This window comes from Legionella drozanskii LLAP-1 (assembly GCF_001467585.1).
Classification (GTDB): domain Bacteria; phylum Pseudomonadota; class Gammaproteobacteria; order Legionellales; family Legionellaceae; genus Tatlockia; species Tatlockia drozanskii.
The window spans coordinates 16,669-247,354 of the sequence record NZ_LNXY01000031.1; the positions used below are offsets into that span (position 1 = coordinate 16,669).

Genomic DNA, 230,686 nt, shown 5'->3' on the forward strand with positions numbered 1-230,686 from the left:
ATATACTCTTTCTATTGGTTTCAATGGGTCTACAAAATTGGGTTTCATATTGACAGGACGATATTTAACCTTTTCATCTAAAAAAACAGCTATGTGTTTTAACCAATGCTGATCATCGCGTTTAGGGTAATCTTCACGACTGTGTGCTCCTCTACTTTCCTTACGTGTTAATGCTGCTGTAGCAGTCATTAAAGCGACGTCCATCAAATTGTCTAATTCCAAGGCCTGGATTCGTGCAGTATTAAAAATTTTACTCGTGTCCGTTAAAGCAGCATGTTTAAGACGCTCACGTAATTCTTTCAATTGTTTGAGCCCCTCTATCATGTGTTCTTCGATGCGAAATACGCCAAAGTTATTTTGCATTACTTTTTGCATTGCTTGTCGGATGAGTCTGTAATCTTCTCCCTTTTTAGAATTATTCCAGTGATCTACTCGTGAACATGCTGTTTCAATGTCACTTTCAGTGATGGAGTGTAGAGGTAAACCTTCTTTAATTGCTTTTTCAGCATGCAATCCCGAAGCTTTACCAAATACAACCAAATCTAACAAAGAATTACTGCCTAAGCGATTGGCACCATGAACAGAAACACAAGCACATTCGCCTATTGCATAAAGTCCTTCTACGATTTGATCTTTATCAGTAGATCCAATAGTAATCACTTGGCCATGCACATTTGTTGGAATTCCACCCATCATATAATGACATGTAGGAGTTACTGGAATGGGGTCAATAATCGGATCAGTGTGTGCGAAAGTGATAGCTAACTCTCGTATTCCAGGCAATCGTGAATTGATAACATCAGCGCTTAAATGATCGAGTTTAAGTTTTACATAATCAACACCTGCTGGATTAAAACCATTACCTGCGCGAAGTTCTAAAGCAATTGCCCGAGAAACAACATCACGCGAAGCAAGATCTTTGGCGTGTGGCGCATAGCGCTCCATAAACCGTTCACCGTTTTTATTGATAAGATAGCCACCTTCACCCCGAACAGCTTCAGTAATTAAGATGCCAACACCGGGCAAACCTGTCGGATGAAATTGCCACATTTCAATATCTTGCAAAGGAAGCCCAGCCCGTAATGACATTCCTAATCCGTCACCAGTATTAATCAATGCATTTGTTGAAGTTTCAAAAATCCGGCCTGCTCCGCCTGTTGCAAGAATAGTAGCTTTGGCATTAAAAAATGCTTTTTCACCTGTCTCAATGCAAAGGGCAATGACACCTGCAATTTTATTTTGAGAATTTTTTACAAGATCAATAGCAAACCATTCATTGAAAAAATGCGTTTTGGCTTTGATATTATTCTGAAATAAAGTATGTAGTAATGCATGTCCGGTGCGATCTGCAACTGCGCAAGTACGATGAGCAACTCCTTTTCCATAATCTATCGTCTGACCACCGAAAGCACGTTGATAAATCTTTCCATTATCAAGGCGTGAGAATGGCATGCCCATATGTTCTAAATCATACATCGCACCAGGTGCCATTTTACACATATATTCAATGCTGTCTTGATCCCCTAAGTAATCCGATCCTTTAACGGTATCAAACATATGCCAACGCCAATCATCAGTATGAACATTACCTAATGCGGCAGCAATTCCACCTTGCGCAGAAACAGTATGCGAACGTGTGGGATACACTTTCGAAATTACGGCAACCTTTAATCCTGAATGAGCAAGTTGTAATGAAGCGGTCATCCCTGCACCACCAGCGCCTACAATCACCGCATCGAATGTATAATTTACCAAGTTCATTTTTAATACTCCATTAAACTATTTTCCACAAAATTTCGACGCCCCAAAAAAAATAAATAATCAAGGTGAAAATGACTAATACCTGGATGATTAATCGCATGGCAATAGGATTGATGTAATCGGTGATGACCGTCCAAATGCCAACCCAGGCATGCAAAAATAAGCTTAACAATGCTGTTAGTGAAAACACTTGCATCCAGGTGACAGAGAAAAAATATCGTAAAGTAATATAATCAAGCTTTGGGTGGAGAAGAAAAAATCCTAATAAGACTAAAAAATAAATTGCGATTATGAGAGAGGAAAAACGTTGCGCTAACCAATCTCGCAAACCATTCCCAGTCAAACTCATACTAACTATTAATTTGTTTACCATAACCAACTCCCTAATAATATTGCCATAAGGACGGTAATGATTAAGGATATTCCTCCACTTATGCGTGCACTTCTGAGACTTTCTCCTATCCCAATATCCATCAATAGATGGCGTATCCCAGCAATGAGGTGATAAAATAACGCTACTAAAAAAAGCCACAATATCAATTTAGCAGGTAGATTTGTTAATAGGGTCTTTACACGTTCAAATCCTCCTGTTGAACCTGTAGCAATATCTAGCATCCATAATAGAAAAGGAATCAATAAAAAGACAAAAATGCCTGATAATCGATGTAATAGAGAAATAATAGCAGTGAATGGATATCGAATAGTGAATAAATTTAAATTACGAAATTGCTGCTTAATCATTTTTAATTCCTTTTGTTGAATCAGAAAAATTAAGACTTTTTTTTCGTCATTATTCGACGAATATCTGCTATAGCTGCAGAAGGATTTAAATGTTTGGGGCATACCACAGTACAATTCATAATCGTGCGGCAGCGAAAAACACTAAATGGATCTTGTAAATCAGCTAAACGTTTATCCGTTGCTTTATCGCGGCTATCTTGAAGAAAACGATCAGCCCATAACAAACCTGCAGGACCAATAAATTTTTCCGGATTCCACCAAGATGAAGGGCAAAAACTAGTACAACAAGCACATAAAATGCATTCGTATAACCCATCTAATTTGGCACGTTCTTCAGGTGTTTGTAGTCGTTCTGTAATAGGTGGCTGGGTGTCATTTTGTAAATAGGGCTGGACGCGTTCGTACTGCTCAAAAAATAATGTGAAATCTACCACTAAATCGCGAATAACGGGCATATTAACCAACGGCCTTATCACTATGGGAGGAGTCAAAGACGAAAGTGAAGTGATGCATGCTAAGCGATTCAATCCATTAATGTTCATGCCATCAGAACCGCATACACCTTCTCGGCAAGATGCACGAAATACCAGGGTCTCATCTTGCTGGTTTATTAGCTGAAGTGCATCCAGCACCATCATGTCAGAACCTGGCGGAATTTCCAGCTCATAATCCTTCATATAAGGAGCCGAATCGGCCTCTGGATTGTAGCGGGAAATTGAAAATCGCATTAAAGACCTCCTGTCTTTTAAGATACGAATACAACCATATATACTCAGTATCGCAAAAATAACAGTAGCAATATTGGGGAATAATTAAATATGATATCAATATCTCACTTTATCCTATTATCAATAAAAACATAACTCCCCAGCTACCCTTCGATGATAAGGTCAATCCCATTTTTTTTTGAGTTGATAAATCTAACTTCTTAATAAGTTGATAGAAATAGTAGTATCGTGTCATTTTGTTAAAGAGAATCATTTGGCCCAATTCAAACATGACAGTTTCAATTTTTTTAATTGAGCACACATTTATTATTTGGCTACAAAATCGAAATAATACACAAATCATTGCAATACAAGATGAGTACTAAGGACGGAACTTAATGATAAAGAGTAATACAATGGATAGTAAGCTTAATATGCCAGTTGATCCCGTTTCAAATGTCCTGAAATGGGTTCTCTTAATCACAGCAATACTATGTTTCCTTGTCATAATTTGGGGAACGGTGAAAACCTATCAATTAGCACCACCCTTACCGCATCAATTCGTCTCGGCTTCAGGAACAATTCTCATGACTGAAGAAGATATTGCTGCAGGAAAAGCAGGGTTTCAACGTGCGGATCTTATGGATTATGGCAGTATCTATGGAATGGGATCCTATTTTGGAGAAGATTATACCGCTCAATATCTTGTAGAATTAGGGCGTAAAACCGAAGAAAATATTGCGAATCTAAAATTTAAAAACTCTTTTGCGAATTTATCAGAAGGTGATCAATACATCACTCGAAAAGAAATGCAGCAGGCCCTGCAACAGGTCGATCTCAGCCATGATACTTCGATAATACCCGAAGTAATTGCAACAGCGATAACCCAACTTCAGGAAGAAATAGCAAATAGGGTTCTTCATCACGATCCAATTAAGGGCTGGACAAAAGCGTACAGCTTAAACCAGAAAAGTGCTATTCAGGTAGCTGATTTCCTGATTTACTCCTCATTAACCACTATTGCACATCGACCTGGAAAAGATTTTTCCTATACTAATAACTGGCCATATGAACCAACCATGGGTAATGTCCCTACTCCGGCAACCTTTTATTGGACATGGGTATCCTTTTGTTTCGTTTTTTTTGGTTTTGGCGTGATTATCTATATTTATCATCGTTATCTAAACGAACCAGATAATGCACCTATGACGCCCATTTTGCTAACCTTTAAAGAACTAACAATCAGCCAGAAAAAGGTAGGTAAATATTTTTTAATCGTTGCAATCATTTTATTAGTTCAAATTGCAGTAGGTGTCTTACTCGCACATTACTATACTGAGCGCACTGGATTTTATGGATTTAAAATCAACTCATTCTTGCCTTTTAATTTCTTACGCGACGTTCATACACAAACACCAATAGTTTGGATAACCCTTTCCTGGATTAGTTCTGCTGTTTTTCTAGCCCCTATCATTAGCGGCAAAGAGGCTAAAAGGCAGGGATTTTTTGTTGATTTATTGTTTTGGGTAACCCTGTTTATTGTAGCAGGCGCCATAATCGGCGATTACCTTGGCATTATGGGGGTTATTGATACAGCATGGTTTTGGATTGGGAATCAAGGATTATCCTATCTTCAACTTGGAAGACTTTGGCAGATAGGGTTTTGTGTGGGTCTTTTTTTGTGGAGTTTTATCGTTTTTCGAGGCATGTGGCCTACTTGGAACAGGGTAAAAACTGCAACTTTTGAGTTTTGGACAGGAAAAATTAAACTGGAACATTTGTTTTGGGCCAGCACCGTTAACATCGCCGTTTTGTATTGTTTCGGAATGATTCCATTAACGGGAATTGAAAAATCATTCACAATTACTGATTTTTGGCGCTGGTGGGTAGTACATCTTTGGGTTGAGCAATCCTTTGAATTCTTTGCAGCTTGTGCCACTGCCTATCTATTAATGGGCGTTGGATTAGTATCAAGGCCTTTGGCAGAAAGAACTATTTTTTTCGAAGCGATTCTAATTTTTCTAGGTGGCGTCATCGGGACAGGACATCATTGGTATTGGACAGGAGGTCCTGATATGTGGGTTCCACTAGGTTCAATGTTTTCATTTATTGAAGTACTACCCCTGGCTCTTCTAATCATCAATGCAATCCAGGAACAACAGAAAATTAAAAAAGATACGCATTTTCAACACCATTTGGCTTATCTATATATCTTAGGGGCTGCTTTTTGGAATTTCGTTGGTGCAGGTGTATTTGGTGGTGGCACATTAAATGCGCCCTTAGTGAATTATTATGAACACGGAACTTTTTTAACATTGAATCATGCACATACAGCTTTATTTGGAGCATTTGGATTACTTGCATTAGGAATGATCTATTTTTGCCTGCGTTATGCAGCAGGAGATAAAGCCCAGTGGAGCGATCGATTAGGCACCTGGGCGTTTTGGTTATATAACCTAGGGGTGATTTTGTGGATTTTCCTGAATTTCTTCCCTATAGGCTGGCCACAATTACAAGCAGTTTATGAACGTGGGCTAACCTTTGCACGTAGTCTTGAGTTTTACAATACAACTCTATTATGGCAGTGGTTGCGTATACCTGGGGATATTGCATTTGCCATAGCTGCTTTGCTAATGGCATATGATTTTGTAATGAAGTTCAAACTCTTTTTTGTAAAAAATACCGAAAATCAGCAAAGAAGTTAACAGTCAATCGCCAGAAATGGCAATTTGGCTGTTTCAACAAAAGTCTTACAGAAAAGGATCACTAGAATAAATATCATCTTTTATCTTCTTTGTCAGCTGATCTTTTAACCCAAGCTCTTCGATAATTTGTTGAATCATTAACGTTTTGATATAAGCCATTGATAATTGCAAAAGATGTAGGGACATTACAGATAATGTTTGGGCCTTTTCATGGTTAGATGAAAATTTCCCCAGCGCGGCCATAGAATAGAATAAATTAACCGTTGGTTGTTCTATTTTATTAAACCCCTAACTTAGATTGAGCATTGATTGCTTTGGTTTTCTTATTATACAAAATATCATTATAAAATATGGACTTGAATTTTATACATGGTATTTTAGTCGTTGGGATTTAAAATTCAGCTTATTCAATGAGAGCATAGAGGCTATTGACAATTCGCTTAACTTCTTAGATTCAGCAGCTTGTCCGCGGTGTCCCTTTCTTTCTTGATAAAACAAAACATCCTCTTATGTCCAAAATCCACAGATACCGTGGTATATCGACGCAGGATGAGTCGTCAACGACCTAACCTTAGCCAAAATCTGAACGAGTTAGTTATGCCAAAAAAATATCCAAACACAGCAAAAAATCAACGTGTTAATGCTCAAAACCAACCTTATACTAGGGTATGGCAAGCCATCGATGAAAAAAAATTTATTCAGGGCCTAAAACTTCTGCAAACTATTCCCAAGGATAATCAGGCAAAATGGTTTCCTGCACAAGCAAGATGTTTGTTTGGACTTAAACGATATGATGAGGCAATCAGGATCTATCAAGACATGCGCGGTTGGAGAACAAATCGCACCTCACTCCTCGGTATTGCCCGTTGCTATCAAGAACAGGGATTGCATGAGCTTGCGCTAAAAACAATGAAGCAAATACCAAATTGGAAAACAGATAAGGATCTTCTAGTTAACCTTGCTTGTCTTCTTGAGGCCGCAAAAAAATATAAGAAAGCTATTCAATTTTTCAAACGAATTCCTAATTGGGAATATGATAAACGGGCGCGTCTAGGTCTTGGTTATTGTTATGAAGGAATTGGCGATTTTGAGCAAGCAAGAGTACAGTTTGAAAACGCTCCGAATTTAGCAAATGACAAAGAATCTTTATTATGTCTTGGATACTGTCATCAAAAGATGGGAAACTATGAGCTAGCTATCTCTACTTTCAAACGGATCAGAAACTGGCGGCATGATAAACAAGCTTTATTAGGTATTGCTTTTTGTAATCAACACATGGGGAGTTATGAGGAGGCTGTTGATACGTTAAATGAAATTGGAGCAACTGATGTTGATGCTGCAATAGCCCTTGCTCGTCGCTTGGAAGATGAGAGAAATTATAATAAGGCCTTAGAAACACTTCTGAATGTCCCAAGTAATGAGAGAACTAACGCATTTTACATCAGTCTTGCCCGTTGCTATGAAGAAATGGGAAATTATCCAGAGGCATTGGCGGCTTATGAGCAAATACCTAATTTAGACTATGAATCAGATGCCTTGCTAGGCCTTGCTATTTGTCATGAATTAATGGGGAATTTTTCTAAGGCACTGACATTTTTTGATAAGCTTTTAAATTTAAAACGCGATCAGAATACCTTGTTAGGCCTTGCCCGTTGTTATGAAAAAATGGGCGATTATGCTCAGGCACTTGGTATTTATGATGAACTCCTAAGTTGGCGATCCAATAAGACGACCTTATTAAGCCTCGCCCGCTGTTACGAAGCAATGGGGCTTTTTGATGAAGCACTCAATAGTTATAAAAAAATCAACCATTGGAATCTTGATAAACAGGTCTTATTAGGACTTGCTATTTGTCATGAATTAATGGGGGATTATGATGAAGCTCATAAATATTACCAACACATTAACAATTTTGAGAACGATAATGAAGTGAGCTTAAGTCGCGCTCATTGTTACCAAGCAATGGGCAACTACGATAAGGCATTGGAGATTATCGATACAATTCCAGCCTCAGAACGAACTAAACCCGTTTACATCTTTTATGCTCGCTGCCTTGCGGACATGTTGAATTTTCCTTCTGCACTGCAGGCCTATAAGCAAATTTTAAACTGGGAAAATGATAGACAGGTCTTGCAACACCTTGCAATTTGCAAAGCCGACATGGGACATTTTGATAAGGCAATTACTATTTTTCATAAAATTCCACACTGGCAAATTGATAAGACGATTTTAATAAGCCTTGCTCATGCTTTTGTAAAAATGGGGGATTATAATCAAGCCCTAGCCACTTATCAGCAAATTGCTTACTGGGAAACTGATAAAAAGGCCTTATTAAGTATTGGCCGTTGCTATGAAAAAATGGGTGAGTACACCAAGGCGCTTGAGACTTACCAGAGCATTCCTAACTGGGAAAATGATAAACAAGCCTTATTAAGCATTGCTGTTTGTAATGGGCCCTATCATGACAATGTAAACGAGGCGTTGTGGACGCTCGAAACGTTTCTTAATCTTGACCATTCTTTTGCAGAGGAACAACCGAGCTCACTAATCAGTGAGGAGGCCGATTTGTTGAGCCTAAAACAACAGGTACAAAGAAACCCTCGCTTAGCGGATGTTGTTGTTGAGAGAAGTGAGCTAGAGGTAAAGGGATCGCGTATTGACGGCTTAGATTTGGCCTCAGCAAATCCAGATTTTCATCCAATAGGGCAACAACCAACTACCGAAGTAGAAACACCAAAGCACCCTTCATCTGTCGACTCACAAATACCCATTAATCCACCAGCTAGTAGGGCCTTATCACCAACAATGCATGACCACAAATCAAGTGCTTTGAATGCGATAAAAACCGACTGTAAGCCTAGTCTCTCTCAAGCGACGGAACAAAAAACCAAACCGAAATCGACTGTTAGTGGGTCTAAGCAAGGGTTTTTCCAACCAGCAGCAGAGAGTTTATCTGACTTTAATCACCCTAATGAAACGGACTCACCTGAGTCCAAAGTCCCGTCCTCGAAACGACTTTCAAAAAAAAGACGTACCGCCCTTCGGGCACACTCGAAAGCGTCTGAGGTCATGGATATTCCCTATGATTGTTATGATTCAGGTCAAGCGGAGACTATTCCAAAATGCACTTTGTTTTAGGCCTATTTTTTATTCTTTGGGAATTCTGCTGATTTTGATCCAACTTTGATTATATTTTTCAACAGGCTGGAGGGTTTTGTTAACCGCACTGCTATTTATGCAAGCCCAACAAACAATTAATGCACATTGATAAAAAATAGGGTTGATTTACCTAAGGAACGGTTTAACTACTTGGTTAAGCTAAATTAAGCTTTGAACTTTCTTCACTGGAAGGATTTTGCTCACTTGTTAAAATGCTTTCGAGCAACTTTCCAGTGCGGTTGCTGAAAAAACCTTTGTCAATTTGAGGATAGTTTTCTTTTACTTCCTTAATCGCATTTGGGACGTCCATGAATTTTGTAAGACGTAATAATTCTTGCAAACCTGCAATTTTTTCCTCTTTTCTTTCTTTATGTATACATATATAAAAACTGCTTATTTCTGCATTAAGCTCGTCTATGCGTGCCTGTACTAAACCCACTTTTTCGGGACACAGTCTTGATGAGATGACATCATAAGAATAATGAGTACTTTTAGCATCCATTAGGCCGTGTACTTTTCTTCCATCATATTCTGGTACTGCGTTTAACTCCGCAAAGTCATTTTGATATTGTTCAACTTGATTTTCATTAAGATAATCATTGGCTACTAATGATTTAAACAGGGGATCTAAAGTTTCTTGCTCGATGTAAAAAATGCCGCGATACAACCGCATAATATTTTTTAACATTTCAAAGAAGTATGTTGCTTGGTGAGCAGGTACACCATGCATGCCTGAATCGGGAGAATAACTAACGGGTAATTGATAATGGCCCTGCAAAGAGTGAACCGCTCTTTCTATTCTGCTACGCAGGACGTAATTAACCTGATACATAGAAAATCTAAACAAAATACTATCAGGATAGCTCGCAGTGTAATGAGTAAGCGGCGCTAAGCCGTATACTTCATAAGCGCCAATCACTGATTTTTTCTTTTCAAATTGCAACTCAATTTTGGATTTCATTTTTTTTCTATCAACAAGTAATTACGGACAGCATTATATCAAAAATAATTACAGAGCCTATATAAATACCAAGTTATGGTCATTGCGAGTACAATTATATTTAAATTAAGTCAAAATCAGAAAATAATAGCAGTTCTCAATCGATACATTTATTGTCTGTGAATCATTCTCTTGAGGCAGTTAGGGTCATGGGGCCTCGTCTTTTTGCGATCACATAAAGCCCCTTAGGCCCCGCTTTTAGGTAGGCTCTTGGGGCTTTGATGAATCTGTTGGACGAAAGATAAATAAAAAAGGCCTTTATATCAAGGCCTATCGGATGCTTTTGGATGTCTCGGGAAGTCAATATGGTGGAGGCGGCGGGAATTGAATTCAATTCCTGTGGTGTTGATTTTATTGATGAAATTATTGGTATATTTTAAATATACCAACAAAAGTACCAACAGATGTTTTTGAATCATCTTTGACGTTAAGAACCTAGATCTTCGAAATCTTGGCGCAGCATAACAACCCCGCAAATCCTTTTGAGATGATTAAGAGCCTTGTACTCTATGCTGTTCTTGATATTACACTCTCATAATAATTGCCAATTTAGAACGTCATTTGTTACTGACAAAGTAAACCAATTTTTAAATACTACCTGCTTTCTCTATAACAAGTATTCTTGCAGCCCCTTGTGGATGAGCTACGTGCTCACATCCTTCTTTCAAATAACATATATCTCCAGCCTTTAATTCTTTTTGATTTTCTACACCACCCTCAAGGTAGTGCATAATTACGTGCCCTTCCAGAACAACAAAAACTTCATCTCCATCATTTTTATGCCAGATGTATGGTTGATCTGTCCAATGAAGTCTAATAGTCGCACCGCCAGATATTTGAGCAATATCCAGTGCTTGCCAAGCAAAATCGCCAGTAAATAATGATGATTTGATTATTTGCATAATGCCCCAAGTATTCCGATAAAAATTTTTAGTATAATACCGAAATTCAAAAATTTCTCCAGGTTATTCGATTATGCAGCAGCCAGAATAAATAACCCATTTTGTTCTAATTGTCTGATTGAAAGATAATCACTTTCAACTTGCTCTCTTGATTCATGACTTAGAATTAATAAACCTGGCATGGAAAAGAGGTCGACAGTTTTCTTAAGGTAAGTCCCAGGTCGGACGTTAAGTTTAAGTGTTACAAAACTATTTAATTTTTTAATATATTCCATATTTTGATGCTCATCTGATATATAGCTTTCAAAATGAGAGATTAAAAAGACTATCCTGGTATGTTTTATGAGTTTAAATCCAATTTTATTTTCCGATATTTTAGATTTGTTTAATATCGAGTCTAGTGTTACGTCCAGATGACTATTTCCAGTAGCTAATCTACATGCAGGAATAGCAACACCTCCATGAGGGCGAATTCCTGTTTCAATTAATTGTGGTCCTTTATCTGTAAGCATAATTTCTGAATGGGCCGGACCGTATTTAATTCCTAAACCATCAAGTACTTTGTATGCATATTCAGCAAGTGTATGCTGTATATTTCCTGTTTCAGGTAAAAAATCTAAATAGTCATAAACAAATTTTGAATTATTAGCATTGGTTTTTTTATAACAACAAATATTCGTTATTATATGATTACCTGCAATACTTGTAGAATCTACTACATATTCTGTGCCGGTTAAGTATTCCTGAGCTATTAAATCGTCATTTTTAAAATTAAGCTGATTAACTTTGCCTAAATTCTGTTTGACGGCGTCAATTAACTCATCTTCATTAAAGCAAACAAGTACGCTATCAGTTCCTGCACTTTTTAATGGTTTAATGACAACACCGCAGTCAAACAAATTATTACTATTAACCCAAGCTAAGAATTCACCAGGCAAGTTACTTTTAATTGCCCTGGGAACATCTACATGAAGTTGACTTAATTGTTGCGCCATTTCATATTTATTTCTTCTACAGCTGCTTAAGGCTGTCCCATTTGAATACTCGGTGCAAAATCTTTCAGATATCTTATCCGCTAATTCTACCCCAGACTCAGCACCGGCTAGAACCATCGTTAGATCTTTTTCTTTTAAGAACTCATTTAATTCGCAAAAAAATTCTGAATTTTCAGAATAAGTAAAAATATATTTAAAATCAGAAGGTTTAAAAGAGTCCCTATATACTTCAATAATTGGATAATGTGACAAAATGGCAACGGGAATAATGTCTCGTTTTATTAGTGCTTCAGCATATAAAGCTCCTGAAGAAAAAGGGTCAACAATTAATGCATATTTATTCATATCGATCTCACTTTTACGTAAATTAAATTATTACTAAACCGCAACAGAATAGTTTGGTGTTTGTTGTTTTAGATTTTTATTTGTATAGAAATATAATATAGTCTCTACTATTAACATTCCTGCGCTCACCCCAATTCCAATTACCATTAAATCAAAAGAAGGTTTGGAAACAAAAAAAGCTAGGCCAAGCGGTGCAAGAGCTTTTATAATTGCAGTCATCGCAGTTATGCGACCAGTCCATTCGAGTATTTCGTCGGTGTTTGATACGGCGTCATAAATAAATTCACGTTGCTTTATACGAAAACAGCTGACCAAAAATCCAAGAAATAATGTAGCTGTGCTTATTAGGTATATATCCGTTATTGCAAAAAATAAAATATCGACCAATAAAATACCGAGGAAAGCTAATATCCATATCTTTGAAAAGGTTCCTTTTTCTAACATAATAAAAGTGGCTAAGAATCCACCAAACTCTGCCGCAGCATCAATAAATCCATATTGTGATGCTGACCACATTTTTTCATGTTGAGCAATTAAAGGTACCAAAAAATTAAAAGCAGAAATTTGTGTCATTAGTAATGTTAGACCGATAAATGCAAGTCTTAAAACTGGTAAATTAGTTTTTTGAGTCATTTTCTGATAAAAGGCATTTTTTTTATTTTGGCTTGTACTGATGCTTTGCTTGTTTACATCTGACTGCATTCTGAAAAACATTGCACCGATTAAATAAGTAACAATGCAAAAAAGCAAAACAGCAACCATATTCCCTAGCCCCAATATTAGCCCAAGCAAGGCAGCGCCAAGAAAAGACGAGCTAAGAGTAGCTATTTGTAGAATGCGAGAGGCTTTGTTCGAGCTTATTCTTTTTTCGAGTACTTCCTGAGCCATCATTGCTTCAAGAGTTATTGTGCTCAAAAAGTTAATCATTGTTGCTACCATACCTGCGAGATAAAGAAGCCAAATGGTTTCGTGCCATAATAACGGTAAGAATATAATAGAGAAACTAACCCCGATGACTCTTATCCACATAAAAGAACGACTAGGTGTTTTTTCTAGCATCCGTCTGAAACCAATGCTCGATTTTTGTAATGCAAAAGTTACGATAGTAATCAAACAAAGAAAAAGACCTAATGTTTTTGCTGAGCCATCTAACGTTAAAACTCTCCAGATAATAGCTAGTCCAAATAATATGTCACCTGAGAGAGTAAGCGAGAGGGCGATCATAAGTTTTAAATAACGTATCATAGTAATAATCCTAATTTTAAATATTTAGAGATAAAAAATCTGATCTTTAACGCGAACAGCTGGGATTGAGTTTTTTAGTAAGGAAACAATCTTGAAGCGTCCATCATGCCAAGGACATTGAATCATTTGTGATTCTCGACATACCTTCCCTAGACTTAATGGACCACCTCGGTGAGGGCATTTATCAGGTATTGCGAAGCGTTTATTATTTGATTTTACGATAAAATAATTTTCATCGTTTTTACAGAACCTATCTTTTATGATGCGTTTTTTATTAATCATTTTTATGCTCCAGTTGAAATTGCAATTGGCTGAACTACATATTGAGTATTTTCTGATTGCGAGACCGTGGAGTGTAACCGACCTTTAGGTATCACAATTTTAGTGCTAGCTTTTAATGTAATGGGGCTTATGCTATTAGGATAGAAAATTAACTCCCCCCTGGTTACTTGAAACAATTCATCTTCTGTATGTAAGTGAGCGGTAGTGGTTTCAAGTTCGGTCTCATTAAATGTTAACTTTTCCTTAAGAGGAGCGTAATTGCCAGGAAAATAGTTTTCATCTAATTGATCGCTGAACTGAATTTGCTGGATTAAATCGGTATCTGCCATGCTTTGCAGTAATCTGAATGCTTCAAATCCAAATAAAATATCCTCAATTACTTCTTCTCCATATTTATCGATACTTGTAGCTATTATTTTTTCAAGAACCATACGTCTATGATGTTTGTCTATATGGACATGTTCGTCAAAATATTTTGTATTAATATCAGGTAAAATGTTTTTTAAAATTCCACTAACTTGCTTGTTAAAATGGGGAATACTTGCTTCGGTGTAATATAACGTCCCTATATATTTGAACCAATCAGATTTATTTTTGCATATACAATGAAAGTAATTAACTAACATAAGTGATGTAGTTAGATAATCATTATAGTAATGATGTATAGCAGGGCTTAAATTAGCTGAAAGCATAGTAGCTTCAAATAGGGTAGAGTGTTTTGTTTCATGAATTCCATAACCATACTCATCTATGAATACTTTCATTAATTCTGATTGTTCAGGCCCGAAGGAACCTGGTAATGCTCTTGCCATTGCTGAAGCTTCACTAAGGAAATCAGGAGCCATTTGAATAAGCAGCATTTTGGCGGCTCGTATGGGATTTTTGGAATTAGATATAACAGAGCAAAGCTCACTAGCCTCTTTTTCTTGGCCATGAATAGTATTAGTTAGGTAATCTAATAATTTTGGTTTAGTCCAATTACCTATTATTTCAATTTCATTTTTTAAAAAATTGAATACTAACATTTCAAGTTTAGGTAACATTGCTTTGCCAATAGCTACATAATATGGATCATAGAAGTTAGCGAAGTCTCTTTTGGCTTCGTTCAAGTTGTTATTGCCCAAAAATAAAAGATCTTGCTCGTAAATATTAAGCAACAGCTTATTGATGATAAGGTTTTTATTAGTATTTACTTCAGATAGTGTAATTGCAGAATCATAGTTAATGTTTAATGCATCATTGGTTCTCAATGGTCGTATATATGGATTTGGAGGGGTTAGAAATGGTGCATCACTAAAACAGGGGTTGAGCAGATATATATTTAACCACTCCTTAAAGTTTTGCTGAATGAGGTTGCCAGGCATATAAGATCCTTATTATTATTTTAACAGACGACAAATTCCATAAAATGAAAAATACCATACAGTAAAAATATGTCAACAAATTTAGTGATTATTAATTCTGAATATAGAAATATTTTACAAATAGTTGAGTTATCCGCGAAGACCAGGCTATAATCTACAAATATTGTATAAAGTAGATGACTAATATAAATACATCTTTTTGGATTAGAGAAAGTAAAAAATGATTAGAAGAAAAGTGAAAAAAATTGATTTTACAGTTCTTGGTGAAAATATTACTCGTCTAATGAACGCCTGTGGCATAGATGCAACTGAGCTTTCTCAACAAACAGGCTTACCATGCAGCACTATTAGTAGGTTGCGATCTAACTCCTGCGAGTTTAGTCCTAATATATCTTCTCTATTACCAATAGCTGAATATTTTTGTATCAATTTAAGTCAATTAATCGGGGAAGAGCCTATTAAGCAAGATATGTATGCCACCTTCAAACCGATTAAAGTTCGAAAATTACCAATTCCAATTTTGCAATCAGAAACTATTCTTACTTACTTAGATAGTATGGAGTTAGGTGATAATCCATTGCTAAACATTGATTTTCCATTAAGTGAAAGAGCATTTGCTTATTTACTACGTGGTAATTCAATGGAACCGCAATTCCCAGACAAAACGCTATTGATTATAGATCCTTATATTGAAGAAGAAAATTTAGACCATGTATTGGTACTTCCAGCAGGAAAAAAAATACCTCTATTTAGGCAAATTTTAATTGATGGTGAAGAAACATATATTAGAACTTTAAATCCGGCTTTTAACGAGTTCGTAAAACTGGATGATAACACCCATAAAATATTAGGTGTTATGGTGCAAGCACGAATGAATTTTAAAGAAGTTAGCATGACCTCTTTGCAAAATGACATGGATAAGAAACTTAAAGTTTCAGAGAAAAGTTGAGTGTAATATGAATTCCAATGCTGTACCTATAAAACCAATTGTTTTGCTTAGCATGCTTTACATGTCCTTATTTTTTGCATCAGTAACAGTGGGGTATAAGATTGTAGCTTTTGGCAATCAACTTTATTGTGCGTCGGTTTTAATATTCCCATTATTATTCCCTTTCAGTGATGCTCTAACAGAAATTTACGGCGTACAGATTGCTAAAAGCATGGTTTGGTATACGGTAATTTGTGAAGCCGTCTTTGTCGGATTAACGAATGTTGCCATTAGACTCCCATCACCCCCAAATTGGCATCATCAAGCAAAATATGATTTCTTTATTGGTGGGTATACTCATATACTTTTGGCCAATGCCACTGCGTTAATAGTAAGCTTTTATTTAAATATTCTATTAGTAAATAAATGGCGGATACTATTAAAGGGCAAGCATTATTACATGCGTAGCCTTGGGGCCACTGCTGTGGGAGAGGTTACATACACGATTATTACTAACGCTATAACCTATTATGGTGTTTTGCGTTGGCAAGAGACCGCAAATATTATTATTTCTGATTACCTTGTTAAGTTAGTTTATTCTGCAATTATAGCGTACCCTGCTGCGCTATTGGTGGTTTATCTCAAGGTTAAATATAAAATAGATAATACCCAGGTGGTGTTTAATCCTTTTATGAAAAATAAAATAGTTAAAATAGCGGACTATAGATAATTTTCTAAATGACTCTTCCCACCAATAGATTGATTTGCCATTTTATTATTTTTTTAACATTTATATCACCCCATGTAGAAATGAATTTTTCTTCCAGTTGAGAAAGTATATTTGCATGGGTGTTTTTTTCGTATTCTAATAATCCAGGCCACGTTGCAATGTATCCATATAATTCTTTTAAATTCCATTCTACGGATAGTTCAAAATTAGGTGTTGGGACCCGTTTAAATGGAAATGGTATTGTTTCATAGTGGTCATAGACATATTGTCGCTGTATTGATCTATTTTCTGGGCTGCTAATCAAACTATAAATTTGATTTATTAAAGCATCTATTTTGGAATCAATTGTGCATTGGTTGTAGCACCATGCAGCAATAATACCGTTAGGCTTCACTATTCGATTAACTTCACTATAAAATTGATCTAAAGAAAACCAATGAAGTGCTTGGCCAATAGTTACCATATCAACCGTATGAGACCGTATTGGCAAATATTCTGCTGCTGCTTGTACATATATCAAATTAGTTTTTTTCTGAGTCGTTTTTAATAAATCATAAGATAAATCAGTAGCAATAACATATTCAAAATGTTGTGTTAAATCACAAGCTACTTGTCCACTGCCAGTACCACAATCTATTACTAATTTTGTTTGAGAGATTAGAGTCGTGAGATAATCATATAAATTTAAGGGATAGCGAGGCCGATTATCCGTATACTCTTGAGCATTATGTAAAAATTTATTCATGATTAGTTAGATCATGCTTTTTTATAACCTTCAAACGTAGTGAAGATAACCATGATTGCTCCTGCCCCGCCAGGTATCCCAATTTGTAGGCGTCGTGCGAGGTCAATTTCTCTATAATATCCAGGTCATTAAAATCTTTTAATGTTTTAATAATTATGTTACCAGTCTTTTTGTCTCTTAATTGGATCGATTTATTACCATCTATATTTTTAGATCGGATAAGCTCAAGTGATTTTTTTACTTTTTCTTCCGCAAGAATAGCCTCGTATTTGTCACTTGTTGCCAAATAGACGATTGTTCTAATGTCAGTAGAACAAAATCCCAAAAGAAAATTGTTATCTGAAGCAACTTCTTCAGCATAAAAATTTAAGTTTTGCCCTTTACCTGTAACTTTAACCTCAACGCGATGTTTATTAGTAATAGTGCAGGGAGTAATGGCCTTTAGCTCATAAGCATATTGATTTTTAAATTGCCTGAAGGTAGCCTTAATATTTTCTAATAAAGACTTGGCATGTGAGGTTAAAGCTTTATACATTATGTGCCTAAACGTAAATTGATAGGATTATAGCCCTCATCGGAGATGTGAGCAAATAAGAGCTTGTCATATATTAACCATGTTTGTAATAATTTTTAGGCAATGAAGAAACTAACTTAAATCAGTGACATCTCCAATTTGTATTTTCGTTGCATCCAATCGGGCAAGGAAGCTTCTAAAAGCTTAAAAAAATCACGGCTATGGTTGTGATATACCAAATGGCACAGCTCATGAATAATAACGTATTCGATGCATTCTTTAGGAGTTTTAATTAGTTGTACATTTAAAGACAAAGTACCTGCTTTTGACAGGCTCCCCCAGCGCTTTTCCAGCGAGAGTATTTTACAAGCAGGTTTGGGATGCTCTTTATTCTTGAATTTCTCCCAACACTCATTAAAGATATTATGCAAATGGATGTGAGCTTTTTCTCGATACCATTTATTTAATAATAGCTTTATTTGTTCTGGGTCGGTATTTTTCGTATCTATTAGAAAATATCCATTCTTTAAGCAAACTAGATTATTTTCGGCCTTTGAAATTTTCAGGCGGTATCTCTTGCCTAAGTACAAATGCGTTTCACCCCCAACATATTTTCGTGAAGGTGTCCGAGGATCGAACTGATCAAAATAATGAATCTGGCGTTTGATCCAGCGAGCACGTTTTTGTACTCGTATTTCAATTTCATCAATATGTGTGCCAATAGGCGCTTTAACGAAAATAGACTTGTCAGGGTGTACCGCTATTTCAAGCGATTTTCGTGAAGAAAAACTGACTTGAAAAGGAATAATACTCTCTCCATATGTGATGCTATGAGTCCTTTCGAGCATTAATCACGCCTCCTATGCCTTGCAATTTGCATCGCTTTTTCAATTATTTCATCCATATGTTCTAAGCTTAATGACACCCCACATTCCTCTTTAACTTTATCATAGAGAAAATCATCAATATCATTTTCGGTTTTTCTTTGCGCATCGGTATCATCCCAAAAATCAACCTTCCAATGTACATCAATAATTTTCTGAACAGCTAGGGAGGTTGCAGCAGAAACAGAATCAATTAACTGCTCTTCTAAATTATGCTGCATGAAATAGGGTTTAATTAAACCAAAATAAGCACAGGCTTCATCATTTGTTCGGATGCTCTCAGGCACGTCATCATGCTGCCGTGTAGCCACCTTATCACGTAGATCAACCACACGGTTAAGATAGTCTAAATCTGAGATTCGCTTCGCTCTAAAGTCCTCTATAGCGGCTTGAATTAGCTTTGAGAATTTCTCATAGAAAGCAGGATCTTGATCCATATTTTCTGTGATTGTGCGTTTAGTAGCATGGGCAATAGTATCTGCTTTAGATGCCGTGGTCTGCGTTTGATAAACACCTTGATTCTCTTTAACCATGTTAAATGTTTTTTCATCAAAAATGTTCACAGGCTCATTAAGCTGCGTGACTTCATTCGCTTGAATATGAGTATCAAGTAGTTTTTTAATCTTGGGGGCATAATCCCGATAATCAATCGCCTCAGCGTAACGTAATTTCACTGCAGCTTTTAGATTTTGGAAGCGCCTTAAGTCGGATTTATAGTTTTGTAATTTTTTCTCGTCTGTTCCCATAATGAACTGTTCAGATGAAAGAGCAATTCCTAGTGTCTTGCTGTAGGCTGATAGGCATTCATAAAACTCATCTCGCAGTTCCTCGTTCGCTAATAATGCCTCATAGGCTTCTTCATCTTTGGAATTTTTAACCGATTTGAATAAATCCCACAACTCAGAATATCGCTGGGGTAATTTAGCGACTTCCACATTAATTGATGTTAGTGTACCCGCTAGATCTTCCTCATCATAACCTTCAAATGCTTCATACATAGTTAGTGCTTTATCAAGCTCACCTAAAACACTTGCATAGTCGATAATATAACCAAAGTCTTTGCCTTCGTATAAACGGTTAACACGCGCTATTGTTTGTAATAGGGTATGCTCCGTCAATGTTCGGCAAAGATAGAGCACTGTATTACGTGGAGCATCAAAACCTGTAAGCAATTTATCAACAACAATTAAAATTTCCGGTTCATCACCATGTTTGAATTGATTGATAATTTGCTTGGTATATTCTTCTTCCGAACCAAAACGCTTCATCATTTTGATCCAGAATTTACCGACTTCATCCGAAGGACCAGCATCTACTTCGTCATGCCCTTCGCGTGTATCTGGACCGGAAATAATAACTTCTGAACTTACTATCCCAATTGTGTTTAGAAACTCATGGTATTTAAGGGCAACTTCTTTTCGAGGAGCGACTAACTGTGCTTTAAAGCCAGTGCCTTGCCAATTTTCTCTATAATGTTCGCTAATATCGAAAGCTTGCATATAGACCACTTGATCGGTTTTATTTAGCATTTCAGCACGCGCATATTTTTTCTTTAGATCCGCTTTTTGCTCTTTATTGAGATCGGCTGTGTGTCGATCAAACCACAAATCGATAGCTGCTTTATTTTGCTCCATTTCCACAAGTCTACCTTCATATAGCAAAGGTAACACGGCTTCATCAGCAACTGCTTGCTTAATAGAATAATGAGGCTCTATAAGTCCACCAAATTTAGCAAAATTGTTTTTTTCTTTTTTGAGTAACGGTGTTCCAGTAAAGCCCAAATAACAAGCATTGGGTAACATTTGACGCATACGCGCAGCAAGAGAACCAAAGTTAGTACGATGGCTTTCATCTACCAGTACATAGATATCAGGAGATTCATCGACATATTTTTCAGCAGTCCAACCTTTGTCAAACTTATGAATTAGAGTAGTGATGATGCCTACTTTATTTTTTAGATGCCTCACCAAATTACGCCCAGAAGTCGCTCGCTCTTTGCTAAGCCCACAGGCGGTGAACGTATTCCCTAATTGCTTATCAAGATCATCACGATCTGTTACCAAAATAATTCTAGGGTTAATTAGCTCTGAATCTAAAACCATAGCACGAGCAAGCATAACCATTGTTAATGATTTTCCTGAGCCTTGTGTGTGCCAAATGACACCCCCTTGACGTGTTCCATGCGTTTCTATTCTTTTGATACGAGCAAGTGTTGAACGAATCACAAAAAATTGTTGATAGCGCGCGATCTTTTTTATACCACCATCAAAAATAGTAAATTGATATACTAAATTAAGCAGACGCTCAGGACTGCATAAACTAAAAATAGATTGATCTTGTTCTGTTGCAAGCCGTTCACCTTCTTGCTCAAGTGTATCAAAATATTTGCGAGCAATTGAAAATTCACCTGAATAAAGAAGATCTTTGTTTGTTTCACTTAGAGGAGTATTGATACTTAGATCAACTTCATTTTTATGTTCCTCTAGCTCTTTCCAAACACTCCAAAACTTTTTAGGCGTTCCGGCAGTAGCGTAAAGTGCTGCATTTTTATTAACTGCTAAAACCAGTTGAATATATGTAAACATCCGTGGAATATAATCATCTCCCTGATTACGAATACTCTGAGAAATTGCTTGATCAACTTCAATTTTTGGCGATTTACATTCAATGATGCAAAGAGGAATACCATTCACAAAAAGAACAATATCAGGCCGTGTTGTATCAGTACTACGAGAGCGTTCAACGGAGAACTCAGCAGCAACATGAAAAACATTATTTTTTGGATTTTTCCAATCAATATAATTCAGTGTGAAACTTTTAGAATCACCCTCAATCGTTTGATCCATTGCTGTGCCTAGAGTGATTAGATCATAAACAGCTTCGTTGGTTTTTTGTAGACCATCATATTTCACGTTTTTAAGCTTTTGAATAGCTGTTTGAATATTTTCTTCACTGAATAGATAGATATTATCTTTATATTGAATACGATTAATCTCTTTTAGTTGCTGGCGAAGAATATTTTCCAGTAATACATTAGATATTCGACCACTTCGTTCAACAAGGATCTGCTCCGGTTTCAGATATTGATAGCCTAAATTAATTAATTGTTGAAGTGCGGGTATTTGGGAAATATATTTTTCATTAAAGCGAAAGCTTTCATCCTTAGTGTCGCAATTTTCAATTTTCATATCATCTTTCATGATGTATATCCTGATATTCTTGGTAAAAATTGCGCAATAGTTTCTTCTGCCGTAGCAGGGTATCCATCCCTATCAAGCTCTTTTGCTTCTTTAATAATTTTTTTTGCTTTATTCAATGTATCCTGTTTCCACTGGGGTGCTAAATAACAAACCTCCAAGCCTTCCATAAAACTAAAAAAATAATTTTTAAGTTGTGGATTACCAAACAAACCTATTAAGGAAAATTTATGCTGTACTATGCGCTGCTCCAAATCGAACGACTCGAAAGGATAATTATTTCGGGCATTCCAATACTTTACTAAACGTATTAATGGTTTTATTAGGCTTTGATTTGACTGATTTGTTGAGGAAAGTACTTGATTAAATCCAGTTGGGTCAGTTTGCATCCAATTTTGATAATTATTGACTTTTCCTGGAATTTGAAGACCTCCTAAATAACTTTCAATAGCAGGGACTAATTCAAAACGTATGTGGTTCATCGTCAATACCATGGTTGGATTAGATTGTGTTATTTCCGAACGACTATAATGATATTCAGCAAATGATCGAAGCTTGTTCAGGTAAGTTTGCGGTTGGTATTGTGTGTCTGAAAAAACTATCATGTAGTCTACATCAGAAAGGATATCCATAACTCTTGGCAATATAGTGCCTCGACTATAAGACCCAAAAACAAATTGTTTTTTAATGTCTCCTGAAAAATAGGTGCTTAATCGAGTCTGTATGGCAATGAGTGAACGTTCAATACTGAGTTTTTCCGAATCTTTAAGTATTGCCTCATTAGCTAATTGTGTAAGGTAGCTGTTAATAGTCACTTGCCCTCCTTATCAGCCTTATATTGACTAAAACCAGCCTCAATATCGGATCTTGCTAACTCATAGTCTTTTCGATTAGGACTTGGTGAGGATAGATTTAAATCATCACGATGTTTCGCCAACTCTATAAGCCTATTTTTCGTTTCATCATTGTAACCAACTTCGATTAATTCAATCTCTCGAAAGAGACGAGTTTGATTTCTTAACGCCAGATATTGGCCCGCAATCGCTTTATGGTTTTCAGCATGCTCTGAGGGTTTAAGAAAGGTCAGAACAGTGGTTAAAGCAGTTGCCAAAATTGCTAAAACACCAGCAGTTTCTGGCATGTTATTAAATGCAGTTCCACTAGCGATAGCAGCTAAAATAGCTGCTGGGAGTCCTATAGCTAGATGATAGCGCTTCCAACGATCAGCAGTGTTATAATGTCCTTTTGCGCTGTGCTCGCTATCTTCTTCAATGCGCAAAGCTTCTTTTTCTAACTGAACAGTTAAATTATTCAATTAAGCGACCTCCTCTTGTAGCTTCAGAACTTGCCATGCACCTGTTAATAATTTTTGCATCAAACCACGTTTTTGATGAATATATTTATCAGTCAGTAACTTAAGTATAGAAATTTCTTTTTGTGCTTCGCTTAGAATTCGGACAATTTTTCTTTGTTCAGATAATTGTGGGTATGCAATTTCTAATTTTTCGATATCTCGTCGCTGGATATTAGGCAGACCTGATCCAACACGTAAGCTCATAATTTGTTTTTCATGTGCTTTTAAAAAATAAAAGAGAAATTCAGGGTCTATTTCATGACTAATTTCAAGAAGCGCATAACAATGCCCCCCGCACCAGAACTTCTCCTTGCAGTAATTCACAAATCCACATGAATTTCCTCCTTCACTAATGGTGACAGTACCTTCTGGTGTGTTCCATGTATCTGTATAACCTGATGGTGTAATACCCCCATTCCATGCGGGAAATAAATCTGTTTTAGTAAGTAATATGCGATTTAATTGTTGACCTTTTTTGAGTTTAGATAGATTTGATAATTTTCTTGAGCTCAAGAGGTTATTGGATGGTTTAATTATTAAATTATTCATCAACCATTCAAACTGGCGCTCCTTAACTGTAATTAAGGCTTTAGTTTTGTTTATGGTTTTGTCCCATACATTTAAAGTATCCACAATAATGTGTTGTATCTTTAACGGAGGAATAACAATTGGCATTTCTTTCAAATCGACTAGATGAAGGTGTTTTACTGCTATTCCTGAAGTTATGGACCAAAAATACCGTTTAGAAAATGGCGAATTAAGATACTGATTTAAAAAAGAAGGCATTAATATATCTTTTTTTATTTTTAATAGGGCTAAGCTTTCAAAGATGCTAAAAACAAACTCTAACTTTGGTATTACAACAGCATCACCTAATGAACCACTTTTAGACAATAACACATCGCCTTCCTCTGGCTTACATCTCCTAGTGAGATCATTATGCTCTTTTTCAGAAATAAATTTATGGTTAGAAAAGCATAAAGCCCCATTTTTAATGTTTCTTGCTGACAAAAAGACGATACCATTATCTTGATAAATCGGAGTTTTATGCGTTCCATCAGTAATTTTATGACAAACATCTTTTAATTTCGCTGAAGACCAAGGCTTATTCATCATAACCCTCTTCTTTTCTTATAGTTTGAATTCTAAGTTGTTTTTCTAATGCCCTAACGCTTTCTTCAGGATTAGGTAAATTTTCAGGCATAGTTCCACCTAACTCTTCAATCGTTTGTCGTACTTTCTGTCCAACAACAAAATGAGCATTATTTGCATGATGCTTGCCTTGTATATTTTCTCGTCGTAGTTTTTCTTCAGCTTGCGTGGCACGAAATAGGTTTGCAGCCAATTCTGTACTACCCATGTGGTCCAAAATTTGCTGACTTTTCTTCAAGCCTTTTTTACGATGAATGCCTTTAGCATCAAGACCACCGTATAGTCCTTGGTATCCATGGTTTTGGAATATAGCGAAGTCAATACTTGTTTCAACACCAGCCTCGGATGCAGCAGCAACTAGTTGTTTATTATGTTCTTTTAACTCATGCCGTAATAATACTCGTTTTTTTGCTTCATCCAGTTCTTGAAAACTTGTGTTATCAGCCAGCTCCTGGCGACGTGTTTGAATTGCAAAATAGGTTTGCCCATTAGCAACAATTTCTTTCGATGGATCAGCATTTTGAATAATTAAGTAGCACGCATATCTTGAGAAATGATAGTTTTGTGTGCTTCGTTTCGCACCAGAGCCTATTTCAACCATTTCGAGGATCTCCTCGAAATGGTCTTCAGGATCTTTTCCACTGTTTTTACAAGCGTTTTTCGCCCGCTCAATTACAGGCAAGAAATGTCTGTATTCAGAATATTGTAATGCTTTTGCCAAATCTCGTGCAGACCAAAACTCATCCCCATCTTGCTCTTGTCTAATTTTTTCAAAAATTGAATGATGCTGATTAATTAGCTGACTCATTGTCTCTTTCTCCCTTCCATTATTTATGTTCACCCATATGTTCCAAAATGGAACTTGTGCATTTTTTGGCAAATTTTTTCGAGAGGTATTTCACGAAAAGAGGTTTATGCATAAACAATATCCTTTAATAAAATAGCCATTTGGCTACGCACCTCTGCAAGCTCTTTTTCAAGCGTATCTATTTCCAGCTGTACAGCGTGAATATCAATTTCGGTTTCTTCTTCAAATGTATCCACATAGCGGGGGATATTGAGATTAAAATCGTTTTCTTTCATCTCATCAAAACTGGCAAGATGAGCATATTTTTCTATGGCTTGGCGTTGCTGATAAACATTAACAATTTTATCGAGATGTTCATTTAACAAGGTATTTTGATTTTTCCCTGCCTGATAGTCATTGCTAGCATCTATAAATAAAACATCTTTGCGGTTTTCGTTCGCCCCACCTTTTTCACGCGAGCGATCAAATAATAAAATTGCTACTGGAATACTAGTTGTTGGAAATAGATTGTTAGGTAATCCAATGACTGCATCGAGTAAGTTATCTTCTATCAATTTTTGGCGAATTCGACCTTCTGCAGCGCCTCGGAAAAGAACACCATGAGGGACAACAACCGCGACACGTCCTTCTTTTTCAATAGCCGCTTCAACCATATGACTAATAAAGGCAAAATCAGCTTTTGACTTAGGTGGCATGCCTCGCCAAAATCTGTTATAAATGTCGCTTTCAACATCATCAGAACCCCATTTATCAAGAGAAAATGGGGGATTGGCGACCACATTATCAAACTTCATCAATCGGTCATTCTCTACCAATGCGGGCGACGTTAGGGTATTACACCATTCGATGCGAGCAGAGTCCGCACCATGAAGAAACATATTCATGCGAGCTAATGCCCACGTGCTTCCGTTAACCTCCATTCCATACAATGAGAAATTCCGATCACCGACTTGTTTCGCTGCTTCGATAAGTAGGCCTGCTGAACCGCAAGCGGGATCACAGATACGAGCACCGGATTTGGGGGCGCATAATCGTGCGACAAGCTCTGAAACTTTAAAGGGAGTATAGAATTCACCAGCCTTTTTCCCCGCATCTGAAGCAAAGCGTTCAATTAAATAAATGTAGGTATTACCAATCACATCCTCTGAAACACGACTCGGGCGCATATCAAGTTCGGCTTTATTAAAATCTTCCAGCAATGTTTTTAGGCGTCTATTCCTATCTTTCGTTTTGCCTAGGCTAGATTCGCTATTAAAATTAATATTCCGAAACACGCCCTCTAATTTAGTTTTATTCGTTGTTTCAATTGCATCTAAAGCAATATTGATTAATTCTCCAATATTAGGTTCTGAACGCTTATCATAGAGGTCATAAAAACTGCTCCCTTCAGGTAATACAAAACGCTCACGATCCAATTTTCTACGAATGCGCGTGTCATCATCACCATATTGTTTACGATATTCTTCATAATGGTCATTCCAAACATCTGAAATATATTTCACAAATAGCATAACAAGGATGTAGTCTTTGTATTGTGCTGGATCAACTACGCCACGGAACGTATCACAAGCAGCCCAAGCCGCGTTGTTGATATCTTTTTGGTGAATTTGAGTTGTCATGTATTAATCCTTAGTATCAATAATCATTGAATTGTTGTTGCAAGTTCTAACAGAACTTTATTCATTATTTGGCGCTTTTTATCGCATAATTTACTCATTAAGTACTGTTCTTGAGAAGATAACTTCTCTAACGTCACAATACGCTGTTGAATCTCAATGGATGGTAATACGACCTCCAAATCCTCAAGAACAGATTTCCCCGTCATTCTCATTGCTGCACTATTTGATTTACTCTGAATGAATATTTGAGAAGATCGCTGATTAATAAACCAACACAAATAAGCGGGAAGTACCGAGTCTTTTTCTATACGAATACGTAGCAAAGGAGCAGCAACAACAGAAGGGCCGATGTTTTCATCAATTAAAGCAGCAGTATTTATTTGGCCCCTAGAGCGAAATACCAAATCATTTAGTTCTGCTCTGTGGTGCTCTTTAAAATCAGTTAATTTAACCAGGATCAGATTTTGATGATCGACAAAATTATCTTCAGTTAGATTTTTCATTTGAATAACAGCTATGTTACCTTTTTGATCAGGTTCTAGTCGGGAACGAAATGAATAGCCCATCTGAACAGAAGCAATATTTTTTAATTTTATTTTCATTTTTTGTGCTGTAAAGGGATTACTGTAGTAATGAATATTAGGTGGGTTATCATCGTCTGTCAATATAAAATTGCAAAAAACTTATTACTACAAAATTTACTTATTTTTAGCTCTTCTTTTATTACTCGCACTTATAGCAGCACGCCCTTTTTCTGTGCGAGGTCCAGTAGACATACCACCGTGCAATTTACATCGCCCATTTTTGGGCTCATTATTAATTGATACAGGGGGAGCTTGACATCGGGTACCTTTTCGCGTCGTAGCATTACAGACTACACGATTTGCTCTTGATTTTTGGGGTATCTCAGAAAGTAAAGACTTCTTGCCGCAAATGTAACCAACTAATAATGGCATTATTGTCTCCTTAATAAATGAAATTTTCTTATCATTATAAATAACCCATACCCCATGACGCACGCGCGCGTTAATAATATGAAGTAATTATTACCATGCTACCTACATTACATCTTATAGAGTGATGTAATGTAGGTAGCAATCCTGGCGTGCTACATATGCTATTTGTAGCTGAAATGTAGAGAATGTAGCCATCATGGAGCAGCAGGTGGTAATTCTTGTAATTCCCATGAAATATACCCATCACTTTCTTTGTAATAGCCACTTTTAATTAATCCCTTCAACGCTCTGGAAATACAGGCTTTTCTTTGATCTCGCTTTTCATTGTCTGAACTTTGAACATCGTACTTGATAACTAATTCAATCAATTCTCTTTTGGGAATACTACTTTGAACCGTTGAGAGTTTTTGAATCGCATCAGCAATCATTTTCCGCCATCTTCCTTGTGGTTCTGATCTACCCTGATTAGCTGGGTCATATCGGATCACGACACAACTAGTTATTGGATCCCCATCATCATCTTCTCCAAGCTCAATTTGTAATATGTTAAAATCGAGAGAACCGTTTGTCTCTCCATCTTTAAGTTTAGTAATACTCATCTTAAACCCATAGTCCGCAGACTTAAGCTCCATTTCAGCATCAACAGCAGCTCGAATACCTGACCATCCACGTGCGCCTTTGCTCTCATTCTTGCCCATATGATGAACAATCATAACTACTGCACCTGTTAATTGATGCAGTAATTTACAATTCCCAATAACTTTACCCATATCAGCACTTGAGTTTTCATCTGCTCCTGCAGCTACACACGCTAGTGTATCTACAATAATCAAGCTGGCCTCACCAATTGCCTCGCTGACCTGCACAACATCATCGTCATTAAGGAAGTTAGGTGCTGCAGGGATAATGCCCAATGGAACCTCATCCAGATCAATATCATGGTGAACGGCATAGGCTAATAATCGCTTTCGAACTCCCGCTCCGGCCTCTGCAGCAATGTATACAACCCGGCCCTGTGATGCTTTAAAAGCTTGCCATTCAATTCCTTGTGCAATTGCAAAAGCAATATCCAATACAAAAAATGATTTACCAGATCCGGAGGGACCATAAACCATAACTAATTCTGCTTTGGGAAGAATATTCTTTATGAGCCATGGAGAATGATTTAAGCCTGCGTACTCTGATACTGGAATAATGGGAAATTTTTCGGTGCAGTTCGTTTTTATGTCATTTTTCAGAGATGGTTGTGATTCAAGTGTGGCGCGCTCTATTCTTTTGGCAGGATTTATCCAGCCATTTTGCTGAGCCGTTGCAAATATGGTCTTATAACTCGTTCGCTCACCACTAAAAGTATCCCAACGTGCCAGATCTTCCTTACCTTTGAACTTAGGGCTAGTTGTGCTCCATTCACTCCAAAGTTTAAACCCTACAATCCCCAAAGGCTTAAGTCCTTGACCAACAGAAATCCATGTATGGTAATCATCAGGTGAAATACAATGTAAAGCGGCTCGTAATTCATCAATTAACTTTGAATTTATATTTGTATTATTTGTTTCGAGAGTATCTGGTTTATTACCAATTGCTTTTTTATGCAATGGATTTAAAATTTGTTCAATAACACCTGCAAGATCTTGAACATTATCTATTATAGGATAAAAAGCGTTATCGCCGGTTACTGTAAAAAATCGGCCTGAGCAATACGCCTCGATACCACTTTTATTACTCCCCAGTGGATTGAAACGCCGTCCATAACCAATGGCATGTATTCCATTTTTGCTGGGGCTGGTTTCAATATATCCTGGTAATGATGTTATAAGAGACTGTAATTCAGGCTTATTATGAATGTCATCAAAATCTATACCTTGCCAATAACCACCATGATTATCTGAGCCAAGCGCAAACCCTAAACCAGTGTATTTACCTTGCAAAAATATAGCATGAGCCTCTTCAAACGATACTAACCGTCCTATATCTTCAGGGCTATCAAGTTTACCACCACGTCGTTGACCATTGGCATAATAAGGCACTTTTTTTGGTTTGGAGTTGCCTTGAGATTCTGATTTCCATAATAACCAACGTCGGCAATCTTTATTGATCATATAAGGAGGTAATTTCATAGTTTGCCTCCTGCCTGATTCACTTTGGTATTTTTTGTTTTTTGAATATTCAATTGATGCAGGGTATAATAAAGCTGTCTTGTGTAGCCTGTTTTGTCGATAGATGGAATGGGCTTTTTCATTTCTAGCCCTCACTTGATTTGCGAAAATCAGCAATACGAGTGGCAACCCATTCTTGCACTTCTGACTCAACCCAAGCTACTGACATTGGGCCAAGATGTATACAATCAGGAAAAAGACCTTCTTGCATCAATGCATAAATTCTTGATCGGGATAGGGATGTTTGCCGCTCAACTTCTTTTCGACGAATCAGGATTTTTGGTGCGTCCGGGTGTGGCATTGGTATTCCTTAGGTATTTTAGGGAATACGTATTTAATAACTTCTTTTAGCCAACAAACACCAATGTACTAAGTAGAATAAGGATCCTGGCCAGCAAAATAACCATTCTACTTGGTAACGATTCCACTATTTTTATTTTTTCTCCATTCTCTACACCAACTCTCTATTGTATTTGGATTAGTTAATACGGGAAATTTTTCTAGCATATCCAATGCAAACGCTATCTGAGTATCATACAGGGTTATTGTTTCTTGCCATTTGTCCCAATATTCTTTTACCGAACTTTTAGCTGCCTGTTTTTTCTCTGAATCCTTATTGCGTTTTGTTTCACCACCTTTCCTTCCATTTTGAATTCTTTTATTTTTTTGATGAACATTGAGTTCATTCACCACCTCAGTAGCATTAAATTGAAATGCTGCAACTGTATTTTGAGTAATAATTTCTTGGTATTGAGGAAATTGATTCGAAGCAAATTTCGTTTTTAGATTGGCATTTTCCGCCTCTAAATATTGAACTGTTTCATTTAATATTTCTGCAGTAGCCGTTGCTTCTGCTGCATAATTGATTAACTTCTCATATGGAATATTTAATGAGAGCAAAGATTCTTTATGTAATTTAATTTTTTCTGCCTGATATTTTTCATAATATTCCATCTCATCTGAAAAAGTGCTCATTCTGTCTCTCTCATTGTACTGTTAATTGAAGTTCGTTTTAATTCATTCAGATAATCCGCCCATTTCTGCATCATCTCCCTTCGCTCTGGTAAATGTGTAGTACGGTTATAAGCACGTCCATTAGGATCACGGACAGCATGTGCAAGTTGGTGTTCAATATAATCTGGTCTGATATGCAAGATTTCATCAATAAGCGTTCTGGCCATTGCACGAAATCCATGCGCACTAATTTCACTCTTGGCAAATCCCATACGACGCAAAGCGAAATTCAGGGTATTTTCACTCATTGGGCGAATGCTGGTCTGTTCACTGGAAAATAAATATTTCCCTCGCCCAGTAAGCGGATGGAGTTCTTTTAATATAGCTATAGCTTGTTTCGACAAAGGCACTAAGTGTGCAACACGCATTTTCATCCGTTCAGCTTTGATATTCCATTCCGCTGCATCCAGATCAATTTCAGCCCATTCAGCGGCTCTTAACTCTCCCGGACGGACAAATACTAACGGCGCAAGCTGTAAAGCGCATTTTGTTATAAAGCTCCCGTGGTATTCATCAATTGCTCGTAAGAGCTCACCGATAGCCTTAGGATCGGTCATCGTTGCAAAGTGTGTTGTTTTTGCAGGTTGAAGTGCACCCTTTAAATCAGGTACAGGATCGCGTTCGGCTCGACCAGTTGCTATGGCATATCGAAATACTTGGCTACAATTTAACAAGGCTCGGCGAGCTGTTTCCTTTACGCCACGCTCTTCAATACGCCGTGCAGCAATTAATAGTTGCTGCGCGGTAATCGATACAATAGGACTGCTTCCAAGCCAAGGAAAAATATCTCGCTCAAGACGGCGAATGATTTTATCTGCATGGGTAGGAACCCAAATAGGGGATTGATTGGCAAACCATTCCCGAGCCACAACTTCAAAGCTATCCATATCCTGACTGGTCTGTGATTGTTTTAAGGCTTTGCGATGCTCACTCGGATCGACTTTCGTCTTCTTTAACAAGGCACGGGCTTCTTCTCGTAAATCTCGTGCTTCCGCTAAACTTACTTCTGGGAAAACCCCCAATGCGAGCGTTTTCTGCTTTCCATCAAAGCGATAGGAATAGCGCCAATATTTTTTCCCGTTTGGTTGGATCAGTAAAAATAATCCTTGGCCATCAGAAAGCTTTAACGGTTTATCCAACTCTCGCTTTTTCTTAACATCTAGAACAGATAATTTCATTTTGTTGGTATCACATAGTGTTGGTATCGAAAATACCAACGATAGTACCAACACATAGCGCAGGACATCAGGGAATTATTGGGAATAGCTAGGAAGCCAAACCTCGTAAAACCTAGTGTTTACAAGGCTTAAAAGGACTTTTCAGGAACATCTAAGATTAGTAAGTGGTGGAGGCGGCGGGAATCGAACCCGCGTCCGCAAATCCTCTGCCGTCAGCTCTACATGCGTAGCCTTGTCTATTAAGTTAACCGTATCCCCTCCGACAGGCAGGATGGTTTACGGCGATTCCCTTGATTTAACAACTTGATGCGGGACGTATCAAGATGCGAGCTTATCTCTTATGACCGTTGATTCGATACCGATAAGCGGGCTCGGTCAACGGGGCGCTGGTTTTAAAGCAGCGCACGGTGCGGTGAAAAAACTATCAGAGCTTACGCAGCGATAGAGCCTTCACCTGCAAAGTTTTCTTCGTTTGCATTTATGTTTAGTGAGTCTGATTTACGAGAGTTCTCATTCTCGGCATGCACTTCAGGTTTCGCAACCCACGTCGAAACCAGGTCGCCCCCTTTGTCGTACACTTTAATTATAACACATCTTTATGCTGAACTATACCGACAAAATTTCTGGTTTTTGGTATTTGCGTGGATTAGGTCTCTGAATTTTTATCGCTCTTATCCCTCCGACAAAAATCGGAGGGATAAAAAAATGTCCTATTTAATCCCGTTATGCCTCAATAAAGCATCTACTTTCGCTGGGCGGCCTCTGAACTGCAAATAAGCATTTGCTGCTTTCTTTGAGCCGCCTATTTCTAAAATTGAATGTAAGAAATCACGCCCGGTTTGAGCGTTAAAAATTCCTTCTTCTTCAAACCGAGAAAAAGCATCACTAGAAAGCACTTCTGCCCATTTATAGCTGTAGTAACCCGCCGCATAGCCTCCCGCAAAAATATGAGAAAAGCTATGTTGGAAACGATTATATGGGGCGATAGGAACAACCGTAGTTTGTTTTCTTACTTCATTGAGTATCTTTGTCACTAAACCTGAACTTTGCGGCTTAAACTCTTGATGGATACGGAAATCAAATAGAGAAAACTCCAGTTGGCGCATCATTGCCATGGCAGATTGGAAATTTTTAGCAGCAAGCAATTTTTTAAATAGCTCGTCAGGTAATACCTCTCCACTATCTATATGTTGAGTGAGTAATTGGAGCGCATCTTGTTCCCAGCACCAATTTTCGAAAAATTGACTGGGTAACTCAACAGCATCCCACTCGACGCCATTGATCCCAGAGGCATTCAGATAATCGACCTTTGTCAACACATGATGTAAGCAGTGGCCAAGTTCATGAAATAAAGTTAACACCTCATCATGTGACAAAGCAGCCATTTTTTTGGCTGACGGCTTTGCAAAATTGCATGTTAAGGTTGCGATAGGCAATTGAGTATCACCATTAGCTAAAATTCGTCGACCTTGCAAAGAATCCATCCATGCCCCGCCGCGTTTGTGTTGCCGAGCAAACAAATCAGCGTAAATATAGCCGCGTAATTGTCTATTCTCGTCCAAAATACGATAACATTTTACATCGGGATGCCAGGTATCAACGTCTTTGGTTTCTTCCATATTCATACCGTAGAGTTTATTCACTATGGTAAATAACCCTTCCATGACTTTATTGAGAGAAAAATAAGGACGTAATTCTTCCTGCGAGATAGCGTATTCTTTTTGGCTTTTTTTCTCAGAAACAAAGGCTAAATCCCAGGGAGCTAATTCATCTAGATCATATTCTTTAGTAGCGAATTCCTGCAAAGATTTAAATTCCGTTTCTGCTTGATGGTGCCCGCGTTTAGATAAATCTTGTAAAAAACCTACAACTTGTGATGTTGATTCCGCCATTTTAGTCGCTAAGGATAATTCTGCATAATTAGCAAAGCCAAGCAATTCCGCTTTTTCTTGTCGAAGAGTTAACATTTCATCGATTAAGCTTGTATTGTCATATTTTCCTGCGCTGGGCCCTTGATCGGAGGCACGAGTGACATAGGCCTGATACATTTCCTCACGCAAAGCCCTATCTTCTGCATAAGAGATCACAGCGAGATAGCAAGGAAATTCGAGATTTAGCATCCAACCTGGCAACTCTTTTTCTGCAGCTAACTCGCGTGCCGTGTGAATAGCATGCTCGGGTAAACTAGCTATTCGTTTTTCGTCGGTGATGTGCAAACTAAAGGCCTGGCTTGCGTCCAAAACATTATTGTCAAATTGATTCGCCAACTGAGATAAATGAGTTTGAATTTCCTCAAAACGGTGTTTCTTCTCAGACGATAAGGCAACGCCAGACAATTCAAAATCACGAACGCTGTCTTCAATGATCTTTCGCTGGGTTTCATTCAAAACTGTTTTATCTAAGGATTTAATCGCATTGTAGAGCTCTTGATTATGACCAATTGCAGAGTCATAAGCCGATAACTTCGGCAGACAAGCCTGATAACAATCGCGTAATTTTTTTGTATTAACTACCGCATGCAAATGCGATAATGGGGACCAAAAACGCTCAAGTGCATCATCCATCTCTTCTAATGGTCGCATGAGATTGTTCCAAGTAAACTGCTCATTCTCTCTAAGAATTACTGCTATTTGAGCTAAGTTATCTTGTAAAAGTTTAGCGAGATGCTCGACAAAATGATCCGTATCTATAGAAGTAAACTGCGGTAGGCTAACTGCTGACATAATTCCTCTCAGTCATAACAAATTCTTTAAGAATATCATTGAATTGATATCTACTCTATTATAGCGGTGTATTTGAATACATAAGATCGGAAAGTGGACCTGGCTCGCTCGAGACGTGTAAAATTTTTCGTCGTTGCTTCTCATCCATACTAGACATATTAGCTTGAAAAAAAGCCGAGCTACTTTCAAATAATGACTTACCAGGCGTTTCAATTTTTTCTACATTGTTTCTGGGAACGTGACTATCTATCCAACGGTTAGCAAGAAAGGTAGCGAAAGTTATGGTAACAACCAAGATTGCACCAATAAGCGGAATAATTGGCATACTAGCTAGAGCTGGCATAGCGAAACACATTGCTAAAAACAAAGCGCTTGTGCTAATAACGCCCAACATTACTCTTTGTTGCTCACAAGTAAACTGCTCCTCCAACTGTCGTTGATATTCTTCTATTTCATCAATTTCTTCTTTTGAAGCCCCAGAGCTGCGTAATTTTTTTGCAACATTATTATATTGTTCACGGATTTCGTTGATGCGGCGAAGCTCAATAAGAGCTCGGATAGTCGCCATTATTACGTCAAAGAAAAAGATGGAGATAGTGATATACATACCAACCGGCGCTAGACTGCCAGTCAATACAAAGCAAGCCAAGATACCACAAATGAACCAAGCCGTATCGTTACCTAAGAAAAACCAGCGTCGTTGCAACTGGGCTTCGACACGAATCAACCAATATAGGTCCTTTTCTTTTGCCCCCATCCCTGCCCATTCAGTAAGAAAAAGATGCTTTAGCAACATAAAAAGATTAAGTGCTAATCTAGGAACATAAAATAGCCAGGCCACGTAATTTAAGGTCGGTCCAAGAATGAGGTCTATACCATTTATCGAATCAGTCAGATGATTCCAATCTAAGATAAAAGGAAGTAAGGTGATAAAGACTCGTCGTATGCGGATAGTAAATAATCGGTGCCAGTTATATTGTCGCGTGGTGTCTCTCACATATTGAGAAAAAGACCCCATAGGATCATTTTCCAATTTCTCAGTATTGGGAAAATCATAACCGCGTAGCCTCAATAACTCTCGGTAATATTTTTGCTCTTTCTGCAAGCGTAATACTTCGTAGGGCACATCCAAATAATAATGATAAATATGTGCCAAAAGCTCTGCCATTGTTAAAGCAGCGACTAATTGATCGGTAAGTACATTGAGTTCGTCTTCAGTGACTTCTTGTTGCTTGGATTTATCCGCAAAGCTATGCATCAGATGTACGCAGTGCACATTGTATTCGAGAGTCAATAATTGATGAATACGTACCAGTGGCTGAAAAAGTTCAACACCTTTCTCTTCCAATTTATCTCGAAACACCCAAGTTTTTGTCCCTTCTTCACATGGTTCGAGAGTATCACCTATAAGAGACTGTAATCGCTGCGAAACTGCTGACATACAACCTTAGATTAGTTGAAGCTGGTAAATCATCCCAAAAAATAGTCAAGAAGTAAATTTTTCAAGACGGATTTTATCCAAAAAAAAATATTTGAACATTATTGCTACAATAAATAGAGAGCTAACTTGCTGATTAATAGCTTCTGAGCGACAATAGTGCCCCTGATGACAGCAGAAGAGAACGATGAGCCTTTCCAATGATTTAGCCAACGCTATCCGCTTTTTAAGTATTGATGCCGTTGAGCAAGCACAGTCTGGACATCCGGGCATGCCCCTGGGCATGGCGGATATTGCGACCGTACTTTGGAAAAAATTTTTAAAGTACAGCCCCAAAAATCCCAACTGGTTTGACCGGGATCGCTTTGTGGTGTCCAATGGTCATGGCTCGATGCTACTTTATTCTTTATTGCATTTAACGGGTTATAACCTAAGCATCGATGAGCTAAAGCATTTTCGTCAACTTCACTCAAAAACGCCTGGTCATCCAGAATATTCAGACACTCCTGGAGTTGAAACGACCACAGGACCTTTGGGGCAAGGTTTAGCTAATGCAGTAGGTATGGCGATTGCCGAAAAGCAATTAGCCACTCTTTTTAATCGTCCTAACTCAAAACTCATTAACCATTTTACTTATGTCTTCGTTGGAGATGGTTGCCTCATGGAAGGCCTTTCTCATGAAGTTAGTTCTTTAGCAGGCACACTAGGTCTCGGAAAACTCATTGTTTTTTACGACGATAACGGGATTTCCATTGATGGTAAGGTGGAATCTTGGTTCACCGATGATACCGCTTTACGTTTCAAAGCTTATAATTGGCAAGTGATTGGTCCCATTGATGGCCATGATCCACAAGCGATTGAAAAAGCCATTGTGCAAGCTCAGCAAGAAACAGCTAAGCCTAGTATGATTATCTGCAAAACGGTGATTGGTTTTGGCTCACCCGTCGCAGGCAGTGAAAAAGCACATGGAGCGCCACTTGGTGCAGAGGGTGTCGCAAAGGTACGGGAAACCTTTAATTGGCCATATGAGCCTTTTGTCATTCCTGAGACCATTTATGCCGAATGGAATCATATTGAGCAGGGACAACATGATGAAAATCAGTGGTTAGCTCTCTGTAATAATTACCAACAACAGTATCAAAGCGATTATCATGAGTTTTTACGCCGTATCAATCATGACTTACCTGATAACTGGAACAATTTTTCAGAGCATTTTATCGAACAATGTCGGCACAATGACAAAGCCTTAGCGACTCGCAAAAGCTCGCAGCTTTGTCTTCAACAATTTGCTCATCTGCTGCCCGAAATGTTAGGCGGCTCAGCTGATTTAACAGGCTCGAACAATACGGATTGGTCTGGCACGAAAGCAATAAAATCAACTGATTTTTCTGGTAATTATCTTTTCTATGGTGTGCGTGAATTTGGTATGGCAGCCATCATGAATGGTTTAGCCCTCCACGGTGGTTTTATCCCTTATGGTGGAACTTTCCTAGTATTCGCAGATTACGCCAGAAATGCCATCCGCTTGAGTGCGCTCATGAAGCAGCGGGTTATCTATGTCTTCACCCATGATTCAATCGGTTTGGGCGAAGATGGCCCGACTCATCAACCGATAGAACATGCTGCGATGTTGCGCATGACCCCGAATATGCAAGTATGGCGACCAGCTGACTTATTTGAAACAGCGATTGCCTGGCAACAAGCACTCGAACATCATACAGGACCTTCTTCCCTGTTATTATCAAGGCAAAATTTACCGGAGCTCACTCACGCCCCGGATAGTGCAAAAAATATTAAAAAAGGAGGATATATTCTCAGTGATTGTCAAGGACAACCAGAGGCTATACTCCTAGCAACCGGTTCAGAGGTTCAATTAGCCCTTGCTGCGGCAACTCAATTGCAAGCAGCCGGGAAAAGGATTCGCGTCGTTTCAATGCCTTGTTGTGAGCGTTTCCTAGCTCAAGATAATGCCTATCAAGAGCAGGTTTTACCAAAGGCCATACGCAAACGGGTCGCTGTTGAAGCGGCCACTACCGCTTATTGGTATCGTTTTGTAGGCTTAGACGGAGCAGTGATTGGTATTGATCGCTTTGGTGTTTCTGCACCAGCTGCTCAAGCATATAATTATTTAGGCATCACTGTTGAAAATATAGTCATGACCTTAGAGCACATCTTGAATTGCTAAAGAGCCTCTTAAACGTAATTTTAAAAACTGACTCAAGAAGAGTCCCTGTAATTTCGGAGAAGTAGTATGACGATACGAGTCGCAATAAATGGTTACGGTCGCATTGGCCGCTGTGTCTTACGATCCATTTTTGAATACAAGCGCCAAAATCTATTCAACGTGGTTGCCATCAATGATGTATCGGGTATAGAAACCACTGCGCATTTAACTCGCTATGATTCAACGCATGGTCGATTTGGCAGTGAAGTACGCGTTGAGGGAAACAATTTAATTATTGATGGACACCCGATTCGGGTCACTTCCGAGCGCGACCCTTCCTTACTTCCTTGGAGTAGCTTGGATGTGGATATCGTTTTTGAGTGCACTGGACATTTCACTCATCGTGAAGGAGCAATGAAGCATATTCAGGCCGGAGCTAAAAAAGTTTTAATCTCCGCCCCCGGTAAAAATGCTGATGCAACTATAGTGTATGGAGTTAACCATCAAATACTGCAAGCAACTGATGTTATTGTATCCAATGCTTCCTGTACAACCAATTGCTTAGCTCCAGTGGTAAAACCGCTTAACGACGCATTGGGAATTTCTTCCGGCTTATTAAACACCGTGCATGCCTACACTAAAGATCAAATGTTATTAGATGCTAGTCATATCGATCTTCGTCGCGCACGCTCAGCAACACAATCCATTATTCCAACTAAAACAGGTGCTGCACAAGCGGTTGGTTTAGTACTCCCAGAATTGGCTGGCAAGCTCGATGGCTTTGCTATGCGAGTTCCCACACTGAATGTTTCTGTTATTGATCTCACGTTTATTGCTCTACGTGAAACCACGGCAGCCGAAGTTAATGACATCATGCGTAAAGCAAAATCTGAAGTTCTCCATATCAACGAAGAACCCTTAGTCTCTTGTGATTTCAATCACTATCCTGCTTCAGCTGTTTTTGATACTGCCCTGACGAAAGTGCTCGGCAATTTAGTGAAAGTAGTGGCTTGGTATGACAATGAGTGGGGTTTCTCTAATCGTATGTTAGATACCGCAAACTGTATGATGAATCGTTAAGGACAGTATAAATGAATCTAGTTCAAATGAGCGAGCTCAGTCTTCGTGGTAAACGAATATTGATTCGTGAAGATTTAAATGTTCCGATAAAAGATGGCATTATCACGAGCGATCAACGCCTACAAGCCGCTTTACCCACGTTACAAGCAGCTCTTGATGAAGGAGCGGCTGTAATGGTGTTATCGCATTTGGGCAGACCAGAAGAAGGTAAATTTGAAAAACGTTTTTCTTTAAAACCAATTGCTGACTACTTGGAAGCTAATCTTGAATACCCTGTTCGCTTTGAAACCAATTATTTAAATGGCATCGAGGTCAATCCCGGTGAATTAGTAATTTGTGAAAATGTAAGATTCAATCCGGGTGAGAAAGCAAATGATGACGACCTGGCAAAAAAACTTGCAAACCTATGCGATATCTTTGTGATGGATGCTTTTGGCACTGCCCATCGCGCCCAAGCTTCTACCTATGGCGTAGCAAAATATGCGACGGTAGCTGCAGCAGGTCCACTGCTTGTTCGCGAATTAGAGGCCTTACAACATGTACTTAAAGAACCTGCAAAACCGATTGTGGCTATTGTTGGTGGTGCCAAAGTATCATCCAAATTAACTTTACTGAAGCAACTAGTAGGGCGAGTTGATTATCTAATCCCCGGCGGTGGGATTGCCAACACTTTTCTTCGCGCTCAAGGCTATGAAATTGGCGTATCGCTTTGTGAAGAAAATTTACTGGATGATGCTCGGGAGATCTTGGCTTTAGCTAAAGAAAGTGGTTGCCAAATCCCGCTACCTTCCGATGTCGTTGTGGGTAAAACTTTTTCAGACAGCTGCCCGGCGTTTAATAAAACACTTAGTAATGTAGCCAGTGACGACATGATCATGGACATAGGCCCAGAAACAGTGAGTCGCTATGTCGACATCGTTAACCAAGCCAATACAATTATTTGGAATGGCCCCGTCGGTGTTTTTGAATTCCCGCAATTTGCTTATGGCACGAGAGCATTAGCGATAGCGATTGCTGATAGTGACGCCTTTTCTATTGCTGGCGGTGGAGATACACTTGCTGCGGTCGATCAATATGATCTAACCCATCAAATTTCTTATATATCCACAGGAGGTGGTGCTTTTCTTGAATTTCTAGAAGGTAAAACCTTACCTGCCGTAGCGATTTTAGAAGAGCGTGCCAATGCGTCGCCGCACTAAATAATTGCAACACTATTACTTTAGCGGATTTCAACCGTTACTGCCGCAACTTGTCGTGCGACTACTACAGCTAAAAGTATTTGGGCAGGGTAGGAAGACTCCGGGTGCGGCAGTGCCTTGGCTGAAGGTTTGAGTTCCTTGAGAGCAGGTAGAGAGAACGCCACCACCGGAGCATCGGCAGGTTATATTGCTAGCTAATATACACTGCCCATTTAGCGTTATAAGAGATACGGCAAGAGGCGAGCTGGAGGATGTACAATTATCACATCCGGCTAGCTGCATTCCGCTGGCTGAGAGGATAACAAGTAATGTAAGTTTTTGCGCCATTGTTGATTTATTTAACCAAATCATCCTTGTACTCCTTTCCTGAAATCGTTTGTTTTTATAAAAAAATGCTGTGTTTATATCTAAATTATTATCGGTGTATAGCGTGGTTAATTTTATTCCACAGTCGCATCAGAAATCCCTGGGTTTTCTAAACTTAAGATTCCAGTATTAAAATCATAAGCAAAAAGTTCGGCGTAGCGTCCCCAGTCAATCATCGTGCGTAACACACGCTCAGCTTCTTTTTCGCTTAAATAGTCTTCAAGTTTAGATAAAAATCGTTCTTCAGAAACACGATGACCCACTTTCTCATCTAAGACGCGGCGAATATAACGTGCCAAAGGCACTTTTTCTAAAAGTCGTCCTGCGAATAATTGCTTACGTGCTTGTAAATCGGCCTCTGAAAATTGTTTTCCTAATTCACTGAGTTGAATATCGCCATCGGATACTTTAGCAAATCCTAAAATCTCCAAGGTTTCTAAAATGGGAAATAAATCATCAATATTCATCATCAATTCATCAGCTAACTCTGGAAGATCAATCTGTTCCTTGAATGACTTCATAGTCTCAATCAATCCAGATAACTCTGAAGGCTCCACATCTGGTAAACGATAACCCAACCCAATTTGGCGCTCACGTTGCGCACCTTTTGCTTTTTCCTTAGGGCCTGTGGTCATCAAGGTATAGATTTTATCAACTAACGCACGAAACTCAGGCGCTTCTGAATCACGAGGTTGCTCCAGTGCAACTTGTAATTCTGCGCGAATATAGCCAGGATCACTGCCAAAAATAATGATTCGATCAGCTAGAGTTGCTGCTTCCTCAATATTATGAGTAACTAATAAGATCCCATTGGTGTTGGTTTTCTTTTCTTGCCATAATTTCAACATATCTGATTTTAAGTTTTCAGCCGTTAATACATCGAGAGCAGAAAAAGGTTCATCCATTAGCAACACGTCTGGATTAATAACTAAAGCTCGAGCAAAGCCAACCCGTTGACGCATTCCGCCGGATAATTCTTTGGGGAAAGCTGATTCAAATCCATCAAGACCGATAGTATCAATTGCTTCAATTGCACGGTGTCGCCTTTCTTCGCGTCCGACACCTTGGGCTTCTAAACCTAGCTCCACATTTTCGAGCACAGTTAACCATGGCATCAGCGCGAAAGATTGAAAAACCATCGCTATACCGGGCACCGGACCTGTCACGGGCTGACCACGATAAGTCACTTTTCCTGCTGAGGGCGGAACTAGACCTGCAATAATACGCAAAAGGGTGGATTTGCCCGAGCCAGATTTACCAAGTAAGGCAACAATTTCACCTTCTTGTAGACGAAAATTAACATCTTCGAGCACTAACAAATCTTGAGCAGATGCTTTTTTAAAGGATTTACGACAATTTTCAATAGCAATAATAGTTTCTGACATAGCATCCTCAATTGAAATGGAATCGCTCTTCCGCCAATCGATAAAGCGGACGCCAAATTAAATGATTAAATGCCAGGACATAAGTACACATCATCGCAGTACCTAAGGCTATTTTTGGGAAATCACCTGCTATCGTACTTGCATGAATATACTCCCCCAAGCCTGTCGCTTCCAAGGTGGTGTTTCCCCAACTAACCCACTCTGCCACAATACTGGCATTCCATGCTCCGCCGGCAGCAGTAATGGCTCCAGTAATATAAAATGGGAAGATTCCTGGCAATGCCAAGCGCTTCCACCATTGCCATCCTTTGACACCGAAATTATCCGCTGCCAAATAAAGGTCGCGTGGGATTGTTGAAGCACCGGCAATCACATTAAATAAAATATACCACTGAGTCCCCAAAATCATTAGTGGAGTGACCCAGATTTCGACACTCAGATGAAATTGTACAATAGCAATTACAAACAAAGGATAGAACAAATTGGCGGGAAAAGCGGCAACAAATTGAATAATTGGTTGAATTTTCTGTGCCAATCGTGGTCTTAACCCAATCCAAACGCCGACAGGAATCCAAATCAAAGAACTAAAAATAATTAATACAATAACTCGTGTACCCGTAGCTGCACCAAGAAGAAAGACATGCAAAACTTCTTTCAACTTAAGTTCAGTTAAAATAAAATTCATAAGCAGCCAACCACCGCCAAAAATTGCAAGGAGTACCACGGTATTCCATGTCCAATCGAGATGTTTTTGTCGGCGTAAATCGATTTCTTTTGCGACTTTAATACTCCGACGAGATAACCAACGCGCATTCACAAAATTATCTTTTACAACGGCTGCCATTTTACCAAAATGTTTGGTTAATCGACTCCCGCGAATTAAATCAATTAACCAGGATTGATATTCTTCCTCATCCGGTGAGGGTTCCATTTTAAATTTTTCTGACCAGGCAATGAGGGGTCTAAACAAAATCTGATCGTAGAGAAAAATAACGATAACCATGGACAAGATGGCATAGCCCACTGCATGCAGATCACGCTGCTCTATGGCTAGAGCAATATAAGAACCTACCCCAGGTAGGAGAATGTCCTGGTGAGAAACGGAGATAGCCTCGGATAATACGACGAAAAACCAACTAGCTGACATCGACATCATCAAATTCCACAGCAAACTCGACATCGAAAAGGGAACTTCAACCTTCCAAAATCGTTGCCAAGCAGATAATTGGAACATCGCCGACGCCTCTTTTAAATCTTCAGGCAAGGTTTTTAAAGCTTGATAAAATCCAAAAGTAATATTCCATACCTGAGCAGTAAAAATAGCAAAAATAGAAGCACATTCAGGCCCCAATAAACTGCCAGGGAATAAGCGAATGAATCCAGTTACGGTAATCGATAAAAAACTCAGAACGGGAACCGACTGTAAAACGTCAATCGCTGGAATAATCACTTGTTCAGCTCGCCGATTCTTCGCAGCCAACGCGCCTACAGCAAAGGTGAACAGCAATGATAAACCCAGAGCAATAAACATTCTTAACACGGTGCGCAATGCGTAAAAAGGCAGTTTGCTCGGATCTAAAGAAATGACTAAGGGCTCTCCTAATTGATAAGGACTCGCCATTTGTTTTCCCGCCCAACCGAGAAAAAACAGAACAAAAAAAATCAGTATCAGTAATAAAATATCCAAACGATTGATATAACGACTTACATTTTCACGGTTGGCAAAGTAAAAACGACTGTTGCGCACAATGCCCCCTATTTTTTACCTGGTTACGCCGATGGAATATTTGACTGGCCTTTGCTTAAACAAGTATTAGACCCCTTGACTTTGCTAAAGCTCAAGATCGCATAAAATAACATAAATTATGAGGGCTGTCGCCGAGGAATCAGAGTTTTCCTAGCGTCAATTCGGTTTTATTTGAACAAGATAGGCCTCCAAATCCTTTTCAGCCTGCGAGGGAATAAAATTAATCAGCAAAATTGAACTTTTTTTGACCACGCGTGTCTAATGATATGAGCATAAATTATAATGCTCTGCTCCGCGCTCCCCTCTTTACGCGGAGTAGTGTCATTACTAATTAAAGTAGGACACAATCACTTCCCCGGTTTAGGCCGGGGTTTTTTTCACCTTGAAAACGACTACAATTAGAATATATTTCGCTATGATGACTTTGAGGATAAATTCCATGAGGAAAATCAATATTTGTGCTGCTTTCATGCTATTTGCTTTATCCTTATCAGCTAAAGCACTACCTCCTGATAATACTCAACTTGCAGTTTGGGCTAATGAAGCCATTATTGCTACCTATACTTTTGATTATAAAAACTTCCTCGAAAACCAAAAAGGAATTGCTAAATATTTTACTGCAGGTGGATGGACTGCTTATAGTACGGCAATGACTAGTTCTAAACTTCCTGAAGCAGTGCAAACCAACTCTTATTATGTGAGCGCCGTAGCCACTTTACCCCCGGAAATTAAGACCCTCGCCCCTAATCAATGGCAAGCCAAAATGCCGATATTAGTGGTTTATAAAAATCCTCAATATCAACAAAAACAAAATTTGGACGTTACTATCCATTTCACACAAGCTCCTGCTGGACAAGGAGTTCGCGGTTTTGCGATTCTGAGTTTACAATCCAAGGTCAGTACGCCTCCTTGTCAGTGTTCTGATAAAACTAATGAGACTAATACCACTAGCACAGCAACACCAAGGTGATGAATTTTTACAATAAACGGCTAATCACCACCACCAGATGCAAAATAACTAATGCAATCAATAAAGCAACAATTAGATTTAATTTCCGGGGGAGGGTGATATCCAGAGCCGCTTGATTGGGATCATTCGGATTATAAAAAACATCAATTTCGGCATCCTTTTCGTAAGCAACTGCAGCTTTGTAGGCGACTCTTCGAGCATATTTACTATTAGGATTATTATGAGCGGTATCTAGAAAAAGGTATTCGCCCTGGAAATCCTGATCAAAGACCTGATAAGTATATTGAATTCTTGGCCATAAGCGCGGACCCGCGCGAGTCCATTCAAAGGTAGTGATACGACCTTTAGTTATTAACCAAGAACGAGCTTGGGCAAGCGCTGTTCTATCACGCCAAAAATGCCTTAGCATGAACAATAAAAATAACAGCCATGCTAAATCAAGCAGACTTTGCCCAGATAATAGTCGACTTAACACCAAGGGATCCTTTTGCCAGTTAATATCTTATCCTAATGCAAATAGCCCTCGTTTCCAATTCCTGTTGAAAACAAGGGCTATCACTGAATTCTGCGCGGTCAAAGATTACCAGCAAGCTCTATGTCTGGGTATCCAGTAGCCATTTTGCCAGTAGCCTCCGACCCGTCCACAATTATAATAAACAGGGCTCGGTCCTATATAGACTCCACCGCCACGATAGAAACCGCCATAACCCCAACCTGGGCCCCAACCAACGCCTGGCCCCCAACCCATACCACCACCTCTCCAGCCTCCCCAATGCCCCCCACCCCAATGGGCATCACTAGGAGCAGAGGCGAATAAACACAAACCCAAAAGCATGGCACCGAGTAGTTTATGGCCTTTAACATTAACGTTCATAAGAATCTCCCCTTTAGACCATTTGCCCCTTTTATAATTATAGACTTTGGGCAAATTTTATTCAGAGATAGTTGGTCGATTTTTCAGGGAAATACGGGAATGTATTGGGTGGCAACTGTCATGGCTCCCGCGGTCAAGCGGGGATTCGCAAACCGACTATTAAACTTCCACAACAGCTCAATTTCAGCTTATTTCTCTTTTGATTCCCAGAATGCGATATGTGCTCCTGTGGGGTCAACAACAACGATAAAACGACCCATGTCACCGACTGGAGTCACGGGCATTTTTATTGTCGCACCAAGACTTTTTGCTTTTTCTAAGGTTTGTTCAATATCATCAACTAAGATATATCCCATCCAATGAGGAGGAATTTGGTCCTTTTGCTCGGTAGGAATTTGCCAAATACCACCGAATTCATGTTCTCCGGCATTAATCATGGTATAAGTCATGTCCCCTGCCTCGTGTTCAATAAATTTCCATCCGAGTAATTTACCATAAAAATCTTTGGCAGCTTTAATATTCGTTGTAGCTAACTCATTCCAACAGAACTCTCCTTGCTTTGGTCTATTCATTACTTTAATTCCCATGATATTTATACTTATCCAGAAAGAAATTAACTCCTTTCCCCTACGCCTCTTAAAGGCTACAACAATTCAAAATGAGAAAATAGATTAACTAAGCTAAAGTTTAGATAAAGATGTGACAGCACTCTTGTCGTAATGACTCATCTCGGTATAATCATCAGCACCAACGCGCGAAATGAGGGAATCGCAATGATCGCAAAAACACCACTCTATGCCAGTCATTTGGCAATTGGTGGAAAAATGGTAGATTTTCATGGCTGGGAAATGCCTTTACACTATGGTTCACAATTGGATGAACACCACAGTGTTCGTCAGCATGCGGGAATGTTTGACGTCTCGCATATGACCGTCGTCGATGTGCTTGGAGCCGGCGGCAGACAATTTTTACGCAAATTACTTAGCAACGATGTTGACCTGCTTGAGCATACAGGACGTGCACTATACAGCTGCCTGTGTAATGAGCATGGAGGCATCATCGATGATTTGATTGCTTATCAACGCGCCTCAGATAATTACCGTCTTGTTTTAAACTCTGCAACTCGTACTCGTGACCTGGCTTGGATTCGCAGTAAAAGCGAAGGTTTTGCTGTTGGATTACAGGAAAGAAATGAACTTGCCATGTTAGCAGTTCAAGGCCCCGAAGCAGTCGCAAAAACTATGAGTGTTCTTACACCGGCTCAAATCGATGCCGTATCAACTCTCACGAACTTTGAGTGTGTCGATGTTGAAAACTGGTTTTTTGCCCGCACAGGTTATACAGGTGAAGATGGTTTAGAAATCATTTTACCTACAGAAGCAATTACTCAATTATGGTCCTCTCTATTAGCAGCTGGCGTTAAACCTTGTGGTTTAGCAGCGCGCGATACTCTTCGCCTTGAAGCCGGAATGTTGTTGTATGGACAAGATATGGATGAGTCGACCACTCCTTTGGAATCAGCTCTTGAATGGACCGTAAAATGGCAGCCCGAAGAACGAGATTTTATCGGCATGGGAGCTCTTTTATCGCAAAAACAACAAGGTGTTCGGCGCAAATTAGTCGGTTTAATTTTGCAAGATAAAGGCATCATGCGTAGTGGCCAGCGCGTTATCGTTGAAGGCCATGCCGATGGCCTTATCACTAGTGGAACTTATTCGCCAACGTTGGGTAAATCAATTGCTTTAGCGCGAGTACCTACGAAAATCGGTGAGCAAGTTATGGTTGAGATTCGCGGAAAACTCATTCCCGCTCAAGTCGGTAAACCAAGATTTGTTAAACGAGGACAAATATTATAACGATCAAATAAATTTGAAATTTAGCAACTTAATAAAAAGCCCTGATTATAATTATAAGAAGAGGACAAGAATAATGGCAGATTTAAAATTTACTCGAACCCACGAATGGTTGGAAAGCAGCGCTGATGGGATAATGACAATTGGTATCACTGAGCATGCTCAACAATTATTAGGGGATATGGTGTTTGTCGAGTTACCTGAAGAAGGTGATGAAGTAAAGATTGGACAGGAATTAGGCGTTGTTGAGTCTGTTAAAGCTGCTTCTGATTTTTATGCACCCATTAGTGGAGTCGTTGTCGCTGTCAATCAAAATGTGAACGAAGATCCTGCCCTTGTTAATAGCGATCCTTATGGAGCAGGTTGGTTAGTTAAAATAAAAGCGCACAACCTCGCTGAATTAAACGATTTATTAAATGCAGATCAATATCAAAACGAGATAGCTGAGGAACATTAATATGCCTTATATTCCACATACTGCCGAAGACATAGAAACTATGCTGGCTCAAATCGGAGTCAGCAAAACCCAAGATTTATTTGATGAAATTCCATCTTCACTACTCTATGGTGAACTTAAAAATATCCCTACCGGGTTGAGTGAAATGGCGATGCTTAAGGAAGCTCAACATCTCGCGAATAAAAATCAAAATGGACTTTGCTTTATGGGTGCTGGTAGCTATGAGCACCATATTCCGGCCGCGGTGTGGGATATTGCCTCTCGTGGGGAATTTTTAACAGCCTATACACCTTATCAAGCAGAAGCAAGTCAGGGCACTTTGCAGCTACTTTATGAATTTCAGACCATGATTGCTGAATTGACCGGCATGGATGTAGCGAATGCTTCGATGTACGATGGAGCAACGGCCTTGGCGGAAGCTGTCCTGATGGCTGTACGCGTCAATAAAAGGAGCAAAACCAATCGTGTTTTAGTGGCAGGTACTATTCACCCCCTTTACCGTGAAACCTTGGAAACCATTGTTCGCAATCAGCATATTGAGGTTATTACCTTAGCTTTTGACGAAAAGCAGGGGATTACAGCCGTCTCCGCGTTGGATAAATACCAAGGCGAAGATATTACTGCTTTAGTTATTGCGCAACCTAATTTCTTTGGCTGTTTAGAGTCGGTTAATGAACTTACTGATTGGGCACGTGCGAATCAAACAATTAGTATCGCTTGCGTTAACCCTATATCATTAGCGCTTTTAACACCACCAGGACAATGGGGTGAGCAGGGGGTTGATATCGTGTGTGGCGAGGGACAACCCCTGGGCTCACCCATGGCCTCTGGCGGACCGTATTTTGGTTTCTTTAGTACGCGCATGGAGCATGTGCGACAAATGCCGGGACGTTTGATTGGACGTACTTTAGATAAAGACGGTAAAACGGGCTACAGCCTCACTCTGCAGGCTCGAGAACAACACATTCGACGCGGTAAAGCCACTTCCAATATTTGCACTAACCAGGGTTTATTGGTCACGGCGGCAACTATTCACATGAGTTTATTAGGCGCTGAAGGGATGCTACAAGTTGCCCGTCAATGCCATCGTAATACTCAGGCCCTTGTATCTGCGCTAACACAAATTGATGGTGTAGAGGCTGTTTTTTCAGCACCTACTTTCCATGAGTCACTTCTACGTCTTGCTCAACCGGTTGATGAAGTACTCAGGCGCTTACGTGATGAAGGACTCATCGGTGGATACGCCATCGAATCACATTATCCACAATTAGCAAATACCTTACTCGTTTGTGCCACTGAAATGCGTACGGATGAGGACATTGCTCATTATGCCAATGCATTGAAGCGAATTTTAGCGAAGCGAGGTAGCTGATGTTTATAATACAGTTAACTTATAAAGCACCGATTAACGAAGTAGATAAGTATTTACAAGCTCATCGTGAGTTTCTCGAATACTATTACAAGCAGGGGCTACTCATCGTTTCAGGACCAATGAAGCCTCGAACTGGTGGAATTATCATTGCAGCAACCAACGATAAATCTAAGCTGGAAGAAATTTTTAAGCAGGATCCTTATTACCTCGCTGAGATTGCAGATTATCAAATTATCGAATTTACACCCGTTAAACACTGTAAAGAACTCAAAGATCTGATTCAAAGAACGGAGGGGGAATTATGCTAATCTTTGAACGCTCCAAACCTACCCGTCAAGCGACCGCACAGGCTCCGGATAATACAGCAGGGAAATTAGCAATTCCTGAGCAGTTTTTACGCTCCAAACCACCGCGATTGCCGGCTTGCTCTGAATTACAAGTGGTCCGTCATTATACAAAGCTTTCGCAAAAGAATTTTGCTATTGATACCAATTTTTACCCTTTAGGCTCCTGCACAATGAAATACAATCCGCGTGGAGTGCATAAAGCAGCCTCTATTGCCGATTTTATTAACCGTCATCCTTTGGCTCCAGAAGAGGCAAGCCAAGGCTTTTTGCAAATTATTCATGATCTGCAAACTAATTTGGCTGAAATTACTGGCATGCAAGCAGTGTCATTAACACCTATGGCGGGTTCTCAGGGTGAATTTGCCGGCGTCGCTATGATTAAGGCTTATCATCAATCACGTGGCGATAGCCTGCGTGATGAAATACTGATTCCTGATGCCGCTCATGGTACTAATCCCGCCTCCGCAGTGATGTGTGGTTTTAAAGTGGTTGAAATTGCCACAGCCAATGATGGTGACATTGATTTAGAAGAACTACGTCGCAAAGTCGGTCCTAAAACAGCAGGAATTATGCTCACCAACCCATCCACACTTGGGTTGTTTATGCGTCAAATTAAAGAAATAGCGCAGATCGTGCATCAGGCTGGCGGACTTCTTTATTATGACGGCGCCAATTTAAATGCTATTTTGGGTAAGGTAAGACCAGGCGATATGGGTTTTGATGTCATGCATTTAAATTTACATAAAACCTTTGCAACGCCTCATGGTGGCGGAGGACCTGGAGCAGGGCCAGTAGCCGTTGGAAAACGTTTACTGCCTTACATCCCACTGCCTAATGTTATCAAAGAAAATAACGCCTATCGTTGGGCTACTAGCAGTGATTTTCCTCAAAGCATTGGCCGTCTATCTTGCTTTATGGGTAATGCTGGTATTTTACTTCGCGCTTATTTTTATATTCGTGTTTTAGGTAAAGAAGGGCTACTGCGTGTTTCTGAGTTTGCCACACTTAATGCGAATTATTTACTGACTAAACTTGAGAAAGCAGGCTTTAATCCCGCTTATCCTGGACGGCGTGCAAGCCATGAGTTTATTCTTTCTCTGAACCAAGAGAAAAAAAAGCATGGCATTAATGCGATGGATTTAGCAAAACGATTGCTGGATTATGGCTTTCATGCACCAACCACCTACTTCCCATTGCTGGTTCCCGAATGTTTACTTATCGAACCGACGGAAACAGAAAGCAAAGAAGAATTGGATGGTTTTATTAGCGCTATGCAAGCCATCCTTCATGAGGCGGAAACCAATCCGAATCTTTTGCGGGAAGCGCCGCATACTTTGCCAGTGAAGCGTTTAGATGATGTAAGAGCGGCAAGGGAATTAGATTTAAATTATTTTAGTCATCAAGATTAATCAGACTCAGCCCTACTCCCTCAGTTTACTCTGCCCTTTAGTCGAAAAAGACTACTAGGTCAGGGTTCTACGGGATCGCTGGGGCTGTTTGCGTTATACTTAGATTACCTCTTTCTATGATCTGATTAAATTGAAAAAACAAATCTTACCTGCAATATTCGCCAGACAGGCAATTTATGATACGCAAGGCTCTGTATGCGCTTATGAACTTCTCTACCGAGCAGGTGATCTCAATCGTGCGAATATTGATGCCACAGATGAGCAAGCTGGAGACAGTGCAACTGCCCACGTACTTTCCAATCTTTTCAGACACCTCGATCTCAATATGATCATCGGACATCATCCCGCCTTCATTAACTTTACTCGTAATCATTTGCTACAAGAGATTCCGGCTTTGCTTCCCACAGATCGAATTGTGATTGAGTTATTAGAAAATATTCCTATCGATGAGCTGTTATTGGAAAATATAAAAACATTTTCTAAACAGGGTTATAAAATCGCACTCGATGATTTTATTTTTAGCGAGGATTTAATCCCATTGATTAATCTTGCTGATATCATAAAAATTGAGGTGTTAGGCTTAGCGAAGCAAGAAATTAACAAACAGCTAACCTTACTTAGCGCATCTGGATTTAAAGGTAAATTATTAGCTGAAAAAATTGAAAATCGCGAACAATTAATTGTATGCCGCGATTTAGGCTTTGATTTTTTTCAAGGCTTCTTTTTAAATCACCCCAATCTAGTCCAAAACCAGACGCTCTCAAAAGATAAAATCCTTCTACTCGAATTATTCGCTGAGCTTTATAACTCCGAAACCCAGATTGCCCGAGTTGAGGAAATAATTTTGCAAATACCCAAGTTGGGTGAGCGCATCCTAAAACTATCCAACTCCGCTTCAATGTATCAAGGTAAAATGATTGACTCTCTAATCGAGGCTATCCAACGCTTAGGACTTTCAGAAATCCGAAATTGGATGAGCCTACTTTTAATAGCGGAGCTCAACGATGTGAAGGATGATTTACTCGAAAGAACACTCATTAGAGCCAAAATGTGTCAAGTCCTTACCGGTCATTTTGATGTAAGTAATTCTCATCAAGCATTTACGGTAGGTATGTTTTCTACTTTAGATGCTGTACTAAATGAGCCTATGCCTTTTTTATTATCTAAAATCCAATTAGACGATGAAATTAACGCTGCTTTATTAACTCGTCGAGGTACTCTTGGTTATTTAATAGACATGACCCAAGCTTATGAGCAAGCCAATTTTAATAAACTAGAGTACTCGAAATTTAGTGCGCAAGATTACACGGATGCTTACTTACAAGGGATTTCTTATGCTAACAATACCATGGCCTTAATTCGTTAAGATTAAGCAGGATAACTGATTGTTTTTAAAAATAAATAGAAAAATACTTTGCTATGGAAAGAAAATAAGTTATAACAGACATACCTGTATCAAGGATAGATAGGTATAGGTTCAAGTTCAAATTCTAGCCGGGTTAAACCATTCATTTTCAGTGCCGCAACGGAGTCGCTATTACCCATCTTCAGATAGGAGGGGTATGTGCAAATGCGAGCAGATCTGCAGAAAATCTTGCGTCTGGCCTGCGATAGTATTGAGTAACTGAACCAAAAAATGGTAATGGATTCAATCCTACAATCTGTGGCTCAAGTCTGACCGTTTACAGAAATTTTATTTTATGGATCTTTGGCTATTACCCAATAAGCTGTCAGTCTAAGCTGACAAAATTATTTTTTTCATGGAGTGAAAAAATGAACAGTAAAGTATTTTCACAACGATTCAATCGTGAGTTGTCATTGTTAGGGTTCCCAGAAGAATTGTCTGATAAGATTAAGGCAGTTTCCAAAGTATTTGGCGTTACTCGTCATTTAGCAAACGCTATGATCTTTGGCCATATGCTGCCCTCTCCAGAACAACTAGACAAGATAGCAAAAGTGTTGGAAGTCTGTCCCCAATGGCTGAGTGGCGCGACAGATAGGAAAAAAGCTTACCCCGGCCAAGAAACCGCTGATAGCGTATAAGTTGACTGCTAATTAGGATATACTTACACTAATTGAGCCACTCGCAATACAATAAAGAAAGTATTGCGAGTCTAATATTGTGCAAGGATTATTTTTACCATGGAATGCTTAAGTTATTGCATTGCCAACGCGATTGATTTGTCACGCCTAGATACCTACTTCAAAACCAGCTTACCTGGTTATAGTTCTATCCGATCTCGAGACGTCTTAAAATTAAACCGCTCTGATAAAAATAACACCTTAATTTTTGTTTTCAAAAATGGCACGGTGGTTTCCTGGGGTGTTAAACGTTATCAAGTTAAACACTATCTTGATATCATTAAACAATTTGCGGATAAACCCATCTCCTTTTTAGTACGTGATGAATTCAGTTATAAGCTTGGAGATAAAACCGCCATAGAGCCTCATGGTTTCTTTGATGTAGACTGTTTAGTTATGGACGATGAGGATAGTGAGGACTTGAAGCTGAGTTTTTCTTACGGATTTTCGCAATCTGTAAAGTTACAGTACTTTGAAACTATTATTGATGCCCTCATCGATAAATATAACCCAATGATTCAAAGCCTTTCTCATAAAGGCCATATGCCTATTAGTCGTAATCAAATTCGTCAAGTTATCGGTGAAATTCTTGGTTCTAAAAGCGAAATGAACTTGATTTCTAATTTTCTTTATCATCCAAAATATTTTTGGCAACACCCTAGCTTGGAAGAATACTACACGATGCTTGAGCGTTATTTACACATTCAACGACGGGTAAATGCCATTAATCATCGCTTAGATACTCTCAATGAAATCTTCGATATGTTTAATGGTTACCTTGAAACTCGTCATTCTCATAGCTTGGAAATCATTATCATTGCGTTGATTACAGTCGAAATTGTTTTTGACGTTCTTAACTTTATTTTTTAGCCCTATAACATGAATAACCTCAAATCTTGGTTGTCTAATCATTCTTCTTTTAAAACGGAAGTTTTAGCAGGGATTACGTCTTTTCTAACGATGGCCTACATCGCGTTTGTCAATCCAAGCATTTTACATGAAGCAGGGATGGATCAAGGGGCAGTTTTTACGGCAACTTGTTTAGTCACTGCGTTTGGCTGTGCTTTAACAGGATTTTTAGCTAATACGCCTATTGGGATAGCGCCTGGAATGGCTCTCAATATTTATTTTGCGTATTCTGTCGTTCTTACCATGGGCATTGATTGGCAACATGCTCTCGCGATGGTATTTATTTCAGGCTTATTATTTTTTCTTATTAGCCTTACAAGATTGCGACGCTTATTGATCGAAGCGATTCCTCATAATTTGCAAATCGCTATCTTAATTGGAATCAGCTTACTTATTGCAATGATTGCTTTGCAATCTAATCAATTGATTGTCAGTGATAATCACACCATGATCCGCTTAGGCGATCTTAGTCGACCGCAGAGTGGCTTGTTTTTTTTGGGGTTCCTAATGATCTTAGTACTTGATTATTACCTTGTTCCTGCTGCGATTATTTTAGGGATCCTGAGCGTCAGTGTATTAAGTTTATTATTAGGTTTGACAACTTGGCAGGGTTTGGTGGCCTTACCACCCTCCATGGCACCGAGCTTTTTAAAGCTCGACTTTTCTGGTCTTGCTAGTATTCCCTCACTTAAAGCAATTTTTACCTTCTTCTTAATTGCTGTTTTTGATGCGACAGGGACGCTTGTTGGGCTTCTTAATCAATCTGTCTTTAGAGATAACCCCCATTATCAACAACGTCTAAGTAGAAGTTTAACCGCTGATGCAGCCGCATCTACCTTAGCCGGTCTTTTGGGCTCAGCAAGTACTTCTCCTTACATTGAATCAGCCGCAGGAATTCAAGCAGGAGGGCGTACTGGCTTAACCGCTTACGTCATTGCAATAGGCTTTGTGTTGATGTTATTTCTCTTTCCTCTTGCGCAAATGATTCCCAGTTATGCAGTTGGTCCCGCTTTGCTCTATGTCGCTTGTTGCATGATGAAACATTTAGGGGAGTTAAAATTAGAAGACATCAGCGAGACGGCACCTTGCATGGTCACTATTATGTTAATTCCTTTTACCTCATCCATTGCTGATGGAATTGGGGCTGGAATTCTACTTTACAGTTTACTCAAATTATTCACGCGTCAAACCATTAATCCGCTATTAATGACCTTAAGTTTCATCTTTGTTGTATTTTTCCTTATTCGCTAGATTGTGTTTTTTTTGTACTTTATGCCCTTATTGGTTGCTTCTTGTTTAATAAAATGGTTTACTATAAGCTAAAATAGAGATAATTCGTTTTTTCTTGGCTAAAATATGTGCCCTCCAAACCCAGAAATTGCTAGCTTTTTTTTCCTTGGTACAGGTCAACATAGAGTGACCAATAAGAATGTTATAAAAACCTTTTATGAGGCAACTGAGGACTATTATGCAAACACTGATTCCGACGAACTCAGTAAAACTCATGTTTGCCTTTTCGATGGAGTAGGCTCTAATCCAAATGGGATGAGCTCTGATCTTAAATATTCGCAGCAGGATAGAGAAGAGCATCCTATCCCAGGAAGCTATATTTTCAATCCTGAAAACAACAAAAAAATACCAATAGAAACAACGATATTACCCCAAAACATTAAAGAATTAATGAGGCGTCTTAATGGCACGGTGGCTGGCGAAGGGATAGATGAAATACTATTTGAAGCCATTTTGCGTTTGGAACAGTTAAGAAAAGAGAATAAATTCCCCAAGGAAATCAATCTTCATGGCTTTAGTCGCGGGGCAGACACCTGTGTCAGACTCGCAAATCTTTTAGATGCCCTTTATCCCCAAGCTCCCGAGCTCAAAGTTAATCTTTTCCTCATCGACCATGTGTCCGGTCCAAGACATAGTGAAGATCCTCAAGCTTATACAATCCCCGCTAATGTTCAACATTTTGAATCAGTGACTATGCTGCATGAATACAGGCCCTATTTTAATCCCCAGGATAAATCCAGATATGTTTTTGCCAGTCCAGGTACCACTCAAACAACCTTTAAGGTTTACCCAGGTGGACATGGTAAGGGAATGAACCTCGGTATTAATGACGCATCCAATCAAGTAGCCCAACTTCTGCATGATGATCTGTTCCGTTTTGCTAAAAAGACTGGCAGTCTTCCTGACGATGAACAAGATCCTCCAGACATCAATAAAGAAGTTCAATTTCATGTGTATGAAACTAAGCCAACTCACGCCCTTGAGGACGCAGAGCGCTTTACACTTTATAATGAAATCCTAGAAAATTGGCCGCATTATTCAGCAGGAGTTCGCCTTAATAACCGTGACATCTTGCAGCAGTACGAACTTAATCCTCAGCATCATTTATTTGTTAACCAAGAACATGCTGAGTTATTCGAAGCTCTGTATCCTAGAACTTATAATTGGTTTTACAAAAATTCTGGAAACTCCCCCGGGCTGCATAAAAAAGAAATCGAAGAGCTTGAAAAAGAACTAGCTCAACTAAAAGAGTTGGAAAATACCTCTAAAACAGGTGCTCTTTTTTATAAGCGATTTTGTGGATATTACAAAATAAAAGATAATTCTTTCGGTCCCTCTCGCTTCTCGCCTGCTTATGACGATCATAGATCGGGAACACCGTTAGTTACAGACGAATTATCTTATTTAAAGCATGCAATAACTTCTATTATTAACTATGAAACCCATCATCGAAAATACCATTCGTTTGAGAACAATGTAACCTTAAAACTATTAAATAATTCTCTTAAAAAGGCAGAATTTCTTCCTCGAGATCAAGCCTGCAATATCATAAAAAACTCGATAAATAGTTCACTTAACTACTTAAAAAGCGAGGATCATAAAAAATATTTATATCAGCAACTTTTTAAATTAAAATTAGAGATTGGTCCTAGAAAATTTGAATTCGATAATCTTATTAAAAGATATTCTGAGCATATTAGTAATCAGCAAAAAATACATCTTGATAAAGCGAGTCAAGATCTAGCGCTGATAGAAAAAACGGAGTTACCTTATTTACAAAAATTTGCAGAGTCAAAAATAATAATAATCAATGCTATTCTCCATTTACAAAAACAAAATGAGAAAGAAGATGAAGAACCTTCTCCACAGGTGAAAGAATTAATTAGCGAGCTCAATCAACTAACCACTTCAAGTTTTGCTGCGCCCAGCCTAGCTTCTGAGACTGCCAATTTGTTTGTAGCGTACAGCAAACGTAATCTGTTTTGGGAGATGGCTTACCAGATTTTATCGAAGATTATTCCAATCGAATCACCTTTTGTGTCACGAAAAAAATCTCTCATTTCAAAAGAAATTTCAGATCGCTTGGAAAATTTAGATTCGCAAGGTGAAGGTAATAATTTAAATAAAATATACGAAATTTTAGCGCTTGGCGAAAGACTATTGCATAAGCATCAACAAAATTACTTTAATAAAAATCATTATTTGAACAAAGGAGATTTTGATAAGATACTTATGGTTGCTAAAAAAAGAGTGATTGAACAAATGACTGGCTTTGGCCTTGCAAACAATACTGATATTATTGAGTCTGGCGCGGATTTTGATGAGAATGATAACAAGCCTAATCCTCTTAGCTTTTCATGACCAATTTCCACGCAACCCATTCATGATGTTCATTACCGTAAAATAAAAAACTATTTATAATTTTTTCCTGAAAATCATACTTTAGGACAAACGAATTTATTCTGCTAATTATTACTATAATAATGAAAGTATGTAAGGAATTTTGGAGTACATTATGAATGGTAAAGATAATCAGAATGATAGCGTTAGTATTATCGCAATTATTGTTATTGTTATTTTAGCTGCTATTGGCCTCTACTTTTTTTTCTCTTCTCATCGTCCCCCTACGGCTTTGACAACAGATAATAGTTTACCCCTAGAAGCTCCTGCTCCAGTATCTGGAAATACAGGCAACTAGTATTAAGAGCAAAAAAATCTAAAAAAAGAGGCTAACAAAACTTTTCTAGACACTAACTGCATAAAATGTGAGATACTAATTTTTATTTTAAATAATTTTAAACAAGATTATGCTCATTTTTAATAGCCAACTAAATCAAACCCAGTTACGTGAAGTGCAGGAACTAACTGCTTCATGCCGAGAAACTGATGGCAGTTCTCCTCCTTTATATCCTCATATTCTTGAACAAAAAAGAGCCAATGATTCTAATCTACTTTTTTTTGAAGAGGACAAGCTTTTAGGCTTTTTAAGTGTTTACTTCTTCTATGCAAACGCTTGTGAGGTAACTGTTATCATAGCGCCTTCTCATCGTCGGCAGGGCATAGCCAAACGCTTACTTCAAACAGTCATGCCTTTATTGTTAGCCAAACAAATGGATACGCTGCTTTTTGCTACGCCCACAGCGGTTAATGAGCGCTGGCTTTCGCAGCTTGGATTTAGCTACCATAACAGCGAATATCAAATGCAGCGCCATAGCTACGAACCCATTTTAATAACAAAACAAAGACTGCAAATTCGCAAAGCTAGCGAAAAAGATATTTTCGATCTCTGCACCATCGATGAACTTTGTTTCCCTGAAGAACAAGACGATATGCTCACACGATTTAACAGTTTACTCGAGGAAAACAATTACACCATTCTGCTCGCTTTCTATCAAGGAAGAGCCATTGGAAAAGCACATATTCGTTGGCAAACTGACAGTGCTATTCTATCGGATATTGCTATTCTCCCGCATAGTCAAGGTCAAGGTTTGGGGAGTGAGTTATTATCTTTTTGTATCAATCATGCCTTATCATTAGGCACGACTAAATTGATATTAGATGTGGAAACTTCTAACCACAATGCCCTTAACCTTTACATGCGCCATGATTTTAAAACAATCAATGCAACCGACTACTGGGCTATTTCTACCGATAAGTTACATGCTCTTTTGGAAGCACAATAATTTAAAGTCGAATTTGATCGTCAATTCAATGAGTTAGAATGTAACTCTTGGATGTTGTACAATCTATTCTATCTACCCGGTAATCAGGTTATCATTAGCGGTTTGGTTAAGAGCGTTGCCAATTCATTCTGGTGAATTGTTATTATCTTTGCCTGCATTTAAACAAGATAACACGCTAATTTCAAACAAAATACCTCAATACAGTGAATTCGGCTTGACAGCTTTTCTACTGCACATTTAGTATTGCGTTTTACTGCGGAAGGAAAGCGCTACGGGGATAAGGAATGAAGAAACGGGTTGTAATAACTGGGATGGAGATAGTCTCTTCCATCGGCAATGGGCTTGAGACTTTCTGGCAGGCCGCGATAAAAGGGCAGTGCGGTATTAAACGGGTTGAAAGCTATGACCCAACACCCTATCCTACTCAAATTGGTGGCGAAATTACTAATTTATCGCTCGCCCACCTACCTGAGTTTGATAAAAGCAAACGCTACCCCCGTGTTGCGCAGTATGCACTTTTCTGCGCCCACCATGCGATTGAACGCTCAGGTTTGACTGCTGAAGAATTAGCAAAAACCGGAACCTATATCGGCACAAGCCTAGGCGGCACGCCTGAACTTGAATCTGCCTATGAATCCTTTTTTAAAGAAAGTTGGAAAAAAATTCCTGCCTTAAGTGTGATTCGTGGGATGCCTAATTCGGTCGCCAATCATATTGCAATCGCTTTTGGTTTAGGTGGACCCAATTCAACCACTTCAAATGCCTGCGTATCCTCTGCTGAGGCCATTGGGAATGCCTATCAGCAGATCGCTTACGGCAAACTCACCACCGCTTTATGCGGTGGCACAGAATCACTGCTATGGGAAACTCTCATGGCCGCTTGGTGTAAGCTTCGCGTAATGTCGACTCAAAATGAAAACCCGACTTTGTCATGTCGACCTTTTGATAAAAATCGAGACGGTATGGTCATGGCTGATGGAGCTGGCATTCTAATTCTTGAGGAATTACAACAAGCTAAAGCAAGAGGGGCTAAGATTTATGCCGAAATCATTGGATTCGGTGCTAGCTGTGATTCATACCATGTAACCGCACCTACTGTACAAGGCCAAGTACGCGCTATTCATTCCGCTTTAGATGATGCTAAGCTCGCTGTCAGTGATGTTCAATATATCAACGCTCATGGTACAGGCACCCAGTTAAATGATGTCACTGAAACGGAAACAATAAAAGCAATTTTCGGCCAACGTGCTTATGAGATCCCAATTACCGCGCAAAAGGCAATGACTGGTCATGCTATTGGTGCAGCAGGAGCCATGGAAATTATTGCAACCACATTATGCTTGCAACATGATATTTTACTCCCGACAATTAACCTGCATGACCCTGATCCAGCTTGCGACTTAGATTACGTGGCAAATTACGCTCGACCCAAGCAAATCGATATCGCTTTATCTAATCATTTTGCCTTTGGTGGTGCAAATGCCGCTATATTGTTACGTCGGCTTTGATTTCCGATGTAGGTTGGACGTTGGCCAACCTACATTTTACCCCTCTCATTCGTCGCTCACAGCTATTTAATTCCTATATAAATCAAAGGGTTAAGTGGTTGACTCTATGGAAATTCAAGAAAAATCTAAGTTTTATCATTCCATTCAAAATAATGTAAAATTTCTGCATAATCTTCTAAACATAGTTCGCAACTGAAGCTACATCGCGCTATAATCGCCCTATTTTGCATGATTTTATAAGGTCAATAATGAATGCTTCGTTGTATGAGATAGCCAATTTAGTGCAAGGGCTGGTTGTTGGTAACGAGAAGATTATAGTTTCGTCACTATCACCTATTGATAACATAGTGGCTGGAGCTCTTGTTTTTGCCGACGGACCAGAAAATCTGCGGTTAGCAGAACATTCTCAAGCTGCAGCGATTTTAGTGTGCAGCAGCGCAAAAAGTGAAATTAAACCGGTTATCCAGGTTTCCAATCCATTTAAGTCATTTATTCAACTCCTTAGTTATTTTTATCCGAGTAGAAAACCTACTCCTGGCATTCATCCCACAGCGTCTGTTGCTGACGATGTAACCTTCGGTAAAAATGTTTTCGTCGGCCCTTACACTATTATCGAACCTGGTGTAAGCATTGGAGACAACTGTATTATCAAAGGTCATGCAAGTATTGGTGCAGATGTTTCTATCGGCTCAGATACTGTTTTACATCCTCATGTGACAATTTATGACCGCTGCCAAATTGGGAAACGAGTTTGCATTCACGCTTCCTCAGTGATTGGCTCAGATGGTTTTGGTTATACTTTTATTGATGGTCAACACATGAAAGTTCCCCACGTAGGACATGTGGTAATCGAGGATGATGTAGAAATTGGTGCTAATACAACGATTGATAGAGCAACCTTAGGCGCAACAATTATTGGCGCCGGGACCAAGATCGACAATTTAGTGCAAATTGCTCATTCAGTGAAATTAGGTAAACATAATATTCTCTGCGCTTTTACAGGTGTAGCAGGGAGCACCACGAGTGGTGATAATGTGATTTTTGCCGCGAATGTGGGCGTGAGTGATCACGTACGAATTGACGATGGCGTTATTTTAGGCGCACGCGCTGGAGTGCCCCCAAAAAAGCATCTTAAACAAGGCAATATCTATTTAGGCAGTCCAGCTCGTCCTAAAGATAAAGCAATTGAACACGAATTGTCCGTCACGCGAATACCTATTATGCGTAAAAATTTAAAAGCATTAAGTGAAAAAGTAGATGACTTGAATCGACGGCTAGCGCAATACGAGGCCCAAAAATAATGTCTGGCCCTTTAATTCTGATTGATGGATCCTCTTATTTTTTTCGGGCTTTTCATGCATTGCCCCCTCTTACCAACTCCAAAGGCCTGCCAACCGGAGCAGTCTACGGAGTAGCTAATATGGTAAGAAAAATAATGAAGGATTTTCAACCAGAAGAAATTGCCGTCATTTTTGATAGCAAAGGCAAGACATTTAGAGACGAATGGTATCCCGAATATAAAGCCCATCGTCCTCCAATGCCTAACGATCTTCATTGTCAATTTCAACCGCTAATGGAGTTATTGGCCGCAATGGGCTTACCCTTGCTTATCGTTGACGGTGTAGAAGCGGATGATGTTATTGGTACACTTGCTCATTTAGCAACTGAAAAAGGACAGGCAGTACTCGTTTCGACCAGTGATAAAGACATGGCTCAATTAGTCAACGAGCATGTCACCCTCATTAACACCATGACGAATAAAACCCTCGACATCGCTGGTGTTATTGAGAAATTTGGCGTTCATCCTAAGCAAATCATTGATTACCTAGCTTTGATTGGCGATAGCGTCGATAATGTTCCGGGGGTCACTAAATGCGGACCTAAAACAGCAGCAAAATGGCTGCAAGAATATCAAAACCTAGACAACTTGATGGCCAATGCTCAGGCAATTAGCGGTAAAATCGGCGAATATTTCCGCGCTAGTCTTGCGCATCTCCCTTTATCAAAAAAATTAGTGACGATTAAAATCGATGTCGAACTCCCCTTAACTTTAGCGGATCTAAAACATAAAGCGCCTGATCGCGAAAAACTAATTGCGCTGCTGCGTGAATTAGAGTTTAAAACCTGGTTAAAGGAACAGTTAGAGCAGCAGTCGACACAAGAGGCAGGCTCCGCTGAAGAAACAACCCCCATTGAAGAAAACCATTTTGTCGTTATTAATACCGACGCTCAACTCGATGAGTTGTTAAAACAATTAGCGTCTTGCCAAAGCTTCTCCATCAATGTAGAAACGACGAATTCTAACGTCATGGAAGCTGAAATTGTTGGTATTGCTTTTGCTATTGCAGAAGGAGACTCAGTTTATATTCCTTTGGCTCACAAAGATAATAGTCAACAATTACCCCGAGACATCGTATTAAAGGCCTTAAAACCTATTCTTGAAAATGAGGAAATAGGGAAAATAGGCCAAAATTTAAAATACGATTACAACGCATTTAAGCACTACGGTATTCATGCTCAAGGCCTAGTTTTCGATCCCATGCTGGAATCTTACGTTTTAAACTCCAACGCTAGCCAACATGATCTAGACTCGCTCTCGTTAAAATACCTCGGCCATAAACCGATTAGCCCGGAGACCATTGTCGGCAAAGGGGCAAAACAATTATGCTTTGATGAAGTACCTGTCATTAAAGCAGCAGCCTATGCGACGGAATTCGCCGACATTTCTTTAAAACTACACCACAAACTCTACTCCATGCTCGATGACAAGCTGAAATCAGTGCTCAATACCATTGAAATACCTTTACTCACTGTTTTGGCTGACATGGAATATGAAGGGGTTCTCATCGATAAGTTAACCCTCGCAAAGCATGGTGAACGACTAAAAGAACGCATGATTGCACTTGAAGCAGAAGCGCTGAGTCTTGCGGGGAAACCTTTTAATCTTAACTCCCCCAAACAACTTCAGGAAATTTTATTTGAAGTGTTAAAAATCCCTGTCTTAACCAAGACACCGACGGGGCAGCCTTCGACAGCAGAATCAGTATTACAGGAGCTCGCTTACGATTTTCGCCTACCTGCGGTGATCCTTGAGTATCGCAGCCTTAGTAAGCTAATCTCAACTTATATCGATGCCTTACCAAAATGCATCAATCCGCAAACCAATCGCGTGCATACTTCTTATAATCAGGCGGTTGCTGCAACCGGACGTTTATCTTCGAGTGAGCCTAATCTACAAAACATTCCCATTCGCAGCGAAGAAGGACGGCTTATTCGTAAAGCATTTATTGCTCCTCCCAATCATCTGTTATTAGCTGCTGATTATTCGCAAATTGAATTGCGTATCATGGCGCATTTGTCCCAAGACGAAAATTTACTAACAGCGTTTACTAATAATTGGGATATTCATGCCGCAACCGCCAGTGAAATTTTTCAAGTTCCTCTGACAGAGGTTACTACCGAACAGCGGCGTCGTGCTAAAGCAGTGAATTTTGGTTTGATTTATGGAATGTCTTCCTTTGGATTAGCAAAACGACTTGGCATTGAACGCCAAGATGCGCAATACTATATGGACTGCTACTTCCAACGTTACCCTGGTGTTCTTGAATACATGGAGCGGACACGTCAACAAGCTCATCAACAAGGTTATGTGGAAACACTTTTTGGTCGACGCCTTTATTTACCAGAGATCAATACACAAAATATGATGCGTCAAAAAGCAGCCGAGCGAGCTGCCATCAATGCACCTATGCAAGGAACTGCCGCAGACATTATTAAAAAAGCAATGCTCGCTTTAGCCGACTGGCAATCCACTCTGGAAATGCCACAGGCAAAAATGATTATGCAGGTTCATGATGAGTTGATTTTTGAAATTCCTGAAACTGCTATTTCTAGCGTAAAGGAAACTATTCGAGAATTAATGGAAAACGCGGCACAATTATCTGTACCTTTGTCAGTATCAGTTGGAGTAGGAAAGGATTGGGATGAAGCTCATTAGGAGATAATTTATGCGATTTACTATTGCAATTTTTACCATCACATTAAGTTTTTCTTGCGGCGCAGTAGAAATACCCGCAACAGCAACTAATAAAAATAATGCAGTAGAAACCTTGCGCTTAGATTGGCGCGACACCACTGCATCTCCCACAACCGACTTCTTCGCCTATGCCAATGGCAGCTGGCAAAAAAACAATCCAATTCCGCCCGAATATGCAAGCTGGGGTAGTTTCAATATCTTGCAAGAAAAAGTACAAAATATAATTCATCAAATGCTCATCACCGCAGCGAATGACAAAAAGGCAGCGCCAGGTAGTATTGAACAAAAGGTTGGCGATTTTTACTACAGCGGTATGGATGAAGAGTCCATAAATAAACTCGGAATTAACCCCCTAGTGCCTGAGTTTGAACGCATTGCTGCGATCAAAAACTTAGCTGATTTACAGCAAGTCATCACTCATTTACAACTTATTGGCGTAGATGCTCTCTTTAATTTTGGCTCAATGCAAGATTTTAAAAATAGCCAGGAAATGATTGGCGCTGCTCAACAAGGGGGTCTCGGTTTACCTGATCGCGATTATTACCTCAAAGAGGATAAAAAATTTCAACAAATTCGCGCAACTTACGTTGAGCATATGACCAAAATGTTTGAGCTACTCGGTGACGCGCCAGATAAAGCGGCGGCAGAAGCGGCTACGGTTATGAAGATTGAAACCATTTTAGCAAAAGCTTCCATGTCGCAAACGGAACAGCGAAATCCACACGCTATTTATCATATGATGGATTTGCAACAACTCGAAAAAGTCACCCCTAATTTTATCTGGCCTCAATACTTAAGCGAGCTTGGTCAACCGTCAATTACACATATCAATTTATCGACTCCTGAGTTCTTCAAAGTGATGAATGAACAGCTCCTAGCCCTTCCGCTGGCTGATTGGAAAACCTATTTACGTTGGCATTTAATTGACGCATTTGCTTCTTATTTGTCAAAACCTTTTGTCGACCAAAATTTCAAAATGGTTTCCTCCTTAAGCGGCACCAAAAAATTATTGCCGCGTTGGAAACGGGTCGTTAATACTGAAAATGGAGCTCTAGGCTTTGCTATCGGTAAATTGTACGTGGAAAAATATTTTCCGCCTGAATCAAAACAAGCAGCACGGGAGATCTTGGGTGATATTCGGCAAGCCTTAAAGCAAGATCTAAAAACGCTTAGCTGGATGACCCCGGAAACAAGACAAGCTGCCTTGAAAAAGTTAGATCTGATGGAAGAGAGAGTGGGTTATCCGGATAAATGGTGGGATTATTCGACCTTGAAAGTTGACCGCGGCCCTTACGTGCAGAATGTGATCCGAGCCAACCAATTCTTGAATCGCCGCGATCTCAACAAAATTGGTAAACCCGTTGATCGTAGCGAATGGGCGATGCCTCCACAAACGATCAATGCATATTACGATCCCTCAATGAATAACCTCAATATTCCAGCAGGAATCTTACAACCACCCTTCTTCGATCCTAACGCGCCTGCAGCCATCAACTATGGTTCAATCGGTTTTGTGATGGGTCATGAAATGACGCATGGATTTGATGATCAAGGGGCTCAATTCGATGGCTATGGAAATTTAAAGAATTGGTGGACTGAGGCTGATTTGAAAAAATTCCAAGCGGCAACAAATTGCATCGTGGAGCAATTCTCTAAATATAAAGTGGATGGCGATTTAGCTGTGCAAGGAAAATTAGTCGTCGGTGAAGCAACAGCTGATTTAGGCGGCCTCACCTTGGCTTATCATGCTTTTCAACATTCTAAGTTTTATAAAAACGCAGAAACAATCAATGGAATCACGCCGGCTCAACAGTTTTTCTTAGGAACCGCCCATGTCTGGGCCTCCAATATGCGTCCTGAGCAAGCACGTAATTTGGTAACAACCGATCCCCATCCACCCATGATATATCGCGTGAATGGAACACTCTCCAATATGCCACAATTTCAAATGGCCTTTTCCATTCCAGCGAATAGTGCGATGGTAAATGCCAAGCGCTGTGTTATCTGGTAATTAATAGGTTGGGCCAAGGCTCAACCTACCTACTTTGTAAAAATTTAACCTTATGACAATGCCGAAAAGTGGAGGCCAAAACACCCACCCATCTGCCTGCCCTTGAATCGCCGCATCAACTCAAGTGATTGACACAAAAACAACACTAATTGTATAATATTTATCCAGCCTCATGGAAAGCTAGGAAATATTATGACTAATTTTAGCGAAAACAATTCTGAAAACGAAAATGTTTTAGCGATTAATCCCACTAAACTGTCTGAAAGTGAGAGAGAACTTTTAGGCGACTTCTTAGATGGCGATGATGACCCTGAAGTTTTTTTTAAGGATAAAAATTATCCTTTCGACGAATCCGTCATCAAACTTTCTAAAGAAATTTCCTGGCGTTTAAGTAAAGATAAAGAGAGCCAATGCTTTGAAGTGATTGGCAAACGCGTGGGTAACGGAAATTATGGATTTATCGACAAAGTAAAAGGAAAATTATTTTTTAAAGACGCTGAATTGGTTTATATGCCCGTACATCAAAAGCCTAATAAAGCCAGAATCAGAAAAGAAATACCGCGTAAAAAGCATGTGAGTGAAAATCAGTGGCGAAGAGATGTTAACAAAGAATATAGGCGCACTAAACAAGCCGGCCATCTCTTTATTAGAAAACCAGTCTTTTTCCAAGATGATGGTAATCTACGCGCCTATCTATTCATGCGCAAAATGCCAGGACAAACTTTAGAGCAGGTATTAAAAGGCGATCTTGATGAAAAAACACGCTTAGCCATTTGTCTTTCCATTTTGCAGGCATATACGCAACAGGTTAAAGCTAGAAATTTAGTCCATAATGATATTTCTCCTAGAAATATCATGGTTGATCTTAGCGACCCACATAATCCCCGGTGCTTTTTTATTGATTTCGCTTTTGCTAAAAAACAAACCACTAATGATGCAATGAAGTTCCCCATAAAAGGAACAGCTTTATATATAGCACCCGAACGTTTTGAAGGAAAAGGTTCAAGTACTAAAAGTGATGTTTTTTCTTTAGGTCACATCCTTGCTCAGGTTATGGGTGAAAAACCCCCATCTTTCAACACAGCTGAGCCATTCTATCAACGTGCTATGAAAGGTGAATTTGATAGTGAGTTAATCCATTTAAATAATCAGCAAGTAAAAAAACAAATACAGGCCATGTTAAATCCTAATCCAGGAGAAAGAGCGCTCATTAATGAAGTCTCTGCAACAATTTCTACTGCACTGAAAGAGGATGGGCTTGATCTCCAAGTCGCTGCATTGACAAAATAATATGGCAATTATCATACAATTAACTTCGCAAGCATTTCGAGGACTAATTTCTGCCTTGTAATCAAAATTTGCCTGGGTCGAGTAGCGTGAAGAATTTTTTGACTTCAGTTTTCTATCAGTAAATCTGACTGAGATGATATTTTAGCAGCCAGTTACTTACTAAAGACAAGTGTTATAGACTTGTCAATTCAATCTGAGACTCAACTTCTTTACTCACTACACGTTCTTCCAACCAACTATTAATCGCTTGCTTGGTCTCGCCTATCACTTGAATTAATTGATAATATAATTTCTCAAGTAACTTGCTATGACCTGCCTTACAATATCGCTCAAGGTATTGGCAGGCATACTGTAACTTGGTTGTACAACAATAGACTGCGCCACTTTTTAATTTATGCGCTAAACTTTCAATCTTTATCCAATCACCTTGAATATAAGCCTGACGAATACCGAGCTCTTCATGGGGCAAGTCATCAGAGACTAAGGTCAATAAAAGATCGCTAAATACCGTTAAATTTCCTAAAGTGGCGATACCTTTCTCGATATCGAGAAGAGAGAAGTTATTCAATGCAAAAAGCTCCTCTTCCGTATTAGGTAAGTCGATTCCTAATGACAAAATGGTCTTGCCGCCTCCATTTTCCCTGGATTGAAACGATTCTAACAAAGTCCTCAAGTTAATCGCTTTCATAGGCTTGGTGAATAGACCATTCATGCCTACTTGTAAAGACTCAGCTTCTGCAATTTGTCCGGCATGGCCCGTTAGACCATAGATCAACAACTGTGAAGTCGAACCCATTTGTTTTTCCCAGTCGCGGATTTGTCGCGTCATTTCATTACCTGAGATTCCAGGCAAGCCGACATCGGTGATAATTAAATCAAAGGGTTCTGTTTTGGCTAATGATAAGCCTTTTTCTCCTGAAGAGGCCGATAAATAACGGCAACCCGCTTTCATCACCATTCGTTCAAGAACTTTTAAGGCCACAATGCTGTCTTCCACCAGCAGTAGATAAGGAGAATGCGAGGGCGTAATCACAGCAGGAGACGAAACAATTTTCTCTTTTTCATCGATTTCAGGTGCTACACCCGGAACTAAAGGAATGGCAAAATAAAAAGTAGTTCCTTTACCTTCTTCACTGCTGATACCAATTTTACCCCCTAATAGCTCAACATATTTTTCGACAATGTGAAGGCCCACGCCATGTCCATGATGATTATTTTTATAGGAAGGTGAAATGCGATAAAAGCGTTCGAATACTTTTTCCTGCGCTTCTTTGGGGATTCCTTTTCCCGTATCAATTACCTTAAACATTAACGATTTTTGTTGATCGTCAGAGCTTATTAAATCGACAATAAGTTGAATCATACCTTGGTCGGTAAATTTAATCGCATTGCCTAATAAATTGAGCAAAACACGGCTTAATTTGAAACGATCAGTGCGGATATATTCAGGAATATTAGAATCAATTTTTAATTGGAAACTAATATCTTTTTGCATCATTGCAGGTTGTTCTAACTGATTGAGATCCTCCAAACAATCTCTCAGATAAAATGACTCTAAATAAAGGTCGTCTTCATTCATATCATCAGCAGAAACCACATCAAGAACGCCATTTAAAAGCTTTAACAGCTGCTCGCCGCTTTCATTGACCCAGCTTGCATATTGCCTTTCTTCTTCGCTTCTGGCTGTTTCCTCAAGCATTTTGGTCATACCAATAATGCCGGTTAAAGGAGTACGAATATCATGACTCATGTTAGCCAAAAATTCAGTTTTGGCTTGACTCGCTTTTTCAGCAGCTTCTTTAGCTATTTTTAAATCGGCCTGAGTTCTTTTTAATTCAGTAATATCTGAAGAATTTCCCAAGATACCAATGATATTTCCTTCATCATCGATGAGAGGCATTTTAATCACAGTAAAGTACATTTTTTTACCGTTAAGAGTAACGGTTTCTTCAAAAAGAACAGGTTTTTTTCCCTTTATCACTCGTTGATCGTTTTTTCTTAATTCCTCGGCATGTTCTGGCCAAAGATCAAGATCTGTTTTTCCCACGAAATCATTCATGGAATTAAGCCCCAGTGTTTTGAGAAGAATTTTATTACAACCTAGGTATTCTTCATCTTTATTTTTCCAATAAAAATTACCGGGTACACAAGCCGAAATCTTTTTTATTTGATCAAAAATAGTGACATTCTGCAAAGCCAATCGTTTCGTATCCGTATTATCTTTTCCTAGTAGAATGATCTGATTCGATTGACGTTTAAATTTCCAAGTAAAATAGCGTTTTGTGTTATTTTTATATAACATGCCCTCAAACTCACCATGCTCATTTTGCAAAATAAGTTCATACTGATAAAAAGGAAAGGGAATTTTGTGACCTAGCTGGAAGTAAATTGAGGCAAAAGGCTGGCCAAGCATTTCCTTGTCTTTCCACCCCAGCAAGGATGTGCTCGCTTCATTAAACTCAAGAATACGATAGTTTGCATCCAAAACAATAATACAATCCTCGGACAATAGCAAAAAGGCTTGCAATTGCGGATGCAAAGAAGATTTTGGTGTTGATTCTTTTCCCATGATTAATCACCCCCAACTATTGGTAGCGTTCGGTCCCATCCACACTGCCATTAAGCTGCACTTTTTTTGTCATCCTCCAGCTTGACTGGAGGATCCAGGCGATCTGGCTAAGTCCTTGATCTTCTGGTCAGGCCAGAAGATGACGAGAATTAGTCGCTAAAAATCCCCTTTGCTCTAGAAAACTAAAATAATTATCTAGAAGTTGCTTATTAATGAATGGAAACTCCATACCATTTGCTTGAAAAGCATAATGCGTATTCTGATTATTTGCACTAGATATTCGATCGAGTTTTTCCATCCAAACATTATCGCTTCGATTAATATATAAAGTGAGTAACGAATAAAGTGTACTCTCAGGGCTCATTTCAGTAAGTAATTTCGCTTGCCATTCATGAGGAGAAATGAGCTGCAAATTATAGCCCCGCTGATTAAGGTAACTTATTAAATTCTTCCAAGATAACTTATTTGTATTCACTAAATTAAACAAGCTGTACGGTATTTTTGTATTTAATGATGTTTTAACAATCATTTGACTCACATAATCCACCGGAAGAATATCGAGTTCAATATCCCATGAGGGTGCATAACCCAATTGACAACAGCCTTTAATTAATCGCAGTAAATGATTTTGCTCAGCGGCAATTAATCCTGAAATAGAGTCACCTAAAATCCATGCCGGTCGATAGATTTTGATTGGTATTTGTTGTTGATGAGCTTTCGCTAGTATTTGCTCCGCAACCCATTTGGTTTGACTGTAACCATCTTCTGGAGGGGGGTTAGGATGGGAATAAATAAAATCCTCAATAATCGTATTAAAATTATCAACATGATTTCCAGCAGCGGATAAAGTTGAAACATAGTGGATTGGGATTTGCTTCTTAATGGTTGCTAATTTCAATATTTCTTTAACGCTTAGCACATTGGCAGCACGCAACATTTCATAGCTATAGAGATGATGAACAGCGGCACCATTATGATAAATCAGGTCGATTTTTTCCGATAACGTCATAAATTCTTCAATAGATAAACCCAGATAGGGTTTTCCCAAATCGCCAACTAGTAACTGAATACGCTCCCTGTCCTCAAAATGCAGATCGTAGAGCTCGATTGACTTTTGTAATTTATTTTTGGCATCGTCTAGATTAGTTCCTCTTACTAAACAGTAAATCGTCGTTGACGTTAACTGATAAAGTTGGTTTAAGAGGCTTGCGCCTAGAAAACCATTTGCACCCGTTAATAATACTGCTCGAGGCTGAACATTTATCGTGTCCAACTCAGCCAAAAACCTTCGTTCGGTTTCTCTTCTCGAAGTAAAGACAGAAGAAGTACTTGGCTGGGTTGTTCGTAATGAACGCGTCAAATTTAGCTCAATATCAAATTTCCAATGAGCCATGAATGAGGAAGGTTTTATTTCTTCGTTGGTTTCAATCAGTTGGGCTAAATGAAAAATGGTCGGTTTTTCCAAAAATTGTTGCAAAGATAAATCATAGAGTAACTGCTCTTTCACTTTTAAAACCAACTGGGAGACCATAAGCGAATGCCCGCCGAGATCAAAAAACGAATCATGAATACCAATTTGGTCGAGCTCAAATAACTCACTCCATATTTTTTCTATCTCTTTCTCTGCCTGAGTTTGTGGTGCTACATATTCGCTATTCAGCGTATTAGTTGAAGAATCGGGAGCTGGTAATTTTTCAAAGTCGACTTTTCCATTTAAAGTGAGAGGGATTTTATCTATCCCTATAAAAAAACAAGGTATCATGTATTTAGGTAGTTGGCTTGCCATGTACTGTTTGATATTAACCATTGGGATTTCATGCTTCAGCACAAGATAGGCAACAATTGATTTTTGTCGCTTCTCATTTTCATATACCCTCACAGCACATTGATCAACTGCTTCATGATGCAATAATACGGTGCAAACAGCCTCTAGTTCGACGCGAAAACCACGTATTTTTACCTGATTATCTTGGCGACTTAGGTATTCAATATTGCCATCAGGCATCCAACGAACGATATCTCCCGTTTTATAAAGCAAAGTTTCATCGCTGGGATCAAATAAATTGGGAATAAAGCGAGCCGTTGTAATTTCAGGGCGATTTAGATAGCCCAAGGCCACACCTGCTCCTCCCGTATATAATTCGCCGGGAGCGCCAATGGGTGTGGGACGTAAATATTTATCCAGAATATAAACTGTTGTATTGGCAATTGGCTTTCCGATCGGGATGGACTGATAACCTTCTTTCGCTTTAATCAGGTAGGTTGTGGTAAAGGTTGTATTTTCTGTGGGTCCATAGCCATTTAAGATATGCCGCGGCGCCCCTTTTTCGCTACGAATCACCCTCATCACTTGTTCCGCATTTAAAATATCGCCACCGATTAACAAATAGGATAGGCTTGCGAACATCGATGGCTTAACCGACGCGTATTGATTAAATAAAGCCGAAGTCAGCCATAGTACTGTAATTTTTTTCTTAATAAGAAATTGACTAAATTGCGCCACATTAAACAAGGTTGCGTGAGGTACTGCAACCAGCGTTGCCCCATTTAATAAAGCACCCCAAATTTCAAAGGTTGCTGCATCAAAACTAATACTTGCGGCCTGGGCGATGCGATCATTTTCTGTAATTTTAATATAGTTTGTTGAATTGACTAAGCGAACTATTCCTCGATGAGGGATCATCACTCCTTTGGGTTTCCCCGTGGTTCCCGACGTGTAGATAATATAAGCGAGACTATTAGAATCAAAAGGGGCAAGATTAAAATTTTCTGAGTTTTCAGAAGAGGCGCTCTTGATAAAATTCTCAAAAATAATCAAAGGTACTTTTTGATTATCGCAGCAAATTTGCATTTTAGCTTTTAGCGATTTCGAAGCGATCGCTACCGTCGCGCTACTATCACTTAAGATGAATTGAATATGGGATGAGGGATAATTAGTATCGATGGGAACATAAGCTGCGCCGATTTTTAAAATCGCTAATAAACCAACGATCAGATGAATTTCCTGATTGGTACAAATCGCTACATGATTGGCTGATTTTATTCCATTTTTTTGTAAAAGACGGGCAAATTGATTGCTTTGTTCGTTGAGTGCTTGATAAGACAGTACTTGCCCTTCATACGATAAAGCAATTTGCTCCGGTGTTTTCTGCACTTGCTCGACAAAAAGTTGCACCACATTTTTATAAGAAGTAGAAATTTGCGTTTTGTTCCAGGTCATTAATAATTGGCTAGTCTCTTTTGCTGATAGCAGGGGAAGTTGTGAAATCAGCATTGTCGGATGTTCGAGCATACTGGCAATTAAGATAGGCAAATGTTGAATGCTATTGCGCAGAATTGTGTTTAAATCCTCATTTTTTTCACGACTAAACCATTGAATTTTGTAGGTATTAGAAATAGTCACCACTACTGAGGAATTGATATGTTGAATACGTTTTAAAAATCCTTTTTCATGGCCAATCATTACGGTAATAGGATAGAACGACTGCAAACTTGGCGATAACTCCGGATAGCGAACAAAAATATCGCGTGAAAAACTTAAATGTTTATCAAATTTTAATAGTCGATCAAAAAATTCTTTTAAGGTTTCTTCAACCGTAAGATCTTCATTGAGTTGAAAAGAAAAAGGAATAATCTGGGCAAATAAAGGTTTGATCGCTTCAGGTAATTGTTGCAAAAGAGGATGAGAAAAACCGACACCGAATTTTTCTTTATTTCCCAAACGATAAAGGTAAATATATAAAGCGGCAAACAAAATATTGCAGGGATTATTGGGGTATTCATTCGTAGGAAATGAAAATAGTGTTGACGCATTAAGCGTAGCAATATGTTTCAGAGGATAATTTTTTTCTGAGCTTATCGATAGCGTTTGAAAAGGCAATGTTGCTGGGATAAACGATTTCTCTTGCCGCACCCAAAAAATCTCATGAATGGCATAAACTTCGCAAAAATATTTATATTCAAGCCGCAACTTCTCCGAGACATGGGGCAGAACTGATCCTTTCTTTAAATGAAAACGCTCAGCAAGTTCTATAAAATTCACTGTTTCATTGTGGAAGGAAAGGAGCTGCTCTAATTGCACAACCCGAGTTTTGGTTGCGATTTGCCAATACTGCGGTGTTATCTCCAAAAGAGTACCCGGTGCATGATAAGTTTCCTCATCCAAAATATGCAATTGAAGAATGAGAAAAAAATCCTTGCCGATGTTAAATTTTGGCAATCCGAAGCGATTGCGATGATGATGCCCCAAATTCAGTGCGCGACACATTCTGTCAATTGTTTCCGCTGAATCATTCCAACTGATCCAGCCTCCATTCGCCGGTTTCTGGCAATAGTCAAAATAACTCCGATGTTCTAGGTTTTGTGGAATCGATCGAAGCTGTTGATAACTAATTTCATAAACTAATTCTTTGAAGGTATTTATCGCTTCTTGATAACATTTTACGCTTAAACTTAAGCCCGTTTCATCAGCTTCTATTTCAATAGGCGCCTGTATTAAAATATCGCCGGCATCAATTTCTTCAACCATTTGATGCCAGGTCACACCATAGACTCGTTCCTTATGCAAAATAGCCCAAGAAGGCGCATGTAAACCGGCATACCTGGGCAAGGGGCCATTATGATAATTGATAGCCATGCATTTGGCTTGCTCTAGTATGGAACGCGGTAAGACCGACCCATTGATGATGCTAAATAAATAATCAAACGCAGTCACTGATAAAATCGGTACCGCATCGCTAAGTTTAAAAAAGTAGGGTATTTTTTTTTGAATAGAAAATTCTTCAGCGGCTGGAAGAGGAGAGATAATACCCAGGATCGAATGATTATAAGATAGAAGAATTTCTGCACACTCTAACAACAGACGATCTTCACCTATCAAATAGCAAGTAAGTAGTTTCTTTTCCAAAGAAAAATCCTAAAGTTTCTGCCTATTGCCGACTATATTACCTTATAAGATAAATAATACACAGAGTGATCTAGAGCCTGTGGATAAAAATTGAAATAAGCATTTTTTCCATGAAAAATACCTTTTTAGCCTTGTGCCATAGCCGTCAGGCTAAAATGATTTTCCCTCTCCCCAGCCCTCAAGTTGAGCTTCTTGCGCGGGCACGGGAGTGGATAGACAATTCGATTTACACCCACTAATTATCTACAAACAACGCAACATAATCAGAATGTGCCGTGTCTGGTAATTCCATAGCATTACCAGGCAAGGGGTAGATTTTCACGCTCAGTTGATTGGCCTCACTCTTATATATCGGCTCACCCAAAATGATCGAGTAGCTCGCTGATTGCCCTGATTGATTAATTGTATTTAAACGAACGACTTCTAGTAGGGCTTTGGGTGGTTCTTTTTTATATAAACCTTGATTCCATTGGTTTAAAAAAGTTTTCAATTCGAGTTGCCCACTAAAGCGTGCGGGTCGATCAGCGAAATAAATAACCTGAGGATTCACCTTGTTTAAAATAAGAATAAATTCTCGCTTTTCTCTATTGGATATTTCGATGGTTCCTTCTTTCGCCAATACGACAAAAAGAAAGTGTAAATTCTTAGGAGTTCCTGGAGGACTTTTATTATCCATTTTTGGACTAGCATTGATTGCAGACCATGCATTGACTGTAAAAAATGCTAAAACGAGCAGCAATAAACTTGCAAGGTATTTTTTCATGCTTTCACTGTTATAAGGGCTTTCAGAGTTAAATTGTAGCGCAAAATGATTTCGCCCATATTTGCTATAATTTTACCCATATGGACTTTTAATTTGCAAACAGCCACAAAGGACTTGCTCTATGAAACTCATCGGAATACTTATTATTCTTTTCTTTCCTTTTACTTTACAAGCTTCCTGTGCCTGTACTTGCAATCTCATGGATCAGCGTTTATGCGAACCGGACTATGATCTGGATAATCCTTGCCCTAGTATCTGCCCTTCACATGCACCCACTATGCCGCCACCAAGAACGGCTTGCCCAACCCAGAAAGTTTATATTCCTGAGAAAGGAGCTTATGTATGGATTACACTATGTAATGATTGATTTAGGCTCTTCTTTAAACAATAAGTAACTGACTATCATGGCAATCAGAAGACCAGCCATTACATTTAGAAAACGACCGACAACTACTTCTAACGCAGCATCAGGCAGTCCGGCTAAAAGCATTATCGCCAGCGCACTGCCTGCATGATTGCCGGTAGCCGAAAATTTGGTTTCATTACCAATCAAAAACCCACAGAGAAAAAATCCGCAAGTTAAAACTAGACCAATAACAATCATATTAGTTGGAAACAAAATTGCGACAGCACCCCCTAAAACAGCGGCAAAACATTGACCTAGAAACCGCGCTAGTGCTTTTTCTTTAGTGCCTTTTGTTGTGTCCTCCATAACAACAAACAGAGTAATTGTTACCCATACACCTTGCGGATAACGAAAAATTATCCAAGAGAGAAAGGTGAGAGAAGCAGCGAGGCTTATAATCGCTGCATTGATTAAATCAGGCTTGGAAAAACCAATTTCCTTAAACGATCGAATAATTTTCTTCGTCGCCTCAGGGTCAATTAGATGGAAATCACTGGGTACAAAATTCGATAGACTCCAACCCACAACAGCTACCACAATAATCCCTACACAGACCTCGAGAGTACGATAAATTGCGACCGCTTGCATATCACCCAATAAAAAAGAGGCGATAACAATAACAGCGCTAAAACCCGCAACGACGGATAAATAGTTATAAGGCCTGGTTTGCAAACCAATATAGGTCGTAGCGAAAGAAAAGATTAAGATAGTAAAGAAGAGTTCAAAGGGTGCATAGCCGATATGCTCAGCGAGGATAAAGCCAACGAATGCGCCGAGTAAAGTACCTCCCAATCTTAGCGCTGACTTGATGAAAGTTGCCGAAAGATTGGGGCGAGTAATCGAAGAAACGGTCACTACCGACCAAAATCCTTCATGCAAATGAAAATATTGCAAAAGCAAGAAGCAAATTAAGCCACTCAAACCCATTTGCAAACCAACGATTGACGCTTTGCTCATTCTTTCAGTCATGCTATTAATTTCGCTATGCTATACTCCAAACATCTGTCCCAAAAAGGTCATAGGATATGACAAACTCCTCATTCCGTATAGAAACAGATAGCTTGGGTGAAGTACAAGTACCTAACGACAAATTATGGGGAGCACAAACGCAACGCTCACTCTTTCATTTTAGTATCGGTGACGATCTTATTCCTAAAGAAATGATCACAGCTTATGCCATATTAAAAAAAGCTGCCGCAGTTGCCAACCATAAAGACGGACGATTATCCCATGAAAAATGCCAATTGATCGCGAAGGTCTGCGATGAAATTCTTTCTGAACAGCATCACGATATGTTCCCCTTGCATGTTTGGATGACAGGTAGTGGCACTCAATTTAATATGAATATGAATGAGGTCATTTCCAATCGCTGTGCTCAATTAAAAGGTTTTCCTTTAGGCAGCAAAAAACCGGTCCATCCTAATGACGATGTCAACATGTCTCAATCATCGAATGACTCCTTTCCTTCAGCTATGTACATGGCTGCGGCAATCGCTGTAGTCGGTCAATTAATTCCTGCATTAAACGATTTACGCAATTCTTTAAATAAAAAATCGAAAGCTTGGATGGATGTAGTGAAAATCGGTCGCACTCATCTGCAAGACGCGACGCCTCTCACTGTTGGGCAAGAATTTTCTGGATATGTTGGAATGTTAGATGATAATCTAAGCCGCCTTCAATATGCCTTAAACGGTGTTTATTGTTTAGCCTTAGGTGGTACTGCGGTGGGAACTGGGATTAATGCAGCACCCGGTTTTGCTAAAGCGGTCGCTGAAGAAATTGCTAAACTAACGCAGCTCCCTTTTATTTCTGCCCCCAATAAATTTACTGTCCAAGGCGCGCATGATGCTCTGGTTGAGCTATCGGGGACACTAAAAACCTTAGCTGTATCACTTTATAAAATAGCCAATGATATTCGTTTGTTGTCTTGCGGACCCCGCGCAGGTTTTTATGAACTTCTTATTCCATCCAATGAGCCCGGTTCTTCTGTTATGCCTGGCAAAGTCAATCCGACACAGTGCGAAGCCATGACCATGGCAGCTGTGCAAGTCATGGCTAACGATGTGGCGGTAACTTTTGGTGGCGCAGGGGGTTATTTAGAAATGAATGTTTACAAGCCCTTAATGATTTTTAATATCACTAAATCAATTCGCATCCTTACAGACAGCATGAAAAATTTCCGTGAATTTTTGGTCGAAGGAATGCAGCTAAATGAAAAGAAAATTGCCCATTATGTTGAACGCTCATTAATGCTAGTCACCGCTTTATCTCCTATTATTGGCTATGATAAAGCATCACAAATCGCTCATTACGCTCTAGATCATGATCTTTCGCTTAAGGAAGCCGCGTTAAAACTTAAATTCATCAGCAGCGAAGATTTTGACAAAGCGATGGATCCTAAAAAAATGACTCATCCCTTAGAATAATTTCTCATCAAGCTCTCGAAAAAAAGACGAGCCCAATTCTTTTTTTATTCCTATTAAATCGGAATTAATTCGCGAATGATATTGGGCAAACAATCCCATTAATTTTTCGCAAATCATTTGATAGGAACCCTGCTCTGAAAGCGAGGGAGACAAGCCAATTTGATAGTATTGCTCTAATGAATCAGCATGCATTTTATCAAGTACACCGAAATGAATACGCTTGACTCCCAGTTGCTGTAAAAGTGCTGAACAGGATTCTTCTTGTCGATATTTTAAATCACTCAAACAAGGCGATAAAGTCACCACAAAAATTGCCGAGGGCGATGGTTCGCTTGCATAAAGTTTCTTAAATTCAAGATAAGCATTCTTTTCTGCATGTTTCCAAAACGGGACATTTCTACTACTGGTCGCAAACGCTTTTTTATCGCCATCCACGATACAACAGGCCACAATTCCTGTGTCTGAGTTCAGCCAGTTTTTCCGTAAAAACTCTAGCGTTTCGCCTAGAATGACATCACATTCACCCAAACTTAATAAATTAGACATTGAGAAGAAAAAATAAGTTACTATCTGTCTATTGTAATAGTAAACCGGCGATATTTTAAAGCCGCCACAAGGTCTAGGAATAGGCGTATCCTGGCTCTAATTGGTCCTGAAAGTAGAATAAGCAGTTCTTTCTGACGCGATAGTTTCAAATAGCTCTTGCAATCTTTTATGGCCTGCCACGCATTGATCAAAAATGGATACTCCAGAAAGTTCCCCCATCAAATCCTCTAAAGACTTTTTAAATTTTAATTGCTCATCTTTTGCTAAGGGTTCAATAACAAAAATTTTTCTTAATGAAATTCCGTTGTTATCAGCAATCTTAAATGCAAGTTGTTGCATTTTTCTATAGGTTTCGAGACATCTATCTCCAACGAAGGTATTACAAATTCCGTCTTGGTGTTCGATGTATTTCACTAATACCAGATCTTCATCAGCAAGAACATGCTTAATCGTGCTCTTTACTTGGGATAATTGAGTTCCTTGCAATTGCAAAGGCCGGTTGAAATGATCAGAAAGCTTATTCTTTGAGGCTTTGATATCACGTTCGGGATCGATATCTATCCATTTTAAAGTAGATATAATCACTGCTGCAGGACAGTGTAAATATTCTTCTGGAATAAGACCTTCTTCATCGATAATTTCTAATGAAGCTCCGAGTTCAATAAGACGTGTCGCTAAATCATACCGCCCAAGGATGATCGCGTAATGTAAAGCAGTTTTTCCTGTCATATCTTGATAATTTAAATCAAGGCGATGTTTATAAAGCTCAATGAATTTAAGTGCGACAGAATGACTAGGAGGCAATAAACAGAGTAAAATTAATAGCGATTTTCTTCCAAATTCCTCTCCATCACAGAGATTAGGATTAATACGCTTAGGAATTAAATCCATTAATTTCTCAAACGATGAATATAATTCATTGGCCAAAATAAGATGTAAAAAAGGATTATCTTTTCTCCATAGCGCATTAGGACTAAATAGATTCTCTTTCATGAAAGACAATAATTTTTTATCAGGAAGAGAGAGAAACGCTAAAGAGCTGAATTTGGGATTAGTGTAATAATAAGTCATACTTTATCTTTAGTGAGCAAATACCCTATGATATCGTCCTCACATTAAGAAAAGATTAAGTACAGCTCACAACATCCTTATCTTGTTTCTAAATCGGCTGGCCTTATTCCGATTAAACCAATCAGTTCTCGCATCGCAATAAAAAACAGGGGGTAATCAACACTACCACTCGCATGGAGTTGTTCTAACAGCCTATTCCAGCGCCCTAACATTCGCTCATTATGCTTCATCCATTTTTGGATGAGGGTAGGAACATCATCGGCTTTGTTTTTATCTGATTTCAATATTGATTCAGAAAGTGCTCGCTGGGCAAAATCTAATTCATCACGAATTGCTAGGCGCGATAAATTGTTCCAATGCCCTTCGCGAGAATCGCGTGCGATCTGGTCTCGGAACCAAAGCAAATTAAATTGTTCGCCAATTAAGAAATATACTTCTGCTGTTCTGATCAAATCAAAACGATTTTGCGTTGCCACTTCGATAATGTTTAGACCTGAATAAATAGCTCGATAAGTAGCAATGCGCTTCGCGGTTTCTGTAGGCAGTCCGGCCACTGTAAACTGCTGAGTAAGCGTTTCATAATATTGTTTGGTTGCGCCCCCCATTAAAGAAGGCGTTACTTTTTCAATGATTTTTATTTGCTTAGAAAAATAGTTCACCAGCGTACTCAAATCTTCCTTGAGATGATTAGTGTTTAGAAACCATCGCGTAGCTAAGTTAAGGAAATTGCGGATATTGTAGAGCATGTTATATTGCTCGTTCATTTGAATTTTAAAGTCTAGCGATAGAACGAGTTTTTGTACTTCGCGTGTTTCAAAAATAAAGGTAGTAATCATATAAGCACGAACGATTTCACTCACTGTCGCACTATTTTCCATTTGTAGCCGATAAATGAAGGTAATCCCCATTTCATTGACCACTTGATTACTTAATTGAGTGGCAATGATTTCTCGATGCAAACGATGCTCTTTCATTGCTGATTTATACTTTGACACAATAGAAGCGGGAAATGCCGTTTCAACCAATTGCTTAAAAATAGGCTCTTCGGGTAAAGATGAATTTAAGATTTCATTTTTAATATAAATTTTACTATAGGCTACTAAAACAGCTAGCTCAGGTCGAGTTAATCCTTCATCGATCGATTTTCGCTCTATCAGTTTTTTATCGTCAGGTAAAAATTCTAATTTTCGATCTAAAAGCCCCTGACTTTCTAATTCTTTAATGTACTGAATATATAAAGTACTATTGATTTTTGCTCGCTGGGCTGAATAACTAATTAACAAGGCTTGTTCATAATTATGATGCAATACCAGTTCAGCCACTTCATCGGCTACTTTCGCTAATAAGGTATTACGACTTTTTTCTGATAATTTTCCAGCCGCAACTTGGTGGTCTAATAAAATCTTTAAATTAACTTCGTGATCTGAAGTATCAACCCCTGCTGAATTGTCAATAAAATCAGTATTGATCAGCCCCCCGGTTAGTGCATACTCCACACGCCCCAACTGAGTAAAGCCCAAATTTCCGCCTTCAGCGACTACTTTGCATCGCAGCTCTTCACCGTTAACGCGACAGTAATCATTGCTGTGATCACCCACATCAATATTAGTTTCTGTGTTGGCTTTTACGTAAGTTCCTATACCACCATTAAATAAGAGTTGCACTGGCGCTTTAAGGATGGCACAGATGAGCTCATTGGGGTTGAGTGTGTTTGCGGTGACACCCAATAGTTTTTTTATTGCTGCACTCAGCGTAATCGATTTCAAACTACGGCTGAAAACGCCACCGCCTTGGGAAATTAATTTCGGATTGTAATCTTCCCAGCTTGAGTGGGCTAAGTTAAAAAGTCGGACACGCTCCTTGTAAGAAGTGGCAGGATTGGGGCTAGGATCAATAAAAATATGACGATGATCAAAAGCAGCCACTAATTGAATATGCTTAGAATACATCATCGCATTGCCAAACACATCGCCACTCATATCACCAATACCGACAACGGTGATATTAGCGCTGGTTGCATCAATATTTAATTCGTGGAAATGTCGTTTTACAGATTCCCAAGCCCCTCTCGCGGTAATGCCAATCTTTTTATGATCGTAGCCAGTGACGCCTCCTGAAGCAAACGCATCGCCAAGCCAGAAATGATAACTTTTGGAAATTTCATTGGCGATATCAGAAAATGCAGCCGTCCCCTTATCCGCTGCAACAACCAAATAAGGATCAAAATCATCATAGCAAATAACGTTCTTAGGATGCTGGAAATTTTTTCCTTTAATATTGTCCGTTAGATCTAATAAACCTGAAATAAATAACTTATAACAACGAATCACTTCTGCTTGAAGGACTTCGCGAGTGGGATTTATAAGTTGTTTTTTTAATATAAATCCACCTTTCGCACCGGAGGGAACGATAATCGCATTTTTCACCGTCTGTGCTTTCATTAATCCCAACACTTCTGTGCGAAAATCTTCTAAACGTTCCGACCACCGAAGACCACCGCGAGCAACTTTCGCGCTACGCAGATGAATCCCTTCAAATTGAGGCGAATAAACAAAAATTGCATATAAAGGGACAGGTAATGGAACCCCTGGTATCTCTTTCGAATAAAATTTTAAAGATAAATATTCTTTTGGTTTTTTATTGGTCGTTGACTGAAAATAATTGGTGCGCAATGTGGCGTTAACCAGAGCCAGAAATTGGCGTATGATCAAGTCTTCATCGAGGCTTGAAACCGATTCAAGCATTTGTAAAACCTGTTGTTTCATTTTATCGTTTTGGTTTTTCGATTTTTGATTGGGATCATGCATTTTTTTGAATAGTTCAACCAAAACCTTAGTAATATCTGCGTTATGAATGAGCGTTTTTTCAATATAAGCCTGCGTATAACGAAAATGAATTTGCTGAAGATATCTCGCATAGGCTCGCAAAACCATCACCTCATGCCAAGCGAGAGACGCACCTAAAACCAGCTTATTGAATCCATCATTTTCTGCGAAACCGAAATAAACCTGTATGAGCGCTTCCTTGAATAAGGTAGAGATCTTGTCAATTTCAAGTGTATCTTTTCCATAACAAACTGAAAAATCGAGAATCCAGATGGAGTGTTTGCCGCTTAAAGTTAATTCATGCGTTCCTTCACTGTAGGTACATAAACCCAAGTTTTCGAGCATGGGCAAGATGACTGAAAGCGGTTTTGGCTGCTCCCATAAAAATAAACGAACACTCAAGGGATAGGTTTGTCTAGTGGTGTAATAGAAATCGATTTCAATGGGGTTTTTTGCCGATAATTTTTCTATGTAAGGAAGATCATTGATGGCAGTCTCAATAGGATAGTCATCGATATAGCAATGCGGAAAGATATTTGCATAATTCTTAATAAGAGCAGAGGATTTTTTACCTTTATATAACTCAATAATTTTTTTTTGAAGCGTTTCTTTCCATGTCATCGCCATAATTTTCTGTCCTTTGGGTCGATTTAACTTCGTTTAAATCTTTAAGCTATTTGAATGCTTACTTAATCCCTACTCTCTTCTCTTTATCTGTTTGATCCTATACATTTATTTTAATGATGTAAACTGGAGCCTATTTATGATTATCTCATCTCCCTCTGATTATCGCAAAGCTGCAGAACGTAAATTACCTCGCTTCTTGTTCGATTATATCGATGGTGGCTCTTATAATGAACATACTTTACAGGCAAATACTACAGACCTGGAAAGAATTATCCTTCGGCAGCGCGTTCTAAAATCAATAGAACATTTGAGTCTAAAGACGGAATTATTTGGTCAGAAATTAGCAATGCCAATTATTTTAGGTCCTGTCGGGATAACAGGAATGTATGCTCGCCGCGGAGAAGTACAAGTCGCTAAAGCGGCTGCAAAACAGGGCATACCCTTTACGCTATCTACGCTATCGATTTGTCCGATAGAAGAAGTGGCCTCGCAAAGTCCGCAACCTATTTGGTTTCAACTTTATGTTCTCAAAGATCGTGGGTTTTTAAAAAATATGCTTGAGAGAGCCCAAGCAGCAGGCGCTCAAGCGCTGGTTTTCACCGCAGACATGCCTGTGCCGGGTGCTCGTTATCGTGATGCTCATTCTGGAATGTCAGGGCGTTTCTCAACAGGAAAACGATTTTTACAGGCACTAACAAAACCTTCTTGGGCTTATGATGTGGGTATTATGGGACGTCCGCATACGATGGGTAATGTTTCAAGATACTTCGGTCGGGCGATGACCTTGGTAAAATATATTGATTGGTTGACTAATAACTTCGACCCCACAATTAGCTGGAAGGATCTTGAATGGATACGTGATGTTTGGAAAGGACCAATGATTATCAAAGGAATTCTTGATCCCCAAGATGCAAAAGATGCCGTTCAATTTGGTGCCTCTGCCATCGTTGTCTCTAATCACGGCGGGCGACAATTGGACGGGGTGATGTCAACAACTAAAGCACTGCCTCTCATCGCCGATGCTGTAGGCAATGTTATCCCTCTTCTTGTTGATTCAGGCATACGTTCCGGGCTTGATGTCATAAGAATGCTGGCTCTTGGGGCGAAAGGCGTGCTGCTCGGGCGCTCGGTAGCCTATGCTTTGGCTACCGCAGGCCAAGCCGGTGTTGAAAATCTCTTAGATATTTTCGCTAAAGAAATGCAAATTACCATGACCTTAACGGGAGTCACTTCTATCGCCGAAATTAATCAAGATATTCTTGCTTAATGCAAATTAGTTTATTAGAGTTTTAACTCTTTTTTTGTCGTGCGAAAGGGATTGACGGCTAAACCACCTCTTCGCGAATAACGTCCGAAAACAGTCAATTCTTCAGGTTGACAAAAACGCATAACATCCATGAAGATTCTTTCGATACAATGCTCGGCAAATTCATTGTGATTTCGAAAGGAAACAAGATAACGTAATAATCCAGCATGATTTATTTTTTTCCCTGAATAAATAATCTGCACGCTAGCCCAATCAGGTTGATTTGTAACTAGGCAATTTGATTTGAGTAAATTTGAATAGAGCTTCTCATTAACCTGCGTTTTCTCCACCGTTAACAATGAAGGGGTAACGGTATAAATAGAGCAATCCACATCCAATTCGTCAAGGCATTTACCTTCAAAATAAAGAGTTTCTTCTCTACGAAATGGATTAATTTGAACAGCAACCCTAGCACCTATTTTTTCCTCTATATCGTATATTATTTGTCGCTGAACGGCCTGTAAACTAGAGAATTTGGTGTTGTTAAAAGAATTAAAATAAAGTTTCAATGACTTAGACTCAATAAGAAAGGGAGAATGACAGGAATAAATAATTTCAGCTAGAGCGAAAATAGGTTTTCCTTTTTCGTTTAACCATGAAACTTCATAATGATTCCAACTGTCATAGCCAAAGAAAGGCGGAGTAGATGAAATACTAAGCTCATCTCGCTGTGTTTTTCTTGAAATTGGAAATAATTTATTAGGATTATAATAAGGTTCATAGAACGTTTTTTTTCCCAATGAAGAATCGTTAACCTCTTTTATTTCAGCCATAATATCACCCTAATTCAATCAAATATCTGGCACTATACGATAAGAAAAAATCCATAAATACCGTATTAATACCCTATTGTTTTTCAATGATTACTAAGGTTTTTTTTTAGAATATCGTTTAACTTTATAATTAATTCAGTCTTATTCTGGCAATGCAATTTCGTTTTAAGATTTTCGATGTAATGCTCTACCGTTCGATAAGATAAATTAATTTGTTTGGCTATCTCTTTAGCCGTTTGCCCCCGAACTAAAAGTTGCGCGCACTGCCATTGTCGAGGAGTCAGATTTAAATTATTTGAAAAATACGCACTCTCCTCACCGCCTAATAAACCAATTCTAATCAGCGTAGAGAGAGTTTCGGCCAGTGGATTTTCTCCTAATACAATTGAACAACCGAATAAACCTATCAGTTTATTTTCTGCATTAAACCAAGGACATTTAAGGGAAAGAGTCCGCAAAATCCCATCCTGTTCAGCACAAATTTCTTCGTCAAAAATTTTGCGCTTAGCGAATTCCATGACTTCTTTATCATTAACGCGAATAGCGTCGCTGGTTTTTGCTAAACGCAGCCCAAAATACTTTTGGCCAATTGCCTGCGTTGGAGAATCAAATCCACAGAAGTCTGCATTGCGTTCATTCAATTGATAAATGACCCCTTCCGTATTTTCAAAATAAACACTACAGCGCCATTGCAATACTTCGCCAACGGTATGCCGGGTATCGAAATCAAACGATTCCTTTCTATAAGGGTTTGAACTGCTCAATTTGATACCCTGATTAAATCGGTAAATAGATAACTCTTTACTAACATCCAATTTTACTGCGCTCATTGTTTAATTAGTCAGCTATGATTTCTGGATAGTATTTTATCATATTAGCTCCACAGTGCTGAGAGCCCGCAAGATCTGCAAAATTGTATTATAATTAAGCAAAGGATTTCTAAGAAACCAGTCAAAGAAGATCATTCCAGGAGATTAACTATGAATAATTTTATTAATGAAGTCATTGAATGCCAAAAAGATCAGGAGGATTCAGCGATTGTTCAGGAACAATTTTCGATTCCAACGGATATCGTTTTAGATGGCATTGATATGATTGCAACAGTGCAAGCACCCGCCTAAGGTTAGATCATTTAATTAAAAAATGGATAACTATTTAGTTGAACCTAATCCTAATCAAACTGGTGCAGTAATCCTGCATCAGCTCTTTCGGGAGAAGCTCAAGAATAGTTTTATTGTTTTAATTCAAGAATGTGCCCGTGTTTTTCATCAATCTTTTCAACAGCAACTCGATTTTATAAATAATTTAATTGTCGCAAAAAAATTTTCATCACATATTTACTCTAACTATTATTCCTTATTGGCATTTATGGTCAAAAACGAGCGGCAAAGTTGCAAGAAATTATGTGAAGATTTATGTGCGCTCTTATCGAGAGAAGAGCTTTATGTGTCAGGGATTAATATTATTAATTTTCAAAATAGAGAATGGGAAATAAACTTTCTGAATGACATTTTAAACCAAGGGAATCAAGGGGTTTACAATTGTATTAGCGATGGTAATTTTGAGTTAAATAAATCTCATCTTTCTCAAGCATTAGAGCAGATCAAATTATCATCTAATGATATGTATTATGAAATTATGGACCATCTGAATTTAATAGAGTTGGTGGAGGGAGTTTTCCATATTTATTCGGGATCTAGTGTGAAATATTTAGGTGCATTACCCGTTGCACTACCACCTCAATCCATTAATCCAATTTATTACTATTTTGATGTTATTATCCATGAAGGATCTCATCAACATCTCAATATTTTAATGGGTTTGGATCCCATTGTCTTAAATAAAGCAGATCAAACATTTATTTCACCTGCGCGAAAAGTCCCACGGCCAATGAAGGGTATTTTTCATGCTCATTTTGTATTTTATCGGCTGATACTCATGTACAAAATGGCTTATAATTATTTTGATACTAGAGACAACAAAACTGAGCAAGAAAACAATCATCTTGATGACAGGCGAATTAAAGAATTACCCTGGGATTTCAATCTTCGCCTTTCTGCCTATCAACATAAATTTAAAGAAGGTGAAATTATTATTCGAGAGCATGCGCAGCTTACTGAAGCGGGATGGGAATTGTTTAATAACATGTCAAGAAATTTTAAAACTCAATTGGAATGAAATTTAAAATGAATATAAATCAACAAGAAAGAGCAATCATTCAGACCCTTCGTCAATTTTCTCCCCAACCTAGTTCCTTATTAGATGTAGGATGTGGTGAAGGAGCTGTCATCAAATACTGTCAAAAAAACTTAAAAATCGAGGTAATGGGAATTGATCAACATGAAGAAACCGTTGAGCAATTAATAACTAATGGAGTTAAGGCCAAGGTGGGTGATGCCAGGGTACTTCCTTTCTCGGATGAGCAATTTGAATGGGTTATTATTGCAAATGTATTACATCATATTCCCAATGCCAATAAAGCATTAAATGAATGTCTCAGAGTCGCCCAATTTGGCGTGATAGCGAGTGAGCTCTGGTATGACAGAAGCATTAAATTGCAGCAATACGGCCATGAAATAGATACCTGGTGTAAAACACTCCATCAAGCGCTGGGTTTCTATCATCGAAGATACCTTAATTCCGGAGAAATTATTGCTTTAATCCACAAAATAAATGTCGCATCCATCGACGTTCATTATGGCTTAAATTTAATTGAAACAACTATCGATTATTGGCTAAACGACCAACAAGATTATCTTGAACAACTGCCGAAAAATCATGTTTTGCTCTGGGAGTTAGAAAATTTAAAAGCAAAACTTAAAAATAAGCCTTTATGTGAGCCCGGTTGGTTGCAAGTTATCCTAAAAAAAGCAACTTAGCCCCACCCTGTTTGCTTATCCATTGGTTTTTTTTTATAAAAATAGCTTAATAACAATAATTGCATCAAAGTAATTACCCAGGCGAAAAAAATTGGCGATTCTTCAGGAATTGAAGCAACAATATAGACCGTAATAAAATTAGAAATAATATTTAAAGTTGCAAATAAGGAGGCAGCAACAAGTGCATTTTCTTTGATATTTTCATAGGAATAGGCCGTTAAATTAGGATACAAAATGGCTAAGCCAAAAGTAACAATAGCAAAAGGCACTACAATACCCGAGACAGAATATGGCGTTAAGTAACTACAAATTAAAAATAAAGCCATTCCAATCGAACTGATTATTAAACCAATTTTTACTACAAAATTTATATTGTATTTTTTTATCAAACCACTGTTACAAAACGCCCCTAAGCTGAACATAAATCCAATAAATGCTGCAAGCCAACCAAAAAAAGTTGCCGAAATTGCCAGATGATTTTGTAATAAAAAAGGACTTGCCACATTGTAGCTAACAATAATATTGACTATCAAAATTGAATAAACAGTTTGAGAAAAAAAATGTTTGTCCCTCAAGTATTCTTTAAGATGACTAATATAGGATTTTTGCAGCTCTGCGCCGCTTTTATTTTTGATTTTAGGGAAAAATAAAAAAGTTGCTATCATTAGTCCAAAAGAAATGACCAATAAAATAAGAAAATTACCTTTCCAACCATAAATATCTTGGACATATCCGCCAATAAACGGAGCGACAATTGGCACTAATGCCAAGGCAGACAATAAAAAAGAAAAGACTCTTATCGACGCTTTTTTCTCATATTGTTCCCTGATAATGACCATAATTATAAACACCGACCCTAAAGAGCAACCTACACCTTGAAGAACCCTTAAAATCAAAAAAATTGATATATTATCAATGAGAAAAATTAAGGCCGTAGCTAGGATAAAAATGAGATTATTGATCAGTAATAATTGTCGATAACTGATTTTTTTAATGAAATATCCCGAAAAAATAATTGCTAATCCCATACCTAACATAAAATAGGAATAGGTTAATTGAATGTGAGAATTATTAGTATGCATTGCAATTTTCATTGCCGGCATCGAGGCAAGGTACAAATAAATTGATAATTGTGTTAATAACGCATTCATTACAAACGTCAAAAAAACAATCCAATTAGATGGAGTCTTAAAGCGAGTCCGCATTATTTTCCTCTGCATGAGACAGATGAGATAGGTATTTGTGATAATCATCAATAAAATCATCGCTATTTTGATATTTCAATATAGCCATGTTTAGCGCAGGGATGAGATTCTGATCGGCAGGACTGACAGCGACCCCTAAACCAAGTCCATAAATCATCGGCTTACCTTGCGCTTCTAAAGCGCCGGATGAATGTTCTTGCCAATAGATTGCACTGGGATTATCAATTAAACCCACAGCAACCTTACCGTCATTCAAGGCTTGTATTAGGGCATCATCTCGATTAAAGACAACAAATTGGGAGTCATCAAGCCCCATCGCTTTAAGTTGTTCAGCAAAAACTTTATCCGCTAAACCAATTTTTTTATTGGCTAATGATTGCAAGGTGAATGGTTTTTCTTCAGGCTGTTTTACTGCAAGGAAACGGGTTTTACTGACTAAATAAGGCGCTGAGAAATTAAATCTTGCTGCACGCTCTGGTGTGATAATAATTGAACTAATTGCGAAATCTATTTTATTTGAGTCGATGGAATCAAGTAGCTCATTAAAGGGCATAGGATTAAATTGGCATTCATAACCCATGGTTTTACAAACATGCTCCATTAATGAGATATCGAATCCAAAGAATTGGTTATTCGCACCCAAGATAACGAAAGGAGGATCATAAAATGAAACGCCCACTTTCAAAACCTTAGCTTGAACCTGAAGAGATAATCCCACACACAAAAAAAGAAACGCAAGACGATAGATTCTCATTATTATTCCATTAAAGTTATTGTACATAGAATTTATTTTCGCTCTTGTACTTTTACTATATAGGGGAACTCGTTTCGCAGCTAGTGTTACAGATAATGACTCCCATTCTGGAGTAGAGAATTGGTTGGGCTTAAGCCTCAATCTACTTTAATCATAGATGCAAAAACTAAAATCGTGCTAGAATCCATCGCCTCTTTAGTGTTCTTAATTCTTCTTTTTAATTTATCGACTTAGGATTTTTATTGATGACATTCGTTATTGGCCAACGTTGGATAAGTAATGCCGAATCACAACTCGGCTTAGGTATTATTACAAGTGTCAATGGTCGGCATATTTGCCTTAGTTTCCCTGCCGCCGCTGAAGAACGAATCTATGCAGCAGTTAATGCTCCATTAAGTCGTATTATTTATCGAGAAGGCGATATTATTTTTACTCACGATCAACAACAAATTAAAGTGACTAAAGTAACAGAAGATCAAGGGATTATTGTCTATAGCGGCATTGACGAAGCTGAAAATGAAATAGAAATTGATGAGATCGATTTAGATTGTTTTATAAAATTAACCACACCGGAGCAACGGCTTTTTAGCGGTCAATTCGATAAGTTAAGTTCATTCAAATTGCGAGTGGATACCCTAGCTCATTTAAGCCGCCTGCAACAATCGAAAGCACGAGGCCTATTAGGCTCACGCACTAATCATCTACCACACCAAGTGTATATTGCTCATGAAGTTGCCCAACGCTATGCACCGCGTGTGTTACTTGCCGATGAAGTGGGGCTGGGTAAAACAATCGAAGCAGGCATGATTCTTCATTATCAACAGCAAATTGGCCGCGCGACTCGCGTACTCATTGTGGTTCCTAATACCCTCATTCATCAATGGTTAGTCGAAATGATGCGCCGTTTCAATTTAACGTTTGCCATCTTAGATCAAAGTCGTTACGAGCGACAAGACGATGACGATAGTCTTATTGAGGAAGATTTTGACCTTATTACAGAAACGGTCAAAGACAATCTTTTTGAAACTGAACAGCTTGTGCTCTGTAGCTTAAATTTTCTGATGGAAAATGAACAAGCACAACAACATGCGATTGATGCAAATTGGGATCTCTTAATCGTCGATGAAGCACATCATCTACATTGGTCAGAAAAAGCAGTCAGTCCTGAATACAAGCTCGTTGAACAATTAGCGGAGCATAGCAAAGGTTTATTACTACTCACAGCAACTCCAGAGCAAGTCGGGATTCAAAGCCATTTTGCACGCTTGCGTTTGCTAGATCCTGCAAGATTTTATGATTTTAATGAATTCAAAAAAGAAGAAACCAATTATCAGGCTCTCAATAAATTAGTACAGCAACTATTGTGTTATCAGGAAGCAAATCAAACTGATCAAATAAGTAGCGAATTAGAAACAGAAGTTAAAAAATACCTTGGAGAGCGTGGCTCTTCCAGCATCGATACGATTATTAATCAATTAGTTGATCAACATGGAACAGGTCGAGTACTGTTTCGCAATACGCGAACAGCAATTCATGGCTTCCCTAAACGAAAATTGCATGCCTATGCTTTGCCAAAACCAGCCATATATTCTACAGGAACAGAACTAGAATCAAACCTCTATCCTGAAACGACAGTTGCTCAAATAGAATGGCTAAAAAATGATCCTCGCGTGGTCTGGCTCATCGATAAGCTAACAGAGCTTCGTCCTCAGAAACTACTAATTATTTGCGCCAAAGTGGAAACAGCGATTGCCTTGGAGAATCATTTAAAATTATATGCCGGCATACGTAGTGCCTCTTTTCATGAAGGATTATCTATTATAGAGCGCGACCGTGCAGCCGCGTATTTTTCGGAGCAAGAACAAGGGGCACAAACGCTCATTTGCTCCGAAATAGGTAGCGAGGGAAGAAATTTTCAATTCTCTCATCACCTGGTTTTATTTGATTTACCACTAAATCCCGATTTACTAGAACAACGGATTGGTCGATTGGACCGCATTGGTCAACGCCATGACATTGAAATTCATGCCCCTTATCTACTTGGTACCGCCCAAGAAAAACTCTTTCGCTGGTATCATGAAGGTATAAACCTGTTTGAAAAAAGCTGTTCCGTTGGTTTTTCCATTTTCGAAGAATTTGAAAACCGACTTTTACCAGATCTTATCAAAGCCGATGGGGAAGAAACGATTAATCAACTTATCGTTGATACGAAAACCCGTACCAAACAAATTACAGAGGCTCTGCAGGAAGGCCGTGATCGTCTATTAGAATTAAACTCCTGTAAACAACCTGTCGCGAAAGAATTAATCGCCGACATTGAGTGTGAAGAAACTAGCTTAGAACTTGAAAATTACATGGCCGGCGTTTTTCAGGAATATGGTATTGAGCATGAATACCACTCAGAATCCTGCGAAATATTGCGCCCCACGGATCACATGAAAACCACTCATTTTCCAGGCTTAAAAGAAGATGGAGTGACAGTGACTTACTCGCGCTCAAAAGCCTTAATCCGTGAAGAGATGGAATTTTTAAGTTGGGAACATCCCATGGTCTCTGAATCCATGGAGATGATTATAGGTACTGAACTTGGCAATGCAACCATCTGCTCAATATCGCTCAAAGGTGTGATACCGGGTACCCTCTTGTTAGAAACCTTTTATACAATGAACTGTGCTGCCCCTAAACAACTGCAAATTGAACGCTTTTTACCTCTCTCTCCCATTAGGGTATTGGTTGATCTAACCGGCAAAAATTTATCAAAAACATTGAATTATGAGCAACTTAACAAGCTATGTGAACCCTTAAAGCTACATATGGGCCAAGCCATTATTAAACAAGTTCACCATGAAGTTGAAAAAATGTTAGTACACAGCTGTAAAATTGCGGAAGAACAAGCACCAGAAATCCTTGCGAATGCAAAAAAGTTAATGCGTGAAACCATTAAACCAGAGATTCAAAGGCTGCAAGCCCTACAACAAATTAATCCGTCTATTCGCAAAGAAGAAATTCTATTTTTCAAAAAACAGCTCGAAGATTGCGAGAGTTTTATAGATCTCTCTGCAATAAATCTTCAGGCAATAAGAGTTGTTGTCAGCAAGTAGATAAAACCAAGTGGCTTTATCTACTTTTATTTGAAATTGAGATTTTTACTTTGAAAATTTATTCTTAAATTTAATTAAGTAATCAAGCGCATCAAAAGCTTCTGTCACTCGCTCACAATTTTCAACTCTTGTCGTCAATACATCCATATTAGGCGCAGAAATAATGCCGTTTCCAAGCAATATTCCATCCCTAGTAAATTGGATAAAGCACTCTTTCACATGCTCCCAGATAAACTCATAATGATCCGTACTGCCTTTAAGAAGTAGACTCAGAGGTAAATAGCCAGCATGCGGATTATGGCGATGAAAATACTGGATAACCACAGGAATCTCATAGGTTCCCGCTTCCACTGTTTCAACGGCATATTCATATTCCGATTGATTTAACAGATTTAAACAACTATCTAATTGTTTTTTTGCTAAATCTTTATAATAATTTGACCACACAACCAATATCTTATTCATCGACACGATTTATTCCATTTGTAAATTTTTATATTTGTGAACGCCGTTGTATATTAATGGATTTTAATAAGTATTGTCCATGCGCATCTTGTCTTTTTTTTGTATAAAAAAAACAAATAAGCCTCTGTGTTTTATATGTATTTAATATTTACATCTTGTAATTGAAACACATTCTTTGCAAAATCTAGCCGCATAGTTGTAATATACACCCAGGTTTTTGCTCTTTTAGGCTTTAAATGGTATATCCTATTGTCAATTTGGTTCGTAAGAGTTTAACTTATGAGGGCTAACAATCAGACTTTTAGTTTCATATAAGGATTTATATGTCTACAGAATTTTTTAAAAAATTAAAACTCCCTATTTTATTGCTCGTAATTCTGATTCTACCTATGATTTTAGGTTCACAGATTCCTGTAGCTCTAAAATCGCTTAGCTATGCTTTAAGCTTAAGTATGAAAAGCATACTTGAGTTTTTATTGCCTTTTATTATTTTTAGTTTCGTTTTTTCTTGTCTTTCTAACCTACAAAAGGGAGCGCTCTTTTTTGTCTTGCTACTCATTGTGTGCGTGTTTGCATCTAATTTCACAGCACTAATGTATGGCTATACCTCAGGTTACGTGGGACTTAATCTTCTGCATTTTACTGCCGCACCGATTGCTAACTCACTGCAGTTAACACCTACGTGGCAATTTCACCTAACTAAGCTCGTTACGAATGACGTTGCTTTATTAATAGGTTTTGCTACTGGTATTTTCTTTTCTTTTTGGCCAAATGCTGCTGCTAAAAATATCGCCGTTAAATTAAATAAATTAGCGAATGGCTTTTTGAGAAAGGTATTTATTCCTTTGTTGCCTGTGTTTATTTTAGGATTTATATTCAAACTTGAGCATGAACAACTTTTACAAACCTCACTAACATTATATGGTCCAGTTCTGGTTTTAATTGTTCTTAGTCAATGGCTATATCTGACTTTATGGTATTTTATAGCTAGCCAATTTAATCTTAAGAAATTTCTTTCTTACATTAAAAATGTATTACCAGCCAGTTTAGTGGGCTTTAGTACGATTTCAAGTGCAGCAGCAATGCCTGTGCTTCTCCTCTCTACAGAAAAGAATCTTAATGATGCTGATCAGGCAAAGATGCTCGTTCCTGCTATCATTAATATCCATACAGTTGGCTCTGCCATCGGTATTCCTATCTTAAGTCTAGCCACTATATCCACGTTTGGATTACCGCTTCCTTCCCTTTCCACCTTTGCTATTTTTGCTCTCTACACTGCCTTAGCTAAATATGCTGTTGCAGCAGTACCTGGTGGGGTGATTATAGTCGTTGCGCCTATTTTGGAGGCTCATCTTGGTTTTTCCAGCGATATGGTGGGATTAATCACCGCTGTTTATCTCATTTGTGATCCTTTTGGAACAACAGCGAATGTCACAGGAAACGGCGTATTTCCTATCATGTTCACCAAGTTACATAAGAAACTCTCGCAGCTCAACCTGGGTGGAAAAAGAGCCGAGCCCCTATCGCAGCTCACTGGTATTGAAGAAGTTGAAGCAGGTTAATTGATCTTCGCGCATGCTCTAAGCATGCGCTTTCTACACGATGAAAATACTGCCTTTAATCCCCTAAAACCACTTATCAATCAGCCTGCTAACGCACTAGCCATAACCAGATTGTCCATGTTTTCAGTGTTTTGTGCGTCATCAAAATGATTAAACGTATTCTGAGTCATTAAAAAAGGTAAAGATTGTTGGATTAAATCCAACTTCACTTCTTTTTTCCAGCAACTATAGTCATTAAATTCTTTGTTGTGCTGAGTAAATACGCTCGAAAAAGCAGTTCGCATTTCTTCCGAATCAGACCAGGCAATAATAGGGATATAGGGATGATTTAACCAGATAAGGTCAGCAAGAGCTGGACCATTGCATTTTAAGTCCTGTCTAGCACCAAGATCACCATCAAGAATAATTAGGGAAACCTCATATTGAGCTATGTAGCATAACGCGCTCAGACTATCGTTAACTACCTTTACCTTGATTTGTTTATTAATCATTTCCAACAAGCTAGACAAGCAAAAAGCATTAAAGGCATTGTCTTCAACAATTAATATACGCATGATGAACTCCTTTCGACATTGCAAGGCAGTATATCGATCGATCCTTAAGATAAAATTAAGCTTGCATAAATAAAACAATTATGCTTGTTCATAAAAAACACTATGTGATACTATCGGAGCCATTGCATTATTTTTTTCTACTCTAGCTATTACCTCGTCAGAAATTAGCATGCTGAGTCCGGAGCTTATCGATGGGAAAACCGAATTTGATCAATTAATTGATTTAGCAACAAAAGCCTTTTATGCCAAAACAGAGTCAGCCGTCGAAAACATTGATTTACTGCCCGAACATCTTAAAAAATTTGCGACAAACTATCTTGCCGAACTAATTGCGTTATACGCAGCTACTGAATCTAAAATCAATAAAGAATCAATTGCAATTAGTGTTAACGAATTGCCAGCTTTACATGTCCAAGAAACCTCTACTATTTATAACGAAACGGATGTGTCACTCAGTGGTGATGCTGCTTTGGGTTTATCCTATTTCAAAGGATTAAACGCTGGATTAGAATCACTTGCCAAATACTTTGCAATAATGCGACCTGCTATTGAAGAGGGGCTTGATGACAAATCACTTTTGCGCGAAAAGCTTGCTGATTATCAAGCATGGTACAGACCTTATGCCGATAAAAAAGTAAAAGAGGTAGAGCAATACAGTACTTTCCGCGTAAGAAGTTTGATGAAGTTGGTTAAAATATATCGTGAGCTTAAATTTAATTTTTCCCAACAAGAAGTCGTATTTGATCATGAAGGAGTGATTGATAGCTATTATAAATTACTTGGTCAACCTTCTCCTGACCAAGAAGTTCGTTTTAATTTTTATCCGCATCGCAGCTATGACCCGGATATTAAGTTAGGCCAATTTGATTATGTTCCCCTTACTTACTCAATGAAAAAAATAGGAAAGCTATTTACCAGTTTTTTTCGGCCCTATCGCGATGATTACCAATTCGCTCAAGATTTCAAACAGCCATTTGTTGGTCTAGTCAATGTAACCAGCGGAATAGTTAAATTAGTTGCCGGAACATTTACCTTAGATATTTATCGCTTTGGTGATGGATTGTTTAGTTTGATCCGAGGTCTATTAGAAATCGCAACAACGCCACTTGCTTGGACTGTGAAACCAATCATTCGATTAGCAATAACAGCAGCATTCGACTCACCCAAGATAGAAGAAAACTCGGGACTTAAAAAATTAGTTACTCTTGGTGAGGAGCTTTTAGAGGATCAAACGGATGATGATTTTTCTTTCGAAAAAATGCAGCGAATTCTCGGGCTTTGCAATGACTTACATCGTAAATTGAGTAAACAAGTTCATCGTGAGCAAGAGACAGAGATCGATTTAGCTACCGAAGATAACCTCATTAAAGAAATCACCTCTCCATCAACACCGATGAAACTAGAAAAAGTTAAAAATTATTTCACGCTTTTTGGTGGAAAATTCCAAGAGCCGGGAAGTCTTTTTACACCTGAAGAAGAGGATATGTTAGAAAGGTCTTATACGGCTTGATTATCGGCGTAGGTTGGGCCAAGCCCAACCTGGCACAATCTGACATCAAAATACCGTCACCCCAGCCTTAGATGCGACGACAACTTTATCAGCAAGACGCTTTGCAAATAAACCATTATCCACCACGCCCGGGATGAGTTTGATCGCCTCTTCAAGAGCAATCGCCGAAGTAATTTCTAGATTATAAACATCGAGAATAATATTACCGTTATCAGTTACAAAATCCTCGCGATAAACTGGATCTCCCCCCAACTTCACTAATTCACGGGCAGCGAAACTACGAGCCATGGGAATGACTTCTACCGAAAGAGGAAAAGCACCCAACTTTTGAACAATTTTCGAGTCATCGACAATACAAATAAATTGACGAGCAACTGTAGCAATGATTTTCTCGCGGGTAAGCGCTCCGCCCCCACCTTTGATCATTTCATAACGTTTATTCACTTCGTCAGCACCATCCACATAGATAGGGAGATCAGAAGTTGCATTTAAGTCAATGACAGGAATTCCAGCCGCTTTTAAACGCGCTTCAGTTGCTTTTGAACTGGCTACGCAAGCATCAATACGATGTTTAATGCTTGCCAATTCATCGATGAAATAGTTAACCGTTGACCCTGTGCCCACACCGATAATCATGTCATCTTCAAGATAGGCTAGCGCGGCTTTTGCTGCTTGTGCTTTTAATGTGCTCATTATTAAATCCAACCCAAAACTTGAATTCTAACGCCATAAATTTGTTTTCACCAAATCCAATACTTCCGTACCTTGACCATTAATAATGGCCTTCATTACATATAAGCTGAACCCTTTGACCTGAGCAGCATTGATCGTAGGTGGCATCACTAATTCATTGCGATTCACTTTCACGTCGATAAGAGCAGGGCCCTCGTGAGCAAAGGCATTTTTTATGGTCTCTTGAAGATTGGCAGCATCATCCACGCGATACCCTTTTATACCTACAGCTTCAGCCATTTTTCCAAAATTAGGATTATCCAGCTCTGTACTAAATTCCAACATGCCGCCAACATGCATTTCCATTTCAACAAAACCGAGCGTACCGTTATTAAATATGATTATTTTAACGGGTAACTTCTGTTGAACCAGGGTCAAAACATCGCCCATTAGCATACTAAAGCCACCGTCACCACAAAGCGCTATAATTTGGCGTTCCGGGTAGGTCGCCTGAGCACCTATAGCTTGCGCCAAGGCATTAGCCATAGATCCATGATTAAACGATCCCAATAATCGGCGCTTACCATTCATTTGAAGATAACGTGCAGCCCACACGGTGGGAGTGCCCACATCAGTAGTAAAAACCGCATCTTCGGTGGCTTCTTCATCGATTAAACGAGTGAGAAATTGCGGATGAATCAATTTACTATCTGCACAAGCGAGCGTATCTAAATCAGCGCGAGCACGTTTATAGTGACCTAAAGCCTGCTCCAAATGACTACTATCATTTTTCTTTTTTAATAAGGGAAGCAACGCTTGGACCGTACTATTCACATCACCCACGGCACCCACAGCAATATTGGCTCGTTTACCAAGCTGTTCACCATTTAAATCAATCTGAATAATGTCTGCTTTGCTGGGATAAAACTGTCGGTAAGGAAAACTTGTTCCCAGAAGCAACAAGACTTCACAGGCCTCCATGGCATAATAACCGGAAGAAAAACCGATTAAACCTGTCATACCCACATCGTAGGGATTATCGTATTCTATAAAAGGCTTGCCCCGTAAAGTATGAACTATTGGCGCGCTCAATTTATTACATAAAGCTATCAAAGATTGGTGTGCGTCGGCAGCACCATAGCCGCAAAAAACAGTTATTTTGTTTGCAGCATTTAAGCGATTGGCAATATCTTCAAGCACCGATTGCTCAGGAATCACAATAGGTTTGGTGGTTATTGGCCAATTTGAAAAAGTTTGTTTGCGCATTTCTTGTAAAGCAACGTCCCCAGAAATCACTAAAACGGCTACTCCACGCTTCGCAATAGCAGTTTGCATAGCGATTTTTATTAACCGAGGCATTTGCTCTACTGAGGAAATAACTTCGCAATAGCAACTACATTCCTTAAACAAGATATTGGGGTGAGTTTCCTGAAAATAATCACCGCCTATCTCCGCTGTTGGGATATGGGCTGCTATAGCAAGTACGGGGGCGTTACTGCGTTGGCAATCATAAAGTCCATTGATTAAATGAGTATTGCCAGGACCACAACTTCCTGCGCAAACAGCAAGTTCACCAGTCAATTGCGCCTCTGCACCAGCAGCAAAGGCAGCGACTTCTTCATGGCGGGTATGTATCCATTCGATCGTCTTTCTTTTCTGTAAGGCATTAGTAAGACCGTTTAAAGAATCACCTACGATACCGTAGATACGTTTAATGCCAGCATGTTCTAGAGCATCAACAAAAACATCCGCTATAGTACTCATACTAATTCCTTATAGTCCAGCTAGAAAAACGTCTTAAACACTAACTTACTGAGCAACAGGTGCTGTCATCGTAGGTGCTGTTGCTGGAGCTACAATTGGTGCAGAAGGAATTGCTACTGTGCTACTAGTGGTTGAGCTTGGAGAAGAACCTGAGCTTGCACTTCTGCTTGACTCTACATAGGGTGCACTAGTGGGAACCGAGCTTTTCACTGATGGAGGCTCTACTGGCACGGAACCAGATGATGCTTTGTTTACCGTTCTATGTACCGTTGAAGCTGCTCCAGAATTAGAACCACTTGTGGTTGCGCGAGAAGATGACGATGAACTAGAGTCCGAACCATGATGATAAGAAGAGGTTTGATTACGACCATAAGTAGGGGGTTGTCCACCAAATACATCATCCATCATTTGGCAACCCGTTAATAGCAAAGGAGAGGCCAAAAGAGTTGCACAAGCTAATTTAGACAAGAAAACTTTTTTTTTCATGATGTCATCCTTGAAAATAAATGAATTATTCAATTCTGCATTCTATCCATACTTAAGCTACTTGTAAAATCTGCATTAAATTCAATCATCCCGGCACAACAAGAGCAGGCCTTATTAGCTCATCAGGAATAACCCTTGGGTAAATTCGTATAGGACAGATATCTTTTGTACTCCAACCGCCTCCCAAGGCTTTCACTAAACCAACCGCTGCAGTCATTTGCAATCCAACCACATCATAGGCTGCTTTTTGCGCGTTATAGGCTGTAATTTGCGCAACAATAATACTGGAATAAGGCACTATACCTGATTTATATTGATTGAAAACAAGCTGTAACGCTTTTTTTGCACTTGCTGCCGCTGCATTTTGTGCGACACTTTGTTCTTTTAGTAAACGCAAAGCAATGAGGTTATCTTCTACATCTTGTAAAGCCGTCAAGATGGCTTGGCGATAGGCAGCGACTTGAGCATTATAACCGGCTTTTGCGGCCCTCACGGTCGCGTCGCGCAACCCTCCGTCGAAAATGGTCTCAGCTAATTGTAAACCGGCAGACCAACCCACACTCGGATGAGTGAAGAGCTGATGCAGACTTCGACCAGCCGCACTGATATTAGCTGTTAAATCTAAAGTGGGAAAATATGCCGCAATGGCGATGCCGACCTGGGCATTCGCCTGCTGCATCAAACGCTCTGCTTGAGCCACATCTGGTCTACGCTCTAACCAAACACTAGGAACTGTCACTGGAATAGTTGGCGGCGGCGTTCTCAATGGATTAAACGCTAAGGAAAAATTGGCAGGTGGGCGGCCGATTAGCACGGCAATCGCATGCTCATATTGCCCGCGCAAAATACCGTTATTAATTGCTTGCGCTTGCGCTGTCTCTAATTGACTTTGTGCCTGAACAATATCGGCTCGCGAAGCGACACCCACAGCATATTGATTGCGTGTTAACTGCAGCGCTTTTTTATAACCAATCACCGTGTCATTCAATAGTTTTTGATCCGTATCAAGGGCGCGTAATTCAAAATAATATTGCGCTAACGAACCTTGGGCTGATAAGCGAGTTGCCGCTAATAAGGCTTGATTAGATTGTGCTGTCGCAGCATCACCCTCAACCGTACGACGAACTTGTCCCCAAATATCAGGTTCCCAATTGGCTGCTAAAAAAGTTGAATAAGTAGTTACCGTCACCGATTTAGAGACTGCACTTGAAGCGGCCGTTCCAGTCGTTGTTGACACACCTGAGGTCGTAAAAAATGAAGTCCCCCCACCGCCAAATTTCTGCCTAAAAAGGTTAAACGTACCGATTAAATTAGGGAAAAAACTTGCCCGCGCCTCATCCACAATGGCAAGAGATTGGGAATAATTTGCCCAGGCATTCATAATATTTAAATTGCAATGATTAAGCTCATCTTCCAAGCGATTTAAAGTAGGATCATGAAATATTGTCCACCACTCACCTCGCTTAATATCGTCACAGGGTGATGCTATTTTCCAACCATCAGGAGGCTGTTCAGGTTTGAACGCTTTTCCTTTTGCTTCTTTAAACTTGTCTGAAAGTTTAACGCCTGGACGAACATAATTGGGCCCAACAACACAGGAAGCCAATAATAAGCTTATTATTAGAGTTGAGAATTTCCCCATTACGGACATCATGAATCCCTTAGCAAAAGCATCAATTTAAAGTTGCCTCATTAACACAAAAATAAGTTACAGGCTTAAGTTTGCTCTCATTAGAAACTAATATACGGATAGTTATCAATAGCGATTATGCGCTGCATGCCTCAGATTTTTGCAAATGAGCACTGCTTTTCCATCCCATGGACTAATACATTAGGCCGTAAGGCTTTTTTTCCTAGACTTCCAAAAACGATGGAACCGAATATTCACATTTTCCATAGCTAGATAAATAACTGGGGTTGTATAAAGTGTTAAAAGTTGACTACCCACCAATCCACCGACAATGGTGATTCCAAGCGGTTGACGTAACTCTGAACCTAGTCCAAGACCAAATACAAGAGGCAAAGCCCCAAACATGGCAGCCATTGTGGTCATCATAATCGGCCGAAAACGCATTAATGCCGCCTCATAAATTGCTTCACGTGGTGTTTTATTGTGATTACGTTCTTCATTTAAAGCAAAATCAATCATCATAATCGCATTTTTCTTAACAATTCCAATTAGCAAAATAATACCGATTAAGGCAATGATACTGAAATCAGTACCACTCAACATTAATGCCAATAAGGCGCCCACGCCGGCAGAAGGTAAGGTTGAAAGGATGGTAACCGGATGAATCAGACTTTCATAAAGCATTCCTAATACAATATAAACGGCTAGAAGAGCCGCTAAGATCAGATAGGGTTGATTGGCGAGAGAATCTTGGAAAGCCTGCGCGGTACCTTGAAAAGAAGCTTGGATTGACGGGGGCAAATTCATATTAGCAACCGTCTTCAGAACATCATTTACCACCTTATCCAAAGGGGTACCCGGAAGCAAGTTGAAAGAAATAGTAACCGAAGGCGCTTGACCTTGATGATTGACAGACAATAGAGTAGAGCCAGGAGTAAAACTAGCAAAGGCCGATAAAGGTACTTCCTGTCCGGCTGGGGAAATCACATAGATTTCATTTAAGGTTTCAGGTCGTTGCCAATATTTCGGTGCCACCTCCATCACAACATAATATTGATTCACAGAGGTATAGATAGTCGATACTAGGCTTTGTCCGAAAGCACTATAAAGTGTGTTGTCAATTTGCTCTGCTGTGATGCCAAAACGGGATGCCGTATCTCGATCAATATTAACAAAGACCTGTAAACCACGATCACGCTGATCACTATTTAAATCCGCAATACCTGGTATTTGGTTTAATTTTTCAATGACCAATGAAGCCCACTGCCCAAGCTCCTGGATATCATTGCCTGTTAAAGTATATTGAAACTGTGCACTGGTCTGGCGACCACCAACTATCAGATCTTGAGAAGCTTGTAAGTATAAATAAACACCGACCACTTTTGCCAGTTTAGGACGTAATCGACTAATAATCTGGTCGGCTGAAATTCTACGCTCGCTAAGTGGCTTTAAGGACACAAATACAGAACCCGTTGTCGTTCGGGTATTACCACCGATAAAACCAACGATATTCTTCACTGCTGGATCCTGCAAGATAATATCCACAAGCTCATGAAATTTCTTATCCGTAGCTTGGAAAGAAAGACTTTGATCAGTCTGGATTGTCCCGGCTAATTGACCAATATCTTGTTGAGGAAAAAAGCCTTTGGATATCACCACATACAAAAAAATATTTAAAATCAACGTTAGCAACGCTAAAAATAGCATAAACTGGGAATGCCTTAATGACCAATTCAAACTTTTCCCGTAATAATGACGGGATTTTTCAAGAAAAGAGGTAAAGAAATTGCGATTCTTCTTGTCTATATGAGTCAGAATTCGAGAGCACATCATCGGGGTTACTGTCAGTGACACCACCATAGAAATGAGGATGGCAACGGATAAAGTAACGGCAAACTCCCTAAATAGCCGGCCAACTAAACCTCCCATAAATAAAATAGGAATAAACACAGCAATCAATGAGAGGCTCATCGAAACGACGGTAAAATTCACTTCTTTCGCGCCGTCTAATGCGGCTTGCATACGGTTTGCACCCATCTCTATATGGCGAGCGATATTTTCAAGAACCACCACCGCATCATCGACAACAAATCCTGTTGAAATAGTGAGCGCCATGAGTGAAAGATTATCAAGGCTATAACCTAGAAGTTGCATCACTGCAAAAGTCCCTAATAACGATAAAGGCACTGCAACGCCCGCAACTAACATGGCGCGCGTACTACCTAAAAAGAGATAACTCACCAAAATCACAAGAATCATGGCGATTACTAAAGTGATTTCGACATCATGCAAAGAAACTCGAATAGTTTGGGTGCGATCAAGCGTGACTTCCAGATCCATCGCGGCGGGAATGGAAGCCTTAAGCTGAGGCAAGGCAGCTTTTATCTGCTCGACAGTGTCAATCACATTAGCCCCTGGCTGTTTAAAAATGACTATTAAAACAGCGGGCTTGCCATTGGCTAATCCGGCATTGCGCACATCCTGGACTGAATCATGAGCTTCCCCGACATCAGAAATACGTACCGGACTATTATTACGGTAAGCAATAATAATTGGCGCATACTGGGCAGCTCGTGTCATTTGATCATTAGTTACTAGTTCTGAACTCGTTGTCTCACCGAGTATAATTTGGCCTTTGGCTTGATTCACGTTGGCTGCGGCAATCGCGTTAGCCACATCAGGTAGACCTATTTTATAACTATTTAAGACCGTCGGATTTAATTCGACACGGACTGAAGGTAAAGAACTTCCCCCCACAATGACTTGCCCGACGCCACTGATTTGCGAAAGTCTTTGCTGTAATATCGACGAAGCCACATCGTACATTTCGCCCCGACTGTATTGCCGGGAAGTGAGTGACATCACCATAATTGGCGCGTCAGAAGGATTTATTTTGCGATAGGTAGGCTCGGTAGGTAAGTTGGCGGGCAATTGTCCCGCCGCCGCATTAATTGCAGCTTGCACATCACGTGCAGCCCCATCAATATTCCGTGATAAATCAAACTGTAAAATGATTTGGCTTACACCTAATATACTGGCGGAAGTCATTTGGGTAATACCCGCAATACGACCTAGCTGTCGTTCAAGCGGAGCGGCAACAGAGGTTGCCATATTTTCCGGACTAGCACCCGGTAAAGTCGCAGTCACACTTATTGTTGGAAATTCAATCTGCGGCAAAGGGGCAATCGGTAATAAGTTAAAGGCCACAATTCCTGCAAGTGCCAAACCTAAGGCTAACAAACTTGTCCCAATCGGTCGATGAATAAAAGGAGAAGACAAGCTCATTCTTTATTCTCATGCGAAAGCTTAGTGTGCGAACTCAGTCTGACTGAACCTAGTTTAGATTTTAGCCTATCAAAGTAAAGATAAATAACCGGCGTGGTATACAGGGTTAATAATTGACTGACAAGAAGACCGCCGATGATCGCAATACCAAGGGGTTGACGCAATTCAGCACCCATTCCAGAGCTGAAGGCAAGAGGAACCGCACCAATCATAGAGGCTAAAGTGGTCATTAAAATTGGTCTAAACCGCAGCTGACAGGCCTGAAAAATCGCATCACGCGGGGCTTTAAAATATTTACGCTCCTGCTCCAGCGCAAAATCAATCATCAGGATCGCATTTTTCATGACAATACCAATAAGCAGAATAATACCAATCAGCGCGATAATACTTAACTCATTTCCTGTGAGTAATAAGGCCAACAACGCCCCCATACCCGCTGAAGGCAAGGTAGAAAGAATAGTAATGGGATGAATATAACTTTCGTAGAGTACCCCCAAAATAATATAAACAACGACAATAGCCGCTAACAACAGCCATCCTTCATTATTCAACGAAGCCTTAAATATTTTAGCCGCACCTTCAAAACTAGCTTGAACACTCAAGGGAATATCCAGTCCCGTGCTTACTTGCTCAATCGCGTTCATAGCGTCACCTAAAGAAGCCTTCGGCGCTAAATTAAAAGAGAGCGTGGCCACAGGAAACTGATTTTCCCGGTTAACCACAATGGCACCCACTTTTTTTGCAATTCGCGAGAAGGTTCGCAACGGAATCGATCCGCCAGTGGCCGAAGTTAAATAAGTACTTCTAAAGGCTTGTGGATCTTCCTGCAACTTAGGAAGCACTTCGAGAACAACACGGTATTGATTACGCTGGGTAAAGATAATCGATATTTGCCGCTGACCAAATGAATCATACAGGGTGTCATCAATCGTTTGCATAGTGATTCCCAGACGCGAAGCCGTATCTCGATTCACATTCACTTCAGTTTTTAAACCTAGATTTTGTTGGTCCGAGGCCACATCTAATAATTGAGGGAGCTTATCCAATTTTGCCAACAGTAAATTACTCCAGTACGAGACCTGCTCGGCATCTGGCGCACTGACACTGTATTGATATTGCGTACGACTCACTCGCGTATCCACTGTCAAATCTTGCACGGGCTGCATGTACAATCTAGCATCAGACACCTTGGCCAATTCATTTTGTAATCGTCGAATGACGTCAACCGCACTAATTCCTCGTTCTGAAAGAGGTTTTAAAGTAATCAAAATACGACCGCTATTCTGGGTAATATTGGTACCATCAATCCCAATAAACGATGAAATATTTTCAACAGCAGGATCCGCTAACACCACTTTGGCTAGCGCTTGTTGCCGCTCTGCCATGGCATTAAACGAAATCGATTGTGACATTTGCGAAATGCCTTGAATGACGCCAGTGTCTTGCGTGGGGAAAAAACCTTTGGGAATAACATAAAATAAAAAAAGCGTGTAGAGCAGGGTAATTATGGCAATGATAAGGAATAAGGTTTGATGCTCAAGTACCCAACTCAAGGAGCGACTATAGATTTCAATCAGTTTATTGATAACCTGAGTCGATAAGCGTTCAAAACGGTTCAAATCGCCTGGCCCCCGATGACGCAATAGACGAGCACAGAGCATCGGCGTGAGCGTCAATGAAACAAAGGCCGAAATGAGAATAGTGACGGCCAAGGTCAGAGCAAATTCACGAAACAAACGTCCCACTAAGTCACTCATAAAAAGAAGAGGAATGAGTACGGCAATGAGAGAAACCGTTAAGGACAGGATAGTGAAACCAATTTGCTTCGCCCCTTTCAACGCTGCATTGAGCGGGGTTTCGCCTTCCTCAAGGTGGCGAGCAATATTCTCAATCATGACAATCGCATCATCGACAACAAATCCTGTGGCAATCGTTAGAGCCATCAGCGTGAGGTTATTTAAACTAAAATCCAATAAATACATCGTTCCAAAAGTGCCAATTAACGATAACGGCACAGCGATACTGGGAATCAAGGTTGCAGAAAGATTACGCAGAAAAAGAAAAATCACCATGACCACTAAAGCAACCGCAAGCACTAGCTCAAATTGCACATCATTAATGGAAGCACGAATGGTAATCGTGCGATCCGTCAATACCGAAACATTAATCGCTTCCGGTAAGGTGCTATGCAATTGTTTTAACAACGCTTGCACTCGATCGACAACTGCAATGACATTCGCGCCAGGTTGTCGCTGAATATTTAAAATAATAGCCGGTTCTGAATTCATCCAAGCCGCTTGCCGGACATTTTCGGCGCCATCAATCACATTAGCGATGTCTTGCAGGCGAACTGGGCTGTTATTTCTATAGGTGATAATGATTGGTTTATAGTCTGCGCTAGTTAGTAACTGATCATTAGCTCTAATGGTGTAGGCGAGACGAGGACCATCAAAATTACCTTTTGCCAAATTCACATTGGCAGTCGAAATGGCTGAACGCACCTGCTCCATGGAAAGACCATAGGAAGATAAGCTATCTGAATTGACCTGAACACGCACAGCCGGTCGTTGCCCTCCACTAATACTCACTAGCCCAACACCCACAAGTTGTGAAATTTTGGGAACAAGACGCGTCTCAGCAAAATCTTCCACCTGCGGCAAAGGCAGCGTTTTAGACGTTAAACTTAGGGTCATTATCGGTGCGTCTGCGGCGTTTACTTTGTTATAAACTGGGGGATTAGGAAGATCGAGGGGCAAATAATTGTTTGCCGCATTGATAGCCGCTTGCACCTGTTGCTCGGCTACATCCAGATCCATTGTTAAGGTAAATTGCAAATTAATGAGTGATGAGCCGGTTGAACTGTTTGAGCTCATCAAAACCAGTCCTGGCATTTGCCCAAATTGTTTTTCCAAAGGCGCTGTGACTGTAGAAGCCATTACATCGGGGCTTGCCCCCGGATAAAATGTAGACACTTGAATCGTTGGGTATTCAATTTCTGGTAAAGCAGAAACAGGCAACAACTGAAAAGCCAGCACGCCAACTAACAAAATAGCAAACATGAGGAGCGAAGTAGCAATTGATCGCTGAATAAAAGGAGCAGAAATATTCATCAGTTATTCCATTATTCTTTATCAGCCGGTGCGGCTATACTCACCTTCGCACCATTCGTCAATTTATCGGTACCATCGACAACGACTTGTTGGCCAAAAGACAATCCTTCTTGAATAACGGTTTCATCACCACTCGTCACGCCTACTTTAATCGGTTGAGTTTTTACTGTGAAATCAGAGTTTAATAAATAGACAAAATTCCCTTTCTCACTATGTTGAATCGCAGCTGTAGGAATAACAGTAGCATTATTTATGGTCGTCACGAGGAGTCGTATATTCACAAACTGATTAGGAAAGAGCATACGTTCTTTATTGCTGAAAACTGCCCTTAGCCTTACTGTTCCTGTTGTGGTATCAATTTGGTTATCTATAGTCAGTAAAGATCCTGTAGCCAATAGTTTATATTGCCGACGATCAAAGGCTTCAACTTTAATGTTTTTATCGGTAAAAGCGCGGGGTAAAATTTTTGATAGATCATCTTCAGGAATGGTAAAAATAACGGTCATCGGCGTGATGGTCGTAATCACAACGAGACCAGTCGTATCCGAGGTTTGGACAAAATTGCCCGGATCCACTAAGCGTAATCCCACCCTTCCATCGATGGGCGAAGTAATATGGCAATAAAGCAGGTTCACTTTCGTGCTTTCTATCAAACCTTCATCAATTTTCACGTCGCCCTGATATTGCCGGACTAATGATTCTTGAGTTGCCAAGGTTTGTTGCGAAATAGAATCTTGCTTCCATAAACGTTGATAGCGCTGAAGGTCGACCAAGGCATTTGCCAGTAAAGCTTGATCACGGACCAATTGTCCTTGGTATTGTGTCAGCTGGGCTAATAAGGGGCGCTCATCAATTTCTGCCAGCAAATCTCCTTTTTTGACTACCTGCCCCTCTTTGTACAGCACCCTCATTAGCAAACCGTTAATTTGCGTTTTCACAGTGATAGTATACGTGGCTATCACATTACCTAAAGCCGGAATATAGATGGGTACATCTTTATTATGTGCGACGGCTAAAACCACCGCTGGCGGTCTTTTTACTTCAGCAGGCTTGGTAGATCGATATTTAAAAAAATAAATGAGGAATGCCAAAATAAATAGCAACAAAATCCACCAAAACAAAGAGAATCGGCTAGACAACCTGGATTTTGCTGTTTCATTAGGCGTTGTATCATCCGGTGATTGAGGTTCATTCATTTCGCTTTCTGCTTGTCCCTCGCCCAGTATTATTCATAGTCTATTCACATAGATAACGAGTATAACGAGGGCCTCCTAGCAAATCTACTAGATCTTAAATGTTGGGCCTTGCCCCAACTGATGATGCTGTAAATTTCAAGAACAAGGAATAACAGGAAATTTGACGACTAACCCCGGTTTCAGCGTATACTGACTAGCATATTGTTTATAAGGGCCTGTCATGATCTATCCAAACATTCTAGCCACAATAGGACACACTCCTGTAGTAAAAATTAATCAATTAGGAAAAGATTTACCCTGTGAGATCTATGCTAAATGCGAATTTTTTAATCCTGGCGGCTCGGTTAAAGATCGTATTGGCTATGAAATGGTTAAAAATGCACAACGCAGCGGACGAATTAAACCAGGCGATACCCTCATTGAACCAACTTCCGGTAACACCGGTATTGGCATTGCTTTGGCTGGCGCTGTAATGGGTTATAAAGTCGTTATTACTATGCCCAATAAAATGAGTCAGGAAAAACAATCTGTCCTCGAACGCTTAGGCGCAACCATTTACCGTACACGTACCGAAGCAGCCTGGAATGATCCGGATAGCCATATTTCTTTAGCTAAAGAACTACAACGCGAGATACCTAATTCTCATATTCTTGATCAATACGCCAATCCTGATAACCCCAATGCCCACTATCATGGTACTGCCGAGGAAATTATTGAGGATTTTGGTAAGGATCTGCATATGGTTGTCGCTGGTGTGGGAACTGGGGGGACGATAACAGGCATTGCTAAACGCTTAAAAGAATATAACCCAGCCATTAAAATCATCGGAATTGATCCCATTGGTTCTATTCTTGGTGGCGGTGATGAAATTAAACCCTACCATGTAGAGGGAATAGGTTATGATTTCTTCCCCGAAGTATTGAACAATAATTTAATTGATGCTTATATCAAAACAAACGATAAAGACTCTTTCCACATAGCAAGACGTTTAATCCGTGAAGAGGGGTTATTAGTCGGGGGGTCTTGCGGAGCGGCAATGTGGGGCGCTTTGCAAGCGGCTAAATCCCTGCAAAAAGGACAAAAATGTTTAGTGATTCTGCCCGACTCAATCCGAAATTACATGTCAAAATATGCCAATGATGAGTGGATGAAAGAACAAGGTTTTCTTTGAAAGCTTGGTTGGTTAAGCCAACCAAGCTTCAGGCATTAAGAAACTTTGAAAGAACGAGTTTGTTCTAGATTCTCATAAACAGAATGCGTTAAGTGTCCGATACTTATCGCTCGAGCAATAGCACGCACTAATTCCTTAGTGATTTGATCATCAAAATCCCCTTTAGGCAAGCTAACGGGTTCCACACCCTTCTGTGCTCTATCGATTGCTTTTTGAAAGAAATCTTGATTACCATGTTCAATGCCAACTTGCTTCACTCGACCTGCGAGATAATCACTTTTATTCATTCCAGCGATATAAATTTTCATCAGAACATCATTAGGCGAATCACCAAACTCACCAAGATTTACCATTAATTCTAGGCGTTTTAAGGTTTCTTCATATTCTTTTATTAAATCTTTATCTGCTTGCTCAATTATAGCTAAGATTTCAGATAGTTCAGGATCCTTCGGAGGCGGATTAATCGGCTCAGCAGCCTGAACGCGATGAGTACTAATGATTACTTTATTAGGGTTTAATAACGCGAACTGTTCAGGGTTAGATACTAGGGGCAGATAATGCTTGTTCTGCAATTGCAGAGTAATTGGACTGCCTATAGCATCCTTCAGTTCTTCATTGTAGTTTAAACTTAGATGCAGTTCTTTACCTGGCTCAACAACTTGCACGGTAATAGGTATTTTCGTTACATTTGATAAGGCAGCAATAGCAGATTCATCTATCCAGGTATCTCGCTTTCTCATATTAGCAGGGTCTGTTTTTTCATTATCGCTAACAAAAGCACCTGGATATTTATCTGGAAAACGACATAATTCATCTACTGTAACTTGACGCAAAGCATAAGATAATTCTAAGACAAATTTTGCGCGATTGTGAGGAGCTTCTACTAATTTTGATAAATGCTCCACAGGAGTCATTAAACGATCAAAAATTGGCTGTTGAGAAAAATAAGAAGCGTGAATCTCAAGTATATATTTAGCTAGAACTTGATTATCCCGTGCTGGTTCGTCCCCAATATTACTAAGGATTGCTGCAGCCGCTCCTCTGAATCCACAGTCTCCCGTTCCCCCCACATCAACAAAGCTTGGTTCTGGTTTAGATACAGTCTGATAAAGTGGAGCACCGGCTCTTACATTGGTTTTAAAAAAACCTGATTTACTCCGCATGGTACTCTCTCCCGCATGTCTTGATCTAAATTTTTAATCACTAGTTACATTTTAAGCAATTAAGATTAAGGGAATATTAACGATTAGAGTATAATGCATAAATCAAAACTAGTAAGTATAAATTAAGCGCAGTGTGAGTGGATAAAACGATAACTCCAGAAAGAAAGTGATTATTTTAGATCAGCCCGCCTTTTATTTACCTCGACATTCCAATAATAAGCCACCAAATTCAACCTAAACCTGAAATATTTCCCTGCCATGTATCTCTTTCGCGGAGAAATAACTAAGTTCCCTTTGTGAAAAATACATGATCTTCTTCTTCTCAAGAGCTACCATATCAATACGATTCTTATTCAAAATTAATTATGTGGCTTGCATTTCTGTTTTTAATCGCCGGCAGTTTTGTCTTAGTTCTATACATGAGAAGAGAGCACCGACGTGTAAAACGCTGGAAAAATACCTTATCCCTTGATAAGCATTTCGCAGTTTTTCAACATCTTTATGCCAATATCGATGGTTTTGCCCTATCTAAAGCAGAAAGGATTCAGGGAGATGCCTTTGAATATGTTTATGGCGAAATAGAATTTGAATCTTTTATCGCTCTATTATCATTAGGTAATCCAAATTCAGCCACTGTATTTTATGATTTAGGCAGCGGCACAGGAAAAGCAGTATTAGCCTGTGCCATGGTTTTTAATGTCAAGAAAAGTTGTGGTATCGAGTTGTTTTCCTCTCTATACCAAACTGCAGAATTACAGCAAGGACGTTTAAAAGAACTTCCGGATTATTTTGAAAAAGCAAAGCGTATCGAATTTAAAAAAGCGGATATTTTGCAAACCCGATTTGATGAGGCCTCATTAATTTTTATTAATGCCACCGGCTTTTTTGGCGATAGTTGGATAGCCGTCTCAAAAAGCATTGAACAAATCAAATCCGGCTCACTTGTTATCAGCACGTCTAAATCTCTCTCATCCGAATTATTTACCTGCCTGCGAGTCACTCAAGTCGCAATGAGTTGGGGTATTGTTAATGCTTTCATCCAACAACGCCTGTAAAATGGGCAATAAAGCCTGCAACAACACCACAAAAGACGCCAAATTACCTACAAAACAAGAGAATTCTCATCAGATCCCCAGAAGGGGATTGCATTGCAGAATAAAATGTTGATACAGTTGGTTGATAAGATTGAATAATTTCTTTACCTGTCTATACTAAAATAAAGTGGTAAAGAAAGTCAGCACCTGCTGTGTCTTGGTGATGACGCCCCAAAAACGCGGCTAACCGAGGTGGGTATGATCAAATCGGAACTGATTGCAAACCTTGCTGCAAAAATGACACATCTTCCTGAAAAACAGGTAGCAGACAGCATTAATCGTATTCTTGAATTAATGAGTGAAGCACTTGTTGATAATAAGCGCATTGAAATTCGTGGCTTTGGCAGTTTTTCTTTGCATTATCGCCCCCCACGTAATGCACACAATCCCAAAACCGGTGAGAAAGTGGTTACGGAGGCCAAATACAGCCCTCATTTTAAACCCGGTAAGGAGCTTAGAGAACGGGTTGACGCTTCGCGTTCAAAATTTCCGTTAAAAGACGAAGATTAAAACCTAGCAACTGTCTTAAAAGGACAGTTGCTACACTATTGAAGCTATCAAGTTCGTGGCAAAGTCACCCCTGTTTGTCCTTGGTATTTACCACCTCTATCACGGTAGGATACAGCGCAGACCTCATCAGACTCTAGAAATAACATTTGCGCCACCCCTTCATTGGCATAAATTTTAGCAGGAAGCGGGGTGGTATTTGAAAACTCTAAAGTCACATGACCTTCCCACTCAGGTTCTAAGGGCGTGACATTCACGATAATTCCACACCGTGCATAGGTAGATTTGCCTAAGCAAATAGTCAAGACCGTCCGAGGAATACGGAAATATTCCACTGTGCGCGCCAGAGCAAAGGAGTTCGGTGGGATAATACATACGTCTGATTTCACGTCCACAAAACTATTTTCATCAAACGCCTTAGGATCCACGATTGCTGAGTTAATATTCGTAAATATCTTGAATTCATTGGCACAACGCACATCGTAACCATAGCTTGATACGCCATAGGAAATAATCCGTCCGCCCTCGTTTTCACGCACTTGTCCGCTCTGAAATGGAGAAATCATTCCATGTTCCAGCGCCATTTTTTCTATCCATCGATCCGATTTAATTGCCATGAACGGCCCCACATAAATTACTTGACAAAAAATAACCTTCTACCACAAAGTGTCCACCAGATCCAATATTTACTCGCCGAGGCGGTACACTATAATTAATGGGTTAAGATTTTATGGATGGAGAACTTCTATGCCCTTCGCAACAACTACGCGCATTGAACCTAAAGAAAACTCTCTAATTGTCTGTGCAGGTACGGTCACTTGTTCTAGCGTGTCCGCTATGGGCTCAGGTTTTATGGTGTTTAAACGATTTTTCAATAAAAATATTCATCAAAACAATATATCCGGTGGCTGGCAGGAGGCTTTGCAACATATTTTAGATAGCTACCACGGGGGGCAGGAAGAAATGCCAGCTTATGTGCGTATTGCTCAGCAAGATAGTTATCTCGGTGGTGTAGCCACAGTTCCGTTCATAGCCGGTGGTACCGGTTTAACCTTTGAGAAAATATCTACCCCAGCAGAAAAAGAAAAGCGGTTTAAAGAGCAATATAAAAGAGCAGTTGAAGAGGCTGTTATCGATGCAAAAAAATTACGTCGGCCTCTTTTTTTACAACCTCTAGGCATTGGTGTTTACGGCTGGGACGCAAAAGAAGCGGCAGAAATCGTTGTTGAGGCAGTTTGTGAGGCAGACCCAAATGACGAAGTTGAACTCACCATTCCTATTTTTAACCCAAGTCCAGGTTCTGCCAATGAATTATTTAAAGAAACATTTACTGCAGAAATGGCAAAAAGAAAGCGCCAACCCTATCTCTAGAAACGTCTCATTTCACAAAATTCAGCTCATTTCTTTGCTACTTTTCGTAATAACTCACCTAGCTCGATAGGCATCGGAAAGACAATCGTCGATGTATTGCTGTTTGCCAAAGCCGTCAGCGTTTGTAGATAACGTAATTGCATCGCCTGAGGCTCGCGCGCGAGTACTTTTGCTGCCTGAGACAATTTTTCTGAGGCTTGTAACTCACCCTCTGCATGAATTATTTTTGCTCGTCTATCGCGCTCAGCCTCCGCTTGTTTAGCGATAGCACGTATCATACTTTCATCTAAATCAATGTGCTTGATTTCTACGTTAGAAACTTTAATGCCCCAGCCATCGGTTTGTGCATCTAAGATTTTTTGTACATCGGAATTTAACCTCTCACGCTCGGCTAACATTTCATCCAATTCATGTTGACCTAAAACGGAACGCAAAGTTGTCTGGGCAAGTTGACTCGTTGCCTCTAAATAATTGGCTACTTGGATAATGGCTTTCTCAGGATCGACTACACGAAAATAAAGTACTGCATTGACGCGGACTGAAACATTATCTCGCGAAATCACATCCTGACTCGGCACATCCATCACCACCGTTCGCAAGTCCACACGCACCATTTGTTGTACTATAGGAATTAAAATCACTAAACCCGGTCCTTTGACGCGCCAAAAACGACCCAACATAAAGACAACGGCGCGCTCATACTCTCGCAAAACACGAAAGGTGGACATCAGTAAAAATGCAATAATAATCACTAAAAATCCGAAAAAAGCGCTCATCTTTTTTCTCCTAATGTTTAATTACGCTGAGAACTACCTATTTCCTCTACCTCCAGTTGTAAGCCCTGAGCAGCGATTACTTTTATTCGTTTATCAGCTGCAATTGATTTTTTTGTATGCACACTCCAAATCTCGCCTCGAATTACCGCCTGCCCATAGCTATCAATTGCTCCCAAGGCCCGACCTTCTGCACCAATAAGTATCTCCACTCCATGTTTTAGCTTAGATTTCCGAGATCTTATTATCATGCTAATTAATGTAAATAAAATCAGTAGGTTAACAGACGCCATAGCAACAATTGCGGACCAAGCAATGTGATAACCTTGTGTATCACTATCGATTAGTAAGATTGAACCTAAAATAAAAGCAATAGTTCCGCCTAGACCTAAGGCTCCAAAGGCGGGGGCAAAGGCTTCTCCCGTGATAAAGGCTAAGCCGAGTAGGATAAGAGCAAGGCCGGCATAATTAACCGGCAATAATTGCAAGGCATAGAGTGCAATTAAAAATGCAATCGCACCAACGACTCCAGGCAGCATATATCCTGGATTAATTAACTCAAAGAAAATACCATAGACACCTAATAAGAGAAGAAAGTAGGCGACTGTGGGGTCGGTAATAATCTCCAAGAAGCGGGTGCGCCAATCAGGTGGCCTGCTTTCAATTTCTGCTCGGTCTGTTGCTAATTGGATTTTTTGTCCGTCTTGCGTGACTATTTGTCCATTAAGCTGAGTAAGTAAATCATTTTTGTCTTTGGCAATAAAATTAATTACTTTGGTTTGAAGTGCTTCGTCAGCAGTTAAAGTCATAGCATCTTGTACCGCTTTTTCCGCAAACTCTGGATTACGATTGCGTAATTGAGCGAGTGAACGGAGGTAAGCAAGCGAGTCGTTGGTTACTTTTTTTTCCAAAGTCGTTTTCGCTGCAGCGGGTTTGCTTTCACTACCCATCGCAGCCGTTAAATCAATAGGGCTAGCGGCTCCTAAATGCGTGCTTGGTGCCATAGCCGCTACCGTGCTGGCATAGACCAAATAAGTCCCTGCACTGGCCGCTCGTGCACCACTAGGCGCGACATAGGTCACTACAGGGACTTTTGAATTTAAGATGCTTTGTATAATCTGCCTTGTTGATTTATCTAAACCACCCGGGGTGTCGATAACAATGAGGATTAGAGTTGCTTTTTGGGCATTATCTATCCCACGCGACAAGTAATCGGCAGTGGCGGGGCCTATCGGCCCGTTTACCGTCAATTCAACAATCTTATTAGCCCAGCTGACAGGCGCAAAAAGGATCATAAAGCCCATGACGATCCCTATGCGAGCTAGGTAATTCCATCTAATCATCTAACAACCTACTTAGATTACCTCTTGTGGATAAGCATAGCAGTTTTTGCTAAAGGATCACTTTGTCGTTTAGAAGAACACGCCAATTTGAGCAATCAGTGCATCTGCTTTACGGCCTGTGCCAAATGTAGGTAAATTAAATAAACCTGGAGGCGCTATACCATTAGCAAACTGATAGATATTGTAATCCACATCATGGCGATACTCTAAACTCTCAATAGTATCTTTCCATATCGAAATATTGAAAACTCCACTAAAGCGGTGTTTTGGTAAATGTAAAGCTAGAGTATCTTTCGACCATTGATAGCCCAGAGCAAAAGATGAGGGTTTATTAAAGGCCATAAAGGTTAACGCCCCTTCAATTTGCGCTGCTTGGGGTTTTGCTCCTCGCCAATTATAGCTTAGGTCTTCGAATCTAAAGCGACGTGATACGCCTACCCATTCCGCAGTCAAGCTGTACCGATCAAAGCTAATATTTCCATGGACGTTGACAGCAGGCACCTTACGAATTAATTCGCTTCCATTAGTATCCGACGCAAACCCACCAAAGGTTGTAAAAGGTTGCGAACCGTTATCTTGCATTCCGGTAGAATCGGATATAGAGCTAATGAAGCCTCCGCCTATATCACCTGAAATATTGCCTGCTCGAATGGTATATCCTAAATTTACCCCGCCTATTCCAGAATGGCCTAAATTGGTATCCGATTTAAAGCCATAAATGGCTGCATAAGGACCCCAATCCTGTTGTGATTTATATCCTAAAATGAATGGTCTTGCCTTTGTTCTTGCTAAGCGTTGTGGCAGAGTGGAACTAATCATTGAACTGGAGTAACGACCATAGGGTACATACATTTGACCTGCAGTAAAATAAATTGGTGAACGATCTAAATTACCAATATTAACAAAACCCATGTTGAGGCTGAATGCCGAGTTTGAAACGCGCTGCCCTACTGGAGGTGGCGTTTCATCATAGGCCATTGAAATAAATGCTTCGACTTTATCGTTTAAAGCTGCTGCAACATCAAGCTCACTCGATCCAAGGTTAATATCACCTGCGTATCGACCTACATAAGGTTGATTAATCATTGCTACGGGTTCCGCTTTGCCACTGATTGCAATAATTGGCATATTTGGCTTCGGATAGCCAATGCTTTCATAAGCACGATATAATCGACGACGCTGTTCCATCAAACGAATATCACGGTTAATACTTGAAATATTGACAATATAGTCTGAACCATCAAAAGCGGGTCTAGCACCTAGATAGGGCGAGCTCACCACTGGCGTTCCAGCAATGTAGCTAATTACTCTTCCATCCGCAATCAAAGCAGTGGGGTAAAATCCTCTTGCCCTATGATCTTTATCCGCTGTATGTACGGATAGTACACTAGTGTGGAAAGTTTTTGCTTTTTCTGTTTCCACAACTCTATTGATGCCTGGCTGATTATTTGTTTTGGCCCGCTTATTAGCAGCTATGACTGCAGGCGCTTTTTTTACTGTAGGTTTTGCGATAACAGGTTTTACCGCTGGTCTGGCTGTGGGTTTGATTACAGACTGTGCAACTAATTGTTTTTGCAAACGATCCAACTGTGTTTGTAATTGTTTTGTTTGCTCTTGTAATCGTATAATTTCTTGCTGTAGCTCATCATTGTTGGCGGCAAAAACTGAGCTGGATAGAGCAGAAATTGCTAATATTAAAGCTTTATATTTCATACTAGCTACTCCTAATTATTCTTTTTTCTTCCTAGTTAAAACGAAAGATCCATCTCATTTTCTTGCTTCCAATTGAGCTTTAGTTTTGAACTTTGCTCAAAGAAAAAAAGCCCACATAGAGTAGCCAGGCTTATCCCTTTTCTCAATCTCAAAGTGAGAATTTATATCAAATGTGGACAAATAATGGATACATATTGAAACCGCAAGCAGTATATCTTGTACTCTACTCAGTGCCTAGTGTTTGGACACACTTTTTTATACCCAGCAAGTGATAAAAAAAAAGCCCATTATAATGGGCTTTAATAATCAGTTTAGCTAAACAATTAAACAACATCTCCAACCCAAGCTGCGCCAAAATAGGGGCCCCAAAGTCCGAAATCAGTTGAAAAAATGAAATTAGTTTGTCCGAAAGGTCTTCTTGCTTCTAGTGCATTAAAGTAATTGATTCCTTGGACCCCACCTTCTAGGTTGAGTGTTCCTTGAATCCATTCATGCGTATATTTAAGTCCTACTTTTGCTTCAATACTAGGTACTACAATTCTTAGGCTGTCTTTATCGACTGCGTTAACTACGCCTGCAGGTCCAGCAATGTATGCTGTAACATACCGATTTACACCATAGATAAGAGAAGTAGCAGCATTACCTGTTACACTAAAACCATTTATCAAATTGTAGGAATAATCCATTCCTATAACTGGGCCCACACCCTCGAAATCGGCGTTACGGATTTGTTGTAAATTTGAAACCGATTGAAGTCTAAGCGCTGGAGGTACGGCCAAAAATTGTCTAGTTTGATCCAGGCGAATTTTAGCAAACTGGAAACCACCATAAAAACGCATTTTCTTCCATGCACTCATGTCAACCTGTTGGCCAACTAGAAGGTTAACTTGATCGAATTTATTTTGTAGACGCAATCTATACGGCTCGAATGCAAAAGCAAATGGAATTGACCCAGAATAGCCACCACGATCAGAATCTTTATCATAGTGTATATAGGTCATAGTGATATCATTTCCTGTGTTGAAATGATAAGACCCTTGTAAGCGATATCCCCAACCCCATCGTGGTCTAACACTATTAAAACCATAATCTGGATTGAATTCATAAGCTAGACCACTTGTATACGCTGGCTGCCAGTAAAGCGCTTCTGCCCCAATGTCCCATTTCTTGGCTTCACAAGGAACTGTGACGTTACCAGGGGTGCAAACAGGACCCATGGTACCAGCTAATGCTGCACTGCCAGCTAAAGCAAGAACAGCTGCTGCTGTTGTTCTTTTCAACATGATCACTCCGTTAATCTAAAAAAAAGCCCATCAACAAGTGATGGGCTTTAATACAGCATAAGCTGACTAATTATACAACGTTACCAACCCACTTTAGACCAGCATAAGGACCGTTGAAAGCAACGTCGCTTGAACGATCTTCGAAGCCTAAGTGACGACGGATTCCAAAGCCATCAACAAATGTGCCATGGTTTAACACAGTGTGTCTAGCATTGAAGTAGTTAACCCACATGTAACCAACGTCCAGAGTTAAATCACCTGATGCCATAGCATAACTGTATTTAGCACCCAATTTACCTTCTAACTCAGGAACCATAATAGTTCTGTTATGACGGTTGCCAGTGTTGAAGTTATTCAAGCCTAGGCCAGCTGGAGCTAATGCTGGTAGTGCTGGGAAACCAACAGCTACTGGGAGAACTGACACAGGGAATGCTGGATCAAATTGGAATGAAGGTCTGCTAGAGCCAATCAACAGAGATGTTGCACCGTTAGCATAGACGCTGAAACCATTTCCAACAACATAGTTCATGTCAAGACCGAAACGAGGACCGAAACCGTTGAATCTTGCTTCACGTCGGTTCTCATTACCATTCAACAAGCCACCATTGAAACCACCGAAGCCACCATTGAAACCACCTAGGCCGAATCCACCAAAGCCATTGTTGTTGCGGTTACGACGTTGGTCAGCGATACGAGCGTACTGAACACCACCATGGAAACGCATGAACTTCCACTCGCTGAAGTCAACATGTTGTCCTAATTCAACGTTAACAGCATCCCAACGAGGACCTCTGTTATTGTTGTCATTATCAAAACCGAAGAGACCATTGTTATGATGACGGCGGTTATTGCTGTTAGTTGTATGGTACCAGTTAACGTTAATGTCGTTACCAGTGTGGAAATGGTAAGAACCTTCTAATTTGAAGCCCCAGTTCCAGTCGTTACGATAGCTATTGTTGAATCTAGTTTCATGCAAGTAAAGGTTGTTCCCACCCCACCAATTAGAACTTCCATTAGTGTATGTGGTATCCAAATAAAGGGCTTGTACACCGAAGTCCCAGGCAGTTCTTTCACAAGGAACTGTGACATTACCAGGGGTGCAAACAGGACCCATGGTACCAGCAAATGCTGCTGCACTGCTAGTCAAAGCGAGAACAGCTACTGCTGTCTTCTTTAAATTATTTAACATGCTTCATCTCCACTTTTTTATTATTAATTTCCCGTTTAGCCGTCAAACCACATCATGGGATTGACCACAGTACGCAATCATCGCTCTATCCGAGAACGTACATAGGCAAATTATCAAGTGCTACTTTCTCAAAGTCAACACTATTTCCACAAATTTTCTTTATTAATTCCTTAAATTATCTAGCTCAGTGATCGACAATGTTTCTTTTGTGTTCACAGTAATTAATTCGCCGTCATATGCTTAATCCAGCGACAAACTGACCATCTCGGGCGAATCAATTTCCAAGCTATGTAACTATTTTGAATCAATAAGTTGACTAAACTTGCTTTACTTTATCAGAAAAGAAGTAGTGGAGACAATATCTTATTAAGGGGGATCAGAGCTGACAGGTTATTTAATAATTTTAACCACTACGCGACGATTCACTCTCTTACCTACATCAGTGTCATTGGGAGCGGATGGATTTTTAACGCCATACCAAGTTATAGCTAAGTCACTTTCTTTTATACCAAGGCTCAATAAGTACTCTCTTACCCTTTTTGCACGTGCTTCAGATACTGCATTATTATAGGATTTTCGACCCGTATTGTCGGTATAGCCAGCAATCTTCACCTTTTTCACTAATTGATCTGCTAGGCAATATTGCGCAACTTTTTTCAATTGCTCTTTCGAATCATCACTCAATTCAAAACTATCTGTATCAAAAAGCAACACTGATATTTTTATATCGGTATAATCAAAGGGTAATAAATTACCTAAACAACGTTGATAACGTGAATAAACTTTTTGGAAGCGAATTGGAGAAAGTGAAACCGATATGGGAAAACCTTGTTCAGATAAATATTGAAAGCTGGTTTGGTATCCTTCCGCGAGATAATTTAATAGCTTAATCGTCTCACTCCTCGGTAAATAAACTGCATATTCTCCTGGATTAACTGAAGTTTTGGTCACTAAGAAAACTTGTCCACTTGGTTTCCAAACCGGAGGTTTTGCAAATACCACAGCGGGTCGTTGCCTATCAACTTGTTGCCAATTACTGAGAACAAAATGGGCCGGTTTTGCGGCATACTGTTCAAAATAGGCAATGCCATAATTTGGAACAGTTAAAGCCAATCCGCAACGTAAACGGTTACCCGTCATTCGCCAATTCTCTTCACCCATAGGACTTGCATAATAAAGAGTCAATGGTGCAGCAAAGCTATCTACTGCTGCTACACTTAATAAGACTGCAATATTTACTAACCTAAGGATATTCCTTAGCTTACAGTGGCTATCTATAAATTTTTGTAGATTTAGGCTACTCATTTTTTGCTCGTCCAGCTTCTAACCGTGTTATCCTTCTCGAGTATCGGCAAATTTATCGGAATCTTTAGTATGAAAACGCTCACCATTACTCGTCCAGATGATTGGCACGTCCATTTTCGCGATGGATTAGTTTTACATCATACTGTTCCGGCAACCGCCCGTCATTTTGCACGTGCATTGATCATGCCTAATCTAAAACCTGCATTGATCACCGTGGATGCGGTCATTGCTTATCGCGAGCGAATTCTTGCCGCTTTACCAAACGAATATGATTTTGCAGCTTATATGACACTCTACCTTAATGAGAAGGTAAGGCCAGAAGATTTGGAAGAGGCAAAAAATTTTCCTTATATCTTAGGAGCAAAATTATATCCCGCTGGAGCAACGACTAATTCGGATGAGGGTGCCCGCTCTTTGCGCGAACTTTATCCTTTATTTGAAATCATGCAGCAACAAAATCTGGTATTACAGATCCATGGTGAAGAAACAAAAGGAGATATTTTTCACCGGGAAGCAGCGTTTATTGAGAATTATTTAATTCCTTTGACCCAAAACTTTCCTAAACTACGCATCGTTCTTGAGCATATTTCGACAGAAGTTGCCGTCGATTTTATTTTTCAAGCACCGCAAAATTTAGCAGCGACCATAACGCCTCATCATTTATTGTATAATCGAAATCACCTTTTAGCAGGTGGGGTTAGACCTCATTATTATTGCCTGCCAATATTAAAGAAAGAGGGTGACCAACGGGCGCTGCAAAAAGCGGCTATGAGTGGCAATCCTAAATTTTTTGCAGGTAGCGACAGCGCTCCGCATGCGAAGGCCAATAAAGAAACTGCCTGTGGCTGTGCAGGCATCTACTCTGCTCCTTATGCAGTAGCGATGTACGCACAAGCCTTTGATCAACGCGATCAATTAAACAAACTTAATTCCTTTCTCGGTCGTTTTGGGGCTGAATTTTATCAGCTTCCACTCAATCAAACCGAACTTAGTTTAGTAAAAACACCTCAATCCATTCCTGAAACACTACCTTTGGGGCAGGATCATGTCGTGCCCGTGGCTGCAGGCGAAAGCTTGGAATGGAGTGTTTATGAAGCGGTTTGATAGCATTTTATGTAATGAGCTCAAAGATAGATTCAGAGGTTTTCTTCCTGTGGTAGTTGATTTAGAAACCGCCGGAATTGATCCACAAAAAAACGGCCTTCTCGAAATGTGTGTCGTTTTAGTTGAACTTAATAAGAAGGGTTATTTTACTCGTAGTTCAACTTATTTTGAGCATGTTTTACCTTTTGAAGGGTCTGAGCTGGATCAAAAATCACTTGAGTTTACTCAAATTGATCCTTTCCAACCTCTTCGTTTTGCGATACATGAAAAACAGGCATTACTAAATTTATTTGGGCCTATTAATCAAGCCTTGAAAAAATTCAAATGCCAACGAGCAGTCTTAGTTGGGCATAACGCATGGTTTGATTTATTGTTTATAAAAGAAGCAGTTAAGCGCACAGGTATTGTCTCACCATTTCACTCATTTACTTGCTTTGACACTGCAACCCTGGGCGGCTTTATTTATGGGCAAACTGTTTTAGCGAAGGCGGCGAAAGCCGCTGGCATTGATTTTGATACGAAGGAAGCTCATTCAGCCATCTATGACGCAGAAAAAACTGCAGATTTATTTTGCGCCATGCTTAATACATGGCGCGATACACAGGTTGGCTAATGCCTTCAAAATGGACAAATTATAAGTTATCAGAATGCTCAGAAAGATATTCTGCGACACCTTTAGGAGAAGCTTTCATACCTGCTTGTCCTTTTTGCCAGCCAGCGGGGCATACTTCACCGTTCTCTTCAAAAAATTGTACAGCATCGATAATACGTAATAATTCATCAATATTTCGACCGATAGGTAGATCATTGACGATTTGTGAACGCACCATACCATTCTTATCAATAATGAAAGCACCCCGGAAAGCCACACCCGCTACTGGATGTTCTACTCCATAAGATTGACAAATTGTGTGGGTTACATCGGCTGCCATTGTAAAGCTCACTGGTCCAATACCACCTTCTTTTACTGGGGTATTACGATAGGCATTATGAGTAAATTGTGAGTCAATAGAAACTGCAACTACAGCAACACCACGTTCTTTGAACTCATTCATGCGATGATCTAAAGCGATGATTTCAGAAGGACAAACAAAGGTAAAATCTAGAGGATAGAAAAACACTAAACCATACTTACCTTTTAATTCTTCATGTAAATTGAATTTTTCTGTGATTTGACCATTACCTAATACAGCTGGAACTGTAAAATCTGGGGCCTTTCGTCCAACCAATACACTCATCTCTATTCTCCTTGATTAAGCAAATTATTTGCTAATTTAAAAAACTACGCTACTGCTTCACGCAATAATCGTTCTAATTCGCCTTGCTGATAAAGCTCAACGATAATATCGGAACCACCGATTAATTCACCCTTGACATAAAGCTGGGGGAAAGTAGGCCAATCGGCATACTGTGGTAACGTTTGGCGGATATCAGGATTAGCTAGAATATCCACATAAGCAAAGGTTACACCACAAGCATCGAGACATTGTACCGCACGGGCTGAAAAACCGCATTGAGGCATTTTGGGAGTGCCCTTCATATATAAGAGTATTGTATTTTCAGCAATTTGTTGTTTGATTTTATCAATTGTTTCCACCAGGTCACCTTTTTTAAGAATTAAAAAGCAAGATCAATTATGTCGAAAATAAGACCAATTAGCAACTTGAAACCCACGCGCTAAGTAGTTTTGAAGCTTTAAGGTACACTAGTTTTAAATTGGCTATAAGCAGAATGAAAAACAAACTGTGTATATTTCCTTCGATATTCTTCATTATAGATCTTTGCGGGTGTTTTTTCAGCGTACAGTTGGGAGCCGGCCCTGGTACTTCTTATGATTCCTGATAAACTTAGCACTTAACTAAAAACTAGGAGTTTTTTATGGCATTTACTTTACCCGCTCTACCTTATGCGAAAAATGCATTAGCCCCCTACATTTCTGAAGAAACTTTAGAATATCATTATGGTAAACACCACAATGCTTATGTGACTAACCTCAATAAACTTGTTGATGGTACTGAATATGAAAATCTAAGTTTAGAAGAAATTATAAAAAAAACGGGCTCTGGCGGGATTTTTAACAATGCAGCACAAACCTGGAACCATACCTTTTATTGGCATTGTCTAAGTCCTAAGGGCGGCGATGAACCAACTGGAAAATTAGCGGATGCTATTGCTAAAACTTTCGGTTCTTTTAACGAATTTAAAGAACAATTCACTCAAACTGCGATTGCAACCTTCGGCTCTGGCTGGGCTTGGTTGGTGCAAGATAATGCAGGTGCACTCAAAATTACCAGTACTTCTAATGCAGGTACGCCAATGACTGAAGGCCAACAGGCATTAATGACTTGCGATGTATGGGAACATGCCTACTATATTGATTATCGCAATGCTCGTCCTGAGTATCTCAAAGCGTTCTGGTCTTTGGTAAATTGGGACTTTGCTGAATCTAATTTACGTTAATTAGGAAGGTATCGCACATATTTCAATAAATTTGTGCGATATTGCCAATTAGTCAACCTGTTAGTTGACAGTTTTGCAGGATTTGATGAGTGATAAGGAGTTTTTTATGGCATTAATTACCAGCTACAATCCCTTACCGGTATTCTTTACTCATGGAGAAGGAGTTTGGTTATATGACGAACAAGGTAAAGCTTATCTAGACGGATTAAGCGGTATTGCCGTTTGTGGCTTAGGTCATGCCCACCCGGATATCACTCGTACGATTCAAAACCAAGCCTCTAAACTCTTACATACTTCAAATAGTTACCACATCAAAGAACAAGAACAACTTGCCGAAAAATTAACCACCCTTTCTAATACACAGCAGGCATTTTTTGCAAATTCAGGCGCTGAAGCGAATGAAGCGGCTATTAAACTGACTCGTCTTTATGGCCACAAGAAAGGAATTGAAACACCTTCTATTATTGTTATGGAGCGTGCCTTCCACGGGCGTACCATGGCGACCTTAACCGCATCAGGAAGTCGTAAAGTACAAGCGGGTTTTGAACCACTAGTTCCTGGTTTTATTCGCGCACCCTTTAATGATATTGATGCGATTCGTACTATTGCAGCTAATCGAGATGATGTCGTCGCCGTGATGGTTGAACCCATTCAAGGTGAAGGCGGTATTTTTGCTGCAGAAGATTCTTATCTCCGCGCCTTAGCCCAACTTTGTAAAGAGCATGAATGGCTATTAATTATCGATGAAGTTCAAACTGGTAATGCACGTACAGGTAAATATTTTGCTTACATGCATGCTGGTATTCAACCCGATATCATCACTACAGCAAAAGGCTTAGGTAATGGCATACCAATCAGCGTCTGTTTGATGGCCAATCAGGCTTGTAATTTATTTAAACCAGGCAATCACGGCTCTACCTTTGGTGGAAATCCTCTGGCTTGTGCCACTGCTCTTACTGTTTTAGAAGTTATTGAACGAGACAATCTTTGTGAGCAAGTTGCACAAAAATCTGCTCTTTTAAAAGATAAACTAATGCAAGAACTGGGTGAACATCCCAGTGTGCGTGGTATTCGAGGAAAAGGGTTTATGTTAGGAATTGAATTAGATAGACCTGCTAATGATGCCCGAGCGCTAGGTCTTGCTAACGGCCTACTGTTTAATGTCACGGCCGATACCGTCATTCGACTTTTACCGCCTTTGATTATAAGCGAAGATGAAATTGATGAATTAATTTCAAGACTCAGCAAAACAATTAACCAATTTGTTGAACATAAATAAGCTATTGGATAGAACATGAGAATAAAACTGCTCAATAATCTCCCCGAATAGAATTTTCTTATCCTAAGTAGAGAGGATTCTTATGAATAAATCAAAATATACACACAGCCAAATACAGCGATTCTAAAACAAGCTGAAAGTGGAAACCCCTGCTTGGGACTGTCGAAAACAGTTCATCAGTGCGTCGTTATTCTACAAATGGCGGTTAAAATTTGGCGGAATGGATACCTCAATGATCTGCACTTTAGAGAGTTAGAAGTAGAAAACAGCCGTCATAAAAAGATGTATTGAATTTGTCGATTTATACATTATCATCCCTTTTTTTTACCAATGCCTAGGAACTACTTATGTATCCGCTACCTACAGAGCAATATAATTTTTTATCACGGAGTATTAATAAGGATATCTCAAGTTTTTTTTACTGCGAGAACCATCCTATCCGAACGGAACATCAGCTTAATAATAATGATTTAACTATCTTAATTAACATCTATACCGATCAAATTCAATATTATAAAAATGAATCTATCCCGTCACTTGAGAAATTAGCTGAGCTTGGTTTAATAAAGAGAGAACAAGAATTATATTCAAAACCCTATTTTGTATTAAAATTCCAAAGCCTAACAACTTGTGCCATAAATAACCTTTTCGATAGCTGTACAGACTCCATTTATGATACCCACAATTGGATTACATCGGTTCCTAAGGATGATCGAACTTATATCGAATTAAGAAAGACATTTGAATCAAAATTGAGACAATTAGAGGGACATACTAAATTTTTATTAGCGCTAATCGAAGTTGAAAAAGAACACGAACTGAGTAGAGAACCAACCGCTACACGTATATCTTTAGCCCCCAATTCGACATTTTTTCCTATTGAACCTCAAAATAATGGAAGAAATCCCACAACAAGGAACGAATATGGTTTTAACTACTAGGAGTATCGATTCTGGGGATGCCGATATTATTCTCTTCCTCAGGGTTTGGAGTAGTACAATTCTCCTCTAAATAATGAAGGATATCCCGCAAATCTTGTGCTTCACTCACAGTCTGTGGCCTTGAATCATAACTGCAAAAAATTGTTTTTAGTATCATGTCTATTAAACGAGAGATTAAAGAACGCTTATAATTTAAACTTAAAGCATCAAGGTCTGCAGCAATCACTTGAATAGAGCCTGTTTTTTCTATACGCGATTGTTGCTGGCTCAGTAAAATTATATTCTCTTCGCTTTGCAGAAAACGATTTTTACTTTTCTCGATTAAACTAAAACTTTGCTGCTTAGCAAAAAAAGCCAAGAAATTAGTATTTAAAGCCAATTTTCTCGGGAGTTGCTTTTCTTTATCCTCAATAAGCTTTAAAAATAAAATTTTATAATTATTAAAACAAATCCCACATAACTCTTCATTGCTAGCCAATACTGAGCAGGCTAGCTTGGATTTTTTAGGATTTATCCAAAATTGAATGAACAGATCACATGCCTTTACCGTTTCATTTTCAATAGCTGTATTGAGTATGTCTAAATCTAATTTTATTTGACGAATTTCACATAATAGATTAGTAGCAAATTGCTTCACTGCATCATTATCTTGCCGGGAGGGATCAGTTACTCGATTTTTTAGTCGTTCCTTAGACGTAGAATATAATTTGAACGCAATAAATGAAGTGAGTTGATTGAGCAATCCTGTGGTATGACCCAACTCGCTATCGATGAGCATCCAATTCTCATTATCACGTCCATATAAAAATTTAGAGTAATCTACAAGGGCAATATTTATCCCTTCGATTTGTTTTAAAATTTGAACATTTTGGGGAAGAGGACACAAAGCATCAAGTTCAGTGAAGAGATTGACGACATCTTCTGAAGAGCCATAAATATTTTGCTCTTTAAAGTACTCCGTCAAAGATAAACGAAAATTCAAACAAACTCTTAGCAAATCAATTTCAGGATTCGATTGAAATTGATTCAATTGTTGAACAAATAAATACCATGATCCTCTAAGGCTGGACATAAAAAGAACCAACTACTCATAAAATGAGTCATAATACAGTCTATATAGCTTCATAAGCAAGATTAGAAATTATTACGTTGACGAATTACTTCATACAAACCCACCCCGGTGGCTACAGATACATTTAAACTTTCTACGCTACCTAACATCGGCAAAGAAAATATGCCATCGCAGTGCTCTCTTGTTAAGCGCCGCATGCCCTCACCTTCTGCGCCCATAACCAAAGCAATAGACGAGCTGCAATCGAGTTTATAAATTGTTTCAGTGGCTTCACCAGCCGCCCCATAAACCCAAACGCCTTCTTTTTTAATTGCTTCTATCGCCCGAACCAAATTGGTAACTCGCACTAAAGGTATCGATTCTGCAGCACCACAAGCCACTTTACTCACCACCGGCGTGATGCTGGCACTTTTATCCTTAGGGATAATAACAAAATCAACGCCCGCAGCATCAGCTGTTCTCAGACAAGCACCTAAATTATGTGGATCAGTTACTCCATCTAAAATCAACAGCAAACACGGTTTCTTGCTTGATGCCAGTAAGTTGGGCAGATCACTTTCACCATAATCAGGTAAATTTCCGGCACTGGCTACGACACCTTGATGAGTAAATTCTGCAAAGCGCTGATTCATTTGCTGAGCAGATAATTTTTCCACTGAAATCTGCTGAGCAGCCGCTAAGTCAAGAAGCGTTTGTAATCGTTTATCAACACGATCTTGATTGATGTATAATTTCTTAGTTGGCCTGTGTGGGTTGGCGAGCAGAGCCGTTACCGCATGAACACCGTAAACATAATGCTCAGTCATCAAAAAGCCCTTTTTCTGCAGGTTCAAAGTCGATTTTACGCTCATCCAAGTCAACTCGGGCTACTAATACCGTCATCTTGTCACCTAAACGGTAGACATGACCACCACGCTCACCGACTAAACGATGTTTAACCGCATCAAAGGCATAATAATCATTTCGTAGTGAAGTCACGTGCACTAAACCTTCTACATAAATATCATCTAATTCAACAAAAATACCAAAACCAGTTACCGCGGAAATTGTTCCTTGAAATACTTGTCCTAATTTATCTTGCATATATTCACATTTCAGCCATGCAACCACTTCACGGGTGGCTTCATCAGCACGTCGCTCGGTGGATGAACAATGTTTGCCCAAGCGATTCATGTCTTCGGAATTATAATCAAATTTTTCATCGTTGCTGTTGTTATCAATTAAATGAGCAATAGCCCGATGAATTAATAAATCAGGATAACGGCGAATCGGAGAAGTAAAATGAGTATAGGCAGAATAAGCTAATCCGAAATGACCATCATTTTCTTCAATATATTGGGCCTGTTTTAGTGAACGTAACATGACCGTTTCGATTAAATGTTTTTCTGGTCGATCACCAATTGTAGATAACACCTTTTGAAAATCTTTAGGGTGTGGTTTTTTACCCCCGCCTAATTGCAAACCAAGTTCACCCAAGAATAACCGCAAAGCTGCAATTTTATCTTCGTCTGGAGTTGCATGAACGCGATAAAGTATCGGTAGTTTTGCCTTTTCTAAAAAGCGAGCAGTTGCCACATTCGCAGCTAGCATGCATTCTTCAATCAAACGATGTGCATCATTGCGGATCACCGGCACAATTCGTTGAATTTTCCTATTCTCATCGAATTCAATACGCGTTTCAGTAGTTTCAAACTCCATTGCGCCACGAACTTTACGAGCCTTTAGTAGGGTGTTGTAAAGCGCATCAAGCGATTGTAACAGAGGCCATAAAGCCTGGTGCTTGTCCTCTGTTCGGCCATCTTTCAGCCATTGCGCTACCTGTGTGTAGGTAAGCCGGGCATGTGAGTGGAATACTGCTCGATAGAAACGCGAACGACCTATTTTTCCATCTGCGGTAATTGCCATTTCCGCAACGATACATAAGCGATCAACTTGTGGATTAAGCGAGCAAATACCATTTGATAAGGCTTCGGGTAACATCGGTACAACCTTACCAGGAAAATAAACTGAGTTACCGCGGCGCGCAGCTTCCTTATCCAATGCGGAATCAATGGGAACATAATGGCTCACATCCGCAATTGCGACATAGAGCTGATATCCTCCTTTCGGCTTCTGATAACAATACACTGCATCATCAAAGTCCTTGGCATCCTCACCATCAATGGTAACAAAAGGCAGATTTCTTAAATCAGTACGGCCTTTTAAATCGTCCTCAGCAACTTTTTGTGGGATTTTAGCCACTTCGACAAGCACATCATCCGGCCAGTCAGCAGGGATAGCGTGCGCATGTATAGCAACCTCAATTTCCATTCCTGGAGCCATATGCTCCCCAAGAATATGAATCACCTTCCCTATTGCCTGATTTCGCTTACTCGGGTAGGCAATCACTTCAATCAGCACCATTTGCCCATTTTTAGCATCAGCTGCGAACTCTAAAGGAATGGAGATATCTTGAGTCAAGCGTTTGTTATCAGGAATAACGAAACCGACACCGTGTTCGGTAAAAAATCGGCCGACGACACTTGCATTCGCATGTTCTATAACTTCGTGTATTTTTCCTTCAGGCCGGCCTCGTCGGTCAACACCACTCTGATAAGCAAGAACTAAATCACCATTCATTACGGAGCGCATTTCTTTGGCGGATAGAACCATATCATCCCCCCCTTCATTGGGGATGAAAAAGCCATAACCATCTGGATGGCCCTGGACAGTTCCTCGTTGCAAATTGATACGTTTCAATAAACAAAAACGACCGCGACGATCTTGCATCACTTGGCCGTCACGTAGCATAGCTTTCAAACGAAAACCTAAGGCCTCTTGCTCAGCTTCACTCTCTACTTCAAGTTTAGCTAGCAATTGAGTACGAGTCATGGGACGTCCAAATTCCTCCAACTCTTGCATAATCAATTCCCGGCTGGGTATGGGCATCGCGTATTTTTCTTTTTCCCTTTTATAAAAAGGATCCTTTGATTTTTTACTCACATTCACCACTTTTTTTTAACATAAATTTATTTATCATTTATTCAGGTGAGCCAGGTAATTCGAAACCTCGCCCTCCCAAATGCTCTTTTAAATTGGATAAGGTCATATTTTCACCAGCCCAATAAGTACCAGTCTCTTTAGCAGGCATGGTCACCTTTGCCCAACTGCACAGAGAAATAGCGCCTTGACAAGGCACTTGTTGTTCATGGCCCGGTTTTGACTCAATACAACTTAGTTCAAAGTTTTCTTTGTCCAGCGCGAGAGCTGACCAGTTATCCGCTTGTAGACGGCTACTCCATCCTGCGCTTGCACCCGGATCCGAAACTGGATGTGTGATCCATAAATCAGAATTGGACAAATTATGAATTATTACTAAAAGCGGCTTTTTTGCAGATACCATTACGGACTCACCTTTTACTGCAACGGGTTTGCAAGATGATGGAAGGTTATCGCCCGCAGTGACCATGCCATTAAACAACAGCAATAAAATGGACAAAGCAAATTTCATAATTATCTCCAATAAACAATTCAGAAATAGTTGCATAAAAGCGAGAGTCTGTCATTAATTCACGCTTCTTTTTTTATTTCATTTTTCAGGTAGTAAATCAACTACGACAAAAAAAGCTAATTGATGACTTCTGATATTGTGCATCGTAGATTGGTCTTGGCTCAACAATCCATTCAAAGAGCTAACCCTACGGCCTGCAAAGCATCATCAATATGATCCTCATCAAACACTTGAACCCCCTCTTTTTTTAATAAAGCTGCCGTAACTCCATCTCCCTGAATAAGAGTTCGCGTGAAGGTCCCATCATAAATCTTATCTGACCCACAAGACGGGCTTTTAGCTTTTAAAATTGCTACAGAAATATGATGTTTTTTTACAAGTTCAAGCGCTTTTTCTGCCCCATTTATAAAACTCTGAGTTACATTACGCTGAGTATTTGTTTTTACTAGCGCTCTATTTTCTAACACAGCATTACCAGTTTGTTTATCTTGGATTTCTGCTGGCGCTCTTGGGGTAGGTAAACCACCCGCCATTTCTGGGCAAATTGTAACTACTCTTCCTTCTTTGAGCCACTGCTGCAAGACAGGGTGATTTTGGAAACAATCGCCACCATCATAACGAACTTTTTGTCCTAAGAGGCAGGCACTCATCAGTATTTTGACCATATTCATTCTCTGATTGTTTAACGAAATTGTTTTAAACAGTTTGATTATAACGCTAGAAATTCCACCTGTAGTATCTTTGGTAGTTCTGGTAAATTATACTATTTTAGATTAAAAGCTAGCTGATTAAAAAAATGAATAAAATCATTTCCTATAAAAATGCAATGACTAAATTTATTCTAGTAATCTTTATTTCCTTAGTTTCTATGACGCAAACACATGCTTTATTACCCACGGAAAAACAACAAACTAAGGCAGCCGAACTTCAAGCTAAACACAATGGAGAAGTCGTGGTATTAATCCATGGCCTAATGCGCACTTCCTTGAGTATGAGTTCGCTTAAATACTTCCTCCAAAGCTATGGTTATCAGGTTTATGTTTATAGTTATCCTTCGACACAACAGGATATCCATGCGCATGGAGTTGATTTATATCAATTTATTGCAACTTTATTAGAAAAAAATCCTGATATAAAAATTCATTTTATCACACATAGTCTTGGCGGCATTATTATTAGAGAATCTTTAGCAAAATTGACAAGAAAGGAATTAAACCAGGTTGGTTGTTTGATTATGTTAGCTCCTCCTAACCAAGGTTCTGTACTTGCAAAATTAACTGTAAAAATGTTTCCAATAATTAGCAATATAATCAAACCACTTGCTGAATTAAGTTCTGATGAAAAGGCATATGTACATCAGGTACCTATACCCAATATCAAAATGGGCATCATTGCCGGACGATTCGATGCAAAAGTTCCCCCTTCTTCAGCACGTTTGCCGGGACAAACTGAGCTAGTCGTTATTAATACTAATCATGCTTTGATAATGAATAATTCGAAATCAAGACAGCTCATTTTAACCTTTTTAGAAAATGGAAAATTTGAAGAGTGAGGATCGTTGTTGCATAGAAGATTGGGCCAGGACTCAACACGCAACAGTGACAGATAAGTAGAGAAATTAATCTTATCGCCAATTAATTAATTTAGATGTAATATACCCGAGCTATTAAAAATGCTAAGTTTTAGCGAGTTGATTTTTACGGATTCGATGGAGTACTTAATGACTGATTTTGTCACTGTCACTGAAATTGCTAATTTGCATCGCGATTGCATTATCCGATGGAAAAATAGTGGACTCCAATTGAGCTATCAACATTTTTTAGCCCTTGTTGAAGAAAATCATGCTTTTAACTATCAGTTGTGGCATGCAGAAGATAGAGCTAGACGCGACGATATGGGACATGAATTCGTTTATTTAGCAAAACGAGAAATTGATCATTATAATCAACAGCGAAATAATCGCATGGAAGCAATGGATGAATGGTTTTACAACACGCTTCAACCTAAAAGTTCGATTAGCTGCCCAGTTCATTCTGAAACGCCAGGAATGATGATTGATCGGCTATCTATCCTTGCCCTCAAAGCCTACCATATGAATTTGCAAATTGATCGAGATAATGTTGATGAAATACATCGAGAAAACTGTCGGAGAAAATGGGAAACTATCCTCGCTCAACAAAATCAATTATTAAATTGTTTACAGCAGCTCATTGAGGAGATCAAAACTGGATCACGAACTTTTAGAGTTTATCACCAATTTAAAATGTATAATGATCCTGCTTTGAACCCCCAACTGTATTTGGCTGCAGAGGAACCTCTCTAAACCCTATTGGGTGAGCAGAATTTTGGGTTCTAGTACTGAAGAAGGAACATACTGTATCCCAAACCGAGGTCGGACGTTGGCTCTCTCTTTCAGTTTCTTCAGTAGACGATTCCACTTCGCTGTTTACTACATCCAGTTCATGGCCTTGCGAGCTCTTATCGCCTCGAGCTTGTTCTTTTGGTAGGGGTTCATCAACGACACCATTCTTCTTTTGTCTTAGAAGTCGAAAAGAGTAATCAGGGGAACTATTTCTACCTGGACTCTGTCTACCCTCAAATGAATCAAAATCCGAATCGGATTCATCTAGTTTATTTACCATAAAGGGCTTTTCAAGAGGATCTTTTCCCATTCGAGCGTAGGCCCTGGCAGCTAAGGTAATGGTATGGATAAATGCACTAAATGCGATAAATCCCATCATAATCAGTGACTCATGGTAATGCCCTTTATCATCAGCCACTTCTAAGGGATTCATCATCAGCCCAACAGCTTTAGCCCCTTTTCCAAATCCAGAAAAAAAGGAACGAAACACTTCAAACCATTCTTCAAAGAAATACTGAGGCGTAGGATCAATTGCCATTCCTTCCAAAATTGCTACCTTTACTTTCTCAGGTTCAAGATTTTGAGCATTACGACCCTCCTCATAAAGCCATTTGATATGAATTAATTTTTCATTCTCAATAGGGCCCACAGTATTAAGTTCAGCTTCTATCAACTCTTTTTGTTTAAGGCGATGTTGATGAGCATTAATTAGTGAATGGGCTATAAAACCAATTAGAAGGAGCATTCCAATACTAATGCAGCTAATCAATAAAAAAGGAGGAAAGGGCATTGAAGCTAAGACAAGAATGGTTCCTACCGCAAAAACAACGCTAGCCAATGCTGAATAAGCATATAACCCTCTCTTTGCGCCGGCTAAAACTGCTGAGGAATAGGACAGAGTGGTTATAGAACGGTAATTTTTGCGTTTCTCTTCGAATAATTGTATTGCTTGATTGAATTGGACAACTAACTCTTGCTGTTCGCTTAGTAAGGCTTCGTTATTATTTCCGCGAGCGATTTCCACATGTAATCGATGTAATTTTTCGACCATCAATTCGATGGTTTTACCACTGTGGGCTAGCTCTATTTTAGCCTCAGCAATGCGCAGCTTGCGTTGATAATCATATTCCTCATAAATACGTGTAGCGATACTGGCTAGCATATAAATGCTAGAAAATACTGTCATAGCAATTAATACTGGGGGAGCAAGGCTGCAAAGACCAAAAACACCAATATATAAGTAGAGGCCATCAACAACACCGCCATAAGCAGCTGAGAGTAACGCCCCTAATCTGACTGACTTGCTTTGTTTTTTAATGGGATTTGGATTATTGAGATCCGTTGGATCATCGGCAATTCTGGGGAGAAGGTCGAAGTCTGTTGCGTTTTGAATTTCTTCTAATAATCTGGCATTTTCCTTCATCATCGTTTTGCGCTGAGTGAGCATTCGACGATACCAAATACGATTTAAAACCGATAACCCCCCCAACACTAAACCGACTGGTACAAAGAGGTGAGCCAGACTTTGTCCGCCACTTAAGGTCTCAACCAATTGAAGCGTGCTGCGAGCGCCTTTATAGGCGTTTTTCAGTCCCTTCATCGTATCGCGACAATAGGGCCAGACAATAGCTATATAGCGTTTAAATAAGTTTTCATCATCATCACTAAAATGGTTAGCGAGCATGGAGAAAACAATTAGGGTAATCGAACCGCTTGCAGCAGCCAGAATGCCTTCAGGTTCTATTAGCCAATCATGCATGTCGTCCGAAACAGAGGGACTTCCAAATAGCATATCCCAAAGGTATTTGAGCATGCTGTAGGACAGACTTAAACCATCTAATGCGCCATATATTCCATAAATAAGGTGCCACTCGTGTAATTTTTTTGCCAGGGGCGGTGGGCTCTGATCCTTTCTCCTGACTAACAGCTCCATATACTCTGCTGATTCTATAGACATGGAATTCTAGGCATCGACTAAGATGCGAGGAATTGTAACCTACTCTAGGAGCAATTGACAACTAAATTTTCATGTTGAATTAAATTAGAACAAAATATATATGCCCATCGACAATTTTATCATAAAGTTTACGGGAAAAGCTCTATCTCTAATGCAAAGTTTTGGCAAAAAATGAACTTACTACCTATTGCTTGGGCATTTTGGACCCCGATGTAAATAGTCTTTTATTAGTTAATAATTCAAACCGTATTCTCAATTGGCTTATCTCGCTAAATTTGAGTGCTTCCTTTTATAATTACCACTGTGCGTTAGCCTACAAATCTGCTAGCATTAGGCTATTTGCAAGTTAGTTTAAAGGTTTGTTAATGAATTTGCGTAGTTTTTCTTGTGTGATTTTATTATTGCTATCAGGATTTTCCATGGCGGCTGATACAAAAATAGTTTATGGCTATGTTGAAAAAGCAACACTTATTGATAAAGGAATGACCTTGTCGGCAAAATTTGATACTGGTGCAAAATCAGCTTCGCTGAGTGCAGTAGATATCCGAGAAGTCGAACAAAATGGCAAGCCTTATTTACGCTTTAAAGTTCCTGGTAAAACAGAGGAAGTAGAATTTACCTCAGAGTACTTGGGTAAAGTAAAAATTAAAGTACGCGTCGGGGAAAATTTATCCTCACAAAACAAAACTGCCCCGATTAAACGGCCGGTTGTGCTGATGCGTATTCAAATCGGCAATAAGGTTCGTAATATTCCTGTCAATCTAACCAATCGAAAACGCTTTAATTACCCACTACTTCTAGGTAGAGATGCAATCATTGCCTTTGATGGTCTAGTTGACCCAAGCCATGCATTCTTGATCAAAACCCAGAAAGTGGTAAAAAATGAAGTCAAATAAACGTCATGTGTATGGCTTAATAATAAGTCTGTTTGTCCTAGGTATAGGACTTTTTCTATATCGACATCTTGTCCTTGATGTGCCCCTCACCGATACGGAAACGGTGAATAGCTGGATGGTGGAGGCTAATTTACGTTTTGTTGCTGATCGCAACACGCCAGTGAAAGCAAGCTTTACTATCCCTTATATGCCGCCCTATTTTGCTATTTTGGATGAGTACTTTGTATCCCACAATTATGGAGTAACGACTAATTTAAGTGGTTATAATCGTCAAACCGTATGGTCCCTTCGACGAAGTTCCGGTGACCAATCTCTGTACTATCGCGCCATTTTTCGTGAAATAGATAACAATGAATCGTCTCTCACTAATAAACCACCCGTTGTAAAAGCGCAACCTCTTATAGAAACGCAACGTTCTGCAGTTGATGCTATTACGAACCAAGTCCGTCAATCATCGGCGGATATTCAAACGTTTGCGCAAGGAACAATCAAAGAACTCAACAAACGCGACGGTAATGCGAAATTGTTGGTGGGTAATGATTTTACCGATGACAATGTCATCACTGCGGCCATTACTGTTTTAAATCAAGCCAAAATTTATGCCATGCCCGTTAAGGGCGTCTATTTAGGCAAACAAAATAAAGCCGACTTAAAATCATTCATGGTCGTTCATAACGGCAAAGAATGGACCTATATTAATCCCCGTACTGGCGGAGCAGGTTTTCCTAAAGATTTTTTAGTCTGGCAATATGGCTTTGATCCAGTCCAGGAAGTAGTCGGTGGTAAAAAACCGGTATTCAACCTTACTGTCTCTCCAACACCGATCAATGCCTTAACTATTGCCAAAGCACGGGGCTTACAAACCGACTCTCAATTATTACGTTTTTCCTTATTGCAGTTACCCGTTAATGTGCAAGAAATTTATAAAATCTTGCTTACCGTCCCCATTGGTGCATTTATTATTTTGTTATTACGTAATTTTATTGGGCTAAAAACCTTTGGTACTTTTATGCCAGTGCTGATTGCTTTAGCTTTTCGTGAAACTCATGTTATTTGGGGAATCACTCTTTTCACCATTATTGTCTCTTTTGGCCTGCTAGCACGTTTTTATCTAGACCAGCTTCGTTTACTTCTAGTGCCGCGACTTGCTGCAATTCTTACGGTCGTTATTTTATTAATGATCTTTATCAGTGTGATCAGTCAAAATCTAGGCTTAGATTCAGGCTTATCGGTCGCCTTATTCCCCATGGTTATCCTCACGATGACTATTGAACGCATGTGCATCACCTGGGATGAACGAGGTGCTTCTGAAGCCATTAAATCGGGCGCAGGAAGTCTCATTGCGGCGGTAATCGCCTACGGTGCAATGAATTATGCACCAATGCAATATTTAGTCTTTGCATTCCCTGAACTTTTACTCGTATTGCTTGCGTTGATTTTGTGGTTTGGCCAATACCGTGGTTATAGGCTTTTCGAGCTATTTCGCTTTAAAGCACTTGCGGGGAAAGAGTGATGTGGAAGTTATATAGTCGCTTGCGGCAGCGGGGTATTTTAAGTATTAATCAACGTAATAGTGATTATGTGCTTCGATATAACAGTCGCAAACGTTATCCCCTTGTTGATGACAAACTCCAGACTAAGCGCTTAGCTCTTCAAGCAGGGATAGCCGTACCCAAACTCTATGAAATTATCGAAAGCGAACATCAAATTAAGAATATCGAAAAAATCCTAGAGCCTTATAAAGATTTTGTAATCAAACCTGCACACGGGGCCGGAGGTGACGGTATTATAGTTATTGCTGACCGTGTTTTCGGACGCTATCGCCAAATCAATGGCAAACTTATAACCACTAATGAAATGAGTCATCATTTATCTCGCTTACTCTCAGGCGCTTATAGTTTAGGTGGACATGCTGATTACGCCATTATTGAACATCGCGTTGTGGTCGATCCTGTATTTAAAGAAGTCAGCTATGAAGGAATTCCTGATATCCGCATTATTACTTTATTAGGTTATCCCGCCATGGCAATGGCACGTTTACCAACACGCTTGTCCGGCGGCAAAGCGAATCTTCATCAGGGTGCTATCGGTGTAGGTATTGATTTGGCTACTGGAAAAACTCTAGGCGGCGTTTTCCATAATGATGCCATTGACTTTCATCCAGATACCTTAGCGCCGATTGTCGATATCACCGTGCCTTATTGGGACAAAATTCTAGAAATTGCAGCAAGTTGCTATGAATTAACTGGGCTTGGTTATCTCGGTGTTGACATTGTTCTTGATAAAGATCACGGCCCTCTTATGTTAGAACTTAACGCACGCCCTGGTTTAAATATCCAAATTGCTAATCGCGAGGGTGGCCTTTCTCGTTACAAACTCATTGAAGGCAGAGCCGCACACGGCCCAGAACCTATCGCCGCTCGCGTCACCTATAGTAAGGAACAGTTTGCCCGTTAAGCATTGCGAGCCTCCTTAGAAGGAACACAATCAACAGATAGCCAATTCGACCGTTATGTTTTTTTCACAACTGAGCGCTTACTCTCCTCTCTAAAAACATCACAATAAGCTGTCCATTTTATCGATCCCTCCTTGGGAAGGGATCAGTCTAATAGTTGCCTTAAATATCCAGAAATGAAAGGATATGTGCTTCTACCTCCGCAGGTATTTGATTTACAACGGAGTTGCTTTGTAATTTAAAAAAAGTTTCCCTCGTCAACACCACAGATCTAGCATGATTCATCAATGATTTAAATTCCTCGCTCATTACATCTGTTTTGCCATTATTTAGGATTAAACATAAGGGATGATGAGGATTGTCTTTTAAAGCTTTTAAAAAACGAAGACTTGAACCTTGAGGGGCATCTTTTAAACGAGAAATAATCGTATCTTTGCAATAGGCGCTTAAATTGCTAATAGTTGAGGGAGAAAAAGGTTGTCCTGCTATTAGCTCATCCCAAATTAAATTTAGTAAATCTTGAGCTAACTCCTTATCAATGGAGTTGTATCTTTTCCCCAATTCAGGGTCTGAGCATCCAAATCTTTCTGCTTTTTCATAAAGCCAAATTGCTTTTGCTAAATTGAATATTCCCCATTTTTTTTCTGAGTGCATTTTAGCAAACATCAACATGGCTTTTGGATTTTCTAATTGTATGGCGGTCTCCAGAAGTAGGATCGCTTCTTCCACCGCCTTTTTGAATTTAGGTGAACTAGCTACATATTTATTATTGGCTTTATTTGTGTTTAGTAAAGCGTGCACAAACATAGCCTCTGAGTCTCCTAATTCAATGGCTCGTTTCATAAGCTTAAAACCCTCTACTTTATCAACTTTTGTTACTACAGTATCTGAGTCTTCGAGATACAACATGGCGCGAATAATCATAGCTTTTGTATTCTCCATCTCGATAGCTTTATCGAACAAAGATATCCTCGAGGGAAGGTCTGGTGCAAATATAGCGGTTAGATACTGAGCATTAGAATTAGTGCTGGCTTGCTGCTCTATTTCTCTTTTTTGATCTTGAAAACCATTTCGCATATCTGTATCAGAGACGATTAACTCTAGCAACAAATCATGATTGGTGTAATCTCCTTCTAATATTTGTTTAGTAATAAGTTCCCATAAATGTTCTGGGGTATAATCTGATTTATTCAATATCATATTTGATTCTCTAAAATAAAACAGTATTATATCAAAAAGATCAGTTTGATCAAATAGATGTCACTTTATTGATTGCCAAAGGCAAGATATAAAAAATTATCCTCTGCTGCCTCTATATAGATTTTTTCATTGGGTTAGACTGGTTCCTCTCTCGGTTTGATAAGGCTTTGTAGTCTGTTGCTTCTGGTTTCTTGATAATGCCACTTATTACTCATTCAGATTGATCAACAGAAACCATATGCTTTACTTAGGCTGTGGTAGAAATTGTAACCGGCTAATATGAATGGGCATGGAAAGCAATTTTCCTGTGTCTTTGTGCCTCACTAAGACACTCACTGTTTGGCAAGCTTGCAGTAAAGCAATTTCAATATATTGTTTTCCAGCTACATCAATTTCCAGTGTCATTTGACCTGAACTTGTTTAGGACTTTATCTGTTAGCTGCGCGATGATTCGGCGAATCTTTTGCTCAGGGCGAGGTCTGTAAAGTGTAAGGTTGTAATAGTCTTTGCCTTCAGGGGATTGTTCAGAAAAAAAATAATTAAAAACACAGCAGCGAGGAGCATCGCATAAAACTCGATTCACGGAATGCCAAGAGCGATGATTTGTTTCCATGACAAGTAGACGATTGAAAAGGCAAGGCACGACAATTTGATTTTGAATTGACTCATCCCACAACTCATAATTTCCGCCATTTTCAAGTGTCCAATTTGGCGAAACGTAGAAAAGAATATTGACAGTACGATAGAATTTTCTCTCCACATCGTGTGAGTTATCCAAATGAGGGTTAATATAATGCCCTTTGAGCAAAGTACTAATCCCACCAGCAAAGCGAGAGGGGTCTGGAATTTGGTTTTTAATCCCTGTGATCTCTTCTACCTCAGCAACCACTCGCGGATCCTGAATAGCAGAGTTAATATCTTTGATAAGAGGAGAGGTATCTTTAAGATGGCTAAACTTTAATTTCAATTGACCAAAACTGCTTAATACATGCATTTTCTTTGGTTTAGGAAAACTAGCATAAATTTTCTCTGCAATTTCAGTCGGAAGAACATTATCGAGTACAAAATGGCGCACAACTTTAATCGGATGTTCTTGGGAAAATTGCCTTTTTAAATCTTCCCGCGTCTCTTTTAACCTTTGAACAATCAAATCGGTTAATTGATCTTTCATATTGCTGGTCCTAGTACTGAGGGGCTAGTGCCCCAATTTTTGGGTCGTAGCAACTGTCTGAGAGATTTCTCTAATAGGCTCAAGCGTATTCCTTTGGTCAAAACCCTGGGGATTAGTAGGCTAGAGTAACAAGATGCTCTCACTCTATACAGTGTAACCTTTAAACTGCTATACTGCCACGCAAAGTCTCTGTTTCTATACAATTAATTCGTGAAAAAATACCGAAGCATAGTTGCTTGCATCATAGGGAATGCGCTTGAATGGTATGAATTTAGTTTATTTGCCTATTTGTCTCCGGTCATTGCAAGTTTATTCTTCCCCGATCAAAATCCCATCACTAGTCTACTAGCTACCATGCTAGTTTTTGCTGCAGGATTTATTGTTCGTCCTTTAGGCTCCATTGTTTTAGGGCATTTGGGTGATCGATTCGGGCGTGCGCAAACACTTAAATTTACTATTTTGCTGATGTCCATATGCTCTATGCTCACTGGATTACTACCTAGTTATCAGCAAGTAGGAGTAGTAGCTCCTCTATTATTAATTATTTGCCGGTTGCTGCAAGGATTTTGTATCGGTGGGGAGTTCGCTGGCTCAATGATTTATCTCTCAGAATCGGCACAGGCTAAACATCGTGCACTAATTAGTAGTATGACTAACAATGGCTCCAATATAGGCGTCTTAACCGCTATTCTTGCTTGCACGACTTTGAGTACAATAATTGGCAAGGAAGCATTAGCGACCTACGGTTGGCGAATTCTTTTTATCTCGGGAGGAGTACTAGGGGGGATAGGATTGTGGCTAAGACGCGACCTGTCTGAATCAGAAACTTTTTTGCAGCTACAGTGCAATATCCACGAAAAATATTTACCCCTTAAATATGTATTTAAGCAACAGCTTCGACCTATGATTCATATCATCTTATTGTTGTTTATTAGTGCTTGCGGTAGCTATACCTTGATGGGCTATCTCTCCACCTATTTACACGAATTTTTGGGTTTGCCCCTGCAACAAGCTTATGGAATACAAACCTTATTCATTGTTATTTCATTATTATTTGTACCTGTATTTGCGTATATTTCAGATAAAATGGGTCGTAAAACAATTTTAATTTTCTCAACGACGGGATATCTAATCTTTGCACTCCCAAGTTTCTGGATGCTACAAACGACTCCGGCTTGGTGGGTATTACTCCCACTAATTATCTTTTATAGCGCCGAGCAAGCTGTCACGCCTGTAGTAATGGCCGAAATGTTTTCAGGCAAAGGTCGTTATACAGGCATTTCTATGGCTTACAACATCAGTATGGCTTTGGTAGGCGGTTTTTCTCCGGCAATTAATACCTGGTTAATTAATCGTTTTAATACCTTGATGATTGCTTATTACGTTATGTTTTGCGCCTTCATTTCATTGCTTGTTATTTTAAAGCATTTGCCGAAAGAATATGGATTGGAAAGAAATTTAGCAACTGCATAAATAGGCACAGGATTAACTGATTATTTCATTTTTACCTGTTTTTAAACGCAATTTTTCCATTCCCGAAATTTCTAGCTCGGGCGATGAGAGTGTATCTAAACTCCAGTGTGATTTGGAAAACGCCTCAAGAATTACTGGAATGTGCACATAGGGAAAGCGTTTCAAGAGCATATCTTTTTGCATAAAAAGTGAAAAAGTTTTGCCATGTAATAACGGAATTTCTTGAATAGTCAGTTTCTTTTCGATGATGTTCAGTGCTAACCAGGCTGCGGTAAAACCTTGCTCCATACTCGAAATTGCAATGGCTAGCATGCCTCCATCAATAATAAAAGCTTCATACACCCCAACAACAGGAATAGAGCTATGTTCGTTCATCCAGCGGACTAATTCTCTAGGGTTGACCTGCTTATTGCCATCGATGATGGTGTAATAGACTGAAACCAATAAAATATCGGCTTTTTTTTCTGCTTCTTGTACCGCAGCTTTCCATTGATCAAAAGTCTTCACTCGCTTATGAGCAACTAATTCAAAAGACCCCCAATCTGCTTTCGTAATTGATTTATCGAGGGTTTTAGCGACCGTAGAATTGTCCGATAAATAATAGATGCGTTTTTGGTTGCGAAACATGAGGGATAAAATTTCTCGAATCGCTTTCACTGGTATTTGCTCGGTAATTCCTGTGACATTAGGCGTATGATCATACTCTAGCCAGCGTCTAGAATCTGTGATTCCTGCCAGAATGACCTTAATGCTTGGTGAATGCCCAAATTCACGAACGGCTAAACTTTGAGCATCATCATCAAAAGCGATAAGAATGTCAGGTCGCCAAGCTTCTATCGTTGACTTAATAACTTTAGAGACACGTTCCATATAATCTTTCGAATTCGGCTGCCTAGTATTCATATAATAATGACGTAAGCTGATATAAGCTTTATCACCAAAAACCGCTCTAACCCCCTGGTTTAAACTTTGTACCCAAGGCATATTGACGTTGTAGCTATGCAAAACAAAAATTCGCGGTTTATGCACCCGCTGATAAGCTAGAAAAGAAAAAACAATTAATAAAAATAAACCTGTGCATAAGGTTGTTAAATTTTTAATGCTCATAGCACCCCAATTCTTTGCCAGAATGGAATACTCAGTAAAATTGCAAGAAGACGCAATACAGAAAAACAAGCATTAACCGACAGCGTTTTTCTAAGATCATAAGCTTGGCTTTCCTTAGCCCATTCTTCAAAACATAGATAATAACTGGATTGATAAGGAAAGACCCATGCTTCTGTTGCCATTAAAATAATGAAAGCAACAAGCCAAGCATTCACCATCGCCTGTTGCGCAACGGGCATTAAAAGGGTAAACATGAGGGCCGGTGCAGCCATGGTGCCAAATAATAAACCACCTAGCCAACTAATGAGATACACTAAAACAATAAATAAAATCTGTTGATGATAGGCAATATCACCAAGCCAAGATAAATAATTAATTATCCATGCTTCAATACCAATTTCCTGGACACAGCGCATAATGCCAATAATCGCCCCCAGATAAAACAGAAAAGGCCAATTAATGCCGTTTTTAAAATCCTCTTTATTCAAAACACCTGAAGTCAATAAAATAAAGAAAATTGCAAAACTAACCCAAGCACTCGGAATTTGATGTAAGGATGAAAAAGCTAAGCCTAAAATTAAGGCAACAATACTTAGAATGGCAGCCCACTCATGGACTGTTAAGCTGCCCATTAAATCGAGTTCGCGTCTTATTTCTAATGAGTTAACTATTAAAGAATCATGACTGCGAAATTGAATAAGGAGTAAAACAAAAAAGGAAATAACTAATAAAGCACCAGGAACAGAGGAAACTATAAGCCAATTCATCCAACCATACTGCCATTGCGCCTGTTCTGGTAACATCCCAAAAAGAACGAAATTGCTGGATTTACCCGTCAGAAACATCACCGATAATAAGATACAACCATTAAATGCTGAACAAGCAAGGCTATTCGCTGCAATACTGCGCGGGCTAAGTCCTGCCGTTTTCCGCATATTTTCAAGAAGTGGCGCAATTAATGACACACGAGCACTTTGCGCGGTCATCACTGGTGTTAGCAAAACGCCGATAAAGAATAAAACGATCTGGAGTAAAAATTTATTTCTAGGTAAATGATTTAGAATAAGCAAAGATAATCGATAAAAAAGCCGCGATTTCACTAAAACCGCACCAATGCCAAAAACACCCAAGGCTAAAAAGAAACTATCGGAACCAAAACCTGATAAAAGAACTGTTTGCTGGGCTAATCCCAACAACATTGTTGCTAAAATCACAAAAACTGCTGGAACATATTCCGGAAGTAATCGAAATATCCACATGACCAGAGCCGCTGAAAAAATAACCACAAAATTGGTGCATGCCCAATTCATCGTTGTTTCACGGAGAAAATAGGCAAGGAGAGCCGGGAGAATTAAAGCGGTTAACCATCCAACAACTTCAAAAATATAACTCGGGTAACGCAATACTCGCATTGAAAATCGCACTAATAGCTAATAGTTGTTTATTTTATTTGCAAACTGATAAAAATGCAAAATAAAACATAATAAAGATCTGCAAATTGGACTATACCCATTCAGATAGGAATAGTATGCTTGCTAACACAGGACGTCACTCACTCATTAAATTGGAAGCAATGATTATGCATATCAGGACCGATCATCCCATTATTCTTCATCGAAATAAAATAACTCATAAAATTGCTAATTACTGGGATCAATTATCTGAAGGCTGGCGTCTTGTCTGGGGACCACATATTCATCACGGATATTATGAGGATTCTCAGGCGATTGATCCGCAAGACGCACAAGAAATACTAATCAAAAAATTAGCTAACCTGCTTGAAATCACGGCAAATGATAAAATTTTAGACGTTGGTTGTGGTATGGGTGGCTCTAGTCTTTATTTGGCGCAAAATTATCAGGCAGAAGTGACAGGAATTACCCTCAGTCCCAAACAAGTGGGGATAGCAACCCAACAATCTCAAGAAATGAATATTAAAAATGTCAGTTTTATCGTAGAGGATGCGCTGGATTTAAAAAGTATGCCCAATGAATCCTTTGACATTGTCTGGTCTTTAGAAAGTTGTGAGCAATTTTTTGATAAGAACCTATTTCTTCAAGAAGCCTATCGTGTATTAAAGCCTGGAGGCAAACTCATGTTGGCAACTTGGTGTTCGAGTGAAGAAGAGTATTCCGGCAAATTTGCCAAAAAATACCAAAAACTCTGCTTGGCTTTCGATCTTCCTTATATGCCAACAATTAAATGCTATCAGCAGCTCATCAATAAACAGCAATTTATTTTAAAAACCGCAGAAAATTGGTCCTCTTTCGTCAAACAAAGTTGGGATGTAGGAATAACTCTTTTACAAGCCTACAATTTTCTACAGATTATTAGAGTTGGGGGCTGGCGTGGCTTTCGCTTCGCGAAACAAGTTAAATTAATGCGAGAAGCCTTTGCGCAAAATAGGGTCCAATATGGGGTGTTTCTCGCTAATAAGCCAGAATAGGCTGGACCTTGGCTTGAGAGATCTTCACTTTTTTTGAATACTATTTCGAGCCAAATCCAGTGTTTTACTGAACCGTTCAGCCTGAGGAGGAGCGCCAGCGACGTCTCGAACGCCTGTCCTAAGGCACTCGAAGACCTGTCCTGAGGCACTCGAAGGGCCTGTCCTGAGGCACTCGAAGGGAGGCTTGCACCAAGGCTTCGAGACAGCGCTATGCGCTTCTTCAGCCCGAACGGATCGAGCTATTGATTGGAGCAACACCTATTTTTGTTCAAAAAAAAGTGAAGATACCCCAGGATCTTGGCCCAAGATTCTGGGGGTTAATGAATTGTTGAGCCAAGGCCCCCATCTACGATGCAATATATATACCCTAGAGGCCGCGTCAAAACCAGCTTAATTAGCCAAAAATAGAGCAATTGTTTGATTAAGTTGTTACAATCCCTTCTCTTTTTTACATTAAAAATTAAGAGAATTCTCATGAAAAAACTTACTTTTTTCTTCAGTGTATCTTTCTGTTTCATATTATTTTCTTCTTTCACCTATTCTGAAAATAACAAACCATTTTCAATAAAAACTTATAAATTTACTTTCTCTAAAGAAGATCAATTTAAGGTTTCTTTTGCCGATTATCCTAATGGGGAAGAAGATTTTTATGAGCTGCAATTTGTAGAAGAGGCTCCCTTGCCCACAGAGATTACGACTACCTCACGGAGTTTAAAAATATCAGGCAACAATCACAGCGATGATTTATTTATGTACGCTTATAAGAAGTTAGATGGGCTTAAAGCGAATACAAATTATCAAGTGCATTTTTCTGTCGAATTTGCGAGTAATGGGGCTGCTGATGGCATTGGTACAGGCGGTTCGGATTCTTCTGTTTATCTAAAAATAGGTGCAGTTACTGAAGAGCCTCAACGATATTTAGATGAAGCAAATTTTTATAGAATGGTCCTTGATAAAGGCAATCAACTAGCTGATGGTAAAGATATGATCTTGTTAGGCTCTATTGGCGTGGATACTCAAAACTCTCTTTATAGGCTCAAAACCTTGGCCAATCAATCAAGTAACTACAGAGTGACCTCTAATTCAAAGGGCGAGCTATGGTTAGTGCTGGGAACTGATTCTGCCTTTGAAAGTAAAACGACTATTTATTACACCAATATGCTTGCAACGTTTAAGGAAATAACCAGTGACTAAGAAAAAATGGGAGCACTTTGCCCATAAAGCGGATATTGGCATACGAGGAATAGGCCCCTCTCTAACAAGTGCTTTCGAAATGGGAGCGCTTGCGCTAACCAATGTAGTCACTGACAGCAATACCATTCATGCCACACAAGAAATATGCATCTCGTGCAGCGCTCCTGATGTAGAAATTCTATTTGCTGATTGGCTAAATGCTATTATTTATAAGATGGATACTCTTAATCTATTGTTCTCTGAATTTCATGTGCAAATAAATGAGTTAAGTTTGGAAGCGCTTATTAAAGGAGAAAAGCTCAATAGACTTCGGCATCAACCTGCAGTCGGTGTTAAAGGAGCTACTTACGCTGAATTAAAAGTTTATCAAGAGAACGATACATGGATTGCCCAGTGTATTGTTGACGTTTAGGATTAACGATGGATCTCAAGTTATTCGAAAAAATAAGCGATTACGAATGGCAAATTGCCCCGCACCAATCTATGCGAGTACCGGCTGTTATTTTCGCATCTGAAGCACTGCTTAGCGACATGGATTTGAAAGTTTATGAACAATTAGCCAATGTCGCCAAATTACCAGGTATTGTCGGTGGCGCATTAGCAATGCCGGACGCGCATTGGGGCTATGGCTTTCCCATCGGGGGCGTCGCAGCTTTTGACCCTGAAAAAGAGGGAATTATTTCTGCTGGTGGAGTGGGTTTTGACATCCTCTGCGGAGTGAGACTATTAACTACAGGCCTTAACCGCACAGAGTTTGAGCCATTTAAAGAACAATTAGCGGACGCCTTATTTGCGCGCATTCCGGCAGGGGTTGGTAGCAAAAGCCGTATTAAATTAAACAAAAAAAGCATGGAGGCTATGCTGGTAGGAGGCGCTAAATGGGCAGTGCAGCAAGGCTATGGTGAACGTGAAGATCTTGAACGAATTGAAGACCGAGGCTGCCTTGAAGGGGCCATGCCAGAGCAAGTCTCTGAGCATGCCAAAGAGCGACAAAAAGAAGAAATGGGTTCTTTAGGTTCTGGTAATCATTATCTTGAAATTCAAGAAGTTACTAAAGTATATCATCCAGAGGCAGCGAAGGCATTTGGTCTGAGACAAGGGGATATAGTAGTGAGTATCCACTGTGGTTCACGAGGCTTAGGCCATCAAATCGGGACAGATTATTTACGCTCGATGACCATTCATGCAGAACGCTACGGAATTAAATTAGGTGATCGCGAATTGGCCTGCGCGCCAATTCTATCCCCGTTAGGTGAAAATTATTTGGGGGCAATGCGAGCCGGGGGTAATTGTGCTCTAGCCAATCGTGAAATTTTGACCCATTTTCTGCGCGAAACCTTCCAAGATATTATGCCCGGAACCAAAATCGGCTTGGTTTATGATGTCTCTCATAATATTTGCAAAGAAGAATGGCATGAAATTAATGGGAAAAAAACACGACTATTCGTTCATCGCAAAGGTGCCACGCGGGCACTAGGTCCTGGGAACCAAGAATTGCCAAACGATTTCATCCATGTTGGCCAACCGGTCATTATTGGAGGTAGCATGGGCACCGCTTCTTATGTTTTAGTGGGAACAACAATGGCTGAAAAAAAATCCTTTAGCTCTGCTTGTCATGGTGCAGGACGAGCTATGAGTCGTCATCAGGCAATGAAAAAATGGCGTGGCAATCAGATCATCGAACAATTAGCAGAGCGAGGGATCCTGATTCGAAGTAGTTCCTATCGTGGGGTTGCCGAAGAAGCACCTGGGGCTTATAAAGATGTTACTCTGGTTGTCGATGCGGCGCATCATGCCAATTTAGCCAAAAAGGTGGTGCGCCTAGAGCCATTAGTTTGTGTTAAAGGTTAGGTAGTTTAAAACTAATCCAAATATTAAGATGGCGAGAATGACTAGCGAATAATGCTTAATTAATTTGAAAAGCGCTTGTTTTATACCATTGCGAGCAAATACTCTTAATGTAGTAATTCGTTGCTCGCGGTTATCAGCTAATTTTTCATCATTAAAATTAACCAAATTACCATCTAGTTTAAACTTAAAAAGTTCCATCTTATCAAAATATTTTTTACTGTAATTAAACAATAATTGCTCCCCTTTTTTAATATCTCGAAGTGCAAAAAAAGCCATCACTTCTATACCGAAAATAGTATAGCTTGTTGAGATAAGGTTCGCTGCCATAAAAGTAGAAGTAGGAATATCTTCCGCATTAGGGGCATGATTTATAAATCTTGCTATATTTCCACATTCTCTTGCATCAATACCCATATTAAAACTATCTAACTTTGGATAGAAATAATAATTTAGATTTTGGGGCCTTATTTTTTTCATCCCGTAATAAAATGAAACACAAGCTCCTTTGCTAATTTCTTGTCGAGCAAAGACACCAAATCCAATAAAATGATTGATATAGCGTAACTCTAATGCTTCAAAATTATCGGCTTGCTCGAGTAATTTCATTATCTTATCATCTTTGCTATACAGTGAATCACCATCCACTTCAGCAGGTAAATCCCTATAATGAAATCGTGATTTAATAATTAATTTATCCTGAAACTGAAATTGAAAAGCAGAAAAATTACTTACAATATTATTTAATTGATTGACGCTGATTTTCTCATTCGCTTCCTTATGATAATCAAGAGAAAATGGAATTTGATAGCTTGTTTTCAATTTATAAAAGGATGGCGAAGGCAAAATCTCAAACTCACTATCAGTCGAATCATTATTATGAATAAGAGTCCCATAAACTTGTCTTGGCGCTAACCATAAATCGGCAAAATTATCAAAGTGATAGCAATAGGAATTTGTTGGTGAATGGTCTGAGGTTTCACTCAATAAAGGATGGGAAAAATCCAATTTTTTAAAATAATATAAATTAATTTTATCTTCATGGTTGAGTAAGCAAGTGCGCTCAGAAAGATCCACAATCGCCGTTTTATAAGGCGAGTTGCTGTTTTGATTAGTCAGAGCAATTCTTACCATATCAAGTCCTATTAAGCTCGAATTTGTCCGTCCCCTACAATCAACCATTTATAACTGGTTAAGGCTTCTAAAGCCATTGGGCCTCGAGCATGTAATTTTTGTGTACTTATCCCTATCTCAGCACCCATCCCAAATTCGCCTCCATCGGTAAATGCGGTTGATGCATTGACATACACGGCAGCTGCATCAACTTGAGTAAGAAAATAAGAAATGGCTTGATGATCTTCAGCAATAATTGCCTCACTATGTCCCGAGGTATACCGCATGATGTGCTCAACCGCTTTCTCTATGGAGTCTACTGTTTTTATTGACATTTTATAAGAAAGAAATTCTTGCCCAAAATCTTCAGGGCTGGCTTTATGAAGTAAGTTACTAGGGTAAGACGATTGAAGCGCTTGATAACTTAATTCATCCGCAAAAATTTCAACCTGTTTTTCAGGCAATAATTCAACTATTTTAGATAAATGGGCAAGGGATTTTTCATGGATTATTAAGGTGTCTAATGCATTACAAACGCTTACTCTTCTTGTCTTTGCATTGTTGATAATTAATCGAGCTTTTTCTACATCGCCGCTTGCATCAAAATAAGTGTGCACTATCCCAGCGCCTGTTTCGATCACTGGAATTTTGGCATGTTCCCGCACAAAATTAATTAAGCTTTGACTACCTCGAGGAATACAGACATCAATTAAATTTCTCGCGTTCAACAATAAACGAGTTGCCTCGCGCTGAGCAGGTAATAAATAGATGACCTGACTATCAATTTCCTGGTCTTCCAACGTTTGTTTGATGAGCTCAGTAAGCCATTTATTACTATGATGTGCTTCTTTACCGCCTTTTAAAACGCAGGCATTTCCAGTTTTGAAGGCTAAAGCAAAAACATCAATGGTCACATTTGGCCTCGACTCATAAATGACAGCTACGACACCAAGAGGAACTGTAATTCGTTGAATTCGTAAACCATTTGGCCTCGTTTTATCTTCGATGATTTTATTGAGTGGTTGGGCTAATGAAGCAACTCGCTCGACATCATCGGCTATAGAAAAAATTCTCTCTTCGGTTAGCAACAGCCTGTCATATCGCGGATCTTCTATGGGCATTAGAGCTAAATCTTTTTGGTTTTCTTCTATTATTTTTGCAGCTTGTTTTCGCAAATTCTCTGCAAGTCTCAATAAAACGTTTGTTCGCTTTTCCTCATTTAAAGCAACCAAATCGTGACTTGATTCTCTAACAAGGTTTAATTGGCCTATTATTTCATTTTCATCAATCACTACAATCTCCTAGAAAATATGCAAATGATCATAATGTATAAAATCGGGCCTATCCTTCTGCCCCAAATATTCGCGGAGTTTATTAACATCATATTTGGCAAGACCAACACCAATTTTTTGGCCATCTGGTGTTAGAATTTCTACCACGTCACCTTTTTTAAAGTCACCTTTGCATGATTCTATCCCTACAGGCAAGATACTAATTACTCGTTTATTTTCTTTTAGAATAGTGAATAAACCTGAATTAATTGAAATTGAACCGGTTTTTTTTTCACCACTATAAGCTATCCATCGTTTGATATTTGATTTTTTCTTACTTGGTAAAATCGTTGTCCCTAGTTGTTCTTCTGCGATGATACGCATAACAACCGAAGGTTTCTCGATGGTTGCGATATGGGTTGTGATGCCTAAACTTGACATTTTTCGTGCAGTTCCAAGTTTAGAAATCATACCTCCACGACCCTGAGTGCTTTTCATGGCAGAAACTTCAGGCCAATCCTCTTCGTAACGAATAACAGGAATAAATTGAGCCCCTGCTTCATCGGGATGTCCGCTATATACGCCTTCAACGTTACTTAAAATAATTAACTTATCCGCATTCATTTGAGCGGCAATCAGTCCGGCGAGCTCATCATTATCGGTAAACATCAGCTCTTCAATTGCAACGCTATCATTCTCATTGATGATAGGAATAATATTTTTTTGCTCTAAGATCTCGCGCAGTAGCCTGGCAATATTCAGATAATGTTGTCGCGTTTGAAAATCCTGCTTGGTCAGAAGTAATTGGGCTGCGAGGAGATGGTGCGTTTTAAACATTGCAGCATAAACATTCATTAATTCATGTTGACCTAAAGCGGCTAAAACCTGTTTTTCTCCAATAGAACTTCCATATTGACGGCTCAAAAATTGCCGAGCTATTTTTCGCCCTGAACCCACAGCACCTGAACTTACCAAGACAACATGATGCCCCGCTTTTTGCATCGTTGCAATTTGCTCAACTAAGTGTCGGACAATTGGTTCGTAAGGTGTTCCATCATTTGCTAAGATACTTTGCGTTCCGACCTTAATTACAACTTTCATCAAAAACCTACCTCAACTCATCATAATATATATCAGAGTATCACAGTGGAGGCGGCAATTCTGCCCGGTTTTAAGCAACCGGGGCAGACGATAAAAGAGTAGTAGGGTCTAAGCAGACTTAACTGCAGTATTTTCATATACTGACAAATCACGGACTCTAGCCACTTCGAGAGCAAGCAACTTGAAGTAATCATAAGACATGTAAAAATCGCCCTGGTTTCCTACTTTTTTACCCCATGAGTTACGTAAGGTAAACAGACCACGATGCTCACGACCTTGATCATCTTTTGCAACCGCATTATCGTCATAACCGGTGATTACCATTTCATGACCACCAAAATTGGGTCTTAAATAAACATCTCTTGCAATTTCTGGTGTTAAAACCCAAGTATCACCTTCAGTTTGATTTTTACCCACAGCTCCCATAAATCCTAAATCAAAATCAAGTAATAATATGCCAAAAGTTAAGCGATCACCGGCATTTAACGAGGCTTTAATGTTATTAATTGTTTTATTAGTATCAATACGATCATTTAGTGCTTCATAAACATCTAGAACAGGGGACCAAAGAACTTTTTCATTTAAATCTTCGCTCATTTGACGATAGTCTTCTACTGACATAGCGCCTTGAATATCGGCAGTGTCATTCATTGGATAGGTGTTCAATCCAGCACAACCCTGAGTTTGTTGCTGTTCTTTGTTAACAACGCCAAACATCTCAATCTGACTTAAAACATAACGTCCCCAAGAACCTTCCCAACCACTGATGAAATAAGCATTTTGCTCTAAGTAGTTACCCAATTGCAGTGAACATAATTGACTCACATAGTCGCCTTGTTTAAGTGCTGCATCAATCGCTGCGGTCACAGCAAAAGTTACGCAAGTTCCATGCATTCCTTGATTTAACACGGGCACGTTATTCATTCCCAACTGCACTTGTTCAGGATAGGTGGACTCTAGTTTAGTCGCAGCAAATTGTCGTGTATGGGATAAAGCATTGTTTGCTTTGTTAGCAAGGGCTTGCTTTGCTTTATCAGAAAGTTCGACTTTCAATAAAGAAATTTTTTCAATTGAATCAGCAGCATCTCTAGGCGCATTTTTCAGGGCTTGCGCATGAGGAATTTTCACTGACTGCGTGAAAGTGCCCACGATTTTTACATCCTGTGCTATTAAGCTTCCACTAAACATCGCTGATAAAAGAGCAAAATGGACTAATTTCATATATGAATCTCCAAGAGAATCCACGGGAGCGTGGGGTGGGAGGAGTATATCATATGAGTTAATTTTATCCATTAAGATCTAATCAGGTTCCATATCCAGGAACGGAAATACGTTGCCTATCTTGTAGGCGCAGAGCGGTTAAATTCCCACCCCATAAACAACCGGTATCAATAGCAAAAATAGTAGAATCTGGAGAGAGTCCCTCTAAAGCAGCCCAATGACCGAAAACTATATCCGCATCAATTTTTTTACGTTCAGGCACTTCATACCATGGAATTAAATTGGCGGGCGCATCCGTGAGAGTACCTTTGTAGCTCAAGACTAAGTTGCCCTGTTTATCGCAAAAACGCATCCGGGTAAAATAATTAGTAATGACGCGCAACCTTTCTATACCAGTTAATTCAGATGACCAATGATCCGGTTTATTACCATACATATGTCTAAGGAAACTGCAAAAATTATCACCGGCTAAAACAGCTTCTAACTCCTGTGCGCAAGACTTTGCTAAAGCGAGATCCCAAGCTGGAGCGATACCGGCATGACACATCACCACCTTGAGTGTTGGATCATGGTATAAAATGGATTGTTTTCGTAACCAATGACCTAATTCCTCACTATCATCCGCGTTTAATACTTCAATTAAGGTATCATCTTGATTTTCAAGCACGTGTTTGGCAAAAAGGCTAGCCAACAAATGCAAATCATGGTTACCCAAAGTGATGCGTGAAGGAATTGGTAAATTTTTGATGAAACGAAGAACAGCCAAGGATTGTGGACCACGATTCACTAAATCCCCCACAAACCACAACCGATCCTCTTTATCATTAAAGTCAATTCGCTCGAGAAGACGCTGTAAAGGGTCATAACAACCCTGTACATCGCCAATCGCATAATCAGGCACTCGTCAATACTCCGGGCCGAAGAGAGCTCTGAGGTGAAACAGAATTTTCAGCTACCCATCGTCCGGAAGCATCCAAATGAGGTATGGGATTAGCCGCAAGCACTGTTTGTTTTGAGGTAAAATAGCTAGAGTTAAACTGAGCTTGATAGATGAGTTCCGTTGAGGAAACTGTGCTGATTTTACCCGTATGAATATTATAAAGTTGAATCGATTCAGGCAACGCAACCGCATAATTCTCAAAAATGATTCCACTATGCATTTGCTGGTTAGACGCTTGTTCAAAGCGAAAAACAGCATTGCCATCTGCTCCAACGCGATGCATACCTAACGATAAAAATCCGTTACGTATAGCTTGTAAGGAGTTATATTGCGGGTTTCCTTTCATAAATAGATCCCACATTTCGGCAGACATCAATAATCCACCTGGAACCATAAGCAAAGGAGCCTTGTTGATCATAATCAATCCAGACTCCAATGATTTAGTAAGCCATTGGATAAATTCCACACCTATTTGTTGTTCTATTTCAGCAACAGATTCTGGGCTGCGATCGGTAAATGTACCCATACGCCCATATCGTCCACCACGACCTGAGCCATAGCCTTTTAAAGCTAGGTGGTTGAAATACCGCTGAATCGCAATCGCATCGGCGCGTATTAAAATAGCACCAAGAGTTCCTGCACCTTCGATATCTTCATTAAGTAAAGCAAGCCAAACCGCCAGCACTTCGGGATTTGAGGCAATCCATGCAAAACCATTGGCTGGCATTAACAGTCGAGCAAGCAACAAATTAAGACGACGACGAAAGTCTTCATTGGATTCTTTTTGAAATTCATAACCATAATAACTTCCAACAGACACCAAATTGTCTAATAAAGGGTTCCATTGTTTTAAAAATTGCCCTTGGTTGTCATACAAATCGATATGAAAATCGATTTGTAATTTACCTATACCTTGCAGAATTGCCGCAGAAAGTAGGGCATATTGCCATAATTTTTGCTCTTCAGATGGCCCATCTTGCCCGTCTTGAATTAAAAAATGTTGAAATAGACTCAAGGCAGCTTCAGTACGATTTAAGGCATGATCTAATAAACCACCTGGCTGAGGATAATAACTGGATGAAGTTTCAGGTAAATTTTGGCAATGATTAACCAAATTATGCACAAGACTGGTGCATAGACTATCGTAACGCACTTCCTCTAAGGCACAAGCTTCTTGAATTTGTCGTAATAAAACACCGCGCTTTTCATCACCAAGCAATAGTGATGCAGCAACGATTCGTGTTAAGTCTTTTAGTGACTTAGTTTGCGACGATTTTACTCTTTTTCCATAACGATGAAACAAAATCAACCTCCACTAAGCATTACTGTATTAATTTTACACTAATTAGCGATTAATTTTGCTATTTGGACATATTCCATTACAGAAATCTGCTCCGGTCGGGCAAGCGGATCTATGCCTAAATCGCATAATTGTGTTGCACTAAGCAAGGGCTTTAAATTATTTGCAAGTGTCTTTCGACGCATTGCAAAAGCCTTTGCTACTAATTGCTCAAGTGCATTGACATCCACTTTTGGATAAGGTGATATCTGATGGGGAATTAAACGCACTATGGCCGAATCAACTTTTGGCACAGGATAAAAAGCTTCTGGCGGGACATCGAATAAAGATTCAACCTCACAGTGATACTGTATCATCACAGTTAATCGTCCATAAACCTTAGTACCCGGTTGAGCAGCCAAACGAGCAACTACCTCCTTTTGTAACATAAAATGCATGTCCTCAATGAAAGAGGCATAATTAAGCAAGTGAAATAATAAAGGCGTAGAAATATTGTAGGGCAAATTACCAACGATACGGAGATCAGGCCCCCATTGACTATAATCAACGGTTAAAGCATCAGCAGCGACTAAATTTAATTTGCCGCTAGTCCTTGACAAAGCGCCAAGATGCTCCTGTAAATCGGTATCGATTTCAATAGCAGTCAAATTTTCTATGCATTTAAGCAAAGGCTGAGTTAAAGCCCCTAAACCTGGACCAATTTCAACTACTTTGTCATCCTTTTGCAGATGCAAAACATCAAGGATTTCACTAATAATATGCTTGTTTTGCAAAAAATTCTGACCAAATCGTTTACGTGGACGATGGCTCACTTTGATCTCACCTAAAAACACAGCGGGATTATACCTTTTTTTGCCATAAAGTGTACTATAAACAGCAAGAAACATTGATTTTTGGCTTCATTATAACCTTTTTTTTAAGAATAGAGTGTTTTTGACGTCAAAAAATAACTTCGTGCAGCTTTTTTTTCCAATTTGAATATATTTTTCCTTTGAAATGACAGATTAGAGTACAATATTGTTAAAAAGGCAGCGTCGACTTATTTGATCGGAGTTTTAAATGATCGAACAATTTCAAAATCATCCTTCAATTCTTCATACCACAGAAATTAATCTTTTATGCGAACCGTTAAATCTCCTTGATATCACTCGCTTTTCTCATCTTCGAGTGTTTAAAAATAATCAACTGACTGTGCAATGTAATCAACCCCAATTCTTGCAGAACTATTTGGATAAAAAATATTATGCAGCTGATCCCTGTGTTAATATCAATCCTGAATCGACTGATCTAGGAGAATACCTTATCTGGGATGCAGTCGATTGCTCAGGTAAAACTGCTGAAATGCTGGCTGACTCTGCTGCTTTTGACTTCAAGCATGTCTTTACCATCATCAAAAAACAAGCTAATTACACTGATTTTTATCATTTTGGCACCCATCTTTCTAATCCAGCTATTCATCAAATTTATATCAATAATCTTGAGATTCTCGACCGGTTTATTAGGCTTTTTAACTCAAAGATTAAGCAGTCAAAAACACTAGCTCGCGCCTATGATATTGTTCTTAATACAGATCATATTCCCTCACAAGTGGAGCTAAATTTATTGCTGAATAATCATGTAAAACGAGACTTACTTCTAGAAATTTTGATGTCATCCGAAGAGCAATTTTTGACAGCAAATGAAATTAAATGTGCAGAATTAATACTGGAGGGTAAAACTGCTAAAGAAATTGCAAAAATATTAGAGTTGTCTCACCGTACAATTGAGGATCGAATTTATGCTTTAAAATTAAAATTAAATGCAAAAAATAAAGCAGATTTAATTGTAAAATTAATTAGAAAAGGTAACTCACAATTCAAAAACTAAGCGTACGATTAAAAATATACTGAGTGATCAATTCTTGCATCTGACGTAAGTAAATCGGCTTAGAAATTACTTTATTCATGCCAGCCTGCAAACATTTACCCTCTGACTCGCCTAAATCATGAGCGGTTAATCCGATAATTGGAACTTCAGCTTTTTGTAAGGATTTTTCCCACTCGCGAATTAGGTAGGTTAATTCAATTCCAGAGATTCCTGGTAGGCCGATGTCAGTAATGATGAGATCAAAAAAATCATTTTTCGCCAATTCTAAGGCATTTTCACCATTCATCGCCGAGATAAAGCGGCATCCTGCTTGTGAAGCAATGGTTTCTACACAACGCAAAGCAATAAGATTGTCCTCCACCAAAAGAATAAGAGGAGCCTCATTTGATACAGCAGTTTTTTTAATAATAGCCATTTTTATTGTACGAAAGTAATCAAGTCCTTAATTTGCTCTATCTTACAACTCTGAGCTTTTGGTGGATTATACTCGTTATCTTGATAAAAAAGATGCTTAAAATAATCGTTTTTTTGCAAAAAAGTTGAAAATAATTAACGCTAAGCAATAGATTTGCTCAAATTTAACAATTATAAAATTGCCATCCTTTCTGATATGGTTTATTTTTAATACATAGATGGTATTCTTTGCTCAGCTAACATCATGAACTAGGAGGCCAGAATTAGAGGTACGGTGTGCAAGCTTAACTCGTATTAAGAAGCCTAAAGTATCTTAAGAGGCATCCACAATGAACTACAGAACTGTAGCAAGAGTACCATCCCTCATTTCAGACTTTTAGGCAAATCTGGTACAATTCTCCCATAAATCAAACTTATTTCTGGTTACTGGCCTATTTATATCGCTAGCTAGAGCTGAAATGGCATGATTTTTGAGCACTGATGTGCTGAATGCACGTTGTAGGCAAGCATCTAAGCTCAGAAAATCAACCTTTAGCCAAGCAATCATAATGGTAAACGGGTCTAATTTGCCAACGAGTAAATCGGTTATGCTAAGCCACTTGCTAGAACTTCGAAGACGCCTTCTACACGTTATTTTATTTTTTCTCGTTCTTTTCTGCATCTTTTTTTTCTATGCAAACAACTTATTTCACGCTTTAGTAAAACCTTTACTTAGTGCTTTATCGAAGCAAGATACTATGATTGCTACACAAATTACTTCGCCAGTGCTAATACCAATTAAGCTTGCTGCGAATACAGCAATGCTTTGCTCCGCTCCTTTTGCTTTATTGCAACTATGGTGTTTTGCAGCCCCCGGACTTTATAAGAAAGAGCGCTTCCATATACGCAATGCGATTATTACTAGCTTATTATTATTTTGCCTTGGAATATTATTTTGTTTTTACTTAATTTTGCCTTATATGTTCCAGTTTTTTGCTAAATCCGTACCTGAGGGAGTTCATCTCATGCCAGATATGGCTGAAACCTTGGATTTTATTACACGAATGCTACTGCTTTTTGGCGTTTGCTTTCAAGTGCCTCTTCTTTGTTTAACTGTAGTTCGTTTAGGCTGGGTTGAGCTGGCCGTGCTAAAAAAAATTAGACCCTACATTATCGTTGCGGCATTTATAGTGGGAATGCTGCTAACACCACCTGATGTATTGTCACAAATCATGCTAGCAGTGCCGCTATGTTTGCTCTATGAGCTTGGTATTTTCTTAGCGGCTCGTAAAACTTACAGCTCAACAGGCGACTTAAGCGGAAAAGACATCGATAATCGAGAAATTTGAAACTGTACCATTTTCTTAATCATTTCTTCGAAATTGATGGAAGGTTTCCAACCCAAAAGTCTTTTTGCCTTTGATGGATCTGCTACTGTTTGAGTCGTTTCTAGTGGTCGCACCAGGGCCGGATCGCTGATTACATGATCACGCCAGTCTTTACCCACGTGATGATAGGCTACTTCACATAACTCTCTAAGCGTATGGAGTTGTCCTGTGCCAATAACAAAATCACTAGGCTCATCTTGCTGCAACATTAACCACATTGCTTCGACATAATCAGGCGCATAACCCCAGTCTCTAGCGACCTCAAAATTACCTAAAGCAAGTTTGCCCTGTGAAACAATCGGCAATCCTCGCTCATTACGATCAGGAGAATTGATGACATCAAGCGCGGCACAAGCAGCGCCATAGACAACTTTCTGAGTTACAAAATGTAAGGGGCGACGCTCACTTTCATGATTGAATAAAATCCCACTAGCGATAAATAACCCGTAGCTCTCCCGATAAATCCGCACCATTTGATGGGCATAAACTTTCGACGCAGCATAGGGATTAGTCGGGTTAAAGGCAGTCTCTTCATTTTGAGGACTGATTTTACTCTGTCCAAACATTTCCGATGAAGAAGCGTGATATACCTTAGCCGTTGGACAGGCTGTTCTTATCGCTTCAAATAGACGAATTGCGCCTAAGCCGTTAATACAAAGTGTTTGTGCTGCTTGAGCCCAGGACTCTCCTGGCCTTGATTGAGAGGCAAGGTTGTAAACCTCATCGGGTTTAATTTGTTGGATTGCAGAGGTGATGTCTGCCTCTTCAGCGATATCACCGCAAATAAGCTGCACCTCACCAGGCAATTGAGCAATTATTGCTGTTTTTTGATGGCTTGCACTACGCGCAAATCCAAATACACGATAGCCTTTCTTAAGTAATAATTCAGCTAGAAAATAACCATCTTGCCCTGTAATACCTGTAATTAAAGCGCTACGCATTCAGTATCCTCATAATACCCTAGCCCCTGTATAACAAAGATCGGATAAATACCCCAGAGCAGAGCACTTAACTTGATAACCTTCATTGGATTGAAAAGCTATCTCAACTATAAAGTCAGCAATCATCCTTATTGATTTGCCTTTTTCACAATTTTTCGCCAGAGTACTTTTTTCATCAAAAAAAGTCAATTAGCATAACTATGAGATCTTTTGTGCCATCTGATATACTATCGCGTTCTGAAAAATCGAAATAATATAATTTTTATTCAATGAGACAGGTTATTCCACAATCTAAAGGAAACAAGGATCGAATTTCATGCTGACTAATCATAAAATGCATATAGGCTTTGATATTTCCCAGACCGGGAGTGGTAAAGCCGGTTGCGGTTTTTTTGCACATGCAATGATCCAAGCGATGTTAGAAATTGCTCCAGAACATCGCTATTCACTTTATCCAAGTTTTGGCGATTTCTATTTTGACGCATTAATGCCCCTACAAAACCCTTATAAAGTAGGGCATTATGGTCCGCGACATCTTACTCGTGATCTGGCCTCATCCTTTTGGGCAAAACAAGAGCTGGAAAATTCATTAGGAATACCCGATATCATCCATGCCAATAATTTTTGGTGCCCGACTCAACTTAAATCAAGCCGACTTATTTATACTTTTTATGATATGGGTTTCGTGGTGAATCCCAGCTGGACTACTGAAGCTAATCGTTTAGGCTGTTTTAATGGTGTTTTTCGCTCTTCTCTTGCGGCTGATTGGATAGTTGCCATTTCTGAAGCCTCAAAAGCACATTATTTAAGTGTATTTCCTCATTTTCCGGAAGACAGAATTCGCGTGATTTATCCTTGTTCCCGTTTTGCCAATACTCAATTAGAAGGCAAGCGACCCAAAGCACTTAAATCGATTTCTCCCGGCCAGTTCTGGCTCAATGTCGGTACGATTGAGCCGCGAAAAAATCAGCGTTGCTTAGCACAAGCCTATGCTCGCTACTTGGCTCTCAATGGAAATCCCATGCCGCTTGTTTTCGCGGGTGGTGAGGGTTGGCTAATGAATGATTTTAAAGCTTATTTGCAGGAGCTAGGCATTGAATCCCAGGTTATTTTTACTGGGTATATTTCCGATGAAGAATTGATTTGGCTTTATCAAAATTGCTATGCAAATCTTTATTGCTCACTATTTGAAGGCTTTGGTTTACCTATTTTAGAAGGCATGCAATTTGGCGCCCCCACGATCAACTCCCTTTCCACTTCCATGCCAGAAATAGCAGGGGATGCAACCCTATTGCTCTCACCTGAAAATGCTGAAGATTGGGCTCATGCAATGCTGAGGATAGCAACAGATTCCGTGGAAAGAGAAAGACTCAGTGTAGCTGCACGAGAGCAAGCGGGCACCTTTATCTGGAAACAAAGTGCGGAAGCCTTATTAAATCTTTACAGCGAAGCACTGGAAGCGCCAAAACGAGAACAGTTAGCAAAACGTACCAGAATGGTTGAGATTCTTTAATGATGAAACAGTCTTATGAAAATGCAATTAGTGCTAGGGATTTTCCTAGCAAAATAAGTATGTCATTCCCTACGAAGAAAGGAGAGTAAATGCGCAGATGCTGGTGTGGTAATCATTCACTTATTTCTTTTAATGAAGAATATGTTGTTTGCCAATCCTGTAAGACCTTGATTTCACAAAGCGAACTTAGGAATGACCAATATTTAGTAACCAATGATGAGACCGATTTTTACGGCAAACAGTATTGGCTTAATCATCAAAGCGAGGATTTGGGGAATAGTGATATCTATGCACGTGCACGTTTAGATTTGGGTGAAAGAAATCTGCATTGGCTCAAAACGATTTTAAAATATAAATTGCCTCCAGCCAAAATTTTAGAGCTAGGCTGTAGTCATGGCAGTTTTGTCGCTTTATTACGTCAAATTGGCTATGACGCTATTGGCGTCGAACTTAGCTCGTGGGTTGTAAATTTTGCCCAAACAACCTTCGATGCCCCTGTCTCTCTTGGCCCGCTAGAGAACTTAAGCCTTTCCGCAAATAGTTTTGATGTCATTGTTCTAATGGACGTTCTTGAGCATTTGCCTGATCCGCTAGCAACAATCGATTTATGTATGAACTTGCTTAAACCTGAAGGTTTTTTGCTAATACAAACACCCCAATTTCAAGAGAATGTAAACTATAACCAATTAGTTGAGGAAAAAAGCTCTTTTTTAAATATGCTTATTAAAGATGAGCATCTTTATTTGTTTAGCAAAAAATCAATTAAACCTTTTTTTAATCGCCTTGGGGTTCAGCATCTTGAATTCGAACCGGCTATATTTGCACAGTATGATATGTTTTTTACCGCTAGTCGCACTCCGCTAAAGTCTAATTCATCCGAACAAATTGAAGCCACTCTTCTTGCTAATCCGAAAAATCGGTTTGTCTTAGCCTTACTCGATTTACGCGAGCGCGAATTAAATTTGAGCAAGTTGTTAGCAGAGTCTGAAGCGGATCGAGCCGCTCGCTTAGAGCAAATTCACACACTGACCGCTATGATAAAAGACCATGAATTTGCGAGCTCCGCCCGAAAAAAACAAATTGAAATGCACAAAGGCAGCTTAGATGCTTTATTTTCTCGACGAATGTTTCGCTTATTAAATCGTTTTGCTAAATGGCCAGAACTCAAAAAATTACAAAATACTTTTAAAGATAGGGGACTTAAAACAATTGCCGTTGATATGACTCCAATCCTTCCAGGTGGAGAAAATGGAGGGGCAAAGATTTTTGTTCTTGAGCTACTTAAGCAATTAGCGGAATTAGCGCCTGAAACCCAATTTGTCTTACTTACCCAAGCCGCTTCTCACGAGGAACTTACCTCATTAGAAAGCAGCAACATAAAATGTATGATGGTGCTCGATAAACCTGTAAAAAGCTCTATTTGGTATCGCTTGTTGTCTGCGAGCGCGCGAAGAATTCCTTATCTGCCGCGAAAATTATCCTATTTAGGCTATCGTCTCAATGTTTTATTAAAGAGAAAGGGAAGCAGCTCTTTATTACACAATCTTGGGGCTGATTTACTTTTTTGCCCGTTTACTGCACCCACCTATTTCGAATTAGGTGTCCCGACTGTCTGTACACTTTATGATCTGCAATATAAAACTTATCCTGAATTTTTTACTATCGAAGATGTTGCTCATCGTCAACATACATTTGCTGAAGCCTGTCGTCGGGCTTCGATGCTTACCGCTATTTCAGAGTATTCTCGCCAATCCGCCATCACTCATGGAGGCCTTAGGCCGGAAAAAATACGAACAATTTATTTGCAAATGGCACAGCGTATTTTGCCTGAAGCGGCTCAAGATAAAAGTATCCTGACGAAACTTAAGCTTAGTGCAAAACAATATTTGTTATATCCAGCTAATTTTTGGAAACATAAAAATCACGAAATGCTGCTAACCGCATTCGGTATGGCTTGTAAACAAGGCTTAGCCTCCAACATTCAATTGGTTTGCACCGGAGCTGAAAATGCGCGCTCAACTCTCTTAGCCGATGCGGCAAAAAAGATGAATCTGGGTGAACAAATTGTATTCCCAGGTTATTTGAGCAATAAGGAATTATCAGTCCTCATGACGCATAGCTCTGGGGTCATTTTCCCCTCACTTTATGAAGGTTTTGGTTTACCCGTTATTGAAGCAATGGCAGCTGGTATTCCTGTTGCCTGCAGTAATTTAACCTCGCTACCTGAGGTGGTAGGTGACGCCGCTATACTGTTTAACCCACGTATCCCAACGCAGATTGCTGAGGCTATTATATCTTTGCAAAATGATAAAAATTTACGCGAACAGCTAATTGCTGCAGGAAAAGAACGGGCAAAACTCTTCTCGGACTCACAACGTATGGCTCAAGAGTACTGGTATCTATTTCAACATGCCGTCAAAGAAAATCATCTTGAAGATGAACTTACTGGCACTTATGAAGATGGTTGGGTAGGTTCGCGCATGAATATACAAGTTGCGCCACACACCAGTAAACAAACGCTCGAAATGGAATTGTATGTACCCGATTGGCTACCGCAATCGAAGATCGTAGTCAAAGCAGTTCACAATGGAGTAGACCATAACAATCTTCTTGAGATTGGTCGAGGCAAAAAAGCCTTATTGACCTTGCCTCTAACCAACGAAGGCGGACATTACGAAATCAGAATGGAACCTACTTTCGTTCCTGCAAAAACCGGGTATAGTAGTCATGATCAACGAGAGTTATCCTTGATCGTTCAACGTTGCTCTGTTGTTCGCAAAGGGGAATCCGTCCAATTAATTGCAGAGAAAGGACTAGCATGAAAATAAGTATTATCACGCCTTCTTTTAACCAAGGACAATTTATTGAACGCACCCTATTAAGCGTTGCTCAGCAAACAGGGGCAGAAATTGAACATGTTGTATTCGATGGTGGCAGCACCGATAACACCATTGAAGTTCTGAAGAAGGCAAGCTCTTTGGTTAATTGGGTATCCGAAAAAGATAAGGGGCAAACTGATGCCGTTAATAAAGGCATCAACGCTACAAAGGGTGAAATCATCGGTTGGCTTAACTCCGATGATGTCTACTACCCCGGCGCGATCGAAGAAATTGTCAATTTTTTCTCAGCAAATCCTGAGATTGATGTGGTTTATGGTATGGCGGATCATATTGACATTAACGATCAGCCCTTTGAAACCTATCCTACTGAACCCTGGAATTTCGAGCGATTAAAACAAACCTGTATCATCTGTCAACCCGCTCTTTTTTTTCGACGTAAAGTGGTAGAAGAGCATGGTTTATTAGATGAATCATTGAACTACTGCATGGATTACGAATACTGGCTACGATTAGGTAAAGCAGGCGTACAATTCGCATACCTTGAAAAAAAACTGGCTGGCTCCAGACTCTATGCCGAAAACAAAACGCTCGGAGCAAAAGTCAAAGTCCATTATGAAATTAATAACATGTTTAGAGATAAATTTGGCAAAGTTCCCGATCGTTGGTTATTCAATTATGCGCATGCAGTAGTAGAAACAAAGACCATTAGGCAAAAAAATCCTAATCGGTTTATGCTTTCTCTTTTCCTGTCTTCTGTCTGGTCTACTTTTCATTGGAACAAAGGCTTCTCTGCTAATTTTACCAAAACCTTATTCGGTTGGAAAAATTCATAGCTGGTTATAAGTAACCAGCTAGCTCTCACTCTGCTTGAGGATTTACCGGAAGAAAAGCCGATCGCCGGCGCATTTTCAAGATGGCTGAACTCAGCTTCTTACCCAAGTTATTTGATGGAATTTCGATCCACCGATAAGTTAGACTTGAGAGGAAAATAACGAGAGCTAAATAACGAATGATAAAACCCAGCATATTGGGATAAGTACCAGTGAAGGTATACTCAGTCTTCATGTATAAAAACAAAGGGAAATGAATTAAATAAATACTAAACGAGATTTTTCCCAAATATCGTATCGGAGCAAGTCGTAGGAAAGCATTAAAGTAAGAGTGCCTTTGGGAAGTGATCACTAATAAAATAAATGAGCAAGCTAGGATCTCAGGAAAAACCCAAGTTTGCCAATGACCATAATTCCAATCTCTTAGACCAAAACTAAATTGCGGCGCTAATAGCAACGTCATCGTTGCCAAGCCCAAAAGTAGTAAAATATAGCTTTGTGGCATAAACTTCGTCACTTTAACACTGAATTTGTCAATAATCAGTCCAGCATGAAAGAAAACAAGAAATTGAACATAGATAGGATCCTGCCAATAAAAACTTAAGTAGGTCAATAATACAAACAGGGCAAAGTTAACTATTTTGCCCCCAAATTCAAACAGCAAAAAAATGGCTGGAAAAACAATACTACAATACAACTCAACTTTTAATGACCATAATGGGACATTAAGATTTATATCATTTAGAAACAGAGTATTAAATAGAAGGGAATACTCGAGCTTACCCATTAAATTCAATAAATAAAACGCTAAAAAAGTAGTTGCCCACATCAATGGAATTAATCGAAATGCGCGTCGACAAAGGTAGGCAAGAAACGAAAACAGGTCGCCTATAGGTTCCTTCTTAAGTTGACGCCCCAAAACAAGACCACTAATCGTAAAAAAAAGCAGTACCGCAGGCTGAGGATCAAACAGACCGGCTATGAGAACACCAATGAGATCATGATGAGAAGGGATCACTGGACGTCCAGGATACAGTACCGGTAAAAAAAGAAGCAGGTAAAGATGTCCCATGACGACCGCAAAAGAAGCAACACCCCTCAAGGATTCAATCTCAGGAGAAAAAGAGCTCGTTTTTGGTCGAGGAATTATTTTTTCTACAGCACCTACAGTAGTGACCATAATGCGTATTAAACCATATGATTGGGGTTACAAATTTAAGGGAAAATCCATTTGTGCTTCAGAAAATAACCAGTACTTCCCTTCGACAAGCAACTTAAGTTGAAGATTTCCTATAATAATCGTTTGCTCTATACTCCACAAGCTATAGCGTAGGTAATCCAACCTAACTTAAGTTACACAAAATAAGGGAGAAAATTTTATTTTACTCGGCCCTACAATTAGGTGAAATATGGACAAAAATCAGTATAATCCCGTATCGACTTTAAATTCTCCATTTAAGAATTAGCAATTAAAAATGAATATCGCTACACTCTTGGCTAATTCCTGAATAGAAAATACCAGTAGATGATAAAAAATAAATAAGGCACCCAATAAACTTGGGTACTCGTACGACGAAGTAACGTTGTAGATAAGGGGATTTTATGAAGGCAGTCATTTTAGCAGGCGGCTTAGGTACAAGGATCAGTGAAGAGACATCTGTTCGCCCAAAGCCTATGATTGAAATTGGAGGCAAACCTATTTTATGGCATATTATGAAGTTATATTCTGCTCATAATATTCATAATTTTATCATTTGCTTAGGCTATAAAGGTTATGTAATTAAAGAATACTTTGCCAATTACTTCTTACATATGTCGGATGTCACTCTGGATATCACCAATAATAAAATAGAAATCCATCAGAATAATGCTGAGCCCTGGCTCATTACTCTCGTAGAAACAGGTGAGAGGACAATGACCGGCGGGCGAATTAAGCGAATCGCTAATCATCTAGGAAATGAGGACTTTTGCCTCACTTATGGCGATGGCGTATCCGACGTGAACATTAGTGAATTAATCTCATTCCATAAAAAACAGAAAACGCTGGCAACTTTAACTGCCATTCAACCTCCCGGTCGCTTTGGCTCACTCCTCATGGAGGGTGACAGAATTACTGGTTTTAAAGAAAAACCTCAAGGCGACGGTGGTTGGATTAATGGTGGTTTTTTTGTTTTATCTCCTAAGGTTATCGATTATATCGAAGGAGATGACACCATTTGGGAAAAACATCCTTTAGAACGGTTAGCGGAAGAAGACCAATTATCTTCATTTAATCATGATGGTTTTTGGCATCCGATGGATACACTTCGAGATAAAAACTATTTGGAAGAATTATGGGAATCCGATAAAGCACCATGGAAAACATGGTAATTATTCGGGATATCTAGTCTTTAAATTTTTAGAGAGAAAATAATAATGAGCACTCAGCAATTTATCCATGTACCTTACGGAAAAACTGTACACGGCGAAGAAGAAATTGAAGCAGTTGTTTCCGTATTACGCACGTCCACCCAAATGGGCAAGCATGTGCGCGAAATGGAAGAGAAAGTTGCCACTTTATTTAGCAAAAAACATGGAATAATGGTTAACTCCGGCTCTTCTGCTAATTATTTGGCCATTGAAATCCTGGGTTTGCCTGCAGGCTCCGAAGTCATTACACCAACCTTAACGTTTTCCACCACGGTAGCTCCTCTAATTCGCAATGGTTTAATTCCTGCTTTTGTTGATGTTGAAGAAGGTACTTTCAATATCGACGCTAATCAGGTGGAGGCAATGATAACGCCTAAAACTAGAGCAATGATGATCCCTAATCTGCTAGGAAATCTACCCAATTGGAAAATGCTAAGAGATCTTGCTGATAAATATAATCTCATTATTATCGAAGATTCTGCAGATACACTGGGTGCAACCATCGGTGGCTCGTCGGTAGGCCGATTCAGCGATATTAGCACCACCAGTTTTTATGGTTCACACGTAGTTAACTGTGCTGGTAACGGTGGAATGCTCTGTGTTAATGAAGATACTCTAGCTTCTCGTGCGAAATTATTACGCAGCTGGGGCCGAAGTTCTTCTTTATTCGTGGAATCAGAAGCCATTGAAAATCGTTTTAATATTCAAGTAGATGGTATTGATTACGATGCAAAATTTGTTTTCGAAGCACTCGGTTATAACCTAGAGCCTTCCGAAATGGGTGCTGCTTTCGGTTTAGTACAACTTAGCAAACTAGACCAAAATATTAATGCGCGTGACCATGCGTTTCAATTGCATACCGAGTTTTTTAGCCGCTATAAAGAGTGGTTTATTCTACCAAAACAATTGCCTAACTCGCATACAGGTTGGTTAGCATTTCCATTAACGATTAAAGATAGTGCGCCATTTTCGCGCAAAGAATTACAAATATTCTTAGAAAAGCGCAATATCCAAACTCGTACTGTCTTTACCGGCAATATCTTACGCCAACCAGGTTTTAGCAACATTGAACGACGTGAATCTGCGGCAGGTTATCCTAATGCCGATCGAGTCATGCGTGGTGGAATTCTGCTTGGTTGCCATCATGGCTTAACTCCTGAAATGATGGACCATATTCACCAATCATTTGAGCAGTTTGCTAAGACTCATGCTGAGGTAACTGCCTAAAGCATTCCAATTTTAATGGAAGATGAGAGGGCCTTACTCATCTTCCTTCACTGACAATTAGTTGAGAATCTCTTATGAAATTAATCAGTATTGTTACGCCTTGTTACAATGAAGAAGGAAATGTTGAAGAAATACATCGACAGGTCAAAGCAATATTCGAAGAAATCCCCAACTATCGTTATGAGCATATTTTTATCGATAATGCTTCGACCGATAACACGGTAGCCCTCTTAAAAAAGATTGCCGAACAGGATCCTCATACTAAGGTCATTGTGAATGCAAGAAACTTTGGACATATCCGTTCACCCTATCATGCCATGTTGGAAACGAATGGTGATGCAACCATTTTGATCGTCGCTGATCTGCAAGATCCACCCGATATGATTAAAGAATTTATTCATAAATGGGAGCAGGGCTACAAAATTGTAGTGGGCGTAAAACCCGAAAGTCAGGAATCAAAATTGATGTTTGCAATTCGCCGCGCTTACTATAATTTCGTAACACGAATTGCCGATGTTAAGTTAATAAAAAATTTCACCGGTTTTGGATTATACGATAAAGAAGTGGTTGATATCTTACGTACTCATAAAGATCCCTATCCCTATTTTCGCGGCTTAATTGCCGAGATTGGACTTGAAATCGCAGAAGTCCCCTATAATCAACCTCGCAGAGCGCGGGGTGTGACAAAGAATAATTTCTATTCCTTGTATGATATGGCGATGTTAGGAATTACCAGCCACTCCAAAATTCCTTTGCGTTTGGCAACGATGGCTGGATTTTCGCTTTCTATCATTAGCTTACTAATCTCTCTTAGCTTTTTTGTTTTGAAGTTATTTTTTTGGAACAGCTTTAATCTTGGTGTAGCACCTATACTAATAGGTTTATTCTTTTTTTCATCAGTACAGCTATTTTTTATCGGCTTATTGGGAGAATACATTGCCTCAATCCATACACGGGTTACTAAGCGTCCTTTAGTCGTCGAAAAAGAACGTGTTAATTTTTCTCAATAATATGAACAGCAATCCTTTAGCTCATGATTTAGATTACATCCTTGATAAAACCTTGCCACTGTGGGAAGAATTACGTGAACAACGGATTTTTATCACAGGTGGAACTGGTTTTTTTGGCTGTTGGTTATTAGAAAGTTTTGCCTGGATAAATAATAAACTTGATCTAAATGCTGAGGCCGTTGTACTCACGAGAAATGTTACTCGTTTTGCTAATAGACATCCTCAACTCTTTCATTCACCCTCACTTAGATTTCATGAAGGTGATGTTAGAAATTTTGTCTACCCCTCACATCATTTTTCGCATGTTATTCATGCAGCCACAGATACGAATGCAAAACTAAACCAAGAAGATCCGCTTGCTATCTTCGATGGTATTTTACAGGGCACAAAACACACACTTGAGTTTGCTAGGAAATGTAAGGCAAAAAAGATTCTTTTGACTAGTTCCGGGGCCATCTATGGCAAACAACCTTCTGAGCTTACCCATATTCCTGAATCCTATCCTGGTCAAGCTTATTTGACTACTCCTAAATCCACTTATGGAGTAGGTAAATGTGCAGCTGAGCACCTGGGCTATTTATATGCTAGCCAGCATGGATTAGATATAAAAATTGCTCGTTGCTTTGCCTTTGTCGGTCCCTACTTACCGCTAGATGAACATTTTGCAATTGGTAATTTTATTCATAACAGTTTGCAGGGACAAACCATAGAAATCAAAGGAGATGGGACCCCGTTCCGCTCTTACCTTTATGCCGCGGATTTAGCTATTTGGCTTTGGACAATTCTTTTTAAGGGTAAAACTGCTTACCCCTATAATGTTGGCTCTGATGAAGACTATAGTTTGGCTGATGTTGCCCAGGTTGTAGCAAATACGAGTAATAAATCGATTGCAGTCAATGTCAAGCAAGCTAAACCAGAAAATCACCAAGTTGAGCGTTATGTTCCTAACATTGATCGAGCCCGAGAAGAGCTTCAATTAGCTCCGCACGTCAAACTAATCGATGCTGTTAATCGAACGAGAGCCTGGCATTTAAAATCGTTAGAATACAAATCGTCAGATCAAGAGGCTATATTGACATGATTCCAGATGAACACCTGCGAATTTTGTTAAGACACAATTGGATAGAATAAGATGAGTTCAAAAGAAGAGCTTGTAAGATATATTTTAGTGGGTATTTTAAATACTTTATTCAGTTATTTATGGTATGCCATTTTTATTACTCTAGGTCTGCGATATCCTCTCGCATTATTATTCTCAACTGTTCTAGGTGTTTTATTTAATTTTAAAACCTTTGGTAAACTTGTATTTAAAAATTCCAATAATCAGCTGATTTTTAAATTCATTGGTGTCTACACTTTTCTCTATTTTTTTAATATCACGCTAATCGGTTTTTTAAAACAAATATCAACGGATCTTTATATCACAGGATTTATCTCAATCATTTTTTCTGCCGGTTTAGGTTTCGTTTTAAATAAGCGTCTTGTTTTTAAGCGCAGTTACTAAGCCTTATTTTTAATCAAAACCCTTGATACTATTTTGAGGCATGGTAAATTTGGCTTTCCATTTTTTAGGAGCTAATAACAATGAAAAAACGCTTAATTGCAGCTGCCAGCCTAATTATGTTAATCCCTATGTTTTCGTTTGCTGGAAAACTAGACTTCAAAAAAACTTTCTGTGGCAATGAGGAATTTTTGGGAAATCCAGCAAAAAAACGGCCACATTTGCATTGCGGCAGTACCTTTATGGCTTATAAAAAACCCACTGGTGACCATTTGAAAATTTCTGAGCCTGGCGATTGTAATCGAACCAATTTAGCCTTTGATGACTTAAAAGCGAATCGTCGAGCTTTTGAAAATTACTCGGCTATTTATACTGCACTCGTATCCTATCATCAAGCTGGTTGTCCAAATCAATAACCCGTTTATAGGTATCCTTTGACACCTAACGCGCAGATTGGGTCTTGGCCCATCTGCGCGTTAGTAAACAAGAGCTGCTTTAGGTTGCTTCCATGCCCACTGGCGTAGTAAAAGGTTCCATTTCGGTTATCGGTCGGCCAAATGCAATTTTAGGATAAGCGTTTGCACGCATATCTACCATGACTTGTAGCAAAGCAGCTTCTTCATTATCCCACAGCCACTCGAGGCTCGATTCAACTTCCTCAGAAACTACAATTGTTTTGGCTGGGATACCATAAGCATTGGCAATTGCCTCAAAATTAGGTGCACTATATCCCCAATAGGTTGATAAATAACGACTGTTAAAATAGCTATCCTGAAATTGTCGAATCATCCCCAAGCAATTATTGTTTAGAACAATCATTTTCATCGGAATTTTATTTCTTACTATGGTCTGTAATTCTTGAATATTTAATTGGAAACAACCATCTCCAGCGATGACTACAACCGGACTCTTATTATGTGCTAAGGAAGCGCCAATTGCGGCAGGTAAAGCAAAACCCATTGCCCCCATGCCTCCAGAAGTCATAAAAAATTGCTGGGAGTTGATTTCCAGGGATTGAGCCGACCACATTTGATGGTTACCTACATCGACAACATAGCCCTTCGTTTTTTGAGAATATTGCGATAATAAATGCATAAAATGATTAGGGTTAATTCCGGATATATTTTGCAATTCTTTGGTGTCCGGCCATTCGCTTTTAAGCTGAGCAATTTCATTAAACCAGGGCTTATCTAGCGCTAGCTTTTTATCGTCAAGAACCGTTAGTAGCTGCTCAATAAAATCTGCCACATCCATCACAAAAGGTACGCAATGTTTAACTCGATTATTAATTTCGCTCTCGTCACAATCAACATGGAATATTTTCTTGTTGTGGCGGAATGATTCTACATCGGCGCCAGTTTGACGTATATCTAAACGACTACCGAGTACAATTAATAAATCGCTATGACCTAAAGCAATGTTTGCCCAGCGATTACCATAACTACCGATAAATCCAACGCGTAAAGGATGCTCAAAATCGATTGCATCAACCGCTAAAAGAGACGTAACCACAGGAATCTGTAATTTATCGATTAAATGGCGGAATTGTTTAATAGCACCAGCACCATTAATACCACCACCCGCTAAAATTAGGGGTTTTTTCGCTTGCATAATCGCTGCCAATAACACATCAAATATACCGCTATCAACTGAGGTATCAATTTTTTTCCTGGTGATTTTTTCTATAGGAGCGACTTCGATTTCTGCTCGTTGCAAATTCATTGGAATATCAATTAGTACTGGACCCGGCCTATCGCTAATCGCAATTTCATAAGCTTCTTTAAGGACGGATTCAATCTGATCTGCTGACGTGATGTTGTAACTTTTCTTGGTAATAATACGAGCCATGGAAACAATATCAGTTTCCTGAAAACCAAGCTGTCGGATTCCTTTATCCATCTTTTGTTCATGAGTATTTACTTGGCCTGTTATAAAAAGACCGGGAGAAGAATCAAAATAGCAGCTTGCAATCCCAGTAATTAAATTGGTTGCACCAGGTCCGCTTGTAGCCATTCCAACCGCCACATTACCTGTGCACCGTCCATAAGCATCGACTGCAAATGCAGCCGATTGTTCATGGTGCATGCTGACAATATCAATGCCGCCTTCTTGATCAATAGAATCTAAAATCTGAGTGATCATGCCTCCTGACATTTCAAAAATAAATTTTACGTCTTGGGCTTTTAAAAATTTGGCAATGTAATCACACGCTTTGATTTTCATTTGGTTGTATACCCTTAAATACAATAGGAATGACTTATTTTCTCATACTCAAGCGAGCAAAGCGTACTTTTTTAATTATCTAAAGTCAATTGAGCTTATTTTCAACAATAATTAGGGCGTATTTCTATGTAAATCAATGGCCTTTAAGAAATCGATCCTTATTTTGACTTACTAACTTGGATTGGTTAGTCTTAGCTGCATAATTAAAGAGAGCACTAATTTTTTAACAAATTTAAGAAGTTATTTGGGATAATTTAATCAATGGACAATAGCTATGTCTCATCAATAAGAAAAAATCATGACGTGACTCTAACCATTTCACTACTCATCTTATTTTTCCTTATTTCCTCTATTCCTCTATTTCAATTTGGCTTTTCAGGTGATGATTTATATAACAGTCAGATTAAGGGCATGTTAATCACCCAAAATAAAACCCTGTTTGCCTTTACAAAAGGTATCATTATCGAATGGATAAATACTGGGAGATTCTATCCTATTTCCTTCATCACAACCTATCCGCTGTTTTATTTAATTGGTGATAACGTCATTCTTTATAATTTGATTCATTGGATTGCAACCTTAGTTAGTTTAGGATTCGTCTGCTTATTTTTATTCAAGCTCAGCAATAAAAAGGAATACAGCTTATTGTTTTGCAGTTTAGTGCCGTTCTGTTGGTTTCTTTCCCCTAACTCACCTTGGGTAGCTCAGGCTTTTTTATTACCTCTAGTTATTTCATTTATCATGCTGACTTTAATTAATTACATTAATTTTATTCAACAGTATAAAATTAAATATTTGTTTTATATGTTACTATTTTTTAGCTTATCGCTGCTCACCTATGAAGTGGCCGTCATAGTTCCTGTGCTAATACTTGCCTTACATTGTTGGGCAAAAGAATATGATAATAAATCTAAATTAATTGGCACTACTACTATCTTATTACTTACGCTCACTTATGGGGTAATTATTTTTTATCTTCGCCAATCTTATGGAGTACATTACGAAGGAACTTCCCTAGGTAGTATTCATCATTTTATCCCTACTTTTTTCAATCAATTTATGGGTGAATTTCCGCTAGTGAATCTTTACCTATTCCATGAAGGATTATTTTATTTTCCGTTTTCAAAAAGCACTTATTTTATCGCATTATTACTACTTTTTTATTCAACAGCGCTTATTTATAGGCAGCTTAATAAGGTCTCTACAATTCCGCATTCGCGATACGTTTTTTTAATAAGCTTGCTGTTACAAATCACTCCTGCTGTAATGATAGGGCTTAGTAAACGCTATCAACTCGAATTGAGATTAGGTATGAGCCACATTCCTGTTATATTGCAACAAATTGGGCTCTGCATGATGCTGGCATTAATTTTCAACAATATTATTTCATTTTTATCAAATTATTTTAAAAAGAAATTAACCTATCTAAAATTATTTTTTGCGATCTTGATGAGCAGCATGATAAGCATCTCGTTCGTAGCAAACCAACTATCTACTAATTGGTATAATCAGCTTACTCGCTACTCACGTGATATCTTTGAAAAATCGCTTAAAAACGGGTTATTTAATAACTTACCTCCCGATGCGATGATTATCACTCATTTTGCTGGAGCCGAATTCTGCTGGAATTCAACGCAATTAAGAGCACAATTAATTAATCGTGGTGATCTATTAGTTTTTGATTTAAACGGCAAAGCTCCGTTTACCGATAAACTCTATGAAACCGATTTTGCAGAAAAGTTTTCTACTCTTCCGCCAAATAATTTTTATTATCTCGATTACGAACATTTAATAGAGTCACCGAAATCAGGTTATGCTTTACTTGCTCATATTAATAACTATTCTGGTAAGCAACCCCAGTTAACTTTTGAATTAGAAAATATTAAAATATTTTATTCCTCAGAGTCTAAAAAAGATTTAAAAAATTTACTGAATAAAATCTCAAAAAGATATCAGCTTACGGACTTTGAAAATCAGGATACAAATTTATCTGGATTTATTAAAGTTCCCATAAAAATAGCTTTCAGTACTCAAGCTCTATCTAATCGATAGTTGGCGTCTTGATTACGCAATTAGTTAGGAATTACAATGCAAGAAAATCTTTCTCACCATTTATCTTTTTGGCATCCTATGCGTCATGATTGGAAATGGCTACTTATCGGTTCCGTTTTTTCTGTTTTATTTGCAAGTATCTTACTGTCTGGATGGCCATCAGGATTAATTCCTCATTTAGATTATCCTTATACTTATGGCGGTGATACAAATTTTACCTCTTGGCTAGTTCAAAGAGTAAGGGAGGGATGGCTTTTTGATAACCCACGGAGTGGCTATCCTTTTGGTTCGAATTTTTTGGATTATCCGCAATCTGATAATGGCAGTATATTTGCTCTTAAATTGCTTGGAATTTTAACTAACTCTTATTACGGCGCACTCAATATATACTTGCTTCTTAGCTTTCCCCTCGCTTTTATTGCAAGTTTTTTAGTGCTTAAGGCACTCTCATTCAGAAACGTATATGCCTTTTCAACAGCGCTTCTTTTCACCTTTACTCCCTTTCATTTTTGGCGCTTTTTTGGTCACATTTTTTACACTTGGTATTTTGTGGTTCCGATCTATTTTTACTATAGCTGGAAAATATTTTTAGATGCACCCTCTATTTGGCCTTTCAGTAGCCTTAAGAAATTTATCCTCCTCTTTGGGGCATTTATTATTCTAAGTTCATTCGGCGTGTATTACGCATTTTTTGGAATTATTAGTTTTGTGGTTTGTGGCTTCGCTTCCGCAATTAAAGATAGAACACTTAAAGGTCTAACTTTATCGATCATTTTTTCTGGCATGGTTGCCTGCGGGGTCGGTCTCAATATTTTACCTAACCTAATCTATCAGCATAAGCAGGGTCCTAATGTGGAAGTGGCGCACCGTGAACCCAAACAAACGGAAACTTATGGACTTAAAATAGCACCATTACTCTTCCCAACGTCTAATCATCGAATTGCCAAACTTTCACAATTTGTCAATGCATACAGCAAGTATTATGAAGTAACCGAAGCCGTTTATTCAGAATCCTTAGGTATCCTGGGTTCTGTCGGATTGCTTGTACTGCTTGTAGCGCTTTTTGCTGCAACACTCGGTAAACAAGTTGATCCTAGACTTCGCTTCTTCTCTCTCCTAGTGCTCGCTTATTTACTGATTGCAAATACGGGAGGTTTAAGTGTTTTATTTGCTTTAATTGTTTCCCCTGCCATCCGTGGCTGGAATAGGATAAGCATCTTTATTTCTTTTGCTGCCCTCGCTGCTTTATTTTTGGTTTTACAACAAAATAAAAAAATTGAAGCTTTATATAAAGGTAAAAAATTAGTTTATTCCGCTATTCCATTAGTTCTATTGTTGCTCGGTCTTTTTGATCAGACACCTTCATCCTATACGGCCTTAACTACCAGCGCCAAAAATAGGTTTATCGAAGACAGGGATTTTATTAAAAAAATTGAAGCGATGCTGCCTCCTGGCTCAGCGATTTATCAATTACCTTATATGGGATTTCCTGAGTATGGCAATAATATAAACTTAGCAGATTATGACTTGCTTGCTGGTTACCTAAATTCAAACACTTTACGCTGGACCTATGCTGGTATGAAAGGTAGAAAAGGGGATTTATTCTATCGTTATCTCTCCAAGGAATCGATTGATAAACAACTTGAGGTAATTAAGCGTTTAGGTTTTGCAGGTATTTATATCGATCGCAACGGATTTGCAGATCAAGCTAAAGCGTTAGTCGATAGACTAAATGCTTTAGAAGGTGGTCCGACCTTGGTAAGAAAAGATGATCGAGTGCTTTTTTATCGCATCACACCATCCACCCATACAAAGCTTGATTCCATGAGTTTTAGAGAAATAATGGAACAAGCAGGTTATATCATTACAGAATCGGGGCCATCCTATCCTGCGACACTGTCTGAGGGCATTGATTTTTCTCACAACGGGGTACCTATTTTTATTAAAGATATTAAAGGCTTATCCGGAGTTGAATCCTGGGGGCGATGGTCTGATGCCAAATTAGCGCCTTCAGTACGTTTGGATTTTACCGAACCCTTACCCAATCAATTTGATTTAGTATTATCAACTACCGCTTACGGTCCTAATGTGGACCATAAATTAAAAATTGTCGTAGGAACAGAAACTTACAATATTACCCTCCACGATAAATTATCAAAATCAAAACTCGCCATCGATCTCAAAGGAGAAAAAGTAAGTTCAATCGAATTGACGCCTCCTTTTCCTTCAAAATTTGATTCAAGAATTTTAGGGTTTGGATTAGCCCAATTGAAAGTTATTGATAAGCTTGGAAGAAAATCACTCTAGCAACTTTGAAGGGGGCATCGCCAACGAACCCCCTATAACCAAGCCGGCGTTTTGGTATGATTGCTCTTCTGTGTCGTTCTCGCGCAAGCTTAGAGCGCAGATGAAAATTCTTCTCACCGTTATAGAGTAATTTGACTAAAACAATCTACAATAGTTAGAATATAAAAATTTTTCTTATAATAACATGCATAAATTAACCTCCTACAAACTGACTCTTCTCCTAATATTGAATTTATTCTCTATCTTAACAGCCTCGGCTGGTGGAGACGTATGTGGTGATAATTCTTATCATGCACGTACCATTTATAATTATTCTACACAAACCTGGTTTATTGATGGCTGGGGTAACTCGATTCCTGGTTTAGGTGGTAGTTCAGTTTGGTTTGAACCTTGTAATGGAAAAACAAGTGTTGGTTGCCCTATACCCCCTCAGAGCCAAATAAGCATTTCCTATGTTGGTACTGGTGGACTGGTACCCCGTCCTCCTGCAGGATCCATTAGACTTACTGATAAAAATGGGGTTGCTCATGATTTTTGGTTTGAATGTCTTAGGAGAGATCTTCAACTTGAAGGCTCCGTTGCTTCTACTGTGATGTCACTTAATCAGCCTAGGGGTGGAGATATTCACATCAGTGGTAATCAATATTAAATAAGCTTGGGTTGCTTTACTTCGATCGCAAACTTAACTTTGATCGTAAACTTACTGCTCTGGAAGAAACAAGATGCAACAACGCTGGTCAAAGGAAGATTTGGCCAGTTAGATTAGGCTAAGGCCCAATCTACATTTAAATCTGAATCCCAGAGCGCCAAGCGTCGATCTGATTTAAGGTTAACTCTTTTACAGCCGTTGGGTTAGCGTAATAATCTCGATACCAGGATGCGGTTTCTGCGATAATACGCTGAGTGTCCCAAACAGGTTGCCATTTGAGTAGAGCCCTGGCGACTGAGCTATCAAGCGCAAGTGCGTTGGCTTCAGGGAAAGGATTTTGCATATAAGTCAATTCTGGGCGTTGCCAATATTGGCTCATTAGCTCAAGCACATCACGCACTGAATAAGATTGGGGATCCTGTGGTCCTAGATTCCAAGCACGGGCATACGTCGTTGGATCTTCAGATACCAATCCTGCCAATAACATTAAATAACCATGTACCAGTGCAAGAACATGCTGCCAAGGCCGAGTTGCATTCGGATACCTTAAAGTTAAGGTTTGATTTTCGAGGATAGCTCGCACAAAATCTGGTATTAATCGATCTTCTGACCAATCACCTCCACCAATGATATTCCCACCTCTCGCTGTAGCGATGGCTGGTCCTTTGTTTTCACTCCAGGGATAAGAGGCAGCATAACTTTGAATAACCATTTCAGCAGCGGCTTTAGAAGCACTGTAGGGATCTTTCCCTCCCAGAGGATCTTCTTCGCGATATGGCCATAACCATTCTTTATTTTTATAAACCTTATCAGTGGTTATACACAAAACGGCGCGCACGCTTTTCACTAAGCGAGCTGCTTCAAGTACATGCACAGTCCCTTGAGAATTGACCGCAAAGGTACGAACTGGTTCGTGATAGGAGCGTCGCACTAGCGGCTGAGCAGCTAAATGCAGAATAAGTTCCGGTTGAAAATTCTCAACTGTGGCCAGAAAATTGGGATAATCACAAATATCGCCGAAAGTGGTCTGAACAGAATCTTTTAAGCTTAAGGCATCAAATAAAGAGGGATTTGTGTTTGGAGGTAAAGAATAGCCTGCAATGGTTGCTCCAATGGATTGTAACCAGAGGCAAGTCCAGCTCCCCGTAAAACCGGTGTGCCCTGTAATTAATATTCTTTTATTAATAAGTGACTGCTCAAAAGCCAGCAAACTCCTCATTAGAACTCCATCTTCTGATAAAGAAACCAAATTCCTATTTACTTACTCTTAATTGAGTGATAAAAAGAGCCCATTCAATTTTTATAGGTTCGGATAGTACGATAACTAAGGTAGTAAATGCAATTTTTGTTAGTTCTTTATTTTTATCCCTTTTGAGCAGTTCGTAAGGCAAAGACGACTATAAAAACTGTAAAAAAATTCGCTTATCTACAACAAAGTGCTAATATGCAACACTTAGGAAATTCAAACCTTATCATCAATATTTGGCAGTACGCATTGATAACTAGAAAATAGAGACTAGGGAGAGTTTATGTATTTAATTCCTACAATTCTATGCGGTGGAGAAGGGTCGCGTCTTTGGCCTGTTTCGCGCGAATTACACCCTAAACCTTTTATCCGTTTAGACGATGGATACAGCCTGTTACAAAAAGCATTCCTGCGAGGCACAGCGCTACCCAACATCAAAGAAATTTTAACTGTAACAAATCGAGAACTTTTCTTCAAAATTGAAGATGAATTCCGCGAAGTTAATGAAACAAAAATTTCTACTTCTTTTATTTTGGAACCTTTTAGACGCAATACAGCAGCCGCCATTGCTGCCGCTTCATTGCAACTCACAAAAACTTATGGTGAAGACGCTTTGATGTTGATATTAGGTGCAGATCACTTAATTAATGATCAAGATGATTTCCAGCAAGCAATTTCGGATGCTATTATTCCTGCATCAGAGGGCAAATTGGTTGTTCTGGGAATTAAGCCTGATGATGAAAACACCCATCATGGTTATATTGAAGTAGACGATAATAAGGTCCTTGGTTTTATCAAAAAACCGACCTCTGAACAAGCTCAAGAATCACTTAAAACAAACCGTTTTCTCTGGAATTCTGGCATATACCTATTTAAAGCTGGAACAATTTTACAATCCATGGAAAAATACTGCCCAGATATTTTATCACCGGTTAAAGCGTGTATAGACCAATCGCAAACCATCGAAGGAAAAGATTTTGCCCGTCTGGAGCTTGAAGCCAATAGTTTTTTTAATGTTCCTGAAAAAGATATAGAAGATGTAATTATGGGAAATTCTGCTCAAGCGGCTGTTGTACCTTGTAACCTTCGTTGGACTGCTGTGGGTTCATGGGACTCTTTCGGCGAACTTATCGAAGCGGATGCTAATGGCAACCGCATTGAGGCTGAAGCCTTCTTGCATGATGTAGCCAATTGCTATATCCAAAGTGATAGTCGTCTCGTTGGCGCGGTGGGAGTTAAGGATCTTATTATTATCGATACTCCAGACGCTTTACTGGTAGCCAATAAATCTCATGTTAAAGATATCGAACAAATCTATACGCAGTTAAAAAACCAAGGGCATGATGCACAGAAACTCCATCGCACAGTCCATCGTCCCTGGGGAAGTTATACCGTTTTAGAAGAAAGTACTCGCTTCAAAATAAAACGGATTAAAGTAAAGCCCGGAGCAAGTTTAAGCCTACAGATGCATCATCATCGCAGCGAACATTGGATTATAGTAAGCGGAATGGCCAAGGTAGTTAACGGAGACGAAACTTTCTTCGTGAATACTAACGAATCCACTTACATTCCTGCTGGACATAAACATCGCCTGGAAAATCCAGGCGTGCTTGATTTAGTCATGATTGAAGTACAAAGCGGCGAGTATCTTGGTGAAGATGATATAATACGCTTCCAAGATATATACGGGCGAATTTAATAGATCTCGGATTTAAAAGAGCTCTGTAGTTCCGAGAAAAGTATGCATATCCCAGCTACTTCGAAAACCTGGCATTTCGAAGTAGCTGGGGTATAATTCCCTGAACTTGATATGATTCAAAGGAAAAAAATGAAAAAAGCGTTAATTTTAGGCGTTACAGGACAAGATGGTACTTATCTCGCCGAGCTATTACTTGAGAAGAATTATATTGTACATGGTATTAAGCGCCGCGCATCTTTATTTAATACTGATCGCATTGATCACCTTTATCAAGATCCACATACCACTAACCGTAATTTCATCTTACATCATGGCGATTTAACAGACTCCACAAATCTCATCCGTATTATTCAAGAAGTACAGCCTGATGAAATTTATAATCTGGCGGCCATGAGCCATGTCGCGGTTAGTTTTGAAACACCAGAATATACTGCAAACGCAGATGGCATCGGAACCTTACGTATTTTAGAAGCAATCAGATTGCTTGGACTTGAGAAAAAAACACGTTTTTATCAAGCGTCTACCTCTGAACTTTATGGTTTGGTACGAGAAACTCCTCAAAAGGAAACCACGCCCTTCTATCCTCGTAGTCCTTATGCCGTCGCTAAATTATATGCCTATTGGATTACGGTTAATTATCGCGAAGCTTATGGTATTTATGCTTGTAACGGTATTTTATTCAATCATGAAAGCCCCCTTCGTGGAGAAACCTTTGTTACTCGTAAAATTACTCGTGCTTTAGCACGGATTAAATTAGGGCTACAAGACTGCGTTTACCTCGGTAATCTCGACGCTTTAAGAGATTGGGGACATGCTCGCGACTATGTCGAAATGCAATGGCTAATGTTACAGCAAGACGAAGCTGAAGATTTTGTAATTGCTACAGGCGAGCAATACAGTGTACGTGAATTTCTTGAGACCGCTGCTGCCGAAATTGATCTTAAAATTACTTGGGAAGGTACAGGAGTAGATGAAATTGGTATCGACCAAAATGGCAAAGTGATCGTACGAGTAGATCCTCGTTACTTTAGACCCGCAGAAGTAGCCACCTTGCTAGGTGATGCAACTAAAGCGAGAGAAAAGCTTGGATGGGTGCCAACAACGAGCTTCCAATCTTTAGTTGCTGAAATGATGCGTGGAGATCTAAACGCTGCCAACCGCGATGAGTTAGTAAAACGTCACGGATTTGCGGCCTATGATTACCACGAATAAGGAGCCGCAAGTGAATACCCCTAAAATATATATTGCCGGCCATCGAGGCATGGTGGGCTCTGCCATTGTAAGAAGACTGGAAGAAGCCGGCTATACTAACTTATTAGTACGCACTCATGCCGAGTTAGATTTAAGCAATCAAGCTGATGTGATTGATTTTCTCGCTCGGGAAAAGCCAGATTATATTTTTCTAGCGGCTGCTAAGGTAGGCGGTATTCATGCGAATAATACTTATCGAGCCGAGTTTATCTATCAAAACTTGATGATTCAAACCAATATCATTCAGGCAGCTTGGAAAGCGGGCGTGCAACGATTACTATTTCTCGGCTCAAGTTGTATTTACCCAAGAAATTGCTCTCAACCTATCAAAGAAGAATATTTACTAACAGGTTCGCTAGAATATACCAATGAGCCCTATGCCATTGCTAAAATTGCGGGCATAAAATTGTGTGAAAATTATAATCTCCAGTATGGCACACAGTACGTTAGTGTAATGCCGACTAACCTCTATGGACCGAATGACAATTATGATTTAAATAATAGTCATGTATTACCTGCGCTTATCCGTAAATCACATGAAGCAAAAATCCGTGGTGACAAGCAACTGAGTGTATGGGGCTCAGGTACACCCATGCGTGAATTCCTTTACGTGGAAGACATGGCCGATGCCTGTGTGTTTCTAATGGAAGAAAAAACATCCGACGGTCTATTTAATGTTGGCACGGGGATAGACATCAGCATTCGTGAATTAGCTGAAATCGTTATGGATGTGGTTGGTTTTACAGGTGAAATTGTTTTTGACGAAACTAAACCTAACGGTACTCCGCGTAAACTATTAAATGTTGAAAAAATGAAAAATCTTGGCTGGAAAGCCAAAACTGATTTGCGTACCGGCATCACCAAAACCTATAAAGATTTTTTAAAAGCTGAACAAAATACCTATGCCTGATCAACCACAAATCACCATTGCTGTTCCCTCCTATAATCAAGGGCGTTTTTTAGATAAAGCACTCTCTTCGATTTTTATGCAGGAAGTTCCCGTTGAAGTGTATGTCTTGGATGGTGGTTCTACGGATAATTCCGTTGAAGTCATTCGTAAATGGGAAAGTCGCCTAGCGGGATGGCGCAGTCATCCGGATCAAGGGCAATCAGCAGCCATAAACGAAGGAATCGCCAAGGGCAAGGCTGATTTTGTATGTTGGCTAAATAGTGATGATTGGTTCTTGCCAGGTAGTTTAGTGAACTTATTAGAAGTCTTGAACAATTTTCCCGCAGCGCCAGCCGCATATGGAAAAGCATGGAATTTCCTTGAAAAGGATCAAAGCTCTCACGCGGTTTGGGTAGAATCATTTAATGCTCGACGTCTTGCTTTACGCTGTATTATTGCACAACCTGCCACCCTTATGAGACGCTCTGCCTGGGAGGCGATAGGCGGGCTCAATGAAAGCTTACATATGGCAATGGATTATGACTTATGGTGGCGCTTATTTAAAACATTTGGTCCACTGCAATTCTTGGATGAATTTGTCGCTGTTAATCGCGAGCATGACCAGACAAAAACAAAAAATAATCGCCGTTTACATTATAAAGAGGCGATGCAAATTGTGAAAAAATATAATGGATCTGTGCCATTAAAATGGTGGTTAGCTCAACCCTATAAAGTGTGGTTCCAATCCATTATAAAATGAAGTCGACTGGCCATTTATGTTTAAACCCAATCAAACATAGCCTCGCAAAGCGAAAATCCATGGGTAAATTGTCGCCCAAATAGTGGATTGCCATCTCAGCGCGATAAACCATGGCCTAAGTCAACAAGGAGCAACACTTTGATCTTAACTGAATCATAAGGAATGAAATTGAAAGCAAGTCACCAGCAAATTGCATTAAGAACGGAAACTATATTTCTCCTTATGCTAGGTATTGCAATATTGTCTAGCTTCTCTTTAGTCTATTTGCTAGGACATTTCACATCACAATCATCAGCCGCTCTCAATTTATTTACTCAAGGGGCTCAGCTCTTAGTCTACCCAAAAGCAACAGAGCGCAATACTTTTCTGATTGTGGCTGTAATTCTTCCAATTCTTATTTTATTTGCAACTAGATATCAATCTGGTTTCGACAAAATGGTTTATTCGAAATACGCTTCAATTGCTCTTCCATTATTAGTAGCAGCTTTTTTATTTTTGCCCATCTATAAATCGGATTTTTTAAAGATGATTATTTTTGGCAAAGTTTTTTTCATGCTTCATCCCACTGCTTTACTTTTTATTTGTTTAAGCTTAGCGACCCTTTGGTGCTTTAGTATAGGGAATTTTCAACCCCTAGATCTTGCCCCGAAAACAACAGCCTCTGTGACCTGGGTTATTTTTATTCTTGCTATGCTGCTCCAATTATTATCTTGGCGAATAGCAAGCATTAACTCCGTATCCTATGATCCAGCCTGGACAAATCATGCAGATGCAGCCTTTTATGCTCTGAGCCAAGTTGTTGCAGGAAAAACCCTATTAGTTGACTTACCTTCCCAATATGGTCTGTTTCCCGAATTAATCGCCCCCCTTTTTAAATGGGTCGGGGCAACTGTTTTAAATCTAAGCTTGTTTTTTGCGACTTTGCAGATAATTTCTCTCCTTGGTTTATTTTTTGTTCTCTTTAAATTGGTTAAAAACCCACTTTTATTAATACTGGGCGGGATAAGCCTACTGACCTTAACCTTTGGTACAACCATTTATTTCACAGGTTCGCATGACCAATATTTTCAGTATTGGCCCATTCGTTTTTTTTGGCCGGCTTTTTCTGTGCTTGTATTTTATTATTTTGCTCGCAAAAAAACATTGTTACGAGCTGCGACAGTTTCACTGGTGAGTGCTATTGGCGCATTTTGGATCATGGATACAGGCTTATTTATTTTCTTGTCTTTTGCGGCTTATCTTAGCGCTCGATGCATTATTTTATGTACTAGCGATAAATCTAACAGGCTGTTTCATCTTAAAAAATACCTTATTGCAATAAGTTTACATCTTCTAATTACTGCGGCAGTTATTTCTGTCCTACTGGGGGGCATGTGGCTTAAATCGCATCAGCCCCTACAGCTGCATCGCCAATTTGAATATCAAAAGCTTTTTTATGGCTTAGGTTTTGCCATGTTACCACTTCCTAATCAAATTCATCCTTGGATGTCCGTTTTAGGGATTTATTTACTGGGAATAATTATTTCATTGACTGCCTGGTTCCAAAATAAGAAAGATAGTATTCGAGTAGATCTCATTTTATATCTAAGCCTGCTCGGTGTTGGACTTTTTATTTACTACGAAGGCAGAGCTCATGTAACCAATTTAATCACCGTGTGCTGGCCCGCATTAATGGTAATGCTCATTGCTACGGATTGTACGATTAAAAGGATTCGTGAAAAAACCTTAGCATTCACGCAAATGGTTATACCCATTGCCGCAGTTAGTTTTTTACTCCTCTGTAACGCTAATTTTATTGCTCATGTACCGAATATGTTTCGTGAAATGCAATATGTTTTTAAAACACGACATGACGTTTATTTCCCCTACATTGTGGGTGAACTTGCTTTCATTAAGCAACATGCAGAATCAAAACAGGAGTGCCTTATTCTGGCCAAACGACAAAGTATTTATTATGCAGAAAGTGGATTAGCTTCACCAATTAATGGCCCTGGTATAGTAGAAACCTTACTCAAATCGGATGAAGAGCATTTCAAAAGAGAATTATTCAAGGGGCAACTTGACTGTGTTTTCCTAGGTTTAGGGGAAAGTAGCCCTTTCTTAGCCATCGATGCAGAGAAATTAACTCAGGTTTACAAGGTATCCAGTGTAAATGCGGAGCATACTATGCTCTATCTCACTCCTAAGACTTAAGCCATTTATTAAGACTATCGTTGTAACCACGATTGGTTTGCTAACCAAATGACCCAATGATTTAGACATTGGCGGAATACAATAACTAAAAATAACAATCCTAGAACTGCATATCGGTCAATATAATAAGCTATTCCGAGTTTAGAAGGGAAAATTGGCGATTGCTTCATTAACCAATTTTTTATCGCTAGACAAACAGGTAAATAGAGTAACACAACGATTTCACTAAAAATTCGCGGCTCCATAAAATTCCCAATCAATGATAAAGCCAAAAAATAAAAGAGAGTAAGATAGCGTAAAGGCCTAAACTGCAAGGGAATGTAATCAAAAAAAGCAAACCAAAATAACGGTAAACCAACAAGACCAAAAACAAGTAACAAGATATTTTGCCCTTCTAATAACCAAAGCCAATTCACTTCAAAATAAGTATGAGTAGAGGAACGAAAATACCAATCCATTAATTGGCCTGGGACCTTGTGCAATAGAGTAAGAATCAATAAACGTGCTAATACATAGGATAATAGGGCAAAAAAAAGTGGTTTTATAACCCTATGAATTTTATGCCAATACAGTGCCGGAATGAGTAATACCAATAGAATGCTGCTCTCCCGATTTACTGTAGAAATAAACACCCACGGAATAAAATAAACCCATTTTGCTCGAAGGCATAGTAAGAAACCTAGAGTCATAAAAAAAAGGGCAGCGGTATCGGAGGGGTAGAAAAAAGGGGCACTTCCATATACTTTAAAACGATAATTAATCACTGTCATTAAAGGCAAGAGCAAAATACAGAGCCAAGATAATAATTGTGCTTGTCTTTGATTAAATTCTAGTTTCAGTAATTGGAATAAGCTGAAATAAAATAAACTAATAAATAACCATTCCAGTAAAAAAAATAGTTTATCCACCGCAAGCGGAAAAACCCGAGACAGTACATTAGCTAGAGCTGGGACTAATATGCGCTGTTCATAGGGCAACTGCGCAGAAAAATTCATGAGTTGTTCTAAGGTAGTTTCGCTATAGATTCCAGAGAGTTGGGTATGAATGAAGGCATAGCCAAGAAGCAAAATTACGCTTATAAATCGATACTTATAATGCAAGATATCCCTATTGATCATCGTCTGGAATCCTATTCAAGATTTATCGAGGCTAACCGATATTAGAGAGGTAAAGCAAGTTCTCCAGAAGATCAGGATAATTAACTGGTTCAACCAGGAGGCATGATGAAAGATACAGCTAAGTTTAATGTGGGGGAGCGTGTAATCCATTTAAAATTAGGTTATCGCGCCGTTATTATCGACGTTGACCCCCTTTTTCAAGCATCTGGTCGGTACAATCCTCAAGCTTATAAACGCGAATTTGCAACTCGCAATCCCTGGTATCGCTTACTCGTTGATGGCAGCAGTCAAATGACTTATGTCGAAGAATGTTTTTTAAGAAGCGACCCAAGTGAGTTAACGATTGATAATCCGCAGATTAAGCAATACCTTAATGAATGCCAAGGTGGTTATCATGCTATAACGAGCCGTCATTAGAAATGATGTTGCTATAGGCTTGACAATTCTTGGCCCCCGCGCAAGCACGGAGGATTCGCTAAAAATTTACAAATGCCGAAGCATAAATACCAATAAAGCGATGAAAGCAATTAAAATGAGCGCTAGAAAACCCATTGTAGAAAAGCTTTTACTAAGATTTTCCCGACTAAATTGCTCGGGTCGGCCTTTTATCATTCGGTATAAAATCCAAACAATAAGTCCTGCTCCAATGAGCCCGAGTATTTGATACAAAGTTTCCATCACTTAATCCCCTTTACCTCAAAACTAAACGCATCTGAAAATAATTGCTCAGATGACACGCCCTTGGCAATCAAAATATCTCTTGTGGCATACACCATATCAAAAGGGCCGCCAATGACAAACTGCCAGTCCTTCAGATCAACAGGATGCTGACCGAGGATAATAGAAGCCAAGGTATCTTTGGAGCTATTTGATAATAACGAAAAATATTTAAATTGAGCGACATGCGATTGCCATTGGCTCACTTTTTCATTCATATACAAATCGTTTTGAGCGCGTGCGCTCCAAAATAATTCAAAAGTTCGACGATCACTCGAGGCTAATAATTGTTCAATCATAGCCTTAATCGGTGCAAACCCAGTGCCGCCAGCAATAAATAAGATGGGTTTATCTGCCTGTAGCTTATCCAGATAACAATCACCAAGTGGCAAATGGAGTCTTAATTCGCCTTTCTGTTTGATTTCATTAAGTAATTGTTGATTGTAAGGATTATCCAAGCTGTGACGGATATGTAATTCATACTTATGTGAACCTAAAGGAGCATTGGCTATGGAATAACAGTAGGGCTCACCTGCTGACAGAATTTCTAAATATTGTCCGGCCCGATAGTCGATATAGGTTTCTGGCGTCAAAATAAGCTGCAAAATACTATCTGTAAGCGGAGTAATACTCTCTACTTTTGCACGAATTGATTTATTCTTCATATATCCAATCCAAGTTCCGACCAATAATTATCAACTCGTTGCACAATTTCTTCATTCATCGTAATCGCTTGCCCCCATTCTCTTTGCGTTTCACCCGGCCATTTTGAAGTCGCGTCCATTCCCATTTTTGAGCCTAGGCCTGAAACAGGTGATGCAAAATCAAGATAGTCAATTGGTGTATTGTCTACCATCACCGTATCACGCTGAGGGTCCATCCTTGTAGTAATGGCCCAAATCACATCTTGCCAGTTACGCGCATCGATATCATCATCACAAACGATAACAAATTTAGTATACATAAATTGTCTTAGAAATGACCAAACCGCCATCATGACCCGTTTTGCATGCCCAGGATACTGTTTCTTCATGGTGACAACTGCTAAACGATAAGAACAACCTTCCGGCGGTAAATAAAAATCAACAATTTCTGGAAACTGTTTTTGCAGCAAAGGTATAAATACCTCATTCAGTGCTAACCCTAAAATTGCAGGTTCATCAGGTGGACGTCCAGTATAAGTACTGTGATAAATAGGCTGTTCGCGATGGGTCAGGCGCTCAACAGTAAATACCGGAAAAGTTTGTACTTCATTATAGTATCCTGTGTGATCACCAAAAGGGCCTTCTGCAGCTTCTTCCCCAGGCTCGATATAGCCCTCAAGAATGATTTCAGCACTTGCTGGCACATGCAAATCATTACCAAGGCAACGAGTAAGCTGGGTACGTTGCCCACGCAATAAACCAGCAAAAGCATACTCCGACAAACTATCGGGAACAGGAGTGACTGCCGCGAGTAAAGTCGCTGGATCGGCTCCTAAAGTTACTGCCAAAGGAAAACGCTCGCCCGGGTATTCCTTTTGCCAAGCTTGATAGTCTAAAGCACCTCCGCGGTGAGATAGCCATCGCATGATTAATTTATTCTTGCTCAGCAATTGTTGCCGGTATATTCCCATATTTTCACGAGCTTGATGAGGTCCTTTAGTCGTCACCAATCCCCAGGTAATAAGCGGCGCCACATCACCTGGCCAGCAAGTTTGAATAGGTAGACGTGTTAAATCAACCTCATCTTTTTCCCAAACATATTTTTGACAAGCCGCATCGCTAACATATTTGGGTGCCATATTTAGCGCTTGCTTCAGCAAAGGTAATTTTGCAAAAGCATCCTTAAATCCTTTCGGTGGCTCTGGTTCTTTTAAAGCCGCCAACAGCTTTCCCACTTCACGCAAGGCGGCAACAGTATCCTCGCCCATTCCCAGTGCTACTCGTTCTACGGTTCCAAATAAATTAGTTAGCACAGGCATGGTGCTGTTTTTAGGATTCGTAAAAAGTAAGGCAGGTCCACTTGCACGCAAGACCCGATCACTAACAGTGGTCATTTCGAGATAAGGGGAAACTGGAAAGTTAATTCGTTTTAGTAAGCCGCGAGTTTCAAGTTGCGCGATAAAATCGCGTAAGTCAGCATATTTCATGAGAAAAATTTAAGAAATTTAGTTGCATGGATTATGACACAGGCGACAGTTTAACAAAATAAAGCCGTTAGTCTGGTTTGATCTAATCTAACTTTCCGCCTGCAATCAGACGAATCGCTGGGCATGGTCGGCATTGTTCATCAGTGTCGTCATTGCAAGAAGCGTAGCGACAAAGCAACCCTGGGGGTTCGGAGTTAATAAAGAATTAACCAACTTGAATTGATACCTTGCTTCGAACCGCCTCGGTTGCTTCACTTCGTTCGCAATGACGAAGCGGAGGCTTCCTCTTCATGGTAGCCCGCGGTTAAAGCCGCGGGAGGAGGTTCGCTTGCGATAGTTATCTCTACTCTTGGCGCTTCATTGCCTCAAAAAACTCAGTATTGGTCTTATGATTTTTCATCCGTTCCAGCAAAAATTCAATCGCATCGCATTCATCCATAGATTGTAGTATTTTGCGAAGTATCCAAGTACGGTGCAATTCTTCTGGAGATAGTAGTAAGTCTTCACGACGGGTACCAGAGCGGTTGATATTAATGGCAGGGAAGACACGGCGTTCAGAAATATTACGACTTAAGTGGATTTCCATGTTACCGGTTCCCTTAAATTCTTCGTAAATGACCTCGTCCATTTTAGAACCAGTGTCAACAAGTGCCGTCGCAATAATCGTTAAGCTACCACCTTCTTCAATATTACGTGCAGCACCATAAAGACGCTTAGGTCTTTGTAACGCATTTGCATCCACACCTCCAGTCAGTACTTTACCTGAAGATGGAACGACGGTGTTATAAGCTCGTGCTAAACGGGTGATCGAATCGAGCAAAACAACTACATCTCGTTTGTGCTCAACTAATCGTTTTGCTTTTTCAATAACCATTTCAGCCACTTGTACGTGACGATTCGCTGGCTCATCAAAAGTACTCGCCACGACCTCACCTTTTACAGAGCGCTGCATTTCAGTCACTTCTTCAGGACGCTCATCAATCAGCAACACGATCAAATAACACTCTGGATAATTCCTCTCAATTGAATGAGCTAGATTTTGGAGCATTAAGGTCTTTCCTGCCTTCGGCGGAGAAACAATAAGACCACGCTGGCCACGGCCAAAAGGAGCACAGAGATCAACGACTCGAGCAGTTAAATCTTCTGTACTGCCATTACCTTGTTCCATAACCAGACGTTGAGTGGCAAACAATGGAGTGAGGTTTTCAAATAAAATCTTACGCTTTGCGCTCTCAGGGGAGTCAAAGTTAATTTCATCCACTTTTAATAAAGCAAAATAACGCTCATTATCCTTCGGTGGTCGAATTTTACCGGTAATCGTGTCGCCGGTACGCAAACCAAATCGTCTAATTTGACTTGGGGAAACATAAATATCATCAGGACCAGCCTGATAGGATCCATCTTCAGAGCGAAGAAAACCGAAACCGTCTGTTAATACTTCTAAAACACCACCGCCAAGAATGTCTTCACCCTTGTGTGAATGGGCCTTGAGAATGGCAAAAAGAATATCTTGCTTTCGCATGCGGGCAGTATTTTCAGCCCCCATATCCTGTGCGATGTTGACAAGTTCGGCAATAGGTAATTGCTTAAGTTCACTAAGATTCATACTTCTCTCTTGATGGGTTGGTTAAACGAAATGGGTTTTCCGGGATAATTTAATTGAAGGTCAGTTGGTAAGCCGCTGTCCACAGGCAATCTCTCAAACTCTCCGGATTCATTACCCTATCAGGTCAACTGCTCATCAACGATTAGTGTTCGATAATATTTCAGTTGAAAAATAAATTGGGTAACTTGAAACGGCAACCTGAGAAAGTGGCTACACATTGAGATAACAGCCTAGCATAGCTTTTTAATGAGATCCAGACTTTTTTTCTCTTCCTAACTTAAAAAATAAACTAGAAAGAGAAAAAAGAGAGTGATAATTATACATTGCTCTCAACAAAAGCACTTAATTGTGATTTTGAAAGTAGACCCATTTTCACTGCCTCAACCTGACCATTCTTAAATAAAATAAGAGTTGGGATACTCATAACGCCATATTTAGAAGGAGTTTGTGGATTTTCATCGATATTAATTTTGGCAAAAACAATATTATCACTATGGTTTGCGGCCACTTCTTCGAGAATTGGAGTTAATGCACGGCATGGACCACACCACTCAGCCCAAAAATCAACCAAAACCGGCTTGCCTGAATTCAACACATCCTGTTCAAAACTAGAATCAGTGACTGTCTTTATATTAGCACTCATGGATTAAACCTCAGTTATTTAAAATTAGGTGATCTGAGAAACATTATAGATCACCACAGACAGCTTGCAACACGCTTAGAGCAGTAATTGCTGCCGTTTCGGTACGTAATACTCTCGGTCCCAAACATAAGGGGTTAAAATTAGCAGCAAATATCTGTTTGAGTTCCTCTGGACTAAACCCTCCTTCAGGACCAATCAGGAGGCTAAGTTCAGCTTGAGCAAATTGATAATCTCGCCAGGATTTAGCGCCTTTTGGATCTAATACAAATTTTAACTGACCCTCATTTTTCTGCAAATACTCAGCGAGTGTCATTACAGGATTTACTGTAGGGACTTGATTGCGTCCGGATTGTTCGCAAGCAGCGACAGCAATGGATTGCCATTGAATACGCTTTTTTTCCATTCGCGCCTGATCCAATTTCACCACAGAGCGCTCAGTAATCAGCGGGCTGATGCTTGTGACGCCCAATTCCACCGCTTTTTGCATAACAAATTCCATCCGCTCGCCCTTGGACATCGCTTGAGCGAGATGAATTGTGCGTGACGACTCTCTGTTCACTTCTCGTTCTTTCTCGATATTCACGCTTACTTTTTTTTTGTTCACGCTAAGCAAAGTCGCATCAAATTCTCGATTATCACCACAGAATAAAACAATTTTATCGCCGGCTTGCATACGCAAAACGACACCTACATGCTGGCTTGCTTCTGGAGAAAGTTCTATAGTTTGGCCAAGAACAAAAGGACCCACCTGATAAATACGAATTTTTCTCACCACTACTCACAAAATTGAAGTTAAATTCTCATTTTACTATACCCAAACTTCTCCAAAATGCTAGGTTTTAGTTAAAGGGTATGTACTGCAAAAAATCTTGATGCTATGTTAGCGCTTTTATTTTTAAGGGGATTAACCGTCATGAGCAATACACGTATTGAGACTGACAGCATGGGCGAAATTGCTGTGCCTGCCGATCGCTACTGGGGGGCGCAAACCGAGCGGTCTCTACATCATTTTGATATCGGACGCGATATTATGCCTCGCGAAGTGACTCATGCTTTCGGTATTTTAAAGAAAGCCGCTGCAATGACTAACCTTGAGCTAGGTAAGCTGCCACAAGATAAAGCGGAGCTGATTGTTAAAGCAGCAGAAGAAGTTTGCTCAGGTCGATTAGACGAGCATTTTCCCTTACATGTTTGGCAAACGGGAAGCGGTACTCAATCTAATATGAATGCCAATGAAGTCATTTCTAACCGAGCCATCGAAATGGCTAAAGGAACAATGGGCTCTAAAGCACCCATCCATCCTAATGATCATGTCAATATGTCACAATCGTCGAATGACACTTTCCCAACCGCTATGCACATCGCAGCAGCAATAGCTATTTATCATAAATTGCTTCCCGCGGTGCGTAATTTGCGTGACGCACTAGCGCAAAAAATGAGTGCGTTCAAAGACATTGTAAAAATTGGCCGCACTCATTTGCAAGATGCTGTTCCAATGACTTTAGGACAAGAATTTTCCGGATATATTGCGCAATTAGACGCCTGTATTCAGCGTATAGAAAAAACATTGCCTGAATTGTATGAACTTGCTTTAGGGGGTACTGCCGTAGGTACTGGATTAAACACTCATCCCCAGTTCGCTGTTAAAGCCGCAACACATATTGCTAGCATTACCAAACTTCCTTTTAGTTCCGCTCCGAATAAATTTGCAGCCTTAGCCTCTCATGAGCCCTTAGTTATGGCTCATAGCGCTTTTAAAACCTTGGCTTGTGCATTAATGAAAATAGCGAACGATGTTCGCTGGCTTGGTTCGGGACCTCGTTGCGGTATTGGTGAACTTATTCTACCCGAAAACGAACCTGGTTCATCTATCATGCCGGGCAAAGTCAATCCGACTCAATGCGAGGCCATGACTATGGTCTGCACTCAAGTCATTGGCAATGATACAACGGTAGCTCTTGCTGCTAGCCAAGGAAATTTTGAGCTGAATGTGTTTAAGCCCGTTATTATTTTTAACGTTTTACATTCTTTAAATCTCTTGGCGGATACCTGCCGTTCTTTCCAAGAGTTTTGTGTTGAAGGATTGGAAGCAAATCACGCGGTAATTGATTATTATTTGCATCATTCTCTCATGTTAGTTACCGCACTTAATCAGCACATTGGCTACGATAAAGCCGCTAAAATTGCTAAAACAGCTCATCATGAAGATATTTCATTGCAAGAAGCAGCTATTAAACTTGGTTTTTTAACTGCTGAGCAATTCAGTGAGTATGTTAAACCTGAGGAAATGGTTAACCCTTAAGATCAAGTGTTGACGCCTTTCGCGTCAGCGGCGTTGTTGCATGATTGGGTTTCGGCCCGACCTATATGCAACAACGTCCGCGTCAACCTGGTTGGTACCGATCAGTTGAATGGTTTCAACTCTTCTAACGATTGAGCGAGTAAACTGACATTATTGCTAAAAATCCATTGCACACCCCGATTTAATTCTCTGTACAAGCTAAATTTTGAATCAATCATTCCAACGCCAACTCGTTTTTTAGCTGATCTCAGACGTTCAATTTTGTTGTTATTAAATAAAAGATAATGGCCTAAAACACCGCCATATTTTTTTTGTAGGCAAAGGTTTAAGAACTGGCTCACATTATTATGTACAGCAACTAATAGCAGACTCTCTGGAAGAAAAGACTTGAGAGAAGCAAAAATGGGCTCGCTGAGACTAAGCAAATGATAATCGACACAAGGCGTGAGTAATTTTAAATCATGATAAAGACTTTCTTCGGCACCAAGGGGTTCTTTCAACTCTATAAATAAATGAAGACGTTTGCCATACCGCACCACCACCTCGGCCAAGGTTAATATTTCGGGAACCAATTGTCTTAACTGGTTAAAACTCAAGTCTTTGATAGCAACATTTTTTCCCCATAGCCGCTTTAAGGTAGGATCATGATTAACAACTAAAACCCCGTCAGCGGTTGCGCGAAGATCAAGTTCAATGCCCCAACATCCTAAATCCAGTGCAGCAGCAAAGGCTGCATCCGTATTTTCAATAATATGATTTTTGCTGTTATGCGCACCACGGTGGGCGATGAGACAGGTATCCGAAATTTTAAAACAATCCGGCTGCTTTTGCGGCAAAAAGGAAAAAAAATAATCCACTGATTTTTCAAGGGTTTTTAAAAAACACATAGTTCTAAAGAAGCGAGAAGTTTGGGAAATTCTGCAATTTTTTTTGTATAAAAACTACAGTTATTCGCATCAACTGACATTTAATTTTGAAATTTATTTAATAACAGGGAGTTAACACAATTTTTTCCATCTTCTCAAGCAAGAAACTGATCAATAATTGTACTGCTTAATATTTCCATAACTTTGGCATTGTAAACTATATTAGTAAGAGAAAAATGCCGAAAATGGAATTCTTTATAGAAGAGTGGTGATCATGAAAGAAAAAGTGCTTATCAACCTCAAAGAACTTAAAGTCCTAGCCGAAGCTGCTGAAAATAATGCTCAGATTATTGAGCTTAGAGAGACTATTGAAGCGCTAATTGGAGAGCTACCCGAAGTTAAAGATGAAAAGGATTTGGCGAAGTTTAATCTTATGGACAATCCAATTGCATTAAGACTCAAATTACTAAACGAATTAGATGAAGCTTCTTCAACGATTAGGTCATTCCAGCAGGTTTTATATAAAAATGAAGATAGAAGCAGCGCTCAAAGATACTTAGAAAATATCTCAGAATATGTATCAAAAACCACCGCCATCGATGCGCTTGACGAATTAACAAAGATACAATCAGAATTTTATTCAGCTACAAGAACCATACAATTGAGTCTAATTCAGAGCATGATTCAGCATTTAACGGATAATACTGAACAGAGTATAACGACCACAGCTCCTGAACCTGAAAAAACCAGTGTTTCTAAAACAGCTCAACCCAGCCAAACTTCTGCAACAGGAAAAGGTCAATCAGGCTGGACAGGATGGACTAGCAATTTAGTCACAAAAATGACCTCTTTGGCCAGTGAAACAAAAACTAAAATAACCGATTTTACAGCGGAAAAAATAAATTCGCGCTTATCGCAAGCCTCCTATCTAGAACAACTTAAAAAACAGATAAAGGACCTTGGCGACAATGAAGACTTAACGCTTTCTTCATCTACTATGCTCAGCCTTTTGAAACAATACCAAAATTATGCGCCGAATTTAGACGTTTGGCCCACTCCTCCTGAGTTTAAAGAAAAGCCAGGGGGCAAAAAAGAAAGAAAAAAATCACGGTTCCCGATAATTGTTGAGCGGAATGCAAGAGAGCTCAGTCAAGAAGCACAGGAAGAACTGCTACAATTCTCCGAATTACCTCAAAAATACTGTGAAGAATTTAATAAAGCGGGTATTAGCGAAAAAACACGCCTCGAATTTAAAAGATTAAGCTCTTTTCTCAGCGATGAAAGTACAAAGGAATTTAAAGTTGCAGGAATTAGTGTTCAAACTCTCGAAGAATTAAAAAAAGGGACGCTTAGCCGAAATGCTATTAGTGAGTTTGAAAAGATAAACGTCAGCGAAGAAGCCCTTATCGCATTGCTAGCATGGACAAGAATAGAAAGATTTCAAAAATTGGGTATTCTTAAGAAAGATCTTCACGATCTCACTACAATCGACGAAGAAGCTTTAAAATCGCAGGGAATTACAGTCAGCCCCAAAGCCCTCAGCGAATTACACCAGTCTAAATTAAGCTTAATTGCTCGCAAACAATTAGAGAGTTTAAAATCAAACTTCGATATTGGTGAAACAATATTACAACAGCAATCAGAAGAGCGGAAAGCACGCCGTAAAAATGCCTCTGTGGAAGAGAAAATTGAACAATCTTCTGAGGAAACCCAGGTTGTCCAAGAATTGCTACGCGAATTAGGGATTAGTGATGAGAGTATAGCCCTTCAAGAAGCGGAAAAGAAAACTGAACAATCCTATGAAGAGCGACTACTAAGCTATCAAAAAAGTAGGGCTAGCCAAGAAACGCTAAGCGAATTACAAAATACTAATCTGAGTCTAGAAACCATTCAAGAATTTGAAAGAGCGGGAATTAGCAGTGAGACACTTGCTAAAATTCAAAGGGCAGAAAGCTTTCAACTAAGCGAGCTTAATGACCTAGCACTCAAAGAACTAGGAAAACCTAAACTAAGTAAAAAAACTATTGATGAATTGCAACAGCGAAAAACTCCTGCAGAATTAAGAGAACAAAAGGATGAACTCGATAGAAAAATTGAACGCAGATTAGGGGATTTAAAAGGGCTCTTTAACTTTGCCATAGCAAGAGAAATGTCCTTAGGAAAAGCATTAGACAATCCATTAATTAGTGCTCAGCTAAACATAATTAAAGATTTAAAAGAGCATGTTAATAGACTTGAGGTACTAAAAACTGAAAATCTTGGCTCAGATGCATTGCAAGCAATAAATGATTCCCTTAAGGACTCTCTGGAAAAAGTCATTGCGGCTACCAATCTAATCAATGAACAACTTAAAGATCTAGCTGAAGAAGATGAGACCAAAGAATCAGAGGAGCATCCCCATCAACAAGCTTCTGAACTAACAAGATCTAGCGACAGCGACAATGACAATGACAAGGACGACGCTGAGAATAAATTGCAAAATGAAATTCGTCTTGCATTTAGTCAATTTGCAACAACCCGAGCAATATTAGAAGACGTCCTAGCCCAAACCTCTAAAATAAAAAAAGAACCATCAAAACAACCAGAAGATTCCGCTTTTCAAGTCATAAAAGAGGTAGGGAAAGAAATAGGATCCAAAGTTAAAAGTAGTATCACAACCCTATTTGAAACAAAGGAAGACTCCAAAATCGAGAGTAAATCATCAGAAACAATGGTCGACTCTGAATTTTCAGAAAACATTGCTTTAAAAAATCAGCTAGAGTTAACAAGGACAAAGTTAAGTAATAATTCAGTGTTTATGGAATGCCTAAAAAAATACGATGGCCTTTTGACCGAATTTGTTGAAATTACAGACAAGAAAGAAAAAACTCTTAAGTGGCTAGCTAGTAAAGACGCTATTTCCCAAATAAACGATAGTGAAAGACGCAAACAACAAACTACTGCCATAGAATTGGCTAATAAACAGTTAGAAGAAGTGAAGGCTTCACTGAATGAAACAGTGGGAACTCTTAATAGGCTCATTGATGAAGCAAATACAGAAAGACTTCAGATAATAAATACAGAAGAAAGAGAAATCTATTCATTGCTAAAAAAGCTAGAAGTTCTAACTCAACAAACTAGCCTATCAGTCTATAAAGACATTATTGCCAAAATAAATATGACTATACCTTTTGACTTCGTACAAATCGAAAAAGAAGTTAACGAAATTGTTGCAACTTTTCCCAATCTTTCAGAAACTCGAATTAGGTTCAAAGCAGAGAATCAAAAAGAAAAATTAAATCAATATATATTAAGCTTTGAGACCCAAATTACTAAAGTAAATCAAAATTTTTTATTGACCTGGGATGCCGCTAAAAGCCAATTAACAATACTAAAAAATTCACAAACCGAGCTTAGCCTGGCTCAAATAAAGGCGAAGAATCCCTCAATAGAAGACAATGTAGCCCAAGCTCTTGCTAAGGAAATGGCCTTAAACGCTGTTGAAGATTTAAGTAAGCGTTTAGACGCACTGAACCCAATCGAAGAATCTCGGGATAAACTAAATGTTTGCTATACCTTAGATAACGACGAACTGAAGACAGTTTATGAAGAAATTAATGCTCGCCAACTAGTAATACCGGGAAAATTTGAAATGGTAAAATCCCGAGCAGAATCTCAAGAAGTAGGTATAGTTCGTAAAATGATGAAAATTGCAGCAGAAAAATTACCCCAATCAGGATCAGAGGTTTCTATTAATATTCTTAAGAATATTGGAGAGGCTCTAAAAAAACAACTGGATGCCTACCTGACTTTAGACACTGGAGATGAAACAACCCAAGAGAAGTTTATTAGTTCTTGTATAACTAATATTTGTGATGAGCTTACAGAAGAAAAATTAATGCAATTATCCCAACTTAATACAGTAGAGACATTTTTAATGGAAACCATTCATTCTTTAATGGTTGCGCTTTCTGATCTAGCTCAGTTTTTAAGGATTCCAGTGTCACCTCCAAAAAGCAGTTTTAGTGCTCAATTTTTTGCCAGCCCAGTAGAAAAGGATATAGCTGAGGCTGCAAAAGAGGCTCATAGCAAGTTGACTAAACTGCAAGGTACAGTAGCTGCTCACATACCTCAAGAGGATAACCAACCAAGGAACGGTACTGCCGCAACTTGATATAAAAAAAGCTGATCATCAGAATAATTATTGACAGCTTGAGCATTCTTAAGTATTTTAGCCACCAATTGCCGAGGTGGTGGAATTGGTAGACACGCTAGCTTCAGGTGCTAGTGGGGGTAACCCCGTGGAGGTTCGAGTCCTCTTCTCGGTACCATTTTTTATAGGTTCTCTTGCTGCATTCAAACCAGTTAAAGAAAAACCAGCAACCAACTGCATTTTTCAAACAAGCCGTTTAGACTTTTTGCTTACACTGAGAAAGTTAAATTTTCTGGTGGCTGAGCATCAGTTGTGTCTGTTAGCTGAGCAGAGGACTCTAGCCTTGCCGTGAGTTGTCGCAAGCAGGGATTGGACGACGAAACAAACTCTTGACACGCAGCTAGCATACCTTCACCACGACGCTGAGCAACCCCTACTTCCCAACCTCTTGCCCAGTCGATACTTCTTCCCCAGACACAAAAAGCCAGGCCCATACAAATAAACATTCCTAAGAATGGCGGCAAAAGACCAAACAAAGCCATTTCTTCACTACTCAAAGTCTTCATGTATTCAATTAAATAAAAGGGTATGGCAAAACCTAAGAAAAGACCTGCAACTCCAAAAACGCCGACCAAACCGAGGCAAACGCAGCAGACAAGATCTGAAAAAGAAAAACTGTGATTTAATAAACTCCAGCAACTCTCTGCTTCAGAGGTCGAACTATCCTCAGATTGAGGGAGAGCTCTATAAGCTCTTCGATCGGTTAGGTCGTCAGAGTTTCCCTCAACACGTGGCCCTCTCTCAAAAAAACTACGCATATCCATTCCCTAGTTTGTTTATATAAAAAATTAACAAGCCAAAATATAAATGATATTTAATTAAAAACAAAGACGCCGTCAACTGACTGAAGTGGTTGATTTTTCAAATATAAAACGATATCAACTACTCCATCTTTCCAAAAGCTTGGCCATAGCGAATCGTATCCCCGGCACGTAAATGATCAAGCCAATGCACACGATTACCATCCGCGAATAAAAGCACCACTGTGGAGCCTAATTTAAAATAGCCCATTTCTTCGCCTTGTTTGACAGCGGTAGCTGATTCGTTGAGCTCAGCAAAATCAAAGTATCGCTTTCGTTTTGACCGTTTAAGATCACCTTGCCAACGCGTACCAATGGCGCCAACGATAGTTGCTCCCACCAATACCATGGCCATTAGTCCCAGTTTCGTTTCAAAAACAGTGACTAAGCGCTCATTGCGCGCAAACAAATGAGGTACAACTCGGGCAGTAGTGGGCTGCACTGAAAATAACTTACCTGGGACATAAATCATTTCTATCAACTTTGCATCAATAGGCATATGGACACGATGGTAGTCTTTGGGTGAAAGATATAAAGTCGCAAAGCGCCCATGAGTAAATTGCCCGCTTAAACCTGCTTCACAAGCTAATAACTCAGCAACCGTGTAATAACGACCTTTGGCTTGTAAAATTTGACCCTTTTCAATTGGACCCAACTCGCTGATTGATCCATCCACAGGTGAAACAATATCGGCCTGAGCCAAGGGTCTGCATTCTGGTTTTAAGTGACGGATAAAAAAATCATTGAAACAGCGATAGGCATTCGGATTCTCGTTTATTGCCTCACTCATATCGACACTGTATTGTTGGATAAAGGCATGTATCAATCCATTTTTAATAATTGGTATTTTTACATCAGCCATTAAACCAGCAATATGAGTCAAAGTATGTTTTGGTGCCACAAACTGAGGCATTGTTTTTAAAAGGTCATTTAGCATAAAAATCAAATACAATTCAATTAATTCTGAATAATACCGCGAAAAGACTGGGGTTGTCATTTTAAGAATAGCAGACTGGCAATTTTAGTAAAATCAGCACAAGCCAAGAAGCATTCTCTTTAAGTGAGAATGCCTTTGACTCTTCAGAGTACAGGCTGCTCTGTCTCAGAGTTAGTTATGAATACAAAATCTAAATCTATCTCTCCTTCTCCCTTTTTGAGAGCGGGTAAAGTATAGGATTTTTCTTTAGCATAGGGTTCTAACGATCTAAGAAGAGGACAAAGAGAAGCTTCGCTAATTTCTGCCTGCAAAACAAGGTTTTGCTTTAGCTCTATCATTGTTTTTTTATTAAGCTCTTTTCCAACCTCTTGGCTTCTGAGATCCCCTTTATCAGTACTTTCTTTTTCCTCATCTCTTTTTTTCTTTATGTCTTTTTTCATCGCATCCAAAATGGTCTTAAATAATAGTGGATTTAAAGAAGTTGAAGTCATTTCGCCTTCGGCAAAAATAAAGGCGAGAATTCTTTCGTTACTGAGACCAGGATTTTTTGCTTCATCAAAATAGCCTCGAACTGTCTCACCTCTAATACGATTAGTTAAGATATTCCGCCACCAAGGTCCTTCATAAGCGGATACTGTCTTTAAAACCAATTCTTGGAATTCAGATTTAGACAGTTTAGCGACCCACTCATACATATAATCCTGCAATAGAAAGATATTTCTTTTTGCATAAATATGAGCGAATCGTTCATCATTTAAAACAAATTCTCTTGCTTTTTGCACATAAAAAAGGCTATCAAACTCATCCTTATTAAAGGCGGTGCGAACACTCAATAGATTCACATCAATTTGCTCTGTATCTGCAAGCATTTTTGGAATTAAATGGGCAATTAACTGTGTGTTTAATGAGTTAGATTTAAGACCACTTACACTCAAAATCGTTGCCAAACGATCGGCACCATTTTCCTTCACTGATTCTTCCAAAAAATCTAAAACTGGGTTTTTACGCCCACGATTGGCAGTCACATTATAGAAACTCGGCTCATAATCTTGCTCAATGATTTCTTTAACATATTTATCAAATTGACCTTCAGGAAGCTTTGATGTCCAATTAAATAATGCTGTTAAACAAGAGATTACTACTTCTTCTTCAGTATGCTTACGTTTTAATAAGGCAGGATAATCATGCAGCGCCTCTGCATTAAGCGATTGATCTTTTTCTAATGATAAATGTCGCTGAAAATTTAGTCCGCCATAAATACACTGTAAGTCCTCAAAAAATTTGGTTAATTGACCCGACCAAACATTCAGTTCCTTATTGCCTAAAATTGAATCAATTTCTTTTTCACAATTCTGCACTAACTTGATCATCTCTTCGAGGAAGATATTATTTTTTTCTACAGTCAAATCCTCTTGATCTAAGTTTTTATAATCAGTGAACAGGATATGAAACTGTCCAAAAAAATGCTCGAAACGAATCAGCGCTCGCAGCAAATTATGCTCTGGATGACAATCAATTTGCTGTGATTCATTAATTTCTTCAGGCTCTCCTAAGAGCATCCAAGCTTTAGTTATTTCTTGATCTTCTCCCTCCAGGCGCGCTTTTTTAGGCATGGGAATGGGCACCATTCTAAGCTCATTCGCCAAGTTATTAGCTAGAATTTTCGCTTCTTCTATAACTGAGCTCAAAATTGGAACATGCGAATCTCGCCAAAATTTATGGTAATTCTTTTTCATCCGCTCCAAGTCATAGCGACCTTCTGGAGCCACATCATAAGCATTGAGAATGGGTTGTGAAGATTGGGGTTTCAAATCTTCATGTATTTTAATTTTTTGCGCCCTGGCTTCCATTTTTTGATTCTGGTTAGCTGCCCACTCCTGTATTTTTTTATACGCCGAAGGCTTATTACGTAAAAACTTGGCAAATCCGGATACCGGAATGCCATATTCGTTTTCTTCACAGCCCTGGTAATAAACCACTTCCGAACGAAATTCATCATATTCATTTTGAAAAACTCTAACCATATGATCAACAAACGATTTGTTATCGGTTTCGCTATTAAATAGGAGGGGATATTCTCGCTCATAATCAAGCTTTGAAGAAAGAGAACTATAATCAAGAGGTAAATCACCTAGATATTCTTTAAGGCGTACACGCAGCATTTCTGGATCAAAACTAAGTAATTCTTTTAACAAAGCTTCAAACATTTGCTCCTGGAATTCAATTGAACCAGCTAAGGCTTGAAATGCCTCGGCCGCCTGATAATGTTTATAATAATTAAAATTTCCAGGGATAGTATTTGCTGGCCAATGGGTTCTATTTAGCACATTAGGAAAAGTATCTAATTCCTCTGCTTTTAAACGCATCCCCTTTTTAGGTATGGGTTTGAGAATACCGTCAATATATCGGCCACCTTTCATTATGTGAGTAATGTGGTAGAGGATCATATCCCAATCTAGTAAGCCGAAAAGACTAAAATTATCGGGATGGCGATCGTCACATTTGTAACGCCATGCCGCGACTAATAGTTCAGCGACATTGTATTTAATAAGCGTTTCCTTAGAAGGACAAACGAGTTCTCTTTCCTTAGGATCAGTGGGAAGATTTTTGCCCGCACTTAACAAGGGTTTATAGCCAGGTAATTCAAAAGAGACTGTTCCCAGGATTTTCTTTCCTGTCTCATCAAAAACGAGTCGATCTTCGGCCGCTTTATCCCCTAAAGAAAGACGCAGCGCAACACTCGCAGCGACAGAGTATTTAGCTAATAGAGGGGGGTAATCATCGGCGATAGGCTTAAAATACGCGATCTGTTCTTGGCCATCAGCGTCAAATAATCGAACTTTTTTAACTTCATGGCCTGAGGGGGTAACTACTTGCCCTTCGAGGTATTGTAACTGACTAATATAGAGTGCCTTCGATGGCAGAGACATAGCTCTTCCTAATTCCAAATCCTTGAATAATTCATATTAATCAGAAATGAGATGCCAGTTCAATAGTATTAATAAAAGCTAAACTGCATTTACATGAAATAAATTGTAAATTCGCTGGCCAAAATTGAAGGTTTGATAACGCTTAATTGGGTATTGCTTCTACATTTAAGCTATTTTTAAACAGATGCTGATTAGACTTCAACAAAAGTACACTTAAAATTGCTACGGTACTCACTAAAGCTCCGGGTAGCCAATTCGCACCTAATTTAACCGCCTGTTCTGCAAGAGGAAGGCTGACCGCACCGAGGCTAGCTGCTAGAGCCCAAACCGTTGATACACCTCGACAGCGATATTGAGCGGGTAATTGCAAGTACAGCAAATAATAAAGTGCTGAACAAGCTAAGGCATTGGCGATCGCATAGCCTAATACAGATAGCAAAACTGCTCGAGATAAATAAACCGTCGTAAAGAAAAAAAGGCAGGGAGCAGCTAGACTAATCAGAACCATACTAGCCTGCATTAAACGGTAAACCTGCGATGGCTGTGAAAAATAAGCGATGGGGAGGGCCAATAAGGCAGAGAGTAATTGAGCTACTGATCCTGTCCAAGCGCATTGCGTTTTAGACCACAATTGCTTATCAATGGCAAATGACACCCAAAACACATTACAGATATACACCGTCACACTCACAAAAGCACCGACAATCGCAATATTCAGCAGACCGCGCCAATGCGTTATCCAAATCGCATGAATAGGCAGATTATCTTTTTGGAACTCTGGGGATTCGCGCAAACGCTTACGCAAACGACATACCCATAATGATACAATACCAACTGCTGCAAAAATCAACCGCCACGCCCACAGGATATTTAGGTATTGTAAAAGAGTCGCGAGTGCGGCACCCAAAAACATGCCTAAAGCCCCACTTGCAGCCACTAAACTGCCAGCAACTAGCGGCCTCTTTGGGTGATGTTCCACCAAAAACATGGCAGACGTATTAATTTCTCCTCCTAAAGCGAGACCTTGAGCAATTCGTAAAACAAGCAGCCCCCAAGGCGCTAGAAAAGCAATTTGTGAATAAGTGGGTAATAAACATATGCCTAAGGTAGCAAATCCCATTAAAGCAGCAGAAAAAACCATCGGATTGCGTCGCCCGCTGAGATCAGCTTTTCGACCAAATATCCATCCACCCACTGGCCGAGCGAAATAGGCTGCTGCAAATAAGGCGAAACTTAGCGTCAAACTATAGGAAGAAGGCGGAAAGAAATCATTCGCAAAAACCGATTTTGCTAAATAAAGATAAAGGCTAAAATCCAGCCATTCAAGGAAAACCAGTGCTAATACTAAGACTAGACTACTGCGCTTCATCAGTCGCTCGGTGCTGCGGTGATTGTAGTGGCAACCTCCTGAAGCACTTGCTTATGGCGAGTGTTCAATGCTTCACTCGAGGCAGGTCGATAGAAAAATAGAAAATCACCTGTATTCTTTTGATGTACAAAATTAGCAATAGTTGCAGTAAACACGAGGGTTAGTATATTAACGATAATTGCCATTGCCATTCTAAGCTCAGGAGCCCTGTCTATTTCAACGACGTTCTTTATATGATTTTCCGCGCTGCTGATTTTTACAGTCAGCTCCTCTAGTTTTTGTTCAGTAGGCATCTCTTTAGGCGCATTCAATGCGTCATAAATTGCCTGATATAAATCCTTACGATAATGATGTTCGGATTCGAGTAAAAGCTCATATTTTACTTTCGTTGTCCTGTCGGTTTTTGCTTCGTCTTTTAACCTAGCTCTTATCGTTTGGCACTCTTCTTCGATTCGCAGGATTGCTCGATAGAGCTGCCTGCTTTTTTCATCATTTCTAACCACAAACTCAATAAATTGATCATCAAAGTCAAGCGCGCGAAGGCGATTGATCAGAATTAAGCACTCATCCAAATTATAAGCTTGCGTTCTAAGTCGAGCATTTTCTATATTTTTGCCGATATTTGCATAGTCGGCGCTTATTCTCCGACTCCTAATTCCAGCTGGTAATAGTTCGGCTAAATAAGGATGAAGCTGATTTTTAGTGGTTGTCCTTGTTAATAAAAGACGAAAATCATGGCCCTCTTTATCATCCTGCATTGCTAGCTGAAAAGCAGACTGGCTCTCCGGTGCCATGTTACCCAGGTTAATAAGAGACGTGATAACAGTCCTTTGCAAAGGCTCATCAAAATGAAGTAGCGAATCAACGGGCAGATGATGTCTTTGTATAGCAAGAGCCGCTTTAGCAAGTGATGGATTCCCTAACAACAGCTTAAAAGGGAGATCTACCAAGCCATGCAAATGATAGCTAGCGAAGGCTTCGATGGCAGCAATCGTTGTTTCAGCTGACACATGATCCCGCGCTTCTAGAGCTGAAAAACTGGTAATTACCTCTTGGTATAATTTATTTTTTTGCTCTTCATTTAAGAGAGAATCCTCGGCCAATTTAGATGTCAATAATTCTAGAGCTCGTGCTAACTCTTTTGCAATGTACTTCGTTTTAGTAAGCTGCTGCTCTGGCGTCACTTCGCATCTTTTGGCTATCGCAAAGACTTGTAGCTGTCCTAAAAATAAATTAGATAACACCCTGTCTTGTTCTGACTCCTGCAACCTCTTATATATTAGCCTAGCTTTCTCTTCTCTTAAGCGAATTTGGGCTTCTTCCCAATTGATTTCATGATTAACAAACTGTAAAACGACCGGCAATATGGTCTCTAAATAGCCTTTGATGACATCATCTAACTTTTTGCCTCTAACTATATTAGCCACAGCTAATATTAACTGACAGGCAAAAGGTTGCTTTAGTTGCTCAAAGCTAAATTTAACGCCTCTACTAACTAGAAAGCTGGCTGTTTGATGTAAATCGGGGTTAAAAGCCAGTTCTTTTATCTGCTCTGCGAAGAATTTTTCCTCGTGTGCTGCAACAATTTGTTGAGCTAGATTGGGATAAATTTTAAAAGCCTCAATCAGCTGAGCAAATTCAATTGGTTTAAGTAGATTCTGACTTAATAATATAAGACATGCAGTTTTCCATTCACTATTGTTTAACCGATGAATTTCGCCTAACGCCACTAAGAAAATTTCCTCACCAAGCAGATTCCTAATAGTCGACTCTAATTGACAACTTGCCAGCAAATTAACAGCGGATACCACTGCGGGGTTTACTAAATAGGTCGCTAAACGCTCAAACCCAAGTTCGTCTAGAATGAGTGCGGCCTTTAATTGTTCTGCACTACTGCAGTAATACAGCGACTCTAAAAATTCGCGATTCTTAGCTTCTACAAACCAATTGGCTAAAACCGACAAGAGTTCTTTCGATAAAGTGTTGCCGCCAAGCTGAGCGGTTTGCTCATATTTGTGAAGAACAGGGATGAAAAAGTCAGTCAGTTCGAGTAATTGCTTATTGCAAAGACTCTCATTTTTATCTTGTATCAAATATTCTGCTAAAAGCACTGGATCAAAAACGCGTTCAACAACTTGCGCAGTCCTTTGGTCTCCCAAAGTCTCATATAATTGCCCAAGAGTATGCTCAGAAATAGTTGGATATCTTAATAACAATCTGCACATCACTTCGTGACGAAAATTATCCTTAGGAAATTGCCAATCAAAAGTATTAAGGTAAATAAATTTTTGACAAACATCCTGATAGTTGGTTTCTTTGAGTGGAGTTAAAATCTCATAATGATCATTTTGAATAATAAAACTCAAGATAAGGGTTTTCTCTGCGTCAGCTAAATAGTCCGACAACAGAGCTTCATGCTCACCAGGGATCAACCGGTATAACTTCTTAACCAAAACCTTATCATTCAAAATAAGGTCTTGTCTTTCAGCACTCAAACCAATGCGATCCATGAGTAGTAAGAGTTCTACCTGGTTTTCATTGCCAACTTCTAATGCACTAAGCCTCGCATAGAGATCAGAGCTGGGATCTAAACATTTTCGCACTTGTTGCGAACTAGGCTTTGTTTTACAGTCATTCAGTAACTTTAAGAGCTTGCTAGTTAAGATCTCAGCTATTCTTGCGTTGAAGATTTCTAATAATTGCTCATTATCTTCAGTGTGTACAAAGGGTAGGAACAAATTAATAAGCTCTGCAGCGGGATTTATCTCACCAGTGGGGGTTAATATTAGTCTGATAAATTTTTCGAGAGGGGGCGATGCTATTGCTTCAATTAGTGTCCTATCATTGACAGAGACGGACCTTAGATCACAGGGGGACTTACACAATGGTTTTGGGTCAAATGAAGTTAAAACTTTAACCTCTGTTTCTTCGGGTGGCAAATTAGGATCTTTGGAAATCCCTATGATCCATTTTGTAGGATCATCTTTTCGATAAGAGAGAGAGAGTCCGCGTAGGTGATTATCTTTATCAAAATAGCCAAAGCAGATTTTGATAAACTGAGGCATAATTTGCTCTTCTTCGGTCTCATCTCTATTAAAAAAAGGGATCGGAACAGCACGTCCAGCGAAAAGCAAAAATAAATTGCCTCCCGTCATATTGCCCTGAGAATAGTTATTGGCCGGGCTTTGTTGCTCATCTAGCCATACACTTTTAAAATCGCGATATTGAGAAAGGGAGCCGAAAAATCGGGAGCGAGGGATATCGATTTCAACTTGTTTTTTATCTGTTCCAGGAGCAACATATTGCGCTTTTCTAAAAGCGGGGAAAACAGTTTTTGCTTTACCTTGGATCAAATAGGGCATTATCCGCTCCTCCGGACTCATGGACGTTATGAGTATAACACCCTTTTAATTTCGATGTTGCTTTTTAGCTAAACTTGTTCTTTTTTTGGATTAAATTAAATCAGAAAAGAATCTCATAAACCATAGGTTTCATGTGAAACCTTATTCAATTTTATTTGCTATAGACACCTGTAAAGCCGTTGCATTTTGCAAACCGCGTGGTAAGCGATTTCCACGACGACCTCTTTCACCTAGATAAAAGTTAAGATCTGCAGATTTCAAAGTAAAATGACGCTTTCCTGCATGGACTGTTAACGCATCTTCAGGGTAGAGAACTTGTAAATCAATGACAAATTCTTCGCGTTGTTCAGCTTTTGCAGAAGAGATATTAATTAATTTATTTCCTTTGCCGCGACTAAGCTCCGGCAACTCTTTGATAGGGAAAATAAGCAATCGACCTGCGTTGGTCACAGCAGCAATAAGTTGTGATTCCTTATTCGCAATTAGACGAGGCGTCATGACACGGCTGTTTTCAGGCAATTTGATACAGGCTTTTCCATTGCGATTTTTTACATATAAATCTTGTAATTTGCTAATAAATCCATAGCCAGCATCGCTGGATAATAATACCCAATTGTCTGCATCTCCCGAAATAAGACCTTCAAAAGAAATTCCCTCGGCAGGATTTAATTTACCAGTTAAAGGTTCACCTTGCCCGCGTGCAGATGGAAGTACATGCCCAGGCAAAGTATATACTTTTCCTTCACTATCAAAGAATATCACCTGTTGGTTACTTCGAGCATTGGTTTGGGCTTTAAACTCATCGCCGGATTTATAACTCAATTCACGCCCATCAATATCATAGCCTTTTGCGGCACGAATCCAGCCTTTTTGCGAAAGGACCACGGTAATGGGCTCATTAGGTAAAATATCCTCTTCTTTTAAAGCCTGGGAATCCTGGCGCTCTATTAACGGGGAGCGTCTAACGTCCCCGTATTGATCTCTATCTGCAATAATTTCGTCTTTGACTAAAGATTTTAAACGCTTTTCACTGGCTAAAATGGTCTGTAGTCGATCGCGTTCCTTGCTCAACTCATCTAACTCTCCCCTTAGCTTGATTTCTTCTAATTTGGCTAGATGACGCAATTTCATTTCTAAAATTGCTTCAGCCTGCCTTTCACTAAGTTGGAAACGCTCCATTAATCCTTGCTTGGGATTATCATGTTCTCGAATAATGGCAATTACTTCATCAATATTGAGATAGGCGACAATTAAACCTTCCAATACATGAATACGATCCAATACTTTTTCTAGCCGATATTCTAAACGCCTTTTTACTGTCGCTATGCGATAACTTAACCATTCCTGCAAAATGGTTAACAGCGATTTGACGCGCGGTTTGCCATCCAAACCTATCATATTGAAATTAACACGGTAGCTTCGTTCTAAATCAGTAGTCGCAAAGAGATGCGACATCAAGCCTTCCACGTCAACTCGATTAGATTTCGGAGAAATCACCAGGCGAGTAGGATGTTCGTGATCGGATTCATCGCGTAAATCTTCGATCATAGGCAATTTTTTTTGTTGCATCTGTGCAGCAATTTGTTCTACCACCTTCGCACCTGAAACTTGATAAGGAAGGGCAGTGATAACGATATTGTATTGCTCCTGGCAATATAGCGCACGCATTTTTATCGAGCCATTACCTGACTCATACATCGCTTTAATGGCGTGAGCAGGCGTAATTATTTCTGCTTCAGTAGGGAAATCAGGACCCTTGATATGGCTACGAACTTCGTCTAAAGTTGCCTTTGGATTATCCAACAAAAGAATACAAGCATTAGCTACTTCAGTTAAGTTGTGGGGTAAAATATCAGAGGACATACCCACGGCAATGCCTGTTGCTCCATTCAATAATACATTGGGTAAGCGTGCAGGTAGTAGCGATGGCTCTTGCAAAGTACCGTCAAAATTATCGACCCATTCCACTGTACCTTGTTGTAGCTCAGATAATAATAACTCAGCATAAGCGGATAAGCGTGCTTCGGTATAACGCATTGCAGCGAAGGACTTAGGATCATCCGCGGATCCCCAGTTTCCTTGCCCATCGACGAAGGGATAACGGTAAGAAAAAGGCTGCGCCATTAAAACCATTGCTTCATAGCAGGCCGTATCGCCATGAGGATGGAATTTACCTAAAACGTCCCCCACGGTACGGGCAGATTTTTTGTATTTAGCAGTCGCTTTGAGCCCTAATTCAGACATTGCATAGACAATACGTCTTTGCACCGGTTTTAAGCCATCGGCAATATGGGGAAGTGCTCTATCAAGGATTACATACATTGAATAATCAAGGTAAGCCTTTTCGGTAAACTCGGTCAGCGTTTTACGCTCTATCGCATCATTCATAAGATTCATTTTAAATTTCAATCACAGATATTAGATCCGGTTATTCAAATGCTATTTTAGCATCAATTATAAAGGTCGCGAATAATAAGCACCTCAAACTGTGAATAACTTTGCAGGATCTTTCAAAATTAGAACAGTTAATTTTATATGTCTTTGATAAATAATAATTTTTTGTCGAAATAACTTTGGCTTGACAGACTTTCCTGTGGATAAGCTTGTGGATCGACAGTTGAATAAGTGCTTAACTCATTGTAAAAAGGAACAGTTACTAAGATTGGTTAATGTAACATAATAATTATACGAATATATACATTAGAGAATGATCGATAAACTAAAGCCTTAATGAAAACATTAAGGCTTGTTTTATTTATTTAGAATTACTTAAGATTGTTTCTAATTTTCTTGATTGCACGGATCTGTGCAACAGCACGTGCTAACTCAGCAGTTGCCTTGGAATAATCCAATTCAGAATTTTTATTAGCAATTGCTTCTTCTGCACGAACTTTAGCAGCTAGAGCAGCGGCCTCATCGAGATCCTCTGCTCGTTCTATCGCATCAGCCAAAACAGTAACATAGTAGGGTTGCACTTCTAACATTCCGCCAGAAACATAGTAAACCTCTTGTTTACCCCCTTGCAAAGTTACGCGAATTTCTCCCGGCTTTAGAACAGTTAGCAAGGGAGCGTGGCCTGGAGAAACGCCAATCTCTCCCATCTCGCCAGTTGCTACTATCATTTCCACGACGCCAGAGAATATTTCCTGTTCTGCACTGACGATGTCTAAGTGCGTTGTTATTGCCATGTCTGTTTGCCTCATAAGGTTTTAGCTTTAGCAACAGCTTCCTCGATGCTACCAACCATGTAAAACGCTTGCTCAGGTAAGTCATCATATTCGCCGGCAAGAATTCCTTGGAATCCTTTAATCGTATCTTTCAATGACACATATTTACCAGGTGAACCGGTGAACACTTCAGCAACGAAAAATGGCTGTGAAAGAAAACGTTGGATTTTACGTGCACGAGTAACAACCCGTTTATCTTCTTCAGACAATTCGTCCATACCTAAAATTGCAATAATATCTTTTAATTCTTTATAGCGTTGTAACGTTTGCTGGACACGACGAGCGGTGTCGTAATGCTCTTGGCCTACAACTAAAGGATCTAACTGTCGTGAAGTAGAATCCAAGGGATCTACTGCAGGATAAATTCCTAACTCTGCAATTTGACGCGACAGTACTACTGTAGCATCCAAGTGGGCAAAGGTAGTGGCAGGCGATGGGTCAGTCAAGTCATCCGCTGGAACGTAAACTGCTTGGATAGAAGTAATAGAACCTGTTTTTGTAGAGGTAATACGTTCTTGCAGCATACCCATTTCTTCTGCCAGTGTTGGCTGATAACCTACTGCTGATGGCATACGGCCTAACAGCGCAGATACTTCAACCCCTGCCAAGGTATAACGATAAATGTTATCAATAAATAATAGAACGTCACGACCTTCGTCACGGAATTTTTCTGCCATGGTCAAACCAGTCAAAGCAACACGTAGACGGTTTCCTGGTGGCTCATTCATCTGTCCGTAAACCAGTGATACTTTGTCCAATACGTTAGAATCTTTCATTTCATGATAGAAATCGTTACCTTCTCGAGTACGTTCGCCGACTCCAGCAAATACGGAATAACCACTGTGCTCATGAGCAATATTTCGGATTAATTCCATCATGTTAACGGTTTTACCTACACCAGCACCACCGAAGAGACCGACTTTACCACCTTTCGCAAAAGGACAAAGTAAGTCAATAACTTTAATTCCGGTTTCGAGTAATTCTTGACCGCCTGCTTGATCTTCATAGCTAGGTGCCTGACGATGAATTGTCCAATATTCTTCGGCTTCAATTGGGCCTGCATCATCAACTGGACGACCTAGAACATCCATAATTCGTCCTAAAGTCTTTTTACCAACAGGAACGCGAATAGGTTCACCAGTATTTTCTGCTTTAAGCCCACGTTTCAAACCGTCTGTAGTACCCATTGCAATAGTACGCACAACGCCATCACCTAGCTGCTGCTGTACTTCAAAAACTAGATCGCCTTCAACGAGCTTTAAAGCATCGTTTACTTTGGGAACACTTTCGCGGGGGAATTCTACGTCGACCACCGCACCAATAACTTCAACTACTGTTCCTACACTCATCGTATACCCTCTTATAAAGCGTCTGCACCACCGACAATTTCAGCCAACTCTTGGGTAATGGCAGCTTGTCGGGCTTTGTTATAAGCCAATTGAAACTCTTTAATTAAATCACCTGCGTTGTCAGTTGCGCTTTTCATCGCAATCATTTTGGCTGCTTGTTCACAGGCGATATTTTCTACTACTGCTTGATAAACTTGTAGCTCGATATAGCGCTCCAGCAATGCATCAAGTAACTCTTTGGCATCTGGTTCATAGATGTAATCCCAATGATGCCCAAGCGATTTACTATCTTCTTCTGCTCTAGGCAAAGGCAGCAATTGCTTGACAGTTGGCTTTTGTGTCATGGTGTTAACAAATTCATTGTATACGACATGCAAGGCATCAATTTCACCTTTGTAAAATGCATCTAGCATGACTTTAACAGCGCCAATCAAATCGTTAACACCTGGCTTATCGCCTAATTGATCAATTGAGGCAATTACTCGTCCGCCTACACGTTTGAAAAACGCCTGACCTTTACGGCCAATAACACAAAGATCAATTTCTTTTCCTTCTTGTTGCCATTGGCGGAGAACACGAATTGTTTCTCGTAAAAGGTTTGAGTTCAACCCACCACACAAGCCCCGATCAGAAGTGACGACAATTACGCCGATACGCTTAATGTCACGATTGTCCATAAAAGGGTGACGATATTCGGATGTCGCACGCGCTATGTGTTTGACAACATTATATATTTTAGTTGCATAGGGCTTTGATGCACGCATTCTATCTTGCGTTTTACGCATCTTGCTTGCAGCAACCATTTCCATTGCTCGAGTAATTTTTTGCGTGTTTTTAATACTCGCAATTTTTGAACGGATCTCTTTCGCTCCAGCCATATCTTGCTTCGCCTTTAATTAACAAACTGTGCTTGGAAACACAGTCTGCGTAATCATCAGCCATTATCTGCTTTAAGCAGAAAATGACTCTAAACTTACCAACTACCACTGCGTTTGAATTCTTCCACAGCAGCCTTAATTTGCGACTCTATCTCGCCGTCATAGGCGCCTGCTTCATTAATTTTCTGTAATAAAGCGGCCTGTGAAGTGCGCATATAACCATGTAAAGCATGCTCGAATGCACTTACTTCGCTAACAGGGATATCATCTAAATAACCTTTTTCAACAACAAAAAGGGAAATTGCCATTTCTGCTACTGAGAGTGGTGAGTATTGTTTTTGCTTCATTAATTCAGTGATCCGTTGTCCGCGCTCTAACTGCTTACGAGTTGCATCGTCAAGATCTGAAGCAAATTGAGAAAATGCTTCCAATTCACGGAATTGAGCTAATGCTAGACGCGTACCGCCACCGAGTTTTTTCATGATTTTGGTTTGCGCAGCACCACCTACCCGAGAGACTGAAAGTCCTGAGTTAATTGCTGGACGCACCCCTGAGTTAAACAAATCAACATCAAGGAAAATCTGACCATCGGTAATAGAGATTACGTTGGTGGGTACGAAAGCAGAAACGTCTCCAGCCTGGGTTTCAATAATTGGTAGGGCAGTCAGTGAGCCTGTCTTACCTTTAACTTCACCGTTAGTTAACTTTTCAACTTCTTCAGCATTAATTCGTGCTGCACGTTCCAGTAGGCGAGAGTGCAAATAGAAAATATCACCAGGATAAGCTTCTCTACCGGGAGGACGTCTTAATAACAGAGATATTTGGCGATAAGCCCAAGCTTGTTTAGTCAAATCATCGTAAACGATCAACGCATCTTCACCCTTTTCCATGAAGTATTCACCCATGGTGCAACCTGAATAAGGAGCGATAAACTGAAGCGCAGCAGAGTCGGAAGCGCCGGCAACTACGACTATGGTATGTTCCATTGCGCCGCTTTCTTCCAATTTACGTACAATCGCAGCAACAGATGATGCTTTCTGGCCAATAGCAACGTAAATGCATTTTACGCCTGTACCTTTTTGGTTAATGATCGCATCAATTGCAATGGCTGTTTTTCCAGTCTGACGGTCGCCAATGATAAGCTCACGTTGGCCACGACCCACGGGGATCATCGCATCTACCGCTTTCAGACCTGTTTGAACAGGTTGATCTACTGATTGACGACTAATTACACCAGGCGCAACTTTTTCAATCGGAGATGTTTTAGTTGCTTCGATTGGCCCTTTACCATCAATTGGATTACCAAGCGCATCAACCACACGGCCTAATAAAGCCTTTCCAACGGGCACCTGAAGAATACGGCCAGTACATTTTCCTTGTTGGCCTTCTGATAAACTGGAATAATCACCAAGAATTACAGCACCGACAGAATCACGCTCTAAGTTTAGAGCTAATCCATAGATACCGCCTGGGAATTCAATCATTTCACCTTGCATAACATCTTCTAGGCCATGCAGACGAACGATACCATCTTTTAAGCTAACAATCGTACCTACATTTCTTGCTTCTGAAACAACAGAAAATTGTTCAATTCTCTTTTTAATTAACTCACTGATTTCAGATGGATTTAAAGCTACTTGTTCTGACATGAATTCTATCCTCTTATTACGCGGCTAAATCGGCGCCTAATTTATTTAATTTTCCAAGCACCGAACCATCAATAACTAAATCGCCTGCACGAATAATCGCGCCACCTAACAATGACTTGTCCTCAGTAAGGTTAAGTGTTACTTGACGCTGTAATCGATGGCTGAGCGAGTCGATTAATTTCTTTTGTTGGTCTGATGAAAGTTCTGAGAAACTAATAACATCTACCTTCAGCGTTTTTTCTTGCTCAGCGCGCAGTACTTCAAAAATCACTTTAATATCGGGTAACAACATGAGTCGTTTATTCTGAGCCAATAGACTGATCAGATTTTCTACTTCAGTATTATCCGAGTCTGATTTTGCAAAGAGAGCCATTAACAAACTTAGCTGTTGTTCTACAGTGACAGTCGGGCTCAAAATAAATTGCTTTGCTTTTTCATCTAATACTGCAACAGCAAGTCTCTGCAGTATTTCAGACCATTCACTAAGTCTTTTGGTCGCTAGGGCGTGCTCAAAAATGGCTTTAGAATAGGGTCTGGCGATCGTAGTAGTATTAGACATAATCAAATCTCTTCAATCAGATCATCGAGCAGTTTGCTATTCGCCTTTGCATCGATTTCGCGATTTAGAATTTTTTCTGCTCCGGCAATCGCTAACTGAGCTACTTGGCTACGCAAGCTATCTTTTGCATGGTTGATTTCCTGCAATATTTGCTCATGAGCTATCTTAGCTTGTCTTTGAGCTTCTAATTTAGCGTCTTCTTTAGCTTCTTCTATCATCTGTGCTGCACGACGATTCGCTTTTTCTACGATTTCAGAAGCTTGTGCTTTCGCTTGCTTCAATTCATCTTTTACACGATGCTGGGCAAGTTCTAATTCCTTTCGTCCACGCTCAGCCGATGACAAGCCGTCAGCTATTTTATCTTGGCGTTCTTCCATCGCCTTAGCCAACGGAGGCCAGACAAATTTCATGGTAAACCAAACAAATGCTGCAAAAACCAGCATCTGCACAACCAGAGTTAAATTAATATCCAAGGTAATATCTCCCGTAGCAATTAGGGCGCTTGGCGCCCTTATTTGGTTTTATTAAGAACCCAAGTTGCTGAGGAAGGGGTTGGCGAAAGTGAAGAATAACGCAATACCCACACCAATCATTGTTACCGCATCAAGCAGACCAGCAACAATAAACATTTTTACTTGCAGCATAGGAACCATTTCGGGTTGACGCGCAGAACCTTCAAGGAATTTTCCGCCTAATAAACCGAAACCAATCGCAGTACCTAAAGCACCTAAACCAATGAGTAAAGCGACTGCAATAACAGTCATACCTTGAACCTGTGCTATCAAATTTGCAGCTTGCATATAAATCCCCTTAATGGACAATGATTAAATAAAAAACTGATTAATGATCTTCATGAGCCAAACTTAGATAAACTATCGTTAGCACCATGAAAATAAATGCTTGCAACGTAATAACCAATATATGGAAAATTGACCAAGCAAAGGCCAACACGAATTGCGCTACACCTAAGGTGGATGTTCCTACTACAGAGGCAGACGTTGCATTCAAAGTTAACAAGGCTATCAGAATAAAGATCAATTCGCCAGCATATAAGTTACCAAACAAACGAAGTGCCAATGAAATTGGCTTAGCGATCAATCCTACTAATTCAAGCAGCAAGTTAAATGGAATAAATACTGGGTGGTTGAATGGTTGCAATGTTAATTCTTTTATAAAACCTTTAAGCCCCTTAATTTTTACGCTGTAAATTATAATGAGCATGAATACCGATAAGGATAGAGCAAAGGTTAAATTCAGATCGTTTGTTGGAACCACTTTTAAATAATGAATACCAACTGTCTGGGCTGCTAAAGGCAGAATATCGACGGGTAGAATATCCATAAAATTCATCAGGAAAACCCAAACGAAGATGGTTAGCGCCAGAGGGCCAATTAATTTATTTTTACCATGAAAACAATCTTTAACCTGATTATCCGCAAATTCAAGCATTAACTCGGCAAAATTCTGCAATTTTCCAGGAACACCAGTAGTTACTCTGCGAGCACCAAAATAGAGCAAAGTTAGAATCACAATGCCTGATACTACTGAAAAAAATAAAGTATCTAAGTTGACTGTCCAAAAACCATCGGATCCAAAACTCATTGTCTTAAAATCGAAGGTTAAATATGTTAAATGATGCTTAATGTATTGGGTGCTTGATACCATTTCAGTCACTTTCAGGCCTATTTTGTTTGTTAGCAAAAATCAGTGGTGCAAACCAATGGTTCATTAGCACCACAATGTAGGTGAAAAAAAACGCAAGAGGGGCTATTTTTAACCACATAAAAACAAATGTAAATAAGATAACGGACGACATGATTTTCAAAGCTTCACCTAAATAGAAACTTTTAACAATTTGTCGAGCTGCTCTAGCGCCTTGGTATTGAAACAATTTTCTAGCGAAAAGAGCTGAGGGGATTATTGCCACCATGCCGCCTATGACTGCCGACATTGCTTCTTTTTTACCGAAAATTGCTAATAATACTAAAGAGATCAGTACACTAGTCAGCAGTTGGATTCCTAGCATCCGCTTTACACCGCTAATGCCAAGCTTATCTTTCACATTTTCACCCATCTTTTATCGCGCGGATTATAAAGTAATCAACTTTGATAAGCAACGTAACCGCGTTCTTTATGTCAATTTCGCCGAACTAATTGTACAATTTTACAAATTAAAAATCAATATGTTTAATGTTGTTACATCTTTTTGATCACAGTTGTTGACTAACTAAACTGGAATATTAGCTATAAATTGCTTATATTTTAAATAGGGGTTCTGCTATTGTTTTTTTGACCGAACCTTTCAAAGAAATACCATCAGAACTCGCAATTCACCTCGCAATTAAGGAATTGACTATGTCTGAGAAGCAACAACGCACCGCTGCCAGTATGCGGGAAAAGATGCTCAATCGTTATGGTGATGGACTCCACCACAAACATGACAAAAACCACAACCCTTATCGGAAACATTTTAGATCCCATCCAGTTGAAAATTTAAATGGTTATAATGAAGAACGAGATAGCAATGCATCGACGGGTTCATTACGTGCATTAAAATTAAGAAAAATTCGTAAACGACTGGATAAAGGTCGCTTCCATTGATAAAGTAAACGGTATCCTCCAGGTTAGCCACTTCCTGGTTTGGAAAACAGTACCCCGTGGCCTGGATGTCCAGGCCACAACGAGGTATCGGTACACAAGGTGGTGATATTTAAGAAAATTTGCTCATGCCAAATACAATTAATCCTAATTTCTCATTAATTTTGACCGTTTGACGCATTTCTGCACTAAGTGTCTGCTAAAGCATGCTGACTTAAGTGATAGTATTTAAATAATTTTACTACTCGTTCCACCCCTTCGGTGTTTCTTGCAATATCGATTACCCGTAGCGCTTGGCGAGGTTTTACATCTCCCATAAGATACACAATATGATCCGACGTTATTATTTTAAATACCCGAGGATCGATATCAGCATCGGCAAAAATTTGACTCCGTATTTTTGTGGTAATCCAACTATCTTCTATCGTAGAACTTGGCTGTTTGCTTATATCCAATTGATTTATTACGCGGCGATAACCCTTCAGCGCTGAAATGCGCCTTATTGCTTCCTGTCGCAGCTTAACTGTCGGCAGATGCCCAGCGAGTAAAATATCTCCATTGAAAACAGCCAAATCGATTGAACAACCTTGTTGCTTAAACAATTGATCATCATAAAGTGCATGACCTGCCTCCGCTCCTAGCTGGTAATCATCGATTTTTTTATAAACATTATGGCGATCGTAGACCATTGTTGCTCCAGTCCACAATTCACTATAGCAGCCTCCTAATAAGGCAAAGCTTAATAGAAGAATAATCGTACGTCCCTGTTTTCTCATACCCGCTTTAGAATATGTTGATTAGACTATATATTGAAAAACCTTAACCACTTTTCTCACTCCATCAACCTGCCTTGCAACATTCACCGCTAAATTAGCTTGTTCATGGGTCGCAATTCCCATTAAATAGACAACGCCGCTCTCAGTCACTATCCGTATGGAGCCAGACTCTAGACCTTTTCTAGCTAGCATTAAACTTCGAACCTGGCTGGTAATCCAAGTATCTTTAGTTCTTTCTGCTATCGATAATGGATAATCTACCGTGATTTCATCATAGACTCTTCTAACATTAGGCGTACTCTGCGCAATTTTTTCTGCCATCACGCGTAAAGAAGCTGCAGGTGTTTGGCCAGCTAATAAGACTACGCGGTTGAAACTAGTGACTATTATTCGAGAATCCCGAAAACGAGGGTCTTTTACTATTGCTGTATGTATTTTATGAAATATACGAGCGTCACTTTCAATAGTGACAACACTTCGTCTATCATAGACAACTAGACTGGCAGCAGCACCAGCCACCACGGCCGCTACACAGCCTGTGAGTAAAGCGCTTATTAGCAAAAAAATGATTGAACGTATTTTCATAATTTACCCCAGCATTTGCCCAAATAAGGATTGATCTATCAGATCACAAAAACAATGCAAAATGAATAAATGTGTTTCGCGGATACGAGCTGCATTGTCACCCTGTACTCTCAATTCGATATCTTCTGGACCAAGATGATTACTAAGAACACCACCATCACGACCGCTTAAGGCAATCGTATCCATTCCTCTATCATTTGCTGCATTCACAGCATGTAAAATACAGTCTGCGTTCCCCGATGTCGAGAGGGCAATCAAAACATCTCCTTCGTGACCTAAGGCCTGTATCTGGCGCGCAAATACTTGATCATAATGACCATCATTAGCAACGGAGGTCAGTGAAGACATATCGGTAGTTAAGGCAATAACAGGTAGAGAAGGGCGTTCTACTTCGAAATGATTAATCATTGCTGCAGAAAAGTGGAGGCAATTTGCTGCTGATCCGCCACTGCCACAAATTAATATTTTGCCATCATTGAGTAAACAATTTACTAAACGTAAACCTGCTTTCGCTATGGGAGAAGACAAAGCATCTGCTACTGCAATTTTTGCTTCTATACTGATACCAAAAAGCTGTCTGACGCGATCTTCCATCTGTGTCATTTTTATTTCCGATTGTTTATCATTTTAAAAGCAGCATTAAAAAGCCATTTCAAAAGCATTCTTTATCCATTCAATCTGCAATTCTTTTCCTTCCATCCCAAGTACATCAAAACGTACCGGTTGTTTATCGTATCTTTTATTAATTGCCAAATAATGGGTTGCAGCTCGAGTAAGCTTCTGCTGTTTAACATAGTCCACACTCGCTAAAGCACCACCAAAATTTCGTGACCTGCGGGCTCGTACTTCAACGAATACAAGATAATTTTGTTCTTGCATAATTAAATCAATCTCACCCCAACGGCAGCGATAATTGCTCTCTATCCAATGTAAACCCTGGGCAATAAGATACGCCCTTGCTTGCTGCTCTGCTGCGAAACCGGCCTTCAATGACATCTATCTTATATCCCAATCAAGTTAAGCTAGTCTCTATAGCAACGCCGCCTTTGAATTGTCCCCAAGCCGGAATTCTTGCAATCTGCTGTATTCGATTCAAGTAAAGTACACCACTCTTATCATCAATTCCCATAGCTGGGAAGAGAAGTAACTGATTCAATTGGCTTGTTAAGGTATAGCTATCCATGCCGAGCGCATATAAGCGGTTATAACTATTTAACTGCTCTGGCCAATTTTTATTAGCCATCTGATGAGTAAACACCCAAGGCATGTCACTAAAAATAATCCCTTCGAGATCCTTATCTTTCATGATATTGGGACTACCTGCGTAAACTGCTGAGGTTGCAAAAACGGGAATGTCTCCTGCAAAATAATATTTTAATAGAGGCATGATTTGCCGCGCCTTAGAGGGGTAGGCAAGTAAAAAAATCATATCAAAATCTTGTCGTCGTCGTGGTATCGTTTGAATTTTTTGCCCTAATAACTGTCTCAGTTGTTTTTCTCTCGATTGGCTATCAGAAACATGAAGGAAATCTCGCACCGAGACGTTCAAATCCTCATTATTTCCATAGGCTAATTTATCAACAACAATACCCCCATTGGTTTTCCATTGCGAAGCAAAGGCGGTTACGATTTCATCTCCCCAGGCTCCAACTGGAGCAATAACCAATGCGCGCTTATAGCCTTTTTTCTCTGCTCTTGCAGCGACTTGGCGAGCCTCGTTGCTTGGAGACAAACCAAAACGATAAGCATTGGTATTGTTCGCCACCTCCATATCATTGAGCAATAAGGTGGGCACAGGATGTTCCATTGCCGCAACAACACTGACATCGGTTTTACTGAGAGGGCCTACTACATAATCAGCCCCATCATTTAACGCTTGTCGATATAAAGCCGCTACATCTCCCGCAGCTGTATTATATTGACGAATATTCACTGGCGAATTCGCTGAAGCCGCCATAAAACCATCGCGAATTGCTCCACCAGGACCAGCTAAAGGCCCACTTAGAGGCAATAACAAAGCAATTTGCTTCGGGGAACTATATAAATAAGGCTTCACAGCACTGAGCGGTGCGGGCAATAATTTATTCGCGGGATGTTCAGAATATTGTGCCTGCCACTGTTCTACTTGTGCATAAAGTGCTTGCGCATTATCATGATTTTGTCGTGGAATTAGCGCTAATTTCATCCATCCTTGTAATTCAGAATTATCAGAAGCTTCAACGGCTAAGGTGTTTAGCTCGGCTACGGGTAGTTTGGTTAAAGTAAGCCATAGAATTCGGCGATTATTAGTTTGGCCTGCGTCATCAGGTATTAATCCTTCTAATTTAATTCGTTCAACTACCGATTCCGCAGGATTGCCTACAGATTCGTAGGCAGAAGCTAAGATTTCATGATATTGAACTTGATAGAAGGCCGACAAATTGTTAGTTTCACGCACGGCAGCTAATCTAGAAATCGCAGAGCGTGGTTGGTCGCGCACTAAATCCGTTTTAGCAAGGAGAATGTTTTTTGCATTAGCCTGCTCAAGCGATAAATTGCCAGTTTGTGCTAAAGTGCGAAGGCCATCGCGAAGCTGGCCATCATAGATAAAACGTCCGGCAGCCATTATCAGCATATTTTGTTTTTCACTATCTGCCTGATTTTTGGCAAGAGCAAGGTAGGCTTTGGCAGGCATAGTATACGGGGTTGTCAGTGCTGCCGCTGATTTTACTTTGACAACTGATTGAATTTGGGGCTCAGGAACTTTCATACATTGTGAAAGTAGTAGAGCAGAACTAATAATTGCAACTAAATTTATGAGCGATTTTGCAAACATGAAGGTAGGTCCAAAACGCAGGAACGCAATAGGATAAACTATGGTAAAAACTTCAGCAACCTCTGTCGGTATTCTTTACATTGTTGCCACCCCAATTGGTAACCGCGATGATATCAGCTTGCGGGCTTTAGCAACCCTCAAATCTGTTGATACCATCCTTGCAGAAGATACACGTCACTCAGGGCAATTACTTAGCGCATTAGGTATACATAAGCCCTTAGTTTCCTTGCATGCGCATAACGAAGCCAATAAAAGTGAAGCGATTATTCAGGCTTTACAACAAGGGAAATGTTTTGCCTTAATTAGCGATGCAGGCACGCCCTTGATTAGCGACCCAGGCTTTCCCTTGGTCAGACTCGCACGTGAACAGCAAATTACAGTAGTACCGATTCCTGGCGCCTGTGCCTTGATTACTGCACTTTCAGCCGCGGGAGTCGCTTGTGATAGCTTTACTTTTATCGGTTTTTTACCTGCTAAACAAAGCGCAAGGCGGGCAAAGTTAGAATCTTTACGGCAGAGTGAACACACCATTGTATTTTATGAATCAACCCATCGAATTCTTGATTCGCTTGACGATCTCATTGAGGTTTACGGACCTAACTATGAGTTCGTTGTCGCCAAAGAATTAACCAAAACCTTTGAACGCTTTATTAATGGGACAGGACAAAACATTAAAAACTGGTTTCTTGCTGAAGAAGCTCATACTAAAGGGGAATTTGTTTTTATTTTACCTGCACGGCCTGAAGAGGATACAACTAACCAGCAAGAAAAGGATATTTTATTGCTATTGCTCAATGAATTAGCTTTGAAACAAGCGGTTAAAATAGCGAGTTTGCTAACCAAGAAAAATAAGAATGAACTCTATAAATTGGCCTTGGAGTTAACCAAGGACTAAGGTTGAGAGTCTAGATTATCTCGGAGTCGCTTAGGTTTAGGTAGCCCGTCTTGAAAAAACGAGGCTACCGGGATTGAACCTGGCTAGAGTCTCTAAGATAAAACCGCCGCGATTCCTAATAAGTCATCTCGATATTGCTCTGAGCTATCTTCTTCATTGAATTCAATCACTGGATTTTCCGCTCCAACCTCTACTTGCTGTTTGTGTTTCTCTTCATAACTGTTATAAGCAGAATAAAGCTGATAAGCGAGATATACCGCAGTAAGAACAACCGCTGCCTGCCAGCAAATTGCAAATGTGGCAATAAATAAGGTTGGCAGAAAAACGTTTTTAAGCATTGTGAATATGAACTCATTTCGTGCTGCATTATAAGCAATAATGGCTTCATTATTATTGGGGTCATGGATTGCTTGAAGTCTTTTTTCTTCAAAATTTTTATAGGATCCAGCTGATAAATACATCGCCACACCAAAAGTACAAATTGCATAACAGAGAATTGCTATTACTGGTGCTGTAAATACCATTGATGCTGAAAACCCTACCGCAAGTAGTAATGCTGCAGCACAGTTAAACCAAAAATAAGAACTTTCTGCACTCCAGCTAATCTCCAACTGCTCAATTTCATCATTTAATAATTTAATATGTAGGCCAATCTCTTTTGTTTTTTCTTCCGTTAATGGTTCCCCTTTTTCATCAACGAAATTAATGAGCAAGTCATTATAGAAATTCCTATCACTAATCAATTGCTCTCTTTTAGCTAAAAATTCCTTCTCTGCTAAATGTCGCTGCCAAATCAGCCAACAAAAATCAAAGAATAGAAATCCCGCTACAATCCATCCTGCAGTCGGATCGGGTATTCCAGTCAGCCAATTGTAGTTAGTAATGAAATTGACTATTCCCCATACCAGATCATTCACCAAGACGGGATGACGTTTATATAATTCATCGTATAACCGTAGTTCCCAGTCATAATCTTTTTCTTTTTCAGATCCATATGCATGTTTAGTCAGCATTGCTCCATTAAAAATAAAACGGAGGGCGAAAAAAGCCACGCTGCATACTCTAAGAACGGGATTGGGGGATTCTAAGATAGAAACAACGTTATCGACGTCGATATTGCTGAACACGCTACCAATTCTATCGAGAATTTCCAATTCACGAGCTAAAAGCAAGGATTTGGTTATTGTTGTGCGGCAAAAAAACCAATATATCCGCTCAACATTAAGTGCAGAAACCCAGTCACGAATTGTTGATACTTTTGTAGGCGCCCTAAGCAAATCGATTAAACCATTTGAAATCCTTTTTCCCAGATACTCAAAAAAACTTTCATTATCAGTTTTTTGGTCGGATTTGGTTTGCTTAGGATGTTTTGTTTTACCGCTCTTTTTAAATTCCAAACGCTCTTTTATGTCTATTCTTAGTTTTAAGAATTCCTCTGCTTTACCATCTTGTCCATAAGCACGATGATAATTTTGCAACATAATGCAGCAGTAATAAGCGTATAACCAAAAAGCATCGTGATCGATATCACCTTTTTGTAGACGGCCCCATAAGAGTTCGTACTCCTTTTTAAGGAGTTTTTCGTTGGGGGCTAAAAACCCATAATCATGGCTTTCGGCTCTCTTTCTTGCATCATCTAGTGTTTTGACTTCTGCAAAAAATTGGCGTTTATCATTAGCGAAATCTGCAAAATATCCTTCAAAGGCCATAATCATCAACCCAACAAAAAAATATACATCTCGTTTAAAAAAGTTAACTTAACATTCTATTGCATAACACACAAGATGTTTTGTATTTATTTTCACCAGTTTGTTTGGAAATAGGGTTTGTTGAATTAAACAAGCAGACTTAAGGCTT

192 protein-coding genes, 1 tRNA gene, 2 other RNA genes and 1 pseudogene are annotated in these 230,686 nt (G+C 39.4%); 80 read left to right on the top strand and 116 right to left on the bottom strand.

The window, feature by feature from the left end:
• The 4 genes from sdhA to Ldro_RS13600 form a co-directional block, all read right to left on the bottom strand.
• Window positions 1-1,761 (bottom strand): succinate dehydrogenase flavoprotein subunit (gene sdhA / locus Ldro_RS16525; RefSeq protein ID WP_058496971.1); only part of this gene is annotated, 1,761 nt, incomplete at its 3' end.
• A gap of 13 nt (window positions 1,762-1,774) precedes the next feature.
• Window positions 1,775-2,134 (bottom strand): succinate dehydrogenase, hydrophobic membrane anchor protein, encoded by a 360-nt coding sequence (sdhD, locus tag Ldro_RS13590; protein WP_058496972.1) that lies wholly within the window; start codon window positions 2,132-2,134, stop codon window positions 1,775-1,777.
• Window positions 2,128-2,502, bottom strand: a complete 375-nt coding sequence (gene sdhC / locus Ldro_RS13595; protein WP_058496973.1) for a succinate dehydrogenase, cytochrome b556 subunit — start codon at window positions 2,500-2,502, stop codon at window positions 2,128-2,130. Before sdhC ends, sdhD begins: the two co-directional genes overlap by 7 nt.
• A gap of 29 nt (window positions 2,503-2,531) precedes the next feature.
• Window positions 2,532-3,230 (bottom strand): succinate dehydrogenase iron-sulfur subunit, encoded by a 699-nt coding sequence (locus Ldro_RS13600; RefSeq protein WP_058496974.1) that lies wholly within the window; start codon window positions 3,228-3,230, stop codon window positions 2,532-2,534.
• Between the two features lie 395 nt (window positions 3,231-3,625).
• Here Ldro_RS13600 and Ldro_RS13605 point away from each other — a divergent pair, with 395 nt between their 5' ends.
• Both Ldro_RS13605 and Ldro_RS13615 read left to right on the top strand, forming a co-directional pair.
• Window positions 3,626-5,914 carry a nitric-oxide reductase large subunit gene (locus Ldro_RS13605; RefSeq protein WP_157066491.1) on the top strand — a complete coding sequence of 763 codons (2,289 nt, stop codon included), beginning with the start codon at window positions 3,626-3,628 and terminating at the stop codon, window positions 5,912-5,914.
• 597 nt (window positions 5,915-6,511) lie between these two features.
• On the top strand, window positions 6,512-9,052 hold the full coding sequence (locus Ldro_RS13615; protein WP_058496977.1) for a tetratricopeptide repeat protein: 2,541 nt from the start codon (window positions 6,512-6,514) through the stop codon (window positions 9,050-9,052).
• Between the two features lie 175 nt (window positions 9,053-9,227).
• Here Ldro_RS13615 and Ldro_RS13620 read toward each other — a convergent pair whose 3' ends face one another.
• The 6 genes from Ldro_RS13620 to Ldro_RS13645 all read right to left on the bottom strand — a co-directional run bounded on the left by Ldro_RS13620 (window position 9,228) and on the right by Ldro_RS13645 (window position 15,206).
• Window positions 9,228-10,034 carry a hypothetical protein gene (locus Ldro_RS13620; RefSeq protein WP_058496978.1) on the bottom strand — a complete coding sequence of 269 codons (807 nt, stop codon included), beginning with the start codon at window positions 10,032-10,034 and terminating at the stop codon, window positions 9,228-9,230.
• A gap of 626 nt (window positions 10,035-10,660) precedes the next feature.
• Window positions 10,661-10,975 (bottom strand): cupin domain-containing protein, encoded by a 315-nt coding sequence (locus tag Ldro_RS13625; protein ID WP_058496979.1) that lies wholly within the window; start codon window positions 10,973-10,975, stop codon window positions 10,661-10,663.
• Window positions 10,976-11,046: 71 nt separating this feature from the next.
• Window positions 11,047-12,315 (bottom strand): ATP-grasp domain-containing protein, encoded by a 1,269-nt coding sequence (locus tag Ldro_RS13630; protein WP_058496980.1) that lies wholly within the window; start codon window positions 12,313-12,315, stop codon window positions 11,047-11,049.
• 33 nt (window positions 12,316-12,348) lie between these two features.
• Window positions 12,349-13,560, bottom strand: a complete 1,212-nt coding sequence (locus Ldro_RS13635; RefSeq protein WP_058496981.1) for an MFS transporter — start codon at window positions 13,558-13,560, stop codon at window positions 12,349-12,351.
• Window positions 13,561-13,584: 24 nt separating this feature from the next.
• Window positions 13,585-13,842: a Rieske (2Fe-2S) protein gene (locus Ldro_RS13640; protein WP_058496982.1), complete on the bottom strand. Its 258-nt coding sequence runs from the start codon at window positions 13,840-13,842 to the stop codon at window positions 13,585-13,587.
• A gap of 2 nt (window positions 13,843-13,844) precedes the next feature.
• The gene (locus tag Ldro_RS13645; protein WP_058496983.1) at window positions 13,845-15,206 is read right to left on the bottom strand and encodes an iron-containing redox enzyme family protein; all 1,362 of its coding nucleotides are present in this window, start codon (window positions 15,204-15,206) and stop codon (window positions 13,845-13,847) included.
• Between the two features lie 220 nt (window positions 15,207-15,426).
• Between Ldro_RS13645 and Ldro_RS13650 the strand changes: the two genes are divergently transcribed.
• Together Ldro_RS13650 and Ldro_RS13655 are read left to right on the top strand one after the other, a co-directional pair.
• Window positions 15,427-16,155, top strand: a complete 729-nt coding sequence (locus Ldro_RS13650; RefSeq protein ID WP_058496984.1) for a helix-turn-helix domain-containing protein — start codon at window positions 15,427-15,429, stop codon at window positions 16,153-16,155.
• A 7-nt stretch (window positions 16,156-16,162) separates the two neighbouring features.
• Window positions 16,163-16,864 carry a queuosine precursor transporter gene (locus Ldro_RS13655; RefSeq protein WP_058496985.1) on the top strand — a complete coding sequence of 234 codons (702 nt, stop codon included), beginning with the start codon at window positions 16,163-16,165 and terminating at the stop codon, window positions 16,862-16,864.
• 4 nt (window positions 16,865-16,868) lie between these two features.
• Here Ldro_RS13655 and Ldro_RS13660 read toward each other — a convergent pair whose 3' ends face one another.
• The 19 genes from Ldro_RS13660 to Ldro_RS13740 form a co-directional block, all read right to left on the bottom strand.
• Window positions 16,869-17,609 carry a class I SAM-dependent methyltransferase gene (locus Ldro_RS13660; protein WP_058496986.1) on the bottom strand — a complete coding sequence of 247 codons (741 nt, stop codon included), beginning with the start codon at window positions 17,607-17,609 and terminating at the stop codon, window positions 16,869-16,871.
• Window positions 17,602-18,144: a hypothetical protein gene (locus Ldro_RS13665; protein WP_058496987.1), complete on the bottom strand. Its 543-nt coding sequence runs from the start codon at window positions 18,142-18,144 to the stop codon at window positions 17,602-17,604. The genes Ldro_RS13660 and Ldro_RS13665 overlap by 8 nt, the downstream gene beginning before the upstream one ends.
• A gap of 116 nt (window positions 18,145-18,260) precedes the next feature.
• Entirely contained in the window at window positions 18,261-18,971 is a 711-nt protein-coding gene (locus Ldro_RS13670) for a M48 family metallopeptidase (RefSeq protein ID WP_058496988.1), read from the bottom strand.
• Window positions 18,971-22,207 (bottom strand): type I restriction endonuclease subunit R, encoded by a 3,237-nt coding sequence (locus Ldro_RS13675; protein WP_131764293.1) that lies wholly within the window; start codon window positions 22,205-22,207, stop codon window positions 18,971-18,973. Before Ldro_RS13675 ends, Ldro_RS13670 begins: the two co-directional genes overlap by 1 nt.
• Entirely contained in the window at window positions 22,204-23,019 is an 816-nt protein-coding gene (locus Ldro_RS13680) for an SMODS domain-containing nucleotidyltransferase (RefSeq protein ID WP_058496989.1), read from the bottom strand. Before Ldro_RS13680 ends, Ldro_RS13675 begins: the two co-directional genes overlap by 4 nt.
• Entirely contained in the window at window positions 23,016-23,519 is a 504-nt protein-coding gene (locus tag Ldro_RS13685; protein ID WP_058496990.1) for an SLATT domain-containing protein, read from the bottom strand. The genes Ldro_RS13680 and Ldro_RS13685 overlap by 4 nt, the downstream gene beginning before the upstream one ends.
• A complete protein-coding gene (locus tag Ldro_RS16660) occupies window positions 23,520-24,674 on the bottom strand; it encodes a restriction endonuclease subunit S (protein ID WP_083497978.1) in 1,155 nt (384 codons plus the stop codon).
• Window positions 24,664-25,590 carry a DNA damage-inducible protein D gene (gene dinD / locus Ldro_RS13695; RefSeq protein ID WP_238584026.1) on the bottom strand — a complete coding sequence of 309 codons (927 nt, stop codon included), beginning with the start codon at window positions 25,588-25,590 and terminating at the stop codon, window positions 24,664-24,666. Before dinD ends, Ldro_RS16660 begins: the two co-directional genes overlap by 11 nt.
• Before the next feature lie 32 nt (window positions 25,591-25,622).
• The gene (locus Ldro_RS13700; protein ID WP_058496992.1) at window positions 25,623-27,137 is read right to left on the bottom strand and encodes a type I restriction-modification system subunit M; all 1,515 of its coding nucleotides are present in this window, start codon (window positions 27,135-27,137) and stop codon (window positions 25,623-25,625) included.
• 23 nt (window positions 27,138-27,160) lie between these two features.
• Window positions 27,161-27,802, bottom strand: a complete 642-nt coding sequence (locus tag Ldro_RS13705) for a restriction endonuclease subunit S (protein WP_238584027.1) — start codon at window positions 27,800-27,802, stop codon at window positions 27,161-27,163.
• Window positions 27,803-27,835: 33 nt separating this feature from the next.
• A complete protein-coding gene (locus Ldro_RS13710; RefSeq protein ID WP_202972535.1) occupies window positions 27,836-28,093 on the bottom strand; it encodes an HGGxSTG domain-containing protein in 258 nt (85 codons plus the stop codon).
• Between the two features lie 194 nt (window positions 28,094-28,287).
• Window positions 28,288-30,210: an AAA family ATPase gene (locus Ldro_RS13715; protein ID WP_058496994.1), complete on the bottom strand. Its 1,923-nt coding sequence runs from the start codon at window positions 30,208-30,210 to the stop codon at window positions 28,288-28,290.
• A complete protein-coding gene (locus Ldro_RS16905; RefSeq protein WP_274519118.1) occupies window positions 30,207-30,332 on the bottom strand; it encodes a hypothetical protein in 126 nt (41 codons plus the stop codon). The genes Ldro_RS13715 and Ldro_RS16905 overlap by 4 nt, the downstream gene beginning before the upstream one ends.
• Window positions 30,333-30,334: 2 nt before the next feature.
• Complete coding sequence (locus tag Ldro_RS13720) at window positions 30,335-30,550, bottom strand: helix-turn-helix transcriptional regulator (protein WP_058496995.1); 216 nt, start codon at window positions 30,548-30,550, stop codon at window positions 30,335-30,337.
• Window positions 30,551-30,657: 107 nt separating this feature from the next.
• The gene (locus tag Ldro_RS13725; protein WP_058496996.1) at window positions 30,658-31,224 is read right to left on the bottom strand and encodes a hypothetical protein; all 567 of its coding nucleotides are present in this window, start codon (window positions 31,222-31,224) and stop codon (window positions 30,658-30,660) included.
• Window positions 31,221-32,441: a tyrosine-type recombinase/integrase gene (locus tag Ldro_RS13730; protein ID WP_058496997.1), complete on the bottom strand. Its 1,221-nt coding sequence runs from the start codon at window positions 32,439-32,441 to the stop codon at window positions 31,221-31,223. The genes Ldro_RS13725 and Ldro_RS13730 overlap by 4 nt, the downstream gene beginning before the upstream one ends.
• Window positions 32,442-32,606: 165 nt before the next feature.
• Window positions 32,607-33,007, bottom strand: a transfer-messenger RNA (tmRNA) gene (gene ssrA, locus Ldro_RS15950).
• A gap of 144 nt (window positions 33,008-33,151) precedes the next feature.
• Window positions 33,152-35,164, bottom strand: a complete 2,013-nt coding sequence (locus Ldro_RS13735; RefSeq protein ID WP_058496998.1) for a M3 family metallopeptidase — start codon at window positions 35,162-35,164, stop codon at window positions 33,152-33,154.
• A gap of 58 nt (window positions 35,165-35,222) precedes the next feature.
• Entirely contained in the window at window positions 35,223-36,605 is a 1,383-nt protein-coding gene (locus Ldro_RS13740; protein ID WP_058496999.1) for a hypothetical protein, read from the bottom strand.
• Window positions 36,606-36,789: 184 nt separating this feature from the next.
• On the opposite strand from Ldro_RS13740, the gene tkt reads away from it, so the two are divergent.
• The 3 genes from tkt to Ldro_RS13755 all read left to right on the top strand — a co-directional run bounded on the left by tkt (window position 36,790) and on the right by Ldro_RS13755 (window position 41,045).
• Entirely contained in the window at window positions 36,790-38,787 is a 1,998-nt protein-coding gene (gene tkt / locus Ldro_RS13745; RefSeq protein WP_058497000.1) for a transketolase, read from the top strand.
• 66 nt (window positions 38,788-38,853) lie between these two features.
• On the top strand, window positions 38,854-39,846 hold the full coding sequence (gap, locus tag Ldro_RS13750; protein ID WP_058497001.1) for a type I glyceraldehyde-3-phosphate dehydrogenase: 993 nt from the start codon (window positions 38,854-38,856) through the stop codon (window positions 39,844-39,846).
• 11 nt (window positions 39,847-39,857) lie between these two features.
• A complete protein-coding gene (locus Ldro_RS13755) occupies window positions 39,858-41,045 on the top strand; it encodes a phosphoglycerate kinase (protein WP_058497002.1) in 1,188 nt (395 codons plus the stop codon).
• A gap of 440 nt (window positions 41,046-41,485) precedes the next feature.
• Here Ldro_RS13755 and Ldro_RS13765 read toward each other — a convergent pair whose 3' ends face one another.
• Together Ldro_RS13765 and Ldro_RS13770 are read right to left on the bottom strand one after the other, a co-directional pair.
• Window positions 41,486-42,796, bottom strand: coding sequence for an ABC transporter ATP-binding protein (locus tag Ldro_RS13765; RefSeq protein WP_058497004.1), 1,311 nt, complete (start codon window positions 42,794-42,796; stop codon window positions 41,486-41,488).
• Window positions 42,797-42,803: 7 nt separating this feature from the next.
• Window positions 42,804-44,543 carry an ABC transporter permease gene (locus Ldro_RS13770; protein ID WP_058497005.1) on the bottom strand — a complete coding sequence of 580 codons (1,740 nt, stop codon included), beginning with the start codon at window positions 44,541-44,543 and terminating at the stop codon, window positions 42,804-42,806.
• A gap of 439 nt (window positions 44,544-44,982) precedes the next feature.
• On the opposite strand from Ldro_RS13770, the gene Ldro_RS13775 reads away from it, so the two are divergent.
• Window positions 44,983-45,513: a DotI/IcmL family type IV secretion protein gene (locus Ldro_RS13775; protein WP_058497006.1), complete on the top strand. Its 531-nt coding sequence runs from the start codon at window positions 44,983-44,985 to the stop codon at window positions 45,511-45,513.
• Between the two features lie 7 nt (window positions 45,514-45,520).
• Here the strand turns inward: Ldro_RS13775 and Ldro_RS13780 are convergent, their stop codons facing one another.
• From Ldro_RS13780 to Ldro_RS13790, 3 genes are all read right to left on the bottom strand, one after another.
• Window positions 45,521-45,922 (bottom strand): DUF3592 domain-containing protein, encoded by a 402-nt coding sequence (locus Ldro_RS13780; RefSeq protein ID WP_083497992.1) that lies wholly within the window; start codon window positions 45,920-45,922, stop codon window positions 45,521-45,523.
• 171 nt (window positions 45,923-46,093) lie between these two features.
• Entirely contained in the window at window positions 46,094-46,387 is a 294-nt protein-coding gene (locus tag Ldro_RS13785; RefSeq protein WP_058497008.1) for a hypothetical protein, read from the bottom strand.
• A gap of 188 nt (window positions 46,388-46,575) precedes the next feature.
• Window positions 46,576-46,959 carry a VOC family protein gene (locus tag Ldro_RS13790; RefSeq protein ID WP_058497217.1) on the bottom strand — a complete coding sequence of 128 codons (384 nt, stop codon included), beginning with the start codon at window positions 46,957-46,959 and terminating at the stop codon, window positions 46,576-46,578.
• Between the two features lie 201 nt (window positions 46,960-47,160).
• Between Ldro_RS13790 and gcvT the strand changes: the two genes are divergently transcribed.
• The 17 genes from gcvT to Ldro_RS13875 all read left to right on the top strand — a co-directional run bounded on the left by gcvT (window position 47,161) and on the right by Ldro_RS13875 (window position 68,634).
• The gene (gcvT, locus tag Ldro_RS13795) at window positions 47,161-48,243 is read left to right on the top strand and encodes a glycine cleavage system aminomethyltransferase GcvT (protein WP_058497009.1); all 1,083 of its coding nucleotides are present in this window, start codon (window positions 47,161-47,163) and stop codon (window positions 48,241-48,243) included.
• 73 nt (window positions 48,244-48,316) lie between these two features.
• Entirely contained in the window at window positions 48,317-48,697 is a 381-nt protein-coding gene (gene gcvH, locus Ldro_RS13800; protein ID WP_058497010.1) for a glycine cleavage system protein GcvH, read from the top strand.
• A gap of 1 nt (window position 48,698) precedes the next feature.
• Complete coding sequence (gene gcvPA / locus Ldro_RS13805) at window positions 48,699-50,069, top strand: aminomethyl-transferring glycine dehydrogenase subunit GcvPA (RefSeq protein WP_058497011.1); 1,371 nt, start codon at window positions 48,699-48,701, stop codon at window positions 50,067-50,069.
• Window positions 50,069-50,377, top strand: coding sequence for a YciI family protein (locus Ldro_RS13810; RefSeq protein ID WP_058497012.1), 309 nt, complete (start codon window positions 50,069-50,071; stop codon window positions 50,375-50,377). Before gcvPA ends, Ldro_RS13810 begins: the two co-directional genes overlap by 1 nt.
• Entirely contained in the window at window positions 50,371-51,825 is a 1,455-nt protein-coding gene (gene gcvPB / locus Ldro_RS13815; protein ID WP_058497013.1) for an aminomethyl-transferring glycine dehydrogenase subunit GcvPB, read from the top strand. The genes Ldro_RS13810 and gcvPB overlap by 7 nt, the downstream gene beginning before the upstream one ends.
• A 130-nt stretch (window positions 51,826-51,955) precedes the next feature.
• Window positions 51,956-53,191, top strand: a complete 1,236-nt coding sequence (locus Ldro_RS13820; RefSeq protein ID WP_083497979.1) for an EAL and HDOD domain-containing protein — start codon at window positions 51,956-51,958, stop codon at window positions 53,189-53,191.
• Window positions 53,192-53,598: 407 nt separating this feature from the next.
• Entirely contained in the window at window positions 53,599-53,868 is a 270-nt protein-coding gene (locus Ldro_RS13825) for a hypothetical protein (protein ID WP_058497015.1), read from the top strand.
• Between the two features lie 99 nt (window positions 53,869-53,967).
• A complete protein-coding gene (locus Ldro_RS13830; protein WP_058497016.1) occupies window positions 53,968-54,777 on the top strand; it encodes an RMD1 family protein in 810 nt (269 codons plus the stop codon).
• 9 nt (window positions 54,778-54,786) lie between these two features.
• A complete protein-coding gene (locus Ldro_RS13835; protein WP_058497017.1) occupies window positions 54,787-56,067 on the top strand; it encodes an NCS2 family permease in 1,281 nt (426 codons plus the stop codon).
• Window positions 56,068-56,172: 105 nt separating this feature from the next.
• On the top strand, window positions 56,173-58,467 hold the full coding sequence (locus Ldro_RS13840) for a DUF5621 domain-containing protein (RefSeq protein ID WP_058497018.1): 2,295 nt from the start codon (window positions 56,173-56,175) through the stop codon (window positions 58,465-58,467).
• A gap of 154 nt (window positions 58,468-58,621) precedes the next feature.
• A complete protein-coding gene (locus Ldro_RS13845) occupies window positions 58,622-58,804 on the top strand; it encodes a hypothetical protein (protein WP_058497019.1) in 183 nt (60 codons plus the stop codon).
• A 109-nt stretch (window positions 58,805-58,913) separates the two neighbouring features.
• Window positions 58,914-59,789, top strand: coding sequence for a GNAT family N-acetyltransferase (locus Ldro_RS13850; protein ID WP_058497020.1), 876 nt, complete (start codon window positions 58,914-58,916; stop codon window positions 59,787-59,789).
• A 284-nt stretch (window positions 59,790-60,073) separates the two neighbouring features.
• A complete protein-coding gene (locus tag Ldro_RS13855; RefSeq protein ID WP_058497021.1) occupies window positions 60,074-61,297 on the top strand; it encodes a beta-ketoacyl-[acyl-carrier-protein] synthase family protein in 1,224 nt (407 codons plus the stop codon).
• A gap of 248 nt (window positions 61,298-61,545) precedes the next feature.
• The gene (gene lpxD, locus Ldro_RS13860) at window positions 61,546-62,598 is read left to right on the top strand and encodes a UDP-3-O-(3-hydroxymyristoyl)glucosamine N-acyltransferase (protein ID WP_058497022.1); all 1,053 of its coding nucleotides are present in this window, start codon (window positions 61,546-61,548) and stop codon (window positions 62,596-62,598) included.
• Complete coding sequence (polA, locus tag Ldro_RS13865) at window positions 62,598-65,294, top strand: DNA polymerase I (protein WP_058497023.1); 2,697 nt, start codon at window positions 62,598-62,600, stop codon at window positions 65,292-65,294. Before lpxD ends, polA begins: the two co-directional genes overlap by 1 nt.
• Window positions 65,295-65,304: 10 nt before the next feature.
• On the top strand, window positions 65,305-67,344 hold the full coding sequence (locus tag Ldro_RS13870) for a M13 family metallopeptidase (protein WP_058497024.1): 2,040 nt from the start codon (window positions 65,305-65,307) through the stop codon (window positions 67,342-67,344).
• 192 nt (window positions 67,345-67,536) lie between these two features.
• Window positions 67,537-68,634: a protein kinase domain-containing protein gene (locus tag Ldro_RS13875; protein ID WP_058497025.1), complete on the top strand. Its 1,098-nt coding sequence runs from the start codon at window positions 67,537-67,539 to the stop codon at window positions 68,632-68,634.
• A 172-nt stretch (window positions 68,635-68,806) separates the two neighbouring features.
• Here Ldro_RS13875 and Ldro_RS13880 read toward each other — a convergent pair whose 3' ends face one another.
• The 3 genes from Ldro_RS13880 to Ldro_RS13890 all read right to left on the bottom strand — a co-directional run bounded on the left by Ldro_RS13880 (window position 68,807) and on the right by Ldro_RS13890 (window position 76,872).
• Window positions 68,807-71,203 (bottom strand): ATP-binding protein, encoded by a 2,397-nt coding sequence (locus Ldro_RS13880; RefSeq protein WP_058497026.1) that lies wholly within the window; start codon window positions 71,201-71,203, stop codon window positions 68,807-68,809.
• A gap of 127 nt (window positions 71,204-71,330) precedes the next feature.
• Window positions 71,331-76,109, bottom strand: a complete 4,779-nt coding sequence (locus Ldro_RS13885; protein WP_058497027.1) for an amino acid adenylation domain-containing protein — start codon at window positions 76,107-76,109, stop codon at window positions 71,331-71,333.
• A gap of 235 nt (window positions 76,110-76,344) precedes the next feature.
• Window positions 76,345-76,872, bottom strand: a complete 528-nt coding sequence (locus tag Ldro_RS13890) for a hypothetical protein (RefSeq protein WP_058497028.1) — start codon at window positions 76,870-76,872, stop codon at window positions 76,345-76,347.
• Window positions 76,873-76,993: 121 nt separating this feature from the next.
• Here Ldro_RS13890 and Ldro_RS13895 point away from each other — a divergent pair, with 121 nt between their 5' ends.
• Window positions 76,994-77,239: a hypothetical protein gene (locus tag Ldro_RS13895; protein WP_058497029.1), complete on the top strand. Its 246-nt coding sequence runs from the start codon at window positions 76,994-76,996 to the stop codon at window positions 77,237-77,239.
• Here the strand turns inward: Ldro_RS13895 and Ldro_RS13900 are convergent.
• Entirely contained in the window at window positions 77,225-78,247 is a 1,023-nt protein-coding gene (locus Ldro_RS13900; protein ID WP_058497030.1) for an FUSC family protein, read from the bottom strand. The two genes, Ldro_RS13895 and Ldro_RS13900, sit on opposite strands and share 15 nt — an antisense overlap.
• Before the next feature lie 56 nt (window positions 78,248-78,303).
• Here Ldro_RS13900 and fumC (Ldro_RS13905) point away from each other — a divergent pair, with 56 nt between their 5' ends.
• Window positions 78,304-79,704 carry a class II fumarate hydratase gene (gene fumC, locus Ldro_RS13905; protein ID WP_058497031.1) on the top strand — a complete coding sequence of 467 codons (1,401 nt, stop codon included), beginning with the start codon at window positions 78,304-78,306 and terminating at the stop codon, window positions 79,702-79,704.
• Here fumC (Ldro_RS13905) and Ldro_RS13910 read toward each other — a convergent pair.
• The 3 genes from Ldro_RS13910 to Ldro_RS13920 form a co-directional block, all read right to left on the bottom strand.
• Window positions 79,696-80,250: a cytidine/deoxycytidylate deaminase family protein gene (locus Ldro_RS13910; RefSeq protein WP_058497032.1), complete on the bottom strand. Its 555-nt coding sequence runs from the start codon at window positions 80,248-80,250 to the stop codon at window positions 79,696-79,698. The two genes, fumC (Ldro_RS13905) and Ldro_RS13910, sit on opposite strands and share 9 nt — an antisense overlap.
• 96 nt (window positions 80,251-80,346) lie before the next feature.
• The gene (locus tag Ldro_RS13915; RefSeq protein WP_058497033.1) at window positions 80,347-81,321 is read right to left on the bottom strand and encodes an ankyrin repeat domain-containing protein; all 975 of its coding nucleotides are present in this window, start codon (window positions 81,319-81,321) and stop codon (window positions 80,347-80,349) included.
• A 77-nt stretch (window positions 81,322-81,398) separates the two neighbouring features.
• The gene (locus Ldro_RS13920) at window positions 81,399-84,773 is read right to left on the bottom strand and encodes an NAD-glutamate dehydrogenase domain-containing protein (RefSeq protein WP_058497034.1); all 3,375 of its coding nucleotides are present in this window, start codon (window positions 84,771-84,773) and stop codon (window positions 81,399-81,401) included.
• A 136-nt stretch (window positions 84,774-84,909) separates the two neighbouring features.
• Here Ldro_RS13920 and lldD point away from each other — a divergent pair, with 136 nt between their 5' ends.
• Window positions 84,910-86,040, top strand: a complete 1,131-nt coding sequence (lldD, locus tag Ldro_RS13925; RefSeq protein WP_058497035.1) for an FMN-dependent L-lactate dehydrogenase LldD — start codon at window positions 84,910-84,912, stop codon at window positions 86,038-86,040.
• 14 nt (window positions 86,041-86,054) lie between these two features.
• Here lldD and queF read toward each other — a convergent pair whose 3' ends face one another.
• Both queF and Ldro_RS13935 read right to left on the bottom strand, forming a co-directional pair.
• Window positions 86,055-86,852: an NADPH-dependent 7-cyano-7-deazaguanine reductase QueF gene (queF, locus tag Ldro_RS13930; RefSeq protein ID WP_058497036.1), complete on the bottom strand. Its 798-nt coding sequence runs from the start codon at window positions 86,850-86,852 to the stop codon at window positions 86,055-86,057.
• Between the two features lie 83 nt (window positions 86,853-86,935).
• Entirely contained in the window at window positions 86,936-87,682 is a 747-nt protein-coding gene (locus Ldro_RS13935) for a response regulator transcription factor (RefSeq protein ID WP_058497037.1), read from the bottom strand.
• Window positions 87,683-87,832: 150 nt separating this feature from the next.
• Between Ldro_RS13935 and Ldro_RS16390 the strand changes: the two genes are divergently transcribed.
• From Ldro_RS16390 to Ldro_RS13945, 3 genes are read left to right on the top strand one after another with little or no spacing between them, the layout of a single operon-like run.
• Complete coding sequence (locus Ldro_RS16390; RefSeq protein ID WP_157066492.1) at window positions 87,833-87,973, top strand: hypothetical protein; 141 nt, start codon at window positions 87,833-87,835, stop codon at window positions 87,971-87,973.
• 22 nt (window positions 87,974-87,995) lie between these two features.
• Window positions 87,996-89,030 carry an aKG-HExxH-type peptide beta-hydroxylase gene (locus tag Ldro_RS13940; RefSeq protein WP_058497038.1) on the top strand — a complete coding sequence of 345 codons (1,035 nt, stop codon included), beginning with the start codon at window positions 87,996-87,998 and terminating at the stop codon, window positions 89,028-89,030.
• An 8-nt stretch (window positions 89,031-89,038) separates the two neighbouring features.
• Window positions 89,039-89,731: a class I SAM-dependent methyltransferase gene (locus Ldro_RS13945; RefSeq protein WP_058497039.1), complete on the top strand. Its 693-nt coding sequence runs from the start codon at window positions 89,039-89,041 to the stop codon at window positions 89,729-89,731.
• Here Ldro_RS13945 and Ldro_RS13950 read toward each other — a convergent pair.
• Both Ldro_RS13950 and Ldro_RS13955 read right to left on the bottom strand, forming a co-directional pair.
• A complete protein-coding gene (locus tag Ldro_RS13950; RefSeq protein ID WP_162263981.1) occupies window positions 89,728-90,894 on the bottom strand; it encodes an MFS transporter in 1,167 nt (388 codons plus the stop codon). The genes Ldro_RS13945 and Ldro_RS13950 overlap by 4 nt on opposite strands.
• 25 nt (window positions 90,895-90,919) lie before the next feature.
• Window positions 90,920-91,690, bottom strand: a complete 771-nt coding sequence (locus Ldro_RS13955; protein WP_058497041.1) for a transporter substrate-binding domain-containing protein — start codon at window positions 91,688-91,690, stop codon at window positions 90,920-90,922.
• Between the two features lie 245 nt (window positions 91,691-91,935).
• On the opposite strand from Ldro_RS13955, the gene rapA reads away from it, so the two are divergent.
• Entirely contained in the window at window positions 91,936-94,791 is a 2,856-nt protein-coding gene (gene rapA / locus Ldro_RS13960) for an RNA polymerase-associated protein RapA (protein WP_058497042.1), read from the top strand.
• A gap of 45 nt (window positions 94,792-94,836) precedes the next feature.
• Here the strand turns inward: rapA and Ldro_RS13965 are convergent, their stop codons facing one another.
• Complete coding sequence (locus Ldro_RS13965) at window positions 94,837-95,256, bottom strand: 6,7-dimethyl-8-ribityllumazine synthase (protein ID WP_065235944.1); 420 nt, start codon at window positions 95,254-95,256, stop codon at window positions 94,837-94,839.
• A gap of 323 nt (window positions 95,257-95,579) precedes the next feature.
• Between Ldro_RS13965 and Ldro_RS13970 the strand changes: the two genes are divergently transcribed.
• Window positions 95,580-96,818 carry a cation:dicarboxylate symporter family transporter gene (locus Ldro_RS13970; RefSeq protein ID WP_058497044.1) on the top strand — a complete coding sequence of 413 codons (1,239 nt, stop codon included), beginning with the start codon at window positions 95,580-95,582 and terminating at the stop codon, window positions 96,816-96,818.
• 80 nt (window positions 96,819-96,898) lie between these two features.
• Here the strand turns inward: Ldro_RS13970 and Ldro_RS13975 are convergent, their stop codons facing one another.
• Window positions 96,899-97,372: a response regulator gene (locus tag Ldro_RS13975; RefSeq protein WP_058497045.1), complete on the bottom strand. Its 474-nt coding sequence runs from the start codon at window positions 97,370-97,372 to the stop codon at window positions 96,899-96,901.
• Window positions 97,373-97,541: 169 nt separating this feature from the next.
• On the opposite strand from Ldro_RS13975, the gene Ldro_RS13980 reads away from it, so the two are divergent.
• Window positions 97,542-98,882, top strand: coding sequence for a hypothetical protein (locus Ldro_RS13980; RefSeq protein ID WP_058497046.1), 1,341 nt, complete (start codon window positions 97,542-97,544; stop codon window positions 98,880-98,882).
• Window positions 98,883-98,927: 45 nt separating this feature from the next.
• On the opposite strand, the gene rpiA is transcribed toward Ldro_RS13980, so the two are convergent.
• From rpiA to Ldro_RS14015, 7 genes are all read right to left on the bottom strand, one after another.
• Entirely contained in the window at window positions 98,928-99,575 is a 648-nt protein-coding gene (gene rpiA, locus Ldro_RS13985) for a ribose-5-phosphate isomerase RpiA (RefSeq protein WP_058497047.1), read from the bottom strand.
• Between the two features lie 27 nt (window positions 99,576-99,602).
• Window positions 99,603-101,318: a ubiquinone-dependent pyruvate dehydrogenase gene (gene poxB, locus Ldro_RS13990; protein ID WP_058497048.1), complete on the bottom strand. Its 1,716-nt coding sequence runs from the start codon at window positions 101,316-101,318 to the stop codon at window positions 99,603-99,605.
• Between the two features lie 45 nt (window positions 101,319-101,363).
• Window positions 101,364-101,804: a hypothetical protein gene (locus Ldro_RS13995; RefSeq protein WP_058497049.1), complete on the bottom strand. Its 441-nt coding sequence runs from the start codon at window positions 101,802-101,804 to the stop codon at window positions 101,364-101,366.
• Window positions 101,805-101,889: 85 nt separating this feature from the next.
• Window positions 101,890-103,446: an efflux transporter outer membrane subunit gene (locus Ldro_RS14000; RefSeq protein ID WP_238584028.1), complete on the bottom strand. Its 1,557-nt coding sequence runs from the start codon at window positions 103,444-103,446 to the stop codon at window positions 101,890-101,892.
• A 189-nt stretch (window positions 103,447-103,635) separates the two neighbouring features.
• Window positions 103,636-106,719 (bottom strand): efflux RND transporter permease subunit, encoded by a 3,084-nt coding sequence (locus Ldro_RS14005; protein WP_058497050.1) that lies wholly within the window; start codon window positions 106,717-106,719, stop codon window positions 103,636-103,638.
• Entirely contained in the window at window positions 106,716-109,829 is a 3,114-nt protein-coding gene (locus Ldro_RS14010; RefSeq protein WP_058497051.1) for a multidrug efflux RND transporter permease subunit, read from the bottom strand. The genes Ldro_RS14005 and Ldro_RS14010 overlap by 4 nt, the downstream gene beginning before the upstream one ends.
• Before the next feature lie 11 nt (window positions 109,830-109,840).
• Entirely contained in the window at window positions 109,841-111,025 is a 1,185-nt protein-coding gene (locus Ldro_RS14015; protein ID WP_058497052.1) for an MdtA/MuxA family multidrug efflux RND transporter periplasmic adaptor subunit, read from the bottom strand.
• Window positions 111,026-111,245: 220 nt separating this feature from the next.
• On the opposite strand from Ldro_RS14015, the gene Ldro_RS14020 reads away from it, so the two are divergent.
• A complete protein-coding gene (locus tag Ldro_RS14020; RefSeq protein ID WP_058497053.1) occupies window positions 111,246-112,196 on the top strand; it encodes a pyridoxal-phosphate dependent enzyme in 951 nt (316 codons plus the stop codon).
• A gap of 35 nt (window positions 112,197-112,231) precedes the next feature.
• On the opposite strand, the gene Ldro_RS14025 is transcribed toward Ldro_RS14020, so the two are convergent.
• Window positions 112,232-113,359, bottom strand: a complete 1,128-nt coding sequence (locus Ldro_RS14025) for an OTU domain-containing protein (RefSeq protein WP_058497054.1) — start codon at window positions 113,357-113,359, stop codon at window positions 112,232-112,234.
• A 365-nt stretch (window positions 113,360-113,724) separates the two neighbouring features.
• On the opposite strand from Ldro_RS14025, the gene Ldro_RS14030 reads away from it, so the two are divergent.
• Together Ldro_RS14030 and Ldro_RS14035 are read left to right on the top strand one after the other, a co-directional pair.
• Window positions 113,725-114,414: a class I SAM-dependent methyltransferase gene (locus Ldro_RS14030; protein ID WP_058497055.1), complete on the top strand. Its 690-nt coding sequence runs from the start codon at window positions 113,725-113,727 to the stop codon at window positions 114,412-114,414.
• A gap of 237 nt (window positions 114,415-114,651) precedes the next feature.
• The gene (locus Ldro_RS14035; RefSeq protein ID WP_058497056.1) at window positions 114,652-114,963 is read left to right on the top strand and encodes an integration host factor subunit beta; all 312 of its coding nucleotides are present in this window, start codon (window positions 114,652-114,654) and stop codon (window positions 114,961-114,963) included.
• A gap of 47 nt (window positions 114,964-115,010) precedes the next feature.
• On the opposite strand, the gene dcd is transcribed toward Ldro_RS14035, so the two are convergent.
• Window positions 115,011-115,577 (bottom strand): dCTP deaminase, encoded by a 567-nt coding sequence (dcd, locus tag Ldro_RS14040; protein ID WP_058497057.1) that lies wholly within the window; start codon window positions 115,575-115,577, stop codon window positions 115,011-115,013.
• Window positions 115,578-115,707: 130 nt separating this feature from the next.
• Between dcd and Ldro_RS14045 the strand changes: the two genes are divergently transcribed.
• Window positions 115,708-116,331 (top strand): macro domain-containing protein, encoded by a 624-nt coding sequence (locus tag Ldro_RS14045; protein ID WP_058497058.1) that lies wholly within the window; start codon window positions 115,708-115,710, stop codon window positions 116,329-116,331.
• A 26-nt stretch (window positions 116,332-116,357) separates the two neighbouring features.
• Here Ldro_RS14045 and Ldro_RS14050 read toward each other — a convergent pair whose 3' ends face one another.
• The 6 genes from Ldro_RS14050 to Ldro_RS14075 form a co-directional block, all read right to left on the bottom strand.
• Window positions 116,358-117,107, bottom strand: coding sequence for a slipin family protein (locus Ldro_RS14050; RefSeq protein WP_058497059.1), 750 nt, complete (start codon window positions 117,105-117,107; stop codon window positions 116,358-116,360).
• 17 nt (window positions 117,108-117,124) lie between these two features.
• Window positions 117,125-118,447, bottom strand: coding sequence for an NfeD family protein (locus tag Ldro_RS14055; protein ID WP_058497060.1), 1,323 nt, complete (start codon window positions 118,445-118,447; stop codon window positions 117,125-117,127).
• Between the two features lie 69 nt (window positions 118,448-118,516).
• Window positions 118,517-120,160 carry an LbtU family siderophore porin gene (locus Ldro_RS14060; RefSeq protein WP_058497061.1) on the bottom strand — a complete coding sequence of 548 codons (1,644 nt, stop codon included), beginning with the start codon at window positions 120,158-120,160 and terminating at the stop codon, window positions 118,517-118,519.
• Between the two features lie 323 nt (window positions 120,161-120,483).
• Window positions 120,484-121,443, bottom strand: a complete 960-nt coding sequence (locus Ldro_RS14065) for an Lpg1974 family pore-forming outer membrane protein (protein ID WP_058497062.1) — start codon at window positions 121,441-121,443, stop codon at window positions 120,484-120,486.
• Window positions 121,444-121,513: 70 nt separating this feature from the next.
• Window positions 121,514-122,632: an Lpg1974 family pore-forming outer membrane protein gene (locus tag Ldro_RS14070; protein WP_058497063.1), complete on the bottom strand. Its 1,119-nt coding sequence runs from the start codon at window positions 122,630-122,632 to the stop codon at window positions 121,514-121,516.
• Between the two features lie 390 nt (window positions 122,633-123,022).
• Window positions 123,023-123,937 (bottom strand): flagellar protein MotY, encoded by a 915-nt coding sequence (locus Ldro_RS14075; RefSeq protein WP_131764288.1) that lies wholly within the window; start codon window positions 123,935-123,937, stop codon window positions 123,023-123,025.
• Window positions 123,938-124,006: 69 nt separating this feature from the next.
• On the opposite strand from Ldro_RS14075, the gene pyrC reads away from it, so the two are divergent.
• Both pyrC and rnt read left to right on the top strand, forming a co-directional pair.
• Window positions 124,007-125,041 (top strand): dihydroorotase, encoded by a 1,035-nt coding sequence (gene pyrC / locus Ldro_RS14080; RefSeq protein ID WP_058497065.1) that lies wholly within the window; start codon window positions 124,007-124,009, stop codon window positions 125,039-125,041.
• Window positions 125,028-125,654: a ribonuclease T gene (rnt, locus tag Ldro_RS14085; RefSeq protein WP_058497066.1), complete on the top strand. Its 627-nt coding sequence runs from the start codon at window positions 125,028-125,030 to the stop codon at window positions 125,652-125,654. Before pyrC ends, rnt begins: the two co-directional genes overlap by 14 nt.
• Before the next feature lie 19 nt (window positions 125,655-125,673).
• Here rnt and Ldro_RS14090 read toward each other — a convergent pair whose 3' ends face one another.
• Window positions 125,674-126,279, bottom strand: a complete 606-nt coding sequence (locus tag Ldro_RS14090) for a peroxiredoxin (protein ID WP_058497067.1) — start codon at window positions 126,277-126,279, stop codon at window positions 125,674-125,676.
• A 44-nt stretch (window positions 126,280-126,323) separates the two neighbouring features.
• The gene (gene grxD / locus Ldro_RS14095; protein ID WP_058497068.1) at window positions 126,324-126,638 is read right to left on the bottom strand and encodes a Grx4 family monothiol glutaredoxin; all 315 of its coding nucleotides are present in this window, start codon (window positions 126,636-126,638) and stop codon (window positions 126,324-126,326) included.
• 281 nt (window positions 126,639-126,919) lie between these two features.
• Between grxD and Ldro_RS14100 the strand changes: the two genes are divergently transcribed.
• The 4 genes and pseudogenes from Ldro_RS14100 (at window position 126,920) to Ldro_RS14110 (ending at window position 129,721) form a co-directional block, all read left to right on the top strand.
• Window positions 126,920-127,501, top strand: a complete 582-nt coding sequence (locus Ldro_RS14100) for a superoxide dismutase (RefSeq protein WP_058497069.1) — start codon at window positions 126,920-126,922, stop codon at window positions 127,499-127,501.
• A 106-nt stretch (window positions 127,502-127,607) separates the two neighbouring features.
• Complete coding sequence (locus tag Ldro_RS14105) at window positions 127,608-128,780, top strand: aspartate aminotransferase family protein (protein WP_058497070.1); 1,173 nt, start codon at window positions 127,608-127,610, stop codon at window positions 128,778-128,780.
• Window positions 128,781-128,862: 82 nt separating this feature from the next.
• Window positions 128,863-129,068 (top strand): annotated as a pseudogene (locus Ldro_RS17030) (transposase); the annotation flags it as partial.
• Window positions 129,069-129,127: 59 nt separating this feature from the next.
• Window positions 129,128-129,721 carry a hypothetical protein gene (locus tag Ldro_RS14110; RefSeq protein ID WP_058497071.1) on the top strand — a complete coding sequence of 198 codons (594 nt, stop codon included), beginning with the start codon at window positions 129,128-129,130 and terminating at the stop codon, window positions 129,719-129,721.
• On the opposite strand, the gene Ldro_RS14115 is transcribed toward Ldro_RS14110, so the two are convergent.
• The 5 genes from Ldro_RS14115 to Ldro_RS14135 all read right to left on the bottom strand — a co-directional run bounded on the left by Ldro_RS14115 (window position 129,711) and on the right by Ldro_RS14135 (window position 134,948).
• Window positions 129,711-130,793, bottom strand: a complete 1,083-nt coding sequence (locus Ldro_RS14115) for a hypothetical protein (protein ID WP_058497072.1) — start codon at window positions 130,791-130,793, stop codon at window positions 129,711-129,713. The genes Ldro_RS14110 and Ldro_RS14115 overlap by 11 nt on opposite strands.
• 62 nt (window positions 130,794-130,855) lie before the next feature.
• Window positions 130,856-131,599, bottom strand: coding sequence for a 23S rRNA (guanosine(2251)-2'-O)-methyltransferase RlmB (gene rlmB / locus Ldro_RS14120; RefSeq protein ID WP_058497073.1), 744 nt, complete (start codon window positions 131,597-131,599; stop codon window positions 130,856-130,858).
• Window positions 131,592-133,775 carry a ribonuclease R gene (rnr, locus tag Ldro_RS14125; RefSeq protein ID WP_058497074.1) on the bottom strand — a complete coding sequence of 728 codons (2,184 nt, stop codon included), beginning with the start codon at window positions 133,773-133,775 and terminating at the stop codon, window positions 131,592-131,594. Before rnr ends, rlmB begins: the two co-directional genes overlap by 8 nt.
• Before the next feature lie 37 nt (window positions 133,776-133,812).
• Entirely contained in the window at window positions 133,813-134,283 is a 471-nt protein-coding gene (locus Ldro_RS14130; protein WP_058497075.1) for a hypothetical protein, read from the bottom strand.
• Window positions 134,284-134,456: 173 nt separating this feature from the next.
• A complete protein-coding gene (locus tag Ldro_RS14135; RefSeq protein ID WP_058497076.1) occupies window positions 134,457-134,948 on the bottom strand; it encodes a 2-thiouracil desulfurase family protein in 492 nt (163 codons plus the stop codon).
• A 131-nt stretch (window positions 134,949-135,079) separates the two neighbouring features.
• Between Ldro_RS14135 and Ldro_RS14140 the strand changes: the two genes are divergently transcribed.
• Complete coding sequence (locus tag Ldro_RS14140) at window positions 135,080-135,835, top strand: esterase/lipase family protein (RefSeq protein WP_058497077.1); 756 nt, start codon at window positions 135,080-135,082, stop codon at window positions 135,833-135,835.
• Window positions 135,836-136,003: 168 nt separating this feature from the next.
• The gene (locus tag Ldro_RS14145; protein ID WP_058497078.1) at window positions 136,004-136,606 is read left to right on the top strand and encodes a DUF4254 domain-containing protein; all 603 of its coding nucleotides are present in this window, start codon (window positions 136,004-136,006) and stop codon (window positions 136,604-136,606) included.
• On the opposite strand, the gene Ldro_RS14150 is transcribed toward Ldro_RS14145, so the two are convergent.
• The gene (locus tag Ldro_RS14150; protein ID WP_131764287.1) at window positions 136,542-138,602 is read right to left on the bottom strand and encodes a hypothetical protein; all 2,061 of its coding nucleotides are present in this window, start codon (window positions 138,600-138,602) and stop codon (window positions 136,542-136,544) included. The genes Ldro_RS14145 and Ldro_RS14150 overlap by 65 nt on opposite strands.
• A gap of 365 nt (window positions 138,603-138,967) precedes the next feature.
• Between Ldro_RS14150 and Ldro_RS14155 the strand changes: the two genes are divergently transcribed.
• From Ldro_RS14155 to Ldro_RS14165, 3 genes are read left to right on the top strand one after another with little or no spacing between them, the layout of a single operon-like run.
• Window positions 138,968-139,498: an ATP-dependent zinc protease family protein gene (locus Ldro_RS14155; RefSeq protein WP_058497080.1), complete on the top strand. Its 531-nt coding sequence runs from the start codon at window positions 138,968-138,970 to the stop codon at window positions 139,496-139,498.
• Window positions 139,485-141,011 carry an inactive transglutaminase family protein gene (locus Ldro_RS14160; protein ID WP_058497081.1) on the top strand — a complete coding sequence of 509 codons (1,527 nt, stop codon included), beginning with the start codon at window positions 139,485-139,487 and terminating at the stop codon, window positions 141,009-141,011. The genes Ldro_RS14155 and Ldro_RS14160 overlap by 14 nt, the downstream gene beginning before the upstream one ends.
• Window positions 141,011-141,955 (top strand): alpha-L-glutamate ligase-like protein, encoded by a 945-nt coding sequence (locus tag Ldro_RS14165; protein WP_058497082.1) that lies wholly within the window; start codon window positions 141,011-141,013, stop codon window positions 141,953-141,955. Before Ldro_RS14160 ends, Ldro_RS14165 begins: the two co-directional genes overlap by 1 nt.
• Window positions 141,956-142,115: 160 nt before the next feature.
• On the opposite strand, the gene Ldro_RS14170 is transcribed toward Ldro_RS14165, so the two are convergent.
• The 3 genes from Ldro_RS14170 to Ldro_RS14175 all read right to left on the bottom strand — a co-directional run bounded on the left by Ldro_RS14170 (window position 142,116) and on the right by Ldro_RS14175 (window position 144,324).
• The gene (locus Ldro_RS14170) at window positions 142,116-143,153 is read right to left on the bottom strand and encodes a tetratricopeptide repeat protein (protein WP_058497083.1); all 1,038 of its coding nucleotides are present in this window, start codon (window positions 143,151-143,153) and stop codon (window positions 142,116-142,118) included.
• 243 nt (window positions 143,154-143,396) lie between these two features.
• On the bottom strand, window positions 143,397-143,558 hold the full coding sequence (locus Ldro_RS16395) for a hypothetical protein (RefSeq protein WP_157066493.1): 162 nt from the start codon (window positions 143,556-143,558) through the stop codon (window positions 143,397-143,399).
• Window positions 143,542-144,324 carry a 2OG-Fe(II) oxygenase gene (locus Ldro_RS14175; protein WP_058497084.1) on the bottom strand — a complete coding sequence of 261 codons (783 nt, stop codon included), beginning with the start codon at window positions 144,322-144,324 and terminating at the stop codon, window positions 143,542-143,544. The genes Ldro_RS16395 and Ldro_RS14175 overlap by 17 nt, the downstream gene beginning before the upstream one ends.
• A 210-nt stretch (window positions 144,325-144,534) precedes the next feature.
• On the opposite strand from Ldro_RS14175, the gene Ldro_RS14180 reads away from it, so the two are divergent.
• Window positions 144,535-145,797, top strand: coding sequence for an MFS transporter (locus tag Ldro_RS14180; RefSeq protein ID WP_058497085.1), 1,263 nt, complete (start codon window positions 144,535-144,537; stop codon window positions 145,795-145,797).
• A 12-nt stretch (window positions 145,798-145,809) separates the two neighbouring features.
• Here Ldro_RS14180 and Ldro_RS14185 read toward each other — a convergent pair whose 3' ends face one another.
• Together Ldro_RS14185 and Ldro_RS14190 are read right to left on the bottom strand one after the other, a co-directional pair.
• Entirely contained in the window at window positions 145,810-146,904 is a 1,095-nt protein-coding gene (locus tag Ldro_RS14185; protein WP_058497086.1) for an ABC transporter substrate-binding protein, read from the bottom strand.
• The gene (locus tag Ldro_RS14190; protein WP_058497087.1) at window positions 146,901-148,316 is read right to left on the bottom strand and encodes an SLC13 family permease; all 1,416 of its coding nucleotides are present in this window, start codon (window positions 148,314-148,316) and stop codon (window positions 146,901-146,903) included. The genes Ldro_RS14185 and Ldro_RS14190 overlap by 4 nt, the downstream gene beginning before the upstream one ends.
• Before the next feature lie 116 nt (window positions 148,317-148,432).
• Here Ldro_RS14190 and Ldro_RS14195 point away from each other — a divergent pair, with 116 nt between their 5' ends.
• From Ldro_RS14195 to Ldro_RS14210, 4 genes are all read left to right on the top strand, one after another.
• The gene (locus tag Ldro_RS14195) at window positions 148,433-149,350 is read left to right on the top strand and encodes a methyltransferase domain-containing protein (protein WP_058497088.1); all 918 of its coding nucleotides are present in this window, start codon (window positions 148,433-148,435) and stop codon (window positions 149,348-149,350) included.
• Window positions 149,351-149,824: 474 nt separating this feature from the next.
• Window positions 149,825-150,544, top strand: coding sequence for a hypothetical protein (locus tag Ldro_RS14200; protein WP_058497089.1), 720 nt, complete (start codon window positions 149,825-149,827; stop codon window positions 150,542-150,544).
• A complete protein-coding gene (locus Ldro_RS14205; RefSeq protein WP_058497090.1) occupies window positions 150,537-150,956 on the top strand; it encodes an archease in 420 nt (139 codons plus the stop codon). The genes Ldro_RS14200 and Ldro_RS14205 overlap by 8 nt, the downstream gene beginning before the upstream one ends.
• A gap of 8 nt (window positions 150,957-150,964) precedes the next feature.
• Window positions 150,965-152,395 carry an RtcB family protein gene (locus tag Ldro_RS14210; protein ID WP_058497091.1) on the top strand — a complete coding sequence of 477 codons (1,431 nt, stop codon included), beginning with the start codon at window positions 150,965-150,967 and terminating at the stop codon, window positions 152,393-152,395.
• Here the strand turns inward: Ldro_RS14210 and Ldro_RS14215 are convergent.
• From Ldro_RS14215 to rsmA, 7 genes are all read right to left on the bottom strand, one after another.
• Window positions 152,375-153,526: an SET domain-containing protein-lysine N-methyltransferase gene (locus tag Ldro_RS14215; RefSeq protein WP_058497092.1), complete on the bottom strand. Its 1,152-nt coding sequence runs from the start codon at window positions 153,524-153,526 to the stop codon at window positions 152,375-152,377. The two genes, Ldro_RS14210 and Ldro_RS14215, sit on opposite strands and share 21 nt — an antisense overlap.
• Before the next feature lie 11 nt (window positions 153,527-153,537).
• Window positions 153,538-154,797 (bottom strand): glutamate-5-semialdehyde dehydrogenase, encoded by a 1,260-nt coding sequence (locus tag Ldro_RS14220; RefSeq protein ID WP_058497093.1) that lies wholly within the window; start codon window positions 154,795-154,797, stop codon window positions 153,538-153,540.
• 9 nt (window positions 154,798-154,806) lie between these two features.
• A complete protein-coding gene (proB, locus tag Ldro_RS14225; protein WP_058497094.1) occupies window positions 154,807-155,877 on the bottom strand; it encodes a glutamate 5-kinase in 1,071 nt (356 codons plus the stop codon).
• Window positions 155,878-155,985: 108 nt separating this feature from the next.
• The gene (locus Ldro_RS14230) at window positions 155,986-157,098 is read right to left on the bottom strand and encodes a C1 family peptidase (RefSeq protein WP_058497095.1); all 1,113 of its coding nucleotides are present in this window, start codon (window positions 157,096-157,098) and stop codon (window positions 155,986-155,988) included.
• 82 nt (window positions 157,099-157,180) lie between these two features.
• Window positions 157,181-157,999 carry a symmetrical bis(5'-nucleosyl)-tetraphosphatase gene (locus Ldro_RS14235; protein WP_058497096.1) on the bottom strand — a complete coding sequence of 273 codons (819 nt, stop codon included), beginning with the start codon at window positions 157,997-157,999 and terminating at the stop codon, window positions 157,181-157,183.
• The gene (locus tag Ldro_RS14240; protein ID WP_058497097.1) at window positions 157,992-159,341 is read right to left on the bottom strand and encodes a TraI domain-containing protein; all 1,350 of its coding nucleotides are present in this window, start codon (window positions 159,339-159,341) and stop codon (window positions 157,992-157,994) included. The genes Ldro_RS14235 and Ldro_RS14240 overlap by 8 nt, the downstream gene beginning before the upstream one ends.
• A gap of 38 nt (window positions 159,342-159,379) precedes the next feature.
• Complete coding sequence (gene rsmA, locus Ldro_RS14245) at window positions 159,380-160,150, bottom strand: 16S rRNA (adenine(1518)-N(6)/adenine(1519)-N(6))-dimethyltransferase RsmA (RefSeq protein WP_058497218.1); 771 nt, start codon at window positions 160,148-160,150, stop codon at window positions 159,380-159,382.
• Between the two features lie 247 nt (window positions 160,151-160,397).
• On the opposite strand from rsmA, the gene Ldro_RS14250 reads away from it, so the two are divergent.
• On the top strand, window positions 160,398-161,204 hold the full coding sequence (locus Ldro_RS14250; protein WP_058497098.1) for a helix-turn-helix transcriptional regulator: 807 nt from the start codon (window positions 160,398-160,400) through the stop codon (window positions 161,202-161,204).
• Here Ldro_RS14250 and Ldro_RS14255 read toward each other — a convergent pair.
• Window positions 161,194-161,619, bottom strand: a complete 426-nt coding sequence (locus tag Ldro_RS14255) for a response regulator (RefSeq protein WP_058497099.1) — start codon at window positions 161,617-161,619, stop codon at window positions 161,194-161,196. The genes Ldro_RS14250 and Ldro_RS14255 overlap by 11 nt on opposite strands.
• A gap of 251 nt (window positions 161,620-161,870) precedes the next feature.
• Between Ldro_RS14255 and ssrS the strand changes: the two genes are divergently transcribed.
• A non-coding RNA gene (gene ssrS, locus Ldro_RS17100) (6S RNA) lies at window positions 161,871-161,946 on the top strand.
• 259 nt (window positions 161,947-162,205) lie between these two features.
• The gene (gene tatC, locus Ldro_RS14260) at window positions 162,206-162,946 is read left to right on the top strand and encodes a twin-arginine translocase subunit TatC (protein WP_058497219.1); all 741 of its coding nucleotides are present in this window, start codon (window positions 162,206-162,208) and stop codon (window positions 162,944-162,946) included.
• On the opposite strand, the gene Ldro_RS14265 is transcribed toward tatC, so the two are convergent.
• Window positions 162,892-163,926 (bottom strand): GDP-mannose 4,6-dehydratase, encoded by a 1,035-nt coding sequence (locus tag Ldro_RS14265; RefSeq protein ID WP_058497100.1) that lies wholly within the window; start codon window positions 163,924-163,926, stop codon window positions 162,892-162,894. The two genes, tatC and Ldro_RS14265, sit on opposite strands and share 55 nt — an antisense overlap.
• Before the next feature lie 316 nt (window positions 163,927-164,242).
• Between Ldro_RS14265 and Ldro_RS14270 the strand changes: the two genes are divergently transcribed.
• The 3 genes from Ldro_RS14270 to Ldro_RS14280 all read left to right on the top strand — a co-directional run bounded on the left by Ldro_RS14270 (window position 164,243) and on the right by Ldro_RS14280 (window position 169,112).
• On the top strand, window positions 164,243-165,439 hold the full coding sequence (locus Ldro_RS14270) for a glycosyltransferase family 4 protein (protein WP_202972537.1): 1,197 nt from the start codon (window positions 164,243-164,245) through the stop codon (window positions 165,437-165,439).
• An 89-nt stretch (window positions 165,440-165,528) separates the two neighbouring features.
• Window positions 165,529-168,261: a glycosyltransferase gene (locus tag Ldro_RS16140; protein WP_083497984.1), complete on the top strand. Its 2,733-nt coding sequence runs from the start codon at window positions 165,529-165,531 to the stop codon at window positions 168,259-168,261.
• Complete coding sequence (locus Ldro_RS14280) at window positions 168,258-169,112, top strand: glycosyltransferase family 2 protein (protein WP_058497101.1); 855 nt, start codon at window positions 168,258-168,260, stop codon at window positions 169,110-169,112. Before Ldro_RS16140 ends, Ldro_RS14280 begins: the two co-directional genes overlap by 4 nt.
• A gap of 25 nt (window positions 169,113-169,137) precedes the next feature.
• On the opposite strand, the gene Ldro_RS14285 is transcribed toward Ldro_RS14280, so the two are convergent.
• On the bottom strand, window positions 169,138-170,289 hold the full coding sequence (locus tag Ldro_RS14285) for an acyltransferase family protein (protein ID WP_058497102.1): 1,152 nt from the start codon (window positions 170,287-170,289) through the stop codon (window positions 169,138-169,140).
• 422 nt (window positions 170,290-170,711) lie between these two features.
• On the opposite strand from Ldro_RS14285, the gene rfbF reads away from it, so the two are divergent.
• From rfbF to Ldro_RS14315, 6 genes are all read left to right on the top strand, one after another.
• Window positions 170,712-171,479, top strand: coding sequence for a glucose-1-phosphate cytidylyltransferase (gene rfbF / locus Ldro_RS14290; protein ID WP_058497103.1), 768 nt, complete (start codon window positions 170,712-170,714; stop codon window positions 171,477-171,479).
• A gap of 45 nt (window positions 171,480-171,524) precedes the next feature.
• Complete coding sequence (locus tag Ldro_RS14295) at window positions 171,525-172,745, top strand: DegT/DnrJ/EryC1/StrS family aminotransferase (RefSeq protein ID WP_202972538.1); 1,221 nt, start codon at window positions 171,525-171,527, stop codon at window positions 172,743-172,745.
• A gap of 74 nt (window positions 172,746-172,819) precedes the next feature.
• Window positions 172,820-173,755, top strand: coding sequence for a glycosyltransferase family 2 protein (locus tag Ldro_RS14300; RefSeq protein ID WP_058497104.1), 936 nt, complete (start codon window positions 172,820-172,822; stop codon window positions 173,753-173,755).
• Window positions 173,736-174,836 (top strand): NAD-dependent epimerase/dehydratase family protein, encoded by a 1,101-nt coding sequence (locus Ldro_RS14305; RefSeq protein WP_202972539.1) that lies wholly within the window; start codon window positions 173,736-173,738, stop codon window positions 174,834-174,836. Before Ldro_RS14300 ends, Ldro_RS14305 begins: the two co-directional genes overlap by 20 nt.
• Before the next feature lie 51 nt (window positions 174,837-174,887).
• A complete protein-coding gene (locus tag Ldro_RS14310) occupies window positions 174,888-175,259 on the top strand; it encodes a GtrA family protein (RefSeq protein ID WP_058497105.1) in 372 nt (123 codons plus the stop codon).
• Window positions 175,260-175,339: 80 nt separating this feature from the next.
• Window positions 175,340-175,672 (top strand): hypothetical protein, encoded by a 333-nt coding sequence (locus Ldro_RS14315; RefSeq protein ID WP_058497106.1) that lies wholly within the window; start codon window positions 175,340-175,342, stop codon window positions 175,670-175,672.
• 79 nt (window positions 175,673-175,751) lie between these two features.
• On the opposite strand, the gene Ldro_RS14320 is transcribed toward Ldro_RS14315, so the two are convergent.
• A complete protein-coding gene (locus Ldro_RS14320; protein ID WP_202972540.1) occupies window positions 175,752-177,479 on the bottom strand; it encodes a thiamine pyrophosphate-binding protein in 1,728 nt (575 codons plus the stop codon).
• Between the two features lie 261 nt (window positions 177,480-177,740).
• Between Ldro_RS14320 and Ldro_RS14325 the strand changes: the two genes are divergently transcribed.
• From Ldro_RS14325 to Ldro_RS14335, 3 genes are all read left to right on the top strand, one after another.
• Entirely contained in the window at window positions 177,741-179,531 is a 1,791-nt protein-coding gene (locus tag Ldro_RS14325; RefSeq protein ID WP_058497107.1) for a hypothetical protein, read from the top strand.
• A gap of 36 nt (window positions 179,532-179,567) precedes the next feature.
• On the top strand, window positions 179,568-181,838 hold the full coding sequence (locus Ldro_RS14330; RefSeq protein ID WP_058497108.1) for a DUF7024 domain-containing protein: 2,271 nt from the start codon (window positions 179,568-179,570) through the stop codon (window positions 181,836-181,838).
• A gap of 184 nt (window positions 181,839-182,022) precedes the next feature.
• Window positions 182,023-182,487 (top strand): hypothetical protein, encoded by a 465-nt coding sequence (locus Ldro_RS14335; RefSeq protein WP_058497109.1) that lies wholly within the window; start codon window positions 182,023-182,025, stop codon window positions 182,485-182,487.
• 136 nt (window positions 182,488-182,623) lie between these two features.
• Here the strand turns inward: Ldro_RS14335 and rfbG are convergent, their stop codons facing one another.
• Window positions 182,624-183,706 (bottom strand): CDP-glucose 4,6-dehydratase, encoded by a 1,083-nt coding sequence (rfbG, locus tag Ldro_RS14340; RefSeq protein WP_058497110.1) that lies wholly within the window; start codon window positions 183,704-183,706, stop codon window positions 182,624-182,626.
• Between the two features lie 310 nt (window positions 183,707-184,016).
• Between rfbG and Ldro_RS14345 the strand changes: the two genes are divergently transcribed.
• The 5 genes from Ldro_RS14345 (at window position 184,017) to Ldro_RS14365 (ending at window position 190,525) form a co-directional block, all read left to right on the top strand.
• Window positions 184,017-185,432, top strand: a complete 1,416-nt coding sequence (locus Ldro_RS14345; protein WP_058497111.1) for a mannose-1-phosphate guanylyltransferase/mannose-6-phosphate isomerase — start codon at window positions 184,017-184,019, stop codon at window positions 185,430-185,432.
• Between the two features lie 129 nt (window positions 185,433-185,561).
• Window positions 185,562-186,644 (top strand): GDP-mannose 4,6-dehydratase, encoded by a 1,083-nt coding sequence (gmd, locus tag Ldro_RS14350; RefSeq protein ID WP_058497112.1) that lies wholly within the window; start codon window positions 185,562-185,564, stop codon window positions 186,642-186,644.
• Between the two features lie 10 nt (window positions 186,645-186,654).
• Window positions 186,655-187,593, top strand: coding sequence for a GDP-L-fucose synthase (gene fcl, locus Ldro_RS14355; protein WP_164480611.1), 939 nt, complete (start codon window positions 186,655-186,657; stop codon window positions 187,591-187,593).
• Complete coding sequence (locus tag Ldro_RS14360; RefSeq protein WP_058497114.1) at window positions 187,586-188,332, top strand: glycosyltransferase family 2 protein; 747 nt, start codon at window positions 187,586-187,588, stop codon at window positions 188,330-188,332. The genes fcl and Ldro_RS14360 overlap by 8 nt, the downstream gene beginning before the upstream one ends.
• 168 nt (window positions 188,333-188,500) lie before the next feature.
• Complete coding sequence (locus Ldro_RS14365; protein WP_131764286.1) at window positions 188,501-190,525, top strand: hypothetical protein; 2,025 nt, start codon at window positions 188,501-188,503, stop codon at window positions 190,523-190,525.
• A 14-nt stretch (window positions 190,526-190,539) separates the two neighbouring features.
• Here the strand turns inward: Ldro_RS14365 and Ldro_RS14370 are convergent, their stop codons facing one another.
• The gene (locus tag Ldro_RS14370; RefSeq protein ID WP_238584029.1) at window positions 190,540-191,643 is read right to left on the bottom strand and encodes a hypothetical protein; all 1,104 of its coding nucleotides are present in this window, start codon (window positions 191,641-191,643) and stop codon (window positions 190,540-190,542) included.
• Window positions 191,644-191,748: 105 nt separating this feature from the next.
• On the opposite strand from Ldro_RS14370, the gene hspQ reads away from it, so the two are divergent.
• Window positions 191,749-192,060 (top strand): heat shock protein HspQ, encoded by a 312-nt coding sequence (gene hspQ, locus Ldro_RS14375; RefSeq protein WP_058497116.1) that lies wholly within the window; start codon window positions 191,749-191,751, stop codon window positions 192,058-192,060.
• Between the two features lie 66 nt (window positions 192,061-192,126).
• Here hspQ and Ldro_RS14380 read toward each other — a convergent pair whose 3' ends face one another.
• The 6 genes from Ldro_RS14380 to Ldro_RS14405 all read right to left on the bottom strand — a co-directional run bounded on the left by Ldro_RS14380 (window position 192,127) and on the right by Ldro_RS14405 (window position 197,512).
• A complete protein-coding gene (locus Ldro_RS14380) occupies window positions 192,127-192,321 on the bottom strand; it encodes a hypothetical protein (protein WP_058497117.1) in 195 nt (64 codons plus the stop codon).
• A complete protein-coding gene (locus Ldro_RS14385) occupies window positions 192,321-193,025 on the bottom strand; it encodes an NAD(P)H-flavin reductase (RefSeq protein WP_058497118.1) in 705 nt (234 codons plus the stop codon). The genes Ldro_RS14380 and Ldro_RS14385 overlap by 1 nt, the downstream gene beginning before the upstream one ends.
• Window positions 193,022-194,491: a 4-hydroxy-3-polyprenylbenzoate decarboxylase gene (gene ubiD / locus Ldro_RS14390; RefSeq protein ID WP_058497119.1), complete on the bottom strand. Its 1,470-nt coding sequence runs from the start codon at window positions 194,489-194,491 to the stop codon at window positions 193,022-193,024. Before ubiD ends, Ldro_RS14385 begins: the two co-directional genes overlap by 4 nt.
• Window positions 194,492-194,834: 343 nt before the next feature.
• A complete protein-coding gene (gene rho, locus Ldro_RS14395; RefSeq protein WP_058497120.1) occupies window positions 194,835-196,097 on the bottom strand; it encodes a transcription termination factor Rho in 1,263 nt (420 codons plus the stop codon).
• A gap of 316 nt (window positions 196,098-196,413) precedes the next feature.
• Window positions 196,414-196,740 carry a thioredoxin gene (gene trxA / locus Ldro_RS14400; protein ID WP_058497121.1) on the bottom strand — a complete coding sequence of 109 codons (327 nt, stop codon included), beginning with the start codon at window positions 196,738-196,740 and terminating at the stop codon, window positions 196,414-196,416.
• A 43-nt stretch (window positions 196,741-196,783) separates the two neighbouring features.
• Window positions 196,784-197,512, bottom strand: coding sequence for a 16S rRNA (uracil(1498)-N(3))-methyltransferase (locus tag Ldro_RS14405; protein ID WP_058497122.1), 729 nt, complete (start codon window positions 197,510-197,512; stop codon window positions 196,784-196,786).
• A 141-nt stretch (window positions 197,513-197,653) separates the two neighbouring features.
• Between Ldro_RS14405 and fumC (Ldro_RS14410) the strand changes: the two genes are divergently transcribed.
• Window positions 197,654-199,042: a class II fumarate hydratase gene (gene fumC, locus Ldro_RS14410; RefSeq protein WP_058497226.1), complete on the top strand. Its 1,389-nt coding sequence runs from the start codon at window positions 197,654-197,656 to the stop codon at window positions 199,040-199,042.
• A gap of 101 nt (window positions 199,043-199,143) precedes the next feature.
• On the opposite strand, the gene Ldro_RS14415 is transcribed toward fumC (Ldro_RS14410), so the two are convergent.
• Complete coding sequence (locus tag Ldro_RS14415) at window positions 199,144-199,929, bottom strand: glycerophosphodiester phosphodiesterase (RefSeq protein ID WP_058497123.1); 786 nt, start codon at window positions 199,927-199,929, stop codon at window positions 199,144-199,146.
• A 253-nt stretch (window positions 199,930-200,182) separates the two neighbouring features.
• Between Ldro_RS14415 and Ldro_RS14420 the strand changes: the two genes are divergently transcribed.
• Together Ldro_RS14420 and Ldro_RS14425 are read left to right on the top strand one after the other, a co-directional pair.
• Entirely contained in the window at window positions 200,183-204,061 is a 3,879-nt protein-coding gene (locus Ldro_RS14420; RefSeq protein ID WP_058497124.1) for a coiled-coil domain-containing protein, read from the top strand.
• A gap of 70 nt (window positions 204,062-204,131) precedes the next feature.
• A tRNA-Leu gene (locus Ldro_RS14425) sits at window positions 204,132-204,218 on the top strand.
• 91 nt (window positions 204,219-204,309) lie between these two features.
• Here Ldro_RS14425 and Ldro_RS14430 read toward each other — a convergent pair.
• The 15 genes from Ldro_RS14430 to Ldro_RS14500 all read right to left on the bottom strand — a co-directional run bounded on the left by Ldro_RS14430 (window position 204,310) and on the right by Ldro_RS14500 (window position 223,222).
• The gene (locus Ldro_RS14430) at window positions 204,310-204,858 is read right to left on the bottom strand and encodes a hypothetical protein (RefSeq protein WP_058497125.1); all 549 of its coding nucleotides are present in this window, start codon (window positions 204,856-204,858) and stop codon (window positions 204,310-204,312) included.
• A gap of 124 nt (window positions 204,859-204,982) precedes the next feature.
• Complete coding sequence (gene asd, locus Ldro_RS14435; protein WP_058497126.1) at window positions 204,983-205,837, bottom strand: archaetidylserine decarboxylase; 855 nt, start codon at window positions 205,835-205,837, stop codon at window positions 204,983-204,985.
• Between the two features lie 143 nt (window positions 205,838-205,980).
• Window positions 205,981-208,767, bottom strand: a complete 2,787-nt coding sequence (locus Ldro_RS14440; RefSeq protein ID WP_058497127.1) for a hypothetical protein — start codon at window positions 208,765-208,767, stop codon at window positions 205,981-205,983.
• A 142-nt stretch (window positions 208,768-208,909) separates the two neighbouring features.
• Window positions 208,910-210,136, bottom strand: a complete 1,227-nt coding sequence (locus tag Ldro_RS14445) for an MFS transporter (RefSeq protein ID WP_058497128.1) — start codon at window positions 210,134-210,136, stop codon at window positions 208,910-208,912.
• Window positions 210,136-213,498, bottom strand: a complete 3,363-nt coding sequence (locus tag Ldro_RS14450) for a hypothetical protein (protein WP_058497129.1) — start codon at window positions 213,496-213,498, stop codon at window positions 210,136-210,138. The genes Ldro_RS14445 and Ldro_RS14450 overlap by 1 nt, the downstream gene beginning before the upstream one ends.
• Before the next feature lie 141 nt (window positions 213,499-213,639).
• On the bottom strand, window positions 213,640-215,886 hold the full coding sequence (gene parC, locus Ldro_RS14455) for a DNA topoisomerase IV subunit A (protein WP_058497227.1): 2,247 nt from the start codon (window positions 215,884-215,886) through the stop codon (window positions 213,640-213,642).
• A gap of 377 nt (window positions 215,887-216,263) precedes the next feature.
• Complete coding sequence (locus Ldro_RS14460) at window positions 216,264-216,686, bottom strand: F0F1 ATP synthase subunit epsilon (protein ID WP_058497228.1); 423 nt, start codon at window positions 216,684-216,686, stop codon at window positions 216,264-216,266.
• Between the two features lie 11 nt (window positions 216,687-216,697).
• The gene (gene atpD / locus Ldro_RS14465; RefSeq protein ID WP_058497130.1) at window positions 216,698-218,074 is read right to left on the bottom strand and encodes a F0F1 ATP synthase subunit beta; all 1,377 of its coding nucleotides are present in this window, start codon (window positions 218,072-218,074) and stop codon (window positions 216,698-216,700) included.
• 11 nt (window positions 218,075-218,085) lie between these two features.
• Window positions 218,086-218,952, bottom strand: a complete 867-nt coding sequence (atpG, locus tag Ldro_RS14470; RefSeq protein WP_058497131.1) for a F0F1 ATP synthase subunit gamma — start codon at window positions 218,950-218,952, stop codon at window positions 218,086-218,088.
• 95 nt (window positions 218,953-219,047) lie between these two features.
• Window positions 219,048-220,601 (bottom strand): F0F1 ATP synthase subunit alpha, encoded by a 1,554-nt coding sequence (gene atpA / locus Ldro_RS14475; protein ID WP_058497132.1) that lies wholly within the window; start codon window positions 220,599-220,601, stop codon window positions 219,048-219,050.
• A 16-nt stretch (window positions 220,602-220,617) separates the two neighbouring features.
• A complete protein-coding gene (locus Ldro_RS14480; RefSeq protein ID WP_058497133.1) occupies window positions 220,618-221,160 on the bottom strand; it encodes a F0F1 ATP synthase subunit delta in 543 nt (180 codons plus the stop codon).
• Window positions 221,161-221,162: 2 nt separating this feature from the next.
• Window positions 221,163-221,633, bottom strand: a complete 471-nt coding sequence (locus Ldro_RS14485) for a F0F1 ATP synthase subunit B (RefSeq protein WP_058497134.1) — start codon at window positions 221,631-221,633, stop codon at window positions 221,163-221,165.
• Between the two features lie 51 nt (window positions 221,634-221,684).
• Complete coding sequence (gene atpE / locus Ldro_RS14490; RefSeq protein ID WP_028385819.1) at window positions 221,685-221,960, bottom strand: F0F1 ATP synthase subunit C; 276 nt, start codon at window positions 221,958-221,960, stop codon at window positions 221,685-221,687.
• A 40-nt stretch (window positions 221,961-222,000) separates the two neighbouring features.
• The gene (gene atpB / locus Ldro_RS14495; RefSeq protein ID WP_083497985.1) at window positions 222,001-222,825 is read right to left on the bottom strand and encodes a F0F1 ATP synthase subunit A; all 825 of its coding nucleotides are present in this window, start codon (window positions 222,823-222,825) and stop codon (window positions 222,001-222,003) included.
• Window position 222,826: 1 nt separating this feature from the next.
• On the bottom strand, window positions 222,827-223,222 hold the full coding sequence (locus tag Ldro_RS14500; RefSeq protein WP_238584030.1) for a F0F1 ATP synthase subunit I: 396 nt from the start codon (window positions 223,220-223,222) through the stop codon (window positions 222,827-222,829).
• Between the two features lie 293 nt (window positions 223,223-223,515).
• Here Ldro_RS14500 and Ldro_RS14505 point away from each other — a divergent pair, with 293 nt between their 5' ends.
• Complete coding sequence (locus Ldro_RS14505) at window positions 223,516-223,761, top strand: hypothetical protein (RefSeq protein WP_058497136.1); 246 nt, start codon at window positions 223,516-223,518, stop codon at window positions 223,759-223,761.
• A gap of 185 nt (window positions 223,762-223,946) precedes the next feature.
• Here Ldro_RS14505 and Ldro_RS14510 read toward each other — a convergent pair whose 3' ends face one another.
• Genes Ldro_RS14510 through Ldro_RS14530 form a run of 5 tightly spaced genes read right to left on the bottom strand, consistent with a single transcriptional unit; the run spans window position 223,947 to window position 227,934 of the window.
• Window positions 223,947-224,534, bottom strand: coding sequence for a BON domain-containing protein (locus Ldro_RS14510; protein WP_058497137.1), 588 nt, complete (start codon window positions 224,532-224,534; stop codon window positions 223,947-223,949).
• A gap of 21 nt (window positions 224,535-224,555) precedes the next feature.
• Window positions 224,556-225,119 (bottom strand): BON domain-containing protein, encoded by a 564-nt coding sequence (locus tag Ldro_RS14515; RefSeq protein ID WP_058497138.1) that lies wholly within the window; start codon window positions 225,117-225,119, stop codon window positions 224,556-224,558.
• A gap of 3 nt (window positions 225,120-225,122) precedes the next feature.
• Complete coding sequence (locus Ldro_RS14520) at window positions 225,123-225,722, bottom strand: D-sedoheptulose-7-phosphate isomerase (RefSeq protein ID WP_083497986.1); 600 nt, start codon at window positions 225,720-225,722, stop codon at window positions 225,123-225,125.
• A gap of 36 nt (window positions 225,723-225,758) precedes the next feature.
• Window positions 225,759-226,115, bottom strand: a complete 357-nt coding sequence (locus tag Ldro_RS14525; protein WP_058497139.1) for a YraN family protein — start codon at window positions 226,113-226,115, stop codon at window positions 225,759-225,761.
• Between the two features lie 16 nt (window positions 226,116-226,131).
• The gene (locus Ldro_RS14530) at window positions 226,132-227,934 is read right to left on the bottom strand and encodes a penicillin-binding protein activator (protein ID WP_058497140.1); all 1,803 of its coding nucleotides are present in this window, start codon (window positions 227,932-227,934) and stop codon (window positions 226,132-226,134) included.
• A 40-nt stretch (window positions 227,935-227,974) separates the two neighbouring features.
• On the opposite strand from Ldro_RS14530, the gene rsmI reads away from it, so the two are divergent.
• Window positions 227,975-228,829 (top strand): 16S rRNA (cytidine(1402)-2'-O)-methyltransferase, encoded by an 855-nt coding sequence (rsmI, locus tag Ldro_RS14535; protein ID WP_058497141.1) that lies wholly within the window; start codon window positions 227,975-227,977, stop codon window positions 228,827-228,829.
• 92 nt (window positions 228,830-228,921) lie between these two features.
• On the opposite strand, the gene Ldro_RS14540 is transcribed toward rsmI, so the two are convergent.
• Window positions 228,922-230,538 (bottom strand): hypothetical protein, encoded by a 1,617-nt coding sequence (locus tag Ldro_RS14540; RefSeq protein ID WP_058497142.1) that lies wholly within the window; start codon window positions 230,536-230,538, stop codon window positions 228,922-228,924.
• Window positions 230,539-230,686 lie beyond the last annotated feature (148 nt).

Bases quoted from the DNA above. Each gene is read 5' to 3' on its own strand.
- sdhD (WP_058496972.1), bottom strand. From the start codon at position 2,134: ATGGTAAACAAATTAATAGTTAGTATGAGTTTGACTGGGAATGGTTTG.
- sdhC (WP_058496973.1), bottom strand. From the start codon at position 2,502: ATGATTAAGCAGCAATTTCGTAATTTAAATTTATTCACTATTCGATAT.
- Ldro_RS13600 (WP_058496974.1), bottom strand. From the start codon at position 3,230: ATGCGATTTTCAATTTCCCGCTACAATCCAGAGGCCGATTCGGCTCCT.
- Ldro_RS13605 (WP_157066491.1), top strand. From the start codon at position 3,626: ATGGATAGTAAGCTTAATATGCCAGTTGATCCCGTTTCAAATGTCCTG.
- Ldro_RS13615 (WP_058496977.1), top strand. From the start codon at position 6,512: ATGCCAAAAAAATATCCAAACACAGCAAAAAATCAACGTGTTAATGCT.
- Ldro_RS13620 (WP_058496978.1), bottom strand. From the start codon at position 10,034: ATGAAATCCAAAATTGAGTTGCAATTTGAAAAGAAAAAATCAGTGATT.
- Ldro_RS13625 (WP_058496979.1), bottom strand. From the start codon at position 10,975: ATGCAAATAATCAAATCATCATTATTTACTGGCGATTTTGCTTGGCAA.
- Ldro_RS13630 (WP_058496980.1), bottom strand. From the start codon at position 12,315: ATGAATAAATATGCATTAATTGTTGACCCTTTTTCTTCAGGAGCTTTA.
- Ldro_RS13635 (WP_058496981.1), bottom strand. From the start codon at position 13,560: ATGATACGTTATTTAAAACTTATGATCGCCCTCTCGCTTACTCTCTCA.
- Ldro_RS13640 (WP_058496982.1), bottom strand. From the start codon at position 13,842: ATGATTAATAAAAAACGCATCATAAAAGATAGGTTCTGTAAAAACGAT.
- Ldro_RS13645 (WP_058496983.1), bottom strand. From the start codon at position 15,206: ATGCCTGGCAACCTCATTCAGCAAAACTTTAAGGAGTGGTTAAATATA.
- Ldro_RS13650 (WP_058496984.1), top strand. From the start codon at position 15,427: ATGATTAGAAGAAAAGTGAAAAAAATTGATTTTACAGTTCTTGGTGAA.
- Ldro_RS13655 (WP_058496985.1), top strand. From the start codon at position 16,163: ATGAATTCCAATGCTGTACCTATAAAACCAATTGTTTTGCTTAGCATG.
- Ldro_RS13660 (WP_058496986.1), bottom strand. From the start codon at position 17,609: ATGAATAAATTTTTACATAATGCTCAAGAGTATACGGATAATCGGCCT.
- Ldro_RS13665 (WP_058496987.1), bottom strand. From the start codon at position 18,144: ATGTATAAAGCTTTAACCTCACATGCCAAGTCTTTATTAGAAAATATT.
- Ldro_RS13670 (WP_058496988.1), bottom strand. From the start codon at position 18,971: ATGCTCGAAAGGACTCATAGCATCACATATGGAGAGAGTATTATTCCT.
- Ldro_RS13675 (WP_131764293.1), bottom strand. From the start codon at position 22,207: ATGAAAGATGATATGAAAATTGAAAATTGCGACACTAAGGATGAAAGC.
- Ldro_RS16660 (WP_083497978.1), bottom strand. From the start codon at position 24,674: ATGATGAATAAGCCTTGGTCTTCAGCGAAATTAAAAGATGTTTGTCAT.
- Ldro_RS13700 (WP_058496992.1), bottom strand. From the start codon at position 27,137: ATGACAACTCAAATTCACCAAAAAGATATCAACAACGCGGCTTGGGCT.
- Ldro_RS13710 (WP_202972535.1), bottom strand. From the start codon at position 28,093: ATGCCATTATTAGTTGGTTACATTTGCGGCAAGAAGTCTTTACTTTCT.
- Ldro_RS13715 (WP_058496994.1), bottom strand. From the start codon at position 30,210: ATGAAATTACCTCCTTATATGATCAATAAAGATTGCCGACGTTGGTTA.
- Ldro_RS16905 (WP_274519118.1), bottom strand. From the start codon at position 30,332: ATGAAAAAGCCCATTCCATCTATCGACAAAACAGGCTACACAAGACAG.
- Ldro_RS13720 (WP_058496995.1), bottom strand. From the start codon at position 30,550: ATGCCACACCCGGACGCACCAAAAATCCTGATTCGTCGAAAAGAAGTT.
- Ldro_RS13725 (WP_058496996.1), bottom strand. From the start codon at position 31,224: ATGAGCACTTTTTCAGATGAGATGGAATATTATGAAAAATATCAGGCA.
- Ldro_RS13730 (WP_058496997.1), bottom strand. From the start codon at position 32,441: ATGAAATTATCTGTTCTAGATGTTAAGAAAAAGCGAGAGTTGGATAAA.
- Ldro_RS13735 (WP_058496998.1), bottom strand. From the start codon at position 35,164: ATGTCAGCAGTTAGCCTACCGCAGTTTACTTCTATAGATACGGATCAT.
- Ldro_RS13740 (WP_058496999.1), bottom strand. From the start codon at position 36,605: ATGTCAGCAGTTTCGCAGCGATTACAGTCTCTTATAGGTGATACTCTC.
- tkt (WP_058497000.1), top strand. From the start codon at position 36,790: ATGAGCCTTTCCAATGATTTAGCCAACGCTATCCGCTTTTTAAGTATT.
- gap (WP_058497001.1), top strand. From the start codon at position 38,854: ATGACGATACGAGTCGCAATAAATGGTTACGGTCGCATTGGCCGCTGT.
- Ldro_RS13755 (WP_058497002.1), top strand. From the start codon at position 39,858: ATGAATCTAGTTCAAATGAGCGAGCTCAGTCTTCGTGGTAAACGAATA.
- Ldro_RS13765 (WP_058497004.1), bottom strand. From the start codon at position 42,796: ATGTCAGAAACTATTATTGCTATTGAAAATTGTCGTAAATCCTTTAAA.
- Ldro_RS13775 (WP_058497006.1), top strand. From the start codon at position 44,983: ATGAGGAAAATCAATATTTGTGCTGCTTTCATGCTATTTGCTTTATCC.
- Ldro_RS13780 (WP_083497992.1), bottom strand. From the start codon at position 45,922: ATGCTAAGGCATTTTTGGCGTGATAGAACAGCGCTTGCCCAAGCTCGT.
- Ldro_RS13785 (WP_058497008.1), bottom strand. From the start codon at position 46,387: ATGAACGTTAATGTTAAAGGCCATAAACTACTCGGTGCCATGCTTTTG.
- Ldro_RS13790 (WP_058497217.1), bottom strand. From the start codon at position 46,959: ATGAATAGACCAAAGCAAGGAGAGTTCTGTTGGAATGAGTTAGCTACA.
- gcvT (WP_058497009.1), top strand. From the start codon at position 47,161: ATGATCGCAAAAACACCACTCTATGCCAGTCATTTGGCAATTGGTGGA.
- gcvH (WP_058497010.1), top strand. From the start codon at position 48,317: ATGGCAGATTTAAAATTTACTCGAACCCACGAATGGTTGGAAAGCAGC.
- gcvPA (WP_058497011.1), top strand. From the start codon at position 48,699: ATGCCTTATATTCCACATACTGCCGAAGACATAGAAACTATGCTGGCT.
- Ldro_RS13810 (WP_058497012.1), top strand. From the start codon at position 50,069: ATGTTTATAATACAGTTAACTTATAAAGCACCGATTAACGAAGTAGAT.
- gcvPB (WP_058497013.1), top strand. From the start codon at position 50,371: ATGCTAATCTTTGAACGCTCCAAACCTACCCGTCAAGCGACCGCACAG.
- Ldro_RS13825 (WP_058497015.1), top strand. From the start codon at position 53,599: ATGAACAGTAAAGTATTTTCACAACGATTCAATCGTGAGTTGTCATTG.
- Ldro_RS13830 (WP_058497016.1), top strand. From the start codon at position 53,968: ATGGAATGCTTAAGTTATTGCATTGCCAACGCGATTGATTTGTCACGC.
- Ldro_RS13835 (WP_058497017.1), top strand. From the start codon at position 54,787: ATGAATAACCTCAAATCTTGGTTGTCTAATCATTCTTCTTTTAAAACG.
- Ldro_RS13840 (WP_058497018.1), top strand. From the start codon at position 56,173: ATGTGCCCTCCAAACCCAGAAATTGCTAGCTTTTTTTTCCTTGGTACA.
- Ldro_RS13845 (WP_058497019.1), top strand. From the start codon at position 58,622: ATGAATGGTAAAGATAATCAGAATGATAGCGTTAGTATTATCGCAATT.
- Ldro_RS13850 (WP_058497020.1), top strand. From the start codon at position 58,914: ATGCTCATTTTTAATAGCCAACTAAATCAAACCCAGTTACGTGAAGTG.
- Ldro_RS13855 (WP_058497021.1), top strand. From the start codon at position 60,074: ATGAAGAAACGGGTTGTAATAACTGGGATGGAGATAGTCTCTTCCATC.
- lpxD (WP_058497022.1), top strand. From the start codon at position 61,546: ATGAATGCTTCGTTGTATGAGATAGCCAATTTAGTGCAAGGGCTGGTT.
- polA (WP_058497023.1), top strand. From the start codon at position 62,598: ATGTCTGGCCCTTTAATTCTGATTGATGGATCCTCTTATTTTTTTCGG.
- Ldro_RS13870 (WP_058497024.1), top strand. From the start codon at position 65,305: ATGCGATTTACTATTGCAATTTTTACCATCACATTAAGTTTTTCTTGC.
- Ldro_RS13875 (WP_058497025.1), top strand. From the start codon at position 67,537: ATGACTAATTTTAGCGAAAACAATTCTGAAAACGAAAATGTTTTAGCG.
- Ldro_RS13880 (WP_058497026.1), bottom strand. From the start codon at position 71,203: ATGGGAAAAGAATCAACACCAAAATCTTCTTTGCATCCGCAATTGCAA.
- Ldro_RS13890 (WP_058497028.1), bottom strand. From the start codon at position 76,872: ATGAAAAAATACCTTGCAAGTTTATTGCTGCTCGTTTTAGCATTTTTT.
- Ldro_RS13895 (WP_058497029.1), top strand. From the start codon at position 76,994: ATGAAACTCATCGGAATACTTATTATTCTTTTCTTTCCTTTTACTTTA.
- Ldro_RS13900 (WP_058497030.1), bottom strand. From the start codon at position 78,247: ATGACTGAAAGAATGAGCAAAGCGTCAATCGTTGGTTTGCAAATGGGT.
- fumC (WP_058497031.1), top strand. From the start codon at position 78,304: ATGACAAACTCCTCATTCCGTATAGAAACAGATAGCTTGGGTGAAGTA.
- Ldro_RS13910 (WP_058497032.1), bottom strand. From the start codon at position 80,250: ATGTCTAATTTATTAAGTTTGGGTGAATGTGATGTCATTCTAGGCGAA.
- Ldro_RS13915 (WP_058497033.1), bottom strand. From the start codon at position 81,321: ATGACTTATTATTACACTAATCCCAAATTCAGCTCTTTAGCGTTTCTC.
- Ldro_RS13920 (WP_058497034.1), bottom strand. From the start codon at position 84,773: ATGGCGATGACATGGAAAGAAACGCTTCAAAAAAAAATTATTGAGTTA.
- lldD (WP_058497035.1), top strand. From the start codon at position 84,910: ATGATTATCTCATCTCCCTCTGATTATCGCAAAGCTGCAGAACGTAAA.
- queF (WP_058497036.1), bottom strand. From the start codon at position 86,852: ATGGCTGAAATAAAAGAGGTTAACGATTCTTCATTGGGAAAAAAAACG.
- Ldro_RS13935 (WP_058497037.1), bottom strand. From the start codon at position 87,682: ATGAGCGCAGTAAAATTGGATGTTAGTAAAGAGTTATCTATTTACCGA.
- Ldro_RS16390 (WP_157066492.1), top strand. From the start codon at position 87,833: ATGAATAATTTTATTAATGAAGTCATTGAATGCCAAAAAGATCAGGAG.
- Ldro_RS13940 (WP_058497038.1), top strand. From the start codon at position 87,996: ATGGATAACTATTTAGTTGAACCTAATCCTAATCAAACTGGTGCAGTA.
- Ldro_RS13945 (WP_058497039.1), top strand. From the start codon at position 89,039: ATGAATATAAATCAACAAGAAAGAGCAATCATTCAGACCCTTCGTCAA.
- Ldro_RS13955 (WP_058497041.1), bottom strand. From the start codon at position 91,690: ATGAGAATCTATCGTCTTGCGTTTCTTTTTTTGTGTGTGGGATTATCT.
- rapA (WP_058497042.1), top strand. From the start codon at position 91,936: ATGACATTCGTTATTGGCCAACGTTGGATAAGTAATGCCGAATCACAA.
- Ldro_RS13965 (WP_065235944.1), bottom strand. From the start codon at position 95,256: ATGAATAAGATATTGGTTGTGTGGTCAAATTATTATAAAGATTTAGCA.
- Ldro_RS13970 (WP_058497044.1), top strand. From the start codon at position 95,580: ATGTCTACAGAATTTTTTAAAAAATTAAAACTCCCTATTTTATTGCTC.
- Ldro_RS13975 (WP_058497045.1), bottom strand. From the start codon at position 97,372: ATGCGTATATTAATTGTTGAAGACAATGCCTTTAATGCTTTTTGCTTG.
- Ldro_RS13980 (WP_058497046.1), top strand. From the start codon at position 97,542: ATGCTGAGTCCGGAGCTTATCGATGGGAAAACCGAATTTGATCAATTA.
- rpiA (WP_058497047.1), bottom strand. From the start codon at position 99,575: ATGAGCACATTAAAAGCACAAGCAGCAAAAGCCGCGCTAGCCTATCTT.
- poxB (WP_058497048.1), bottom strand. From the start codon at position 101,318: ATGAGTACTATAGCGGATGTTTTTGTTGATGCTCTAGAACATGCTGGC.
- Ldro_RS13995 (WP_058497049.1), bottom strand. From the start codon at position 101,804: ATGAAAAAAAAAGTTTTCTTGTCTAAATTAGCTTGTGCAACTCTTTTG.
- Ldro_RS14000 (WP_238584028.1), bottom strand. From the start codon at position 103,446: ATGGGGAAATTCTCAACTCTAATAATAAGCTTATTATTGGCTTCCTGT.
- Ldro_RS14005 (WP_058497050.1), bottom strand. From the start codon at position 106,719: ATGAGCTTGTCTTCTCCTTTTATTCATCGACCGATTGGGACAAGTTTG.
- Ldro_RS14010 (WP_058497051.1), bottom strand. From the start codon at position 109,829: ATGAATATTTCTGCTCCTTTTATTCAGCGATCAATTGCTACTTCGCTC.
- Ldro_RS14015 (WP_058497052.1), bottom strand. From the start codon at position 111,025: ATGAATGAACCTCAATCACCGGATGATACAACGCCTAATGAAACAGCA.
- Ldro_RS14020 (WP_058497053.1), top strand. From the start codon at position 111,246: ATGATCTATCCAAACATTCTAGCCACAATAGGACACACTCCTGTAGTA.
- Ldro_RS14025 (WP_058497054.1), bottom strand. From the start codon at position 113,359: ATGCGGAGTAAATCAGGTTTTTTTAAAACCAATGTAAGAGCCGGTGCT.
- Ldro_RS14030 (WP_058497055.1), top strand. From the start codon at position 113,725: ATGTGGCTTGCATTTCTGTTTTTAATCGCCGGCAGTTTTGTCTTAGTT.
- Ldro_RS14035 (WP_058497056.1), top strand. From the start codon at position 114,652: ATGATCAAATCGGAACTGATTGCAAACCTTGCTGCAAAAATGACACAT.
- dcd (WP_058497057.1), bottom strand. From the start codon at position 115,577: ATGGCAATTAAATCGGATCGATGGATAGAAAAAATGGCGCTGGAACAT.
- Ldro_RS14045 (WP_058497058.1), top strand. From the start codon at position 115,708: ATGCCCTTCGCAACAACTACGCGCATTGAACCTAAAGAAAACTCTCTA.
- Ldro_RS14050 (WP_058497059.1), bottom strand. From the start codon at position 117,107: ATGAGCGCTTTTTTCGGATTTTTAGTGATTATTATTGCATTTTTACTG.
- Ldro_RS14055 (WP_058497060.1), bottom strand. From the start codon at position 118,447: ATGATTAGATGGAATTACCTAGCTCGCATAGGGATCGTCATGGGCTTT.
- Ldro_RS14060 (WP_058497061.1), bottom strand. From the start codon at position 120,160: ATGAAATATAAAGCTTTAATATTAGCAATTTCTGCTCTATCCAGCTCA.
- Ldro_RS14065 (WP_058497062.1), bottom strand. From the start codon at position 121,443: ATGTTGAAAAGAACAACAGCAGCAGCTGTTCTTGCTTTAGCTGGCAGT.
- Ldro_RS14070 (WP_058497063.1), bottom strand. From the start codon at position 122,632: ATGTTAAATAATTTAAAGAAGACAGCAGTAGCTGTTCTCGCTTTGACT.
- Ldro_RS14075 (WP_131764288.1), bottom strand. From the start codon at position 123,937: ATGAGTAGCCTAAATCTACAAAAATTTATAGATAGCCACTGTAAGCTA.
- pyrC (WP_058497065.1), top strand. From the start codon at position 124,007: ATGAAAACGCTCACCATTACTCGTCCAGATGATTGGCACGTCCATTTT.
- rnt (WP_058497066.1), top strand. From the start codon at position 125,028: ATGAAGCGGTTTGATAGCATTTTATGTAATGAGCTCAAAGATAGATTC.
- Ldro_RS14090 (WP_058497067.1), bottom strand. From the start codon at position 126,279: ATGAGTGTATTGGTTGGACGAAAGGCCCCAGATTTTACAGTTCCAGCT.
- Ldro_RS14100 (WP_058497069.1), top strand. From the start codon at position 126,920: ATGGCATTTACTTTACCCGCTCTACCTTATGCGAAAAATGCATTAGCC.
- Ldro_RS14105 (WP_058497070.1), top strand. From the start codon at position 127,608: ATGGCATTAATTACCAGCTACAATCCCTTACCGGTATTCTTTACTCAT.
- Ldro_RS14110 (WP_058497071.1), top strand. From the start codon at position 129,128: ATGTATCCGCTACCTACAGAGCAATATAATTTTTTATCACGGAGTATT.
- Ldro_RS14115 (WP_058497072.1), bottom strand. From the start codon at position 130,793: ATGTCCAGCCTTAGAGGATCATGGTATTTATTTGTTCAACAATTGAAT.
- rlmB (WP_058497073.1), bottom strand. From the start codon at position 131,599: ATGACTGAGCATTATGTTTACGGTGTTCATGCGGTAACGGCTCTGCTC.
- Ldro_RS14130 (WP_058497075.1), bottom strand. From the start codon at position 134,283: ATGAAATTTGCTTTGTCCATTTTATTGCTGTTGTTTAATGGCATGGTC.
- Ldro_RS14135 (WP_058497076.1), bottom strand. From the start codon at position 134,948: ATGGTCAAAATACTGATGAGTGCCTGCCTCTTAGGACAAAAAGTTCGT.
- Ldro_RS14140 (WP_058497077.1), top strand. From the start codon at position 135,080: ATGAATAAAATCATTTCCTATAAAAATGCAATGACTAAATTTATTCTA.
- Ldro_RS14145 (WP_058497078.1), top strand. From the start codon at position 136,004: ATGACTGATTTTGTCACTGTCACTGAAATTGCTAATTTGCATCGCGAT.
- Ldro_RS14150 (WP_131764287.1), bottom strand. From the start codon at position 138,602: ATGTCTATAGAATCAGCAGAGTATATGGAGCTGTTAGTCAGGAGAAAG.
- Ldro_RS14155 (WP_058497080.1), top strand. From the start codon at position 138,968: ATGAATTTGCGTAGTTTTTCTTGTGTGATTTTATTATTGCTATCAGGA.
- Ldro_RS14160 (WP_058497081.1), top strand. From the start codon at position 139,485: ATGAAGTCAAATAAACGTCATGTGTATGGCTTAATAATAAGTCTGTTT.
- Ldro_RS14165 (WP_058497082.1), top strand. From the start codon at position 141,011: ATGTGGAAGTTATATAGTCGCTTGCGGCAGCGGGGTATTTTAAGTATT.
- Ldro_RS14170 (WP_058497083.1), bottom strand. From the start codon at position 143,153: ATGATATTGAATAAATCAGATTATACCCCAGAACATTTATGGGAACTT.
- Ldro_RS16395 (WP_157066493.1), bottom strand. From the start codon at position 143,558: ATGACACTGGAAATTGATGTAGCTGGAAAACAATATATTGAAATTGCT.
- Ldro_RS14175 (WP_058497084.1), bottom strand. From the start codon at position 144,324: ATGAAAGATCAATTAACCGATTTGATTGTTCAAAGGTTAAAAGAGACG.
- Ldro_RS14185 (WP_058497086.1), bottom strand. From the start codon at position 146,904: ATGAGCATTAAAAATTTAACAACCTTATGCACAGGTTTATTTTTATTA.
- Ldro_RS14190 (WP_058497087.1), bottom strand. From the start codon at position 148,316: ATGCGAGTATTGCGTTACCCGAGTTATATTTTTGAAGTTGTTGGATGG.
- Ldro_RS14195 (WP_058497088.1), top strand. From the start codon at position 148,433: ATGCTTGCTAACACAGGACGTCACTCACTCATTAAATTGGAAGCAATG.
- Ldro_RS14200 (WP_058497089.1), top strand. From the start codon at position 149,825: ATGAAAAAACTTACTTTTTTCTTCAGTGTATCTTTCTGTTTCATATTA.
- Ldro_RS14210 (WP_058497091.1), top strand. From the start codon at position 150,965: ATGGATCTCAAGTTATTCGAAAAAATAAGCGATTACGAATGGCAAATT.
- Ldro_RS14215 (WP_058497092.1), bottom strand. From the start codon at position 153,526: ATGGTAAGAATTGCTCTGACTAATCAAAACAGCAACTCGCCTTATAAA.
- proB (WP_058497094.1), bottom strand. From the start codon at position 155,877: ATGAAAGTTGTAATTAAGGTCGGAACGCAAAGTATCTTAGCAAATGAT.
- Ldro_RS14230 (WP_058497095.1), bottom strand. From the start codon at position 157,098: ATGAAATTAGTCCATTTTGCTCTTTTATCAGCGATGTTTAGTGGAAGC.
- Ldro_RS14250 (WP_058497098.1), top strand. From the start codon at position 160,398: ATGATCGAACAATTTCAAAATCATCCTTCAATTCTTCATACCACAGAA.
- Ldro_RS14255 (WP_058497099.1), bottom strand. From the start codon at position 161,619: ATGGCTATTATTAAAAAAACTGCTGTATCAAATGAGGCTCCTCTTATT.
- tatC (WP_058497219.1), top strand. From the start codon at position 162,206: ATGCTAAGCCACTTGCTAGAACTTCGAAGACGCCTTCTACACGTTATT.
- Ldro_RS14265 (WP_058497100.1), bottom strand. From the start codon at position 163,926: ATGCGTAGCGCTTTAATTACAGGTATTACAGGGCAAGATGGTTATTTT.
- Ldro_RS14270 (WP_202972537.1), top strand. From the start codon at position 164,243: ATGCTGACTAATCATAAAATGCATATAGGCTTTGATATTTCCCAGACC.
- Ldro_RS16140 (WP_083497984.1), top strand. From the start codon at position 165,529: ATGCGCAGATGCTGGTGTGGTAATCATTCACTTATTTCTTTTAATGAA.
- Ldro_RS14280 (WP_058497101.1), top strand. From the start codon at position 168,258: ATGAAAATAAGTATTATCACGCCTTCTTTTAACCAAGGACAATTTATT.
- Ldro_RS14285 (WP_058497102.1), bottom strand. From the start codon at position 170,289: ATGGTCACTACTGTAGGTGCTGTAGAAAAAATAATTCCTCGACCAAAA.
- rfbF (WP_058497103.1), top strand. From the start codon at position 170,712: ATGAAGGCAGTCATTTTAGCAGGCGGCTTAGGTACAAGGATCAGTGAA.
- Ldro_RS14295 (WP_202972538.1), top strand. From the start codon at position 171,525: ATGAGCACTCAGCAATTTATCCATGTACCTTACGGAAAAACTGTACAC.
- Ldro_RS14300 (WP_058497104.1), top strand. From the start codon at position 172,820: ATGAAATTAATCAGTATTGTTACGCCTTGTTACAATGAAGAAGGAAAT.
- Ldro_RS14310 (WP_058497105.1), top strand. From the start codon at position 174,888: ATGAGTTCAAAAGAAGAGCTTGTAAGATATATTTTAGTGGGTATTTTA.
- Ldro_RS14315 (WP_058497106.1), top strand. From the start codon at position 175,340: ATGAAAAAACGCTTAATTGCAGCTGCCAGCCTAATTATGTTAATCCCT.
- Ldro_RS14320 (WP_202972540.1), bottom strand. From the start codon at position 177,479: ATGAAAATCAAAGCGTGTGATTACATTGCCAAATTTTTAAAAGCCCAA.
- Ldro_RS14325 (WP_058497107.1), top strand. From the start codon at position 177,741: ATGGACAATAGCTATGTCTCATCAATAAGAAAAAATCATGACGTGACT.
- Ldro_RS14330 (WP_058497108.1), top strand. From the start codon at position 179,568: ATGCAAGAAAATCTTTCTCACCATTTATCTTTTTGGCATCCTATGCGT.
- Ldro_RS14335 (WP_058497109.1), top strand. From the start codon at position 182,023: ATGCATAAATTAACCTCCTACAAACTGACTCTTCTCCTAATATTGAAT.
- rfbG (WP_058497110.1), bottom strand. From the start codon at position 183,706: ATGAGGAGTTTGCTGGCTTTTGAGCAGTCACTTATTAATAAAAGAATA.
- Ldro_RS14345 (WP_058497111.1), top strand. From the start codon at position 184,017: ATGTATTTAATTCCTACAATTCTATGCGGTGGAGAAGGGTCGCGTCTT.
- gmd (WP_058497112.1), top strand. From the start codon at position 185,562: ATGAAAAAAGCGTTAATTTTAGGCGTTACAGGACAAGATGGTACTTAT.
- Ldro_RS14360 (WP_058497114.1), top strand. From the start codon at position 187,586: ATGCCTGATCAACCACAAATCACCATTGCTGTTCCCTCCTATAATCAA.
- Ldro_RS14370 (WP_238584029.1), bottom strand. From the start codon at position 191,643: ATGATCAATAGGGATATCTTGCATTATAAGTATCGATTTATAAGCGTA.
- hspQ (WP_058497116.1), top strand. From the start codon at position 191,749: ATGAAAGATACAGCTAAGTTTAATGTGGGGGAGCGTGTAATCCATTTA.
- Ldro_RS14380 (WP_058497117.1), bottom strand. From the start codon at position 192,321: ATGGAAACTTTGTATCAAATACTCGGGCTCATTGGAGCAGGACTTATT.
- Ldro_RS14385 (WP_058497118.1), bottom strand. From the start codon at position 193,025: ATGAAGAATAAATCAATTCGTGCAAAAGTAGAGAGTATTACTCCGCTT.
- ubiD (WP_058497119.1), bottom strand. From the start codon at position 194,491: ATGAAATATGCTGACTTACGCGATTTTATCGCGCAACTTGAAACTCGC.
- rho (WP_058497120.1), bottom strand. From the start codon at position 196,097: ATGAATCTTAGTGAACTTAAGCAATTACCTATTGCCGAACTTGTCAAC.
- trxA (WP_058497121.1), bottom strand. From the start codon at position 196,740: ATGAGTGCTAATATAAAGACAGTCACTGATTCTAGTTTTGAACAGGAT.
- fumC (WP_058497226.1), top strand. From the start codon at position 197,654: ATGAGCAATACACGTATTGAGACTGACAGCATGGGCGAAATTGCTGTG.
- Ldro_RS14415 (WP_058497123.1), bottom strand. From the start codon at position 199,929: ATGTGTTTTTTAAAAACCCTTGAAAAATCAGTGGATTATTTTTTTTCC.
- Ldro_RS14420 (WP_058497124.1), top strand. From the start codon at position 200,183: ATGAAAGAAAAAGTGCTTATCAACCTCAAAGAACTTAAAGTCCTAGCC.
- Ldro_RS14430 (WP_058497125.1), bottom strand. From the start codon at position 204,858: ATGCGTAGTTTTTTTGAGAGAGGGCCACGTGTTGAGGGAAACTCTGAC.
- asd (WP_058497126.1), bottom strand. From the start codon at position 205,837: ATGCTAAATGACCTTTTAAAAACAATGCCTCAGTTTGTGGCACCAAAA.
- Ldro_RS14440 (WP_058497127.1), bottom strand. From the start codon at position 208,767: ATGTCTCTGCCATCGAAGGCACTCTATATTAGTCAGTTACAATACCTC.
- Ldro_RS14445 (WP_058497128.1), bottom strand. From the start codon at position 210,136: ATGAAGCGCAGTAGTCTAGTCTTAGTATTAGCACTGGTTTTCCTTGAA.
- Ldro_RS14450 (WP_058497129.1), bottom strand. From the start codon at position 213,498: ATGCCCTATTTGATCCAAGGTAAAGCAAAAACTGTTTTCCCCGCTTTT.
- parC (WP_058497227.1), bottom strand. From the start codon at position 215,886: ATGAATGATGCGATAGAGCGTAAAACGCTGACCGAGTTTACCGAAAAG.
- Ldro_RS14460 (WP_058497228.1), bottom strand. From the start codon at position 216,686: ATGGCAATAACAACGCACTTAGACATCGTCAGTGCAGAACAGGAAATA.
- atpD (WP_058497130.1), bottom strand. From the start codon at position 218,074: ATGAGTGTAGGAACAGTAGTTGAAGTTATTGGTGCGGTGGTCGACGTA.
- atpG (WP_058497131.1), bottom strand. From the start codon at position 218,952: ATGGCTGGAGCGAAAGAGATCCGTTCAAAAATTGCGAGTATTAAAAAC.
- atpA (WP_058497132.1), bottom strand. From the start codon at position 220,601: ATGTCAGAACAAGTAGCTTTAAATCCATCTGAAATCAGTGAGTTAATT.
- Ldro_RS14480 (WP_058497133.1), bottom strand. From the start codon at position 221,160: ATGTCTAATACTACTACGATCGCCAGACCCTATTCTAAAGCCATTTTT.
- atpE (WP_028385819.1), bottom strand. From the start codon at position 221,960: ATGCAAGCTGCAAATTTGATAGCACAGGTTCAAGGTATGACTGTTATT.
- atpB (WP_083497985.1), bottom strand. From the start codon at position 222,825: ATGGTATCAAGCACCCAATACATTAAGCATCATTTAACATATTTAACC.
- Ldro_RS14505 (WP_058497136.1), top strand. From the start codon at position 223,516: ATGTCTGAGAAGCAACAACGCACCGCTGCCAGTATGCGGGAAAAGATG.
- Ldro_RS14510 (WP_058497137.1), bottom strand. From the start codon at position 224,534: ATGAGAAAACAGGGACGTACGATTATTCTTCTATTAAGCTTTGCCTTA.
- Ldro_RS14515 (WP_058497138.1), bottom strand. From the start codon at position 225,119: ATGAAAATACGTTCAATCATTTTTTTGCTAATAAGCGCTTTACTCACA.
- Ldro_RS14520 (WP_083497986.1), bottom strand. From the start codon at position 225,722: ATGACACAGATGGAAGATCGCGTCAGACAGCTTTTTGGTATCAGTATA.
- Ldro_RS14525 (WP_058497139.1), bottom strand. From the start codon at position 226,115: ATGTCATTGAAGGCCGGTTTCGCAGCAGAGCAGCAAGCAAGGGCGTAT.
- Ldro_RS14530 (WP_058497140.1), bottom strand. From the start codon at position 227,934: ATGTTTGCAAAATCGCTCATAAATTTAGTTGCAATTATTAGTTCTGCT.
- rsmI (WP_058497141.1), top strand. From the start codon at position 227,975: ATGGTAAAAACTTCAGCAACCTCTGTCGGTATTCTTTACATTGTTGCC.
- Ldro_RS14540 (WP_058497142.1), bottom strand. From the start codon at position 230,538: ATGGCCTTTGAAGGATATTTTGCAGATTTCGCTAATGATAAACGCCAA.